We start from the raw sequence: 230686 nt of genomic DNA, 5'->3' as shown, positions 1-230686 counted from the left end.
TAGGTGGTATGCTGTTACCTGCTTTAGTATATCTATTTTTTAATGCTAATGATGAAATTGCCCGGCAGGGTTGGGCTATCCCGGCGGCGACGGATATTGCATTTGCACTTGGTGTTATGGCACTATTGGGTAAACGTGTACCAACAGAGTTAAAAGTATTTTTACTTGCCTTGGCGATTATTGATGATCTTGGCGTGATTATCATTATTGCTTTATTTTATACCAAGTCTGTTTCTATTATGTCATTAGGGTTAGCTACGCTTTCTCTATTGTTATTGATATGGATGAATTGGCGTAAAATTGAAAATACATCTGCTTATTTGGTTGTTGGCATAATCTTATGGGTTTGTATTTTAAAATCGGGTATTCATGCAACATTAGCGGGTGTCATTGTGGGCTTTTTGATACCCCTTAAAGGCAAACAAAATAATTCTCCTTCTGAACAATTAGAGCATCTTTTACATCCTTGGGTTGCTTATTTAATTTTACCATTATTTGCTTTTGCTAATGCCGGTTTACAACTTAGTGGTGTTACGCTAGCTAATCTTGCTAGTTCTCTACCGCTTGGGGTTGCGTTAGGTTTATTAATTGGCAAACCAGCGGGTATTTTTCTGTTTAGTTGGCTCGCATTAAAATTAGGTGTTGCAAAATTGCCGGCCAAAATAAACCTTAAGCAGATTTTTGCTGTTTCAGTGCTCTGTGGTATTGGTTTTACTATGTCAATTTTTATTGCTAGTTTAGCATTCGAAGGTTTAGATAATTTTAGTACTTATGCTCGACTGGGGATCCTCATCGGTTCAACTCTAGCGGCAATCTTAGGATTATTATTATTGAATTGCGCATTACCGAAGAATCCAATTAGCGCTAAAACTGCTAATTAGGCAAGATAAAGTTAATTTTAAGTTATATTCACGTGAAATAATTAGTGTTTTGTGCTCGTGCTACAATATTTTTATTTGTAGCACGAGTATCTTGTTTAGGTAAAATAAAATGGTTCGCTTATCTTCTGATGTTCAGAAAATAACGTATATAAACAGTTATCGGTGGTACAAAAAGGTATCGATATGAGAATGTCGCATCTCAATTTTAATCATCTCTATTACTTCTGGCATGTTTGTAAAGAGGGATCTGTTGTTGGCGCCGCTGAAGAACTTTATTTAACGCCTCAACAATAACAGGTCAGATAAAAGCGCTAGAAGAACGTTTGAATGGTAAATTATTTAAAAGACAAGGCAGAGGCCTGGTTCCTTCAGAACTTGGACAACTGGTTTTTCGTTATGCTGATAAAATGTTTGTGCTAAGCCAGGAAATGTTAGATATTGTTAATTATAGTCGTGAATCGAATTTATTATTTGATGTCGGTGTCGCTGACGCTTTATCTAAACGGCTGGTAAGCCGCGTCCTTGAAACAGCTATCGTTGAGCATGAGCAGATCCATTTACGTTGTTTTGAATCGACCCATGAGCTTTTATTAGAACAATTGAGTCAACATAAGTTAGACATGATCTTATCTGATTGTCCGGTTGATTCATCACAACAAGAAGGGTTATTTTCCGTCAAGCTTGGTGAATGTGGCGTTAGTTTTTTCTGTCGCAAACCAATACCGAAAAAACCTTTTCCACTTTGTTTAGAAGAGCGGCGATTATTGATCCCTGGTCGACGTTCTATGCTAGGTCGTCATCTACTTTCTTGGATCCAGAATAATAATCTGCAGATAGAAATTTTGGGTGAGTTCGATGATGCTGCCTTGATGAAAGCATTTGGTATGTATCATAATGCAATATTTGTCGCACCATCATTATACGCTAATGAAATTTTTTCAGATAATGAAGTGGTTGAAATTGGTCATATGGATAAAGTGAAAGAAGAATATTATGTTATTTTTGCTGAACGTATGATCCAGCATCCAGCAGTACAACGTGTCTGTAATAAAGATTTTTCTGGTTTATTTGATCAAACCTTTTATAAACCATAATAATCATTTTCAATAGTAATAAAAAAACCGGCTAAAGCCGGTTTTTTAGCAAAATCAAAATAACTTACATTGATTTGATTTGTGCCACTAAATTTGCTTTATGACGTGCAGCTTTATTTTTGTGGATCAAGCCTTTGCTAGCATAGCGATCAACAATAGGTTGCATGTCGTTAAATGCTTTTTGTGCTGCTTCTTTATCGCCGGTAGCGATAGCGGCATAAACTTTTTTGATAAAAGTACGCACCATAGAACGACGGCTAGCATTATGCTGACGGCGTTTCTCTGATTGTATGGCGCGTTTCTTAGCTGATTTGATATTAGCCAAGGTCCAACTCCCAAATATTTATTCTATCAAGGACACACTAAAGGCCGAGGAATATGCCTTTTTAGCCCTCATTTGTCAATGAATTTGTGTAAATAAGCATCGTGTACTGCAATGCAATCTGTTGTGATGACCTATGATTTTATCAGTTTACTGAGTGAGAATACAGTTTTAAATGTGAAAAAGGGGATGAAATTGCGGCAAAGTGGGTAAATTAACTATTTTTCTTGCCGACAAACAACAATTTATTATCTTTGTTATAAATATTAATCAAATGGTGACTTAACCTTGAAGGTAGTAAGCGGTATAATCCAGCAATTTTTATTATATTGAGCCGATTATGAAGTTAGTACGTGGTATACATAATATTCGCGCATATCATCATGGTTGTGTGTTGACTATTGGCAATTTTGATGCTGTTCATCGAGGACATCAGGCGTTGTTGAAACATTTAAAACAACAAGGTCAGCGTCTCGGACTGCCAACGATGGTAATGATTTTTGAGCCTCAACCATTGGAATTTTTTTTGGGTGCAAATGCACCAGCACGTTTAACGCGTTTACGTGATAAGATAAAATACTTTAGCGAATATGGTGTTGATTATTTACTGTGTGTTAAATTTAATCCCCCATTTGCTTCATTGTCACCGCAAGCTTTTGTTTCACAATTACTGGTGGAAAAATTAGGGGTTAAATTTTTGGCGATCGGTGATGATTTTCGCTTTGGCAAAGATAGGCAGGGAGATTTTAAATATCTCCGTGCAGCCGGGGAACAATATGGTTTTGAAGTCGCCAATACCGAAAGTTTTTGTGATGCCGGACAGCGAGTTAGCAGTACCGCTGTCCGGCAAGCACTATTAAGTGATAATCTTACGCTTGCTGAGAATCTTATGGGACACCCCTATCGATTAAGTGGTCGAGTGGTTCATGGTAGCCAGCTTGGTAGTAAGATCGGTTTTCCAACAGCAAATATACCATTTAACTGTTTAGTTATGCCTGTCAAAGGCGTTTATGTGGTAGAAGTATATGGTTTAGCCGACCATCCATTGCCGGCAGTAGCAAATATTGGTACCCGCCCAACAGTGAATGGGGGAGATAGGCAAATTGAAGTGCATTTGATAGATAGGCGCATGGATATATATGGACGTCATATTGACGTTGTGTTGCGTAAAAAATTACGCGATGAGCAGCGGTTTGCTTCTATTGATGAATTAAGACAGCAAATCGGTGAGGATATAATGGCTGCGAGGCAATTCTTCCAGTCGTCATAATTAAGATATTTAGCAGAAAAGTGGAACTGAGAATCTAAATGAGTGACTATAAAAATACCCTGAATTTACCGGAAACAGGGTTTCCTATGCGTGGTGATCTCGCTAAACGAGAACCACAAATGTTAGCCCGTTGGTATAAAGACGGTTTGTACCAAGCTATTCGCCAAGCCAAAACAGGCAAACCGGTGTTTATACTGCATGATGGTCCTCCTTATGCTAACGGTAGTCTTCATATTGGTCACTCAGTTAATAAAATTCTCAAAGATATTATCATTAAATCTAAAGGATTTGCGGGGTTTGATTCACCCTATATTCCTGGCTGGGATTGCCATGGTTTGCCGATTGAACATAAGGTTGAACAGATTATTGGTAAACCCGGTGATAAGGTTTCTGCTGCTGAATTTCGTGAAGAATGCCGCAAATATGCTAAAGAACAAATTGAAGGCCAGAAAGCTGATTTTATTAGAATGGGCGTGCTTGGTAACTGGGAGCAGCCTTATTTAACCATGGATTTTAATACTGAAGCCAATATTATTCGCGCGTTAGGTAAAGTGATTGAAAATGGCCATTTAGTAAAAGGTGCTAAACCGGTTCATTGGTGTACGGCTTGCGGTTCTTCCTTAGCGGAAGCGGAAGTTGAATATTATGATAAATCATCGCCTTCCATTGATGTACGCTTTAGCGCTATGGATGCCAAAGCCGTTTATGATAAATTTGGTGTAAAATCGACAATTTTACCGGTTTCGGCCGTGATCTGGACGACAACACCTTGGACATTGCCGGCTAATCGCGCGATTGCGGTTAACGCTGATTTAGAATATCAATTAGTCAAAGTTAATAATGATGAATGCTTAATTTTGGCAAAATCGTTGGTTGAAACGGTAATGCAACGTATTGCAGCAACAGAGTGGCAAATTGTCGCACAATGTAATGGTTCTCAATTGGAATCACTGCGCTTTCATCATCCCTTCATGAATTTCGATGTGCCTGTTATTTTAGGTGATCACGTTACTTTAGATGCGGGTACCGGGCTTGTACATACTGCACCAGGCCATGGCCCTGAGGATTATATTGTTGGACAGAAATATAAACTTGAAATAGCGAATCCTGTCGGCCCAAATGGTTGTTATTTACCTGATACTTATCCTGGCTTGGATGGGGTTTTTGTATTTAAAGCAAATGAGTTAATTATCGAACTTTTAGCGGCAAAAGGTGCACTGCTACATAAAGAAATGTTACAGCATAGTTATCCTTGTTGCTGGCGACATAAGACCCCAGTTATTTTTCGTGCAACCCCTCAGTGGTTTATAAGTATGGAAAAAAATGGTTTACGTGAACAATCACTAAAAGAGATCAAAGGTGTTAAATGGATCCCTGAGTGGGGACAAAGCCGAATTGAATCTATGGTGGCAAATCGCCCAGATTGGTGTATTTCTCGTCAGCGCACTTGGGGTATGCCAATGGCATTATTTGTGCATAAGCAGACAGAAAAATTACATCCACGTACGTTAGAGCTGATTGAACAAGTCGCTAGACTTGTTGAAAAATCGGGTATTCAGGCGTGGTGGGATCTGGATCCTATTGCCTTATTAGGAAGTGATGCAGCTGATTATGTTAAAGTCCCCGATACGCTTGATGTCTGGTTTGATTCTGGTTCTACCCATTATGCTGTTGTTGATGTTCGCCCTGAATTTAAAGGCCATTCTGCGGATTTATATTTGGAAGGTTCAGATCAGCATCGTGGTTGGTTTATGTCGTCTCTAATGCTGTCAACGGCGATGAAAGGTAAAGCGCCTTACCGAGAAGTATTAACCCATGGTTTTACGGTTGATGGACAAGGCCGTAAGATGTCAAAATCCTTGGGGAATACCATTAGCCCACAAGATGTCATGAATGATTTAGGTGCTGATATTCTAAGGCTATGGGTGGCTTCAACCGATTACACCAGTGAAATTGCTGTTTCTAGTGAGATTTTAAAACGTTCTGCCGATAGCTATCGGCGTATTCGTAATACAGCACGTTTCTTATTAGCCAATTTGAACGGTTTTGATCCGGCTTTGCATCAAGTTAAACCAGAACAAATGGTAGTATTAGATCGCTGGGCAGTTGGGCGGGCTAAAGCTGCTCAAACGGAAATCATGATGCATTATGCTAATTATGATTTTCACGCAGTTGCTCAGCGATTAATGCAGTTTTGTTCAGTTGAAATGGGCTCTTTCTATTTAGATATAATAAAAGATCGTCAATATACAGCAAAAAGTGATAGTTTGGCGCGGCGTAGTTGCCAGACAGCCTTATTCCATATCATAGAGGCATTGGTACGCTGGATTGCGCCAATCCTTTCTTTTACTGCCGATGAAATTTGGCAGCAATTGCCTGGTAAACATGGCAAATATGTCTTTACTGAGGAATATTATGATGGTTTGTTTGGCTTGGATGATAATGAAGCACTTAATGATGAATTTTGGAATGAACTATTAATTATCCGTAGTGAGGTTAATAAAGTTCTTGAACAAGCGCGTGCAGACAAACTGATCCGTAGCTCGTTGGAGGCTACCGTGACTTTATATGTAGATACCGAACTGGCTGAAATACTTAATCGTTTAGGTGATGAGTTACGTTTTGTATTATTAACCTCACAAGCTAAAGTCATTGATATTATCCAAGCCCCAGTTCAAGCACAGGATAGTGAACTGAGTGGATTAAAAATTGCTTTCCAGCAGGCGGAAGGCGATAAATGTCCTCGTTGTTGGCATTATGCAACGGATATTGGTCGGGAGGCGGAATATGCAGAATTATGCGGCCGCTGTGTTACTAATGTAGCCGGTAACGGTGAAATACGTAAGTTTGCCTAATGAAAAATCCTATTTGCTCTACTGGCTTACGCTGGTTATGGTTAACGGTTGTGATATTAATTGTTGATCTTAGTAGTAAGCAACTCATTTTGAATCATTTTCAATTATATGAGTCGATACCGTTAATGCCTTATTTCAATTTGGCTTATGCTCAAAACCCTGGTGCAGCATTTAGTTTTTTAGCTGATAAAGGAGGGTGGCAGCGCTGGTTTTTTGCCTTTGTGGCGATTGTCATTTGTGTGGTGCTTATCGTGATGATGTATCGTCAAAGCGTGAACAAAAAATTGAGCAATATCGCTTATGCATTGGTTATTGGTGGAGCATTAGGGAATTTGTGTGATCGTTTAGTCCATGGCTTTGTAGTTGATTTTATTGATTTTTATGTCGGCGACTGGCATTGGCCAACATTTAACATTGCTGATATGGCGATTTGCGTTGGTGCGGCACTCATTATTCTCGACAGCTGCATCAATACAGATAAGAAAGCGAGTGCATCTTAGTGCATCGTTTGTTTACGCTGATAACAGGTTGATTTATTTTTAACAGTAGGTTTTTATTGTCATGTTAAGGTTAGTACAAGCAGATAGTGCCGTGTTGCTGCATTTCACGATGAAACTTAAGGATGGTTCAATTGCTGATTCAACCTATGATCAGGATAAACCGGCACTTTTTCGCCTTGGCGATAAAAGCCTCTCGCTCGCACTGGAAAAACAATTAGTTGGTTTAAGTGAGGGTGAGAAAAAAACGTTTACTTTAGGCGGAGAGGATGTATTTGGTAAATCAAACCCGGATATGATCCAATACTTTATGCCAAAAGATTTTATTCAGATCGGGATGCCTGAAGTTGGTGCCATCATATTATTTACCGCGATAAACGGCAGTGAAATGCCAGGGATCGTAACCGCAGTCACGGAAGAGTCTATCACCGTTGATTTTAATCACCCGTTAGCGGCTCAGGACATCATTTTTAACATTGAAGTGTTGGAAATTGACCCGAAATGGGAGGGATCAAATGCAAATATTGCTGGCTAACCCGAGAGGTTTTTGTGCAGGTGTTGATCGGGCAATTAGTATTGTTGATCGTGCACTGGCGCTTTATGGTGCTCCGATTTATGTTCGTCATGAAGTCGTCCATAATCGTTATGTGGTTGACAATTTACGTCGGCGCGGCGCGATTTTTATTGAACAAATTACTGAAGTGCCTGATGGGGCTATTTTGATCTTTTCTGCTCATGGTGTTTCTCAAGCAATTCGGCGGGAAGCTAAGCAACGACATCTGACCATGTTATTTGATGCAACTTGTCCGTTGGTGACTAAAGTACACATGGAAGTGGCGCGTGCTAGTCGTAAAGGTAAAGAAGCCATTTTAATTGGTCATGTTGGACACCCTGAAGTAGAAGGTACAATGGGACAATATAATAACCCGGCGGGTGGTATGTATCTCGTTGAATCGCCGGAGGATGTTTGGAAGTTACAAGTAAAAGATGAAAATAACCTCTGTTTTATGACGCAGACTACTTTATCAGTTGATGATACTGCTCATGTTATAGATGCACTAAATACGCGTTTTCCAAATATTATCGGGCCACGTAAAGATGATATCTGTTATGCAACCACCAATCGTCAAGAAGCGGCACGTGAGTTGGCCAATAAGGCTGATATTGTACTGGTTGTTGGCTCTAAAAATTCTTCTAATTCCAATCGTCTTGCTGAACTGGCGCAAAGAGCCGGCAAACCTGGTTACCTAATTGACTCTGCTGATGATATTCAAGAAGATTGGCTGGAAAACATGCAGATTATTGGTCTTACTGCTGGCGCTTCTGCACCAGATATTCTTGTTCGCCAGGTTATTGAACGCTTAAAAGTTTTAGGTGCCAGTGAAATGATCGAACTTGCTGGTCATGAAGAAAATATTGTTTTTGAAGTGCCAAAAGAGCTGCGTGTTGAAATCAAGGAAATATAATAATTGCTGTTTTGGTATTTTATTAAATTAATTTTTTAGTGCAGCAATTTATTTACTCATTAAGCCAACTCTAATGGCTTTTTTTGTCACTGATGCTTACTAGGATGAGTGTTAACCTTATTGAACTCAAGATATTTAATCTGTTTTTTTAATCAAGAGAGAAAAACATGACTAATTCAGATATTCGTGTTGCTATCGTTGGTGCTGGTGGTCGCATGGGACGTGAACTAATCAAAGCAGTTTCACAACAGGATGGTGTTACTCTAGGGGCGGTGTTAGAAAGAAAAGGCTCAAGCATAGTAGGTACTGATGCCGGTGAGTTAGTCGGTATTGGCCGTTTAAATGTTATAGTCAGTGATGATTTGATTAATGTTTTAGATAAATTTGATATTTTGATCGATTTTACCCGTCCCGAAGGTACGCAATATTACCTGTCTGTTTGTAAAAAATATGCCAAAGCGATGATTATTGGCACGACGGGTTTTAATGAAACTGAACGAAAGTCGATTGACGAAACGGCGAAAACGATCCCTATTGTATTAGCGGCAAATTTTAGTGTCGGCGTTAATCTGGTGTTGAAGTTATTAGAAAAAGCAGCAAAAGTGATGGGCGAATATAGTGATATTGAAATTATTGAAGCTCATCACAGGCATAAAGTCGATGCACCCTCAGGAACCGCCTTAGCAATGGGTGATGTTATTGCTAAGACAATTGGCCGTGATTTAAAAAACTGTGCAGTTTATAGTCGCCAAGGAATTACAGGTGAAAGAGAAAATAACAGCATTGGTTTTGCAACGATTAGAGCTGGTGATATTGTTGGAGAGCATACAGCAATTTTTGCTGATATTGGTGAAAGAATAGAGATAACTCATAAAGCAACAAGTCGCATGACGTTTGCAAATGGCGCTGTTAAGGCTTGTTTATGGCTAAAAGGGAAAAATAGTGGCTTATATAGCATGAAAGATGTATTAGATTTAGAAAATATTTAAATTCTTATTTATCTATTGCTTTGATAAATTATAATTATTTTGGGATTTCGTATTTATTTTTAGTTTTATTATGTTTTTTATTTGATGGCTATGATTTTTGTCATTTTAAATAAAAATTTTATTGATAATAGATGAATTTTTGCGCATTTATTATAATGAAATTTATTTAAACCCCACTTTTACAATTATCTTGTAGTGCAATCGATTATCTTGCTAAGATAAACTATCATTTTACTAGTTACATTGATTTTTTATTATAAATTAGCTAAAAAAATAACAAAAAATTATTTTTTACTAGACAATCACTCTTCTCATCATTAGATTGCGCGCAATTTGCCAAAAATTTGCATAAAGTCCATTTTGGCACGAATTTATTGGCTTACGCATGAATAAATATGCTAAATATATAATTTTTTATTCTTTTGGAGGGTATTTTGATTAAGCCAGCTATATTGGTTCTGGAAGACGGAACCCAGTTTCATGGTCATTCCATTGGGGCTGAAGGAATTGTTGTTGGAGAAGTTGTTTTTAATACATCAATAACTGGATATCAAGAAATTCTCACTGATCCTTCCTACTCCCGCCAAATTGTTACACTCACTTATCCCCATATCGGAAACACAGGCATCAATCCTGATGATGAAGAGTCTGCCATCATTCATGCTCAAGGGCTAGTGATATGTGATTTATCATTAATTTACAGTAATTTTCGTGGCAAAGAGAGTTTATCTGATTATTTAAAGCGCCATAAAACAGTCGCCATTGCTGATATTGATACACGTAAGCTTACACGGTTATTAAGGGAAAAAGGCGCTCAGAACGGCTGTATTATTACTGGCGATAATTTAGATGTCCATTTGGCATTAGAAAAAATTAAATCATTTGGTGGTATAACAGGGCTGGATTTAGCTAAAGAAGTCACCACCAAAGACGTTTATGCCTGGCAGCAGCAGAGTTGGCATCTGGCAGCCGATGGATTATCGGCTACTAAGGCGCGGGAGCAACTGCCTTATCATGTCGTTGCTTATGATTTTGGTGTTAAACAAAATATTTTACGCTTACTCGTTGATCGCGGTTGTTATTTGACGGTTGTGCCAGCAACCACACCGGCTGATGAAGTATTAAAAATGGCACCTGATGGCATCTTTCTTTCTAATGGTCCGGGTGATCCCGCCGCTTGTGATTATGCAATAAACGCAATCAAACAGTTTTTAACCACAGAGATCCCTGTTTTTGGTATTTGTTTAGGTCATCAATTACTGGCATTAGCCAGTGGAGCAGATACCGTTAAAATGAAATTTGGCCATCATGGTGGTAACCATCCAGTAAAAGATTTAATTAATAATCGTGTCATGATTACTGCACAAAATCACGGTTTTGCGGTTGATGAAGCAACATTATCTGACAAATTGCGAGTTACTCATAAATCGCTATTTGATGGCAGTCTACAAGGAATACATCGTACCGATAAACCTGCATTTGGATTTCAAGGACATCCTGAAGCAAGTCCTGGCCCTAAAGATGCAGAACCCCTATTCGATTATTTTATTGAATTGATTAAAAAGTATCGTCAAATAAATTTAGCTACTCAAGTTGATTAATCAGGAGCAAAAAATGGCAAAGCGTACAGATATTAAAAGTATCCTGATTTTAGGTGCGGGTCCTATTGTTATTGGCCAAGCTTGTGAATTTGATTACTCTGGAGCACAAGCATGTAAAGCACTCCGTGAAGAGGGTTATCGCGTTATTTTAGTCAATTCCAATCCAGCGACAATTATGACAGATCCCGAACTCGCAGATGCTACTTATATTGAGCCGATTCAGTGGGAAGTGGTACGCAAAATTATTGAAAAAGAGCGTCCTGATGCGATTTTACCTACAATGGGTGGACAAACAGCTTTAAACTGTGCTTTAGAATTAGAGCGTAAAGGGGTATTAAACGAATTTGCAGTTACCATGATTGGCGCAACGGCCGATGCCATTGATAAGGCAGAAGATCGTCAACGGTTTGATAAAGCAATGAAGAAAATCGGCCTTGAAACTGCACGTTCAGGAATTGCCCATTCCCTAGAAGAAGCGCTAGAGGTGGTAGAGAAAGTAGGCTTCCCCTGTATTATTCGTCCTTCATTTACTATGGGCGGTTCGGGCGGCGGTATTGCTTATAACCGTGAAGAGTTTGAAGATATTTGTCTGACCGGTTTAGATCTTTCACCGACCAATGAATTATTGATAGATGAATCGTTGATTGGTTGGAAAGAGTATGAAATGGAAGTGGTTCGTGATAAGAATGATAATTGTATCATCATATGTTCTATCGAAAATGTCGATGCGATGGGGATTCATACGGGAGATTCTATCACTGTCGCGCCTGCTCAAACATTAACCGATAAAGAATATCAAATTATGCGCAATGCATCGATGGCTGTGTTGCGAGAAATTGGTGTAGAAACCGGTGGTTCAAATGTTCAATTTGCCGTAAATCCTAAAACTGGTCGCTTAATTGTTATTGAAATGAATCCCCGGGTATCACGTTCTTCGGCCTTAGCATCTAAAGCAACCGGTTTTCCTATTGCTAAGGTTGCCGCAAAACTTGCGGTAGGTTATACGCTTGATGAATTAATGAATGATATTACCGGAGGACGCACACCCGCTTCTTTTGAACCTTCTATTGATTATGTCGTGACTAAGATCCCGCGTTTTAACTTTGAAAAATTCCCGGGTAGTAATGATCGTCTGACAACTCAGATGAAATCTGTTGGTGAGGTAATGGCTATTGGGCGAACTTTTCAAGAATCTATGCAAAAAGCATTGCGTGGATTAGAAGTCGCCGCAACGGGTTTTGATCCAAAAGTAGATTTAGATGAATTCGACTCGTTAACCAAAATTCGTCGTGAATTGAAAGACGCTGGTGCTGAACGTATCTGGTATATAGCCGATGCATTTCGCGCAGGAATGTCGGTGGATGGTGTGTTTAATCTAACTAATATCGATCGTTGGTTCTTGGTACAGATTGAAGAACTGGTTCGTTTAGAGGAGAAGGTTACTGAGTTTGGCATTAATGGATTGTCAGCGGGGTTTTTGCGGCGATTGAAACGAAAAGGTTTTGCGGATATTCGTTTAGCTAAATTAGTCGGTGTTTCTGAAGCTGAAATTCGTAAATTACGGCATAAATATAAACTGCATCCTGTTTTTAAACGAGTTGATACTTGTGCGGCAGAATTTGCTACAGATACCGCTTATCTCTATTCCACTTATGAAGATGAATGTGAAGCCAATCCTGACAATACTCAATCTAAGATTATGGTACTAGGTGGTGGACCTAACCGCATCGGTCAAGGCATTGAATTTGATTATTGTTGTGTTCATGCTGCGTTGGCGTTACGTGAAGATGGCTATCAAACAATAATGGTAAACTGTAATCCAGAAACAGTTTCTACCGATTATGATACTTCTGATCGTCTCTATTTTGAACCAGTAACATTAGAAGATGTATTAGAAATAGTTAGGATTGAACAGCCTGAAGGTGTCATTGTGCAGTATGGTGGCCAGACACCATTAAAATTAGCGCTTGCTTTAGAAGAAGCGGGCGTTCCTATTATTGGCACTAGCCCAGATGCGATTGATCGAGCTGAAGATCGTGAGCGTTTTCAACAAGCAGTGGCCCGTTTAGGACTGAAACAACCAGAAAACGCCACGGTTACCACTATTGAACAGGCGATAGAAAAGGCTCATAGTATTGGTTACCCCTTAGTTGTACGTCCTTCTTATGTTTTAGGTGGTCGGGCAATGGAGATTGTCTACGATGAAACTGACTTACGACGGTACTTTCAGACCGCGGTGAGTGTTTCCAATGATGCGCCAGTTTTACTCGATCATTTTCTGGATGATGCCATTGAGGTTGATGTCGATGCTATCTGTGATGGGGAAACCGTTTTAATTGGTGGTATTATGGAGCATATTGAACAAGCTGGCGTTCACTCCGGTGATTCTGCCTGTTCCTTGCCACCTTATACCTTGAGTCAGAATATACAGAATGTCATGCGTGAGCAGGTAAAAAAGCTGGCCTTTGAACTACGTGTTCGAGGATTAGTGAATGTGCAATTTGCCGTTAAAGATAATGAAGTTTATTTAATCGAAGTAAATCCGCGTGCTGCACGTACAGTGCCTTTTGTATCAAAAGCAACAGGCATAGCACTGGCAAAAGTAGCCGCTCGCGTCATGGTCGGACAATCTTTAGAGAAACAGGGTGTAACCAAAGAAATTATTCCACCTTACTATTCGGTTAAAGAAGTCGTATTGCCATTTAATAAATTCCCTGGTGTTGATCCTATTTTGGGACCAGAAATGCGTTCTACCGGTGAAGTTATGGGTATAGGTCGTACTTTTGCCGAAGCATTTGCTAAAGCCATGTTTGGTTGTTCTTCTACGATGAAAAAATCCGGGCGGGCATTACTCTCTGTAAGAGAAAATGATAAAGCCAAGGTGGTTGATTTAGCGGCTAAATTAATTGAGCATGGTTTTGAGTTAGATGCAACTCATGGCACGGCAATTGTATTGGGTGAGGCAGGAATTAACCCGCGTTTAGTTAATAAAGTTCATGAGGGGCGCCCTCATATTCAGGATAGAATAAAAAATGGTGAATACAGTTATATTGTCAATACAACCGCAGGTCGTCGTGCAATAGAAGATTCGAAGCTTATTCGTCGTAGCGCATTACAATATAAAGTAAATTATGATACCACTATTAATGGCGGCTTTGCGACAGCGATTTCCCTCAATGCTGATCCTACAGAGCAGGTAATCTCTGTCCAAGAGATGCATAAAATGATCCGACATTAACGATTACTCGCTATTTGCAATGGCCCTACTCGAAGGGCCATTTTCTTATTATGCTTTAATAAAACCCATGATATTTATTTGTTTTTTTTATGTTTCCAATATACGACAAGTGAGCCGATGAATCCGCTAATGAGAAGCAGTATAGGTAAGAATATTAAAATATTCATGACAATATTTTCGTGGCGTTTGATAAAAGGAATTTGATTTATTGAGTAACCTAGAGAAACAATGATCCCAATCCATAATAGGCCGCTAAGCCAATTGAATAATTGAAAGCGGCGGTGGTTTAAGGTCGAAAGTCCGGCTAAAACCGGCAATAGTGTGCGAACAAAAGCTAAAAAACGACCGATCAAAAGCGCATATAAGCCTTGGTTATTGAATAATCGGTTTGCACGATCGTAATACTCTTGTGGGATCTGTTTTAACCATTGTTTTATTATATTCGTATCGCTAAGCCATCGCCCCTGTAAAAAACCTAACCAGCAACCTAGGCTAGCGGCAACAGTTAAAATAATAATTGTCGGAATAAAGGAAAGAACACCTTTTGCAATTAAAGCACCGGAAAGAATAAGTAGCGTATCTCCTGGCAGAAATGCTGCAGGAAGAATACCATTTTCTAATACGATAATGGTAAAAAGTACTGCATAAATAATCCATAAAATATCGGGATTAATTAGTTTAGTAAAATCATGATGCCAAATTGCCATCACGATTTCATTGAGAACTTGCATAGCTTACCCTGTTAATAACAACCAATGAAGAACCGATATAGTTGCCAGTTTACCTTAAAAAGCTGGATTATGTTGAATTTATTCACGCGTTTAGTATAAAAGCAAGTTGAATAAAAAGTGTCTATCTCAGAGAAAAGAATATTAAAAATGGGAAATGTCTGTTGTGGCCACTTGTTATTAGAACAAGTCAAATTGCAGCAAACTTATTGATAACAAGTAAATAAATAAAAAATTCATCAAATAGTAATGATAATTACTATCAAATGATTTAATGTCTGGTATGATCAGTAAGTTTTACATAATGTAAGTGTGGTAAAAAAAGATTTACTACGAATAGACTAGCTGGCATAGGATATGATCAGCTAAAAGATCGCGTTAAATAACAGAAGAGTGATAGCCAACTGATGCGTAAATTGATAGCTTCTATTTTATTGGCAATAAGTTTGATAAATATAACATTCGCCGAGACAAATCTGGCAGACCTGTCTGAGCAGTCTCTGCCTGTTAATATACCTAATCAGCAAGATATATCCATTGCAAATTCACTTCCAACGACTTCAGCTAATGAAGTGCAAGCAAGTGAGAAAGATTTTGCCACTGAAAAAAATTTAGCGGCGCTACAACAGGAACCTAATTTATTAACTGCACAACGAGGATTTGATCAAGATCTTTCGATTTGGAGTATGTATCAGCATGCTGACATGGTTGTGAAAGCAGTCATGCTAGGATTAATTGTTGCTTCAATCATTACTTGGGCTCTGTTTTTCTCAAAAGGCATTGAAATGATTGGAGCATATCGACAGCTACAAAAAGAACAGCAAAAATTATCTAAAGTAAAATCACTTGATGATGCGATAGGAATTGCTGCAACATTTAAAAAAAATAGTGTTACTCGAAAATTATATGATGAAGTTGTGGCGGAAAAAACATTATCAGCCGGTAGTCATGATTTAAATGGAACCAAAGATCGTGCCAGTTTTCGCCTTGAAAGAGCTGTTGCTTCAATTAGTCGTTACATGGGGCGAGGTAATGGTTATTTAGCAACGATAGGGGCAATTTCCCCCTTCATTGGTTTATTTGGTACAGTCTGGGGAATTATGAATAGCTTTATTGGTATAGCCCACTCTCAAACGACTAATTTAGCTGTTGTTGCGCCTGGCATAGCAGAAGCTTTGTTAGCCACGGCAATAGGGCTGGTAGCCGCGATACCAGCAGTGGTTATCTATAATTTATTTGCGCGCATGATTAATACTTATCGAGGTCAACTGGGCGATGTAGCTGCTCAGGCTACGGTATTATTAGGTAGAGATTTGGATTTAGCTGATAGTAATAAAAAAAGGTAAGTGCTTATGGCGATCCGTTTAAACGATGATTTAAATGATAATGGTGAAATGCATGAAATTAATGTTACACCATTTATTGATGTAATGCTGGTTTTACTAATTATTTTCATGGTTGCGTCACCTTTAGCGACAGTTGATATTAAAGTTAATTTACCGGCTTCTACAGCTAAACCTCAACCTAGACCGGAAAAACCGTTATTTTTAACTGTGAAAGCTAATGGTCTAATGTATGTTGGAGAGCAAAATGTCTCGCAGGAACAATTGGCATCAGCATTGGATCAGATAACCGGTACAAACAATAAAGAAACCACTATTTTTTTTCAAGCAGATAAAACAGTAAATTATGAAAGGATTATGGATGTAATGAACTTATTACGTAAATCTGGTTACCTTAAAGTGGGATTAGTTGGCATGGAGATGTCACAGAGTACAAAATAGTGTATTGCTAATATTGTCAAAACTGGGTAATTAAATACCCAGTTTCGATTCAATTACATTAGTAATAAATCAATAGTGTAATATTTTTTATATTTAATAACCATATTAATAGTATTGTTATCAAATAATACAATTCATGATTTCAAATTTGTTAATATTACAAAATAATAAGCTATCACATGAAATTAAAATATAATAATAAAAAACTTATATTTATATTTCACATGATTTCTGGTTATTAATTTCATTTTTTTAACTATTAAGTTAGGCGTAAGTGTTCGTAAGTTTTTTATTCATCTAAATGGTCGACTTCCATTTATAATTTATATGAACATGGTGAATATATTTAAGTATAATGAGTTTAATGTAAGCTATAATCACCTACAAAAATTAAGGTAATTTAATTTGGTTGTGAGTTTACAAAATAATTTAACAAAAAATACTTGCATCAAAATAGAGTTTAATTATAGCATAATTATGCTAAATATTAGATAATGTGTTATTAATATTGTAGATAATTACTATTGAGTAGAATAACTGTATTTATAAATCATTTGGATAATTAATATAGTTATGTCTGCAATGAAATTATATCTAATAAACATAGTTATTTTCTCATCTGGCTATGATTTAAAGCAATTTTAGTATTTTTAATGGGCTGATTTTTCAATAACTACATACAGCAAAGTATATTAATAATATTTAACTACAGTAATATTAACGTTATCTAGCTAAGATAACGTTTTTTTTAGTCTATTCAGTATTTCTCATATAAAAATCGATATTTCAATTATCTATTTAGTAAATAATAAAATTTATTTTTGCTTCTTAATTTTTTTCTTATTGATTTTAATCCAATTCTTAGTTGAATATAACTGAAACTGCTATTGCTATAAATTTTTAGTGATAAAACTAATCTAATTATGATGAACCATAAATTATAGTTTAAAAAATTTTGTAATAAAAAATATAAGTTATTACTAATAATTATATTTTCTTCATTTAGACAAGCAGAAGGATAGAAATATGGATTTATATATCATTCCAGTCTGGGGGAGAGGGTAAATTTATCTAGCCGATAAAATAAAGCTGGCGATTAAAAATCGCCATTCTGAATGGTTTGATCATATTACCAAGTCAAGCTAATTAAATGTTAGTTTCAGCACCTAAAACATCAATTAGGGATTTTATCAGGGCACTAATTTCGTTTGTCATCAAGATATAATCGGCATCAAAGCGTTGGGCAAAATCTGTTTTATCAATATCGTCATTTTGTTCTTTTATCAGATCACTAAATTTTAGTCTTTTAATTGTTCCGTCGTCCAAAAGAATAAATTGAATACGCTCTTCCCATTCTAATGCTAACTTTGTTACTCGTTTTTTAGCTTCAATAAGGGCGATAATTTCATCACAGAGTAAATCTTGTTTTTTACAACGAATCACGCCATCTTCTTCAATGGGGGCTTTTAATTCCGCTTCATCCAGTAAACTAAATCCATTAGCAGCTTTGCCCGAGCGTACCCACTCCGTTAAAGTTAATTCGATTGGTTTTTGATAACTTAAAGGTACAACGGGAAGCGAGCCTAATGTTTTACGTAAAAATGCCAGATTATCTTCAGCGCGTTTAGTGCTTGCGGCATCTACGATAATTAGATTATTGATTATATCTAACCAGATATAAGTATGACTGATTTTGCTAAAAGCTCTGGGTAAAAGTGTATGAAGCACTTCATCTTTCAATGGATCTTTTTCGCTTTTTTTCAGTTTTCGCGCTTGAGAGGTTTCCAGCTTTTTAATTTTAGCTTCTAATTCTTGTTTGATAACCTGTGCTGGCAGGATCTTTTCTTCTTTTTTGGCACAAAGCAGGATATGATTATTCGCCGTATGGATTAAAGTTTCACCAAGCGATCCCATCGGTGAGGTCCAGCCTATTTTCATGATATCTTGGCTTGTGCATGGGCGATAAGCCAGTGTGGCAAGTTGTTTTTCAAGCTCATCTACGGATAATGTGAATTCCCGATTTAAACGGTAGATCATTAAATTTTTAAACCACATTTCAAGGCTTCCTCGTTATTCCTAATTCAAAAAATCGGGGATATAATAACGGATCATATCCTGCGGCCCTAGTTTTCAATCGCTATTTTTACTGATTGAGTCAGTTTTAGTAGATTTTATCCATTTTACATATGTCATTTTTATCTTAAATTATCATTTTTTTCCATGGAAAATTAATTTTAAAATATAGGTAAATATTCTGTCATTCATTATTTTTTAATAAACGTTTTATTGTTAGCTGCTGATTTTAATAATCAATTAAAAAACACTATAAATAATATCTTATTTTTTTATTAAATTATTAAATAAAATTTCCTAGAGGATTCTATAGCAAGAAATAGAATATAAAAATGAGATTATTTTTGCCATGAAAATAATTTTTTTATTGTATGCTTAAATTTAATTTATTATTAACTTGCTGATTTTATAGGCTTGTTTTGTAATTTTTGAGGAGGTTGATTTTTAATAAATAATTTTATTCATTTTATAAAATTATTTCTATTTATCATTTCATTATAATTTTCTAATTACCTTAAAGCAAGGGAATTTATTTTATTATTTGGAATTAATATTTTTCAATTATTTTGTTTAGCATAAATTACTGGGTGTTTTTATGGCAAGAAAATTAAAACCCATCATAACATTTATTGCTACTATATCTTTAGCAGAGATTACACAGGCAACAAGTATTTATGATGATCAATATACACGTTTTGATATTTATGGGCAGATTAGATTAATAAATAGTTGGGATACTGAAAAGAATAAAGCCATTATTGGCGATGATGGTAGCCGTATTGGTTTATTTGCTGAGCATAAATTACCTCATGAAGTTAAAGTATTTGGTAATATTGAATTAGGTTTAGATACGCAAAAGTCGAATAGTAATAATCCTAACAGCCAATTTCAACTCTATAATCGAGTTGGTTATGTTGGTATTTCCCATGCAGAGTATGGAAAAGTTCAACTTGGCCGTACTTATGTTCCTATTGATTCGGTTGCTAAATCTAATTTAGGTTATAACAATACAGGTGTGCTCTATTTTGCTGATGTATTGAGTCGTAATACCGGTATATCCTCCGGTTATGTAAAGCAAGAAAATGGTAATACTATCTATCGTGGTACTGGACAGGATATTTTTACCCTACGTTTGCCCCATACTATTTACTTAGAAACCCCTTTATTTAAAGGCGTTAAGTTTGCAGGCAGTTATTCTAGACCCTCAGAAGGTAGTGCTGAGCGTGATCACAGTGATATTCTTCATGCTTATTCATTGGGTATTTTTTATCAGAACGCTTTAGGTTTCGAACTGGCAACAGGTTGGGCCGAAGCGGTGGGTGAAAAAAATCAAACAGGAAAAAAACCGCAAGACAATATGTTTGCATTGGGTGTCAAATATATTTTTCCTGATAAAACTGTTTCAATTGGGATCGATTATGGTCGATTACAATCAACGAATGTTGTAGTCGCTGGAAAAACACTGACGCCAACATCGGTGACAGGGAAATGGTCGGCTCATCTCTACAGTATTGGTGCAAAATGGCACTGGCCTGAATCTGATACAGGTTTATATGCCGGTTATGGACTAAGAGCGGGCGATAAAAGAACCTTTGATTATACAAAGCAGACTTATACATTAGGTGTAGATAAAGACTTTGCAGTAATGAAAAGTAAGCAATTACTTTTATATATGGAAATGGCATATAACCACCTTCATAGTAAGAATCAAGCTTACGAAAAAGATAATTGGTTTTTGGTTGAAACAGGTTTGCGCTTCTTTTTCTAACCATCCCTATAAATATTCACCCTTATGGATTGTAGCGATTTAGTCTATTACATAAAGGTAAAAATATAATAACAACAGCCATTTTGGCTGTTATTTTTTATGTTCGCTTCAATGGCTAACATCAAGATATTTGGTAAACTTTATCTTATTAATTTATGCCTTGTTGGTATAAGAAAGGCACAAAAACGTATTGCATTTTGCTACGCTAATGCCAGCTTACTCATAGTTTAACTATTGGACAAAATAAATTTTGCCGCAAGTTGAATCAATTTTCACCAAAGACTTTGAAGCGAATGTCATCGTTAATATAGGTTTTTTCATTGGCCTGTTGTTTAATTGCACCAAAGACTAATTGAGCGCGTAATTTCCACGAGCTTGGGATCTTCCAACTAGCATGCACTTTTTCATCAATAAGGGGATTGTAGTGTTGCAGTGATGCGCCCACCTTTTCTTGTGCCAGGCTAGCCCAAACCGCATATTGTGCCATCCCGCTACTTTGTTCAGACCAAACCGGAAAATTATCGGCATAAAGTGGAAATTTTTGCTGTAATTCTTTGATAACATTTTGTTCTTCAAAAAATAAAATCGTACCAGCGCCGGCAGCAAAGCTATCGATTTTTTTCTCTGTCGTAGTAAAAATCTCTTTAGCAACAATTTCTTTTAGTGTTTCTTTGGTAATATTGTGCCACAGTTTTTTATGTTCATCGCCAAATAGAATAACCCCACGCGATGTTTGAGAATTAAATGAAGAAGGCGCTTCTTTGACGGCTTCTTTAACTAATGTGATAAGTTTTTCTTGAGAGATAGGTAATGAGCTATCTATATTATAAATAGTTCTTCTTTCTTTCATCATTTCAATAAATTTGTTTGGCATTATATTCTCCTTATATTAATAAGGTCATGAATTAATTGTATGCAGACAGGTTATTGATAACTATAAACGGACTGATAAAAAATCATAGATAAAAAATTTAATCATATAGTTCAAAAATTCAGTTATTAATTAATTTTGTGAATTACATATCAGTTCTCATCTTAAGTCTAAAAATTTGTAACTTAACAAAATTGGCGACAATATTTCATTAAATGGTCATAAATATGAAATAATAGTACCGACTAATTTGATAATGAAATAATGATAGGATCAATCATGGTAAGACGTATTCTGGTCGTCGAAGATGAAACCGCGATTCGTGAGATGGTTTGCTTTGTATTAGAACAGAATGGATTCCAAACCGTTGAGGCTGATGATTATGATTCAGCAATCGCGCAGCTTATAGAGCCTTATCCTGCACTCATCTTGCTAGATTGGATGATCCCAGGTGGTTCGGGTATCCAGCTCATTGCGCATATGAAACGCGATCAACTAACCCGAAATATTCCGATTATGATGTTAACCGCAAGGGGAGAAGAAGAAGATCGGGTGCGAGGGTTAGAAATTGGGGCAGATGATTATCTTACTAAACCTTTTTCACCGAAAGAGCTGATTGCTAGGGTAAACGCAATTTTACGCCGTGTTTCTGCTATGGCTAGCGACAATGTTATTGAAATGAACGGATTGAAGTTAGATCCGGCGTCTCATAGGGTAATGAGCGATGCAACGTCGATAGAAATGGGACCGACAGAATATAAATTATTGTATTTTTTTATGACTCATCCAGAACGAGTCTATAACCGTGAGCAATTATTAAATTATGTTTGGGGTGTAAATGTTTATATCGAGGATCGTACAGTCGATGTGCATATTCGTCGTTTACGTAAAGCACTTGCGGTAGGTGGCCATGAAAAAATGATCCAGACCGTTCGAGGTACAGGCTACCGTTTCTCTGTCCGTTATTGATTGCTGTTTATAAGGAAAAGTCGACGTGCTTGAACGTTTGTCGTGGAAAAAATTAGTGGTTGTTCTGGTTTTATTCTGTTTACCGGCATGTGGATTATCACTTTTTATTGGTCATCTTTCTTGGCTGCTCGTGATTTCACTATTAGAGGCTTTATGTTGGCATAGTTATCATTTACTGAAATTATCCGATTGGCTTTGGCTTGAACGCCGTTTACTGCCACCCACTGGAAAAGGTGTTTGGGAGCCGATTTTTTATGGTATTTATCAGTTACAACAACGTAATCGTAAACGCCGGCGTGAATTGGTTCAGATTATTAGGCGGTTTCGTAGTGGCGCAGAATCTTTACCTGATGCTGTAATTATTATGACCGCAGAAGGTAATATTGTTTGGTGTAATCGTTTAGCTGAATATTTATTAGGTTTTCGTTGGCCGGAAGATAGCGGACAATCTATTTTCAATTTACTGCGTTATCCTGATTTTAACCGCTATTTTATTGTGGCCGACTATTCCGTGCCATTTACGATAGCGTTAAATAACGGTGCGATGGTTGAATTTCAAATTATGTCTTATGTTGATGAGCAATTATTGATGGTTGCAAGAGACATAACGGAAAAGGAGAAATTAGAAAAATTACGTGGCGAATTTTTTGCTAATGTTAATCATGAATTACATACACCGTTGACCGTTTTGCAAGGTTACCTGGAAATTATGGATGAGCAAACCGATAGTCATTCGACTAACAAAAAAGCCTTACACTCAATGCGTGAACAAGTGGCACGCATGGATAATCTGATTAAACAATTACTCCAGCTTTCCCGCATTGAAATAGCACCGCATATTAATTTGAATGAACAGGTCAATATTCCGGCAATGCTAAACATAATAAAACAGGATGTAATGAATTTAAGCCTGGCAAAGCATGAAATTATTTTTGATGTGGATAAAAAATTGCAAGTTTATGGTAACGAAGAGCAGCTGAGAAGTGCTATTTCAAATCTTATTTATAATGCGATTAACCATACACCAGTTGGAACATCCATTCACATTTGTTGGCAACATATTAAGCAGGGAGCACTTTTTTCTATTCGCGATAATGGACCGGGCATTGCTTTAGCGCATTTGCCGCGTTTAACGGAACGTTTTTATCGCGCAGAAAAATCGCGTTCACGCCGAATGGGGGGCGGTAGCGGATTAGGATTGGCTATTGTTAAACATGCATTAATACACCACCATTCCCAATTAAATATTGCAAGTCAATTGGGTAAGGGATCGGTGTTTAGTTTTATTTTACCGTCTAGTTTAGTTGTAACAACAAAAAATGGACAAAATTAAATTTCATATGCTGAATTTGGGTTAAAAAAATTTAGTCAAATAATGCATTGCATGATTAGATGTCAGTATTGATTGAATTTTGTACAAATCATATAACGTATATTGAGTAAACACTAAAACCAATCACTAAATAAAAAATTTATTTCAGATTTTTATTCTGCTTTTTCGTTTTACTATTGCCTTTTATCATTATAAAAGTTTTACTTGTAGTCTGTTATTGGCGTATTTTTCTGTTTTTATCAAATTTATCAGATTAATTAAATAGATATTTTACTGATTAAAAATTAGCAGCGATTACCGTCAATAAATAAAAAGTGGTTTAGGTTTTAGTTCTACTTAAGCTGGATGATAAATAACAACAAATTAACAACAATTATGGCATATCGTTTAACATCGAGAGATATTTTAGCGTTAGGGTTTATGACCTTTGCGTTATTTGTAGGAGCAGGAAATATTATTTTTCCTCCTATGGTTGGATTGCAAGCTGGTGAGCAAGTATGGATAGCGGCAGCCGGATTCCTGCTAACAGGTGTTGGTTTGCCTGTTATTGCTGTTATCGCGCTAGCAAAAGTAGGTGGCGGCATCGAACAACTCAGTGCGCCGATTGGTAAATCTGCTGGGTTATTGTTAGCTATTGTCGCCTATTTATCGGTCGGGCCATTATTTGCGACACCTCGTACCGCAACAGTTTCTTATGAAGTCGGAATTGCCCCATTAGTTGGAGGAGTTTCATCGCTTTCATTGTTTATTTATAGCCTAATTTATTTTGCTATTGTGATAACTATTTCACTTTATCCAGGACGATTGCTCGATAGCGTAGGACATATCTTAGCGCCAATAAAAATGATTGCACTTGCTATTTTGGGCATTGCTGCGTTACTTTGGCCAGCAGGTGAACCTATTATGTCAACGCCATCCTACAAAGAAATGGCTTTTTCTAATGGTTTTATTAATGGTTATCTAACTATGGATACCCTAGGTGCCATGGTTTTTGGCATTGTTATTGTTAATGCTGCTCGCTCACGAGGCGTTGAAAATTCTGCTCTTCTAACCCGTTATACCATGTGGGCTGGATTAATTGCCGGCGTGCTATTAACGTTGGTTTATGTTTCACTGTTTAAACTGGGTGAGAATAGCGGCTCGTTATTGCCTAATGCCAGCAATGGCGCTGATATTTTGCATGTCTATGTGCAACATACTTTCGGTAATTATGGTAGTTTTTTCTTAGGGGTACTGATTTTTGTTGCTTGTATGGTAACGGCAGTTGGACTCACTTGTGCTTGTGCTGAATTTTTTGCGCTTTATGTACCGATTTCTTATCGTACATTAGTTTGGATACTTGGTATCTTTTCTATGGTGATCTCGAATTTAGGATTAAGTAAACTGATTGAATTTTCCATTCCAGTATTAATCGCGATTTACCCACCTTGTATTGTATTGATTATGATGAGCTTTACTTTGAAATGGTGGAAATGTGCATCCAGGGTGGTTGCGCCAACCATGCTGGTAAGTCTACTATTTGGTTTGTTAGGTGCGCTGAAATCTTCAGCGCTTTTGCAAACATTCATTCCTGCTATTGCAAAGAAATTACCACTTTATGATCATGATTTAGCCTGGCTGGTACCATCATTAATTGTTTTAGTTTTGTTTGCATTATATGATCGTATTAACACTAAACAACACTGATATATAGTAGTGAGATGCCGGAAGGGTATAATTTAATAGTGACAAACCCTAGTCTTTAATCAGCTAGGGTTTATTTGTTTTCATTTAATAACGTTGTTTTTGCTGTTTGAGTTTTGGCAAAGGTGATCATTTCTGGATAAAATTGCCAAAAGAAACTAGAAAAACGAGAGTAATGCAGAATAAAGTCATCAAAGGAACCGATTAAATTAACCAGTTTAGGCCGTCTGCGCGCCATGCTGTTTAATACATCACTCATGTATTCAGGCTCTGCATAACGAATCAGCCAGTTTTGTGACCATAAATACTCATTTAATTCTTGAAATTTCTCAGGAGTATAATATAAGTTCGGCTCAATTTGCTGGCGCGCATAATGAACAAATTGGGGTAGCGTTTGTTTTGGTTCGATTTGATCCCAGTATAAAGCGAGAAAATGATCCCAAACTAAATCGAGAGTAATTGCGGCGACTCGACGGTATGGTGGCCGAAAAAGTTGCTTCGCATTAATCACAATGGGGTGTTGATCGGTAAATTTATCAACCTGACGATGCATTGTAATCCCGGCCACAACATCCGGTGAATACAAACCATCAGGATTACCGCGAACGAAATCCGCCATTAAATTTCCTAATAAGGAACTTTGAGCTTTTTGAGCTAAATGCAAGTGTGCAAGAAAATTCATAGTGTCATTATAAGTGAATTTTTTAGTTTTCGTGATGCTTATTTGTTGCACTGTCTTTATCGTCGCACTAGACTAGTGCGCTTGTTTTGATCAAATAGTATAAAGAAATGCGTGTCTCTGATTTTGCTTTTAAATTACCTGATGAGTTAATAGCCCATTATCCCTTAGCCAAACGTAGTCATTGCCGGCTACTTTCTTTAGACGGTTCAACTGGTGAACTGGCTCATGGTATTTTTACTGATATTGTTGATAAATTAGAATCCGGGGATCTGCTAGTTTTCAATAATACGCAGGTTATACCGGCGCGTCTTTATGGCCGTAAAATCTCTGGTGGCAAAATTGAAGTACTAATTGAGCGCATGTTAGATCCCCACCGAGTTTTGGCACATGTTCGTGCTTCTAAAGCACCCAAGGTTGGCGCTGAATTATTATTAGGTGATGATGAAAGTGTCAAAGCCATTATGTTGGCAAGACACGATACGCTATTTGAAATTGGTTTTCAGGATAAGCGAGATGTGCTAGCTATCTTAAATGATATTGGCCATATACCATTACCTCCCTACATTGCTCGTCCTGATGAAGAGATTGATAGAACACTTTATCAAACGGTTTATGGCCAACGACCTGGTGCAGTTGCTGCGCCCACGGCAGGATTACATTTTGATCAATCATTACTCGCGGCGCTGCGGCAAAAAGGAGTCGCAATGGCGTTTGTGACACTGCATGTAGGTGCTGGGACATTTCAACCTGTTCGGGTGGAAAATGTTGCTGAACATACCATGCATGCAGAGTATGTTGAAGTATCGCAAGAGGTTGTTGATGCAATATTGGCGTGTAAAGCGAGGGGTAAACGGGTTATTGCGGTTGGCACAACTTCAATTCGATCTTTAGAAAGCGCGGCTTGCGCGTGTAAGGAAGCAATTATTGCTCCCTTCTTTGATGATACTCGAATTTTTATTTATCCAGGCTTTCATTTTCAAATTGTCGATGCATTAATTACTAATTTCCATTTACCTGAATCTACATTAATTATGTTGGTATCTGCTTTTGCTGGTTATCAAAATACGATGAATGCCTACAAAAAAGCAATCGCAGAGAAGTATCGCTTTTTTAGTTATGGTGATGCCATGTTTATCACGCATAATCCTAAGGCAGTGAGTGAATAAGTGGCTGACTAGTTATTAACCTATAATTAACATCATCAATTTAGTTAACTAAATTGATAAATAACACATTGGACTGTTTTTCTGATGTTGGAGAGGCAAAGTGAAATATGAATTACAAACCCAAGATGGCCAAGCTCGCCGAGGTCGTTTGATTTTTGAGCGTGGCATAGTAGAAACGCCTGCTTTTATGCCGGTTGGTACTTATGGCACAGTTAAGGGTATGACGCCGGAAGAAGTTAAACAGACCGGAGCACAAATTCTGTTAGGCAATACTTTCCATTTATGGTTGCGCCCCGGGCAAGAGATAATGAAATTACATGGCGATTTGCATGATTTTATGCAATGGCAAGGACCCATTTTGACTGACTCAGGTGGATTTCAGGTTTTTAGCCTTGGTGCCATGCGTAAAATTAAAGAAGAGGGCGTCGATTTTCGTCATCCAATCAATGGTGAAAGAATTTTCCTTAGTCCTGAAAAATCAATGGAAATTCAGTACGATCTGGGTTCGGATATTGTCATGATTTTTGATGAATGTACGCCTTATCCAGCAGATTGGGAGTATGCTAAAAAGTCGATGGAGATGTCCCTTCGTTGGGCAAAACGTAGTCGTCAACGGTTTGATGAGTTAGCTAATAGAAATGCGCTTTTTGGCATTATACAGGGCAGTGTTTACCCGGATTTACGTGATATATCAGTAAAAGGCCTGATCGAGATTGGTTTTGATGGTTATGCGGTAGGCGGTTTAGCCGTGGGAGAACCGAAAGAGGATATGCACCGTATTTTAGAGCATGTTTGCCCACAAATTCCGCAGAATAAACCACGCTATTTAATGGGCGTAGGTAAACCGGAGGATCTGATTGAAGGGGTTCGTCGCGGTATTGATATGTTTGATTGTGTAATGCCCACCCGTAATGCACGAAATGGCCATTTATTTGTTACTGAAGGGGTAATTAAAATCCGGAATGCTAAATATAAATCGGATACTTCGCCACTAGATGCCCATTGTGACTGCTATACTTGCTCTAACTATAGCCGTGCTTATTTACATCATCTTGACCGCTGTAATGAAATTCTTGGTGCCAGGCTTAATACCTTACACAATTTAAGTTATTATCAACGGCTAATGGCTGAAATTCGACAAGCGATAGAGAAAGGTGAATTTGAGGCTTTTGCGGTAGAGTTTTATCGTCGAATCAATAAATCGATTTCATCAAATTAGAGTATAATTTCAGTCGTGCTAATTGAATCAAATCAGTGTAGGATTTATTGGTTTGGATTAATTTTTTGAGTTAGAAATATAGTTTTAATCACAATGAGGAAATTTTGATGAATTTGTTTATTTCTGATGCAGTCGCTTCAGCTGATGGTCAGACGCAAGGAAACCCATACTCTTTGATCATCATGCTGGTTGTTTTCGGATTGATTTTTTATTTTATGATTTTACGCCCACAGCAGAAGCGAGCTAAAGAGCATAAAAAATTAATGGATTCTATTTCTAAAGGTGATGAGGTTCTAACAACTGGTGGATTAATTGGCCGTGTCACCAAAGTATCTGAAACAGGTTATATTGTTGTCGCATTAAATGACACCAATGAAGTAACCATTAAACGTGATTTCGTTGCTGCTGTACTACCAAAAGGTACAATGAAGTCTATCTAATTTCTGATTTTCCCGAAGGGAATTGCCGTGCTAAATCGTTATCCTTTGTGGAAGTATTTAATGCTGATCGCTGCGTTACTCATCGGTCTGCTGTATGCGCTTCCCAATCTTTATGGAGAAGATCCGGCTGTTCAGATTACTGGCGTGCGGGGAACCGCTGCCAATGAACAGACTATGGATCAGGTTCGCAATATTTTAAAGAAAGAGAAAATCGAAAGTAAATCAATTGTACTGGAAAATGGTGTAATTCTTGCTCGTTTTGATAATCCAGATGTTCAGCTGCATGCACGCGAAACCCTAGTTGCCGGTTTAGGCGAGCAGTATATTGTGGCATTAAATCTGGCACCTGCTACCCCTCATTGGTTAAGGGCATTGGGCGGTGAACCCATGAAATTAGGGTTAGATTTGCGTGGTGGTGTTCACTTCTTAATGGAAGTGGATATAGAAACAGCATTGAGTAAATTACAAGAGCAGAATATGGATGGCCTGCGTAGTGATTTACGTGAAAAAGGGATCCCCTATTCAACGATACGTAAAATAGATAATTACGGCGTTGAGATTCGCTTTCGTGATGATAATGATCGCTCGCAAGCCGAATCTTATTTGACACCACGTTATCGCGATTTAGTTTTTACTACCGGTAACAACAATATATTAACGGCAGTAATGACAGATGAGCGGATCCGTGAAGCGCGTAATTATGCAGTATCACAAAATATTAATATTATCCGTAACCGCGTTAACCAATTAGGTGTTGCCGAACCATTAGTACAACGTCAGGGGGCTTCCCGTATTGTCGTTGAATTACCGGGTATCCAAGATACAGCGCGAGCAAAAGAGATTCTCGGTGCAACTGCAACGCTGGAGTTTCGCTTAGTTAATGTCGGTATAGACAGTTCGGCTATTCAACGTGGTCATATTCCGGGAGATTCTGAGATAAAATATACGCGTGATGGTGAGCCGGTCGTTCTTTATAAACGCGTTATTTTGACAGGCGATCACATTACTGATTCGACATCAGATTTGGATGAAATGGGAAGCCCACAGGTAAGCATTGGTCTGGATAGTGTTGGTGGCTCTATTATGTCTGATTTTACGCGTGATAATCAGGACAAATTGATGGCAACCTTATTTGTTGAATATAAAGATAGCGGGCGAAAAGATGCCAATGGTCGTGCTATTTTGGTAAAAGATGAGAAAGTCATTAATGTCGCCAGAATTTCTGCTCGCTTTGGTAGCAAATTTCGTATTACCGGTATCAGTAATCCAACGGAAGCTCGTCAATTATCTTTATTACTACGCGCTGGTGCATTGATCGCACCTATTCAAATTGTTGAAGAACGCACAATTGGGCCAACATTAGGCTTGCAAAATATTGAGCAAGGCATGAAAGCATCATTAGCTGGTTTGTTAGCTTCTGTGCTATTTATGATCATTTATTATCGCAAATTTGGTCTGATTGCCAGTTCCGCGTTGTTAGCAAACTTGATCCTCATTATGGGGATTATGTCGCTATTACCGGGAGCCACTTTAACCATGCCGGGAATTGCTGGTATTGTTTTAACGCTTGCTGTTGCTGTTGATGCTAATGTATTGATTAATGAACGGATTAAAGAAGAGCTAAAGAATGGTCGTTCTATACAGCAAGCGATACATGAAGGTTATAAAGGGGCATTTTCCAGTATTTTAGACGCGAATTTAACCACTGTGATCACGGCAACCATTTTGTATGCGGTAGGCACCGGCTCGATTAAGGGCTTTGCCATTACTACGGCGATTGGTATTGCCACCTCCATGTTTACTGCCATTGTTGGAACACGAGCTATCGTGAACTTATTGTATGGTGGTAAACGTATTAAAAAGCTGTCTATTTAAGGAGCGTGGTTGTGGCGCAAGATTACACAGTAGAACAGTTAAATCATGGCCGTAAAGTTATCGATTTTATGCGTTGGGATTATTTAGCATTTGGTATCTCAATTGCTTTGTTTATTCTTTCCATTACGGTCATATCATTGAAAGGTTTCAACTGGGGATTAGATTTTACCGGCGGGACTGTTATTGAAATTAATCTCAGTCAACCTGCAGATCTTGATAAAATTAGAGCTAGTTTAGCGAATAATGGCTATCGGGAACCACTGATCCAAAATTTTGGTAGCAGTCGAGATATTATGATCCGGTTGCCTCCTACTGAAGGTGTGGCTGGTCAAGAAATCGGTAAGTCTATTATTTCAGTGATTAACAAAGATGTCGATGAACAAGCAACGATTAAGCGTATCGAGTTTGTTGGGCCGAGTGTTGGTAGTGAATTAGCTCAAACCGGAGCAATGGCACTTTTAGCCGCTTTGATCTGTATTTTGATTTACGTTGGTTTCCGTTTTGAATGGCGCCTAGCTGCCGGAGCGGTAATATCATTAGCTCATGATGTGGTTATTACATTGGGCATTGTGTCACTTTTTCAGATTGAAGTTGATATGACCATTGTTGCTTCATTAATGTCGGTTATTGGTTATTCCTTAAATGACAGCATCGTTGTTTCTGATCGTATTCGCGAAAATTTCCGCAAGATCCGTCGTGGTACATCATACGAAATAGTGAACGTTTCATTAACACAAACATTGAGTCGAACACTTATTACATCAGGAACTTCTTTATTAGTGGTACTAATGCTCTATCTTTTTGGTGGTTCAATACTGAAAGGATTTTCTCTAGTTATGTTAATTGGTGTGACGATTGGAACAGTTTCTTCGATTTATGTTGCTTCTGCTCTAGCATTAAAGATGGGAATGAAACGAGAGCATTTGATCCCTCCTAAAGTGGAAAAAGAGGGAGCAGATCAACATTCTCTGCTGCCTTAAAGGTAAATTTTGTTAACTCGCACCCTGTTAGATTGCGCTAGCAGGGTGTTTTTCATTGATAGCTGAGTTAAACTGAAAAGCCGGACCCTAAAATCAGGAAATTTTATGCATTGCCCATTTTGCACCGCTGTAGATACCAAAGTGATTGATTCACGACTGGTTGGCGATGGTTCGCAGGTTCGTCGTCGTCGACAATGTCTTGAATGTCATGAGCGTTTTACGACTTTTGAAGTGGCTGAATTAGTTATGCCGCGGGTGGTAAAAAGCGATGATGTACGTGAGTCATTTGATGAACACAAACTTAGACGAGGTATGCAAAAAGCATTAGAAAAACGCCCGGTAAGTTCTGATGATGTGGAAACAGCTATTAACAATATAAAATCACAACTTCGCGCAACTGGAGAGCGAGAAATTCCGGCAAAAATGATCGGGAAAATTGTCATGGATGAATTGAAAAAGCTAGATAAAGTGGCTTATATACGCTTTGCTTCGGTTTATCGTAGTTTTGAAGATATTCGTGAATTTGGCGAAGAAATTGCTAAGTTACAGGATTAATAGTAAAAATGACCACGTTTGATAAGCAGTTTATGAGCCGTGCGTTGTCATTGGCCAAGCAGGGACGATTTACTACCTCACCTAACCCAAATGTAGGCTGTGTCATTGTACGTGATGGTGAAGTAGTGGGAGAAGGCTTTCATTGTAAAACAGGTGAAGCGCATGCGGAAATTTATGCTTTACAAATGGCGGGTGAAAAAGCTAACGGAGCAACTGCTTATGTCACATTAGAGCCCTGTAGCCATTATGGTAAAACGCCACCTTGTGCAGATGCGTTAATCAGTGCGGGTATTCAGCGTGTTGTTGTGGCGATGCAAGATCCAAATCCTCAGGTTGCAGGACGGGGTTTACTAAAATTACAGCAGGCTGGTATCGAAGTAATACACGGTTTACTAATTGATGAAGCTGAGCAGTTAAATCAAGGCTTTTTAAAAAGGATGCGAACGGGTTTCCCCTATGTTCAACTTAAATTAGCTGCATCCCTTGATGGGCGAACAGCCCTCGCATCAGGTGAAAGCAAATGGATTACTTCGCCAGCAGCTCGTCAGGATGTACAAAGTTTTAGAGCCCAGGCGAGCGCAATTTTAACCACCAGTGCTACTGTTTTAGCTGATAATCCTGCTTTAAATGTTCGTTGGAAAGATTTCGCGCCTGAACTACAAAATATTTATCCGGAAGAAAGCCTGCGCCAACCAATAAGGATTGTTTTGGATCGCAATAATCAAGTAAAACCAGAACATTTTGTTACAAAATCAGCGGGTGAATGTTGGCTTATTCGCTCGAATCCCATTGCGCAAAATTGGTTTGGTGATGTCAAACAAATAACCATCCCAACCTACGGAAAAGGAATTGATTTAGTTTTGCTGATGATGCAGTTGGCTAAACGTAATATTAATTCAATTTGGGTCGAAAGTGGGCCAACACTTGCCGGTACCTTGTTGACACTAGGATTAGTTGATGAATTGATTGTGTATGTGGCCCCTAAAATTTTAGGTGAAAGCGCTAGAGGATTAATTAATATTCCAGAATTACAAAAATTGAAAGATGCATCTGCGTTTGAATTTATTAATATTGAACTTATTGACATTGATTTACGTTTAACCTTGCGCCCATTGTGATGTCATATTTTCGTTAGCTGGTTAGCTTAATAAAGCATAGTAATATTGTTAAAGTAATATAACCTTTAATTGATTTAATTTAGCGTTCCTAATACCTGTTTTAAAGTTAGCTAAATTCAGCAGCGCAGTATATAAAAGAATATGGTAAAATTGTCGTTTATGTAGAGAATAATTAGCATTTTAAGGAACGCTATGAAGGTAATAAAAGGTACGGTAGCAGCGCCTAAAGCTCGTATAGCAATAGCTATTGCACGTTTTAATCATTTTATCAACAATAGCTTGCTCGAAGGCGCTATAGATACCTTGGAGCGTGTTGGCCAAGTTGCAACAGAAAATATTACGGTTGTTTGGGTACCTGGTGCTTATGAACTGCCATTGACGATTAAAACATTAGTAGAAACGAAAAAATATGATGCAGTCGTTGCTCTTGCTAGTGTCATACGTGGTGCAACTCCACATTTTGACTATGTTGCCGGTGAATGTAGTGCTGGACTTTCGAATGTCGCGATGACAAGTAATATTCCGGTTGCCTTTGGGGTATTAACCACTGAGGATATTGAGCAGGCCATCGAGCGTGCAGGTACGAAAGCGGGGAATAAAGGTGCTGATGCTGCATTAGCGGCGCTGGAAATGGTTAATGTAATTCAGGCCATTAAAGGCTAACTATTTTATTTAAGGGGAATGTTGTGAAACCTGCTGCTCGTCATCGCGCGCGTGAGTGTGCTGTTCAGGCGATTTATTCGTGGCAATTATCGGGTAATAGTATTGCTGATGTTGAAGAGGAGTTCTTAACTGAACAGGATATGTCAAATGTTGATGTGACTTACTTTCGTGAGCTACTTAATGGCGTTTCAACGCATGTGTCGGAACTCGATAAAAAAATGGCTCCTTATCTTTCTCGTCAGCTTGAGGAGCTTGGTCAGGTAGAAAAAGCGGTTTTACGTTTAGCGATGTTTGAACTCTGTTACCGTAATGATGTGCCTTATAAAGTTGCTATTAATGAAGCGATTGAATTAGCAAAAGTTTTTGGTGCCGAGGAGAGTCACAAATTTATCAATGGTGCGCTCGATAAAGTTGTTGTTACTGTGCGTAAGAAGTAACGGTGTTCAGGCTTTTCGAATAATCTGATGTTCATTTTGATTATAAGGTCGTGTGCTAGCCTTATAGCAATCGGAGCATAGTATATTGGAATATTATTATGGTTTGTGGCGAATTTGATATCATCGCGCGTTACTTTAATCGTCAACAGCAAAATCGGCATGACGTTAATATCGGTATTGGTGATGATTGTGCATTGATAACTATACCGGAAAAACAGCAATTAGCGATTACTACCGATACACTAGTTGCGGGCATCCATTTCCTTGATAGTATTTCACCAGAAGATTTGGCCTATAAATCTTTGGCGGTTAATTTAAGTGATTTAGCCGCTATGGGGGCAGATCCTGCATGGGTTTCTCTGGCGTTAACATTGCCACAAATCAATGAAGATTGGCTGGCAAGGTTTAGTTCTAGCCTATTTGAACAGCTTAATTACTATGAAATGCAGCTCATTGGTGGAGATACAACCCGAGGGCCAATGAGTTTAACCTATACTGCCCATGGTTTGATTCCTATCGGGAAATCACTAACACGGTCAGGAGCCTGTAATGGTGATTGGATTTATGTTACCGGAACATTGGGAGATAGTGCCGCAGGTCTTGCGATTTTGCAATCACAGCTGGTTGTTGAAGATGCAAAAGATCGTCATTGGTTAATTCAGCGCCATTTAAGGCCACAGCCGCGTATTTTGCAAGGCCAGGCTTTACGCCATCTTGCTTCTGCGGCGATAGATATTTCTGATGGCTTGATTTCTGATCTTGGCCATATTCTAAAAATTAGTGGCCGTGGCGCTAAAATTAAATTGGATTTTTTACCTTTATCGGATGCCTTACGCAGACATGTTACCTCAGAACAGGCGTTAACCTGGGCGTTAAGCGGTGGAGAAGATTATGAACTGTGCTTTACCGTGCCTGAGATAAACCGGGGTGCATTAGAATCAGCGCTAGCGCATACTGGGGCAAACTTTCATTGTATCGGCCAGATCACACCAGAATCAGAAGGTATCCGTTATTTTCATGGCAATAAGGAGGTCTCACCTGATTTAGCCGGGTTTGATCATTTTATCGAGGAGGCTTGTTATGACTGATGCCAAATCACGTTTAAACTTGTCAAATCCTTGGCATCTATTGGCAACTGGATTTGGTAGTGGTTTATCTCCCATTATTCCTGGCACAATGGGTTCATTAGCGGCTATTCCATTCTGGCTACTAATGTATTGGCTATTACCGGTTTGGTTATGTTGGTTGATTATTTTATTGGGTTTTGCTGTTGGCATTGTTATTTGTCAACGGACATCCGATGATATGCAAGTTCACGACCACGGTAGTATTGTGTGGGATGAATTTATTGGCATGTGGATGACCCTCATGGCAATACCATTAGTTAATTGGCAATGGGTATTGATCGCGTTTGTGCTTTTCCGCTTTTTTGACATGTTAAAACCTTGGCCTATTGGTTGGTTTGATCGGCAAGTAGGTGGAGGCTTTGGTATTATGTTAGATGATATCATCGCGGCTATTTTTGCTATTGCTATCGTGGCTGCCCTTGCGCACTGGTTACCCGCATTATAATGTCAGTGAGTTACTGAAAATCAAAAGCGATCGGTAAACCGCCGCTTTTGATTTTTCAACCTATCTATTTGGCGTAATAGTTGTTAATAGATTTAATAATTCCTTCAGCATTAAGCCCTAGCTCAGTCTGAATCTCTGCTTGACTTCCTTGTGGAATATAGTGATCAGGTAAACCGAGATTAATGATGGGCATAATATGATGGGCTTTTAATAAAAATTCATTAACGCCGCTACCGGCTCCACCCATAATTGCATTTTCTTCTAATGTTACTAATAGCTTATGTGTTTGAGCTATCTCCAGTATCAACGTTTCGTCTAACGGTTTTACAAACCGCATATCGACCACAGTGGCATTAAGTAATTCTGCTGCTTTTATTGCTTCAGTAAGCAAAGTTCCAAAGTTGAGGATGGCAATTTTTTTTCCTTGACGGCGAACAAGTCCTTTACCAATTGGAATTTTTGCAAGTGGTTGTAACGTGGCACCAGAACCCGTTCCTCTAGGATAACGAACTGCAACAGGACCATCCTGGTAGTGATATCCCGTATGTAACATTTGACGGCATTCGTTTTCATCACTTGGTGACATAATTACCATATCCGGTAGACAACGTAAGAATGATAGATCAAAGGCACCTTGATGGGTTTGTCCGTCGGCACCAACAATGCCGGCTCGATCGATAGCAAATAGGATAGGCAACTTTTGAATGGCCACATCATGGATCACTTGATCATACGCACGCTGTAAAAAAGTTGAATAAATGGCGACAACAGGTTTATAGCCTCCAATGGCAAGGCCAGCAGCAAAAGTCACAGCGTGTTGTTCTGCAATTGCTACATCAAAATATTGTTTGGGATAGGTTTTAGAAAACTCAACCATGCCCGAACCTTCCCGCATGGCTGGCGTGATTGCCATCAGTTTAGGATCATCAGCAGCTTCTTGGCATAACCAATCGCCAAAAATCTGTGAAAAAGTTAATTGTTTATTACTGTTTTTGGGTAGGCTAAAGGTTGCTGGATCAAATTTAGGCACGGCATGCCAGCTGATAGGATCTTTTTCGGCTGGTTCATAACCCTTGCCTTTTTTAGTCATGATATGTAAAAACTGCGGGCCTTTTAATTCACGCATATTTTTTAATGTTTGTACTAATGTAAGTACATCATGGCCATCAATTGGACCAATGTAGTTAAACCCCAACTCTTCAAACATAGTACTAGGAATTACCATGCCCTTAAGATGTTCTTCAGTTTTCTTTAACAATTCTTTAATTGATGGGATATTAGAAAATACCTTTTTTCCACCCTCACGTAAGCAAGTATATAGATTGCCAGATAACAGTTGTGCCAAATGATTATTTAATGCACCAACGTTTTCTGAAATTGACATTTCATTGTCATTGAGGATCACTAGTATATCTTTATGAATATCACCTGCATGGTTCATTGCTTCAAAAGCCATACCTGCTGTAATGGCACCATCACCAATAACACAAACTGTTTTGCGATCTTTATTTTCATATTCAGCTGCTACCGCCATGCCGAGTCCAGCACTGATTGAGGTAGAGGAATGACCGACACTAAGCACGTCATATTCACTTTCTGCTCGCCAGGGGAAAGGATGTAAGCCATTTTTTTGTCGTATTGTACCAATTCGGTCGCGGCGGCCAGTTAATATTTTATGTGGATATGCCTGGTGGCCAACATCCCAGATAAGATTATCAAATGGGGTTTTATAGACATAGTGTAAAGCAACAGTCAGTTCAATGGCACCTAAGCCAGAAGCGAAATGTCCACTGGAACGGCTAACACTATTTAATAAAAATTGTCTCAACTCTTCACATAATTTAACAAGACTTTCTTTTGGTAAAAGTCGCAATTCTTCCGGTGTTTCTATTAATGCTAAAGTTGGATAGGAAGCGATATCAATACTCATGTCTGCCCATTAAATAATTGTTTTTTGTTTATACCAATGACGCTGTAGTTGGCTGCCAAAAGATTATTTTGTATTTTTATTATCGGTAAAATGTTCTGTCTTTGAATCAAGGAAATTAGCTTTTTCGTTCGATAATAAAGTGCGTTAAGTTTTGTAGGGTTTCCGTATTAAGTCCATACTGTTGTTCTAACATATAAAGCGTATCCAGTGCTTGTTCATAGAGATTGTTCGCTTTTTTTTGTGCTTGTTCAAGACCGATTAATGATGGATAGGTGCTTTTTTTATGTTTTTTATCTGATCCCTGATTTTTACCTAAAATGTCTGTATCACCGGTAACATCAAGGATGTCATCATGGACTTGGAATAGCAGTCCAATTGCATTGGCATAATTATCTAATAATGGTAGTAATTTGTTGCCTTGGTTGCCAGCCGTAAGTGCACTCATTCTGATGGCAGCACGAATTAAAGCGCCCGTTTTATGATGATGAATAGTTTCCAATGTTGTGAAATCAATTTGTTGACCTTCTGATTCCATATCGAGCGCTTGGCCGCCACACATGCCTGCTGCTCCCGTAGCAGTAGCTAGCTCAGCTATCATCGCAAGGCGATAGGTATCACTAACATCTGGCATAGCCGAACGAGATAATATGTCAAAGGCGAGTGTTTGCAGGGCATCACCAGCTAAAATTGCATGGGCTTCACCAAAGGAAATATGACAGGTAGGCTGGCCACGACGTAGATTATCGTTATCCATTGCGGGTAAATCATCGTGGATTAATGAAAAGGCATGTATACATTCAACAGCGGCAGCAGGTACATCCAGATTTTCCACGGCAACATTTAACATATCACCTATAGCATAAACTAAAAAAGGTCTTAGTCGTTTTCCACCAAGTAACGCGCCATATTTCATCGCCGCGACAAGTTGACTCTGATTAAACGGAAGACGCTGGAATTGGTTTAGCAGAGTTTTGTTGACGCGATTTTGTACCCATTGGCGTTGATCGGCAAAAGAAAGTGTCACTATTTCAGACATGATTTATTTATCTTCCGGCGTAAAGTTATCTAGTTGTGCATTGTCATCGTCTTGTAACAAAATTTGGACGCGTTGTTCTGCCTGTTGCAACGCTTTCTGGCCTTGCCGGGCTAATTGAATCCCCTGTTCAAATTCACTTAATGCTTTTTCCAGCGGAAGTTCGCCTGACTCTAAGCGTGTGACGATCTGCTCTAACGCTATCAGTGAAGTTTCAAAAGATAGCGGATCTTGTTTATCAGATATTTTCTTTTTAGCCATAATCGTTTTACTTGCCTTAATATCGGGTGAATATGCGCGTAAGGCGATTTATTTTACTACATTTACGCATACAATTTATTCTTTTTAGCGATAAAACACAATATAGTGATATACTTCCCACCTTAAAATCAAACGCTCTGCTAATAAATATGCATAATATGCGTTTATTCGCAAAAATAAAAACCGACTTTTATACAAAATTATGAAGTTTATTATTAAACTATTTCCTGAAATTACCATTAAAAGCCAATCAGTGCGGTTGCGCTTTATTAAGATCTTGGCTAGCAATATCCTTAATATATTAAAGGTATTAGATGCGGAAATTACCGTTGTTCGCCACTGGGATAATATCGAAGTTCGCGCTAAAAAAAATACACATCATGATGAAATTTGTGATGCCTTAACAAGAATTCCTGGCATCCATCATATTCTGTTAGTTGAAGAATATCAATTCCGTGATCTCCACCATATTTTTGAGTTAGCTTATGCAACTTATGCTGAATTGCTAACAGATAAAACTTTTTGTGTGCGTGTTAAGCGTCGGGGTAAACAAGATTTTACTTCAATTGATGTAGAACGTTACGTTGGTGGTGGATTAAATCAACATATTTCTTCAGCCAAAGTGAAACTCAATCAGCCTGATATCACTGTGAATCTGGAAATTGAAAACGATAAAGTCATTCTGGTTAAATCCCGTATTCAAGGGATTGGTGGCTTTCCTATCGGTACACAAGAAGATGTTTTATCGTTGATATCCGGTGGCTTTGATTCGGGGGTGTCTAGCTACATGCTAATGCGGCGTGGTTGCCGAGTTCATTACTGCTTTTTTAATCTGGGTGGCACCAGCCATGAGATTGGTGTCAAGCAGGTTGCTTACCATCTTTGGCATCGTTTTGGTCGTTCACATAAAGTGCGTTTTGTGGCGATAGATTTTGCGCCAATCGTAAGCGAAATTCTTACAAAGATTGATGATGGCCAGATGGGAGTTGTACTGAAAAGGATGATTATACGTGCCGCATCGACAATAGCTGAACGTTATGGAGTTCAAGCGTTAGTAACTGGAGAAGCGTTAGGGCAAGTTTCTAGCCAGACATTAACCAATCTACGTTTAATTGATAATGTTACCGATACCTTGATTTTACGGCCATTAATTTCTCATGATAAAGAAAATATTATTAACATTGCTCGCGAGATAGGGACGGCAGATTTTGCGCGTACCATGCCCGAATTTTGTGGCGTGATCTCGAAAAAACCAACAGTGAAAGCAATAAAAACCAAAATTGAAGCGCAGGAAGCTAATTTCGATTTTACTCTGCTTGATCATGTTGTTAGTACAGCACAAAATATTGATATTCGTCAGATAATGAATGATGGTCAAGATAAAACGCCAGCAGTAGAAGTAGTTAGTACATTTTCTGTCGATGATATTATTTTGGATATTCGTTCCCCTGATGAGCAGGAAGCTCACCCACTCGCGCTAACCGGTGTTAAAGTGAAGTTACTACCATTTTATAAACTGAATAGCCAATTTGGTGAGTTACCGCCACAAAAACCTTATTTGCTCTATTGTGAGCGCGGTGTTATGAGCCGCTTACAAGCACTTTATTTACATGAACAAGGTTTTAAAAATGTAAAAGTGTATCGGCCTTGATGATAATAAGTTAACTTTTTTCGTCCTAAGGATAAATGGTTGCCAGTTAATATGTATAATTTTCGCTATGTTGCCGTTAGTTAGCATAGTTATAAATACCCGGCGGCGGCACAAGTTGCGCAGCAACTTCAGCTGCCTTTTTTTTGCCAACCAGTAACTCAATAAGTTTAAGTGAAAAATCAATAGCTGTGGCAGGTCCTTGACTAGTAAGTAGTTTTACTCGTTCATCATAGTAGACACGAGAATCAACGCGTTTATGGCTGGCTATTTTACTTTGTAAAGCAGGATAACCGGTCATATTGCCAATGGGAAATAAATTATGGTGTTCTAATACAATTGCTGGCACGGCACAAATGGCGGCAATGATGTTACCCTGATGATGGGATTGGCGAATTTTTTCAATGATCAGCGGATTATCACGAAACGCTTCTGCACCTTTTAATCCACCAGGTAATACGATGGCATCAAAATCTTGTTCAATAATCTTGACTAACTGAGTGTCGGCAACAATTTTTACTCCCCTTGAGCATGTTAATACCAATTCGCCATTATCTGCGGTACTCGCGGTTGTCACTGGGATTTCGGCTCTAGTTAATAGATCAATTGCTGTTACAGCTTCGATTTCTTCGCTACCGTGCGCCAGGCAAACGAGAACAGTTGGTGACATTTAAGTTTCTCTCTGTCTAATTAATGGATAAATAATTGTACTTATGATGTTGTCAGCTATAACTTGCAGACAGTGCCATCGGCAAAGATCGCGATTGTTTTCCATCTGACTGAATCAATTATGCTTTTTGATGAGTTATTTAACTTCAAGTATAGAGCTTTTGCTGATAATAAAAAGTAGTATTATGCTATTTTATGTGTAATTAGGAGGTGATGAAATATGCCATCATTTGATATAGTTTCTGAAATTGACATGCATGAAGTCAGTAATGCTGTTGAAAATGCGCAACGTGAATTGGCTAGTCGTTGGGATTTTCGCAATGTTGAAGCCAGTTTTGAACTAAATGAAAAAAATGAATCCATTAAAGTGACAAGTGTGTCCGACTTTCAGGTAAATCAATTGGTAGATATTTTACGCGAGAAATTAGCTAAACGTGGAATAGATGGTGCCGTTTTGAATATACCTGACGATATAGTTCATAGTGGCAAAACTTATAGCCTTGAGGCTTCATTATTACAGGGCATTGATTCGGTAATGGCAAAAAAAATCATTAAATTAATCAAAGAGAGTAAATTGAAGGTTCAAGCGCAAATTCAGGGAGAACAAGTTCGAGTAACCGGTAAGTCACGAAATGATTTACAATCTGTGATCGGATTAGTGCGAGAGGCGGAACTTGGTCAACCCTTTCAATTTACTAATTTTCGTGACTAAATTTGTTATGCCTGCTGTATATTCTACAGCAGGTAGTGGGTTATTGGTTATTAATGATAGTTTCCAACTGCTGCCGACTAATCATTTTTTTATCTATTCTAATGTAGGCGCTGAGCGCATTAAGATCGAGCATTACTTCACGCACACCCGGTTGATTCATCAATTGGGTGTGTAGTAAATTAAAATCTTTGATCTGTTGGGGTAAAATTAAACGGATACTACTGGTATATGTAGGTTGATGCATATTTAAGCTAATAAAAAACCAACCGCTACAAAGTATTAAGCTGGCCATAAAAACCCAGGAAGCGCCATTTAAGTGAAAAAGCCATCCACCTAAAATCCCACCTAACGCAACGCCCAGAAACTGACTGGTTGAATAGAGCCCCATTGCAGTGCCTTTATAACCGGCAGGCGCCTCTTTACTGATAAGTGAAGGTAATAATGCCTCCATAACATTAAATGCAATAAAAAATAGTTGCAGACCAAGCACGATTAACCAAAACTGTTGATTAGAAAAACAAAATGTTAATTCAGATATAAATAAGATACTAATACATAATAGGAAAACTTGTTTCATTCGCTGCTGCCTTTCAGCATAGATAACAAAAGGTAGAACCGTGATAAAAGCAATAAGCAAAGTGATTAAATATATTTTCCAATGTTGATTAGTTTGTAGACCTGAATCAATAAGCACTAACGGTAAAGCAACAAAATTTGCCATCAGCAGGGTATGTAAACAAAATATACCAAAATTAAGTTTAAGTAGTTGGCGATTATTAATAACCCTTTGTACGCTATTTTTTATAAAATGCGTTTCACGATTAACGATATGATATTGGCAATCAGGTATAACAAAACGAGTTATTAATATTCCACCCAAGGCAAGTAAGCTTATTCCCCAAAACAGACCATGTAGACCGACAGCATGAGTAATAATCGGGCCAAGAACAATTGCAATAGCAAAAGTGATGCCAAAGCTTATTCCCATAAAAGCCATCGCTTTGGTTCTATTTTGTTCGCTAGTCAGATCGGAAAGTAATGCCATAATGGCAGCAGAAATAGCGCCTGCGCCTTGTAAAGCGCGGCCGATAATAATACCCCAGATAGAATCAGTTATTGCGGCGATCACACTACCGCTAATAAAAATAAGTAAGCCGGCGGTAATTAATTGCTTACGACCAAATCGGTCGGACATTAGACCAAAAGGGATTTGGCAGATAGCCTGACTTATACCATAAATCCCAATAGCTAGACCAAGTAATAATTCGTTAGCATCTTTTAGTTCGCGTCCGTAGCTCGTTAGTATGGGTAATACCATGAACATGCCCAGCATACGTAATGTGAATACCGCTCCTAAACCCCAGGTTGCCTTTAATTCTTTTGGCGTCATTTTCCTATCATTCATGGTTTATCTCACAAGCTTTAGCAGTGGACATTGTAAAATGGTTTAGTCGATTAGTTAATATATTTGTCGTCGAAGTATTAATAAAGTATGAATAAAAAAGTAGGGAATTGGTTGACATATTGGCTATTTTAACTGTGAAGGTAGTGGCAATTATTTGCCACTATTCAAGCTAACTTATTATTTAATATAGACAAAAGTCTGTTCAGTAGTAACAGTTGGATCAATAGACATCATAACGCTAAGAGAGGTAATCGCTATGATAGAGAATATAAACAATTTTCGTGCCCAAAGACGATCATCATTCTGATTTTTAAAACCAGAAATTGCCATACCAAGCCACCATAAACTTACCACGGCGCTAACAATAAGATATTTGTAGCCGGCATAGCCGCTAATGGCGAGCATAATCGTTGCTACCATAAAAGCAAGGATATATAAAAAGATATGGGTTTTGGCGACGGAAATTCCTTTAATTACTGGTAACACGGGAATATTGGCAGTCTGATAATCTTTAAAACGAAAAATAGCAATGGCATAAGAGTGTGGCATTTGCCATAAACTAAAGATCAATAGCAGAATCAATGCTCCCATATCAAACTGATCAGAAACAGCGCAGTAACCAATAACGGGCGGAGCGGCGCCGGATAGACTGCCTACCAGGGTGCCATAAACCGATTTACGTTTCATATAGAGGCTATAAATACCCACATAAATGACAAAACCGATAACAGCAAGTAGTGCCGCTAAGGCATTGGTGGCAAGATAGAGCAAAGCTATGCCAGCAATACCTAGTATGCTGGCATAGATTAGGCAACATTTCGGATCAATAAGTCCTTTAACTAAAGGTCGATTTTTGGTTCTCTCCATCATTCGGTCGATATCACGGTCAATATAGTTGTTAAAAACACAACCAGAAGCGACGACCAGAGATACACCGAGTAATGTAGTCATAAATAGTGGGTAATCAATTATGCCTTTTGCTGCGAGTAGAAAACCGCCAATGACAGAAATTAGATTACCGAAAATAATACCTGGTTTGGTCACTTGTAGATATTGCTTCATCAGAACCACAACTCTTTAGTCGAGCATCATATTGATGTTCAGGTTATACATTATCCACAGAGAGCCAATAACAACAATGCCAATGATTAGCATCGTGAACAGGAAGGCAACCAGATTCCAACGGTCATCTGAAGAGGTATTCATATGTAAGAAACAGACAAGATGTACCAGGATCTGGGCAATTGCCGTACCAATAACGATCCACAGGATAGTGTCATGAGATGCAGTACTATTCATTACCATCCAAAAGGGGACAACCGTTAAAATGATCGAGAGTATAAAGCCAATTAGATAGGTCTTCATACTGCCGTGGCTAGCACCTGAGTGCGGTGTATTGGTGTAACTCATGCAAGGGCCCCCAACAGATAAACAACGGTGAATACACAGATCCAAACAACATCTAAGAAGTGCCAAAAAAGACTTAAACAACTTAAACGAGTCTGATTTACGGCAGTGAGGCCATGACGTGAAATATGGATAATCATGATAATGATCCAGGCTAAACCAAAGCTTACATGAATACCGTGTGTACTAACTAGGGTGAAGAAAGCGGAAAGGAAAGCACTGCGATCTGGTCCATAACCTTCAGCAATGAGCTCATGGAATTCGTAAATTTCCATGATAACAAAACCTAATCCGAGTAAAAAAGTAATCAGTAGCCATAGCTTAACTAGATTTATTTTCTGCTTATACATCGCCAGCATCGCAAATCCATAAGTAATGCTACTAAACAATAACAGGAAGGTTTCGATCAATACAAAATTGAGGTTAAAAATATCCTTTCCTGTCGGGCCGCCGGCAGTACCATTAACCAGAACAACGTAGGTGGCAAACAGGCAAGCAAACAGGATCAGATCGCTCATTAAATAGATCCAAAAACCAAATACTTTTGTTGCGCCTATGTCATGATGTCCATGATTTTCATGGGCAATATGTTGTTTAGCTATTGAATTAGTTGACATGCTGGATACCTGCTTTTTTCAGTTCATCGTAATGCTGATTTTCAATACGTTTAATTTCTTCTACAGGGACATAATAATCAACATTGTCATCAAAACTTTTACCAATCCAGGTGGCGATAATTCCCGCAAAGCCTATAATCGCTAGCCACCAAATATGCCAGACCATAGCAAAACCGAAGATCAAACAAAAGGCTGAGATAATCACCCCGGCAGCAGTATTTTTTGGCATATGAATGGGTTCATATTTGGTTGGCTGTTTATATGCAATCCCTTTTTCTTTCATATCCCACCAAGCATCACGTGTATCAATTTGAGGCTCTTTGGCGAAGTTATAAAAAGGTGCCGGAGACGATGTAGACCATTCTAGTGTACGGCCACTCCATGGGTCGCCGGTGATATCGCGATTTTTGTGGCGATCGCGAATACTGACTATTATTTGTATGACTTGGCAGAAGATCCCGATAGCAATTAGAGCCGCACCGAGTGAAGCGATCATCAGCATCGGATGATATTGTGGATCAATGTTTTGACTTAAACGACGAGTCATACCCATGAAACCCAGTATATAAAGTGGCATAAAGGCAATAAAGAAACCGCTGATCCAAAACCAGAAAGCACGAACGCCCCATTTTTCATTTAATGTAAACCCAAAAGCTTTCGGAAACCAGTAGGTCATACCGGCAAAGCAACCAAACACAACCCCGCCGATAATCACATTATGGAAATGGGCAATCAGAAATAAACTATTATGCAGTACAAAATTTGCGCCGGGAACGGCCAATAGTACGCCCGTCATTCCACCAATAGAGAAGGTAATAATAAAGCCAATCGTCCAGAGCATCGGTGTTTTGAATTCGATACGGCCATGGTACATGGTAAATAACCAATTGAATATTTTTACTCCAGTTGGAATAGCAATAATCATGGTAGCTATACCAAAGAATGCATTGACGTTGGCGCCGCTGCCCATGGTAAAGAAGTGATGTAACCAGACGACAAACGACATTACGGTAATAACAATAGTTGCCCAGACCAGAGACGTATATCCAAATAAACGTTTTTTAGCGAAAGTGGCGGTAACTTCCGAAAATACGCCAAAAACAGGTAACACGAGTATATAAACTTCAGGATGCCCCCAAGCCCAGACCAAATTGATATACATCATCATATTGCCGCCCATATCATTAGTGAAGAAATGGGTGCCTAAATATCGGTCAAGTGTGAGGAGTGCGATGGTAACAGTTAAGATAGGGAATGCGGCAATAATCAGTACATTAGTACAAAGTGCTGTCCAGGTAAAAACAGGCATTTTCATCATTGACATGCCAGGTGCTCGCATTCGTAGAATGGTGGCAAAAAAGTTTATTCCGGTTAGCGTCGTGCCAATGCCTGATATTTGTAAACTCCATATCCAGTAATCTACCCCGACACCAGGATTGTATTCCTTACCTGATAATGGGGGGTAAGCCAGCCAGCCGGTCTGGGCAAATTCACCGATACCTAATGACAGATTAATCAAGATAACGCCAACGATAAATAACCAAAGACTGAGAGAATTTAAAAAAGGAAAGGCGACGTCGCGAGCGCCTATCTGTAATGGGACAACCAAATTCATTAAACCAACCACGAAAGGTGTTGCCATGAAAAAAATCATGATCACACCGTGTGCGGTAAAAATTTGATCATAATGATGCGGTGGTAAAAAACCGGCCTCACCAGCTGATGCTAATGCTTGTTGACCTCGCATCATAATTGCATCGGCAAAACCACGCAGTAGCATGACCATGGCAACGATAATATACATAATGCCAATTTTTTTATGATCGACACTCGTTAGCCATTCACTCCATAACCACTTCCATTTACCAAAATAGGTGATAACCCCTAAAATAGCGATACCCGCTAATAAAATACAGATCACAGTGATGACAATAATTGGCTCGTGAATCGGGATTGCATCGAGCGTTAATTTACCCAACATACTATTTATTCCTTAGCATCGACATGAGCAGAATGGTTCATATGCATTAATTGATTGCCAGACATTTCATGTACGGTTTTGTTAGCATGATTGATATGATGTTCATGGCCGAATTTTAATATCAGTTCTTCATAGAGATTTGGTTTTACGCTTGAAAAATAGGTAACAGGAACATTGTGGCTAGGTTTAGCCAATTGGTTAAATGTCGCCATGCTATCTAGCGTTTTGGAAGATGCTTTTACTTTTTGTACCCATTTGTCAAAACTTGCCATATCAGGCGTTGCAATGACATTAAATTTCATGTCTGAAAAGCCATGCCCGCTATAACTTGATGAAAAGCCTTTATAGGTACCAGGTTCATTAGCAATCAAGTGAAGCTTGGTTTGCATACCGGCCATCGCATAAATTTGGCCACCAAGTGCGGGAATAAAAAAGGAATTCATCACTGACTCAGCGGTTACTTTAAAGTTGATTGGCACACCGACAGGAATCGCGATTTCATTAACGGTCGCAATATTTTCTTCTGGGTAGACAAATATCCATTTCCAATCGGTTGAAATGACCTGAATGGTAATAGGTTTTTTATCGCTTTCTAATGGTTTATAGGGATCCAATTGATGGGTGGTTTTCCAGGTAATTACGGCAAGAATAATGATGATGATGATAGGAACTGTCCAGCAAACTAACTCGATTTTATTTGAGTGTGCCCAGTCTGGCCGGTAGGTTGCTTGTTTATTGCTTGCTCGATATTTTCTGGCGAAAATAATCGCCATAAAAATGACCGGAATGACAACAATTAACATTAAACCAAGTGCAGTCAGTATTAGTTTTCTTTGCTCAATACCAATGGCGCCCTTAGGATCCATTAATACCATATCGCAACCAGTTAACAGGCAAACAATAGCAAGCAGTGAGATGACTCCAATACTTCCTTTATATTTTATAAGTCTCATTTAGCGACCCCAAATGACAAAGATGGTTATTGTCGTTTTGTTCAGTGTGGGCATTTTACGGTAACGTTATATTAGTGTAAACAATTGTAAGACGCACAAATATAATTGTTATTACTTTCTGTTAAAGTGATCACATGTAAAATTGAATTTATTATAGAACGGTTTTAATGATTATTTTGCAGTTAACAATTATTTACATTAAATGATTTTATTATGAATAAAAAGAGGCAGATAAATGGAAGCGGCCGTGTGATTTTATAGGTTGAAAATCAATTATAATGCTAAATAATAGTTAATTTTTTTGATGCTTATTATTTAGCACTAGTTAAAAATAGCATTTATTATCAAATACGCTGTCTTTACGTTAGCTTACATGATTAAAAATTATATTTGATGGTATAAATGATCCCATCGTGATAGAAATCATCTCCAAGCTTGTTATCGGCATAACGATATTGAATACCCGCAGATAAGGTTTCTAATGGCGTCCACCATAAAGCAATAGCGCCATTAATCCCTTTTTTTCCGCCATTGCCATAGCGTTTTGCGCGATTAAATTCCATTTCATGCCAATTAGTGATAGAAAAATTTTGTGACCACAATTGAAAACTATAACCTGCAACCCAACCAATGACATAACCATTGTTACCAGAATAGAAACTTTGATCAACATAATGTAAGGCTAAGAAGGGTTTTAGCCAAAAATTGCCGCGTGAGAAATTGTAGCCAAAACCATAAAGTGTGTTAATTTCGTGGAAATTACCCCCATATTTATAGCCGGGTAAGGACCAAATACCATAAAGATGGCCATATAGATTAAAGCCACTGTTACCTAAGTAGACACGACCTGTGGTTTTAACGGCGTAGCGTTGGTTTCTGCTGGGCTCGGTTCTACGCTGATGAAATGGGTTCTCCACATCAAAGAAACCATAAAGTTCACCCCAATTAAAGTTAGCGCCTCCTTCCAGTTCAAGATAGGCAAAATCTTTTTTGCGGGTAGAGTGAGCAGATTTATTTTCCGCTCGTTGTGACCAGTCAAAATAATTTAAACTGATATTAGCAAAACCATTTTGATAACCAACAGGGTTTTCTGTGGTGGTATTAGCCATGGCAAACGGAGTGAGCGACGTCAATATCGTAATAGGTAAAAACTTTTTACTCATAAATTTTGTTAACTTAATTTTAAATAAATTTAAACGCATTTTAATACAATACAATGCAATGCAAAAGTCGCGAGATGATAGAGTTTGTTTTTGTAAATAGAAATAGGATCCTATTCATAGAGTGATAGAGATCACTCTATATCAATGATTATTTCTTAACAGTCAATAATAAATAATTTATATAAATGTTATGAAGTTAACTATCTAGTATTTATTAATATATTCTAAAGGTTATTATTGCATTGTTTGGGTATTTCTGTTTTACGTATTGCTAGATAATCCAGAATCGCGCCTAAAATAAAACCAATGGTAGCCATTATTATACTAAAATTAATTAGTTGCTCTTTATAAATTAACATTTTTAGCCATAGCTCAATATGTTGGGTAAATAGATAAATTTGGCAGGTGGAAAAATAACAAGCAACGGTTACTATAAGCCAAAATATAAATATACCCACTGAGATGGCAAGACACAAAATAGCTAATTTATAGGTTTGTTTAAAATAAGTTCGACGCATAAATTGGCCAGTTTGTTGGATATAAAATAAAGATGGTTTGCAAATCAATAATAAAAAAATACTCGGCAATGAAATAATGATAGAGATAAGATAAAAAGTGGGCCAATCATATTTGCTTACTAACATGCTTGCGATGGGGCCAACATAAACTCTTCCAATGGCAGATAAGGCTGACAGTAATGCAAATTGAGTTGCTGAAAGAGAATGATTACAAAGGGTCATAAGTAGTGCGACAAAAGAGGCCGTTCCCATGCCGGAGAAGATATTTTCAATAAAGATAACGCTGCTGGTAGTATAAATATTGGCGGGCGTTACTGCCAGAAACCAATAACCAAAATTAGAAATAGCCTGTAAAATACCGAAAATAAGTAAGGCTTTAAATAAGGACATTTTTTGCATAACATAACCGCCATATAAAGCGCCAAGAATAGTTGCAAAGAGTCCAAAAGTTTTATTAATGGTGCCAACTTCACCTAGAGAAAAGCCAAGTTTATTTAATAGAAAATTGGTACTAAGCGCCATAACAAATGCATCACCCATTTTATAGAAAATGATCAACAACAAGGTGATCCAGGCATTATTACGGCTAAAAAATTCTACGAAGGGCTCATAGATAGCTTCATAGAGTGTTGTGGGTGGTGGGGATTTTATTAGCGGTTCTTTCGCCGATAGCGTTGCGTAGACACCAATTAGCATTAAGCTGGCCATCAGTAGATAGAGTTGCTGCCAAGTAACAAAATGCTCGACCAACCATAAAGCCAATCCACCTGAAACTAGCATACTAATACGATATCCCATAACGGATATTGCTGCTCCGGCACCACGCTCTTCTGCCGACAATAAATCGGTTTTATAAGCATCAAAAACAATATCTTGTGATGCAGAGCAGAAAGCGACAAGCACCGCAACCGCTGCCAACCACCAAAGATGTTCCTTTGGGTCCATCAATCCCATCGCCGCAATACTGATAATCAGCAAAATCTGTGTGGTTAATAACCAACCACGACGACGACCTAACCATGGCAGGGTATAGCGATCCATTAAGGGTGACCAAAGAAACTTTAATACATAAGCTTGGCCAACTAATGAAAAAAAACCGATCGTTTTTATATCAATATTTTCGACGGTCAGCCAGGCTTGTAAAGTACTTGCGGTAAGTGCCAGGGGCAATCCTGACACAAAACCTAACAAAAGCAGCATTCTGGAACGATGTTGGCTAAAAACGGTTAGATAGTTTTTTTTCATAGTCGTCCTATTGCTCTGTTGTTGATAAACAGAGTTATTGCGGGCAATACATTAATTAATACGCACAACAATTCATTATTTGTTTTGTTTTATAAACTGGCTGGTTTCAGGATCATTCGCCATATCAGCCATAATGTCGGTTAACGCTTTATTGATTGCATTAGCAATTTTTTCGTTGCTGGCCTCAAGCGGCCCTTGTTCGTTGTAGCTACGCGTATAGGTGCGTGTACTGGTTGAGCCGTTAGAAGCCATAGCTACCACACTAATTGCAACATCGACAGTAATATTATGACGTAAGCTGCCTTCCTGTACATCGGCATACAGCTTATTAAGAACAATTTGCAAATTGATATTAGCCGGTGCGCTAATAGTATAGCCTCTAGCAACCATCTGTTTTTCTAATGCTTCCTGTAATAGATAACGTAAATCGCGAGAGGGTTTTAATACGGCTAGTGTGGCGTTACGATTAACTTCGGCAAGTGCCGTTGAGCTTCGTTTATCAATGCTAGTAATGTTAATTGAAACTGCTCTTATGGTTGGATCTTGAGTTGGCAGTGTAATATTTGGATCGATAGATAAAGTATTACTTTGGGCAACACATCCCATTAAACCCAATGAGATTAACAGAGCAAAGATTAGACAAAAGGTGTTTTTTAACATGTTTTCTCAACCTATTTTGGAATTACTTGATTTAATCGTTACCATATTTTGGTATTTTACTGCTAGTATGCCAGAAAGTTATCGGCATTTGATGAAGGAACCTACTAAAAAAATTTGCCTGGATGAGGCTTTAATCGTAATTTAGTAAAATTTAATCCTATTGCTAACCAATATGGCTAAATTGCAGACAGTAATAATAAAAAATGCTTACTTAGGGTATTAAATCGGAAGAGTCTATTAATATGGTAACTAAACCTATGCAAACTATATGTAAGCAAATTGAAGAAAAACTTAAATACGCTTTTTCGCCTGTATATTTGTTGGTATTAGATGAAAGTGATCAACATAATGTTCCGCCAGGTACGGAAAGTCACTTTAAAGTTATTTTAGTAACAGAAAAATTTGCAGCACAACGGATGGTTGCTCGTCATCAAGTTGTTTATCAATTATTGGCAGATGAATTATCTAATTGTGTTCACGCATTGGCGTTACATACTTATACCCCAACTGAGTGGCAACAACGCCAACAGATAGTTTTTCCTTCACCAGCTTGCCGTGGTGGGGAGTAGGTCAATTGAGATTAAGAAATAGATAATTATGCTTGCTTACCGCGATATTATTTAACAATAGTTGCTAATAAAAATACTATTTTCGTTTTTTGCTTATACTGCGTTAGTCATAGCAATTTTAGCGCGTTTACTATTTATTATTCACCTTTTCTCGACTCACCCCTAATGCATCTGTATAATGTCGCGTCTAATTTTCTATAAGGTTTCGGAACACTTCTACTTATCAGGGATCCTCAAAATAGAGGGTAAACCCGGGTTTCGGGAGCAGCGTGTTGTCAGAGCAAGTGCTTGATAACATTCACTCTGGAGTTGACCGAGTACTAAGATTCTTTTGAGGTAACAAGATGCAAGTTTCTGTTGAAACAACTCAAGGGCTGGGGCGTCGTGTAACAATTACCGTTCCTAATGCTGATATTGAAAAAGCAGTGAATAGTGAACTCATTAATGTGGCAAAAAAAGTGCGCATTGATGGTTTTCGTAAAGGCAAAGTGCCGATGAATATCGTTAAGCAACGTTATGGTACTTCTGTATTACAGGATGTGCTGGGCGATTTAATGCAACGTAATTTTGTCAGTGCAATCATAGAACAAAAAATTAATCCAGCTGGGGCACCAAAATATCAACCTGAACAGTTTAAAACGGGTGAAGATTTTACCTATACCGTCGAATTTGAAGTATATCCAGAAATTGACCTAAAGGGTTTAGAAAATATCAAGGTTGAAAAACCTATTGTTGCGGTAAAAGATCAAGATGTTGATATCATGTTGGAAACATTACGCAAGCAACAAGCAACTTGGCAAGAGACAAAAGAGAAAGTTGGCGCAGATTCGCGAGTGACTATCGATTTTAAAGGCACCATCGATGGTGAAGCGTTCGAAGGCGGTAATGCGAGAGATTTTGTGTTAGTAATGGGTGAAGGTCGCATGATACCAGGTTTTGAAGATGGTATTATGGGGCATCAGGCAGGTGAAGAATTTACCATTGATGTCAATTTCCCAGCCGATTATCATGCAGAGAATTTAAAAGGTAAAGCGGCTAACTTTGCTATCACTTTGCAGAAAGTGGAACAACGGATATTACCAGAACTAACCGAAGAATTTATCAAACAGTTTGGTGTCCCTGATGGTTCAATGGAGAGTTTACGTGCAGAAGTACGCAAAAATATGGAGCGTGAGCTGAAAACCGCTGTTCGTAATCGAATTAAGACACAAGTACTTGATGGTTTAGTTAAGGAAAACGAAATTGAAGTGCCTACTGCTGTTGTTGACAGTGAAATAAATGTACTACGTCGACAAGCCGCACAACGTTTTGGTGGTAATGAAAAGCAAGCGTTAGAATTACCACGTGAAATATTTGAAGAGCAAGCTAAACATCGCGTCATTGTTGGTTTATTATTAGGTGAAGTTATTAATAAAAACTCGCTAACCGCAGATGACGCTCGCGTTAAATCACTGATTGAAGATATGGCTTCGGCTTATGAAGATCCCTCTGAAGTGATCGAATACTACAGCAAAAATAAAGAGTTAATGGATAGTGTTCGTAATTTGGCGCTAGAGGAACAGGCGATTGAAATATTATTAGAAAAAGCGGAAGTAACAGATAAAGAAACTCAATTCCAAGAGTTAATGAATCAGGCTCAGATGAGGTAATTGCTGAGTAGTGAAATGTTATTATCTGGTTTTGTAAAAACCCGTGGTTTGATGCTACGGGTTTTTTATCGTTAAAAAACTTTTCCTTTTTCTTGAAAAAAGAAAAGAATAACCCCAGATAATTTTCTATATTGTTGTATGACTTTCTTCATAAGGGAGAATATTCCTTATGAATAATGGTTAAGTTTGTAATTATAGTCATTCTTATTTATCTCAAGTAGAATTAGATAGATTGGGCACCATAAAGCGTTTAATTAGGAGATGGAAATGTCATATCATAATAATCAAGATCAACTTGCGCCGCATATGGCATTGGTGCCAATGGTCATTGAACAGACTTCACGCGGTGAACGTTCTTATGATATTTATTCGCGCCTACTTAAAGAAAGAATTATTTTTTTAACTGGCCAGGTCGAAGATCACATGGCGAATTTAGTGGTTGCTCAAATGCTGTTTTTAGAAGCTGAAAACCCGGATAAAGACATCCATCTTTATATTAATTCACCGGGTGGAGTTATAACGGCAGGTATGTCAATTTATGACACGATGCAATTTATTAAACCTGACGTTAGTACAATTTGTATGGGGCAAGCATGTTCGATGGGTGCTTTTCTGCTTACAGCAGGTGCTAAAGGAAAACGTTATTGTTTGCCCAATTCTCGTGTCATGATTCACCAACCGTTAGGCGGGTTTCAAGGACAAGCGTCTGATATCGAAATTCACGCCAAAGAGATTTTAAAAATTAAATCACGTATGAATGAATTAATGGCTAAGCATACGGGTAAAAAAATAAAAGAGGTTGAGAACGATACTGAACGGGATCGTTTTTTAACCGCTGAGGAAGCAGTTAGTTACGGTTTGGTAGATAAAATTTATACTAATCGTAATTAATTTACATAAATGTATGGCATGCCTGATATAGTTATATACATGATTAATTAGTAACAGTTTTCTGTTATACTCTTTGTTAAAATTAGGGTGATGGTTAAAAAAGTGAGGTTATCTGAATGACAGATAAACGCAAAGAGAGTTCAGGAAAGTTGCTGTACTGCTCCTTCTGCGGAAAAAGCCAGCATGAAGTTCGTAAATTAATTGCTGGTCCGTCAGTTTATATCTGTGATGAGTGTGTTGAGCTCTGTAACGATATTATTCGAGAAGAAGTTAAAGAGATTGCACCACATCGTGAGCGCAGCGCATTACCGACACCCCATGAAATTCGTCATCATCTGGATGATTATGTTATTGGCCAAGAAAATGCTAAGAAAGTATTGGCGGTAGCCGTTTATAACCATTATAAACGGCTACGTAATGTCTCTAACGAAGGGGTAAATGGAGAAGGGGTAGAGCTAGGTAAAAGTAATATTTTGCTTATTGGGCCCACTGGCAGCGGTAAGACACTATTAGCTGAAACTTTGGCGCGCTATCTAGATGTCCCATTTACCATGGCTGATGCGACAACATTAACGGAAGCAGGTTATGTTGGCGAAGATGTTGAAAATATTATTCAGAAACTTCTACAAAAATGTGACTATGATGTAGAGAAAGCACAGCGTGGTATCGTTTATATTGACGAAATAGACAAAATATCTCGTAAGTCTGATAATCCGTCAATTACGCGAGATGTTTCAGGGGAAGGGGTTCAGCAAGCTTTACTTAAGCTTATTGAAGGTACAATTGCTGCCGTGCCGCCTCAGGGAGGCCGTAAACATCCACAACAAGAATTTTTACAAGTTGATACTTCTAAAATTTTATTTATTTGTGGTGGTGCATTTGCAGGTCTTGATAAAGTGATTGGACAACGGTTAAATACACGTTCAGGCATTGGTTTCTCAGCTGAGGTGAAAAGCGAATCTGAGCGAGCGACTGAAGGTGAGCTGCTTTCTCAAGTGGAACCGGAAGATTTAATTAAGTTTGGTTTGATCCCTGAGTTTATTGGTCGTTTACCTGTCGTAGCTACTTTAGGCGAATTAAGTGAAGAAGCATTAATTCAGATTCTGAAAGAGCCTAAAAATGCGTTGACTAAGCAATATCAAGCACTGTTTGAACTTGAAGGTGTTAATCTGGAGTTTCGTGAAGAAGCATTGAAAGCAATTGCGAAAAAAGCCATGTCGAGGAAAACAGGAGCACGTGGTTTACGTTCTATTGTGGAAGGCGCTTTACTCGAAACTATGTATGATTTGCCGTCAATGGAGCATGTTGAGAAGATAGTAATTGATGAAATGGTCGTTGCCGGTCAATCAGAACCTTTGGTGATTTATAGTCAGCCTGATATTCAAGCATCCGGTGAAAAATAAATCTCAATGCTTTTTTGATTGAATTGTATAATGCAAAATGAGGGATTTCCCTCATTTTGTGTTTAATGCCGAATCAGGCTATTGAATGTCAAAATCTTGTCCCCATATAACTTTATATTTGAACTGAGGTTTCTCAAAACTTTTAAGGAAACCCTAAAATTGGCATAAGCTAAACGAAGAGAGAACCTTATGAATCTTGAGCGTTCCGAACGCATTGAAATTCCCGTACTGCCTCTGCGTGATGTCGTGGTTTATCCACATATGGTGATCCCATTATTTGTTGGCCGTGAGAAATCAATTCACTGTCTTGAAGCCGCAATGGATCATAATAAGCAGGTCATGTTGGTGGCTCAAAAAGAAGCGTCTACTGATGAGCCAAGTGTAAATGATCTTTTCTCTGTAGGGACAGTTGCTTCTGTTTTGCAGATGCTAAAACTACCAGATGGTACTGTTAAAGTATTAGTTGAAGGTCTGCGGCGTGCAAAAATCACAACGCTAACAGATAATGGAGAATATTTCATTGCACAGGCTGAGTATTTTAGTTCTCCAACTGTTGATGAAAAAGAGCAAGAAGTCCTAAACCGGACAACCATTAATCAGTTTGAAGGCTATATTAAACTGAATAAAAAGATCCCACCTGAAGTATTAACATCATTACATTCTATTGAACAATCGGACAAATTAGCTGATACAATCGCTTCCCATATGCCGTTAAAATTAGCGGATAAACAGCGTGTATTAGAAATGGCGGATGTGGTTGAGCGCCTTGAATATTTGATGGCAATGATGGAATCTGAAATTGATTTACTGCAGGTTGAAAAACGTATTCGTAATCGCGTTAAAAAGCAGATGGAGAAAAGTCAGCGCGAATACTATTTGAATGAGCAGATGAAAGCAATTCAGAAAGAATTAGGTGAGATGGAAGATGCGCCTGATGAATATGAAATGTTCAAACGTAAAATTGAAGAAGTCAAAATGCCAAAGGAAGCGCGGCAAAAAGCGGAAGCAGAATTACAAAAATTGAAAATGATGTCACCGATGTCTGCTGAAGCGACAGTTTTACGCAGCTATATTGATTGGATGGTGCAAGTCCCGTGGAATGCTCGTAGTAAAGTTAAAAAAGATTTGCTAAAAGCTCAGGAGACATTGGACAGCGATCATTATGGTTTAGAACGCGTTAAGGAACGTATTCTCGAATATTTAGCTGTGCAGAGTCGTGTGAGTAAAATTAAAGGGCCAATTTTATGTTTGGTGGGACCGCCTGGTGTCGGTAAAACATCCTTGGGCCAATCAATTGCTAAAGCGACAGGACGTAAATATATTCGTATGGCACTTGGTGGTGTCCGTGATGAGGCTGAAATTCGTGGACATAGACGAACTTATATTGGCTCCATGCCGGGAAAACTAATTCAAAAGATGGGAAAAGTGGGTGTTAAGAACCCCTTATTTTTGTTAGATGAAATCGATAAAATGTCCTCGGATATGCGAGGTGATCCTGCATCAGCTTTACTTGAAGTGCTCGATCCAGAACAAAATGTTGCCTTTAATGACCACTATTTAGAAGTTGATTATGACCTTTCTGATGTTATGTTCGTTGCAACTTCAAACTCGATGAACATTCCAGCACCGTTATTAGATCGGATGGAAGTGATTCGTCTTTCTGGTTATACCGAAGATGAAAAACTCAACATTGCGAAAAAACATTTGTTACCCAAACAGATCCAACGAAATGCCCTAAAAAAAGGGGAACTTACGATCGATGATAGCGCAATTATTGGCATTATTCGTTATTATACCCGCGAGGCTGGTGTTCGTGGTTTAGAACGAGAAATTTCAAAATTATGCCGTAAAGCAGTCAAAGCACTACTGATGGATAAATCATTAAAACACCTTGTCATTAATGACGATAATCTAAAAGACTATCTTGGTGTGCGTAAAGTTGATTACGGTCGTGCAGATACTGAAAATCGTATCGGTCAAGTGACGGGTTTGGCTTGGACAGAAGTTGGTGGTGATTTATTAACTATTGAAACAGCTTGTGTACCGGGCAAAGGTAAACTCACTTATACCGGATCACTAGGTGAGGTTATGCAAGAATCAATTCAGACTGCATTAACTACCGTTCGAGCGAGAGCAGAAAAGTTAGGTATTAATGCTGATTTCTACGAAAAACGGGATATTCATGTGCATGTACCAGAGGGAGCAACACCAAAAGATGGTCCCAGTGCAGGAATTGCGATGTGCACAGCATTGGTTTCTTGTTTGACCGGTAATCCTGTACGAGCAGATGTAGCGATGACAGGTGAGATAACATTACGCGGTTTAGTGTTACCAATTGGTGGTTTAAAAGAAAAATTGCTAGCCGCTCACCGTGGTGGGATAAAAATTGTGTTAATTCCCGATGAAAATCGTCGTGATTTGGAAGAAATACCTCAAAATGTTATCGCAAATTTAAAAATTTACCCGGTAAAGACCATTGAAGAAGTTTTTTCTATTGCATTACAAAATCCCCCTTTTGGGATGGAGATAGTGAGCAAAAAATGTTCTTAATGCCCTGATTTAAAATAAAAATTTTATATAAAATTAAAACTGATAAATCTTAAATGGTTTATCAGTTTTTTTTGTCTCCTAAATAATTTAAGTAAACAAATCTATAATTATTTGGCTGTAATATGTTTTCTTGCCATACTTTTGTAGTAGTGATACGACGGTGTCATCTTTTTGTGAACCGTTAGCAATATGTTTGTTTAATCCATAATTAATAAAATGGGGATGATAAGCGTGAAAAAGAAAGAACTAGTAGAGAAAATTGCAAAAGAGTCGAAGGCTGCTAAATCAGTCGCTGAGAGCGTGTTGAATGCATTTCTTAAAACTGTATCTCAAACTCTTAAAAAAGGTGATAAAGTTCAGTTAATAGGCTTTGGCACTTTTGAAGTTAAACAACGTGCAGCACGTAATGGCCGTAATCCTAAGACAGGTAAGGTAATTAAGATAGCTGCAGCAAAGGTACCGTCGTTTAAAGCCGGCCAAGGATTAAAAGATACTGTTAACGGCCACAAGAAAAAATAAGGATTGCGGCATACTGTTAACGGATAAACTAAAACAGAATCAATTGTTTTAGTAAGTTAGAATCGGGCGCATCATAAACATGATGCGCTTTTTTCTTTTAAGCTAAAATAGCGTATTATGCATCTATTTACTTTGATTAAAAACGGAGAGTATCCTCTTTATGATGGACAACCTACGCACGGCGGCAAATAGTCTTGTGCTAAAAATAGTATTTGTGATTATTATCTTATCCTTTGTGCTTACTGGCGTTGGTAGTTACCTGATTGGCGGTTCAAGTAATCACGTGGCGAAAGTGAATGGTACAGCAATTAGTCAAGTTCAACTACAGCAAGCTTTTCAGCAAGAAAAGCAAGTATTACAAGAACGATTGGGTGATCAATTTGCTGAAATTGCGAGTAGTGAACAAGGGATGCAAATGTTGCGTCGTCAAGCTTTGGAACGTTTAATTGGCGTGACATTGCTTAATCAATATTCAAACCAATTGGGTTTAACGGCGAGTGATAATCAAGTTAAGCAGGATATCTACAATATGCCGATATTTCAAACAGACGGGCATTTTGATAGTGAAAAATATCGAACGATTTTATCCCAACATAATGTTAATGCTGATGATCTTGCCCAAGAAATACGGCAAAACTTGATTAACCGTCAACTTAGCAAAATGTACATAACGGATGAATTTGTCTTACCTGAAGAAGTTAAGTCCTATGCTCAGTTACTTTTACAGCAACGTGAAGTAAAAACAGCAACTTTATCGCTTGCTAACTATCAATCTAAACAAACGGTTACAGATAAAGAGTTACAAGATTACTATAATGCGCATCAGAACAGTTTTATTTCACCCGAACAGGTACAGGTTAGTTATATTAAGTTAGATGCCGCTTCTCAACGTGAAAATGTGGCGGTCAAAGATGAAGAGCTGAAAAACTATTATGAGCAAAATATAGCTAACTTTACTCAGCCAGCGCAAAAACATTACAGCATGATCCAATTGCCAACAGAAAAAGAAGCCGATTCCGTTGTGAAATCGTTAGCCGGTGGTGCGGATTTTAAGCAATTAGTTGCCGAAAAATCGACAGATAAATTTAGCGCAGCAAATCATGGTGCTCTTGGTTGGATGGAGGCGACTTCAACGCCAAGTGAAATTATTGCTGCTAATCTAACTAAAAAAGGGCAGATTTCAGCTGTAATAAAATCGGCTAGCAATTATATTATATTTCGCCTTGATGATATTAAACCTGAAGTAGTAAAACCTTTTCAGTCTGTGAAAACAGAGATTGCCAATACACTAAAAAATGAAAAAGCGATTAATGCATTTTATTCACTCCAACAAACTGCAAGTCGTGCGGCAATGGATGATAACGAATCATTAACAGCTGCTGAAAAGGCTACGGGTATTAAAGCGGTAACAACAGGTTGGTTTAGTCGTAATAATCTTCCCGAAGAAATAAGATTTGATAAGGTGGCTGATACTATTTTTAACGGTAACTTAGTAGATAAAAATGGGCCAACAGGTATTAATTCAGATGTTATTAATGTCGATGGTGATCGTGCGTTTGTTATTCGAGTTGAAAAATATAAACCACAGGTAACACAGCCATTTGATGAGGTGAAAAAAACAGTAGCTGAATTAGTGAAGCTTAATAAGGCCACAAAAGAAATGGAAGCAGAGGGCAATAAATTGCTTACTGCATTAAAACAGGGGGCAGGTGAAGCTGCTTTAGCCAAACTAGGTATTAATTTTGGTGATGCTAAGATTATTGAGCGTTTTGAGCAAAATGACGTATTGGTTGAACCCATTTTTCAAATGCCTATTCCCAAAGAAAACACACCGACTTATTTCAGCACCAAAGATGCTAAAAATAATTTAGTTATTATTCAATTAATTAAAGTTACTCAAGGTCAACCGACAGATGAAGAATTAAAGGTTTTTTCGCAACGTTATAAAATGATACTTGGCAATGTTATGATGGAATCATTGATGTTAAATTTACGTGATAGTGCTAAAGTCGATTTAGGACGAATGGAGTAATTTGCGATCGTCTTTCACATAATTGAATACGATTACATAAATTAGAGGCTGTGCTTGCGCAGCCTTTTACTATTTTATCATTCTATTGTCGTAATGTTTTTTTATTCTTGTATCTTATCCATTGCTTAGAAAATCTGTTTTTTCATAGAGAAATTATCCCAGAATTGCTTAGCAAACGACCATAAAGCGTATACACCAGGGAAATATAATGCCTATTTGGGTAAATAAATATTGATTTTTACTAATGAATAAGGAGGTTAAAGATGCTGCTAATGATAAAAAAGAAAATAAAGTTTACAACTAGGATCTTGATTTTTGCGATAGGATTTTGTCATACCGCACTTGCCCAATCTGATCAGCTAAAAGTCGCTAATGATCAACCGCAAACTACAACGAAATTAGTTATCAATAAAATGGACAATCGACAGTTGATGGATGATAAAGTTAACATCAATACTGCATCTGAGGAGGAGTTGGCGGAGAAATTAAATGGGGTCGGATTAAAAAAAGCGCAGTTAATCGTGCTACATCGCAAGAAATTTGGCGGATTTAAATCAATCGAGCATCTTCAGGATGTGCCAGGTATTGGTTTGGGTTTTATTGAAAAAAATCGTGAGAAATTAACCTATTAAAATGTGATAGGAACTGAGAGATAGCTATTAGTCTCAGTTCCTTATTCCTTACACCAATATACGCTGTAGGTATTAAATACACTTAAGCTAAAAATAATAAATATAAATTATTATATCTTGCATTGATTAATAGAGTGCTATTTATTCTAAGTTAAATTAGGTTATTGTTTGCGTATCGTTAAATAGTATCAATTTAAAATTATTTAAGGTGCATTTTTTGCTTTAAAGAGGACATAATTGCTTGTCTATGATTAAGATAATATTTTAATCCCTCTGCACGCAGATGGCAGGCTGCACATTTTTGACAGCCATCACCTATAATACCATTGTAACAAGTAAGGGTTTTATTTTGTATAAATTCAAAGGAGTGGTAATAATCGGCTAGTGCCCAAGTCTCGGCTTTATTTAGCCACATAAGTGGGGTTTCAAAGCGAATTGCTTTAGCTATACCTAGGCAAATAGCTTGATTGAGCGCTTTAACAAATTCATCTCTACAATCAGGATAACCAGAAAAGTCTGTTTCACAAACACCGGTTATAACTACTTCAGCTTGAACTTGGTAAGCATAAATAGCAGCAAGTGTGAGAAATAGAATGTTACGTCCTGGAACGAAAGTGTTGGGTAATTCACTTTCACTGCTTTTTTCATAGGAAGGTATTGGAATGTTATCGCGAGTTAGACTACTAATAGCAAGTTCATTTAATAGTCCGACATCCAGTATTTTATGTGCTTTGATGTTAAAATGCTGGCATATCTTTTGAGCAACAACAATTTCAGTACTATGACGTTGAGCGTAATTGAAAGTAATACAATGAACTTCGTCATATTGTTTTATTGCTTGTATAAGACAAGTGGTGGAATCTTGTCCGCCACTAAATACAATAACTGCTCGTTTCAACATGCCAATACTATCCATCAATGAAGTTTAAGTAACAAATTTTGCTATTCCATATGATACGTTATGTTACCGAGTTTAATCTAGTTTAGATAGCCTTAATTGGGAAGATATATTCATTGTGTTATATTATTTTGTTTAAATTATTAAATATGGGGTTATTTTATTCTAACTATTTATTAATAATACTATATTAATTCTATGTAATCATTAGATAAAAAATGCCATTATTTATTGGATATATCGTAATGTTTCCTTGATTATAAAGCGGGTAAAATTAATTTGTTAAAAATATTTTAGATAAATATTATGATGTTAGGTGGATTTCGATAGTTTTATAAATATTTTGTCAACAAGATAGCTAATTGAATTGATCTTTTTTATTTTTGATTGAGAAAATAAAATATACAACAATTTTGTCTGTATCTCATTAATTTATTGAACTGTAACTTATTATATTTTTTGATGTAATTTTCAATATCAGGATAAAAAAATGTGAGATTATTTTCTCAATTACGTTGGTATTTCTTAACTGAGTGGCGCCGGTATTTTGGTGCAATCATTTTATTAATTTTTATTGCGGGATTACAGCTCATCCCACCACGCCTCGTTGGCTTTATTATTGATGGCATTTAAGCAAACCATGGGTATCAAACAACTTTTGGGTTGGATAAGTGTAATGGTATTTATTGCATTCATTATTTATGGATTGCGTTATATCTGGCGGTTATGGTTATTTGGTGCTTCTTACAAATTAGCCGTACAGTTAAGACAGAAATTTTATCAACAATTTAGTCGCCAAACTCCTGAGTTTTATTTACGTCATAGAGTGGGCGATCTTATTGCACGTACAACAAATGATGTTGATCGAGTTGTTTTTGCGGCGGGAGAAGGTGTCCTGACACTAGTCGATTCTTTGGTAATGGGGTGTGCGGTATTAATTATCATGAGTATAGAGATCAGTTGGCAACTGACCCTGCTATCATTGCTACCAATGCCAATTATGGCAATCATTATTAAGCGATATGGTGAGCAACTACATAAACGCTTTAAATCTGCCCAAGGTGCATTCTCTTCTCTCAATAATCATGCTCAGGAAAGTTTAACTAGTATCCGTATGATTAAAGCGTTTGGTCTTGAAGATTACCAATCCTATCAGTTTGAGATTGCGGCATTAGAGGCTGGACGTAAAAATATGCATGTTGCTAAAGTTGATGCCAAATTTGACCCTACTATCTATATTGCGATAGGCGCTGCAAATTTTTTGGCGGTAACGGGTGGAAGCTGGTTGGTTTGGCATAATAAAATGACACTAGGTGACTTGACTAGTTTTGTTATGTATTTAGGGCTTATGATATGGCCAATGTTAGCGCTTGCATGGATGTTTAATATTGTTGAGCGTGGAAGCGCTGCTTATAGCAGAATCTGTGTTTTATTTGAAGAACCCCTATCAATTATTGATGGAAAACAGTGTTTGCAGCCAAGATCTGGTCAATTGAGCGTAAACATTCGCCAATTTTATTATCCAGGTGCTGGAATATCTTCTTTGCATAATATTGTATTCAATATACAGCCAGGGCAATTAGTTGGAATTTGCGGTCCAACCGGGGCCGGAAAATCAACACTATTATCATTATTGCAACGTCATTTTGATGTTATTGATGGTGAGATTTTGTTCCAATCTCTTGCTCTGACTGATATTCAACAGGGGGACTGGCATGCCAGACTGGCTGTTGTGAACCAAATACCATTTTTATTTTCTGATACCATTGCAGGTAATATTGCTTTAGGTAAACCAACTGCCAGTCAAACAGAAATAGAGGAAGCGGCAAAGCTAGCTGATGTACATGAAGATATTATGCGTTTACCTAATGGATACAGTACACAAGTTGGTGAGCGTGGCATTATGTTATCTGGTGGACAAAAACAGCGTATTTCTATTGCAAGAGCACTATTATTAGATACTGAAATTTTGATATTAGACGATGCTTTATCTGCTGTAGATGGACAGACTGAAAATAGAATTTTAAAAAATTTACGTCAGTGGCGAGGACGCCATACTATTATCATTAGTGCCCACCGATTATCTGCGTTAGTGGATTCAGATCAACTCCTTGTATTGCAGCAAGGTACTATCTTATGTCAAGGTACCCATCAGCAATTAATTGCAAAACCTGGTTGGTATCGAGATATGTATTGCTATCAGCAAATTGAAGCTTCATTGGAAAATGAACATGAATAAGCCTCGTCTTTTATGGCCATCCTTAAAACGCTTATTAATTTATGGAAATTCATTTCGTAAACCGATAATTATTGCCGTTTTGATATCCTGGGTAGCCGCTGGTGCAGAAATTTGTGGGCCCCTACTAGTGAGTTACTTTATTGATAATATGTTAGCAAAAGCCCATATACCGTTGGAAAGCACGGTTATGTTAATAATAGTTTTTTTGCATCACAAATTATTGCTGCTATCTTACACTATTATCAAACAATTTTATTTAATCAAGTCGCTATCGGTGTTGTTCAAACATTACGTACAGATGTCATGAGTGCTGCTATCAGGCAGCCATTGAGTATTTTTGATAATCAACCAGTAGGACAGCTTATTTCTCGAGTGACAAATGATACTGAAGTGGTTAAGGATCTGTTTGTAACTGTTATTCCGACTATATTTCGTAGCTTAGCGCTAATTATTACCATGTTAATAGCGATGTTTTTTTTAGAGTGGCGAATGGCAATTGTTGCTAGCTTAATTTTCCCTGTCGTATTTTTGGTCATGGTAATTTACCAACGTTTAAGTACACCGATTGTTCGTCGAGTGCGGACTTACCTAGCTGATATCAACGATGGCTTTAATGAAATTATTAGCGGTATGACTGTTATCCAACAATTTAGGCAACAAGCTCGATTTGGTGAGAAAATGTTGGCAGTAAACCGCCAGCATTATATCGCCCGGATGCAGGCATTAAAGTTAGATAGTATTCTATTGCGCCCATTATTAAATTTATTTTCGGCATTAACACTCTGTGGATTAATTTTATTATTTGGATTTAAGGGAATAAATGTTATTAGTGTTGGGGTATTGTATGCGTTTATTAATTATCTTGGACGTTTAAATGAGCCATTAATTAAATTAACTTCACAGCAATCTGTATTACAACAAGCTGTAGTTGCAGGCGAAAGAATTTTTGAATTGATAGATAGCCCACGACAATGTTATGGCCATGATCAATTACCATTATTGTCGGGTCGAGTAGATATGAAAAAGCTTTCTTTTGCTTATCGTGATGATAAATATGTATTGTACGAGATTGATCTGCAGATGGAAGATAATGAATTTGTTGCATTAGTTGGGCATACAGGTAGTGGGAAAAGCACGATTACTAACTTATTAATGGGATACTATCAGTGGCAAGAAGGACAAATATTACTTGATGGACGTCCACTATCATCTCTTTCCCACCAAGTGTTGCGTAATTGTATTACTATAGTGCAACAAGAGCCGGTTATTTTAGCAACGACTGTTTTTGATAATATCGCTTTGGGAAGAGAAATTTCAGAACAGAAAGTTTGGCAAATTTTAACAATTGTTCAGCTCGCTGATTGGGTACATAAATTACCGAATGGCTTAAATACTCTACTAGGCGAGCAAGGCAATATGCTATCTGCAGGGCAGAAGCAGCTACTGGCGTTAGCGCGGGCTTTAGTACAAACGCCGAAAATTTTAATATTGGATGAGGCAACGGCAAATGTCGATTCGGGAACTGAGAGAGCTATCCAAGCCGCTTTACAGTTAATTCGTCGACAGACAACTTTAATCGTTATCGCCCATCGACTTTCTACTGTTATCGACGCGGATAAAATTTTTGTCTTACATCGTGGTAAAATCGTTGAGCAAGGCAAACATAATGAATTGTTGCGACATTCAGGGCTTTATGCTCAGATGTACCAATTGCAACAGATAGGTAATTTATTACATACTGGTAGCTTAGATCATCTCGATATGGTTTATTAATTTTTTTGCTATTATTTTTATATATTTAAGTCACTTAAATGTTTAACATTATTTATTTGAATAAGAAAACAGCACTTGATTTCTGTTTTCTTGCTATTTGAATTTGAATAACGCATAATGCACGCCTCTATTGTTCAGATAGAGCCATTCAATGGGGTCCTGTTGGTTCTCCCGCAATGCTAACTTGTTAACTTGGTCAGGTCTGGAAAGAAGCAGCCATAGCAAGGGATGTATGTGCCGGGATGTCGCTGACAGGACTCCGCCAGTTTAGCACTTCTAAGATATTTATGCTTTTTCCAAATAAAACTAATTTAGTTAACAAAAATTGTTTTTATGTTGATGGTTATTAAATTAATTTAACATGTTTAGTTTTTTATATAGAAAAAAATTCGATTAATTAGATGAATTTTCATTTTAATCTAAATGCCAGTTTTGGTTTAGTTTTTAAAGAAAAATAAGATTATGTAAAATTATAAATTTCAATTAACGATGCAATTAAATTATTAATTAAAAAATAAATAGCATTATAAGGATTGTTTTGCTGAATAGTTATTGGTTAAGTATGGTGCTCATTAATAAAAAAGAGTAAAAGTTGAGAGAGGATAATTATAAGGTTATTTTTCATTAAGCGAAAATATAAATAGGGTTCATTGTTTAATCTAATAATGTAAGCAACACCACGATATAACTATCCGTGCTATGAATGAATATTTTAAGTTATATAGTTACTAATAAAAGCCGATAAAGGCTATCGGCTAAAATTATAACCATATCCTATCTGATAAAGGAAAGACTTATTAGCGAACATACTTCCAAACTGACGAAGGAATTTTGTCATAAAGTTTATTCATTGTGAGTTCTGCTAACCTATGGTCGGCAGCAGAATAAAATAACTCAAGTTCGTCTTCAGATAATTCATATTTGTTTTTTTCGATTACGCGCTCCAATGTTTCGATAGTCGTACATTTTCTTAAGCGCATCAGATAGTCAATTTTAGTCATAATTTCCTTTCTTTAAATTATAGATGTATAAAATATGAATGTTATTGGCTGTTGCGTCAAGTGTTACTTAATGAATACTTTATATCATTTGTTAATATTTCAGACAAATGCTCATTCATTTTTTGCCAATCAGAAATATCTGTTAGGCTCATTACAGGTTTACCAAATAGGTTATAAGTTTCATCCAAATATTCGTCAATAAAAATAAAAAGATTTACGTTATTCGGATATTTTAATTTAAATTGACCAATAAAATCTGTGATATGATCAATTAATACATTAAATTTAACGTTTTGGTCGGAACCAAGATCATTCTTCCAATGGGTTTTTGTCCTATGCAAAGTTAACATCGCATCACGATGTAGAGCATCACATAAATACTTTAGCACTAAGATGTCATAACTCCTTGGTGAGTACTCATCCATAATCACCTCCATTCAAACCACAGATTACGGGTTATTACTCATTTTTATTGCATAATACCGCTAAAGATGAAGAATTTACCATTGAATTAATATATTGTTTTATTTTTTATAAAATCAAAAACACTATTAATTATGATTGTTGCCAAAATTATAAATGGTTGTCGGTAAACAATCAGAAGAATGTAGATAATTTATAAAAATTATACTTGTGTGAGTATAGCAAAAGTAATGCAAACAACCTACTGGATATTAATATAGCACTATTATCGCATAAGTCACTATCTCTGTATAAAGTTTTTTGTTATATGATGTTAATCAAAGAACTAATCTAGTGTAAAATATCAAATATATACAAAAAGTTACAGTATAACTGTGTTATTTCATTATTATTTATTTTTTTAATAAAAAATAAGTTTTAGTCATATATTTAGATTTATTTTTCATTTATTAAAAAATATTTTTACATAAAAGGCCAGATATTCTGGCCTTTTAATGGAAATATTACTAATAACTCGCTAAGTTAATATTTATTTGTGAAACGTCTACGTATGACGACAAAAAATACTGGAACAAAATAGATTGCTAATGTAGTTGCTGCAATCATTCCGCCAAGCACGCCTGTACCAACAGAGTTTTGCGCACCTGAACCGGCACCGTTACTAATAACCAGAGGTAAAACACCAAGCATGAATGCTAATGATGTCATTAAAATAGGTCGTAACCGCATTTTGACAGCATCTAGCGTTGCTTCAATCAACCCTTTTCCTTCTTTTTCCATTAGATCTTTCGCAAACTCAACAATTAATATGGCGTTTTTGGCAGATAGGCCAATGGTTGTTAATAAGCCTACCTTAAAGTAAACATCATTTTCTAATCCACGAATTGAAGTGAAGAGTAATGCTCCAATAACCCCTAAGGGTACAACTAACATAACAGAAAAAGGAATTGACCAACTTTCATATAAAGCGGCTAAACAGAGAAAAACGACAATAAGAGAAATTACATATAAAGCAGGTGCTTGATTACCAGAAAGACGTTCTTGATAAGACATACCAGTCCATTCATAACCAATACCTTCAGGTAATTTTTCAGTAAGTTGCTCCATTAATAGCATGGCATCACCGGTACTTTTCCCTGGAGTCGCAGAACCTTGGATTTCCATTGCAGGTAAACCATTATAGCGTTCTAAACGTGGTGAACCATATAGCCATGGATCTTTACTATGATCAATCAACGCCGAGAAAGGTACCATTTTTCCTTGATTATTGCGGACATAAAGTTTTTCAATATCAGCGGGCAACATTCGGAATGGGGCATTGGCTTGTACGTAAACTTTTTTAACACGTTCACGATCAATAAAGTCATTTACATAGATTCCACCAAACATAGTACTTAAGGTTGCATTAATATCATTGATAGATACACCTAAAGCCTCAGCTTTTTGTTGATCAAGATAAAAACGATACTGAGAGGTATCATCTTGCCCATTAGGACGAACATTTTGCAATATATCAGGATGTTGAGCGATAAGTCCAAGTAGTTGATTACGAGCTGCCATTAATTTCTCATGGCCTAAATTACCTTGATCAACAAGTTCATAATCAAAACCACTGGCTGTACCTAGCTCGGGTATGGCCGGAATATTGAAAGAGAAAATGATAGCTTCTTGTATTTTTGAAAAGGCAAGATTGGCACGATTAATAATTTGAGAAACGTGACTTTTATCGCTATGGCGTTCTTTCCAATCTTGTAGAACAACGAAAGCAAGACCCATGTTTTGTCCTTGTCCAGCGAAGCCAAAGCCACTTACGGTAAAGACAGATTTAACATTTTCTTTTTCTTTGGTTCGATAATATTGGTCAATATCGTTAAGCACCGCTACAGTTTGTTCTTGAGTTGAACCTGGCGGTAGCTGAACCATCGTCAAGAGTACTCCTTGATCTTCCTCAGGAAGAAACGAAGAAGGTAATTTTAGGAAGAGAAATGCCATACCGGCAACTAATATAACATAAATCACTAGGTAACGGCCGGTGCCTCTAAGCATATGGCCAATACTATTGGTATAGTGATGCGCACTTTTTTCAAACGTCCGGTTAAACCAACCGAAAAAGCCTGTCTGTTTACCATGACTACCTTTAGGGATAGGTTTTAATATTGTGGCACAAAGGGCGGGAGTTAGGATTAATGCGACCAGAACAGAAAGCACCATTGATGCGACAATTGTAACCGAGAATTGACGATAGATTGCGCCGGTAGAGCCACCAAAAAAAGCCATAGGTATAAATACTGCTGATAATACTAAGGCTATACCGACGAGCGCCCCTTGGATTTGTCCCATCGATTTTTTGGTGGCTTCTTTTGGCGATAGTCCCTCTTCTTGCATAACACGCTCAACGTTTTCTACTACCACAATCGCATCATCGACTAATAGTCCGATAGCGAGCACCATTGCGAACATGGTAAGCGTGTTAATTGAATACCCCATTGCAGACAAAATAGCAAAAGTACCAAGCAAAACAACAGGAACGGCGATCGTTGGGATCAAGGTTGCGCGGAAATTTTGCAGGAATAAGTACATAACAACGACGACTAGCATGATAGCTTCGATCAGTGTTTTCACTACTTCGTTAATTGAGATTTTTACAAACGGTGTGGTGTCATAAGGGTAAACAATCTCTAATCCATTAGGGAAAAAAAGCTCCATTTCAGCAAGCGTAGCACGTACGGCTTTGGCAGTATCTAAGGCATTAGCCCCGGTTGCCAATTTGATACCGATACCGGCTGACGCAGTACCATTATATTTGGCTTGAATGCTATAATTTTCCGCGCCTAATTCAACAACGGCAACGTCTTTTAAGCGAACCTGAGAACCATCTGGATTAACTCGTAACAGGATATTGGCAAACTGTTCGGCATTATTTAGCCGCGTTTGAGCAATGATAGAAACATTAAGTCGTTGGCCTGGGATCGGTGGTGTTCCACCTAGTTGGCCAGCAGCAACTTGGTTGTTTTGAATTTTTATGGCATTGATGACATCTTGAGTAGCCATATTGTATTTAACTAGTTTATCTGGATCTAACCAGATCCGCATAGCGTACTGGGTACCAAATAATTGTGTTTCACCGACACCTTTTACTCGGCTAATAGGATCTTTAATGTGAGAGTTAACATAATCAGCAATATCTTCTTGATTCATTGAGCCATTTTTGGAAATAAAAGCGACCACCATCAAGAAAGAACCGGTAGATTTATTAACATGAATGCCTTGCTGCTGTACCTCTTGAGGTAGTAATGGCATGGCCAATTGTAATTTATTTTGTACCTGCACTTGTGCAATATCAGGATCTGTCCCTGCTTCAAAGGTAAGCGTCAGAGACATGTTACCCATTGCATCACTAGTTGAAGACATATAAACCAGATTATCAATTCCATTCATGTTCTGTTCGATAACCTGAGTAACGGTATTTTGGACTGTAGTGGCGTCTGCTCCAGGATAGGTTGCTACAATTGAGATAGACGGTGGCGCAATAGTTGGATATTGTGCAACCGGTAATTTGATAATTGCCAATAGACCAGCAAGCATGGTAATAATGGCTATTACCCACGCGAATATTGGCCGTTCTATAAAAAACTGAGGCATTAATTATCGACTCCCTTAATTTAAGACTTATGCGTAGAAAATTTATTTTTCTGTTGTATTTGGATTTAACGATGTCTCTTTAGCTATCACTTTCATGCCTGGCTTGATTTTCTGTAACCCAATAACAATGACACGCTCTCCTGCTTTAAGTCCTTTAGTTATTAACCATTGATTACCAATTGCTTGCGCAGTAATTACCGTACGGACTTCAACTTCATTATTGGTATTAACAATCATCACTTGAGCTTCACCACGCGGCGTCCGACTTACGCCTTGCTGTGGCACTAGGATGGCATTTTTTTTCACTCCTTCTTCTAAAACGGCACGAACAAACATACCAGGAAGTAGTTTTTTTTCTGGATTGGGGAAAATAGCCCGCATCGTGATAGAGCCAGTACTTTCATCAACGGTTACATCGGAAAATTGAAGAATCCCTTTTTGTGAGTAAACTTCACCATTATTCATTTTTAGGCTAACCGGTGCTTGCTGCGATTCTTTAGATAAATTGCCGCTAGCGATTTCATTTTTTAAATTCAAATAATCGTCGCTGGATTGAGTAACATCAATATAAATAGGATCTAACTGTTGAATGGTTGTTAGCGCACTAGTTTGCCCGGTCGAGACCAGCGCGCCTTCTGTAACGTTGGATTTACCCGAACGGCCGGAAATAGGCGCAGTTACTTTGGTATATTCAAGATTGATACGCGCAGTTTCAACTGCCGCTTCAGCTGCTTTAAGAGAAGCTAATGCCTGAGCATAATTAGCGTTTGCGGTATCATACTCTTGTTTACTGATGTAATTTGTTCCCAATAAAGGTTTATAACGACTTACTGTTAAACGAGTAATTTCGGCATTAGCTTTTGCTTTTGCTAAATTGGCTTTTGCACTGTCATAATTGGCTTTATAGGTAGCAGGATCTATTTGATATAAAGAAGTTCCAGCTTCAACATCACTACCTTCTGTATAATTTCTTTTTAATATAATACCTCCTACTTGAGGTCTTACCTCGGCAATACGAAAAGCAGTAGTACGGCCAGGCAGTTCAGTTGTTACTGTCAATGGCTTTACTTCCAATGTTACGACACCAACTTCAGGTGTTGGAGGTGCAATATTACCTTGCTGGGAATTATCGCCACATGCTGTCAGGATCAAACAGCTTGAGAGTAGTAATATTACCAGAGGTAAAACCCCTCTGTTTTTTTGCATAAATAAACCTCAATATTCAAATATCAATTTCAAATCTGAAACCTAGTGAATTATTATGTGATAAGTCTCTTATGTTATTGCAAAAACATACATGAATGTATGTAAATTTACTTCAATAAGAAGAAAGTAAGTTAAAATGGCACGAAAAACTAAGCAACAAGCGAAAATAACTCGCCAAGAAATAATTGATGCAGCAATTAGAACATTTTCTAAGTATGGAGTTTCATCTACCTCTTTATCTAATATAGCCGAGGTCGCAGGTGTAACTCGTGGTGCTATTTATTGGCATTTTAAAAATAAAGTCGATCTTTTCTCTGAAGCTTGTAAATTCACTGATGAACAAATAGCTGAAACTCAGAAAAAGTATCACTTAAAATACCCTAATGATCCACTTTTTGTATTGAGAAAATTATTACATTATATTTTATTTACCTTTTTTGACGATACTAAAAACAAGGCGCTAACTGAGATTTTTTTTCATAAATGTGAATTGATAGGTGAAATGGCACAGTTTGCTGAATTGCGACGTGAAATTTATATGATTAACTATCAGAGATTAGTCGCTCTTTTAATTGCCTGTGTGGAAAAACAACAATTGCCTGCCAATATCAATGTTGAGTGCGCAGCAATTATGATACGAGCAGAAATTACCGGCCTGTTTGAAAATTGGTTATGTGTACCAGATAGTTTTAATATCAAAGAAAATGCGATTCGTTACGTGGATACGATGATTGATATGATGAAATATAGTCCATCAATAAGAAATAGTTGAAACGTTTTATTACATAATTAAGGAGGATTTGATGCAAGAAAAAAAACTATTTTTGATTATTGCCAATGGTGCCGCTTATGGTGATGAAAATCTTTTTAATGCACTACGTTTGGCGATTGCAGTTAAGGAACAGGCTGCGACAACGCAAATGAAAATTTTTTTAATGTCTGATGCAGTTGTTGCCGGTCTTATTAATCAAAAGCCAGTTGAAGGTTATAATTTAAAACAGATGTTAGAAATTTTGCTTGCGCAGCAAGTAGAAATAAAATTATGTAAGACATGTACTGATGCTCGAGGTATCACTGAATTACCGTTAATTAAAGGGATTACCATCGGCACTTTGATTGACTTAGCGGAGTGGACATTGGCATCCAATAAAGTTTTAACTTTTTAGATATAATAATATTTAAGACAAGGAAATAAATTCTAAGGAGAGATTGTTAACTGTTTTCTTATTTTTAATCTAACTCAGTGGATACTACTATGTTTTCATTTAGTCGAAGGTTGCAAAACAGAGCATATTATCAGCGGTTAGTTTCTTTATTGTCCTTGTCTTGTGGTTTATTCTTTCTTTTTAATGCAACCTTAGTTGAGAGCGCTACCTTAACCAATATAACTTCACGGCAAACTATTCAAAGCGAATTAAATGCATTAAGTAATCGTAGCAATTTAACTGCACCTGAAACCCAAGCTTTAGCTGACTATAAAAAAGCAATTCAATTTTATGATGAATTAGCGGAATTAGAAAAGCAAGCTGATCTAATGCAAAAAAGAGTTATACAAGCGCCGAAAGAAGCGCGAAATGCACTTGAGAAGTTGGCTAAAATTAAACGCGAGCAGCAACAAAGTGAGCAAACTAAAACTGAATATCAGCATTTAACATTATCACAACTGGAGAGCCAATTAAAAAATAAATTAGAAGTATTACAAAACCAGCAGGAAAATCTGGCCAATATTAATAGCAACTTAGTTGCATTACAAACCCAGCCAGAGCGAGCGATGAATATTATGTTAGAAAATGCTCGACGGCTACAAGATATTCGTTACCAACTAAATAATGACTTCTCTTCCAATGAAGATATTCGGCCTTCTTTGCAAAGATTATTGCAAATCGAACAATTTTATCTGCAGCAACAAAATAAATTTCAACAACACGCATTGGAAGCGAATACTCAATTGCAAGATGTGCTACAGAAGCAACGTGATTATACAGCAACTTATATTGAGTTAATTCAAAGTGATATACAATATGTTCAGGCTGCTATTAATAATAAACGCTTAAATTATTCTGAAGAAACGGCTAAAGAAGCTCAACGCTCAACGATAAATAGTCAGGAAGTAGAAGAATATCCGATAATTAAACATGAAAAAGCGATTAATAAAGCACTAAGTGAACGTTTGATTACAGTAACCCAAGATAGTAACCAATTAGTACAAAAGGGGATAAGGGTTAAATCTTGGTTAGAAAGAGCCATACAAGTAGAGAGTAATTTAAAAGAGCAAATTACCGTTTTACGAGGAAGTTTATTGCTTTCTCGCATACTTTTTCAAAAACAAATTAATTTGCCACCTAATGTATTAACAAAAAATCCACCAACATTAATTGCCGATTTAAGGCTAGAGCAGTTTGATATTAACCAAGAGCGTGATCAGTTATATCAATCTTCTAATTATATTAATAAATTGGCCGATACAATAAGTGATTCAATGGTAGATAAGAGCAAGGCAATGCCTCTTTCCAAGGAAGTCTGGCGGGCATTAGAGTTACTGATTGATATACGCCGCGATCTTTTAGATCAATTAAACGTACAGCTGGGTAATCAGATTTCTCAGGCGATTAATTTACAGTTAGATCAGCAACAATTACTGGGAGTCATTGATTCTTTAGAGCAGACATTAGCTCAGCAAATTTTTTGGGTAAATAGTAATAAACCGATTGATCTAACATGGTTAACTTCTTTTCCTGAAGCGGCGAAAGTAGAAATTACCTCTTTTAATTTTAAATTATCATTAATTAGCATATTCAAAGGGTTAATTAACTCTTCTGTTGTTACTATTCCCCTTTTGTTGGCTTGTCTGTTCTTTTTTTGGATGAATCGCAAGTTTAAACAACGTTTAAAAGAAATTAATGCGGAAGTTAGGGTATTCAAAAAAGATAACCAATTACATACACCGATAGCGTTAATTTTAACCCTAATGATGGCGTTTCCTGGCGCTTTTATGGCACTAGCAGTTGGTTACTGGTTTTTAAAAACAGGTAATCCCCATGGTGATTTTGTTTGGAGTTTTGCTCTGCAATTGGCCCTATTTTGGGTGTTATTTAGATGGTGTATTAATATTCTTAAACCTGATAGCATTGCAGAAAATCATTTTTTAATTGCTAAAAAAGAAACGTCCTGGCTACGTCAACATTTGATGAAATTGATGTTGCCGTTGATTGTTTTGATTTATTGGTCAAGTTATGGCGTCATGTATCCTTTGCGGTTGGCGGATGATGTCATCGGACAATTAATTGTATTAATATCCCTGTTTTTAGTTTTTCTATTTACTTTGCCGTTTTGCCGTCGGATCTGGCAACAAAAAGGTGGGCATTTAACTCGTACTATTATTATTACTATACTGGCTTTTTCTCCACTGGTGTTAATTGGTTTAATGATGGTCGGTTATTATTACACGACTCTTCGACTCTCCAGTCGCTGGATTGATAGCCTCTACTTATTACTCCTTTGGTATATTATTTACCATAGTTGTATTCGTGGATTATCTATTGCAGCGCGCAAGCTTGCTTATAAAAGGGCATTAGAGCGTCGTCATAATATGACGCGAGAAGAGCAAGAAAATGAACCCATTACCGAACCACCAATGTCAATTGAATTGATTAGTCAACAATCTCTACGTTTAACCAGTATGGTACTGTTTCTGATCTTTATCGTTGCTTTTTATTGGATTTGGTCAGATTTCATTACTATCTTCTCATTCTTAGATGGTATTCAACTTTGGCACACTAATGTACAAAATGAGGTTGGCCACACTTTACAAGCGGTTACCTTGGCTGATTTGATTTTAGCGATGATTATTTTTATTGTCGCTTTAGTATTGACGCGAAATCTACCCGGTTTGTTAGAGGTTTTAGTACTGTCTCGGTTAAAGCTTCGGCAGGGATCAAGCTATGCTATCACGACGATGCTAACCTACATCATTATCGGTATTGGTACCATTATCGTATTAGCAATGTTAGGTGTTACCTGGAATAAGTTACAGTGGCTAGCGGCAGCATTAACATTTGGTTTAGGTTTTGGCCTACAAGAAATTTTTGCCAACTTTGTCTCGGGTATTATTATTCTGTTTGAAAGGCCGGTCAGAATTGGTGATACCGTTACGATTGGTAATTTTTCAGGCACAGTAAGTAAAATTCGTATTCGAGCAACTACCATAACGGATTTTGATCGTAAAGAAGTCATTATTCCCAATAAAGCATTTGTGACGGAACGTTTAATAAATTGGTCGTTATCAGATACTATAACCCGTATTATTATCAAGCTAGGTGTTGCTTATGGTTCTGATCTTGATAAAGTCAAAGCGATTTTGTTACAGGCAGCGCAAAGTAACAATAAGATCATGTCGGATCCTGCTCCATTAGTATTTTTTACTGATTTTGGTGACAGTACCCTTAATCATGAATTACGTTTTTATGTTCGACAGATAGCGGATAGAAGTACAACATTGGACGAAGTTAATCGAATGATTGATCGCCTATGTCGAGAACAAAATATCGATATTGCTTTTAATCAGTTAGAAGTTCACCTTCGTAATAACAAAGGTGATTCAGTGCAAGAAGTTGAACGTACTCTTGGCGCTGGAAAGAGAGAAAAGCACCATGATAAAAACAATCGAGACTAATAATGCTGCAGAATAATAATTGGATTATTTATATCAACGTTTTTTAGTTGCATTGGTAAGTGATGTGATGGCTTTTTTATTCTCATAATCTTTTTTCACAATATCGAGTGCTTTGAGTGCAGTAGTGGGTTCGATTTGATTAATTTCCAGAAGATAAATTAAATCAATGGCAACTTGGATTTCTAATGGTGCATTCTCTAAATTCATTAAATATTACCTATATTATTTTTTATTCGATACTTTGATTTTCATCGCGCTCAATTGCCCTTTCTATGCGTGAAAGAGCCTGACGGCATCTCACTAACCTCCCTGTTAATGCAGCTATTTCTTGTTGCAGTTTCTGGCAAGCAACGTATGACTGTTGTTTAACTAATTGTTGTTCTCTATCATTTATCATTGCTATTAGGCGACGTTCATAATCTTGATGTTGAACTAAACGCTCATAGCGATCGACGGTTTTTTCTTTTTGGCTATGTTGATTTTCTTGTTCTCTTAATGTTTGGGTTGCAGATTCTCGCGTTATTGCACCAATTTGGGCAATAATTTTTTCTGTCAAGAAAGTAACCTGTTCTAAACGTGAAGTGATAACCGCATTTTTTAATTGACAAAAATGTTGCTTAATTTCAAATAAACAATCGCTTAATTGATGGCTTTTTCGATAAAATAATTTTTGATCAAAACGTGATGTTATAAAAGCAGAGTGTGCAATAGGCTTTATTTGTTCTGATAATGCTTCAATTTGCTCTTCAAGCGCGTTCAGTAACTTTTGTGTTTTCATATAGTAAGCCATAATAATAAAAAAATATGTGATTGTGATTTGACTTATTACAGTAAAAATGCGCATATTGGTAAGTAAGTTATTGCATTTTTATAGTACTTTTCATAGATTGTAGAGTTTGATTATTTTATCTATGATGATAATTATGATGGTTAATGAAAAAAAAATACAATTTATAAAAGACAGTATTGAAACAATTCCTGATTATCCGATACCCGGTGTATTGTTTCGTGATATTACAACGCTATTGGATAATCCTGCCGCTTATCAGGCCACTATTGATCTACTTGTTGAACATTATAAAAATAAAGGTATCACTAAAATTGTTGGTACTGAAGCAAGAGGCTTCTTGTTTGGGGCGCCGGTTGCTTTGCGTTTAGGCGTAGGATTTGTGCCAGTCCGTAAAGAGGGAAAACTACCGCGAGCCACTTTACGGCAAAATTATGAGCTAGAATATGGTAGCGATACCCTAGAGATCCATAAAGAAAGTATTTCAGCTAAAGACAATGTATTAGTTGTTGATGATTTACTCGCTACAGGTGGTACGATTGAGGCAACAGTACGCTTGATCCGGCAGCTTGGAGGTAAAGTGAATGAAGCGGCATTTATTATCTGTTTGCCTGATTTAGGCGGTATCGAACGTTTAAAAAAACAAGGGGTCAATTGTTTTAATTTGGTTGAATTCCCAGGACATTAATGAGCAAAATTTTCTAGCGAAATGGGCTGACTAGGCGAACAGCGCTATGTTGGTTAACAAACTATATACTTAACGTCTAATAGGAATCATGAGCTACCAGGTACTTGCCCGTAAATGGCGCCCACAAACATTTACCGATGTAGTTGGGCAACAACACGTTTTGACCGCGCTGGCAAATGGTTTGCAACAGCAGCGGCTTCATCATGCTTACCTATTTTCTGGTACCCGCGGGGTTGGAAAAACGACCATTGCGCGACTTTTTGCGAAAGGCCTTAACTGTGAGGTAGGGATAAGCCAGAATCCTTGTGGTCAGTGTGTTAACTGTCTTGAGATAGCGCATGGGCGATTTGTTGATTTGATTGAAATTGATGCCGCTTCGCGCACTAAAGTTGAGGATACCCGCGAGCTGCTAGATAATGTCCAGTATGCACCAGCGCGTGGTCGATTTAAAGTCTACTTAATCGACGAAGTTCATATGCTTTCTCGTCATAGCTTCAATGCTTTGCTCAAGACACTAGAAGAGCCGCCAGAACATGTAAAATTTCTCTTAGCAACGACCGATCCACAGAAATTACCGATAACGGTTTTATCACGTTGCCTTCAATTTCATTTAAGAACACTGGATATTGACCAAATTAGTAGTCAACTTGAACGCATTTTAGCGGCCGAGCAAATATCGAGTGATAAACGAGCCCGCCAATTAATCGCCAGAGCGGCCGAAGGTAGTTTACGTGATGCATTAAGTTTGACTGATCAAGCGATTGCTATGGGGCAAGGGAAGGTATTGGCTGATTCAGTTAGTCAAATGCTAGGAATATTGAATGATGAACAGCCCCTAGCTATCATTGAAGCGATTGTACATGCCGATGGTCAAAAAATGATGGCTTTAGTCGAAGATATTGCTTTGCGAGGCAGTGACTGGGAAAACGTTTTGATTGAAATGTTATCATTAATTCATCGCATTGCGATGATCCAGCTTTTACCTGTGGAGATGCAAGATACTGCTTCGCCGATTGATGAGCGTTTATGTTTACTTGCGCGCTTAATTACGCCAACGGATTTACAGCTCTATTATCAAACCTTATTAGTCGGACGTAAAGAGCTTCCCTATGCGCCAGAAAGGCGAATGGGGGTTGAAATGACGTTATTACGTGCATTAGCATTTCATCCTAAGTGTATTAATGATACTGAAGTTTCATTGGTATCGTCGCCAAATAGAATTGAATCAGTTACCCTAGGCAATGATATTGATAGTCATACTAATGTCTCCTCTAATATAAAAGATAAAAAAAAAGTCATTGATAAAGCGATAAGTCCATCAGATGAAAAATTAATTAATACGCCTACCTTGCAATTGCTAAAAGCAAAAGCGTCACTAAAAAAAGAGCAAGAGAAAACACCGCTAAAAAAGCCTGACACAGCATCGTCGAAGACGAAAACGCCGTCGGCGATGTCGGCGCTAGAACGATTAGCAACGGTTTCTACGCAGCATCAGCAATCTGTTGCAAATCAGCCGAAGCAGGTTAAGAAAGATGAAAAAAATCAAAAAGATAAATCTTATCAGTGGCGCCCGCAAAATATTTCTGAGCAAAAAATAGAGCGAGTAACAACGCCCGGCAATATTAAACAAGCATTGGAATATGAAAGAACACCGGAACTTGCCAATAAAATTGCGCTTGAAGCCCAAGCGCGTGACCACTGGTCGGCTGAAATTTCTCAGTTAAAAGTGCCAAAATTGATAGAACAACTTGCGTTGAATGCTTATAAGGAATCGTTAAATGAAACGGAAATGTGTTTACACTTACGATCAACGCAACGGCATTTGAATACTGAGCCTGCGCATAAAGCATTAACAAAAGCCTTATGTGAGTTATATGGCCAGCCGATAAAACTGGTTATCATCGAAGATGATAATCCGGCCGTCAAGACACCCTTGGAATGGCGGCAGGTAATTTATGAAGAGATGCTAGCACAGGCTCGTCAATCCATTATTGTGGATAAAACCATTCAGACTTTGCGCACGCTGTTTGATGCACAGTTAGATGAAGAAAGTATTCGGCCTGTGTAGTCGAATACATACCGTTAAGTACAATGTTGCAAGGTTAAAGTATATCTTGGTAACAGATCAGAAAGAGAGAATATTATGTTTGGTAAAGGTGGGCTGGGTAACCTGATGAAACAGGCTCAGCAAATGCAAGAAAAGATGCAGAAAGTACAAGAAGAGATTGCTAACATGGAGGTTACCGGCGAATCTGGTGCAGGTCTTGTTAAAGTAACCATTAATGGTGCGCATAATTGCCGTCGGGTTGAAATCGATCCTAGTTTGATGGCAGATGATAAAGATATGCTAGAAGATCTTATTGCGGCCGCATTTAATGATGCTGCGCGTCGTATAGAAGAAGCACAAAAAGAAAAAATGGCTAATGCATCTAATGGCATGCAATTACCTCCAGGCTTTAAGATGCCATTTTGATGCAAACGAGCCCACTTCTTGAATCTTTAATGGAAGCGTTACGCTGTTTGCCTGGTGTAGGACCAAAATCGGCGCAACGTATGGCTTTTCATCTTTTGCAACGTGATCGTAGTGGTGGCATGCAATTGGCTCAGGCGTTGACACGTGCAATGTCTGAGATAGGTCATTGTCAGGGTTGTCGAACATTTACTGAAAAAGATCACTGTTCAATTTGTACTAACCCGAGACGTCAACAATCGGGCCAAATATGTGTGGTTGAAAGCCCGGCCGATATTTATGCCATAGAACAAACGGGGCAGTTTGTCGGACGTTATTTTGTTTTGATGGGCCATTTGTCGCCATTAGATGGTATTGGGCCTAAGGATATTGGCCTTGATAGCTTAGCCGATAAATTAGCGACTGAGACGGTATCAGAAGTGATCTTGGCTACCAACCCAACAATTGAAGGGGAAGCGACTGCTAACTATATAGCTGGCATATGTGCTCAATATCAGGTCATGGCCAGTCGTATTGCTCATGGTATTCCGGTTGGCGGTGAGCTTGAAATGGTTGACGGAACAACGTTATCACATTCAATCATTGGCCGTCAGAAAATTAATTATTGATAATATAAATGTAATATAAATAAACCTATGCAGAGGTTAAAAACTCTGCTTATTTTTTATGAAAAAGTTAACTATATCGGCTGTCAACACTCTTTTGACAAAGGTGAGCTTGAAATTTTCAATTTATATCCCCATCTGAGTTTCATAACCATTCAACCCAATAAAATTATTCTAAAATTGAGGCTATTTAATGAGTATGAAAGGACAAGAAACTCGTGGATTTCAATCAGAAGTAAAACAGTTATTACAATTGATGATCCATTCTCTTTATTCCAATAAAGAAATTTTTCTTCGCGAACTGATTTCAAACGCATCTGATGCAGCGGATAAATTACGTTTTAAAGCACTTTCACAATCAGATCTTTATGAAAATGATGGTGACTTAAGAGTTAGAATTGCTGTTGATAAAGACAAAAAAACCTTAACCATTAGTGATAACGGTATTGGCATGACGCGCGAAGAGGTTATTGATAATTTAGGAACTATTGCTAAATCTGGTACCAAGGCTTTTTTACAGTCTTTAGGTAACGAACAAGCGAAAGATAGTCCATTAATCGGTCAGTTTGGTGTTGGTTTCTATTCAAGCTTTTATTGTTGCCGATAAAGTGACCGTACGTACTCGAGCAGCGGGCATGGCTGCTGATAAAGGAGTTTTCTGGCAATCTCAGGGTGAGGGTGACTATACCGTTGCTGATATTGAAAAAGCAGAGCGTGGTACTGAAATTACCTTGCATTTACGTGAAGACCAAACGGAATTCTTAGATAACTGGCGTTTACGTTCGGTAATCAGCAAATATTCAGATCATATTGCTCTGCCAGTGGAAATTGAAGCCAAGAACGAAGAAGATGATACGGTCATTTGGGAAAAGATTAACAAAGCCCAGGCACTATGGACACGTAACAAAAATGATATTACGGCTGAAGAATATAAAGAATTTTATAAGCATGTTTTCCATGATTATGCGGATCCTTTAATATGGAGTCATAATCGGGTAGAGGGTAAGCAAGAGTATACCAGCCTACTTTATATACCAACTAAAGCGCCTTTCGATTTGTGGAATCGTGATAATAAACATGGTTTAAAGCTTTATGTTCACCGTGTTTTTATCATGGATGAAGCTGAACAGTTTATGCCAAATTACTTACGTTTCGTACGTGGGTTAGTTGACTCTAATGACTTACCATTAAATGTTTCACGAGAAATTTTACAAGATAGTGATATTACTCGTAGTTTACGTAGTGCATTAACCAAACGTGCATTGCAGATGTTGGAAAAATTGGCCAAAAGTGAACCTGAACAGTATCAACAATTCTGGCAGGAATTTGGATTAGTGCTGAAAGAGGGTCCTGCGGAAGATACAACCAATAAAGAAGGCATTACTAAACTATTACGTTTTGCATCAACACATAATGAGAGTAATTTACAGAATGTTTCTCTCGAAGATTATGTTAGTCGAATGATTGAGGGGCAGGAAAAAATTTATTACATTACCGCAGATAGTTATGCTGCGGCGAAAAACAGCCCACATTTAGAACTATTCCGTAAAAAAGGTATTGAGGTTTTATTATTATCTGATCGGATTGATGAGTGGATGATGAATTATTTGCCAGAATTTGAAGGTAAATCTTTTCAATCTGTTAGTAAGACAGATGAGTCACTGGAAAAACTGGCTGATGAAGATAAGAAAGAGCAAGAAGAGACAGATAAAAAACTGGAGCCTTTTGTTGAGCGGGTGAAAAAATTATTAGGCGAACGGGTGAAGGAGGTGAAGTTAACACATCGTTTAACTGACACGCCGGCAATCGTGACGACCGATGCGAATGATATGAGTACCCAGATGGCAAAACTTTTTGCTGCGGTGGGTCAATCAGCGCCGGAAATAAAATATAATTTTGAACTTAATCCTGAGCATTCACTAGTTAAAAAAGTGACAGAACTAACAGATGATGGCTTATTTTCTGAGTGGATAGAAGTATTATTAGATCAGGCGTTGTTCGTTGAACAAGGTAGCCTAGAAGATCCTAATCAATTTATTCGTCGTATTAATAAGTTACTTTTGGGCTAAAATTTATTTAATTAACCAGGTTGTTCATAAAACCACGTTTTAGTAATTTTAAGACGTGGTTTGTTTTTTTAACGAAAATAATTTGATTATTCAATGGTTATCTGTTTTCTTGAGTTATGTATATGCCTAATGATAAGGTAACTTTTCTTTCAAATTATAAAAATGAAATAGCAAGGGGTTTACGCAATGCGTATTATTCTGCTCGGCGCGCCAGGCGCAGGTAAGGGGACTCAGGCACAATTCATCATGGAGAGGTATGGTATTCCACAAATTTCTACCGGTGATATGCTACGTGCTGCCGTAAAGGCAGGCACAGAGTTGGGTCGAAAAGCGAAAGAATTAATGGATAGCGGTAAGCTTGTTACTGATGAGTTAGTTATTGCTTTAGTTAAACAGCGCATAGCCCAGGATGATTGCCGAAATGGCTTTTTACTAGATGGATTTCCACGCACTATCCCACAAGCAGACGCGATGAAAAATGCCGGTATTACGGTAGATTATGTGTTGGAATTTGATGTACCTGATGAAATTATTGTTGAACGCATTGTTGGGCGCCGTGTGCATACGGCTTCGGGGCGTGTTTATCATATTAAATTTAATCCACCCAAAATAGCAAACAGAGATGATGTTACCGGTGAAGAATTAAGCATTCGTAAAGATGATCAGGAAGAAACCGTTCGCAAGCGGTTAGTGGAGTATCATCAGTTAACTGAGCCTTTAATTGCTTATTATCGTCAAGAAGCTGCTGCTGCTCATACCAAGTACTTTAAATTGGATGGTAGCCGTAAAGTGACTGAAGTCAGTGAAGAGTTGGCTAAAATTTTAGGTTAATTGTTAGTTGGTAAAGTAGGCATCCAATTTGGATGCCTATTTTTTATTTATTGCTAATTAGTAGAAGTAAAAATATTCAAAAAGTTATGATAAGGTTATTAATAGTTAGCGTTAAATAAAAATGGAGCCAATTGGCATGAGTATCAAGAAGTATGGTGTTTTATTAGTTAACTTAGGGACGCCTGATGCACCGACGCCAGCGGCGGTGAAACGTTTTTTGGCAGAATTTCTTAGTGATGTAAGAGTTATTGATATTTCAAGGATAATTTGGAAACCGCTATTACATTTAGTGATTTTACCATTACGCTCACCAAAAGTTGCTAAATTATATCGGTCAATTTGGACAGAAGCCGGCTCTCCATTGCTAAGTTATAGTTTGCAACAGCAGGCTGCACTGGCAAAACAACTTCCCACTATTCCTGTAGAATTAGGTATGAGTTATGGTTCACCTTCTATTGCAGATGCGATTGATAAACTATTAATTCAGCAGGTTGAAAATATTATTGTATTGCCGCTTTATCCACAATATTCTTGTTCAACCACAGCGGCAGTGTTTGATGCGATTTGTCGAGCGTTAAAAAAATATCGAACCATACCCGGGCTTCACTTTATTCGTAGTTATGCTAATCACCCTTATTATATTGAGGCATTAAAAAAGTCGGTTGAGTTAAGTTTTGCACAATATGGTAAACCTGATCGATTATTACTTTCTTATCATGGTATCCCTCAACGTTACGCAGAGACAGGTGATATTTATCCGCAACAATGTGAGCTAACAACCCGTTTATTTAGTGAATTAATTAATTTTCCCGCTGATAAAATCATTATGACTTATCAGTCACGCTTTGGGCGTGAACCCTGGCTTACACCTTATACAGACGTTACCTTAGCAAGCTTAGCAAAGAGTGGAGTTAAGCATGTTCAGCTGTTATGTCCGGGTTTTTCGGTGGATTGTCTGGAAACCCTAGAGGAGATTGCGGTGCAGAATAAAGAATTATTTTATGCCGCTGGTGGTGAAAAGTATCAGTATATACCTGCACTTAATGACTCAGAAAATCATATTCTGTTAATGACCGAATTAATCAGAGATAGTCTATAGCATGGTTTATCAATTTTAAATAAAATTTATTTTTGTTAAAACTCACTAAATAAGCATGTTATGTTTAATTAATATAAAACTAAAATAATTTCTAACCCTTTTATGTCAGTAATAAAATTAAGATTAGTGATTATTTGAATGGAATTTTAGCTAAAATTAAAAGTTCTTATAGTGATTATAGCACTATCATAAATTTGAAATTTTTCTGTAATTGCTTGTTTATAATCGTTAGTTTTATCTAATAATTGTAAAATTATATATTTAAACTGGTAATATGGATTATTATTATTGTATAAAAGAGTAAATGAGTTTTTATGATATTTAGATTATTTAAATAGTATTTTATTATTTATTCTTATTTTTTAGAAAGATTAATATTTTATTGGGTTTTTCTAGATAATTTATGGCAATTTACTGGTTTTAAATATCATTGTTGTAAAAATGAGAATATTGTTGATAAATGTGAGCTGTATGTTTTATTAAGGTTGGAAATGCAGAATTTTATGACTAAACTTTTCTTGATTAATGAGTATTATTTGATTATTCAGCTATTCAAGTTTGCATAAGATAGAGATAGGTGAATATTTGTGATTAATTGTTAACAACATGACAGTTAGAAACTATACACTATGACAAATCGACCGTTATTGGATGCAAGCACTGAGATCGATCCATCTTTTTATTCTGCCAAGATGAAACAAGATGATGAAATTGATTTAATTGAGCTTTTTTCTATTCTCTATAAATCTAAATTGTTGATTACTATTTTTGTTGTGGTTTTCACCGCTGCCATTTTTTGCTGGTCGCTATTTTCTCCGCAAAAATGGAAAAGTGAAGCCTAGATTGTTCAACCTACTACTCAAGAACTGTTTAAGCTGAATGAATTCCTTAGCCAGTTAAAAGTACTGGATATAGAAACAAATATTGATGCTCAGCAGGTTTATGCCAAATTTCTTGACGCTTATCGTTCGCAGCTGTTACAGGAAAATTTTCTAAAAAGTAGCGACTATTTTCAGCGGTTAGTTAAATCTTCAGAGTCCCAATCGTTAGAAAGAGAACAACAGCTTTTACGTGATATGATAAATAATATTACTGTTGGCAAAGTTACTTTTAGTAATAGCGCAGATAATAATGTCAGTAATACTACTAATATGCGAAAATGGCCGATAGAAGCAAGCGTAGGATTTACTGCCGTAACGGCGCAAGATGCACAGGATTTATTGTCTGACTATTTACGTTATATTGGCTCAAATATACGGCAAGAGATAAAAGCGGAGTTAAATGAAAAAATAGCGCAACAACTTGTTTATGCTAAAGGTAAATATGCTATTGAGCTGGCGGCTTTAGAAAATGCGAATCGGGTTGCGATTCAACGACTAAGGAATTCATTAGCCATAGCGCAATCTGTTGGTTTAAAAAAACCGGTTTCAACTACGCATAACTTTATTCAAGATGATCCAGATTATCCTATTGCATTAGGTTCAGAAGCATTAGCTAAAAAATTGGCCATTATTGAAAAGGGTAATGATTTGTCATTATCGAATTCTGACTTGTTAAGTAGTCAACAATATATCCAACAATTACAAGCGCTAGATACGAAAGATATTTGGTTCCAACCAGTGAAATATATGCAAAAGCCAACTTTACCTATTGCTAAACAGGCACCTCAGCGAACCTATATGGTAGTATTAGCTGGAATAGCTGGTTTAATTTTGGGTTGTATTTATGTTTTGTTACGCCATATGGTAAATAATCGCAAGCAAAAAGTCTGATGAGATCATTTTAAATAAGCAGCAGGCGATTTTCCTGCTGCTCAATGATGTTAATTATGTTAGACTCGCTCCTTTCGTTAATACTAATCTACCTATTATGAAATTCCCTGGTCAACGAAAGTCCAAGCACTATTTCCCTGTTAGTCTTCGAGATCCCTTATTATCCAGTCAAGAGTTAATCAATAGCGCAGGCGATCATGCTTATATTGTTGGTATTGACCAAACTTTGGTTGATATTGAAGCAAAAGTCGATGATGATTTTATTCAGCGTTATCAACTTAGCCAGGGGCACTCTTTAGTTATTGAAGATGCGATTGCTGAAAGACTTTATCGTGAGTTAACAGAAAAAAATCTTATTAGCCATGAGTTTGCTGGTGGCACGATAGGGAATACTTTACATAATTACTCTTTATTAGCGGATAATAGATCTGTGCTGTTGGGTACGATGTGCAATAACATTCAAATTGGTAGTTATGCCTATCGTTATTTATGCCATACTTCCAGCCGGATGGATTTAAATTATTTACAAGGTATCAATGGCCCGATTGGTCGCTGTTTTACTTTAATTACGGAAAATGGTGAGCGAACATTTGCAATTAGTCCTGGGTTAATGAACCAATTGCGTCCTGAGAGCATTCCAGAGCAAATTATTGCAGAATCATCAGCACTGGTTATTACCGCTTATCTTGTTCGTTGTCAGCCTGGAGAACCGATGCCAGCAGCAACAATGCAAGCAATAGAATATGCCAAGAAACATGATGTGCCCGTTGTGCTAACAATGGGCACTAAATTTGTTATTGCCGATGATCCTGCCTTTTGGCAGGATTTTCTCGCTAAATACGTTTCTGTTGTGGCAATGAACGAAGAAGAAGCGTTAGAGTTGACAGGGTTCAACGATCCCTTATTAGCTGCCGACAAAGTGCTTGATTGGGTCGACCTTGTTCTTTGTACCGCCGGTGTGGACGGACTTTACATGGCCGGTTTTACCGAATCAGCATATAAAAGAGAAACTCAACATCCACTATTATCTGGTGCTATTAAGCAATTTAATCGTTATGAATTTAGCCGGGCGATGAGAAAGAAAGATTGTCAACTGCCTTTTAGGATCTATTCACATATTGAGCCTTATATGGGGGGGCCAGAGAAAATTATGAATACCAATGGAGCCGGTGATGGTGCATTGTCGGCCTTATTACATGATATTACCGCCAATCGTTTTCATCGTTTAAATATTCCTAATTCAACAAAACATAGTTTACCCTTTCTGACATATTCTTCCTTAGCACAGGTGTGTAAATACGCTAATAGGGTAAGTTATCAGGTGCTTATCCAACATTCACCACGATTAACGCGAAGTTTGCCTGAAAAAGAGGATAGTTTAGAAGAATCTTATTGGGAACGGTAATTTGATAAAAATCATGAGAAAACTAATATTTCCCCTGATTTATTTTATCGGCTAGTTAAAAGTATCAGGTTTTAAGTATTTATCTAAATCTTTAGTGCCTGATAATAAATTATCGTCATGATTGTTAATAGTACAGCCGGTTGTTTTCTTTTTAGCTAGGAAATGAGCCATAGTTTTGGCAATTTCATGTTCACCAACAACGATATGATTTGCACCACGTTCACGAATGTATCTAACTTCATCATCATAGTGGGCACGCACAATAATTGTAATGTCTGGATTTAATAATCTAGCTTTCTCGACAATTTGGCCTGCTTCATAACCATTTGGAATGGTGAGTAAAAGTGTTTGAGCACAATCTATGCGAGCCAGTTTCATTAGTGCTTTGTTTACGGCATTGCCAATTAATGAGCGGAAGCCATTTTTGGCTAACTCTTCAAATCGGGCACGGGTATTTTCAATAACAACCAACGGAATATCTTTTTGACGTAATTTTTCCGCTAGAATAGTACCAACACGTCCATAACCAACAATGATCGCATGACCGCAAATATCAACGGGAATTTGTGCAACTTCTTCTTGTGTTTCTTCTAATAATTCTTCCTCTGTTGTTTCGGTTTTCTTCAGATAACGGTCGAGTAAGCTAAATAGTAACGGATTAATCATAATAGAGAGGATTGCACCAGCTAAAACCAGGTTTGGCGCTTGACTATCAAACACATTGAGTGCGATCCCCATTCCGGCTAGGATAAAAGAGAATTCACCAATTTGTGCCAAACTTATCGCGATAGTTAAAGCGGTACGACGACTATGGCCAAATAGTCTCACTAACAGTAAGGCGGCGAGTGATTTACCAATAGTAATGATTGCTAAAACCGCCAATATAGCGAGTGGCTGTTCTATCAATATGATAGGATCTAGCAGCATACCAACCGATACAAAAAACAGAACCGCAAAGGCATCTCGCAAAGGTAGCGTATCTTGTGCGGCTCGATGGCTTAATTCAGATTCATTTAAGATCATTCCAGCGAAAAAGGCGCCAAGGGCAAAAGAAGCATTAAATAGTGTTACCGCAGCATAGGCAATACCGAGCGCTAGTACTAAAACCGCTAATGTGAATAATTCACGGGAACCCGTTGCCGCGGTACGGGCTAGCATCCATGGAATGAGTTGTCGGCCTAGGAAAAGGGTAATGATGATAAAAATAGCGACTTTACCAACGGTAAAAGTTAATTTAATAGCCAGCTCATTAAAACTGGCATTATTGCTATCGACAATACCGGCAATTGCGGGGAGCAATACCAATGTCAATACCATGACTAAATCTTCAACAATCAGCCAGCCAATGGCAATTCGTCCTCGTTTACTATCGATAAGTTGACGTTCTTCTAATGCCCTCAATAGTACTACTGTACTGGCCGTTGAGAGACAAAGACCAAAAACAATTCCAGCAAATAATCCCCAGCCAAATAATATGGCTAAACCAAGACCTAATAAGGTCGCGGTAATTATTTGAGCGATAGCACCAGGAATAGCAATTGATTTTACGGCTAAAAGATCTTTTAAGGAAAAATGTAAACCAACACCAAACATCAATAATATAACACCAATTTCAGCAAGTTCACTGGCTAAATTTGTATTTGCCACAAAGCCTGGTGTAAATGGACCAATGAGTACACCGGCCAACAAATAGCCGACTAACGGTGATATTCTTAGCCGTTGTGCAATCATACCAAATAGATAGGCAAGAGCTAAACCACCAACAATTGTTGTGATGAGGGATGATGCTGAATGATCCATTAAATCTCCTCTTTTTTGAATGACAAAATACGTCATATAAAATTCAAGTTTATTTTATCTGCTATAAACTAAAAAAGCGCTAAAAAAATCACGTTAAAAATAATAAAAAAGCGGTTAACGATAAAAAAGAAAAGTAATAGGTTGTTTTTTTAATAAAAATACCCAGTAAATAATCATAATAACCATTATAACTATAATTAATTATTTTATAATATAAACTATTATTCTTTTTTTTATTCATATTTAGTAATGATAGGGTAAAATAAAATGATAATGATAAAAATTTAGATTGAATTAATTAATTCAATACTTTTTAATGATAAAATAATCGTGAATGTTGGATCGATTTCAATTGTCTCCAAAGGTTAATGACAAAGCGTATTTATCAAGTATTTCTACAGTATGCATCTTAAGCTAATACTTTTATATTTTGGATATAAAAGCGAAATAGTGTATCAAATAACAAGTATAGTAGTTATTTATGCTAATAAGATAAAAAAAATTGCAAAAATCAAAATAAATTGATTGGATTTGTCGCTTGAATGGTAGTTTTTACCATCATTTTTGGCAAAAACAAAATTGATTATAAAATCAGTTTGACATGATTTTGTTATTTTTTTCAGTAGGTTAATAGGATTAAAATAATCATTATCTACTATTTCTTTAGTAATAGCGATTCAGCTGCTATTTTGTTATCTATTTGAGAGTATAACTAGCAATATTTTTAATCTTGCGTCTTAGCCAGAACGATTTATGTTGTATTAAGCACATAAAATATTAAGCGAATAATAAAATAGATGCTTTTTAAGGATATAAAAAAAATTGCTCGATGAAATAATATCGGTATAAATTTGAACGGTATGGAGATTGATATGCGATTGTTACTTAAGACTTCTCTAGGTAGGATAATTGTACTTTTATGGTTGCTATCAAGTTCTACCGCAATTGCATGGCAAAAAGATAAAACTTACTCTATCACAATTTTACACACTAATGATCATCATGGTCATTTTTGGCATAACAAGAACGGAGAATATGGTTTAGCCGCGCAAAAAAACATTAGTTGCTGAAATTCGTCACGAAGTTACAAAAGAGGGCGGAATTGTTTTACTGCTTTCTGGTGGTGATATTAATACTGGTGTGCCTGAATCTGACTTGCAAGATGCTGAACCAGATATTAAAGGCATGAATATGATTGGTTATGATGCAATGGTACTTGGTAATCATGAATTTGATAAGCCATTAACAATTTTACGCAAGCAACAACAATGGGCAACTTTTCCTTTTTTGTCAGCTAATATTTATCAAACCAGTACTGGACAGAGATTATTCAAACCCTATCAAATTTTTAATCAACAGGGCATCAAGATTGCCGTTATTGGTTTAACTACCGATGATACTATTAAGTTAGGTAACCCAGGGGTAATTTCCGATATAGAATTTCGTTCTCCTGTCAATGAAGCGAAAATGGTGATCCAATCTCTACGTGCTAATGAAAAGCCTGATATCATTATTGCCGCGACACATATGGGGCATTATAACAATGGCGAACATGGTTCTAATGCGCCTGGCGATGTTAAAATGGCGCGAAGTTTACCTACAGGCTATCTAGATATGATAGTGGGCGGTCATTCTCAAGATCCCGTTTGTATGTCCTTAAGCAGGAAAAATTACAAACAAGTGGATTATGTGCCTGGGACATTATGTAGACCAGATCAGCAAAATGGGACTTGGATTGTGCAGGCTCATGAGTGGGGTAAATATGTCGGGCGGGCTGATTTTGAATTTAAAAATGGCAAATTTATTTTAAAACACTATCGACTTATACCTATCAATTTAAAGAAAAAACGGCTTAACCAAGATGGTTCGACAGAGTTAACTTTTTATACGCAAGAAATTCCACCTGATGTTGATATGCTGAAATTACTCTCTTCTTTTCAAGCAAGAGGTCGTCAACAATTAGATATCAAATTAGGTTTTGTTGATGGTAAATTACAAGGTGATCGCAACAAGGTTCGTTTTGATCAAACTAATTTGGCGCGTCTCATCTTAGCGTCGCAAGTGGAACGTGTAAATGCCGACTTTGCCATTATGAGCAGTGGTATGATCCGTAATTCTATTGACCCAGGTGAGATCAGTTATCGACAAGTGCTTAAAGTTTTACCTTTTGCTAATCACATAGCCTATGTTGATTTTAATGGTCAGGAAGTGAAAAACTATTTAGCCGCCGTCGCCAGTATGACGCCAGGTTCAGGGGCTTATGGCCAATTCTACAATATCAGTTTCATTCATCATAGCGATGGCACAATGACAGATATTAAAATAGCCGGTCAGCCATTAGATGTTAAAAAGCATTATCGAATGGCAACATTAGATTTTATTGCCTGTGGTGGTGATGGTTACCCGAAAATTAATTATCATCCAAATTATGTTAATACAGGATTAGTGGATGCTGAGGTTTTAAAAAATTTTATTGAAAAACATGCACCGTTAAAAGTCATTGATTATGCGCCTAGCAAAGAAATTATTTATCGTTAAATAAACCGGCAATTATTTATCACTTTTTTATATCGGCAAAGATTGCATTTAATAAATGAGCTAAATCGTTAGGATCAAGTTCAATATCTAGTCCTCTTTTTCCGCCTGAAATATAAATAGTTGCATATTGCTTGGCTTGTTCATCAATAATTGTTGGTAGACGTTTTTTTTGCCCTAATGGACTTATTCCGCCTAATAAATAGCCCGTTGTTTTTGGGCGATTTGCGGCTCGGCCATTTCTGCTTTTTTCGCGTTAAATGTGCTGGCAACTTGTTTCAAATTAAGTTGCCCTGATACCGGCGTGATAGCAACCACCAGATGTTTAGTATCTCCATTTAATGCTACCAGTAGTGTTTTAAATACTTGTCTGGCATCAAGCCCCAATTTTTCTACCGCTTCTTGGCCGAAATGATATATATGCGCATCATGCTTATAGCTATGTAGCGCATATTTGATTCTCTTTTTTTCCAATAAATTAATAGCGGGAGTCATATAAAGACCTTATTTTATATAAAGTTATAGTCAACAGTTAAATGGACATTTTATTATTTTGTTTGGCAATATAGCTTCAATAAAAAATGGGATAGAATTAGTCGATTTGTTGTTTAAATAAGCTAGCAAGGTTATTGTCGCCATATAAATGTAAGGCGCCAACCGCCACAACATAATGACCTGCTGGCAATTTCTTTAACTTTTGACACCATAATAAGTTACGTTCTTGCATTAATAATTGATAAACGTCATCACGGAAAGTTTTTGGTAATTTTAAATCAAGCTCAGGTTTGAAGTTCATCCACCAACTTAACATTATTTGTAACGAACGGGCATTAGATCGCCAATATGTCAGGGTATCTTCCAATAAAGATTGGCCATTGTTAGGTAAATTCATCAGTAGCTCGATTTGAGAGGCAGCGCCTTCTAGTTCAATGATTGGTTTCTGCTGTTGCCGGGCGGCTAGCAGCAGTTGATAATCTATCCCGTATTGAGGGAGTAATCCTAAATATTGAGCTTGATTGGCTTGTAAGATCAACGCAATTTGCCAGGCAGCAAGGCTATCAAATTGCTCATTGTGGAGTTTAATTTCTTGGCAATAATATTTAAATTTCAGATAAAGTGCGGGCGAAAGTCGCTGCTTAATTGGTGGGTAAGGGATTGCAGGATTGTTAGTCAAGGGAGGTACTGTATCGGTAATATCAGCCTCAACAATCAAAGCGTCGCATTGATTGAGTTTGTTTATAAGAACTTGAGGTAGCGGAAACATATTTTTGCTGGCCATATGAATGCTACCAATGAGATGCAGGTGAATATTTCCAGCCAAACTAATATCATAAGCAGGATAAGGATAATGTTTAGCCTTATCGGCAATCAAATATTTTTTTAGCCTAGATAATATAGGCGCCACCATTTTTCACTTCCCCTTAATGCAAAAATTCCTCATTGCCAGTTTAATAGGTTAGCTGTTTTTAATCATCCAGTACAAAACTTTCTACGCTTTTGTAAAAAATGGTAACTGAGTTTTAGTCACCATTTGGTTAACTGGCCAGTGATAATTTATTGCTTAGGTTTAAATCGTAATAAACGATTTGCATTACTAACGACAGTAATTGATGACAATGCCATAGCCACACTAGCAATAACTGGATTAAGTAGGGTTCCAGTAAATGGATAAAATAGACCTGCTGCGATTGGGATGCTTAACGTGTTGTAAATAAAGGCACCAAACAAATTTTGTTTCATATTACGCAGCGTTCCTTGGGCAATTTGCAAAGCATCAGCAACACTATGTAAGTTATGATTGATTAAGGTGATAGCGGCTGTTTCAATTGCAATATCGCTACCACTCCCCATAGCAATACCAACATCAGCACGCGCTAAAGCTGGGGCATCATTAATGCCATCCCCAATCATGGCAACTTTATGACCACTTTTTTGTAATTGTGCTATAACGGCTGCTTTTTGATCAGGTAATACATCAGCAATCACTTGGTCGATGCCCAATTCTTTGGCAATGGCATTTGCGGTGATTGGATTATCACCGGTTAACATTATCAATTGATATTTTTGCTTATGTAGCTGTTGTAACGCGCTAGTGGCAGTTTCTCGTAGCGGATCGCGAATAGAAAATAGGGCCGCTAATTGATTATCAACGGCCAGCAAGACCGGTGTGATCCCTTTATTGGCCTGTTCAGCGATTAATTGCTCAACTTGTTGGCTGTTAATCGAATATTGTGACATCAAGGCTTGAGTGCCTAACAAAATCGTTTTATTGTCGATTTTCCCTTTCACTCCAGCGCCGGCTAAAGTTCGAAACTGATTTACCTCTGGTAGCGATAATCCGACGCTCTTGGCTAAAATCGCATTGGCTAATGGATGATTAGCCCCTTTTTCAAGTGCACCAGCAAAGGTCAGTACTTGGGATTGCTCAAATTGATTAAAAGTATGAATCTCGATAACTTCAGGTTTACCGATCGTCAATGTTCCGGTTTTATCGAAAACCAGGGTATCTAGGTTGCTAGCTTGTTGTAAAGCTTCAGCATCGCGTATCAAAGCACCGTATTCCGCAGCACGTGCGACACCAGCAATAATTGACATTGGCGTTGCCAGACCCAGTGCACACGGGCAGGCGATTATGAGTACACTGGTAGTGACAATTAATGCATAACTGATTTGCGGTGATGGACCAAATAAATACCAGAGAGTCCCGGCAACTAAGGCTATCGTAATCACACTAGGGACGAAAATCGCGGCAACTTTATCGGCCAATTGTCCTATTGCGGGTTTGCTGCTTTGTGCTTGGCGCACTAATTTAATGATACGCGCTAAGGTGGTATGTTGACCGACTGCAGAAACGCGTAATAGTGCTGTACCATCTTGTACCACCGTCCCGGCATGTACTTTTTCATCTACGGTTTTATATTGTGGAATCGCTTCTCCAGTTAACATTGATTCATCTAGCCAAATTTCACCATAAGTCAGCACACCGTCAACGGGAATGCGATCCCCGGTAGTTAGACGTAATAGCATACCTTGTTTAACTTGGGACAGTGGTACTTTGTTTTCACTTTTTTCACTAATGACGAGTGCCGTGGGTGGTGTGAGATCAAGTAACCGCCTTAGCGCGTTTGACGAACGTTGGCGTGCACCTTGTTCTAATGCATGGCCAAGATTAATTAAGCCAATGATCATTAAACTGGCTTCATAGTATAGATGACGAGCCGGGAGAGGAAATTTATCTGGCCACAAATTAACGCTAATTGAATATAACCAGGCGGTACCCGTTCCCAGGGCGACAAGAGTGTCCATTGTGGTACTGCCATTTTTTAGACTTCTCCAGGCGTTGTAATAAAAATGGCCACCAGTCAACATCATGAGAATTAGCGTGACTAGCCCGATAAGCAGCCAGCTAAATTGATTTTTTTCACTTAACATCATATTGTTGCCAATCATGCCCCAAATCATAACGGCGATACCAATTAGTAACGCTAAAGCGGCTTGCCAACGAAATTTGTGTATAGTGTATTTGCTGAACTGCTGTTGTTTTTCTCGATGTTCCATTTCATTGTCAATAATTTCGGCGTCGTAACCGGCTTTTTGTACCGCTTGAATTAATGCCTGATGTTTGGCATGTCCGGTGATCAAGGCACTGCGTTCGGCTAAATTAACCTGAGCATTTTGTACCCCTGGCGTACTGAGTAACGCTTTTTGTACTTTGTTAACGCAACTGGCGCAAGTCATACCATTGATGAGTAATTGTATCGCGCCACTATCAATACTCGGTTTCTCAAGCTGATTCGATGCAGTTTGCTTGCTAACGTTTTGGGCTGTATCAGGCGATGATATGACTGATTGTTGGTGAATTGAAGGGTTTCCTTCGGCTTCCAATGTTGCTTGGTAGCCGATAGCCCTAACGGCAGCAATCAGTGTTGCCGGATCGGCGCTACCAAAAATTTGGGCTGCTTGAGTGGTCACTATTGCGGCGCCAACACCGCTGATATTTTCCAGTATTTTTTGTGTTTTATTGACACAGTTGCGGCAATTGAGCCCTGCAAGCTGTAGTTTAATATCAGGCTGGGTGGCGACTTTGCCTTGGTAACCGGCTTGTTCAATGGTTTTAATAATGTCATCTACTGATGCAGAACCAGTAATTTTGGCATAATCAAGTGTAACAGTAACGTGTTGTATATCTTGTCGTGCTTCTAGCGCTTTCGTTAGTTTGTTAATACAATTGGAACAAGTCAGCCCTTGTAGCGCTAGAATGGTAAAATCAGGCATAATTGACTCTCCTAATGCATACAATAAATTAATTGGTATAATGCTAATTACTTCCTAACATTATGGCTGAAATAACCTAGATGATTATAAAGGTTAAACCTTCTAGTAAGGGTAAGGTCAAGGTGAAATGATGAATATTACTCAAGTGGCAGAGAAAACGGGATTAAGTGCCAAAACAATTCGATTTTATGAGGAAAAGTCATTAATTACTCCGCCAACGAGAAGTGAAAATGGCTATCGCCATTATCAACCTGCTCATTTGGATGAATTAACCTTATTAAAGCAGGCCAGGGCAGTTGGATTTACCTTGAAAGAGTGTCGGCAATTACTTGAACTTTTCCGTAACCCACGTCGCCACAGTGCGGATATCAAAACGGCGACGTTAAATAAAATTAGTGAAATTGAAAAAAACATTACCGATCTTAATATGATAAGAGATAGCTTACTTGCATTGGTTGCATCGTGTCCGAGGGATGACAATGCAAAATGCCCGATTATTGATCATCTGGTTGGTCATCATGTTGATTAGAACAAACTGGTTTGACTTTTAGTGTAATACCATCGACATCGATCACTTCGACTTCAGTATTAGCTGATAATTGCTCAGAACAAAAAACACGCCAGCTACCATCAGCCAGTCGTATTCTGCTATAGCCATTATTAGTATCTGAAATTAAACGTGCTTTTGTGCCAATTAATTGATGTTGTTTTTGATTAGGTTCATCAGGCAATGTTTTGTTACGTATACTAAGCCATTTACGCCAACCCAATACAGAAAGAATGATCATAATGGCAAAGAATAGGCCTTGCCAATCCCAACTCATTTCAGGTATGAGCCAGGTCATAAATGCCATAATAACGGCGGCCACTCCAGACCAGAGCAGATAACCACCTACACCGATTAGTTCAGCAATTAGCAGTAATCCCCCTAAACAGAGCCAAAACCAGGCCGGTTGCGCCATTATTTGCTCAAGCATCGTTTAACACCTCTATTTATTGATGCGCCGCGCGATATTTGAAGCCAAAACGTGCGATAAATGGTGGGTTACTTTTGTTTCCATCAGTGCAACGAAATTACACTGTTATTTTTCATCAGAGTCATTTTGGCCTGTTCGAGCATTCTGGTTAACTGGACAATATTTGTAGATGCTGGCCAATGACACCCCATACAGTAATGCCAGCTGTTTTCTACTATGGCCTGACTCAAGTAATTTTTTAGCCTGCTCTTGCTGCGCGGAAGATAATGAGCAAGGTCTACCCCCGATACGTCCTCTGCTTCTTGCTGCGGCTAAACCTGCTTTAGTACGCTCAACAATCAGTTCACGCTCCATCTGTGCCAACGCACTCATCACATGAAAGAAAAAACGACCTGCGGACGTAGAAGTGTCAATGGCATCCGTCAAACTATGAAAATGAATACCTTCATCTTCAAGTTTGGATATTAAAGTAATCAAATGTTTAATGCTACGACCCAGCCTGTCCAGCTTCCAGACTACCAAGGTATCGCCCGATTTCAGGCACTTTAATGCACGTTTTAACCCAGGTCTCTGGTCTGTTTTTCCACTGATTTTATCCTCAAAAATCTGTTCACAATTTGCGTGTAGTGGTCTAATAAAACTGTAGAGATTTATAGCTTATAATTAAGCAAAATCTTATAGGTATAAATATGACCCGAAAAGTAAAAGTAACCTTTAGCGGAAAGCAAAAACTGGAATATGCAAAACTCATGGTTGAAGGTGGATATAGCAATATCCAAGTTGAAAAAATATCCGGTGCGGGTAAATCTGCCGTATCACGATGGAAGCAACAATATCTTGCCGAGTTAAATGGGAATACGCCTGTAAAATCAAAAGCGTTAACACCCGAGCAACAGCGCATACAAGAATTAGAAGTTCAACTTAAGCGTGCTCAGAGGGATAATGACATATTAAAAAAAGCCGCGGCTTACTTCATCCTCGACAATCAAAACTCAAAATCGTGAAGCAACTGAAAATCATGTACCCCAATTTTACGGTCACTGAGTTATGCCATCTTTTTGAAGTAAGCAGCAGTAGTTTTTTATTATGAAACGAAAATACCGACAGTTGAAAATGAAAGACTGTGTGGCGAAATCAAACGTATTTTTTATACATCGGGTCAAATTTATGGCAAAAGACGTATTCAAGCCGAGTTAAAGGGTTTAGGGCACCAAATTGGCACTTATAAAATATCGAACATCATGAAATTAAATCAATTAGTTGCAATTAGACCAACGAAAAAGCACTACTATCACTCATCGGGTAACGAACATCGATATGCCCCTAATTTGCTTAAACGACAATTTTCCCCCTGAACAGCATAATCACTATTATGTCGGGGATATCACGTATATTAGACATCACTATGGGTGGAGCTATTTAGCCTGTGTGTTGGATTTAGCCACCAAAGAAATTATTGGTTATGCCTTATCAACAAAACCGGATTCGAAATTAGTGAAAGAAGCCTTAGATAACGCAATTGAACGGCAATTACCGGATACGACAAGTTTGATGTTCCATTCAGATCAAGGTTGCCAATATTCATCGGAGGAGTTTAGGGCGCACCTCTTTGAACGGAAAATAACTCAAAGCATGAGTCGGCGAGGTAATTGCCTCGATAATGCCGTGATGGAAAGATTTTTTAGGAGTTTAAAGACAGAAAGACTTAACCGTTTATCGTTTATGAATCATCAATCTGTTGTCTGTGAAGTTGAAAATTATATTCAGTTTTACAATTATTATCGACGCCATTCAACGATTGGTTATTTAACGCCACATCAAAAATATCATGAACTAAAAAATGCCGCTTAGATCTTCTACAGAATTTGTTGACCATTACAGCTCCGTCAGCGCCCGGTCGAGCCATTCACGTACCGATGGGGGTAAGACCTCGATATGACTGCGCGGTGCCATCATCACTCCCTCCAGTATTTGGCCGGGCGGGCAATGCCGGGGATATCGTCGGTGACGTATTCCACCAGATTGACCCCTTCCGGCGTTAGCGTGGCCGTGCGGGCGGTCGGGTCAGGCGAACCAGACGTAAGCCCTCAAGGAACAGTAACTCTTTTTGCAGCTCCAGCATGGTCATGTCCGGGTAGAGCGAATGGCCCACATCCCACAGCAGCCGGTCATTGGCCGGATAGGGCCGAGCCTTGTTGACCACCTGCAGTAACACCCAACGCAACCCTTCGCGGCGCGCCTGTTCGGTCTCTATCATCCTTATCCTCCTGCCACCTGACGCAGCTGTATGGTTTCCAGCTTCTGGTAAATCGCGTCAAGCCGTGACTCCACCACCTGCTGATAATGAATAAATTCGTCGCGCCGGACGTAACGCGCCGGCACTTCCACTTTGAACTCCAGGACTTCACGCTCAAGGCGCGACCCTTTATCGGAGGCGTCGCGCATTAACCGCTCCAGTGACGCAAACCGCTCCGCCTGACGCTTTTCCGTCTCCCGGATAAACCAGCGGGCCAGCCCACCCAAAAAGCCTGCCAGTCCGAACAGGTAGCTCATCAGTACCCAAAAATCGACCTGTAATGTCATGGTGTTAATCCTTCAATATAATCCAGTAGCCCGTTTACCTGTGCCCGCCAGACCTGACATTGCTGCCCGTTGTCGGTGATGTTGGCGAGGATATCGCGCTGGGTGACCGGGCTGGGTCTGAGCGGCTCACCAGCGGACGCAGTGTCCCTGGTCGTGTTGCCAGCGCCGCTGGGAGCGGCGGCAGCGCCTGAATCATTGGCGTCGGACACACCGAGGGCGGCGTTGTAGTGCTGCACGAAGCCACGAGTAAACACGCAGGACACAGCATGAGGCTGGCCTTTTTCATCCTGCCAACGTTGGGTAACATCATCTATCTGCCTCTTAAGTTGACGGTTTTTGGCGTTTATTCGTGCAACGCGGGCCAGGTAATTCCGCTCGCTCGTATGGGCAACCGCAACCTGGCGCTCAAAACGTTGCTGCAGGACTCGCAGGGTTTGCGCGGTCTGCTCGGCGCGCTGCTTTTCCTGAACCGCAAACGCGGCGCGCAGCTGACTGATTTTTGCGTCGCCCCGCTGCGTTGCCCGACGTTCGCCTTGCGTGTAGCCGTGCCACCAGATGCCCGACAGCAGGGCCATCACCAGCAGCCCGCCGAGGCTTTTTAGGCTAACTACACTAAACACAGCTTGCCCCTCCCCAAGTCAGGTAACGCGGTGCCAGGGCTTTTAAAATGCGGCGGGGATAATGGCGATTCTCGCGCCAGGCGCTCATACTCCGTCCGGCATTGACTCGCTCAATGCTGTCAAACCAGCGACTGCCATCGACCCCCTGACTTTCTGCCAGACGGCGGTCACGCTGCACCCAGCCCAGGCCACCGTTGTAGGCCGACAGGGTCATCGCCATGCGCTCACAGTCATCAACAGCACTGACACGCTGCCACAGCCAGCGGTCGTAGCTGACCAGCGCCCGGATAGCCCATGCCGGATTAAACGGCTCCCGGCTGTTCAGCCCAGGTACCCGTTGGCTAATCCAGTCGGCGGTGGCAGGCATAAACTGTGCCATCCCCTGAGCGCCAAGCGGTGAAACTGCATTTGCTCGCCATCCGCCCTCCTGATGCAGCTGCGCGGCAAAGTCTGCCACTGGCGCAGACATTCCCCATTCGAGGCGCGCATTGCGGATCACATCAGCACGGTACTGCAGGGACGTCTGCGGTGGCTGTGCCGCTCTGGCCTGGCTGAAGAAACCACCGCACCAGAGCAGCCAGGCTACCGTGGCCGAACGAAAGAGCTGCCCCCAGAAACTGTGCTTACTCGTACGGGCCTGCCCGTGGAGGGCTAACTCGATGCCCAGTTTCAGCAGTACCAGCACAGCCCAGACAACCTGAGGCCAGTACATATAGAGAGTCATGTTAAAGCCCCGTCGCCACGGCAAGACACACCGCCGCCACAATCACCGCCCGACGCAGCTGCGCAGCAGCAAAGACCTGATGGCAGCCGCCGCGCACCGGATGTCGACCCTGTGCTACCTCGGGGTGGTCATAGTGCAGGTATTGTCCGGGACGGGCTTTGGGGAATAGCGAACGGTCAAGCCAGTAACCCACGACTGCCGCCAGGGTGATTAATGCCAGCTTGTCACCGATCATGCAAAACTGATCCACTAACGATCATCTAAAACTGATCCACTTGGTATTATTCGCACATTTTTGTACGGATAATTTATGTTAACCAAGGAGATATTTGTGGATATTCATGTTCGCTTTGCACAAGGACAAAGCCTTCGAAAAATTGCCAGTGAGTTGGGTATATCCCGTAACACCGTAAAACATCATTTACAACAACAGACAATGCCAACTTATGCTAAAAGAAGTCAACAACCGACTAAATTATCCCCCTTTAAACCTTATTTGCTTCAGCGAATTGAACTGGCTAAACCTGATTGGATCCCTGCAACAGTCTTATTTGATGAGGTAGTTGAAAACGGCTATCAAGGTGGTATTGCTCAATTACGCCGATTTGTTTGTCAATTTAAACCAAGCATTGTTCCCGAAGTAGTCGTCCGTTTTGAAACACAGCCAGGTCAACAAATGCAAATCGACTTCACCAGCATCCGGCGAGGTAAAAAATCGCTGAAAGCGTTTGTTGCAACGCTAGGCTATTCGCGTGCGAGTTATGTAAAGTTCTTTGATAATGAACGAGCAGAATCGTGGCAGCAAGGTTTAAGAGAAGCTTTCGACTACTTTGGTGGTGTACCACAGGAAGTATTGTGTGATAACGCAAAATCCCTCATCATCGAACGGGATGCTTATGCAGAAGGTGATCATAAATTACATGTCGAAATGCTTCAAATGTCGAAAGATTACGGGTTTAAATTGAAGGCTTGCAAGCCCTACAGGGCAAAAACGAAAGGGAAAGTAGAGCGCTTTAACCACTATTTAAAAAAACAGCTTTATCGTGCCATTAAACACCGACCTTCGTGCTCATAATCTTGAACTGGATATTGAAATAGCTAATGCAAAAGTGGGTCCATGGTTACAACGCGTTGCCCATCAGCGAATTCATGGAACAACGTTAGAGAAGCCAGCAGATAGATTAGCTAAGGAAGTGAAGTCTCTTCTACCCTTACCAGCAAGGGTTTGCCAATCTATCCCACAGACTAATACGCTTAATATCCCTATCGTACCGCCCCTTGAATCTGTCAGTTTGCAACACTCAATCAGCGTATACGAAGCATTACTGGGAGGTGAACATGTTATTGCATGAACAAATTGAACACCTGTGTGAGTCATTGAAATTAAATTCTATTCCGACTCATTGGTCATCACTTGCCGAAAAATGCATTGCCCAAGACAAAAGCTACGGAGAGTTTTTACTGTCCCTGTTAAAATGTGAGCAACAACAACGAGATGAACGAACTCGTAATCTTTTGAGTCGGATGGCAGGATTCCCAGCACATAAAGAACTTAATACGTTCGATTTTAAGTTTGCAACGGGGATCCCCAAACAACACATACAGGAATTAAGCGCATTAACGTTTATTGAACGTAATGAAAATGTCGTGTTGCTTGGCCCAAGCGGTGTAGGCAAAACGCATTTAGCTATTGGGTTAGGATTAAAAGCAGTACAGGCCAAGAAGAAAACCCGCTTTACCACGGCAGCTGAACTGATGTTGCAACTCTCAACTGCCAAACGACAAAATAAGCTCAAACAATATCTATCACGTTCGGTGATGGCCCCGAAGTTGTTGATTATCGATGAGATTGGATACCTGCCGTTTGGGCGAGAAGAAGCAAACCTGTTTTTCAATGTGATTGCCAAGCGTTATGAGCATGGCAGTGTCATATTGACGAGTAACCTATCATTTGGGCAATGGCCAAGTGCTTTTGCTGATGACGCAACATTAACTGCCGCTATGCTTGATCGTTTACTTCATCATTCGCATGTACTGCAATTAAGCGGTGAAAGCTACCGATTGAAAGATAAGCGGCGCTCAGGAGCAATAACTGAGTAAAACAGTGGATCAATTTTGATTGATCGGATTTAGATAAAAAGTGGATCAGTTTTCGGTGATCGTTGACAAGCTTATAGAGCACCACCGGCAATTGCTGCGGTGAGACCAGGGCAATCACCAGCAACAGACCAGCAGCGGTGAGCAACCAGCCGCTTAATCGCGGGGTTTTAAATGGGGGCAAGGTCAATTTTTTTCGCGTTTTCATCACCATCTCCCTGAGAATCAGGCAGACAGTGTGACAAGGCAGGGCGCTAAACGCTTTTAAAGCGGTTTACTAGTGGGAGGATGGGTGAACGGTTAGGTTAGGCGCAGTGATTAGCCCCGAGCGGGGCAAGGGAAAAAGCGCGACCTACCCAGTGCACGAACACCGGACAGGCCGTCAACACACAGAGTTCGCCTGTGAGTCAACCGTGGCGCTTTCCGTTCTCGAGAACAGGAAAGAGTCTACACGAATTTCCATTAGTGAAAAAGGCTTACAGACAATGCAGCAACATTTTTTACCCATACTGCCCTGGATAGGCGGTAAACGGCGGCTGGCCAAACAGATTTTACCGCGCTTCCCGGCGCATATCTGCTACGTGGAACCGTTTTGTGGCGCGGCGGCGCTCTTTTTTATGAAGTCACCCAGCAAAGCAGAAGTGATTAACGATATCAACGGCGAGCTGGTCAATCTCTATCGGGTGCTGAAACACCATCTGGAAGAGTTTATGCGCCAGTTTAAATGGGCGCTGGTCAGCCGGGCGATGTATCAATGGTTAAACATCACGCCGACCGAGACCTTAACCGATATCCAGCGCGCAGCCCGTTTCTATTACCTGCAAAAGCAGGCGTTCGGCGGCAAGGTGGCGGAGCACACCTTTGGCGTGACCACTACCAGTGGGCCACGCTTGAACCTGCTACGCATGGAAGAAGAGCTGTCGCTCGCCCATCTGCGATTATCACGCACCACCATTGAACACCTGGATTGGGCCAGCTGTATTGCCCGTTATGACCGTCCGCACACGCTGTTTTACTGCGACCCGCCGTATTGGGGAACGGAAGGCTATGGGGTGGATTTTGGTCTGGATCAATATGAAAAACTGGCGGGAATGGGACGAGACCTGACGGGGATGATGATTATTTCGGTCAATGATATTCCTGAAATGCGGGAAGTGTTTCAGGGGTTCGAGATGGAGAGCGTCCCGATTCGTTATAGCCTCAATAGCAATCAGCCCACCCAACGGCGTGAGCTGATTATCACTGTCAAATAACCCTCTTTCGCGGCAACGAATGCAGGGAAGACTTAAGCGCGGTGACGAGTGGCTTTTTTCTCTGCCATTGCCGTCAAGGTACGTTTGGCCACTTCGCGTGTTTCGCCGGGAATATGGCGAAAGGCCGTTAACACCTCAGCCTCTTCTTCATCCCTCACCACATCGAGCGCACTGGCTTCATCGTGGCGCTCACCGGTCATCACATAATTAAGATCGACTCCTAACGCTTTCGCGGCGATTAAGTAGCCCGCATCAGGATGCCGCTCACTTTTTTCATAGTTGTACTGAGTGAGCTTTTTAACCCCGCACCGTTCGGCAAAGATCTCCTGGCTAAGTCCCAATCGCAGTCGCTCAGATTTGAGACGGTCTCCCACTCCTTCTAGTGTTAGTGTCACCCACTGCTGGGTATCGAGTGAGGCCTGTTCATTGCTTGTAGTCGCTGTAGAGGTCTTTCCAGTCAGTTGCTGGCTTAACTGTTGTAACTGCTTCTCTTTTTCGGCTACCAGTTGCTGGCTGCGTTTAAGCGCCGCTTCATCTTTACGTAATGCTGCCCGTAATTCCCGTACCGACATCCGGTCAACTTCGTCGAGGGTCAGACCTGCGATAGTGCCGCCTTCGGCGAGTTCAGCGAGGTCTTCATCGTCTTCCAACATCAGCTCATAGAGTTTTGCCTTGCCGAGAGCCGCAAACGTCTGCGCTTTTCCACCTAATTGAGGTGATAAATATTTTAGAGATGCCTTCATCATAATTTGAGCGGTTCTTTCAGCTAGCCCTAACTGGCTTGTTACGATATTTACAAACTCTCCATGCGGCTCATTCTCTTTCAGAATAATCAACCGCTTTCCCGCCTCCAGCATGGCTTCGGCACTCTGTGCCATATAGAAGCGCGCTTCATGCACAATCCTCTCCCGTTCATAGGGCAGCCCATCGCCAAAACGTGCCATCACCTCCTGCTGGGCACTGTTTGCTGCATTTTTTTCAGGATATGCAATTGCCTCCCCCCCCCCCCGCAATCGTGATATTGTCCGCGGTAGTTACAGGCAGGCTGGTTGCCGCTTTTTTCTTTGCCATACAGGTCTCCTTTAGGCCGATAACAGCCCGTGCTTTTTAATAGTGATAAGGAATATACAAAAACAAACAAAAAAGACTTTACATCATTTTGCATATCAATGTATATTTATTTTTAACTTTTTATGACGGAGATAAAACAATGTCACTGCAACATCCAGCCGACTTTAAGCGCAATTTTTATGACCGTGTCTATCAGAACTACCCGACGGTGGCGGCGTGGGCGCGCCAATCCGGCTTCAAACCCTATCAGGTTTATATGTTGCTTGATGGCTCCTGCCAGGGCTGGCGCGGGGAAGCACGCAAAATCAAACAGGCGATTGAACAGATAATGGGTTCCCCCATGCCATCGGGCAAAAAGCGCCATAAAAAATAACATTCGCCTGTTTCGCTGACGGTATCACAATTTCCATTAATGAAAAAGAGGCATCCGATGAAAAACACCTTATTACTGCACCCATCTTCACGTACACGACGGGCGCTGCGTATTTTAAAAGCCATGAAGGGGCATTACCGAGACGGCTTGTCCAATAAAGCCCTGGCGGCGCTTATCAATGACTCCCCGGCCAATATCAGTCGTACTCTGCCATTTTTAGTCGAAGAGGGCATGGTTGAGCAGCGCTTCAATGGGAACTACGCCCTCAGCGAGGAATTGATACAGATTGCGCTAGCCTTTTTCGATGAAACCGAACGGGCGCAAATCAAGATGGCAGAAAAACGTGGCCGCTGCATAGCCTCACCGTCAAAATTGTAAGAGAGAAAAATAATGGGTAGAAAAGCGTTACCGATGACGGCTGAAATCACCCCCGAACAGCCTTTGGCACCGGATTTAATGAATAACCTTAACGCGCTAGCTGAACATCAGCAGGCCATTATGGACAAGTACGGCGAGGGCCTACCCTATGAACGGGAAAGGATTGTGCATGAGGCACGTTTCTATATGGCACAAAGTGCGGAAGCCATGCTGGAGGCGGGAAAGCGGTTGATTATTCTGAAAGAGAATGAGCCGCATGGAGAGTTTGTAAATATCGTAACAAGCCAGTTAGGGCTAGCTGAAAGAACCACTCAAATTATGATGAAGGCATCTCTAAAATATTTATCACCTCAATTAGGTGGAAAAGCGCAGACGTTTGCGGCTCTCGGCAAGGCAAAACTCTATGAACTGATGTTAGAAGACGATGAAGACCTCGCCGAACTCGCCGAAGGCGGCACCATCGCGGGCTTGACGCTCGATGAGGTTGATCGCATGTCGGTACGTGAACTAAAGGCAAAACTGCGCGAAACCCGTGATAGCTTGGAAGCCAGCCGCCGCCTAGCCAACGAAAAAGACCAAAAAATCAATGAGCTGAGTGAAAACCGCCTGCTTAATCAGCATCGCCCGTTAGGGGAAGAAGGCATACGCCAGCTCCGTGAAGAAATCGGCCTGGTGGGCTTTGATGTTAAAGCCATATTGATGGGGCGCTTTCGGGAAGGGTTGGAAAAATTGCATAGCCACAGTGGCGATATGACGTCTCACGCCGACTATTTAGCAGGCTTGCTTAATGATATTGAGTTTGAAATCAATGTCTTACGTAACGACTTTGCGTTACCCTACCACGCGGTGTCAGAGGCGGTACCTGACTGGGTAAAGGCGGATGCCGAGGCCGAAGACGCGGATTTTCAGTTACCTGAACATTTACGCGGTACCGGACAGGATAGCGGCGAGGAGGGGGTGTTATGAACGCCATCCTGACCGAACGCGTACTGGCGATTGCCCAGGCCGCCGAAAAAGCGGGACATGGCGGCAAATGTCACCGATCATGCAAAACTGATCCACTAACGATCATCTAAAACTGATCCACTTGGTATTATTCGCACATTTTTGTACGGATAATTTATGTTAACCAAGGAGATATTTGTGGATATTCATGTTCGCTTTGCACAAGGACAAAGCCTTCGAAAAATTGCCAGTGAGTTGGGTATATCCCGTAACACCGTAAAACATCATTTACAACAACAGACAATGCCAACTTATGCTAAAAGAAGTCAACAACCGACTAAATTATCCCCCTTTAAACCTTATTTGCTTCAGCGAATTGAACTGGCTAAACCTGATTGGATCCCCTGCAACAGTCTTATTTGATGAGGTAGTTGAAAACGGCTATCAAGGTGGTATTGCTCAATTACGCCGATTTGTTTGTCAATTTAAACCAAGCATTGTTCCCGAAGTAGTCGTCCGTTTTGAAACACAGCCAGGTCAACAAATGCAAATCGACTTCACCAGCATCCGGCGAGGTAAAAAATCGCTGAAAGCGTTTGTTGCAACGCTAGGCTATTCGCGTGCGAGTTATGTAAAGTTCTTTGATAATGAACGAGCAGAATCGTGGCAGCAAGGTTTAAGAGAAGCTTTCGACTACTTTGGTGGTGTACCACAGGAAGTATTGTGTGATAACGCAAAATCCCTCATCATCGAACGGGATGCTTATGCAGAAGGTGATCATAAATTACATGTCGAAATGCTTCAAATGTCGAAAGATTACGGGTTTAAATTGAAGGCTTGCAAGCCCTACAGGGCAAAAACGAAAGGGAAAGTAGAGCGCTTTAACCACTATTTAAAAAACAGCTTTATCGTGCCATTAAACACCGACCTTCGTGCTCATAATCTTGAACTGGATATTGAAATAGCTAATGCAAAAGTGGGTCCATGGTTACAACGCGTTGCCCATCAGCGAATTCATGGAACAACGTTAGAGAAGCCAGCAGATAGATTAGCTAAGGAAGTGAAGTCTCTTCTACCCTTACCAGCAAGGGTTTGCCAATCTATCCCACAGACTAATACGCTTAATATCCCTATCGTACCGCCCCTTGAATCTGTCAGTTTGCAACACTCAATCAGCGTATACGAAGCATTACTGGGAGGTGAACATGTTATTGCATGAACAAATTGAACACCTGTGTGAGTCATTGAAATTAAATTCTATTCCGACTCATTGGTCATCACTTGCCGAAAAATGCATTGCCCAAGACAAAAGCTACGGAGAGTTTTTACTGTCCCTGTTAAAATGTGAGCAACAACAACGAGATGAACGAACTCGTAATCTTTTGAGTCGGATGGCAGGATTCCCAGCACATAAAGAACTTAATACGTTCGATTTTAAGTTTGCAACGGGGATCCCCAAACAACACATACAGGAATTAAGCGCATTAACGTTTATTGAACGTAATGAAAATGTCGTGTTGCTTGGCCCAAGCGGTGTAGGCAAAACGCATTTAGCTATTGGGTTAGGATTAAAAGCAGTACAGGCCAAGAAGAAAACCCGCTTTACCACGGCAGCTGAACTGATGTTGCAACTCTCAACTGCCAAACGACAAAATAAGCTCAAACAATATCTATCACGTTCGGTGATGGCCCCGAAGTTGTTGATTATCGATGAGATTGGATACCTGCCGTTTGGGCGAGAAGAAGCAAACCTGTTTTTCAATGTGATTGCCAAGCGTTATGAGCATGGCAGTGTCATATTGACGAGTAACCTATCATTTGGGCAATGGCCAAGTGCTTTTGCTGATGACGCAACATTAACTGCCGCTATGCTTGATCGTTTACTTCATCATTCGCATGTACTGCAATTAAGCGGTGAAAGCTACCGATTGAAAGATAAGCGGCGCTCAGGAGCAATAACTGAGTAAAACAGTGGATCAATTTTGATTGATCGGATTTAGATAAAAAGTGGATCAGTTTTCGGTGATCGTTGACAGCAAAGACGCGGTTTATCAAACAGGTTGCCAGGCACTCGGCATTTCCAAAGCCACGCTACTGCGAAAAATCAAACAGGTAAGCTATAAACCGCCGCGCAAGCAACGGGTGGATTGTGGCACCAGCGCCCTGACCCGTGAGGAAGCGCTGCAAATATCCGGCGTGATGATGGCCTCGCATCGCAAGAACGGCAAGCGCCTTTACAGCCTGGAGCAGGCGGTTAATGACCTGCGGGTGAACAACCTAATTAATGCTGGGTATATTGATAACGAGACCGGCGAGTGGTTCCCCCTGTCGGTCGATGCCATCAGTCGGGCGTTGTACCAATATCGCCTGCACCCCAACCAGTTACGGGCACCAGCCCCGTGCGTCCAGTTAAAAACCGAGCATCCCAATCATGTCTGGCAACTGGATGCGTCGCTGTGTGTACTCTATTACCTGAAAAATCCCGCCGAAGGGCACACCACGCGCGATAGTGGCCTGCGCATGATGAGTGAGGCGGAGTTTAACAAGAACAAGCCAAAATCTGGCGCGGGTGATTAACGACCGCGTCTGGTCATTTGAGCTGACCGACCATACCAGCGGCTGGATTTATGCCGAGTACCGCTTTGGCGGCGAAACGACACAAAACTTTACCGATGTGCTGATTAACGCCATGCAAGAACGCGGTGGGGCCGACGTCCTGCATGGCGTGCCGCGCATCCTTTATACCGACCCCGGTTGCGCGCTGGTCTCGTCCACCCTGCGCAACCTGTGTAAAACCCTTGGTATTCAACTTATCGCACACAAAGCCCGTAATGCCCGCGCCACCGGCTCAGTGGAAAAAGCGCGCGACATTCTCGAGTGCCATTTTGAATCCGGGCTGCGGTTTGTGCAAGTCAATCATATTGATGAACTGAACCGCCTGGTTGGATTGTGGCGTAAAAAGTATAACCGCACCGCGCTGCATCGCCGTACCGGCATGACTCGCACCGACTGCTGGCTGCATATTACCCCTGGACAGTTAATCAAGGCACCGCCTGTTGACGTATGCCGTGAGCTGGCGGTGAGCCAGCCGGAAAACCGTAAGGTTAGCACCCACCTTCGCGTGTCGTTCAGGGGGAGTGAATACGATGTACGGCAAGTCCCCGGCGTTTGCGTGGGCGACACCGTACAGATAGTGCGTAACCCCTGGCGTGACAGTGAGGCGCAGGTGGTCGTGATTAATGAGGACGGACTGGAAGTCTTTTGCCGGGTGCCGGAAGTGGCGAAAGACGACTACGGTTTTGCCCTCAACAGCCCGACACTCGGCGAATCGTTCAAGGCATTACCCCACACCCCGGCGCAACACCATCTGTCGGAAGTCGAGCAGACCCTGTATGGCACCACCACGCCGGGGGAAACCGCCGCCGCGCAAAAAGCCAATGCCTTACCCTTTGGTGGGCGCTTTAACCCTTATCTGGAAAATGAACGCGATACCCCACCGATTTATCTCCCTAAACAAGGGCAGGCCTCCCCGGTTTGCGCGCCGCGTTTTGAAGAGCGCTTAAACCCGGTCGTGGTGGTGCAACAGTTGCGGGCGCGTTTTCAGGCGGCGGGTAAGACCTGGCGCAGTGAATTTTACACCACACTAACCCAGCGCTTCCCGGACGGCATTCCCGCCGACCAGGTCGACGCGCTGGGTGATGAATTAATGGCGCAGACGGGCGATGTGGTGGTCAGCCTGGCCAGTCACGGTTAACGGGAGGCCATCATGCTGAAACTGAAAACCCTGTTACAACAACACAACCTGACGCAAGCGGCACTGGCCCGCGCGCTTGACCTTTCCGAGGCGACGCTGGCGCAGATAGTCAATCACCACCAGTGGCCAAAACAGGACACCGACACGCTAAAACACCGTATCCGTGCCTGGTTACGTGACCAGGGTATCGCGGCGGACGACTGTTTTGACGGGGTCACGTCCGGCGGAAAGGAAAAACGCCCACTACCTAGCAATGAGGAAGACACCATGTTACTGAAAAAACAGGTATTACTGCCTGCCACCAAAAAACATTTTGGGCTGTTTCGCGCTCCATTTGATGACAACGCAGTACAAGGTCATGACGATGTGTTTTTTAACCCCGGAAAGCCGTTATGTGCGTGAGGCGTTGTACCAGACCGCCCGCTATGGTGGCTTTATCGCCGTTATCGGTGAATCCGGCTCGGGTAAAGCACGCTGCGACGTGACCTGACGGACCGCATTTATCGGGAAAACGCCCCGTGGTGGTGATTGAACCCTACGTGCTGGCGATGGAAGACAACGACCATCAGGGCAAGACCCTGAAAGCCGCCAGCCTTGCCGAGGCTATTGTCCATACCCTAGCCCCACTGGAAAAGCTCAAACGCTCGCCGGAGGCCCGCTTCCGTCAGTTACACCGACTATTAAAGACAGCAGCCGCGCCGGGTACAGCCATGTGCTGGTGATTGAAGAAGCCCATTCTCTGCCCATCCCGACCTTAAAGCACCTCAAACGCTTCTTTGAGTTGGAAGACGGCTTTAAAACTGCTGTCCATCGTCCTGCTGGGACAACCCGAACTGGGTGACAAGTTATCTGAACGCCTGCTGGCGGTCAGGGAAGTGGTGCAGCGCTGCGAGGTGATTGACCTGCCGCCGCTGGATGACCACCTGGCTGACTTTCTTGATTTCAAGTTTAAACGCGTAGGCGGCGACCTTGGCAACGTCCTCGGCCCGGATGCGATACCGGCACTGCGTCAACGCCTAAGCTGGCTGCGCCCGAAAAAAGACACCCCGGTCAGCCTGCTTTATCCCCTGGCTATCGGCAATCTGGTGACCGCTGCCATGAACCTGGCCGCACAAAACGCCATCCCGGTTATCGATGCCAATATTATTCACAGTGTGCATTAAAGGAGGCTTTTATGCTCAACCCCGCCGTGACCATTAAAAACCCGTCAGCGATGACCTACCAGGCCATCCAGCAGCAGTTGTAGTGGTCTAATAAAACTGTAGAGATTTATAGCTTATAATTAAGCAAAATCTTATAGGTATAAATATGACCCGAAAAGTAAAAGTAACCTTTAGCGGAAAGCAAAAACTGGAATATGCAAAACTCATGGTTGAAGGTGGATATAGCAATATCCAAGTTGAAAAAATATCCGGTGCGGGTAAATCTGCCGTATCACGATGGAAGCAACAATATCTTGCCGAGTTAAATGGGAATACGCCTGTAAAATCAAAAGCGTTAACACCCGAGCAACAGCGCATACAAGAATTAGAAGTTCAACTTAAGCGTGCTCAGAGGGATAATGACATATTAAAAAAAGCCGCGGCTTACTTCATCCTCGACAATCAAAACTCAAAATCGTGAAGCAACTGAAAATCATGTACCCCAATTTTACGGTCACTGAGTTATGCCATCTTTTTGAAGTAAGCAGCAGTAGTTTTTATTATGAAACGAAAATACCGACAGTTGAAAATGAAAGACTGTGTGGCGAAATCAAACGTATTTTTTATACATCGGGTCAAATTTATGGCAAAAGACGTATTCAAGCCGAGTTAAAGGGTTTAGGGCACCAAATTGGCACTTATAAAATATCGAACATCATGAAATTAAATCAATTAGTTGCAATTAGACCAACGAAAAAGCACTACTATCACTCATCGGGTAACGAACATCGATATGCCCCTAATTTGCTTAAACGACAATTTTCCCCTGAACAGCATAATCACTATTATGTCGGGGATATCACGTATATTAGACATCACTATGGGTGGAGCTATTTAGCCTGTGTGTTGGATTTAGCCACCAAAGAAATTATTGGTTATGCCTTATCAACAAAACCGGATTCGAAATTAGTGAAAGAAGCCTTAGATAACGCAATTGAACGGCAATTACCGGATACGACAAGTTTGATGTTCCATTCAGATCAAGGTTGCCAATATTCATCGGAGGAGTTTAGGGCGCACCTCTTTGAACGGAAAATAACTCAAAGCATGAGTCGCGAGGTAATTGCCTCGATAATGCCGTGATGGAAAGATTTTTTAGGAGTTTAAAGACAGAAAGACTTAACCGTTTATCGTTTATGAATCATCAATCTGTTGTCTGTGAAGTTGAAAATTATATTCAGTTTTACAATTATTATCGACGCCATTCAACGATTGGTTATTTAACGCCACATCAAAAATATCATGAACTAAAAAATGCCGCTTAGATCTTCTACAGAATTTGTTGACCATTACACAATGGGGCTGATATGGAAAGTCAGCCAGCGTGACCGGGAGATATTTGCTGACTTCAACGGCCATAACCACCACGCACTGGCGCGTAAATACAAAGTCTCGCTACAGTGGATTTATTCCGTGGTGAAGCGGGTAAAAAAAGAAGAGCTGGCCCGCATTCAGGGCAGTCTGTTTGAAGATGAAGATAAGCAGTCTCGATGACCGTTTCTTATTTCACATAGTGAAACTTAATTACTGTAATCTGTCCCAGATAGATCCAGTTTGTCCCAGGTAGATCCACATTTATCGCACGTTTCCCTTTTAAATATCTCACGTCCTATCAATTTATGTTTGATTGCTTTTTTGGTTATTGCGTTTTTTGTTTTCTTGAAATAGTTCACTAATGCCGCCAATAGCGCCCATTAAATTACTTGCTTCAAGCGGCATCATAATCACTTTGCTATTATCCGCTTTACCAATATTGGTTAGCGCTTCGGTATATTTTTGAGCGATAAAATAGTTTATGGCCTGCATATTGTCAACGATCACCGAAAACTGATCCACTTTTTATCTAAATCCGATCAATCAAAATTGATCCACTGTTTTACTCAGTTATTGCTCCTGAGCGCCGCTTATCTTTCAATCGGTAGCTTTCACCGCTTAATTGCAGTACATGCGAATGATGAAGTAAACGATCAAGCATAGCGGCAGTTAATGTTGCGTCATCAGCAAAAGCACTTGGCCATTGCCCAAATGATAGGTTACTCGTCAATATGACACTGCCATGCTCATAACGCTTGGCAATCACATTGAAAAACAGGTTTGCTTCTTCTCGCCCAAACGGCAGGTATCCAATTTCATCGATAATCAACAACTTCGGGGCCATCACCGAACGTGATAGATATTGTTTGAGCTTATTTTGTCGTTTGGCAGTTGAGAGTTGCAACATCAGTTCAGCTGCCGTGGTAAAGCGGGTTTTCTTCTTGGCCTGTACTGCTTTTAATCCTAACCCAATAGCTAAATGCGTTTTGCCTACACCGCTTGGGCCAAGCAACACGACATTTTCATTACGTTCAATAAACGTTAATGCGCTTAATTCCTGTATGTGTTGTTTGGGGATCCCCGTTGCAAACTTAAAATCGAACGTATTAAGTTCTTTATGTGCTGGGAATCCTGCCATCCGACTCAAAAGATTACGAGTTCGTTCATCTCGTTGTTGTTGCTCACATTTTAACAGGGACAGTAAAAACTCTCCGTAGCTTTTGTCTTGGGCAATGCATTTTTCGGCAAGTGATGACCAATGAGTCGGAATAGAATTTAATTTCAATGACTCACACAGGTGTTCAATTTGTTCATGCAATAACATGTTCACCTCCCAGTAATGCTTCGTATACGCTGATTGAGTGTTGCAAACTGACAGATTCAAGGGGCGGTACGATAGGGATATTAAGCGTATTAGTCTGTGGGATAGATTGGCAAACCCTTGCTGGTAAGGGTAGAAGAGACTTAACTTCCTTAGCTAATCTATCTGCTGGCTTCTCTAACGTTGTTCCATGAATTCGCTGATGGGCAACGCGTTGTAACCATGGACCCACTTTTGCATTAGCTATTTCAATATCCAGTTCAAGATTATGAGCACGAAGGTCGGTGTTTAATGGCACGATAAAGCTGTTTTTTAAATAGTGGTTAAAGCGCTCTACTTTCCCTTTCGTTTTTGCCCTGTAGGGCTTGCAAGCCTTCAATTTAAACCCGTAATCTTTTGTAATGGTCAACAAATTCTGTAGAAGATCTAAGCGGCATTTTTTAGTTCATGATATTTTTGATGTGGCGTTAAATAACCAATCGTTGAATGGCGTCGATAATAATTGTAAAACTGAATATAATTTTCAACTTCACAGACAACAGATTGATGATTCATAAACGATAAACGGTTAAGTCTTTCTGTCTTTAAACTCCTAAAAAATCTTTCCATCACGGCATTATCGAGGCAATTACCTCGCCGACTCATGCTTTGAGTTATTTTCCGTTCAAAGAGGTGCGCCCTAAACTCCTCCGATGAATATTGGCAACCTTGATCTGAATGGAACATCAAACTTGTCGTATCCGGTAATTGCCGTTCAATTGCGTTATCTAAGGCTTCTTTCACTAATTTCGAATCCGGTTTTGTTGATAAGGCATAACCAATAATTTCTTTGGTGGCTAAATCCAACACACAGGCTAAATAGCTCCACCCATAGTGATGTCTAATATACGTGATATCCCCGACATAATAGTGATTATGCTGTTCAGGGGAAAATTGTCGTTTAAGCAAATTAGGGGCATATCGATGTTCGTTACCCGATGAGTGATAGTAGTGCTTTTTCGTTGGTCTAATTGCAACTAATTGATTTAATTTCATGATGTTCGATATTTTATAAGTGCCAATTTGGTGCCCTAAACCCTTTAACTCGGCTTGAATACGTCTTTTGCCATAAATTTGACCCGATGTATAAAAAATACGTTTGATTTCGCCACACAGTCTTTCATTTTCAACTGTCGGTATTTTCGTTTCATAATAAAAACTACTGCTGCTTACTTCAAAAAGATGGCATAACTCAGTGACCGTAAAATTGGGGTACATGATTTTCAGTTGCTTCACGATTTTGAGTTTTGATTGTCGAGGATGAAGTAAGCCGCGGCTTTTTTTAATATGTCATTATCCCTCTGAGCACGCTTAAGTTGAACTTCTAATTCTTGTATGCGCTGTTGCTCGGGTGTTAACGCTTTTGATTTTACAGGCGTATTCCCATTTAACTCGGCAAGATATTGTTGCTTCCATCGTGATACGGCAGATTTACCCGCACCGGATATTTTTTCAACTTGGATATTGCTATATCCACCTTCAACCATGAGTTTTGCATATTCCAGTTTTTGCTTTCCGCTAAAGGTTACTTTTACTTTTCGGGTCATATTTATACCTATAAGATTTTGCTTAATTATAAGCTATAAATCTCTACAGTTTTATTAGACCACTACACCGGATGCTGGTGAAGTCGATTTGCATTTGTTGACCTGGCTGTGTTTCAAAACGGACGACTACTTCGGGAACAATGCTTGGTTTAAATTGACAAACAAATCGGCGTAATTGAGCAATACCACCTTGATAGCCGTTTTCAACTACCTCATCAAATAAGACTGTTGCAGGGATCCAATCAGGTTTAGCCAGTTCAATTCGCTGAAGCAAATAAGGTTTAAAGGGGGATAATTTAGTCGGTTGTTGACTTCTTTTAGCATAAGTTGGCATTGTCTGTTGTTGTAAATGATGTTTTACGGTGTTACGGGATATACCCAACTCACTGGCAATTTTTCGAAGGCTTTGTCCTTGTGCAAAGCGAACATGAATATCCACAAATATCTCCTTGGTTAACATAAATTATCCGTACAAAAATGTGCGAATAATACCAAGTGGATCAGTTTTAGATGATCGTTAGTGGATCAGTTTTGCATGATCGGTGACAATATCACCATTGGCAATGGCATTAGAGACCATTTGGGTTGCCTTGGCTTCGGCTTCTGCGGCGCGCTCTCTTGCTTCAGCATGTAGAAATGCTGATTGACGTTCACCTTCAGCTTTTAAAATTTGTGATTGTTTTTCACCTTCAGCCTTTAGGATAGCTGCCTGACGTACCCCTTCGGCCTCAAGAATATCGGCGCGCTTGGTTCTTTCTGCTTTCATTTGGGCATTCATGGCATTAATTAATTCTTTCGGCGGCCTTACATCACGGATTTCTATCCGAGTAATTTTTAATCCCCAGGTATTCGTGGCTTCATCAACAATATGTAATAAACGACTATTGATGATATCCCGTTGAGACAAAATTTCATCAAGTTCCATGGCCCCTAATACCGTACGAATATTGGTCATGGTGAGATTAATCACTGATAATTCAAGGTTATTTACTTCGTATGCAGCGCGAACAGGGTCAACAACTTGAATAAAACAGACCGCATCAATGGTGACATTGGCATTATCTTTAGAAATAACTTCTTGCGAAGGAATGTTGAAAACGCGTTCCATCTTATTGATTTTTCGTCCTATTTTATCCATAAAAGGGACAATGAAATGTAATCCCGGTAATAGTGTACGGGTATAACGGCCAAAACGTTCAACCGTCCATTGAAAGCCCTGTGGCACGGTTTTGACACAAGTTAAAACAATGACAATAGCGACAAAAATAATGATAGGTATGGCACTGAAAGAAAATAAGTCCATGGCATTTTTCCTGGTTGATGTTAATAAAGTAGTGAGTAAATCTGATGACGGTAGCGATTTGTTAAAGGATCACTAGGGCCTAAAGCAGATAAAATATCCATCATGGTTTTTTTCACCGAACCGTTTCCTGCCGACAAATCTTTCTTCAGAAAGGTTAGCAAAATTTCTAATGCTTCTTCATTTCTATTTACTTCATGTAGTTTAAGTGTTAGCTGTACGGCTAATTCCGTGTTTTCTGGCTGTTGAGCAAACGTCTCTTGTAATTGCTGAATTTCCGGTGTATCTGCGGCTTTTTTTTGTAGTTCAATTTGGGCTAATAAACCTTGATAACGGCTATCTTGATCTTGAATAGCAATGGTGTTCAAAATTTTCTGGCTTTCGTCTAATTGGTTGAGGCCAATCAATGCTTCTGCATAGGTTAAACTAATTTCACTATCATTAGGCGCTAGTTGATGGGCTTCTTTTAACAATGGCAAAGCTTCCGCAGTTTTTCCAGCGGCCATTAACTCAATCGCTTGAGCGGTTTTTAATTCTTCTGTTGTTGGCAGGACATGGGTTAACATTTCGCGGATAAACTCTTCAGATTGAGGTCCCTGAAAACCATCAATCGGTTGTCCTTGCTGTAATAAGTAAACGGTTGGAATTGCTCTTAATCCGAATTGAGCGGCAACCATTTGCTCCGTATCACAATTGACCTTGGCGAGGGTGAATTGGCCTGCATACTCAGCCGCTAATTTATCCAGTGTGGCCCCAAGTGCTTGGCAATGTGGACTTTGTGATGACCAAAAATAGAAAACAACCGGTTGTGTCATTGATTTTTCAATGACTTGTTGCAGATTAGATTCATTTACGTCGATGGCATAAGCAGTTGCTAGCATGGTGTTTCTCTTAAATTATGTTTTCTGTAATCCCTATAAAATAAGATCAAAATTGGTTATTTCAAGGGGGAGAAGGGATTTGTTATGTTAAAAATCTATCCATCAATCGATCAGGTAAAAGACGTTTCATAAAGGCAATAGCGTAAGTTAGTAGTGTCACCCGATAGCGAATTTTTGGTTTAGGGCTCTCCAGTGCATGGAGTAGTCGTTTGACAACGTGTTCTGGCGTTAATGCTAGCTTTGCAGCAATAGCCGGATTTTTAACTGGATTATCTTTGTTGGTTTGATCGACGTTATCAGTAAAACGTGTCTCAATTGGCCCAGGTTCGATAATACACACTTTTACCCTTGATCCCTTTAATTCAAGCCGAAGGGCATCTGACCAAGCCTCTAAAGCATGTTTACTTGCTGCATAGGCACCACGGCCAGGAGAAGAGACAATGCCTAATACAGAACTGGTCTGAATAATACGTCCTTCGCCATGAGGAAGCATAGCCGGTAACAATAAAGTGGTAAGTTGATGGATACTAAAAAAATTAGTGGAAAACTGCTGTTCTAGTTGTTGTCGGCTAATGGTACTAAGTGAGCCATAGACACCATAACCCGCATTGTTAAATAAGGCATATAATCGGCCATTAGTTAATTCGATAACTTGTTGAGCGGCTTGTTTTACACTTTCTGCCTTATCCATATCGATTTTAATGGGTTCAAAACCTAGTGTTTTCATGGCAATTAAATCGGCCTCTTTCCGACAACCCGCTAATATTCGATAACCTTTGCTTAGCAAAATTTTGGCAGCGCATAATCCAATACCACTTGAAGTTCCAGTAATAAAAATCACTCTTTTCATGGTTTTTGATCTCAATAAAATTATCAGGCTAGTTGTTAGTATTGATTCTTAATGTCAACATATAAAGCGCTAAATAAGTAAATAAGAATGTTTTTTAATTACAATTTGTAATTTTAAGTGACTCGTTGTACTGGCGGTTTCATTAATAGTGTTAATAATAAAATGATGAGAACAGGAAGTGCAATAATTAAAAATGCAGGCGTAAAACTGGCTGTATAATCTTTTATTATTCCGCCGAAGAAGGGGGCAAAACAGGCGCAAGTAGAGAGTAAATTCATGACGGAAAAAAGTTCTAGGTATGGACCTCGGCCAAAATAGTTAGCCAGTAAAACACTTGAGGCTAGAAAGGTCATGCCATAGCCGATACCAACACCAAGCGTAAATAAAATTAGCCATAGCCAAGTTGTCGCAATACTGAGAGCTATAAGCCCACAAATGATAATTATTAGGCTAATTATTAATAATTTTTTGGGTTCTAATTGCTCGCCGACCGCGCCGCCAGCAAGGCGAGAGAAGGCATTGATAAAAGCCATTACACTTAAAGAACCTGCGGCAATTGTTTCACTAAAACCTTGTTCTATGATGTGAGCAACGGCAAAGCTATTAACGGTAATGCCACACCACAAGAAGGCGGTATAGCTAGCAGCAATGATATAAAATTGCCAGGTGCGTAGTGCGCCACTGGCAGTCCATATTTCTTTTGTTTTGTAGATTGTTTCAGAAGAGTGGTGTGTCAACTTGTCAGCGATCGCTTTGGCATGTGAAATTTCACGCTGTCCTTCACGTAAAGTTAATAGCGTGATAAAGACAATAATGGCCAAACAAAGCGCAGAAATGACCCAATGTATGCGCCATGAACCCCAGACTCGTGTTGCCAAAAAATAGATCCAAGGCCCGATCACGCCGCCTAAGCCACCAATAGTAAAGTAAAAGCCAAAAGCGAGCGATTGTTTTTCAAACAATCGAGAAATAACATAAGTACCAGGTACTGTTGCTAAAAAGGTAAAGCCAATACCTAACAGGGCGGTACCGGAAAAATAATCAAATAAACTGGTTGTAGAATAGAGGTAATAAAAGCCAAGAGTAAAAATAGCGAGGCCAAATAATAGTGTTATTCTAAGACCCAACTTGCGGATCATTAAGGTTGGTAGATAGCTTGATAAACCACAGGTTAATCCTAAGATCGTGAATCCAAGACCTGCTTCTGCCCAGTTCCAATTGAATTCATTAATCATGCTTGGTAGCACGACACCCAGCGAAGTAAAAGTGGTTGCTGTTGATAAAAAGTAAATTAATCCCAGTAAGAGTAACATATACCATGGGTAAATAGGACCAAACATTTGTTGTTGTGCAGGCATTATAACTCCAAAGCAGACAACTATTGCATGAAAACAGTAAGCTTAACAATATACTGGTTTATTCAACATGGTAGTTGTTTTTATTTTTACTCATTATGTCGTGGGACATGTATCAATTTTGTGTTTAGCCATGCAATACTATCCTTATATTCATTAGGAAGTAAGGGTTGTATTGTCTTTAGTGAGTTATTTATCGCTTGCCAATTATTACTACACAAATTTAGATGGCCTACTTTACGCGCTGGACGAACATCTTTTTCATACCAATGTAGATGAACTAAAGGTAGTGACAACCATGCGGGATTTAATGCTGTACCTATCAAATTAATCATGACGGCCGTAGTATCTATGTTAGGGGTAGGAATTGGCAGATTTGAAATGGCCCGCAAATGGAGTTCAAATTGACTGATAGAAGCGCCATTTTGCGTCCAATGGCCACTATTATGAACCCGTGGCGCTAATTCGTTAATGAGTAGTTTATCATTTAAAATAAAACACTCCATTGCCATCACACCGACATAATTTAATGTTGTCATAATGGTCGACAGCATCAATTCTGCCTGCGTTTGCAATTTTTTATCAGGCTGAGGAAAAGCGATACTGGCTCGTAGCATGCCCTCTTGATGCAGATTATATGTTAGTGGGTAAAAGACACATTGGCCCTTTATATTACGTGCACCAACAAGTGAAACTTCACCAGTAAAGGGAATAGCTTTTTCAACAATCGCCTGGCCATAAATTTCAGCGGGTAGTATTGATAGATTGTTAGGTGTGATACGCCATTGACCACGGCCGTCATAACCACCAGTGCGACATTTAACAATAACAAAATCGCCTAACTCGGTAAATAATTGTGGCCATTGTGTTTGATTAATAAGCGGCTGCCAAGGCGCCGTCGTTAACGATAAAGAATCTAGTAGCTGTTTTTGTGGCAACCGGTCGGCCAATTGTGGAAAGATATCGCGATTAATAAAACTAGGCTGGCGAGCTAATTCACATGTAAGCGGCGTTTCTGGCCAGCGTTCAATTTCGGCTGTTATGATGCTGTGTTGATAAGGGATCGTCTCTAATGTATCATCGATACCGATAGGATAGACGCTAATGCCTATCGGTTCTCCGGCTTGACGTAACATGCGACCTAACTGGCCATTACCAAGGACGCAAATCGGTTTCATTCCCCCTCCCGCGGATCGGGATGGCTTAAGACATCATTAGTTTGTTTTAAACGCCAGATGGATAAACGCTCATAAAGCTCACTATCTGTGCCAGCGAGGAATTGAGCTGCCAACAATGCTGCATTCGCTGCTCCTGCTTTACCAATTGCAAAAGTAGCTACCGGAATACCCTTTGGCATTTGCACAATCGAATAAAGACTATCAATACCATTAAGCGTGGCGGTTACAACAGGGACGCCAAAAATAGGAATTAGCGTTTTAGCTGCTAGCATACCGGGTAAATGTGCGGCTCCACCAGCACCAGCAATGATAACCTTGAATCCTTTTTCTTTTGCTTGTTCAGCAAATTTGAAGAGTTTATCTGGTGTGCGATGAGCAGAAACAATTTCTACGTGATGAGGTAGTGTGAGTTCACAGAGTATATCGGCAGCATATTTCATCGTGCACCAGTCGCTTTTGGAACCCATAACGATGGCAATTTTGGGGCTAGAATGTGACGATTTCTGTGCATCAAATTGAGCGCTCATTAATTTGTTGCTCCTGCTTTAAGTCATTTATTGATGGCAAATTAAGTGAGATAATATCATGGCTAATAAAGAAGGAAAACGTTTGCCTAGTTTTTTCATCGCAGGATTATACTGAGATGGGAAATGTTAATAAAAAGGGAAATGAAGCAACTCGATAGTTTTAGGCGTTATTTTGATCACTGAGCCATTTTGATCCCAAGCACCTAACACTGCTCGGTGTAATATTTTACCATTAACATTAATTTCATGGATCGCTGGACGGTGCGTATGGCCGTGGATCATCCAATCGACTTGATATTTCCGAAATTTTTCAATTACCGCTTGTTCATTGACATCTGTAATGTATTCTGGCTTAAGCTGGGTGGCAGATTGGCTATTCTTACGCATTCTTTCAGCGATACGGTGGCGGGTTGATAAGGGAAGCGCTAAAAATAGCCGTTGCAACCAGCGATTATATACTCGTTTTCGATAACGCTGATAGGAAATATCATCAGTACAAAGCGTATCACCGTGTAAAATGAGGATATGGTGGCCATGTAGTGTTAACACTTTCTCCGCGGGTAATAAGGTCATGCCACTTTCTTTGGCAAATTTTTTACCCAGTAAAAAATCACGATTACCATGAATAAAGTAGCAAGGGACGCCTTTACTTTGTAGTTCCTTGAGTTCTTGCGCTATTGCTTCATGTAGTAGGCTGGGATCATCATCACCGATCCAATAATCAAAAAAATCACCTAATATATACAAAGCCTTAGCTTGACTCGCTTGTTCGCGTAAGAAATGCAGGAAACCGGCAGTAATAGCCGGCTCTTTTTCACTTAAATGCAAGTCAGCAATAAATAAGATTGCCATAGTTTGTAATTATTCGTTAACTGTTACGCGTTGAATGATAACATCTTCAATGGGTACATCTTGATGTAGGCCACTACGACCTGTAGTGATATCTTTAATTTTATCAACAGTCTTCATTCCGTCAACTACTTCGGCAAAGACACAATAACCCCAACCACTGTCCTGCTCTGAACGGAAATTGAGAAAGTCGTTGTCGACAACATTAATAAAGAATTGTGCTGTTGCTGAATGTGGCTCATTGGTTCTAGCCATCGCAAGAGTGCCACGTTTATTTTTTAATCCGTTATTCGCTTCATTTTTTATTGGATCCTTAGTCGTTTTTTGCAGCATTCCTGGTTCAAAACCGCCACCTTGGATCATAAATCCTTTAATAACACGATGAAAAATCGTATTATCGTAAAATCCATCACGACAATAGTTTAAAAAATTTTTTACCGTTATTGGCGATTTCTCATCAAAGGTTTTAATGACAATATCGCCAAAATTAGTGTGAAAAGTTACCATAATCACTATCCTGATAAATCGTTATATGTAATGTAAAAATCAAAAGCAAATAATCATAATTTAAAGTAGATCAGCTATTTTATACCATATTGGGCTGATTACGTCAGTATTTGTGGAATATTGAATAATTTCCTTGCGCGCCGTAGTTGCATAACTCAGAATATAGGGATCCAATAGCCGTGTTTATTGGTAGCAAGGGCATCTTGCATCGCCTTGTGATCAAAGTAAACCATTTACCGCAAGTACCGCTGATGATGGAAAAAGTCTCAATGTTGAAAATTTATAATACACTAAGTCGTCAAAAAGAAGAGTTTAGACCGATTACGCCAGGTAAAATTGGCATGTATGTGTGTGGTGTTACTATTTATGATTTATGTCATATCGGCCATGGCAGAACCTTTGTTGCTTTTGATGTGATTAGTCGTTATTTGCGTTATCTTGGGTATGATTTGACTTATGTACGTAATATCACTGACGTGGATGACAAAATCATCAAGCGGGCTGCAGAAAATAATGAGACATGTGACGCTTTAACATCACGTATGCTGATTGAAATGTATAAAGACTTTGATGCCTTAAATATTTTACGGCCCGACTTTGAACCAAACGCAACGCACCATATTAAAGAAATTATTGCTTTGACCGAGCGACTACTTAAACGCGGTCATGCTTATATTGCTGATAACGGCGATGTCATGTTCGCTATTAATAGCGATCCGGATTACGGTCTATTATCCCGCCAAGATCTCGAGCAATTACAAGCAGGCGCGCGTGTTGAAGTCGCTGATGTCAAGCGCAATCCATTGGATTTTGTGTTATGGAAAATGTCTAAACCCAATGAGCCAAGTTGGTCTTCTCCTTGGGGAGATGGGCGACCAGGTTGGCATATTGAATGCTCTGCCATGAATGGTAAACAATTGGGTGAACATTTTGATATTCATGGTGGTGGGGCAGATTTAATGTTTCCGCATCATGAAAATGAAATAGCGCAATCAACCTGTGCTAATGATGGGCCATATGTAAACTATTGGATGCATACTGGAATGGTTATGGTTGATCGAGAGAAAATGTCAAAATCATTAAATAATTTCTTTACCATTCGTGATGTATTGGCGCATTATGATGCCGAAACGGTGCGTTATTTCTTATTATCAGGGCATTATCGTAGCCAATTAAATTATACCGAAGAAAATTTAAAGCAAGCTCGCACATCACTTGAGCGTCTTTATACCGCTTTACGAGATACGGATGCTAATCATGTTAAATCTGCTGATAATGAAATATTTAAGCAGCGTTTTATGGCAGCCATGAACGATGATTTTAATACGCCGGAGGCCTATTCAGTGCTATTTGATTTGGCAAGAGAAATTAATCGTTTGAAAGTCGATGATATGGCAATGGCGAATGAGTTAGCCGTACAATTACGTCAATTAGCAAATATATTAGGGTTATTAACGCAAAATCCGGAACAATTCTTGCAAAGTCGCGCACAAGTTTCTCATAGTGCTGAAATAGAAAAAATTGAGGCATTAATTAAGCAACGTAATGATGCTCGCAAAAATAAATTCTGGGCACAGGCTGATTCGGCGCGTGATGAACTGACTAGAATGGGTATTATATTAGAAGATAGTCCGCAAGGAACCGTATGGCGTCGTAAGTAAACAACAGTAGCTAATTTTAGTCTATCTATCTGTTGTTGTTAGATTGATTATCTTTAGGTGAGTTTGATTTGCTGTGTGCATGAATGTTTTCTTATGTGAGTTATTGAAATTGTAGAATGGGCGGAAAGCAGAGCGGCAGCTAAGCTTTTCCCGTTAATACGACACTATCTCTATTCTTCTATTTTCATTATGTTCAAAGCTTCGGTGGTTGAAACAAATCGGCAATCATCACATAAATAATCAATGTATAATTTACCATTTAAATGATCTATTTCATGTTGAATAAGTCTTGCTAAAAAGCCTTTTGCATGAGCACTTATTTTCTTACCTTCTAATGTATAAGCCTCATAATATATTTCATTATAGCGATAAACTTCCCCCATTTTATTTGGTATTGAAAAACAACCTTCCCAATCTTTAATTTGCCCTGCATTTAATATAGGAGTATAAACCGGATTTATTAGTATAGTTGGTGATAAAGTATCATAAACATCTTTACGCTTTTCTTTTGCCTCTGGAGGTATCTGAATAATTACGATTTTAAATGGATAACCAACTTGAGGTGCGGCTAAACCGGCGGGTTTTCCTAAAGGGCTTTTTAAATTATGGAAAAATTTTTGAAAAGTAGAAATAAATTTTTGTTGGTTGCTATTTAGTGGGAATATTACAGATGTTGTTGACTCAAGTAATATATCGTGCTCGTCTTCTTCAATAGTAACTAATTGTATCGTATCTTTCATATCATTACCTTTTTTGCCATTGGTTAATGCATAACAACAATCTATTTTATTAAGGAATAATAGAATTAAACACAAAAATATTATCTTCATGATTGCTAATGATCTTTTCGTTTATTTAGTTGTGTTATTCAGAATATGGGTTGACATTTGAGTGCAAAAATAAAGCGTATTATTATACACTTTATTAGCGGTCATAAGCGATATTTTATAATAAAAAAGTAAATCGAAAATATCGCTCAATATAGTTATAATTTATTTATCTGATAACTACGTTTTTTATCGGTGGAATAAAACCATAATCAAACTGTTTGACGACAAAAGTTCTATTGCCGACAATTTTAATTTGAACAGTCGGCGCTTCGGTACCACCTACACGAAATTTGTCACCACGGCCAGGAACATTATCGATAAATGAAGTGACAAGACCATTAGGCATGACATAATGTGAGTAAGTTTGAAATGGTTGGGAAGATGGGTTACCTAACACTAAACCAGAGCCGTTAAGTGGTGTGTAGGGGCCGAATAATGAATCGCTGACAAAACCATAAACACCATCCGGGCCTTTCAAACCATCGGCATAGGTATATTGATGACTAATAGTAAAAAGATAATATTTTTCATCTTTAAACACAAAATGTGGCCGTTCTGTTTGATCATTCACCCCCACGGCAGTGATCAACGGAGGAAGGATTTCCCAACTATTTCCCATACTGTCTTTTGCCACTGCAAAACCAATGCAACCAACTTGATACTTAGCGCCGCCCACATCCTGAAAACCTGGCGGTACATCGCCCATATCATCGCTAGAAATAATGTGAGAGCCTCTGTCGCCAGCGACATTACCTTCAAAGACCATATAAAGATTGCCATCATTGGGATCAATAAAAGGACAGGGATCGCGGAAATTCCAATACTCATTCTGTTCTTCTGTCTGGTAATAAACACCATCGGCAGAAAACAGCGAAATAACCTTGTCAAAGCCACTTAATTTTACACTATTTTTGTCAGTTTGCACTTTACCACTAACTTTAGCGATAGTTGCGCCAGGGGTAACACAGGTATAATAAAGATCAATATCCCCGTTATCGTTTAGTAAAATAGGTGTACCAGCCCATTCACGCTCCGTTGGTGATACACCATCGTTCATTACTCGTCCACCGTATTGCCAACTCTTGCTATCTTTGGCATACCAAAAGCACATGCGAGCTCGACCATGTCGATCATTCCAGTCTTTTACAATATCGTAATTACCATTTTTGTCTTTAAATCGGTCAGGTTGCTTGACTGCCGTGAGGGTAAAAATAATTGACCAACCATTCACTGAAACAATATTGCCGTCAAGATCTCGTAATGGCATGGTATCCCAGATAAATAACTTTTCACTCATAACTGGAAAGTCAATACTGACCTTGGGTTGAGTTGTTGTTGGATCATCGAAATGAACCTTAAGCGCATCAGCTCGAGTCCAACAACTAGTAATAACCCTATCTCTTAATATGTCCATGATGTAATTTAATCTCCTTTCTTTATAGGAGTCTTTAATTTAACAATAAAAAAACAAATATTTAATGTTAAAAAAATCTGTCGTCAACCACACAACAAAAAGGGATAAAAACGCCCGTTTGTTGCTTAAAAGAAGATAAGCTAGTAGTGATGTAGGTAGTGGTAACTATATTGAAATATCAAATAATCAACAAAAAATAACAAAAAATAGATGGTTCTTGTTATCTAACCTTGGTATAACGAATTGATGCTCCATTTTTCAATGGATACTGGTTTGAATAGTGTTAATATTGAAGTAAAAGGCAGAGATTTATAAAGAAAACAGATCATTTTACCTCTATATAAATTATTCAATCTTAAGTTTTAGGAGGTGTATATGATGCGTTGCCCAGTTTGTAAAAATAACGCTCATACTAGAACGAGCCGTTACTTAACTAACAAAACGAAGGAATCTTATTATCAATATCAAAACATAAGATGTTCTTGTACCTTTAAAACATTAGAAAGTTTGGCCAGAATAATTTCTGCCCCAGAGACAGAAGAAAATATTACCATTGTTACCTAATAAGAATAATATTATAAAATATTTATTCATTAGATTAATAAAACAGTAAGTGATTATTTAAAAACGAGTGAAAATTTAGCCCCGCTATAAGGGGCATTATTAGATATTTTTTATGATTGATAATTACTCTTTAACTATGACGCAGTCATTAGCTAAAGTGACAATATTATTTTTGCTAATTTTACATCGTTTGCGGGTTTCAACTTTACCATCAACTTTTACCTCACCTTGGGCGATAAGCGTTTTGGCTGCGGCTCCGCTTTCCACCAAACCTTGCAATTTTAATAAATCACATAATTTAATATAGGGTTGGCCATCAAGATGAAAAATTTCCATTTTATCGCCTATGGGCAAGTATTTTGAGTGTCATGATATTCTTCACAGGCTTGTAAGGTATTTTGCATTAGTGTAGCCACTGTCATTGGCCCAACACCACCAGGCACAGGGGTGATCCAACTAGCGCGTTGTTGTGCTTCTTGATAACAGACATCGCCGGTGACTTTTCCATTTTCAAGCCGATTAATGCCCACATCCATAACAACCGCACCCGGTTTTATCCATTCACCGGGAATAAAATTTGCTTTACCAATAGCCACGACTAGCAAATCAGCTTGCTCTACATGATGACGTAAATTAGTGGTAAAACGGTGGGCAACAGTAGTTGTACAACCGGCAAGTAGCAATTCCAGACTCATAGGACGGCCTACGATATTTGAAGCACCAACAATAACCGCATTTAAACCAAGAAGTTTAATTTGGTAGCGTTCAAGTAAGGTAATAATACCGCGAGGTGTACAAGGTCGTAATCTTGGGGCACGTTGACAAAGGCGACCTATGTTATAAGGATGAAAACCGTCAACATCTTTATCTGGATGGATATGTTCTAATATCTTGATATAGTCAATAGTCTTAGGTAGCGGTAATTGCACCAGGATCCCATCAATTGCCTTATCATTATTAAGTTGATCAATTAATTGCAAAAGTTCAGACTCGGTAGTTTTTTCCGCTAAATCGTATGAGCGAGAAATAAAGCCGACCGCTTCACAAGTACGACGTTTACTGTTTACGTAGATCTGTGAAGCCGGATCATTACCGACTAAAATGACCGCAAGCCCAGGAGCTCGCTTGCCTAGTGAAAGTCTCAATTTAACTTTTTCGGCAACTTCCTGTCTGATTGTTTCGGAAATCATTTTTCCATCAATAATTTTTGCTGACATTATTTAGTTAATCCATAAAAATATTGCGTTACTGCTATTTTGTCAGAAGAAAGCGATGCTGTCAGTTTTATTAGTAGCCAGAAAATGAGCAGATAGATAATTTGTCACTGAAAAGACATTGACTCAGTGCTCAGCAACCGTATAATCCAACGACATTATTTTTATTATTGAATCAGCATTTTTCTATTTTCTATGCGCCCTTAGCTCAGCTGGATAGAGCAACGGCCTTCTAAGCCGTAGGTCGTAGGTTCGAGTCCTACAGGGCGCGCCAATAAAATCAAGGGATTACGAAGATTACCACGAGGTTAAGTTAAAAATCAAGGTCAAATGACGGGTCAAGTTAGTTATTCTGTAGTTCAACCCATCTGTTGTAACTTTCTTCTGACCAGCCAAGAAAAAGTCCACCTTTCGTCACCTTAGGCTTGGGGAATTCACCCTTTTTTATCATCCTCCAAATTGTTGTTCTGCTTTTATTCAATCTTTTTTCCATCTCTTCATACCCCATAAATCTTGTAGCATCAAATGTCGCCTCTGTTTGCTGTCTGTTAGCTTTAGCGGCGCGTTGTGCCGCTAACCATACCTTTCTAGCCTGTTCAATACGTAGATGGCTCCAAACATAACGACGTTCTGACATACCGCCAAAACCGTCTGGTACAGTTTCACTCAGAAAATCATCGAAGGTTTCAATCATTTCAAACCTCTATTTTTCATTATCTCGAGTAGAATATTTTGTACTTCACTTTTTGAGTTACGTCGATTCAACTTAAATAAGGTGATGTATGCCATAATGACCTCTGCTAAAATAAAGCCACTGCGCCGTTCCTCATGACAATGAGCAGTTGGTGAATTGTAGGAAGGGTGGGTTGTTGTGACGCAATAAAGGAGAGTTGGTCTGTTGCTACCAATCTATTTAATTTGCTATTCTTATGTCTCTGAATTAATGGGATATTATATTGATCTGCCTAATACGGGGGAAAAATAATGCATTTATAAGGACTGTTTCCTAAAATTGCTTTATCAACGTAGTAAAACTAGTTTTTTTGCAGCCATCGCTTAATCGAACGTTTAGACATTCCTAGCGATGTAAAACCGAAATCTCTACTTTGATCTCCAACGTAATCATCAGCAGTACCCTAAAACTGCCATTTTTACTCTGGATGGATTATTTTTGCACTGGTAGCGATAACAACAAACTAAGGTTAACAACTTCCCTCAACGCTGCTAATAGGATGCCCCTGTGATGGGGCTATTCGTTTTGTGCTTGATGTTGATTCCAGATTGAATCAACGGGCATCTCCACCCTCACATCTAGCCATGTGGATGCGGGAATATCACATGGCTCACCATCGGTATAGTAAACAGGACTTTTATCTATAATCTCTTTAATCCGCCAGTTCTGAAAATCTTCTGGTAAATGGGGGTGTTGTCGGTGAAAAGTCTGGATTTCAATATTACCGTCAGATAATACTTTATCTTTGATATAAATAAGCTCTAACCCATTAATATCTTTAGGCACTGAAATACCTCCATTCACACCCCAAGCACCGTCTGCATTATACCCCAACACCCCATTAATTAAATATTTCCCTGTATCGATTCGTTGAACAATCGCACCTTCGGACTTATCATTTGTTTCAAAATGCCCATCAGGATAAATTTTAATAATCGGTGAGGCTTTTTTGATAAAACCATTACCATCAACCGTTGTGTTATTTTCACTCCATTGCTTTTTTAACTTAAAAGACTGTTTATCCGCCAAATGGATAGCTGTCCATGTGTTCCCATAACCATCTAGAAAGAGAAAATAAAAACTATTCTTATCATACTGGAGTCTAATTCCTGAACCCCATTTACCATCAAAGCGGTCATCATCATAACCAAGATTACTAAAAAAACCACAGCCTCCTGTTATCGATTCATTTCCTCTTTCATAAATAGTTGTACCGCCTAATCCAAAATCACCCATCTGTATCAAGGTACCATCCTTATCCTGAAAGGCATGGGACACAACCTTATCCCCGTGCTTTGAGTTTATTTTCCCAGTATTTAATTGCACATCACCGTTAATCTCACCGCCCGTTTTATCAAATTTTTTATCTAACTTTTCGCTTATTTCTACAACATCTTTAGCATCTGCTTTGCCTTTTACTGTTTCCTTGATTTCATCGATAGCACTTGAGTCTGCTTTTCCTTCGACTAATTCTTGCAGTGCCTTGATTGACTCTAACTTGACTGTTTTACCGCTGGGTGTACTTATTTCAACGACACCAGTCTCAGTCATCCACAAATCCATATTTTGTAGGAAATAGATGATGTAAGTGTTAGCTGCAACCAGTGCTCTTGCCGCATCACTATTATTATTTGGCTCAGTGAGATTAATGCTGTAAGTGGTGTCTGTTGCGCTAAAAGTCGGCTTATCTGCTAGCGTTAATTCAGTGTCGCTGTTAACGGCTAATATCATGTACGGATAGTTAATATTACCGTTTTTAATCAGCATTAACATGCCGGGTGATACGAGGGGGTTATTGCTGTTCCATTTTGTGTCAGTGCCTTTGACAATAGAAGAGCCTGACACGACAGTTACGGTGCCATCTGAATAAATCATATTTATTTCCTGAAATTTTGATATAAAAAAAGACGACTAAGTGTTATCAGATAAGCAATTACTTCCATCTTGGATAAGCGTCAGGCGCATAAGCCATCACCGCACCAAAGTTATTATTGTATCCCCAACCTTTACAACCAAAACTAGGCCCAGTCCAGTTGGTCACGGAAATATAACCATCTTTCGAAACGTTATAACTATTAACGAATGCCAAGGCTTGATTATCAGGCTCATAAACGGCAGTAATATAGACTAAAGTCATTTGACCGAAATAGCCTGGTTTTGGAAATGGGCCGAAAACGATATCATCTATTTTTAAGGGTAGATGACTGGACGAATAAAATAATTCCTTTTTTTCGTTGTGAATTTTCAAAAAACCTTTGTCATTGCTGTCATTAGGTAGTTGGGGTCTATAAATATAAACATTTGTCGTATTGTGCGCGCGGATAGCAAACACATTTCCTTGCTTGATTGCCTCCGTATAGGTTGAATTTTCACCCTCCCTCCTCGCATTACGATGAAATACCAAATAGCTATTCAAAATGTTTGGATGATTTACGCTATATCTTAAGTTTTTGAACCCTTGCACATTTTGATCTGGCGTACCTTCCCTGGAAAAATCGATTAATCTTTCCAAGACATAAGTGACGGAAGTGAAAATCCCAAGTTCTGCACCATTTACTTTTATTACCGGTTTCATAAATTAACGTTAAATCAGTTTAAAAACATGAATGATAGGTATCGTTGCACATCCAATACAAAAATTCGTATAATTCCAGCTAACGATATTTCCATATATATGGACGTTCTCAATTGCGGGATATTTATTACCGGTATGGGCAATATCAATGCGAGGAACCGCAACTATTTTTCTGCCACCTTTAAGAAAACGCTGATCGAATTGAAAGCTGTTTTTTTTAAAATCAACTTCTTCTGAATGGATAACAAAGCCGAATGATTGAAGAATATTATCTATTTCTCCGCCATCATGATAAATATTAAATTTGGGGATTAGCATCTTATCACTCCAACGCAATTTCTATTCTAACCTGCCCCTTTTCGTCATAAAGACGTAATCCGGTGCCATCAAAGGTAAATCGACTATCTTTACTATTCGAGTTCATCTCAAAGCGATTGTTTTTAGCATCAAGGATGAATCCAGATTTTTCAGGTAGGTAGTTTTGGGATTGTATTTTGTCGATAACGACAACGCTATTGAGCCAGGCTTCATTAATGAACGCTTCATTAATAAAAACCTGTCCATCTTGCAGATACATAAATAAATCCATTTTCCCGTTGCTAGGATTATAAAAAGCAAATTGTTGCGCATTAAACCCCATCACAGTGGTTACTTTTTCGTTTTTTAATTCCGCACCTATCACCATTCCTGCATCGTAAGAAACGCCATCATAAACAATCTTAACCAAGTTAGTGAAAGTTGCAGAAGCCTCGCCTTTTTTCATGTCATACTTAGCTTGTAGCGAATTCTGAGCGGCTGCCCATGACTTATCCGCTGTCGCTCTGACTTGATGGATAGACTCGGCTAAGGCTTTAGTCTCGGTTACCACATAATTGTCAACCCTGACGATTTTCGCCTTCATCTTGCCGTTTTGACGCATGAAGTACTGCGTATTGCCGTTGAGTCCCTTCGCGTTTTCCAGTATGGCCTCTGTGCTGCTATCTATTCCTTTCTTTAGCTGTTTAATGGCTTCCGTATCGTTAATTTTTTTGTCTATTTCATCAAGAATATCGCTCGCTACGCTATTTGGAAAACCTGATGCTTCAACAAACGCCGATTTACCGTAACTGTTTATCGTGCGAATATAGAAAAAATATTCATGACCAACTTTAAGATTTTCCTGTGTCCAACGTTGGCCCTGGCCGATTTTCTTTGCATTCGTGATAACTTCATTCTCAGACTTATCTTTCAGTTTTTTGTCGCTAAACCAGAATTCAAAGTTACTGCCATAGGCCGCTGAATCGGCAATTGTCGGCACGACCGTTAATAAAGACATACCCGGAGTAACAGACACGCTAACAGGGGAGGGCGGCGCTTCAATCGCAAAATCAAGAATAGTAGGCTGAGAAATTGCGCCAGCCGCGTCAACTGATCTGACTTCAGCACGGTAAGTGCCTCTCGGTAGCCCTGCAATATCAACCCGCTCTCCTGGAACCTGAATTGTCTGTATGACCTGACCATTTTCAATAACATTAACGGTGTTATACCGAACATCTGCTGCGGTGTTTTCCCAGCTCAAATAACCCTGTACAACATCGCCAATCGTCGTTGGCACAAAAGCCAGATTTATAGGTGGGGCGACTCCCCCTATGGGTAATTCAGTAAACGGCGGGGCTTTAGAAGGTTTACCGATAATATCTTCGTAAATATAAGCACCGTCTTCCTCTAACAGAATTTCTACGCCCTCTTGCGGGTGAAATTTCCACTCTGCTATACGAAATTCAGCATCCTTAATACCAAGACTGGGTAAGTTAAGCAAAACAACATCACCAGGCCGATAAGCATAACCATCCAGATTCATGGTAAGCTGAACCCTGCGACCCGCGCGCTTTTTGCGTAAATAAAGATTGGCTAAACGCTGTGCCTGATAAGGACTGGTGACAAAGCGATAATCGATATTTTCTTTAATTTCCAGCCCGTCTTCATCAACCCACTCCTGTACAATCACCGGCGGGAAATCTGTTTTGATATATTGTTGCTCAGCATCAATAAACGTACCGTATATCGCATTAGTCGCTTCGCGCAGGGACAATTCAGGGGTAATATTGACGGTATCAATGATTTGGTTGGCTTCAATACGCAAAGTAGCCGGTCCGTTATAAGACTGCATTAAAATGCCGTGCTTCATCACCATATAAGTGGGTTCTGCCGCAATGCATTTGTGCATATTATCTAGTACTGAGGCGGGTGACTCGGATAAATCATAAGCACCGTTCAGGGTATAGCGGGGTTCAGTACCATCCGCCGTTTTAGTCGACTCATCACACAAGTCAGCCGCTACTTTAAACGCCGAAAATCAATATCGGTATCCGGTACCTTTAAGTAACGACGATAGTAATCAAGAATAACCAGTGCCCCATTATTGCTCCATGTCGTTTTATGGGTTCTTGGATCAAAATCTCTTTGCCCCAAATTTCAACTTTTATATTAGGGATACCTTGTGGGTACTTCTCATCATCATGGTAAAGGGTAAATCTTAACCATGCCAGCCCCTGCCAATCATATCCTTTTTCCAGCTAGGAGCCTCTGAGTAAATAAGGATCGGCATCTTTCCTGTCGTTATGCAGTTCGTACTCAGCCGCTTTACCAAAAGAATCTATCAGATCATCATTAAACCAGATGCGACCAACACGACTGATTTTATGTCCGGCCAGTGCAATGGCCATATAGAGTATGTAATTTATTCCGCCTATAACTGGAATTTTAACTTTTAGTTTCAGCAAAAGAGTAATCCTGAACAGACTGTTTTACCCATGATGACGACTTCTGATGCGGACGCCGAACGTAATATTTGCTTACGTTCGGCTTGATCGCGCGCAGGATCAGGCGGCTTTTGTTGGAACAACAATGATCCCGCCGTTTGAACGGCAAGACCCGCCGCAATTAACCCCAACCCCAATCCACCGGTAGCAATTACGCCCGCTATCATTAATCCGGCACCAATAATACCGGTAATCGAGTTTCCAATGCTGCCTGGCATTACGTCACCCTCCATGCCATCACGATTTTTTTATCAACCGGTCTTGCGCCATGGTCAGTAACTGCCCAGATTTTACCCGCCCAAATGACTCCCATGGTCAACCCCTCATCACCATCAAACATCACAATGTCCCCCCGTCCTGCTTCCCCATCCTGGAGCACATTGAAAAACAGCCCCCAGAAATACTGAAGTGTGCCAAATTCATTTTTCAATAGCCGAAATGCACTCGCTTTGCTGTTATAACGCCCCCGAACGGATGAACACGGATCAAAGTCACAAATAGCTATTACGCAGTCAGCCGTAAATAAACAGCAGTCATGCTCACCCCATGAAAAAGGGCGACTCATCGCCGCCCTTAAAGTTTGGGGTAATCTGGTTACCCAATTTTTATGTCGCATTTTGATATCAATTAAAATTTAGAACCGGAAACCTGCACCAAGCATCCAGGTGCCGACTTTAAAATCACCGAATCTGGTGTATTCATAAGAGGCATCAATGGCAATATTTTCCACTGGATTAAATTGCAAACCAACACCACCAACTAATCTGCTTTCAGAACCACTTTCGCTATCATTAAATGTTTTTACTTTCGCTTTACCATGTGCAATACCAATTAAGCCATACGCACTCATATATTCATTAAAACGATAAGCGGGCCCGACACTGAGTGAGTAGTAATCGATATCGACGGTTGAATAATCAGAAAAATAATAACCTTTATGCGTATAAGCAAATGAACCCATCACACCCCAGTTATCATTGAACTCATGACGGGCTTTAATATTGAAACCTTTTGCACTATCATTAAGGTCAAAATTTACATCACCAACACTGACCTTAATGTTACTTTGCGCATAACCCATTGATAGGGTATTATTTCCTTCCGCATTAGCGCTAAATGCGATAAATGTAAGAATAGAAGCTATCGATGATATCAATAATATTTTTTTCATTTTTTTCCTGCTATTACTAAAAATAAATGATTAAAACAAAGCAACATAATTTGCATTGCGTATCGCAAATTATCATATAAGTTTATTCGTATTACATTTAAAATCTATTTCAAAATAGATATATTTGAAATTATTTACTTATAAACAAACCCCGGTGAATCCTTTTTACCACCCCAATAAATCGCCCGCTCAGCCATTTGCGCCACATATCTGAAGATACGGTCGTCACTTTTCCGTTTGCGCCATGACTCATCCGTGAATCTGTCCGGTAGCCCCATCGACCAACGTTCAAAACGATTGGATACGGTCACCGCTACTGCATTTTCTTCACCGCTCGAAACGCCAATATGCGAAATCTGTCCGGCAAAAATCACCTCAGCAATCGCAGGCTTTCCTTCCAGATTGATGGCAATCAACATTAAACGAACATTTCTGCCGCGACTGCGTTCATTCATCACATCACCGACCAGCATCGAGTCAAAGCCAGAAAGGGATAATATTAATTGCTGTGGACTGGTTGTATTTTCCTCTTTTACATTTTCAACTGCACCGAATTTTCCAACACCCTCGTAAACTTCACCCGCAATAATGATATTGCCAACACCGGTATGATTTCTAGCTACCCCTGACTTAAAATCTAATCTTGCAGCCATGACTAATTCATATCCGTCATTAATCGCTTTAACCATGTTGTTAGAAAAAGGATGGTATAACATCAGTAAAGCGCCTCCTCAAACTCCAAAGTAACATGAGTAAACACGCCTGGACGATACTGAAAACTACCCTGATCATTAGTCGTCAGTTTAAAAATGCCAAACGGTGACAGGGTTTCTAATTTATCATTAACTTTTGGCGCATATCGCAGCATCGGTGAAATGGGAATTGACGCATTACCGTTAGTATCACTGAAGACATTATCCGTAACTATTTTCAGCTCATCGCCAATCGTTAAATAATCCCCTTTTCTGATGACAATTAAATTTTTTTTCCAGCCTCGGGTAAGCAATATCCTGCCGGTTTGGTTTGCGGTACGAATTGCTGGAACACCTCTTTCCACCAATCCTTGTCGTATCCAGTGACTAATTTTAACCCGACCACTTTCGCCGTCAAGTTCAGCAGTCAATGCTTCAAGTTCACGCGACTTAGTCTCAGTCAGGTTATTGAAAGTTAAGCTACACCGCCAGCGGCTACCGGGATATCTGACCGTTTGTGCGCTGCCGGTAAAAGTTGAAACAAAGGTTTTACTATTACTAACTAGTTGCCAATTCATTGATGAAGGCACAACCTCTTTTGGCCATTCAATAACCGATGCCATCAGTTAACTCCCTAAAAGTTTCCGTATACGTCCATTAGTCGCAAAATCTCGCTGAATGCGTGCGAGGGCATCATCTGCTCCCTGTTTTGCTGCGCGTTGGGTTATTTCTCCAATGACTTTATCGCCATTACCGGTCACATTGATAACCTGATGAATATGGATAGTGCTTACATCTTGGGTCTCTGATGAGCCACCGACTGCTTTGACACCCAGCGAACCATCACGCCCTCGAGTTAACGGCATAATGGCTTCAGGCCCCGCTTCACCCATTAACCCGATTCCTTTGGCAAATGGGAATAACGTCGGCGAATCCACAACACGATTACTATAGGCACTTAACCCTGACGAACGATAAACACCGCCCAGTGCATTGGCTCTTATGCCAAGAAAACTGCCAAGACCAGAACCACCAAACTTGACTCCAACGCTTTAAATATCATCATTTTAACAATCATGCGCGTTATATCATTGACCACCGATTGCGCAAAATCAGAAAAATTAAATTTACCTGTGGTCACAAAGTCTGCCAGGGTATTTGACATACCATCGAAAGCGTTTTTAGTGATATTACGCATGTTATCAAACACGTTTTCTGTTTCCGCACCGAAATCCTGCCAGCCTTTGGCTACGCCTTTCCCCATCTTGCGCCACCTTCGCCTTACTTAATGCAGCAGCTCTCACTATCTCAATCTGTTTTTGTTCTTCTTGCGCTAAAAACTGCGTCCGTTCTGCATAAAGTTGTGAGGTCTTATCTGAAACTTCCTTATCAAGCTGATATCGCCGATTACGAAAGTCATCCCTGACGCGTTGTTCTTCAAGCATCAAGTCATAATCCACTTTGGGCATCGTCATTTGCAGAATCTGATTTTGGGCTTCCTGCTGCATTTGAGTCGTACGTTTTGTGATTTCAAAATCCTGATCTGCAAATCGTTGCCTTAATGCTTTTAACTGTAATTCACGCTCTAATCCGGCATTGATTTGCAACTGTGTACGAATTTCATCCGCATGCGCTAACACACTCTTCTGTGATGCATTCAGCGTTCGCCCTTTAATCGAGTGATTTCTTGCTCAAAGGCTGCCAATTTCCGTTCTGAATCGAGGAGTTTTCATTTTCCATTAACTGCGCTTGTAAGGTCGCTGTTTGTTGTTGCAGTTGCTCAATTCGCTGACGCCCCGCATCAAGGGTTTCCCGGACGTTTTTGCGGGGCGTACAGTTTGTCGAGTCCTTTAAGCGCTTGGGTGTACTCATTTAATGTTAAACTGCCCTCTTTATAGCGTTGGTTGATTTCCTGCTGAATTCTGGCTCTTTCTTTCAGCGGATCTTTACCCGCATTAATGGCCGCATTAATTTGTGCAGCGGTTTCGATGGTATGAATGGCGAACTGACTTTCAGTTTTAATTTGTGCTTTGCGTTCTTCCAGTTGCCTAGCATAAATCGCATTTTCCTTGTCCTTTTCTTTTTGCAACACCTGATTATACAGTGTCAGACTTTGCGTTGATGCCGCCATTAACACGTTAAAACTACCGGTCAGATCATCGAGTGATCTTTTATGCGCCTGCGTTAAGCGCTCGCTTTCTTTAGTATTTTCCTGATTCTGTTTTTCGTAGGCATTTCTTGCAAGCGCTTTGGCTTCTTCAATTTGTCCCCGTCTTTCCAAGGCAGCAATTTGCTCGTAAATCGATTGCGTTAATACCACACCCTCAGCCGCGTAATTTCGCAGGCTTTTAACGGTTGGTCACCGATTGCCGATAGCTTGCTGACCAACATATCGACGCTACCGCCCGACTCCTCAAGTTGAGCCCCAAACTCCGCCACGTCTTCCAGTAGCTTACCGCTAAACCCTGCACTTGCGGCAGAAGTCACCGCTTTATAGGCTTCGGCTGTCCCGCCTAGTCGATCTGCTAACAGATTCAATTCAACCGTTGTTGTCGATAAAAATAATCCGCCTTTTTGAATGGCTGCATAAAAAGACTTCTGCCTTTCTTCCGCTTCCTTAAACTGCGAATACAAATAAAATACTGACCCTGCGGTTGCCATCAAGCCAACATTGAGCGGCCCACCCATGAGATTAATAAGGTTACTGAAAGCGCCCGTTATTCCTCCGGTTACGCGCTGCAAAGCGGACAACTCAGTATTTGCAACGGCAAGCTGCTGCTTGGCTAAAGCTAATTGTCGCGTGCCCGCCGTTTCCGCTGCTTGCGCTGTCGTTAATTGCGCAGAAGCGGCGGCAGCTTTTTTTGATTTGCGCTGACTTCAGCCAGATTTGCTTCGGCGATCGTTCTGGCGTTTGCCGCATTTTGCGCCGCATATGCCTTTTCAATTTCAGCCGTATTCAGTCCATTTTGGGCGTTGACCGCGCGCATTTTTTCAAGGTATTCATCAGAGGCAAACGCCTGTTCACGCTGCGCGATGGCCTGTGCTTTCATTACTTGCGCGGTTTTTAATCCCTGCTGTGCTCTGGTGGCATCTGCTTTGGCCGCTTCAATGCTAGACTGTGCATAATCTACCGCACTTTGCGCGGCTTCTTTCGCCATCTGCCGTTGAGTATCGAAAGTCGTGCCATGCGTAGCGCAAACAATCGTTCAAAAGCGGGTACTAACGCATTTGAAATCGTACTGGCAGCAACATTGCTGCCAGAAACCAGCTCCGTTAACACATGATGCAAATTTCCAAAGCCAACTGCTGCCTGTCCACTGGATTTTCTTATCTGATTTGACATCCTTGTCACTGCACGTTCACTTTGACTTGAGCCAGATTCAATCTGCTGAGCAAATTTTAGATTCATTAGCCGCAGAACTATAAGCATCATGAATTTGCGATTTAAAACTAGCAGAATTCAAGTGTAACGCTACGGCCAGACTTGCGACATCAGCCATTTAAAACCCTCATAACGTTATTACATTGTTGATTAACATCATTATGTGCAATGACTTCATTTTCCGTAATATCTGCGCCTTTGAGTTCACTTTCCAGCAGAAAAAAACGCTTGCCAGTGCGTCAATATTTCGTTCGGTAAAGCGGCGATTTTACGCGGGTCAGGTTGACCCCATCTATCAGCCAGTTGGAAAATAAAGCGTAAGCGAGCGGAGTCGGTTAGTTTTTTTTAGCGCCATCCAGACTGCCACAGCTAAATTGCTGAACAAACTTGAGGGCTTCAATCAATGATTGCGTGGATTTGGTAGCAATTAATTCCTCTGCGGTGGGCAATTCTTCTGTGGGTAAGGGTTGCCCTGCTTTATCGCAAATCGTTTGCAAAATCAGGTTTGCTCCCGCAATACTTGCCTGTGTGTTAGAGCCACTGTCTTGCGCCTGTTTTAACGCTTGCTCATAGGTATCTAGCTCTGCAATGGTTAAGCGGCGTAGATAAACATCAACATCAAAAATAGCGTGTTTTTCAACATAACTATCCGGTGCTAATAAACGTGATTTAAGTGATGACATGCTATTTACCTTATTCTTTTTCTTCTAATGCTCTGACACGTTTGGTGAGCGCATCAAGTTCTGATGACAAATCCTTACCGGGTTCGCCTTTTTCTCCTTTATCGCCCTTATCCCCTTTTTCGGGTAAGGTATTAAGTGCTTCAAAGTTGTCATTTGTTTTACTAAAAGCATCACGTAAAGTATCACCCGTTCCATCATCCGGTTTTGTGCCAATATTGATTTTTTTGATTTCTGCCATCAGTTTACTTTCCTCTTGGTGCTATCCGCCGTGAATTTTGTCGCATCGGCGGTTAAGGCTTTGGGGGTACTGTTCCCCAGGTGAGATTATTCTGTTTCCCTTTTACCGTAATTTGAATGACTTCACTTGCTGGCGCACTAATCTCATTCATCTCCCAGCCTGACAGGGCCAAGATCATCGTGGCTGTCCGTTTATTGGGTAGCTCAATATAAAGCTGAACGGTTTCTCTATTTTGTGCCAAATTTAAAAATTCAGTAAAATCTTCATTTTCGGGGTCATCGATAAAACCTAGCGTCTTTTCCGGCCCTTCCGGTAAATCGGCTATATATTGTTTGTTGGTGTCAAGTAATGTGGTGCAGTCTATAAAGCTTCCTGTTAATCCTGTTGCGCCTATTGCTCTACAGGTATCCAGAAGTTTCATTGCAGTCACTGCATCCCCCACTTTGCCAAATTTCACTACGGTATTTTCGGGTAACTTAGCGTATTCCGGCGAACTTTTTCTTTTAGCCATAGTATTTTCCTGTTGTATTAACGATGTTTTTCAATGCTGGCGCGAATTTCTGATGCTAAGGTATTAAGGATAAATTCACGGTGATAATCCAATGCGGGTCGGATAAAAGGGCGCGCTATCTGTTTAACCGTACCAAACTCTTGGGCGCGTGCTTTTATCGCCTGTTGTTTTGAAGGGCCAACTCTCACTGTGACGACGGTTTGTGTTTTTTTGTCCTTTATTCTGCTGTTAGTGCGGATTTTAATGCTATCTCGCATATGTTCGCCTGAATGAATCGCATCAAATCCCGAATGGCCTTTCATATCGGCGAGCACCGGTTTCATTACTTCACTCCCTGCTTTGCGTAAAACCTCAACCGCAACTTCATCGCCCAATTTTTTTAATACCGATTCAAGATCGCTTAATCCCTTCACTTCTACTCGATTTCTCATTTAGCATCCTCCGCATAGGTCAAAATAAAATCCCGCGTGATCCGATAACATATACGGTTTTCTGTCAGTTCTTCCCTGTCCTGAATTAAGTTACCGCGTTCAATATGTTGTACCGGATAGTCACCCAGATAACCGTGTTCAATTTTTTCCCATTCCTCCTTGATTTTTTCGCTTAGCCAGAGGGCTTTTTCATAATCATTGAGTAACTGAACTGTTATCTGATATCGCGCCTGTACGAGCGTTGTTTTTGCTAACCCCGTAAATACTTTCGGATCACTGATACGCTGATAAATGACCCCTTCAAGCTGTTTTGAAGGAAGTTGAAGGGGGAAAGCATCTAATCCCGTAATACGGCTTAAGTCTTTTTTAATATCATTTTCTATCATGGCGGATATTTGCTTCTGTGGTAATAATGAGTCGATCAGGTTGATTACGATCTAATGCTCTGACGGTAAAGCGACGTTGCCGATATTCAACCAGCCAATCAATATCAATATCGTTTCTTGGCCTTAACGTAAAACGCAAAGTTTCAATCACCTGTTCTTGATCAGCCGTGCGAATTTTCCGATTAGATATCGACTCCGCATGGGCCCAAACGGTGTTAACCGCTTCCATTTCAGTATACGGATCGCCCAAAGGACGATATTTTGTGATAGGCCGATACAAGGTAATGCGTTTAGTCAATTCGGCGGCTAACATCCTTCCCTCTCATCGGGTATATCCGATAATCGTTTAATATTTCGTAAAATCCAGGGGGAATTCTTTTTAACTCCCGCGTGTCATACCAAAAGCCTACCGCCAATATCAATGCCTGTTTAATCAACGGCGTTATCACTAATTGGGTTGCGTTTTGCGTCTTTTTCTCTGAATCAGATAATGAACGGTTAAGGTAGTTTTCTGCTTTTTCTTTGGCAGCGGCAAGGTACATCAATAAAAGCGCATCTTCCTCATCCGTATCAATACGACACTGAAGATGTAAATCATCAAGCGTAGGTAACATGCCAAACCTCAACTTTTGCAAAAGAGGGGCATATTGCCCCCTCTTAAATTAACCGCCTGCTCCACTGGCTTTGCCCTTCAATAATTTAATCGCATTACTATCCACTAACATAGACCCCACTCTTTTTGTCGTATAAAAATGAACAAACGGTTTATTGGTATAGGGATCTCTCAATACCCTGACACCAATACGATCTAAAATGGTATAGCAACGTTTAAAATTACCAAAAGCAACCGGAACATTGCCCGCGCCTAAATCCGCAAACTGTTCATTTTCTGCAATACCGTAACCTAATAAGGCGGAGGGTTGTCCTAACTGCAAACCAGGTTGCCACAAATAATTACCTTGTGAATCTTTTAATGTTCTTACCTGAAATAATGTCTTATTATTCATCATAAACCGGGCATTAGTACGATAAGGTTTACGCAAGGTATAAATGAGTTGCATGATTTCATCAGCGGTAATTTCTGATGGTTTTTTAAGCATCAGGTGTTGCAGCGTTCCCCATTCACGCTCCTTATCCGCTTTTTCATCGCTCCCATAGGCTAACAATCCTTTTGGTTTTTTTTGACCATCACCGGATGTAAATGCCAACTCTTCCTGTTGAGCAAACTCCTGCGTCAATTCTGACACGATAAATTGTTCAACATTAAAAAAACTATCATCAAGCATTCTTTGGGTGGCAGCTGGATTACCATAAATTTCACCCCAGACAGGCTCAATAACCCCTAATTTCGATGTCGATGTCTCCGGACGCTTATCCGTTTCACCGACCCAACCACTTGTCGTTCCGCCTTTATTAATTAGCTTTTTATAATCGGGGGTACCAACCGTTAATACCTGACATTCCTGGCGCATCACAATTTCATCCCCCAACGCCTTGATGATATTGCGGTCTAATTCCTCAGGTACTGCATACCCCCCGTCAGGGTCTGTGGTCGTTTGCATGGCTTTTTTTTCAAGTTCAGCGAGTCCCTCTTCTTTGCCTTTGCGGATGAACAGCGAAAAAGCCAATTTATGATCATTTATACTCTGGCTGCTTTTCATTGCCGCAGGGCGTTTTAACGCCACTAATTCTTCTTCAAGCGAGGATTTTAACGCATCGAGTTCACTGAGTTTAGCATTCAGTGTTTCAACATTTTCCGATAGCTTACCCTTCTGCGCTTCAATGGCTTCAATACGTTTATCATTTTTTTCTTTAAATTCGTTAAATCGGTTTTGTAGCTCTTGTGCTACCAGTTCAACATCTTTCTTGTCTATTGGCATAATTTACCCTTATCTTTTAAAATATAATGGATTTCAAGGCTGCTAACAGATCGGTTTCAACGTCTCGCTGAGACAAAGCAAGGTAGCCTTCCGCCATGAATTTTTTTGCTTGTGTTCGAGAAAGTCCAACATCACGCAGGACTCGTTCAATCTCTTTTGGTGCGGGAATTTGACCTTGCGCAAATACTGATTTGATCGTATTAATCCTCGCTTCATCATTCGCTGGAAAGGTCACTAAACTCACCTCCCATAAATCTATCTCTTTAATCAAAAAGACCCCTTTAGTGCGTTCGTATTCGCCATCTTTAAGCACATACCCAATAGAAAGGCCGGATAGTGATCCGGCCTTCATGTGCGCATGGGCTCGCTTGGCTAAAGGGTCATCTTCAATGAGCAATTTTCCTTTGACAAATAACCCTCTTTCATCCTCCCACATTTCGGTATAGACCCCTATCGGTTCATCCATGCGGTGCTGCCAAAGAAGGGCAGGAAAACTATTTTTACATCGCCAATGCGTTAGTGATGTTTCAAATGCGCCTCGCATTACGATGTCATCAAAACTGTCTTTTACCCCAAAAACAGAACCATAGCCGGAAAACTCACCCGATTCAGTCACTGATTTTAGACTCAGCGGCATATCAAACCGCTGTTTTATCATTATTGTCATTCGATTTATCCTCGCTAAACTCGGTAAGACTGGGTTTTGTTGTCATATTCATCGGCGTTAAATAAATATCACCGCCTTCACGAGGGTTAAGCTCCTCCAGTTCGCGGCATTCATTTGGGGAATAAATTCCCCAATTAATTCCCGTTGCGTAAGCTGCAAACCGTGATTTCATATCACCACGTAATAACGCCCCAGTATTGAACTTAGCATAAAAATTTTTCTGCTTTTTTTTCAGCGATTAACCCGATATTGATTCGCTGTTCAATGCGCGTTAGATAAGGAACCAGCGAATAGTTGATAAAACCAATGCCCAGATTCTCAATATTATTAAACGTGGCTCTATCTGTATTTTGCACCATGTGCAACGGAACGCGAAAAATACGGCAGATTTCTTCCAGTTGAAACTTGCGTGTTTCCAAAAACTGAGCATCTTCCGCTGACAAACTAATTTGTTGCCACTTCAATCCCATTTCAAGGATCATCGGTTTATGGGCATTCTCAAGGCCTTGATGGCGGACTTCAAAGTCATTTTTTAATCGCTCATAAGCGTCATCTGTCAAATATTGTTCCGTTTGTAAAACCCCACTTGTCACTGCCCCATTTCCAAATAGACGTGAGCCATGCTCTTCTGTTGCTAGTCCAAGACCGATGGCTTGACGTGCATACGCAATTGGACTCAACCCTATTAATCCATCCAATGTAAAAATGCGAACATGCCATATTTCATCCTGACTCAGAATACGGCTTGTTCCATCTGGCAACGTGACTTGATATTCAATACCCCATTGAGGATTTAGCGTTGGTGCGACACTGTCAGGACTTAATGGAAGTAATTCAACCACTTCGCCTAAGGCCTTAACCTTATAGGCATAAAAATTGCCCCTCAGACACAAACTCGTTATTAATAATTCCCAAAACTCTTGTGAAGTCATATACCCATTTGGTTTGGCTGATAATAGCTGATGAAGCCTTTCTTTCGTGGCGCGTTGATTGCATTGTGCCGTTCGTTCATACAGGGCACAAGGCAGCATGCCGACAGATTCTGCTAATACTCTGACACAGCTAAATACCGCGGTTAGCTGCATAGCCAACCTAGGACTGACTCTACGACCGGCGTAAGTATCGTAAGAAAGCCCCATCAGATGACCAAGTTCCTGTGAAGTTATGTCACTTTTTTTGCTAAAAAGTCCTGGAAAAAACATAATGCCTCTTATTGTTTGATTTTTCGACTCATCATGTACGAAACCAAAAATGACCACAGCAAACAAAGAATACCGCCAACAATAAAACCAGCGGCGGGCAGCAATAACCAGGCACCGAAAGCCAATAAAATGGCACCAATAATGCCTGTGATAAATGAAAGCAGTGTTAATATCATTGTGTGATCCTTAAAGCGATCTCAGTCCGTGGGAACTAATAATTTCAGAAAGCGAAGGTTGATGGTTCCCCATTGACTAATAATCGACTCATTGCGGTAAAAAGCGCACAAGGGCCATCAATCTTAGCTTCCGCCGTTGACTTATTTGGGAAGATGTTGTCATTTTTGTCAGGTCTTACCGTCACATTAGACATCATCCAGTTCATTACTGGGTGTTGGTTGTGGTGCAGTTTCCCGGCGTATACCAATGCTTCCACTGCTTTCATTGCTTCTGACAGATTTCTGACTGTTTGAGAAACTTCAACCAGTGGTAGGCCTTCTTCTGCGAGTGATAAGCCAAATTGCGTTGCACTCCAGGGATCAAATCCTATTTCTTTTAATGTTTGTCCTGAGACCCACGTAATGATTTCCTCTTTGATTTGATTGTGATCAACCACTTCACCATCAGTCAGGGTTAATACCCCCATCGCTGACCATTTCCGATAGAGTTCTGCAATTTGTCGAGAACAACGCGCTAGCCTGTCCTCTGGCAGCCAGAACCTGGCATCAGTATGAACATGACCATTGTTTGCCTGCCAGACTTTGACGGCCGCACAAATATCAATTTTGTTAGCCAAATCAACACCGACCCACATCGGATAGGTTTTTAGCTCGTGCATTGGGGCGACAGCAGAGAGATCTGTCCATTTGAGCATATCCATCCAGGCTGACTCTGCACTCACCCAAACGTTGGCGTGCTTTGTTATAAAATTACAAACAATTATAATTTAACTATATATCAATAAGTTAATGAATATTTATTATTTATTTATAGCTATCTGCAATACACATTGCAATACACAGGTTTTAATCAGAAGAGAAATTTGTTTAAGATTATCCGGGGCGCTAATAAAAACCCGCTACACCCCATCAAATGAAGCTAATCGTTGTTTCTGCTCATCGGTCAAACTAAAGGTAAAGTCCTCATGCTCTATCTGCCATGTGCCAAAACTCATCAGAAACGCTAAGGCCGGGTCGATTTTATTAGCCGATTTCTTCTTGTTCGGTTTAATATTGGCGTTTGCATCGGTTTCCATCACTACATTTGCGATCGCCCATGTTAAAACAGGGTCGCCGTTATGGTGGATATTCTGACGATTAACAAACACTTCTGCTGACTTGGCGACAGGGCTTAAACGCATATAGGTTTGTGGGAAGGGTTCAACATCTAAACCTGCACCCTGTAATTGCGTTCTAAGATGAGTCGCATTCCACGTATCAAAGCCAATGAGCTTAATCTCAAACTGCTCACTGTCTTTGAGAATATCATCTCTGATACGGTCATAATCAATACAATCGCCTTTGGTGGTTCTCAGCCAGCCTAACCGCACCCATTGATGATAGATTGCTCTATTTTTATTCGCTGGACTCTGTAATTGCGCTTCGGGGATATAGTGACGGCTCAATAGCAAGAGCGCATTCTCTTGTGGGAAGGTATAACAGACGCTAGTAATATCGTTTGTTGAGGATAAATCCATCCCTGCATAACAGGTTTGTCCCTTTAAATCCGTTTCCTTGTAGTCCCGTTGACAGGCAGCCCAAGCCCCTTCACCCATCCACGGCGTTTGACCCTGACACCAGATATTAAATCGTTTGGTTAACATCTCTGTCCATTGTGAGGGAATTCCCCTTGCTTTTTTAATCGTATCGTTCAGGGCATGACTTTCTACAGAGACATTAAGATTAGGATTGGCTTTAACCCAGTTATGCTCATCATCAAGCTCACCGTCTTCGTCTAGTTCATAAATCAGGGCAAAGAGTGATTCATTCTGCGCTTCACCGTCCAATATCTGACAACAATAATCATAGTGCTGTTTACAGGCTGAAATAACATTGCTCCCTGCGGTGGTAATGGCAAAAAGTAGTGCTTCAGGGCGTGCCCCCATCCCTAACTCAAGCGCGGAATAAACCGCATTATCAGGGTGTAGATGGTACTCATCGACGATCGCCAGACTCGGATTAGTGCCCTCAATGGTGGCAGCTTTGGCAGCAAGCGGCTTTAGCAAACTGTTATTTTTAGGATAAATTATTTTATGTTGCTGGATAGTCAGCCGTTTCTTTAGGCTAGGGGATAGCAAACACATCTGACGGGCATCATCAAAAACAATGCGTGCCTGGTCTCGACTCACGGCTGCCGTATAAATATCCTGTTGCCCCCCTTCCATGATTAAAAACCAATTAGCCAGTATTGCAGCCAATGTAGACTTAGCGTTCTTTCTTGGCACTTGGATATACGCACTACGATATTTTCTTCTTCCCGTGCTAACTTCTTTGAATCCTAAAATATTCGCTATAGCAAATTGCTGCCAAGGTTCTAATTGAATGGGCTTACCTCGAAGATGTCCTTTTACATGGGGGCAGAGACGGGAAAAAGCGATAAAACGTGCTACCGTTGGCGTATCGAAGGTATAAACGGGATTATTGCGGTCATTAAAATAACGATTAACCGCCTGTTTTAAGCGCTTACAGGCCGGAATATCGCTATTTCTGACGCGCTCAGCGTATTGATGCCAATCGGTCAAGTTCATCTTCTTCTTGCATTTCTACCGGATTACGGCGACGTGATACGGGGTCAAAACCTAATAGGGAGGCCATTTTTATCATGGTTTTTTCTGCCTCAGCTTTGGCGCTTAATGCGGGGTTCCTACTTTCGCTTCCCTGACTGTTGGCGATACTAAATCCGCGTTCTGCGAGGTCTGCAACGGCTTTTCGGTAAATGGAATAGTTGACGCAATACAGCTCAAAGCTACTCCAATCAGTGGGGTTCAGGTCGTTACGCTCTGCAACGAATTTTGCCTTAGCTTTCCATTCTGTAGTAGCAATCTCATCAAGATAGCTAGGGGCTTTGGGTGCTCTTGCCATAATCTACTGTTTTCCTTATTGTTTTATTTTCAAAAAAATGACCGCGCATAAAAATTCGATTGACGTGCGGTCCCAGCGCAATAGGGGGTTGTCATATTTAACTCCCCCACCCCCTACTTCCAAGGCTGATTCCTAAAACATTCCATTAGCTCACGGTCACGCTGAGTCAATCGTTTAACGTAGGATTTATTCGCGCTTGGCTTAACGCGTCGATAACCTTGGCTATGTCTAAGTAATCCCTTAATCAATTGATTTATCTGATATTCGTCCATTAAGGTTATACTCGTGTATCCAGTCATTACGATGAGCAGCTTTTTCTTCCTGCTCACGGAACATGCCAGCTTTACGCTGTGCTTTAGTTATTGGATCTTGCTGAATAATTTTGCGGTTATGACATCCCTGACACAATGATTGATGGTTATCTTGCCACCAGAACAGTACATCGCTATCTCCATCGATTGGGATGATATGGTCAACGATTTTAGCGGGTGTATATATCCCCTGACTTTCGCACTTCACGCAAAGAGGATGCTCCTTCAAATAAATCAGACGATATTTAGCCCATTGGCTGGAGTAGCCACGCTGGGTATGCGTTCCACGTTGTTTTTCTACTCTGCGTCTGGCTGCTCGTTTATGCGCCTCGCACTTACCCGATTTCACTCGGGTACTACAGCCTGGCTCTGTACATCTTTTTAATGGTTGATACGGCATTTAATACACTCCAATATCTCGATACACTGACCATAACGATTTAATCGTAAAGGGGACTTCTTTAAGCTCAACATCTGTTGCCATTTCCCGATTCTCATAGAGCAATCCGATATAGAGCAAACACCCAACCTTAATTGCTGGCGTGAATGTCAATCCTTCATCAAACCGTTTGCCGATATGTTGTTGACAGGCTTCAAGTGCTGCTTCGGCATACGTGGTTAATAATTTATCATCCAGCGTAAAACTCTCTTCTAATCGACAATGCTGTTTGATTTCATTTAAAGGGATTTTTACATTAATCAAATCGTCCTCCTCCCTTGCAAATCAATTCTAATCTTGATTGGCGTGCATCGGATAAAACAACGGCTATCTCAAATCGAGAACCCAGTGTATTAGCACCTTTATACACAATGGCGTTGTCAATCGTGATATCAGGACGATAACGCATCCAAATCTTGACGATGGCTTGAGGATAGCGAGTACCAAAGGTTAATAACTCCTGACCGCGTAGCGCTTTTACTTCTGCCCAGACATCTTCAACATCTACCCAGGTTACTCGCTGGTCACCTAGATTACCGTATGTAATCTCTTGTTTCTGAATCGTCACACGATGTCTTAATCGTCCTGCTCTCATGCGTTGTCCTCCGCATGTTTCTTAACCTCAATATGCTGTTTCCACGCCTGACTAAATTCATCACCGCCATCACGAGGCGGTAAGCCTTCCCGTTCACGGGCTTCATTGGGGCACATCACACCGGATTTAATCGCCGTTTCATAACTTAAGAAACGCTCTCTTGGGTTGGCTCTGAGTAAATCGGCGGTGTCAAATTCCACTTGGTAACGCATACCGGATTGCGGAACATTAAGTAGTAGTGCCGATTTGATTTGCTGTTCGAAATTCGCTAACCAAGGGCGCATGGTAATGGTTAAAAACGCGCGGCTGGCTTCACTAAAATTACTGTAGGTACTGTTGGAATATTCTTGCAGAAAAATAGGGCTGACATTGAACATGCGGGCGATATCTTCTATCGTAAAACGGCGGGAAGCTAACCATTCTGCATCCTGATTACTCATGCCTAATTTTTCATATCCCATTCCACCTTCAAGGATTGGCACTTTACCCGCATTTTTTGCGCCTCGATAACGTTCAAGCGCGTCAAGGGCTTTTTGCCCTTTGGCATCATTCAGCCACTCATTGGATTTAATAATCCCTGCTGCCATCATGCCATCTTTCATCACACTCGCGCCGTGGCGCTGTTGGGCTAGTCCTAAACCTAATGTCTCCCGACAAATCGTAATCGGTGAACGTCCCATAAACCCATCATCCGTGGCGTAACGTAAATGTAAGATTTCTTCTTGCAGACAGATACGGACTTGACCACTGTATGGCTCGGTTATCGTATAACGGTAACGGTGCTCACTTAATCGTTCAGGTACAACCGCACTCGGCGGATAAGGATGTAATGAAGCGGGCTGTCCGTCTTTACCCCATGTGATAAGCGCATAGGCATTACCATTGAGTAAGCAATGGCGCATTAGGGTTCGTTTAAACTGGAAAGGTGTTTGACAATCATTTGGTTTTTCATTGAGCAAATAATCTACCACGTGGTTACTTAGCCATTCCCGTGATTCCATACCTTTATCATTGTGTACCCGATATAAAAAACAGGGCATCGTCGCCACCGCTTCACTAATCACCGTAACGGCATTGATAACAGCGGGTAAGCCTTCTGCGGTTATCGGTGAGACATATTCGCCTGACCGACTGTTAGGAATGCCAGCCAGTGACAGGAACTCATCAATACTAAGGCTGCGTTCTTCTGCCTTTTTATGTCTGAATGGCCACATTATTCCACCTCAGATAATTGTAGCCACCGATTGTACAAATGCGTGGGTTTGGAGCGATTAGCATTGAGTGAACGCTTGGCAATTTCGACACCACTTTCAGGGTAAGCGGGTAAACTGGTGATCGTGATTTCTAGCAATTCAGCCTCAATAACCGTTCTGAGATAAGGCTTTTCACCAATTTCCCAATGGTCTTTTATCGTCCTAAACGCAAAGCTCATACCGGATATATCCCCCCGTTCAACCAGTGTTAGAACATCTCGGCCTAATTGGGTATCAGGCGGGGTAAGCGCAAACCGTAACCCCGTTTCATCTTCAGCCAGTTGTAACGTACTCGACGCGGTACGCCCTAATAGATTAGTTACGTCATGTTCAAACAGACACCTTACATCTGTTCCTTTTCCCAGACTGTTTTTAAACGCATAGGGGGCAAAGGTTTCAATAAATTCACCCCACAACAGTTGTGAACGGCTATTCCATTTAACCGCATAGCCCATTAGTTTTTTTTCATCAGCGGTGATGCCTGCCGTGCGTATTTCAAAATCGGTTGATTTCATGGCGTTATGCCTTAACCTCAAGCACTTTAATCGCATTGGAATCGACTAATCCACCACCGAGATATTTATCAGTATGAATTTTGATAAAGCCAGGCTCAGTAATATTGTCAGGTCGTGTACGGGTGCCTGTCTGATGGTCAACAATGGTGTAGCCACGTTTAAAGTCACCCAGCGCTATCACATCATCATTCATAAATTCAAGGTAATGAACCGATAAACCCAACAGACTATCAGGATCACCCACTTGTAACCGTTCACGCCAGATATAATCACCATTGCCATTTTTCAATTTTTGTACTTTGGCAGCGGTGTTTGAGTTCATCACCCAGACAGCATTTTTACGGTATTTATTTTTTAGCGTGAATTTCAGGTCAATCAGGCTATCGGCTTCCAGTTTGGTCACTTCCTGCTTTTGCAATGTGCCAAAACTACGCGCTTTATCGGCTTTCGTATCACGGGGATAGGATAGAAATCCTTTTGCTTTCTTTGTACCGTTACCACTGACTAAATCGGTTTCTTCGGTATCAACAAAGGTGTCAGCGATTTCACGGGTCAACCAGCCTAAAATATCGACATCACTAAAATCCAGAATTTCCTGTGTTGTCTTGGGATAGGCATAGACAGGAAATAACTTGATACTCACTTCTTCCAGTTTAGGGGTAGCGGTTTCGGTTCTGGCTTTGCCTTCTTCACCGTGATTGATCACGGCACCACCAACAGACACCAGTTGCTTATATTCGTTGCTGTGAGTGGTCTTGATAGTACAGATTTTACGCATGACGGACTCATCACTGAGACGTTGCATAATCTGTTTATTCAGTTCAGGGATAACGGTATAGCCACCATCAGCCGGAACCCCAGTCGAAAGCCCGCGTGTTTCCCCTGTCAAAACATAATGCCTTAATGCATCATTTCCCTGTTCTTTTTGTACAGGCTTTGCCGCTAATGTTCTTTCTTCATCAGCGAGACTTTCATAACGGGCGATTTCAGTATTGAGGGTTTCCGACTGATGACGCAACGCATCAAAGTTTTTAGCTTCATCTTCGGTCAGTGTTCGTTTTTCTGTTTCTGCTAATGTCAGCATTGATCGCATTTGTGCCGTTAAATCGGCTTTTTGCTGACGTAATTCAAGTAGTCTTTTCAAGGTTGGCTCCTGCATGCAGTGATTGTCTTGACTGAACATGCAGAAAAAAAGCAGCTAAGGGAAGGTGATATAAACCTTAACCGCTTTTAGTAACCATGAATATTTCAAAATACACCTGCATGAATCAGGAACCTCAATTTAACATGATGAAAAATAACAGGAAACAACCTCACAGGAAGGCAAAAAAGATGAGAAAACATGAGAACCAATAATTTACATAACTTTACATTAATTATTTATTAAAACATTAATAAGGGTTGCACCCGTTTTAGTGAAAACATCATGAGCTATTTTGGACAATCGGTAATCACTGCCTACCAGGAAAAAGAAAGAATTTTTTATGATGATCCTTGTTCTCTTTCGAAAAGATAAAATTTATTTAATAATATTTCTCATGTCAGAGAAAAAAATAAAAATATTTTAGCGTGCGTTTTATATAATTAAAAAAAACTGGAAAACTGTTCATACTGTTCACCAATTCAATAAAAGATATATATATCAATAAATTAAAGGGTGAACACTTAACTTAAAACTATTCACCAAGTGTTCACCACTGTTCACCTTTTTATGGGAGGGGTAATGAACAAAAAGTTTTCTAACTTCAATTTATTTATAAATAAAATTAATATTTATTTAAGTTGGTTAATAAAATAATTTTTTAATCTTGTAAGAAAAATAAAAGATGGAAGTGTTTATTAATATTTAATAAAAAGTGTTTTGATTGTTAATGATTGCAAATAAATATATTATATATCAATACGTTATACTATTATTGCCTGAACTAAAGCAATCCATAAAAAGGTGAACACTTTATTGAAAGGGTGAACAGTGGTGAACACTTAACACAAAACTATTCACCACATAATTTATTGATATATATATCTTTTATTGAATTGGTGAACAGTATGAACAGTTTTTACCAAAAAGTTTTATACGCATCTATTTTTTGTCTAACGCGACTTAAATAAAAAATTCTTTCCTTTCCCTGGTAGGCAGATAAAAAAGCCAGCCTTTTACTGGCTGGCGTTGTTTGTTTAGTATTGGCTGATGCTGGTTTGATATTACGGTGTCTATAATTTATGTTAAGGTACACTTGGCAACCAATCTTCGGCCTCCACTTCATTTAATTCCAGATTTGTTCTATATCCATGTTTTGTTCTTTCTCTAATATACCTTTTACCCAGTTCTTTAAGCGCATTATTAATCGAGCGTCCAAAGGCGGTTAAACTCAAGGCGTTTTTATTACCGTTCCCTTGCATATAAGCCGTGTAAGCATGGTATAAATATTTCCTTGGCACTGGCGGGTAAATATTGGCGTTCCCCATCAACATACCGCTAGCAGCTTCTAATGTAATGAGATAGGCGCAAAAATCGATGAGGGGGTCACTTTCCCGTTTGATTTCTATCGCTTCCCCTGATCCCCTTTGTTCAAGTAATAACGCTTTTGCGTCTTCTGGATCATCAAAAGTTGCCAACAATCGACGTACAATGACAGCGATCTCACTTGAAATCTTTTCCGCTAACCTAGAATCTTTATCTTCGTCTTTTACCTTGTTATTGAACTGGAATATCACTCGCCTACGGGCTACACCGTCTGCACGTTCAGTGAATATCATAGGGGTATTATTTGTTGCAATAACAACGGCTCTTATTACAGTGCTATACTGATGTTCATATTTAGGGTCAATTTCAATTAAATCACCGCCTGTTATGGCTTTTGCTCCCGTGGCTTCTCCTATGTACTTCGGTTGATCGGGGAGGGTGATCAATCGTTTACTAACGAATTGTGCTCGCCCTCTCGCGGTATCTAAAGCGGCCATATTGCTACTTCCGGTATTATCTTCACCTACGAGTAAAGTGGCTATTTGGGCAAAAACACTTTTACCGCTTCCGCCTATTCCTGTAATTTCTAAAAACAGTTCCCAGTCATAGCGGTTAGCTAAAATCATATATAACCCTGCAAAAATCCGTTTCATTTTATACGGGTCACGATTAGCAGCATGATCTAACCATTTATGAAAATGTGGAGCATGATCCCGTAAATTTTCATCGGGTGGGGCGGGTCTATATTCAATCCCATTGTGATTTAATAACCAGTTATCGGGCTGGTGTGGTGAAAATACTTTAGTTTTAATATTAAAGACACCATTAGCAAAAGGAATAACATCGTTACAAGGCTTACCCAACTTAGGGACAATAATTTTCAATGCCTCCACCGCATTATTAACCGCTCGGTTGCTAAAGTTGGTGTTATGTTGACAATAGATATTGCCCATTTCACGAGCCAGATCAAGGTGGGAAATTTTTTCCCATATCCCTGATACGTAGCGATAAAATACCTTACTATCACTGTGTACAGCGATCCCCTCATAACGTTCAGCCAGCAACAAGGCTTTTTCATTGTCTGCCATTTGAGAAAGATTGTTACCCGTCTTTTGCTTGTCAGGCTCAACTTGATACGCCCCCTCTATAAACGCCTGTTTTGCTGCCTCAATCCCATGTTGCTGACGGTAATCATCCCAATCAGCTTTTTCTTTGGTTGGCGGTATGGTGACCCAACCATTAACCACTTTTGCGGTTTTCTCCGCTTTAATCTTGCCAATATTGGCTTCATCGGGCTTAACATCATTATCCGCCGCAATAATGATTTTTGATTGAGGGTAATGCTTCCTGACCCATGTAGCAACGGGTAATAAATTACCTTCATCAAGCGCTGCCAGTACCACGCCTTCATGCAACTGGCTCACGGTTAAAGCGGTTGCATATCCTTCGGCAATTAACACCGTATCGGGCGTTCCAGTGAAATCAACGACGGGAATATAGCCACCTTTTTTCTTTGTGCCTGAGATAAAGCGCTTTTCACCGTTAGCTCTGATAATCTGAGCACCCAGTAATTTATCACCCTGTTTTACGGGTAATATCATCGAGCCATCTTTTAATAGCTTAACTGAACAGGTATGACCTTTGAGTATTAAGTACTGAGATTGACCTAATGTGGCTTCTTCTAATAACTTTGCGGATTTTTTAATAGCATCCGTTAAAGGCGGTTTATCTGATATAGTCGTTTCTTTTTGGACAGGTATTGAAATAACCTTAGCCACTTCCTTAGCCGCTTCCGTGACATCAACATTAAATAACCGTCTCACTAAATCCAGTCCGTCACCACTACCACACTGATTACAGATAAATGTGCCGTTACCTTCCTTATCATCAAAGCGAAAGCGGTCTTTACCCCCACAAGCTGGACAAGCGGTATGACGATTCAAGGGGACTTCTGCCCCCAGTGATGCTAATATACCTTGCCAACGTCCTGTGGCCTGCTGCTTAACCTGACGGATTAAATCAATATTTCTCATGATTTATCCTCCTGAGCAGCAGCGCTATCCGCCATGTCATTCATCATGTCAACCCACATATCAAGCCCCATCCCTGACAACTTGCCGTTCTCAACGCACAGGTCAAGTATTTGTTCAGCGACAGATTCCCAAGATTTGTATTCATCTTTCAACGGTTTTAATGCATAAGTATCAACCAGCTTCCGAATCCCTTTTACGCCGTCGATAATATCAACATGAATAGCGTCATCTTCGGTGTATAAGGTAAACCAGTCTCCGCCGTTTTCTGCTCTTACATCCTGATAGATTGCCTTAGCAAAAGCGTTAGCCCGTGCATTCAGGCGAAAGTTTAAAGTGATTAATGTCATCTTTCCCCCTTAATGCACCACAGCAACGGGCTGAACATTGCCGTTAAGCACATCATCGATAAATAGGTTATGGAGTTGGGCTAAAATTTCTTGCCCCATAAAGGAAAGTTTTAAACACTTAGCATTACTGACTTCTAGCATGTTTCGATAAAACGTCAGAATATATTGCTCTGCGTCTTCCTTGGTCTCCCTAGAATAAAAAGCGCCTTCAATATTATTCTCCATGCCCATGCGTTCAGTCGCCAGAAAAATAGGAAGGTGATAGTTTTTATGGGTGTAGTAAGGCTGACCATTTTTAACGTTGCATTGCATAACGAAAATAGCCGAAATAACACAGCGTACGGACGTGATCACATCGGCTTTGTTAAAATCGTCTTTTTTCCAGTATTCATCGATTAATTTCAGGATTAACTTAGGGTCATCATCCCAATGACCCTCATTAACACGATTAGGGATATCCGCCACAGGAATCGTTATTTTTTCAATATGCCCCTGTTCGTTTAAATGTGTAAGGCATACATTTTTGCCAATGGTTTTTATTTTATAGCTCATCTTGACCCCTTCCTTTTTTTAGCCTGTTTGCGCTTACACTTTTTCGACTTAGTGCCTGTGTGCTTTGAGCCACTGACATAAGTGTTAATCCCAGGATTTCTTATAAATTGGGGCTTCACTTTTCCCTTAAGAAAAGCCCGTGTATTCTTAGCGTTAAAGGTATTATCCCGCCCTGAGTTATAGCCATCGCTAAAAGTAATTAATGGTTGTTCGTCATATTGTGTCATGTTCATCTCACGCCCTCCGATACAGGGAATCCTTCACGCTGATAGAGTGTGAACTGGGCGTTTTCTGCGTTGATAATGAGTGCCTGAGCAATTTTAGGTAAGCACATCAACGCCTCACTCATCCGGCATAAATCCGCTTTCGCCTGACTATCGGCATAGTTTTCATTGCTACATGCCCAATATGCGCATTCACCAAAGGCTTTTAGCCCTGACATAATCCCATCAAACCCTGCCTCACAAGCACCTTTCATTTCTCTTAGATCTTTAGTGCTCATCGCCTGTAAATTATCCGCTATGAGGTAATGCTGAATATCAGCCATGATGTACCCCCTTGGTGAAATCACCTAAATCACAGATAGACAGTTGGGAAAGTTCAATAACGGTTTTGATGGCTGGACGAAGGCGCTTAAGCTCTCTACGGCGTAGGGTCATCGCTGCACTGCCTGGCTTACCATGACCAAGATAAGAGTCCTTCTCTGCCTTAACGACAAGATGTTGCGCTTCCTCCGGTTTCATCTGGCTTAACTCTTCAAGCGAAGGAATATCAACATGACGGAGTTCACCTAAGGTGTTACGGCGGAAATAAACATTGACTAGCTCTTTTTGTATTTTCCAAGAAAGCTCATCACGAAATGACTTAACGATTAACAAATAACCTGATTCAGTTAGAACCGTTAGCCCCCTGTTTGGCACAGAAATTCCTAAAGTATCTAATTGATACTTTAGAGATACTGGAATCGATAAATAATCTTCCTCATAGACAAAATGTTCTCTATGGCGGTTAAATGCGACTCGTGTAGTTCCTTTAGGGCGATCATGTGCCTTATCAATCATGGCAAAAGTAACAACACGCTTACCTTGGTACTCCACAACAGGCATCGCCCGATTATGGATAGCGACAAAATTAGACATGTTGTCCCTCCTTACCCATGTCTAGCATGGTCACGAGGGTATTAGCCCTTTCAGACGCCAAAAACACTAAATCAGATAGATAAAAGGCTAGGCTATTATCCTTTTCTACTGCTATCTGATTGATACAATTAAGCAAAGATGCCGTTATGGTTGCATAGTGAAGAAGATTGTCATTATTGACATAAGCGCTATTCATAATGTCACCTCCTCTAAATCCTGACGAGATTTAGCCAAGTCCCTGGCATATTCCAGTAGGGCGAAAGCAATGTCTTGTGACTGAGGGTCGTTAAATAAATATTCCATCGTCTCAAGCAATGTCGCTATGACACTTAATCTGTCTAGAGGGTGCGGATAGAGCGTAGCGCATGGGCTATTACGCATGAGCCACCCCCTGACGAGCAACAAAGACTAAATGACGATTGCCAGCCAAGAGACGAGCTTCATTTTCACTTTTAGCTAGAACACTTATTAGACGAATAGGGTTAATTTCAGATAAACGGGTTTTACCCTTTCCAATTAGGAAGGTATATTTATACATAGCTACCTCGATAAATAATCTATCGTTGGTGGTTAGCCCTCGTGTGGTACGACGAATACCATTCGGGGGCGTTGTTTTATTACTACACATGCCATACACTTTGTGTACAAATAAAGTATAGATAGGAGTAAACCAAGTGTCAACCATTAGTATGTCAGGAAAAGGAAATAAACAAATAGCACTAAGAGTTGAACCGCCATTGGAGCAAGGAATAAAAACAGCATTATTAGAAGACGGCGATGCTTCTGTTTCAGCTTGGATTAAACGAATAATAAGGAAAGAATTAAAATCACGGGGTATCAACTTAGAATCCAAGGGGTAAATGATGCATAAAATTCCTTTAATTATATTGGCTGTACTTGTAGTTTTGTTATTTATCAAATCATGTGCACCATCAATGATCCCATGCGGAAAAAATGAAGGAGATCTTTTGCGTCCAATTTGTGAAAAAATCTTTGGCATCCCCCCCTAAAGGCTGAAATCGCTTAGATACATATTCCGCTGATTGCTTCTGAGCCAATCCAGCCAACCCAACCAACCCGATATTATCGGGTAGCCTCATCATCAGAGAAAAATTTCCTTGATGTTCTGAGTGACCATGAGCCACTCGCTTTGTTTGTTTATTAACCGTTCCTCTTAATGATGAATGGTTATTTTTTGCACTACTCAAATTTGAGTAGATGAGGTATTTTAAGCTGCGGTTAGATGGTTGTTTTGTATACTGCACAAATTGAATCAACCTATTGTTTTTAATGCTTTCTTTTGTGCGCACCTCTCTAATGGCTTGTACACCCATGTTGTTTAATTTCTGAACTACACTTTTTGTGTAGTGACCTACACTTTTTTTGTAGGTCGACTTGTTCAGGCGATTAAATATATCGCCCCCCTGATTTTTGGCATAAAGAAGCCCTTCACGGTTATTCACCGTGTTTTGAATGTTCATATTGAACCTTATTTAATTAATTGAGCGGTGAGTCATGCTGCTTGGTCAGAAAAAGGGGACTTTCGGTAATCACTGCCTGCCAGGGAAAGGAAAGAATTTTTTTCTAACCGACTTCCTCTTTAAGTTGTTACAGGTCTTTATAGGTTTTTAGAGGTATTTTATCTACCTATACCTAATTAACTAATTGATATTAAACGGATTAAATGTAATTGGTACAGGTGATACAGGTTTTTTAGGTTTTCTGCCAAAAAGGGGACTTTTCCCCTCATCAGTGAGATTGACGGCTGTAAGGATTATTCACGTTCTTCACCTCTGGCGGATTGCGTGCCCACCATAGAACATCGCTTAATAGCCATGAGACGGAGTTCTTTCCCATAGGTATACGCTTAGGAAATTTTCCTTCTTCCTCTAACACCCATCGACGGGAACGGGATAAACCAGATATCTGCTTACATTCGGCTTCCCTGATTCGGCGATCATACTTTTGACCATATTCATCTAAAATAAATTGTCTTTCTTCTCTGGTAGGTTCAGTAAATTTAACCGTTATCATTATTTCTTCTCCATAATAAAAAAACCCCGATTAACGGGGTTCAATTCATGACATTTAATTTTTATACGTTCTAGTTATTCAGGTTTCCATGTGCCTTTTATCCAAGCCTGAACTTCGGATAATCGGTATAATCTGGTTTGTAGTCCTATATTTATTTTTAAAGGAAATCTGCCCCTTTTTTCTAAATAATATCTATGATTTCTACCTAGCGAAGTTAACCATTCACATTCTTCTTCTTTAATTAATCGGTCAATTTCATCCATATTTTCTATCTCAGCACGAGTTAATATTAGTATCATAAAACCATCTTCTTTTTATAATGCGTTTAAATAATCTACCCACCAAACAAGCGCTTCTCTTTTCCTATTCATATATTTACTTCGATTGTATATTCCCGCTACACCAGTTAATGTGTGACCAAGTAATTGTTCAATAACATTATGTTCAAATCCGTTATCACTAAGATTTGTAGCGATTACTCTTCGCATATCATGTGGAGTCCATTTTTCTAAATGATTAAGCCTTTTCCATATTTTTATCATGCTGATACTGGCTGCACTCTGACGCATGTTAAAACCAATTACCCTCTCTCTATTACAAGTTGCTTTGTTTAATAGTGATAGCCATTGTTTAAAATTATAGGGAATGGGTCTAATAATTTCTCTACCATTTTTACTATGATGAGGGGGGACTCGCCATATATCATTTTCTAAGTCCCATTCATCCCATGTTGATAATATTATTTCAGAAAGACGACAACCAAAGACAATAAGAAATTTTAAAATAATTCTATTTTCATATGAGATAATATGATTATCATATTCTTTATTCACATAATGCCACAGCGCTTTTAATTCATCCTTTGTTAACACTCTCTCTCTTTTATTTGATTTTTTTCCTACATCACTTACATCTAAATCGTCAATTTCATGGCTGATTGCATATTTTCTAACCCTACAAAATTTTAAAGCCTGTTTTGTTGTTTTTAACATTGCGCCTGCTTGTACCGGAGCAACTTTTTTTATTCTATCGAAACAGTTAACCCACATAGACAACGAACAATCATTCAATGGAATATCTCCAATATCGGAATAAATATGTTTCATGAAACAACTTTGAATATATTTTGCGCCTTTTCTTTTATCTTGAGCATAATTATTAATCCAGTATTCTAAGCTATCTTTGACTGTAACAGGTTTCAGTAAATCATCTTTGGTTATTTTGATTTGTATTCTCGGATCTTTACCCCCAGCTAACCATATTCGACAATTATCTCTCTGCTCCCTTGCGGCTTTTAAACTTAAATCTGGGTACTTGCCTAATGTTAACCATATAGGCGCGCTCTTTCTCCCGTAAAGGCGAAAGAAAAAAACAAAACTTATCGTACCTGTTTTACTTATTCTTATAGCTAACCCATTACCATCAGCAATAGTTTGTTGTTTTTCGCTTAATTTACCATGTAAGGATCTTAACTTTTTATCACTGAGCTTGTTGACTGCCATGTAGCGCCCTTTTTTCAATTTGCAATACACATTGCAATACACAGAGTTGTGTAAAAACCAGAAAACACGAAAAAACACGAGAACAATAAAAAATGAATAATCTATTTTATATCAGTATCTTACAAACAACACGAGGACGGCTAATCCATTATAATTAGCAGATATTACATTCTTTGTTATAAAATTCGTCCTAGCTGAAACCTGCTCCTGTGCTTTTTTTGCAAGGCGGCGCATATCATCCCATCGCTTGCAAATACCTAATCCAGGATTGGCTTTTTGCCACATCTTCTCGTCAAACGGATCATCTTTCTTGTCTAGGGTATAAATAATGCCAAAGAAGGAATCGTCTTCAACCTGCCCCTGTAAAACCTTGATGGCATAATCGCGTAATTCGTAGCATATGCCTTCTTTATTAAATCCAGCGGTGGTAATACCGAAGAGCAAGGATTGTAATCTTGCACCTGTTGCCGTCTCTAATACGTCCCAAACATCACGCGTTTTGTGTGCGTGCAGTTCATCGACAATACCGCAATGGATATTTAACCCGTCCAAATTATTTGCATCGCTGGATAGTGGTTCGAATTTTGAAGCGGTGACTTCTTGATAAATCGCTAATTTATTGAACTCAAAACATTGACCAAGGGTATGTTTAGCCTTCCTTATCATGTTTTTTGCATCTTCAAAGACAATGCGAGCCTGATCACGAGTCGTGGCGGCTGAATAAACCTCTGCGCCACCTTCGCCGTCTGATCCGGTCATATAAAGTGCAATACCTGAAGAAAGCGTTGATTTGGCATTCTTACGGGCAACTTCGTTATAGGCGGTACGAAAACGTCTGACCATCACGACTCGTCCACTGCCATCATTACGGATTACCCTTTCCCCCGTTTGTTCATCGACTAAAGGGATAACAAATCCAAAAATATTGATCAGGATAAAAATATGCCAATCCATCAATTTTATAGTTTGACCGGCAAGATTACCTTTTACATGGGGCACAAACTGATAGAAATTAAGGATATGTTGTGCGCGGGGGAAGCTAAAATAGATACCCCGTTCTTCACCATGCTCAAGGTCATTCAAAAAGCGTTGACACGCCAATCGTACATATTCACACGCGATGATATCACCCGACACAGCGCGTTGTGCATAGCTAATGCCTTCCGCTACTTTTGCCATTAGTCTATCCTGCTTTTCAAAAATTCGACAAACGGATCTATTTCGTTTGAAGCCTTACCGTTTACTTTTGACCTGCTAGCGGGGGTCATGCCGAATTCAGCTTGCATTCTGCAAATGCGCTTCCACGCATCGGCCATCATGGCAACTTGCGGATGTGGACGGATCATGACGTTGCCGTCAGTGGATGTTGTCTTGTAGGTCTCGCCTTCTTTGTCAATAACATCTCGATGTTTTCGCCATTCGACATACGCCCCAACCAGCAATTCCAGAGCCATACCATCGATAGCAGTAATAACGCCTATCGCATCTAGCCGTTCGCAAAGAACCTTAAACCAGTAGCGTTCTTGCTTGTTAAAGTGTTTTGGTGTTGGGGGAACCCCTTTTTCGGGTTTTGGCTCATTTTTATTAATTGCCCTTTTTGAAGGATTACCCCTTATCAAACGTAGATGTGTCGGTGTTTTTGGGGGTCCAGACATAATTTAAAATTCCTATTAATCGCGCAATTGGGATACCTATAAAAAGGTTTTCTAACCTGCGGTGGTGTAAAAAAAGGCAAATCGGCGGTTCCCAAAGGTAAAAGAGGGAGCGATTTTACCCGCCCCTCCCTCGCTTTTCTCTTGCGGTCTTCGTGCGATGGCATGGCCAACATAACGCTTGCAAGTTACTTTCTGCATCATTGCCGCCTGTTGCTTTTGCGAGAATATGGTCAACGGTGGTTGCGGTTATCAATCGCCCTTCAACTAAACATCCCTGACACAAAAATTTATCACGTTTTAATATTTTTTTACGGAGATGATCCCACTTTGTACCATAGCCACGCTGATGACGGCTTTTACCTTGTTGATAATCTTTCCAACTTTGGTTTCGATGTGCGTCACAGTACCCACTGCATTCAGTTGTTGTCTTGGCACAACCGGGTTTGCGACAGGCACGAGGAATACGTGGCGGCATAGTCCTCCTTAAGCATTCACTTCTTCTGCTGACCGATAAATGTAATCTTTTAAATATATATCAGGCGCATCAACTATCATCTCATCAGTCACAATGAAAGAGGCCTTAACACGTGGAATTTCCTGCGGTTTACTCTCTATAACCGTCGATTCCTGATTAGAGAGTATCTTGCCATTAACGGTAAGTGCATAGCCTTTAAACACACCCCTAATAAACAGTTTTGATAATTTTATCGATGTCTCTTTTTCATCATTGATTTGTTTATCTCTTGCTTTTTTCGCGCCTTCTCGAGCACCTATATTACAAGCCTCTTGTACTGCCATTTGCAAACTGGCTGGATATGTTTTCTCTTCGTTAATTGACCCCATTTGTTGCATCAAATTAGCAATACGTTCCAAGCGATCTTCTAATTTAATGAGATCACTATCATCAGCCTTTATTCTTACTCTAATTTCTGGTGCATTTTTTTCAGACATAGCTCACCTATTTCAAATTAATGGTAATCTTTAATAATTATTTCCAACTGAATGGTGGCCAACCTGTTAAACCACCACATAGCAAGCCAAAAATAAACGTAATTATTGGATAAAGGAGCCACCAATATTCATGAATGATTTGATAAAAATCCTGCAACTTTACTCACCTCTGATTAGTTTATTAACATTTTTCCTAGGGTTATATATTGGTAACAAACACGCCATTGGTAGAGACAAAAGACAAGAGTTTAATGAACGTGCTGAACCCATAATTGACTATTTCGATTATATGCAGTCATGGTTTGAACAACGGGGTTTTACTACGGCATTCCTTTTACCAGAATTCGCGATAACCCGCTTAATGCGACGGTTATCTAAAAGAAAACAGAAACGTTTCGATGCTTTAATTCGTCAATATCAATCGACTTTTAATCAGCTCAAACATGAAAAATCCAGAACTGAAGAGGCATACACTTTATTGTTAAAACAACTTGCAGATATAAAACAATTTTTACGCTTAAAATAAATCAAAGCTAACCAATACACTGTGTTTTGATATAACTCTGTAAGTATTCCGTCTGCTTCTCATTCTCAATTATCATCGCTGGGAGATAAAAACTTAACAGACATTTTCATCACAAAAATAGTGATAAAAAAAATAATTCCTGTCGCTATCCAACCACAATAAGCCAAACTGACGAACTCAATGCAAATCAGAACTTTATTCAGCATTTTGCTAAAATTTGTTTGATTGTTAGGCTGTGTCCCTTAATTGCGTAATCGGCGGTAAAACAAGCGAATGCAGCCCAGTTTCACCATTGCTAGATAGTTTCTTGCCGTTTTTTCATAACGTGTAGCGATCCGGCGATATTCCTTTAAACGGCCAAAACACCTTTCCACAACGTTGCGATGGCGATAAGCATCACGATCAAGTTGCGAGCGTCCATCTGAAGCCAGTTTTTCATTTGATTTTCGGGGAATAACCGTTTTCATCCCTTTTCTTTTCAACTCGTTACGTAGCGCATTCCCAGAGTAGGCTTTGTCAGCCAGTACCGTATGACCACGACGCTTCATGCTGCCGTTCTGGCGTTGCACGCCAATGCCGTCCAGGAGTCGTAGCGCGAACAGGCTTTCGTGAGCCTGCCCAGCACTCAGTACGATGTTTAGCGGGATGCCGCTTCCGTCAGTCGCCATGTGGATTTTGGTGCCATAACCACCTCGTGAGCGACCCAAGCTGTTATCGTCGGTAATATCGGGATGTTTTTTTGAGCACCAGCCGCACATTTGAGAGCACGAATATTACTGCCATCCAGCGCAATGGCTGACCAGTCAACCAGTTCATGAGCATCAAGAAATGAAAGCAACTTATTGAAAATAATGTTAATAGTTCCATCCTTTGACCATCTGTTGAAACGGTTATAAACGGTTTTCCATGGGCCGTAACGTTCAGGTAAATCACGCCATGGGGCGCCTGAACACAGTATCCAGAACATGCCGTTGACGATTTTGCGATGTTCTGCCCACGGCCGACCGACCCGCGAAGATGTCAAAACGGTTGGCAACAAGGGCTCAATGATTGCCCATGCTTCATCAGAAAGATCGTAGCGAGCCATAATTCAAAGTATCGTAGAAACAGATGGATACTATAGCTCAAGCAATTAAGGGACACAGCCTAATTCTTTTTGCATAGTTAATAAATCCTTCTCTAGCTTCACCTCTAGACAAATTAAGTATTTTGACAAAATTAATGTTCAAGGTTGACATTGCTACCGCCAATACAATAAAACACCAAACCAGTGCAACACCAACGTTAAAAAACGGATTATTTTTAAAAACAACACCGGAAAAAATCAACATAGAGAGAATGCAATGCACCCAAGTTTCCTTAACGCTATCTATTATTTTTTTCACTTATTTTTCCTATTGACACTGTGTTTTGATGTACTGCTGTAGATATTCCGTCTGCTTTTCGTTCTCAACTATTATTTCTCTGCGCTTCAATTCGCTTAATTGCCTGTTTGTCAAGATTACACTGCTCAATCACTGTCAGTAACTGCTCATTGAGTACCAGACTATCACGCCATGTCATCATATCTGTGATGGCTGGCGGCAAGCAGTCAGCGAGTAGGTGAGGGGGTATCGGAATGTGAGGAGCCTGAACGTATTCGGTTCGTGTGCTGCTGCAACTCGACAACAGCGCCATTAGGGATAATGCGACTGGCGCAGTCCAGATTGACGACATGCGTTTTAATTGCTGCTTGTGTTGCCTCAGAGTCAACTGCTTTACGCTGACGGGTCTCACTATTAATTCGTGCAATATCATTGATTACCCTCATTGACTGAAAAGCATTAGTCGTAATGGCTATCTGGTTATTGAGTTCAACGGTGAGTTTTTTATTCAATGACCTGACTTCGTTTAAGGACGTCAACAACCAAGATGCCCATAAGATTAATGCAACAATAATCACTACGACAAATGCGTGAGGTCGCCATAACATATTACACTCTCTATTTCTCGACGGGTCATTAACCCTTTCCACTTTCTGCCATCGACATAAACCCATCGCTTCATCTCATCACAAGCGCCCGTTCGGTCATCAGCGTTGAGCTTTTTGAGTAGTGTGGATTTCCCAAAATTCCCCACGCCCACGTTGTAAGCAAATGAGTAAAGGGCTGCTTGAGTCAGTGTATTGATACTCACCTTAACCAGTGGGTCAACATAGCGCTTAACGGCGTTCAAATCGTCATCAAGCCACTTATCACAATCTTTTTGTGTGTACTTACGATTACGTTCAATATCGTTGCCTGTGTGACCGTAGCAAACAGAAAGAATACCACCCCCGTCAAAATAGGGTTTAAGTCTTAATCCTTCGAAATGGGTTATCATACTTGAGGCTAAAAACACCGCACTACCCCCTGTTGCCATCACTATTTTTTTCGGTATTTTCATACTGACGCTCTTTGAGTCTGTACTCCTTTTTGCGGTAGTACACGTTGATAAAAAATGTCCCTATCGTGCAGCCGATACCCATCACCGCAACCCACTGGTCAAGGGTTAAAAAATCAAAAAACGTTGTTATAACGCCACCGATGGAGGTCATGATGCCCCACAGATAGGCAGCGGGTGTTGAATATTTTTCTGACATGCGCATATACCCTCCTACTGAGGGTTCCATTGCTTTGAATTATTTGTTAAAAAAGAGGAGGGCATAAATTTTTCATGATAATTTTCCAAAAAAGAATTCAAAGCATCAAATAGATATTTGAGATAAACTTTCAATTCAGCCCAGAGTAACCAATCTAAGGGATGGCTGATTAACTTAGATGTGAGGATTTATATGACATATCAAGCCATTGATTTAGTTATTTTAGCAAGAAAAATCGAAGCGATTCAGTCAGCTTTAGCAATTACATTAGCAAGTCTAGACACTGCTAATTTTGCGACTAAAAGTAACGTAATTTCAAATCTGGAAGATTTTGCAGAAAAAAATTCAGACCCGATAGTAAAAGAAGCTTTTTCGGAATTAGCTAGCAGAATAAAGAATCTTCATGTTGATGTGAAAAAGAACTAACCTGTTTATGGCTAATTTATAATAGCTTCTAATATAAAATTATCTTTTACCAAGACTTTGTCTATGACTGCTTGTTGATAAGTAACTTTACAATTTGTTTTAAAATTGGATGTAGCCTTTTTTACATGGGTTAAATCTAAAGCATTTTGAAGAATAGCATTAACACTATGTTCTGATTTAGTACAGTAGTTCACTTTATTCATCTCTGTGAACTGTTTTTCCAATTCACCTATTCTACTTTCTAATACTTCCATACGTTCGTCCATACTTTAACCTCATGTTTAACAATTGAACAGGGAGCCAGCCGCCTTACCCATTTTGATGATTGTTTTTGTGAGTATTGCGGTGGCTTATTTTTAATGCTTATTCAGGTTTTTTTGCAGGTAACACCGCCCAGTAAGCGTAATCACCTGGTCTAAAAGTGGTATAATCGCCGTTATCCCAACCCTGGAAATAGAGAGAAACTTGCCGTCTGAGTCAAAAAGCGCCTACCACAACATTGTAATAATCAAAACGATTAACGATGATATATTGACGGGGATATTCTTCGGTACCTGGTTTAACTCTGGAAGGTTTTAATTCAAGGTTTAATGTTTTAGTCATAAGATTTCTCTTTGTTATTATTGTTATCAATTATCCCGTTCCCTGATGTTATTAATCCCCTTTCCCTAAAACAAAAAAAAACACCTCAATGGGTGCTATTTTTGTGTATTCAGTTTGTCAGTATTACGGTGGCGTAAACGAAAAAACCATCATCAGGGAGGAGTTAAAAATTCGTAAGTCGATCTTTTTTTGCTCAAGAATATAATAACGACATATAGTGTATATTCTCAGTGCTAAACACTATATATAGGAATCCCTGATAGGGAAAACTATCAGGGATAGAAGATAAAACGACAAGGTTTTACATGTGATCACGCATTTAGTTTATTCCACTTGATGATCTGTGTAAAGCCCTGTTTATATACAGGACTAATTATTAATGAATTTCTTACACAAAAGAATGCAATTAAACACAGGTGACACTGTTGTTATAAATAGTACCCATCAATGCAACATACTTATGACAACGGACTCTGAATTTAATAATTATCGTAATGGAAGAACCTCAGCTACCCTCAGACATTCTATATCTGTCATTCCAGCACATTAACTCCGCTCTAGACTGTTCTAGTGCATATTCCAGGGCGGATATAATTTCATGTTGCGTTCCGTCCTTCATATATCCTTTTGATGCCATGCCTTCACCTTTTTCGTTATCTCTATACCAAACGACTTCCTTTTTATTTTTTATAATAATCCGCATAAAATACCTATGACATTACTTGTTTGCATTTTTTCCTTTGATTTTCAACTATTTCTTCAGGGCATCAAGGAATACACTAAAATAAATTAAGATAGCAGGAACTATCATGACACCAATAACCAGGAGTTCTTGTCCACCTAAACGAAGATCGCCTAATTCTCCATGCCTGAATTTAATTTGTGGGTCAATAATGGTATTGGCATGCGCAAGATGTCCAACTATCAGTTCGAAGGCAAACGCTGCACTGATAAACAATAATGTCGTGATTAATAATTTGATGATGTTAAGTTTCATGGTTTGGCCTCTAGATAAGCCCTTACAAATTCTTCCGCAACTGGCGCAACGATGGCATTACCGTAGGCGCGCAATCGTCCCACTCTGGCGGTAATCCCATCAACCAGCGGGCATGTGCAGGGTTCAACTGGCCGCCACTTGCCATCGCGGCAGCAGAGCCAGTCAGCCTTTCGCCAGAAGCCGTTAGTCGGCAAGCTGTTGGTTCCTGCAATTCCAGATACGGGGGCGCACTGTTGATCAGGTAAGGAATGTCTTTCAAATCCTGGCGGTAGCTCCCTTCCAACATTCGATTGCGGTTTCCGTCCTTTTTCAATCTCGGCGCTCTCACCCCAGCGTTGCTGTCTATTGCTTTCGGCGTGCCCCAGCCCGTCAGCCAGACCAGACGACCCAATTGAGATTTGATTGCTGCATTGCATTCCCTGCCATCTTTCCAGTCGCGCGAAGTCGGTGTTGGCCACCCAATACAGTCTCTGTCTGATATGCGGCGCACCGAAGCCCGCAGCGCATAAATCAAGCGCTGCTGTGGTGTAGTTCTCTGCTTCCAGGTCAGTTTGTACAAGGTCGAGCCAGTTGAGGCCGTCTTTGCTTGCAACCTGCTCACCAAAAATAACGTCAGGTTTGCACTGCTGGATGAGGTGAAAGAACGCGGGCCACAAGTGCCGCTCATCAGCAAATCCTTTACCTTTGCCTGCCGCGCTGAAAGGTTGGCAAGGGCAGCTTCCTGTCCAGACTGGCTTGTTATCGGGCCATCCTGCATTACGCAATGCGTATGACCAGACACCCATTCCGGCGAAGAAATGGCATTGTGTGTAGGGTTTAAGGTCATCGGGTTTAACATCCTCTATTGAGCGTTCATCGACATCACCATCGGCAATATGACCCGCAACGATTAAATTACGCAGCCATTGCGCCGCGTAAGGGTCAATTTCGTTGTAATAAGCAGGCAAAATAATTCCTTAACTTGAAGTTTTATTTTTATTTGTAGAAAACATCAGGAGGAGGGAATTACTTTTTAACGCAAATCGCTTTGGCGTTGATATCCTTGAAAGTCTCAAATTCCCGCTCAAACTGTTTAGCAGCGAATTGACACATATTTTCAGTATCAAATTCCTGTGTATGAAGGCTGGCTACGTTACTGGATGAGTAAGGACTGGCATACATAGCCAGGATTAATATCCACATGGGGTACTCCTCGTTATCTTTTGATTTGAGGCTGATACTTTCCAGCCCATACTTTGGCAGCATGTAGACAATCTGCAAAAATCCTGCCCTTTGTACTCGCTGAATTTCGGCAATAATGTTCCACGGCGATATCTGCACTGATTCTGGCTACAGATTGCTCGTAACCCTGCTTAACAAGTTCATTTACCACATGATTTTCAATGAATTCTATGTTGTTCATAATGATCGCTACTGTGCTTCCTTAAAAAGTTAACAATAATTGAGCTTCTTCAATTAAACCCTTAACCTTCTTCGTATATGCTGCCTTTCAATTGGTGTAATGATTGGGAGAGGTTTTCTATTTCTTTTTTGGTCTGCATAAATCGATCTGTTTCCAATTCCACGCCGATAGCTTGCCGACCTAATTTAATTGCGGCTTTCACCGTTGAGCCTGATCCCATAAAGAAATCCGCTACGGTATGTCCCGACTTGCTACTGGCGTTAATAATGTGTTCAAGCAATGCGGCTGGTTTTTCACAGGGATGTTTGCCGGGATAATACAGTACGGGTGGAAAATTCCACACATCGGTATACGGCACGTCTTTGGTGACAGAAAAAGGTCGGCGCAAGTTTTCATATTGTCGCTTAAGATCGCCATAGCTTTTCGTCAGTTCACCGTAATCACGCTGAAGTTCATTGTAACTTTTGGAGAAAGACGGCACTAACCTTTTCTCTGCTGCTTTTTGTGAAAAGAATTGTTGCAAACGTTCATACTGTGTTTCGTTCGGTAGCTGCCACTGAGAATACGAGAACCAATGCCGGTGCATGTAGCTTCCCATATACTGTTCAATTTCTTTGCCCGTGATATTGAGTTGATTTTTTGCGTTGATGAAATAATCAATCAGTGGGGCGAACACTTCGCTTTTTGCTGTATCCTCTACCCCGTACTGCTCGGCAAACAATATTCGCTCAGTGCTTGGAAAAAATGCGCGTAGCGATTCTTTTGAGCATCCAGTCCAACGACCATAAGGTTTAGCCCAAATAATATGATTTAACACCTTCATGTGGTTTCTCAGCATAATTTCCGTATCAGCGGCTAACGTTGAGCTACAAAACAGATAGAGACTGCCGTTTGGCTTTAATATCCGCTGGAATTCAACAAGATAATCATCTAGCCACGCTAGATATTGTTCGGTCGTTTTCCATTGCCTGTCCCATGAACAGGATTTAACACGGTAGTATGGCGGGTCAGTCAATATCAGGTCGATAGAATCATCAGGAAGTGTTTTGACGTATGGTAAAGCATCGCCGTTAACCAATATCGGCTGGTTTGAAAAAGTCATCGTTTTACCTTGGATTTAAAATGAGATTTACCTTGTTGGGTATTGATGATTTTTTAGTCAGCGACGGTTAACAATATTCATCAATGACGACGACACACTTACCACCTTTCACGCCGCCGGTGTTGTTAATTTTTTCAACGGTCATCACGCGAACCTGGCTATCATCATTCCAAACGTCCGCTCCAGTTAAAGAATCGAGTACGCCTTTGGAATAATTGTCCACATCACGCTTTATCTTGTTGGGCAGATAGAGTTGCATCGATACAGAGACCTCACCTTCAAATTTTTGGCAGCCGGATTTCTGGCGCATTTCATTAACAATTTTTGCCGTTGTTGCTTTAAATTCTTTTGCCTTATTACTTAGGTAAATTCGTTTTGAATTATGTCGCCAATAGGTATTAACACTAGGTGGAAAAGGGAGTTCGATTATCATGTTTTCATTCAAGCCTTATAGGGATAACTCCCATCTGATACTAGGTTTGCTTTCATCAATAACAATAATACCCATTTCACCTCCTGAGAATAGGTTTTGGTGGTGTGTGACGGTGCTATTCGGTTTATATTTACAGTCATGTTGGTAGTGCCCTGGTGTTGGTTGTAACTTCATGACTGTATTTTGGTTATTTCATACACCCCAAAACCGACTGTTTTGGTGTTTTATGGTTCGTTTTTTTAGCGAAAGGTTAATAAGAAAAGGCATAATCGCTTATTATGATTATCCTGATGCGCCGATGGTTTTTACTGGGGATGAGAAACAGCTTTTCAAACTAACTAACTATTACAAAAATATTTTAAAGTGTGTAAATATTTAAGTTATTTTATTGTGGGAAAAGTTCGCCATTCAATCTCCTGAAGCAGATGAGCATTAACTAAAAACACAGTGCTAACCGATTCTCTATCAAAAAACCTAATTGATAGGTGCTTATTTTTATCAACCATTAACGGTTACTCCAAAATGTGATTTAGGTTTATTATTAAACCGACTAGAAGTATACAAAGCTGCTATAGGCAAACAGCAATTATCAAATGCGTCATACACTTTAGTAGGGCGAATTGATATTGCCTTTTTTACACGATTAATCACCTTTCTTTTTAGTGAAAGAACAGAGCGTTTAGTGTTTGTTGGTGTTTGTTGCTGAGAGGGTTTGCTTCGATTTAAGGCTGCTTTCAGTGCCATATTAAGTGCTTTGTTATAGTTATAGGCTGCTTGCCTGGCTCTTCTACGCTCATGTCTTCTACTACGAGCATTATCATAACCATGAAAGTTACACATATTACCTCCTGACAATAAGTTTTGGTGGTGTGTGCCGAAGGTATCCGGTTTAGATTTACAGTCATATTGGTAGTTCCCTGGTGTTGGTTTTAGCTTCATGACTGTATTTTGGTTATTTCACACACCTCAAAATCGACTGTTTGGGTGTTTTATGGTTCTATTTTTCAGCGTAATGGTGTTAAAGAGCGGTACTGCTTAACTGCATTTAAATTTATTGCGTCTGTCTTTTCACCACGTCAAGCTAAGGAGTATCCTTGGAGTTCCAAACAACAACCAGGAAAGTATAAAAATGTCATTTAAAGATATAGTACAAAGTCATACTATTGAGCTAGGCGATCTGCTTCGCCAACTTGAAGGATATCCTCCTGAAACCCGTGTTTATTTCGGTGGTCTTGATTTCTATCGTATAAACAGACAGGGTGAAAACCTGATTCAGATTGAATTCAACCAATCGGTTTATCGGACAACCGAAGATCTCTTGGTGGTTGAAGACCATTCAGAATAGCTGCTGCATATACATTGGCTTTTATATAATTAACGGGGGCGTAGTCTTCATCTATTCTCCCTTTTGTAACCCGCCTAAATGCGACTTCATTTTTACCTAGCTGAATAATCCATGATATCGGATATTTTTCAGCGTTGAAAACATGCTGTGGAACCGTGTCATACTTCGATACCCTGTTTTTTTGCTCAGGAACTTCTTCACCTGTTTTTGGGTCAACTTTATACGGATATGCCACACTATTTTTAAGCGTATCTAACATTTTACGTGCTTTAAGGCTAGCCTCCATCCATTGGTAAATTTCTTCTATCGTATTGTCGTTGGCAATGATTTCAGGTTCTTTCTTCTGCATGATGACCTCTTTAATAATGAGTGAAATTTGCCTGATTATTTAGCCACCAGGCGAGAGTAATTTCTCTTGTACCCCTACAGAGAGCAATAGCGTAAATTATTTTATTTTCTTCAATGTCAGCTCTTGACCAAATACAGCTCCTGTATCTATATATAACTGGTTGCTTCTATGACACACGCCTTTAATCATTGGAGTGTGACCAAAAATAAATAGATCTGCGCCTTTAATTTTCCTGCTTTCTTGCTGTTTGATTCTTTTTCGATTCCAGATAACATCTTTTTTATTAACGTTCTTCCCAAATTCATATTCATCATCAGGATAGTCAGCATGAGCAATAATTATTTTTTTGTTATTAACATTTAATTCGATAATGAGAGGTAATTTTTCAGCTAATTTTAAACATGCTTTAGCTAATATTTCCTTTTCATAATCAAGCATAAAAAACCACTGGCCGCCGTTATATATCCAGTTGTTAACATCGCCTGTTTTTAATGCACTAATAGCCATCGCTTCATGATTACCACGAACAGCCTTAAACCACTTTTCATTTAGCAAACCAAGACATTCAACGCTCTGATTACCTCTATCTATCAAATCACCCACAGATATAATCAAGTCTTTTTCTTTATTAAAATTAACTTTTTGCATTTTATCGATGAGTAAATCATAGCAGCCATGAAGGTCACCTACAGCATAAATATGACGATATTGATCACCGTCTATTCGCTGGTAAATCGGATAGTTTAAATTAATGGTTATCCCTCCTGCATTCAGTTCAATAGTCATTCACATATCGAATGGCACTAAGGTATAAAATGATTGGAAGAACAACGATGAGGAATAATAATCGGATAAAAATATTGATATATTTAATCATGTTGAACAACCTATTGTGAGCGGCAATAATTCTTTTTTGCGTATGTGTGTCATTCTGCACATCTCTCTTCCTAAAGGCCGCCAAATAAATAAAACGCTGCCTTTACTGTTTCCTGATATACCTTGTTCACCTGTTTCAGCTGAAACAAATGACAGTCTACCCTCGGTAATAAAGCGAATTTCGTCAGCCGTATTAAGACCTTCATAAAACCAGGCTGTAGACGTATCGGAAGGGAGTAGCATCACAATAGTCTGATTCTGTTTTCTACACTGCTCAGCCGCTTTTTTCACCCAAGGCATAATCTTGCTGTAGGGCGGATTACAGAAGATAGCACCGTTGCTATTCCAGTCGCATGTCAGTGCGTCTTGCTGTTCAGTTAAAAACGCTTTGCATAGCGCGTTGTTTTTATCGGCGGCAGCATCCAGTTTGAAATTAAATTCAGCATCAAGTGTTTTAAAAACGCCAATAGGTGTACGCCAGCGATCTTTGAATGGTTTCGGTGTATGACTGATTAGCATAATTTCTAAACCACAGTAGAATTTTTGTATAACGGAGAGTTCCAGAGTTTGTTAATCATACAGCGTGGGGTGGGGTGATTATTACCGCTTTCTACCAGTTTAACGGCGACATCCCATAATTCAGGATCGCTGTTAAGTGTTTTCTCAACATGATAGCCCTTCTGGGTGTATTGCTTAACCAGCCTGTTGGCTTGTTTTGTACTCATGGCTTCATGTCGAAACCAGCTTTTTTTGAGCATATTATTTTACTATTCTTGAAAATTTAACAAATCCCACCCTTACGCCACTATGAGCGCTTTTATCGATTAGGTGGTAGTTTAAGGTATTGTAGAGAGTGAAAACGCCGCTACGGGCGTTTTATCGTGGTTAAAATTGATTTCTGATACTATCCATCAAACCGATTTTTGCAATTGTTGAGAATGACTTTTTCCAAAACCGAACTTTGCCTTGATGGCGCTGATTTTTTCCAGCGCTACAGATTGGCTCGTTGGATTCATGCAAGTCTTTTGCGGTAATGACAATTGTGGCTTGGGTATCACATAGCCGGTACGCAATTTTTTGGTTAAGCCATCAATCAACAGCCTTGCTCTGTCTTCAACCTGCCTTGCGTTTAATGATTCAGCAATCATCGCCCGATAGAGTTCATGAACCAGCCAATAATTGGCATTCGAGCCATAGTCAAATTCATGAATATCATCGTGCCCTCGTTGGCGGCAGTAGGCTTGTAATTTTTCGCTCAGTTGTTGAGGCGTGGGTAGTCCGTATTCCTCGGCCAAACCTTGCTGACACCAGTCGATAAATTGCCCGACAGACGGTAAAAACGGCGATTTTTGTTGTCTGGCAATCCGCAACCCCGCGTTGATGTGACGGTCAGAATTGATTTTGTTTTCAGCGAATGCAGTGATCCATTGTTGCTTGAATATTTCGATTTCTGCTGATGTTTTTAGCACTGAAATACTGGCCGGAAAAATCACTTTAAGACGCTCAAAAAATCGATTAAACAGTTTGATGAACTGTGGATTAATCGGATTTTCAGTCGGTTGAGCAAACGACGGTTGACGACGAATTTGAGCGGTTAGTGTTGAAACGCATTGCATAAAACACCCTCCAGTCCATTAGCCCAACTCGTATCGTTCCAGGCAGCCTCAAGCTCATCACGACGACGGGTTGAAGATTTTTTATTTTCCAACCAGGCAACGTTAAAACCTTGCCAGTTTCGCAACATGCATTCAGCCAGTATGTTATCGGTGGAATATCCTAGCGCGTTGGCTTCGTTGACAGCGGTTGCTAGTCGATTCAGGGCGGTTTGGGTGAGGTGAGCCTTTTTGTTTTTTCGATGCTGGAGATAATCCGCCCAAACGGATTCGCTGGGTAGTTGCTCAAACTTCGACAAATCCAGTTCAGATTTTTTCGTTAAGGGGACTATAGGGGATATATATTTATTTATTATTTTATTTTCTTTTGTAGTTTGTCTTTTGTGTTTACCTGATTCGGGTAAACTCTTTCTTACCTGATTCGGGTAAATTACCGGATTCGGGTAAGTATTTTTCTTACCTAATTCGGGTAAACTTTTTTTACCTGATTGAGGTAAATTTACCTCATTTGGGTAAGGTTCTATGTTGTTACCTGATTCAGGTAAGTGACTGTCCCCGAATTGGGATGATTTCATCTGACGTGTGTTGTCGTCTTTTTTGTTATCAAATTCGGGCAAGACCTCATTATCTGCGTTGGTTTTACCTTGCCACTCCTGTATACATTGATTGATTCCGACAAACCGTCCTGATGAGATAAGAATTTTTCTTTTAAGTAATGCACTTTTAGCGGCGGAGCATTTATGTGGCAATAGTCCAGTCAATTCCGATAATTGCCAATTACTCACCCAATCTATTTTTTTGTTGTACCCATAAGTTTTTCTAAGAACAGCCATCACTATTAAAAGTTGATGCTGTGTTAAACCTGCTGTTAATATTGCTTCAAGGATATTATTTGAAATTCGGGTGTAGCCTTCTTCTAATTCAAACACATTAATTTTATTTTCTTCTTTCTGAGCTTCAAAATCAGCATAAGTAACGTTAGTCATAACGACAATCCTTTAATTATTTTAAGAAAAATAGATAGTTAGATAAGTTGTCGTTCAACTGTACTTATCGATTTCTTGCAAAATACAATCCATATCCGCGCAGAGATAGTCGAGTATTTCAGGAAGCCAGGGATTCGGTTTGCTGTAACATTCACCCGCATCAAAGTACTTGTAAATGTTAGCGGCGACTTCTCTTGCTCTAATTAATCTGCTATGACTTTCGTAAGTGATTTCTAGCTTTATTTTTTCCTGTTGGGCAGGGGAGATATCAACAATTCTCATATTAATTTCCCTCCATACTTGCATGCACAGGTTTACGACCAGCCCAGATAAGGCGGCTGTCTTTGAACAAGCTGATGAAGATACGGCGATCTTGGCGTGTAAACGACACTTTGCCGTAAGGGGTAGTTGAGTATTCTGGGATAATCCAGTAGGTATCAATAAATTCAGGGTGAGTTTGGGTTGGGGTAGTAACCATCTCGGTTGCCTCTTGTTGGAAGTTATTTCAAACCTCACCAACCCGATCTCAAACGGGGTGGCGAGACGTAACGGAGTTGAGATACCGGCCAACAAGAACCCCGGCGAGACTTGCGTCTCCCCCGCTACGTCCCACCATAATTTAGGGGCGCAACGTTGGTGTAACGAACGCAAAAAAACCGCTTTTAGCGGCTAATGTCCGCTTGTTGAATCGGGATCTCAAACCCGGCACCCGTTTTGTTAAGGTGCTGAGTACAATATAACTCATGCTTTGCTCTTTCGTCAATGCGTACATGGGTTTATGCTGCAATTCCTCCGTTCATCATGACGCCTAAGAGCCGCGGAAACAGGCTGTCATAGAAGTGTGGCTGTGTCTGGCGCGGATTATTCGGGTCAGTTAGATTCTTACCGAACTGCAAACCTTTCTCAGTGAGTGACCAGAACAGCTTCTCTTTATCAGGATGCTTGCTACTGGGCCGCGATTTACGTTCAGCAAGTCCGAGCAGTTGCAGTCGCCGATAACCAGATTGGGCCGTATAGGGTTTCCCATGTAGTAGTAAAAGCTCAGTGAGTGAATGTGTGACTTCACTTGATCCTGTTACATTGCTCTCTGGTGCATCTACGGCGTAGGCTGGTAGAATATCTGGCATGCCGAGGGAAGATTGCAGCTTTTTCATTGCGCCCAACATGGCCGAAGGTGCTATACGTAGCTCCTGCTTGTAAAAGGCCAGCATTGCCAAGCCAGCCTGAACTTTTTCGACTAATACGCCGTTACTGGATTTCACCGAATTACGAAATTGCTCATATACTTGAACCTCGAACTCTGGTTCAATCCATGCAGCATAGCGAATCGCAACAAGTTCATCTGCCCAAGTTCCTGATTCTGAACCACCTTTAATGACATTAACCGAAGCTCTTTTTTGAGCATTGCTTAAAGATTGTACAAATGAAGCGATTCCATCGCCTCGTAAAAAATTTGATGGCCGTTGCGATTCTGTCGCTTTACCTTGCGCAACTGCCGCACGATGTAAATCATTCAGGCTGTAACGTCCGAAAGCATCCTGACGGACGACGGTATTTTCGATTACAATTAATTTGTTCATATTGATTTCTTCATCTACTAGATGTTGTCAAAATGCTTAGAGGGCTAGCAAAATTTTGCAGATTGGCATTAAAAAAGGTTACACTTGACCTAAAAGGAGAAATTTCACGATGGGCCAAGTTGCATTTGACACACAAGAATTCGTCGAAAAGCTAGAAAATTCCGGCTTAAACAGGGAGCAAGCCAAGGCGATAACCCTTGTCGTGCGTCAATCGCATGAAGTCTCTGACTTTGCTACTAAGTCAGACATAAAAGATGTTCAACATGAAATAGCTAATGTTAGACATGAGATTGCCAATGTCCGTAAGGACATGGAGCATCGCTTTGAAAAAGTTGAGACTCAGATTGCCGATGTTCGTAAGGATATGGAGCATCGTTTTGAGAAAGTAGAATTACAAATACTAGATGTCCGTAAGGACATTAGCATGGTTAGCAAGGATCTGCTTTTTAAACTTGGTGGGCTTATCGTTACATTATTTGGTATTGGTATAGCAATCATGAAATTTCTTTAGATTTCATACTATTAAATTTTATCCACTAAAAAAAACATCATCACCTGGATATTCTGATTGATATTGTTGATGGTAGGTTACTGGGGCGTTCTTGCGTTCGTCTTTATCCTGTAGAGTAGAAATCTTTTTATCGATTGTTTGAGCAGGGAGTCCTTTTAATTTCTCTTCTAATGTCTGACGAGTTTGCGCCACGAAAGGCAAGAAAATATCGAAACTGTAAGTATCTTGTCCGTTTGTTTTTGTCTTTAGTGTTTTTTGCAAGACAAGACCAATACGCTTATTAGTAAGCTCTGGAGCTATATGGGTATGGGCATTAATCATTTTCGTCGTTAATTGTCCTACGTCAGCACAGCCCATAATGGCGTGGATCATGTTAATACCATATTGATTTGGCGAGCCGTCTTTTTTCTTACAGTAGACGTTGAGGTAGTTTGCTTTTTTGCCATCATCCGCCTCAACCGAAAATTCAATCGATTCAGCGCCGCTGCTGCTGGTGACATATTTTGCTTCCTGAATCGTAACAACATAAGCGCCCGATTCCGTAATAAATCCGCTTTTACCCGCAGCCAACGCTGATTCTGCATTGTAAGTGAACATAATGTTATTCATCATGGGTTGCTCCCCTCAGTGGAATTGATGATGCTCAATCTTCACCAGAACCTCTTTTTGGCTGTTCTGCTTCCAGTGCAATAAAGCTATTTCTAATAGCATGGGTGAGATACTTCGCCCTGTTACTGGCAATATCGCCTCTTGAATCTATTTCTTTTTTCAATGTATACACTAAAACTTCACGTGCAGCTTCTTGTGACTGTTCACTTAATTCTTCAAATTTCATTTTAGAATCCCTGTTATCTCATCAATAAAATTAAGAAAATCTTTCCGCCTCTTGCGAAGTTGATTGATTTCTTCTTGATAGTTTCTCCTCTCCAAACGGCAAACAATCAGCTGTTTGTCTTCTGGAAAGTCGCTGCAATAACTAATAAAATCCACCCAATCCCTTCCTGTGCAATCAAGGTGGCCTATAAGCTGCCATTTGTAGGCTGGGTCAAAAGATTCACGTTGCAAAGTGGCATAATGCACGGGTGCGGTAACGGACTTAATTTCAATAACACCATCATTTCCAACTAATCCGTCTGGACTATCGCCATAATCACCGCAATCAAAAAATCCGCCATTGGTTACATCAACAAAATTTGTTTCTTCGTATAACCTTCTGGCGATTGGCTCCTGTTCATGTCCGCGTAACATGTGCTCATTAGTGAAACTAAATTCTGATTTTTTCCCTGTAATAATTTCTAGAGCAATTTGTAACGCATATCGCTTGGCCGGTTCGCCAAAAGCTTTTCCCTTGTTGGCCATAAAACAGTTAAATTGCGATGCTGTCACCTTTCCTAAACGAAGCGCATCCCACACTTCCGTATTTTGCTGCACATCATGCCATTGCATTAGCGCACTCCTTCCTGAGGCGTTCCTGGTCTTCCTGAGACATCTCAACATGTGCTAATACTTTATCGAGTGACCCATTATTGATGTAGCTTTGTTTGGCCTTTTCCCACATTTCAACCTGAGTAGGTGTTAATGTTTTTTTCTGAGTAATGGCAGGATAAATTCTTAATCCATCGACATACTCCTGTCGATTTTTTACCCGTTCAACGCAAATCATGACTTTTACATTTTGCCAATCTTCAAGAAATGGCGAACCGGTTATTTGTTTCACCATTTTGCTATTGGTCGCATTGAGAATCATCGGCTTAACTGTCTCACCGGGTCTAATTTCCTTTTCTTTAAAATAAGCAGTGTTAAAAACATCTTTTGTTCTTCTGGTCTTATCCGCTTCAAATAAAACTTCAGAGATAGTTAACACTGTCGGCTCAACGATATCAGCGCTGCTCAAATAAGGTGAATCGAACGCCTTTCTATAATGCGTTTTTTCAGTCATTAAGCGGGTACCTCGTAATAGGAATCTTGAAACTTCTTCGCATAAAGAATTTTGGCGAGTTGTTGACCTAGGTCATAGAGTGCATTATTGAAACCAGGGGTAGTTTGGATTGCGAGAAGAGACTCATCATAATTATCTTCGTAAATAAAGATTTGCTTTGATAAGACGTGAGCAAGATACCCGTCACTTAACGATTCATAAATGCGTTCGCCTTCTTTATCGCAGGCCTCGAGTTGCTCTTGTGTGAAGTTTTTGATTATTCGTAAAATTTTGTTCTCGGTTGCCAGATCCATTACGTCTCCTTCTGCGAGGATAACGGTTCTTCACCGTATAAAGATAAGTTTTTGTTAGACAGCGATTGTTGACACTATCTGTGGGATGTCTGTCTAATTGATTTTTAAATGCAACAAGCAGGTTCACAACGTCATTTTCTTGTGTATGATGTTCGCCCCATACACGATTAATGATTTCTTCGGTTGAGCGTGTTTTTATTAGATGTAATCGGAATAAACGGATTTCATCTTCCTTTTTACACTTTTCTATATAATTTGTTTTTCGCAGAAAATTTCTTTTAACCCTTGAATTCATGATAAAAATCCTTCAACAAGAAGATTTATGCTAAGCACAAACGGTGCTTACTACAAATCCACCTATTGGTTATTTGGTGTTTGTGTACGCTAGCGTCAGCGTACCCCGGCTGGAAAGTCCCTACGAAAGTAGGCTCAACTCCGCTTCGCATAAATAACCTACGAAGCTATCAGCAAATTACAGGCGCAATTTCCCTGCCATCCGTTTCACAGACTTTTTTTGCTGATACCAAAATGTTAAGGAACTTTCACAGCCGGAAAACTTGCTGTAGAGGGCCACAGCCCTTTCGTACAATTACTTCTTAAACCACTTAATCCAAGCGTCTCGTTCTTCTGCGGGACGGTTAAAGTAGGCTTCTCGGACTATGCGGTTGAATTCAGGGAGATATATCCACCGTTCACTTCTGGCGTTGGGTTTGGTTGGATCTTTCAAGAAAATGACAGGTAACTTTTGGTCTTCAGCCATATCCTTGACCGCACTAGGAGTTTTACCGATCAGATCAGCAAATTTTTTTATGTTCACTGCGTCTATCGGATATCTGATCTCGTAGTCGTCGTTGCTCACTTCGCCCCCTGATTAATCCTTTCCAACCGCTTCGTACCGCTTCTAACCGCTTAAAAACCCAATTTCTGGTATTCTTAAGTTGGGTGCATTAGCCGCAATACGCGTGCTTTTGTTTTATACATAAGTCACCTTATGGTGACTAATTTAAGGATAGTCGTATCATGGTGACTAAGTCAAGTGATTACTCAAAAAAACTACTAGCTCTGAGAAAATTAGAAGGTTTAACCCAAATGCGGTTTTCAGCTATTACAGGAATATCTTTAGGTACGCTGAAAAATTATGAAACTGGTCAAAAACCAGCTAGAGCAGAGGTAATGGAAAAAGTATTAAAAACAGAAATGTTTAAAAAGTATACTATGTGGTTGTTGCACGATGAAGATACAGATGCAAGTAATCAAATCACACCAATATTAGTAAATTGCGAATCCGATCTGCTAAAAGCATCCCCAAAAACAAGAAAAAAAAAGTATGCTTTGAATAATGTAAAAGAAGACGATAATACACTTGTCATTAATAGCATTGTAAAAAACATGACTGATGAGGAACGTCTAGAATTGGCAAAACTTCTTTCTAAAGAAGGCTTTAGATTATTACTAAAATTATTAGATCCAGACAATCAGTCACTTTTGAATTTGCCAGATAAGAAAAAGCGGGCAGCTCTGCGACTAGAATCTATGGACGATGAACAGTTCAGAGAGATTTTATCCAAAATTGAGGGAAATACAGACTTACCTCAAGAAGAAATGAATGTATTTACAAAAAAAACAGTTGGTTAACATACCCCCATCTTCAGCTAGTTATCTGAAGGTGGGGACTATATCAAACTAGTAGTATATTTAATTCATCATCTGTTAGGCCAGTAGATATTTTGATAATTTGCCGATCAACACCATTAGCAAATAATTGTTTGGCTAGTTGACGAATGGCATCCTGTCGGCCTAGCTGGTAGCCTTCATGCTTACCTTTTTCGCGGCCTTTAGCTTCAAGCTGTTCTGCAATCGTCATAAAATCCTCCCGATAAGTCGGTGCTTTTTCTGCAAGGGTGCGTATGAATCCCTCGCCGTCAATCGTATTTCCTGCTTTAGCTATATAATATAATAAACTCTTGCATTGTTCTTTGGAATACTGCCATTTTTCTATTAGAGTAGCTAATTCTACGGCAAGTTCCAACATATCGCGCGTTCTGATGTGCTTTTGTACCAATTGCAGGAGTGCTACTCGGCGGTGCGTCAGGATCTCCTCATCCGGTATCGTGGTAATATCAACCAGCGGGAATGCTTGTTGGTACACCGTAGCTGCCAGTTCTGGATCGGCAAAACAATCTAGGAAGTGCGTGCTATAAGGATAAGGTGACGTAGCACCGTGATAGAACAATACGGGGATCACTACCGGTAAGGTATCGTTGCCTTGTTCAAGATGCCGCTGCATGGCTGCCACACTGTACCGTAGAAGCCTGAATGCCATTAGCTTTTCAGGGCGGCTCTGGTGCTCGACTACTGTGTAGATATAACCTTTCCCCGCATTCGTCTGCACAGAGTAGAGCATATCTGAACACTGGGTGCGCAAGTCGTCTTCGATAAAGCTGCCTGATTCCATTGCAAGAGTACTGAAATCGCAGCGCTCGCGTAGATGGGGTGGCAAATGCACTTCAAGAAAGTCCCGAGCTACAGCGATATCGCCAAGGAACTTTTTGAACACGGCGTCATGTTGGGATAGTGAAGATTTTGTCATGGGCGTAGTATACCGAGCTAAGTTAATAAATACCAATCGAAGTAATAAGCCCAACATGTAACGACTCAAAAAATTATGTCACTTCTGTTGGAAGGGTAACAAAAATTGATAAATTACAAGCTAAGTAACTTTTTCTCCCATAGCTCAATGATCTCACTTTTTTCTTTTAGATAGTCATATCGATCATAGTGTCGAGCAGATACTCCAGGCATTTTATGATTCTGCAATCTATCACGCATTTCAGCTCTGATCCCCATTTCACCCGCTAAGGTCTTAAATGTTCTGCGTATATCTCTGGGCGTAAATTTAGTGAACTTTTCTCGCACACAAAATTTTCTTAATTGTTTGGCGTATTCACTCGGTAGTAAATGTCCTTCTTGGGTATCAGAAGGAAATAAGAAAGTATTATTCGGATAACGTTGTTCCATCTCCGTCAAAATCTTAACGGCAGTAGGGCACAGAGGCACTACATGATAATCCCCAGTTTTTGATATATGAGGTGGAATTGTTAGCGTGTTATTATTTTTATCCCAATTATCATGCGTATTTGTCATTAGCTCCCAAGGTCGCTGCCCACCAGTAAAAATACAAAGCATTAACAGTTGAGCATAATCAGGGTTTAATGAGCATACTTCAGTGGGTACATTTATAGTTTCTAACAATATACGTAATTCTTTCCAAGATAGAAAGCGATCTAACGCTTTATCTGCACCGCGTTGAGAGGGTACTACTGTTACGGGATTACTTGTTATTCCGTACAGTATTTTTCCTCCCAGCTTAGCCGGATCGTTATCAGAAAATAACCCAAAATTAAAAACGGCATGTAGATTAGCGCGAACCTTATTTGCGCCAGCCAAAGCGCCTCTTTCAATAAATTCAGATAATACTTTTTTAATATGTTCGGGTGTAATGTCACGAGCAGGTGTATCACCGTTGATATGTTGACTGCCGAGTACTTGTTTTAGCCGATTATTGGTTTTCTCATAAGAACGTTTTCCCCGTAGTCGTTGATCTGTGATATAGTTTTTAAACAACATTTTTAAGCTGGCATAAGGGCTTATGATTGGTTGCCCCTGTTGTAGCTTTTGAGCTTCTTCTTTGCATCGTGAGCTCGCATCAGACAAGCATAAAGCTGGATAGTCACCTAAAGTAATGAAAGAGGCTTTACCGTTAATGAAATATCGGTATATGAATGTTTTACGTCCCGATGGGTACACTTTTACACCAAGGCGGCCAGTGCCTCTAGAGGATGAGGCTTGCCAAGCATAGTAAGCCGATTGTTTGGGTTTCAAGCCTCGAATTTTAGTATCTGTGAGTAGTGAGCTAGCCATGATTTTGAGGTCAAGTTACGGGTCAAGTTATGATGCAATGATATGCAACCCGATGAAACATTGCAATGCAATAAAACCATTTAAAAACAACTTGATGCTTGTATTTGAAACAGAATGAAACAGGGTGAAAAAGCGTGGTCGTGGCCTTCTAAGCCGTAGGTCACAGGTTCGAATCCTGTAGGGCGTGCCAGTTATTTCAATGAGTTACATTAAAAATAAATAAATTGATGATTAACACAGGTCAAGTTACTAGCTTAGTTTTTCACTTCTAACCTATTTATCGCCTATATTTTCTGGCCAACCGAGAAATGTTCCATTTTTTGTTTTTTCTGGCTTTGGAAACTCATTTCTTATTGCATACATACGCCATAGTGTCGTTTTGCTTTTACCTGTTAATTTTACCATTTCATTACGTTTGATGTAGCTAATAGACATACCTCATCCCATATAATTTTCTTACGTTAAACAGATAATTTTTGTTTAATTAAATATTAGCTGTTCTTATAAGGCATAGAAAAATAGCGTTTTATGTTTAACAACTGTTGAGGCTTTAGTTCAATGGTTTTTCAGGGTAACAAGAAAAGGACAATCGGTTTTTTAAATCTGGCCTAAATCAATACTGACAATCGTTAGATCTTTTTTTATTTTAACCACACATAAGGTCACTAACACAAAATTTCCTTTGTTGTCCATTTAGCATAAGTAATGCAAGTATTAAGGGCCCTATCTGTAATAAAAAAGCGGTTAAGTGGAACAGATAATTTTACATTTTTTGTTTCAATATCTCTTGGCTCAAGTGTTTTATCATGGAAAGCTATATATTAAATTTCCTTTCCGTCGGCCATGTATCATGATATAAGCTATTCCATCCAAGCTTATGCGCAATTTTTTTACTAATTCTTCTTTATTATTGGAAGATATTTTCTTTTACTATGAATTTATAATTGCACCAAGCAAAAAGTCAGACATTTGTATGTTTTCTGAAGTTTTTGAATCATTTGTCACAACTGAATAAATAATATTTTTTCTGCCCACTTTCTGATATAAAACGTTATTAACAATAGCATAAATCGTCATACTAGCCTCAGTATTACTCAGGTTTTTATATAACCATTATGCCCAATTTAAGTATCAATATAATCGGCTGGTGGATGAATTCGATAAGCGACAGAACTCAAGAACAGTTATTAAAAGAACTAAAATTACTGCATCAATTAACTACTATATGGACACAGCGACTGACTCATGCAAAAGCTGAAATTACTAAGTTTGCTAACGATTTTTATAATGTTACTAAGCGGTGGTATGTCAAAGTGGTGTGTAAAGTCCGACAATATTACCGCCACCAACTTAGATGATGCAAAACCCACCCAATTGGCGCCTGACGCTGAGCGAAATTATCTCCATCTCAGACGTCAGCTCGAAACCATAGAGGTGCAGTATTTGGGGTTAAAAGAAAGGCTGGGCGAGATTTATAAGCATAAAATTAATCTGAAAAATGCATGCTATCGTTTTTCATCGGTAGACGTTTTTCTTACAAGGGGTGGACTACATACCTCAAATTCTTTTCCCTCGTAGGATATGTTACGACAAATTTCTTGCAATTCGCAGTTTTCTTTTTCCCATTGCTTTCTCGCATTTTCCTCTTCAGCAGTTCTTGCAATTAAAATATTCAGTGAAGTGCATTTGAATTGAGCGATAGTAAGTGAGCTAAATCCTAAAAGTGATGTAATAGTCAATACTTTGAATAGTGATTTCATAATTGTTTCTCCGGAAGTAAATAATAATCTTTATTAGTATTTACACTTATTCTTAACAATTCAATAACATTTATGTAAATGCAACAAAATATCACCAATAGAATTTTTTTAATTTTTTATATAAGTTTTTACACTAATTAGACTTAATCATTATCAATAGATATTAATGTGGTTGATGTAAGGCTACCCAATTGGCTGGCGCCTGACGCTGAGCGAAATTATCTCCGTCTCAGACGCCAGCTCGAAACCTTAGAGACATAGTTTCTAGGGTTTCGAGAAAGGATAAAAGAAATTTATAGATCGAAAAACGAATTTGAAAAAGTAAATTTATCCATGTGTATTGGATATATTTATTTCATTTGAAGTTTGCGGTGTAGATTCGTTTGATGGTGGCAGACAGTTTTCTTTTTGCCATCTAATGGATTTAGCCGTGTCTGTCATGAAAGTATTTATGGTACATTGCCAAGGTATATTGGTATTAGCAATAGAAAATGAGCTAAACGCTAAAAACGATGTAACAATAGCTGTTTTAAGTAATGATTTCATAATTTATTCTCCAAATATATATAAGAATGATTAATAATAGACAATAAATTTAATATTTAAATAACATAACAATAAATTAAAATTTTGATTTTAAATCAATGTATTAGCGCAATTTTGCCGGACGCAAGAGCCATCCAATAGGCGTTGTGGAAGACTTTTTTTATCGATAGCAGTAATGGCTTCAAGTAAAACCATCAGATATTACTGCAAATCAAAAACATCATAATACGGTAAAATGATGGCTCACTGCCTTAAGGTCGCTAAGAAGTGGGCGGTATGGTATCTGGTAAAAAATAAATCAATTATCATCTTGCAAAACAATGTTATAGCGTTGGCCTTTAGTGTCAAATGTATAACAATGGCGTTTACTATCTTCTTTGTTGACAACGATATTCTGACAAACCTATATCGGTGTAGGTGTAGCCATAGCATGGCAAATACTGACAAAGCCAAACGCTGGGAAAGATACAATCAATATTTTGAGTAATTTGTTCATCGTTTATTTTTCATGGATAAGTGAAAAGTATTAATTATAATACTTTGCATAATTAACATTTAAGAAACATTCGTGTAAGTAAATAAAAATTCCATAAAATTACAATTAATAGAATTTTATATAAATGTGTAGCAAAAATACCGCTAATTTATTAATACAATTAGCAGAAAAAGTATAATCTGAGAATAAATCTCATGCTAGGCCGAAACCTCCGCTCCTGCCATAAAAGCGGCTAGGCAAAGACAGACAACGACCGAACGCAGTAGCTATTTTGAAGTAAATCGAAATTAAAGATGGGAAAGCTATTACTATGGCAGGCACGATGGGAAAATTGGGTCGTCGCCCAAAACTGGTAGCCAAAAAAAGCTGGCAGGCAATTCAGGTAAACATGGGTTAAAAAAATGATGCGTCGGTTTTTACTCTCGCAAAAGATGTAGATTTGCTTGATTGGTTTATTAAAAACAAGATGGTACTTGCATAATTGCTGCAACAGCTAAGCCAATAAAAACCAATTTTGGTTGAACACTTGAGAGAATATAGATAGGGTAATACTGTATAAATAAAACAATTTATTTGTTTTAAATTATAAAGAATATAATTTTAACATCAGAGAGTTAGTAGAGATTTAATCATGAGTTTATCTATTGGAAAAAATTTTTTTATAAGAGAAAAGATCAGTATTGGAGATATTAAAGAAATACAAAAAAATAATTCACCTATTCAATTAACTTTATGGGAAAAAATAAAAGATTTCTTTTTTTCTACGGGAAAAGAAAAAGCATATTCTTGTATAGCAAAATTAAATAACGCTCTAACAGAATTAAATTCTATTGAAGCAAAAAAACATTTTTTGACATTAAAAGATTTAGCCTCTGAAGAGTATAAAAACCATTTTCTAGAATATTGCTACCATGATAATTATGGCGAAAAAATTAAAGTTTTTGAATTAAAAGATAATAGATGGGAAACTATAATAAAATTTGATTATTCTAGTGATGAAAATTTTTTTTCATATCGTATTTTAGATGTAAAAATAACTAACCTATAAATTCGCCAAATGATTACTGGCTAAAAGTAAAAATTATTTAACCCTGTCGCTAAATTAGATTGATTATAGCGACAGCGTTTCCTTAGCCGTTTTTAATAATAAAAAATACGCTTTAGTTAAAGAATGTTTACAGTGGTTTTGGCGTGATCAATTTAAGCATTAAAAACTAAAATAAAACATAGCAAAAAGATTTAATAAAGATTAAATAAGTAATTTTATCGAAGCTGACTAATTACTTTTTACTGGATTAGTATAAAGACTGATAGCTTCCAATCCTGTCGGACATACCAGTTAATTGAGGGATTGTATTAAAAAATAAATAAATTGTTTATTAACGCCGCCAGTCAATTGTCTGGCTATGTTTTTCACTTTTAACCCATTGATAGTATAAGGTTTTTGTCACCAACTAAAAAATGTTTTATTCGGTTGCTTGTCAAAGCCATACGTGCAAAGACTAACCGTTAGATGATACAAGATTCAATCGATTTTTGCCTGGTGCTAAACGAAATTATTTTCGTCTTAGAACTCAATTCGAAATTTTAAAGGTACAGTTGTTAGGGGGAATAAGTTTATCAGCAAAAAAATAATTATCTATTTGTTTTAAAAAGATTGGTAAATAGAGTGGTATTTGCTAAGCGGTGATTTTAAGGTTACCTATTCTATTATGAAGAAGTAACCTTAATATATGCTTTATAAAAAACAGCAATAATTTTACATTCTTGGCGCTACAGATATAAGTTGATCATTTTCGTCTACAGAATAGTCGGTTATAAGCGATTCTGATGGGATGCCGCCTGTGAATTCTGCTTTTCCAAAATCAGTTTTATTATCAGATGAATTTCCATCTTGAGCGAACGAATAAGAACTCAACCCTAAAATAAATGCCGCCGTAAATATTTTAAATAATCTATTCATAATTTATTCCTTAACTATTAATGAAAATCATTATCAATATTAACCTTGATGATAAACTATTCAATAGCATTAATGTAAATGCAATAAAATATTATAAATAGAATATTTTTGTTTTTTTATATAAGTTTTCACACAGTGAGTGTGAAATATTATCTACTAGATATCAAACAAATTTTTTTAAATAAACATTTAGTAGGCTGTTTTTGAATTGAGGAAAAACGTGACAGATGTTTATAAAAAATAATTACCTAAATGCAGTAAGAAATTAAACAGATTTATATTTAATACAATAGCAGTGGTTTGTTATTTACCTCTTCTTGAAGTGAAGAGGTATAGCTGGGGTATTTAAATTTTGTAATTAAAGGTGGGAAATTTTACCATGGTGGTAGGATTGAGACAAATTGTCGGTATAGCATTATCGCCTAAGTTTGTGCGACATATACCTCCTGTTTCATTTTTTAGGTGTTGTTTAGTTTTGTTATTATCTGCTAAAGAAAGAAAGCTAAGTCCCAGAAAAGAAAAAACAGTGAATATCTTAAGTAATAATTTCATAATTTATTCTCTGATCATTAAATAAAAAATATTTAAAATGAATTACAAAATACTTTTTGTCATTTTACTACTGTTGAAAATGAAAATTACTCAGCAGCAGGTAAACCATCGATGATGGAGTTTACTGGAATACATTTACTAGGTTCGTTAAAAGGTTTAAAATATTTATTGGTTGGTTTTTTATTTGTATCAATGTTTATATTGTTATTTGCTGCTCCTGCTGAATAACTAAATGTTAGAAAAACTGTAATAACAACAACTTTGCATAATGATTTCATATTTTATTTTCCAAACTTAAATAAGAATTACTAACAATAGTTGATTTATGTAGTAACTCAATAGCATTAGTGTAAAGGCAATAAAATTGTGTCGAGATGCTTGAATTGTATTTTTTATATAAGTCTTCACACAATTAGTGTTAAAAATTATTGACTAGATATTAAACAGAAGTTTGCTTAATACTAAATATAACTAAAGGATAAATCTCATGTTAACTCGCATTAGTTGTGCCTGTGGTAAACATGGTTGCGCTAAGACAACTGCCGAATGCAGGGCTTATTGTACGGCACACTAATTCAGGATAGCAAAACCATTTATAAGGTAAAAAGTCATCATCAAGCTGGTATTACACAAGGTGGGCGAAATTACCCGCATCAATGTAGTGATTGAAAAGAAAACGATTAAAGAATGGCGGTAAGCTAAAAGCGAGAGTTTAACCAAACCTACTGGTGGAGACCGCAGGATGTGACACTTAATTTTTGAAGGTTGATGCATTATTGGGTTTATTACTTTTGTTGGTGCTCTAACACTTTAGTATAAAAGTTTGTTGAATTGATATTGCAAAACGCTGAGAGCGGTTTGTTATTGCTTATACTCAGCGAGATTGATAATGGGTTATTTTGATTTTTGGCAAGTTAGTATGTGTGTTCGATAATATACTTAAGCGCCCAACCATACATCATTTCTGAAACACTATTTATTGAATTTTTGATGTTTTTGCTTCCACTGTGATACGTTTCATGCCCGTTAGAAAAATCTATCGGATAAAATGTATTTGTTTTTTTATCATAAAGAATATTTTTAAAGTTTAAATCAACATGCATAATGCCTCTATCACCTAAATCGCAGATCATATGCTGAAAGCGCTCTTGTGCACTTGCTGGGAATATTTTGTCATCAATATTACTAATGGGTATTCCAGGCACTTTATACATTCTAATATAAAATATACCCTCATTTTCTATGAAAGCCGCTGATCCTTCGCCATAATATTTATTAAAACAGTTTACCTGTTTTTTCATTTTGGATTCTATATAGCTATCATTAATATACGGTTTTTTTATATAAAAATGTTTATTATTGGCATCTTGATATACTTTTCCCTCTGTACCACTTGCAATTAACTTTCCTAGTTTCATATTTTTATTTTCTATATCATTTTTTTCCAATAATGCAGCAGACATACTGAATTTATCATGATGGAAAATATTTAATACTTTATTGAACACATATTGACCTATAATATAGCTATTAAGTATTTAATAGAAACTAATCATAACAGATATTTTTTATGAAAAGAATTTGTTTCATTTGTTAATTAACGTCATTTTAAATAATATATAATTATAATTTATATGTGAATTGTTGGTAATTTTTGCAATTGCCTAATTAAATTTAATAGCAGCGATTAATCGTAGGAGATGATGCTTAATTCTTGAGAGGTTACTCTGTATTCGTTAGGGTTTATTATTGATTGGATTAAATTAATTTCTAAATTTAGCGTATTTTAATTAGTTTTAAAATTTGTCGTTATAATTTTTAGTGCTAAAAAATTATCTTGGTTAGCTAGTTCATTGAAGAATAAGTTAGCGGAATTGTTGGTTATAAAAATATCATTAGCCACAGTTGCATGCAGTTGTGGCTATCTGAATAAGCGAAAATCGTCAGAGTTGTTTAACTGTGGATGCTTCTTCTTTTTGGGGGAGTTTATAAGTAAAAAACATGACTAACAGTAACCAGCATAAGCCGCAAAGTAAATTTAGCAGATTAAAAGCATTTGCATCTCTCCATAGATAAACTATTTTGGCAAGCTCTATGCCTAAAATAAATATTACCATGTTAATGATACCCATAGCGGCAGAAACAGTGCCTTTGCTAACATCACTGGAAAATAAAGTTAGTCGGATTAAACAGGCGTTAGTCATACCAAGCCCGAACGCATATATAGATAGACCCACTGTTATCCATAGGTAAGTGCCTAATGAGAAAAATGCTGAACTAGCCGCCACAATTAAACCAATGATTATCGGTTTTCCACCAAATTTAATTAGTTGAACTAAAGTTTTTTTTCCAGTTAAATGGCTTAGCGTTAAGTTACCAATAATTAATCCACCAAAAACCGGTATTTGTAACAGCGCATAGGTGAGCATTGACAGTTGTTCTCCACTGATAAGAATAACGGGGGAGAGCGCTATCCAAGCAAGGAGCGGTACGGCGGCAAATCCTATCGCCATTGCGCCGCTGATAAAACGTCGATTTTTTAATACTTGTTTATAATCACACCATAAATGGGGAAAAGATAATGTTTCCCCTTTTTGCTTTACTGTTTCCGGCATGAAGAAAAACAAACCGACAAATGAGATTAACGCTAAAACAGCAAAAATAACAAATATGCCTTGCCAGGGAAGGATATTAATTAATGTAGCCCCGGCCAATGGCCCCAATAAGGGCGCAATCAAAGCGACATTGGCCATTAGCGCAATAATTTTAACGCAGACTGTTTCGTTAAATGCCTCTTGAATAGTTGCATAGCCAACTGAACCAATAAAGCATAGCCCGATGCCTTGTAAGAATCGCATGGCAATAAACTGCTCGATATTCGAAACGAGTAAAATGGCTAAACAACTAATAGTAAAGAACAAGACGCCAATAAGCATAATGGGACGTCGACCACGTTTATCTGATAACGGGCCAAATAACCATTGTAAGAAGACGCCCCCGGCTAGATAAGCGGTCATGGAAGTGGGGATCCATTTTACGCCAGCATTAAAATTTGCTACCACTTCTAACATGGCGGGTTGGATCATATCATTAGCGATATAAACGCTAAATTCAAATAAGGTTAAACTTAACGGAAAGAGTATACGTTCAGACTTTGACAAACAGGATGTGTGCATGAATTTATTCTTATTAAAATAGATAACCGTATTGCCCGATTTGAGCATTGATACGATAGTCAATAACGGATTGGAGTCATTTTATTTCAATTAGTATATCAAAATCTAGGTTCTTTTATCGTCCAGTAGATCAAGGTAAGCACGGGATTTTGGTGTTATTAACACTATATCAGATATTTTGCAGCCGAAATTGTTTAGCAATAGCGACCCATTTGGGGATTTGGCGGTTATTTTCTATTAGGGTATGTGCTTTGTCATACCCTAAATCAATAATATAAAAGTGATGGACACCAATTTTGCCAATAAAGTAGGCATAAACAATGAACGAATCACTTGTGCTATTCCATTCCATTGCACTAGCTTACCGCCGTCATCCCAACGCGAGCTGTAAATATCTGGCAATTTGCCTCGATATTCACTTGAATTCCATATCTCAATTAGAGTAGGTGCCGTGTCATTCCGATGTCTGTTTGTCATTTAAAATTAAATTATTTATTGTTCACTTTTGGCTAACCACATATTACATTTTGATTAACATCAAAGTAGTTAATGGGATGGTTATTATTTGAGCATTAAACGTTATATTTGTTATTTTTAATAATTTTTTGCTGTATTATAATTATCAAACTTAATGTCGAAGTTGTTGTTTTCCCTGGTGTTGGCCAGCTTGAATGCTGGCTTTTTTTGATCTTAAGCAATTAACGCAAAAGAGACAGCAGTGTCGATATCGGCTTATGGGTATAATATTTCAGTGGTAATGGGAAAGATTAATTGTTGCTATGTTGATATAAAGTGAGCTGTGTCAACGAATTTAGTGAGTTAGTAAAAAACAGAGATAGTGTAGTAGAGTTAATCTATATATTTTATAAAAGAAATTTTTCATTTAATCTGGTTTACTATTTTTTATTAATATGATGATGATAAATTTAAGTTTTATAATCATTATATAAGTTTTAATGAATGAAAATATTAAAATAGTCGGATCCTTTATAACTATTTTTAAGTTAGCCCAATTGACAGCTAAAAATATTTTAATCAGCCGGTTAATTAAAAAGTATTTTTTGATGCCTGTACGATTGATTTATTAGAAAATTTTATTTAGAAGTTTAAAAATTGAATTTGGTTGTTTATTGTAGTGTAAATAAATTATTTTAGCTGCTTTTTAAGCAAGTCAGCGGGTAGTTTTTTAATGTCACCATTTTTTAATATAAATAATAAATTACCTTGCCAGAATTCAGCAATAAATACATTTTTTTCTTCGATTTTGAATTTTTTCATTTTTTTTAATAGCCAGTCTTTATCTTTTTCAATTTCGTTAAGCCCCGCTTTTCTTATTTCACCATCTTTCATTAAGATCACCGATGGCATTTTTGCGCCCTCACAAACAGCGGTTATCTGTCCATCTGGCTCAATCTGCGCATAAACAACTTCTTGAAAAGAATGTATCCCTTGTGCTCTCAGCTGTGAGGAGATTTTTAAAATATCTATTTTATTTTTGTTTTGCAGAATGTTTTCCATTAAAAATTTGCCATGTTTAATAATTGGAATTGGATCACCAATGGTGACAGAACGAATGCAGTGGATATGTTTGCTTATAAAATTCAATAAGGAAACCAATGAAACACCAATGAGCAAAACGATAATGTATTGATATAGAGGAATTGAATCTGTGTAAATTACCCCGCCAATTATACCTCCTAAAACAAAATTACCTATAAAATCAATCGGCGTCATTTGCGATAGTTGTGTTTTACCTGAAAGGTTTAAATGTGTAATAACAATGACAAATCCAATAATAAATTTGATAAGAACCCAACCATAATAAGCCATATTTTTTCCTTAACGGTTAATAAAGTCTTAAGTATTATTATTTAAAAATATGCTAATTTTTATCAAAGTCCATTATTAAATATATTAGTTAGTCATTTATCAGTAAGGAAAATAAATAGTGAAAGTCGGCAAATTAAAAAATATTTTCAGCAAATCATCACGGATTTGCTGAAAATTTACCTGGACAGTCTGTGATTCAATTAGAAAAATACCTCTGCTATAGAATTGTCATTATATACAGGAAATGCTGGCAAAACTGCATTCTGTAGTGCCTTACCGGTCTTCGAGTGTAAGATCAATGGCGTTTTTACCACTGAAGTTTCAATAATTTGGCCATTTTCCATTATCATGAGTTGTTGACAGAGGCGTTCAACTAATCGTAAGTCATGGGTAATGAATAAACATGCCGTGTAGAATTGTTGCTGAAGATTTTTAAGTAACTGAATAATTTCCGCTTGTAGTATCAGATCGAGATTAGAAACGGCCTCATCAAGGATTAACAATTTAGGCTCGACAGCCATGGCACGTGCTAGGCATACACGCTGTAACTGACCACCACTTAATTGAGATGGGCGTTGATTGAGTAGGTAACTATCCAATTCAACCGCATTTAGCATTTTAGCTATGCGTGCCTGTTCTTCCTTTTTAGTTAGTGATAAAAGGTGGCGAATGGGTTCACGAATAATTTCGTCTATGGTTTTACGTGGGTTAACGGCGGTTATTGGATCTTGAAATACGATCTGAATATCTTTACGAAACTGGCTCATAGCTTTTCCCTTTAGCTTTGTTAGAGAAGTTCCGCCCCAGCGGATCTCGCCTGAACAAGGTGAGATTAGACCTACCAATAAACGCGCTAACGTGCTTTTTCCACAACCACTGCGCCCCAATAATGCAACGCTTTCTCCAGCCTTTAGAGTTAGTGTTATTTGGTTAAAAAGTAGAGGCTGATGAGGATAGCCAAAAGTGACTTTGTCAATATCAAGTAATGTCATACAGATAACCCCAGATCATATAATGCCAGATGTGCCGCCAGTAAATTACGCGTAATTTGCTGCTTAGGTCTATTGAAAATGGCGTTAACGTTGCTATATTCGACAATTTTACCAGCATGCATAACGGCGACGTCATCAGCTAAACGAGCAACTATCCCCATATCATGAGTGACCAATAACATGCCAATTGCACGAGTTTGGATAATATTTTCTAGTAGATCCAGAAGATGAGTTTGAGCAACTGTATCAAGGTCAGTCGTTGGTTCATCCGCAATGATAAATGGCGTATCACTGAGTATAGCTATTGCATCATCATTCGTTGTAACATTCCACCGCTCATTTCAAAAGGATAAAGTGAAAGTATATGGTCGGCATTTTCTAATCCAACTGACTTTAATGTTGCTTTTATCATGGCAATATCAACGGGTTTGCCGAGAGCGTGGCAGGTTTCTTGAATATGGCTAATCATTGTATTAAGCGGATTGAAAGCACTACGTGGATTTTGCATGATAGTTGCGATATGTGTGCCACGTAACTGTTGGGGAGAGATAATTTGCCCATCCAGCAGTAAGTTTCCGTCAGTTTGATTTACGCCCGCAGGTAATATGCCGAGCATGGCGGCGCAAGTTAATGATTTGCCACAACCACTGCTGCCGACTAATGCTAGCACTTTGCCTTTATTGATCGTTAGCGACACAGCTTGTACCAGCAGTCGTTGGGCTTTAAGCGTTATATTCTGCAATTCAATTCTCTCTGACATTAGTCGTTACGCTCCGCTACCAGATAAGGATCAAGGTGATCGCGTAGGGCATCTCCAACTAGGTTAAAAGCCATCACCGTTAAAAACAGGGCTAAGCCTGGCCACAATATTTGTAGTGGTTGAGTCCAGATATATTGGCGAGCATCATTAATCATGACTCCCCATTCAGCTGTTGGTGCAGTAACACCCAGTCCAAGAAAAGACATGCCTGCCACATGTAGCATCATATGACCAAGATCTAAGGTTGCCAAAACTAATAACGATGGGATGATTGCACCAGCTAGGTGATCGATAAATAAACGACCGCTATTGGCGCCATACATTTTTGCTATTAGAATAAATTCACGTTGACGCAGAGAAATAACAATACTACGCACCATACGTGCATACCAAGCCCAGTGCGATAAAGCAATAGCAATGATGACATTGGTTAGCCCTGTTCCTAAAACGCCAACCATAAAAAATGATAGAATTGAAGTAGGAAACGTCATAAAAAGCTCAGTAATACGCATCAGAATTTGATCTATTTTGCCACCCAATAACCCAGCGCTTGCACCAATGCTTAACCCCAATGCCAAGATTAATATAAGACACAGTATGACTGAGCCAAGTGACACGCGTGTTGCGGCTAATAAACGAGAGAAAATATCGCGACCTAAATGGTCGGTGCCAAGCCAGTGTTGCTGATTTGGTGGTAGTAGCCGTTGTGTTAGCTCAATCGCTTGTGGATCGTAAGGTAGCCACCAATGGCTGGTAAGGGCTGTTATAATCAGTAGCGCAATAATGATGATCGCTAAGCGTACAGACCAACGAGTTGAAAGGTAAAAATTCATGCATTTCCCCTTTCTTGATGTCGGAACCGTGGGTCAAGAACGGCATTAAGCAGATCAACCAACAGATTGCATAGCACATAAACCACCACCATCATTAAGGTGAAACATTGGATCACCGGATAGTCTCGATTAAAAATTGCCGATACTGCATATCGACCTATACCGGGCCAGGCAAATATGCTTTCAATAATCATGGTGCCGCCAATCAGCTCACCAATGTGCATCCCAAGAGCGGTTACTATCGGTAGTGACGCATTACGTAAAATATGTCGTCTTTCAGTTTGTTTCTCGGTGAGTCCTCGTAATCTTGCCCAGCTAACGTGTCGTTGTCCGGCAACCTCTAACATACTCGCACGTAGCAGTCTGGCATTAATTGCTAGTGACATAAAAGCAATAGAAAATGCCGGTAGGATAATATGTTGCCAGCTACCATAACCTAGAGCAGGTAACCATTTTAGCCAAACTGAAAATAACATGATTAATAGGAAGGCTAGCCAGAAGTTTGGCATGGAAACGCCTAAAAATGCGATGATGCGTACGACAAAATCAGGTAAGCGATTTCGATGACGCGCTGCCCAGATTCCTAAGGGGATAGAGGTAAATAAAATAATGAATAATGCCGCTCCAGCGAGTTGCAAAGTTGCTGGCAAAAATTGTAAAAGATCATTTAGTACAGGACGTTGAGTTGCATATGATTTGCCAAAATCTAGATGCAGTGCTTTCCATAACCATGTTCCATATTGCACAGTCAGGGGTTGATCAAGGCCAAGCATTATGCGTGTTGATGCCAACATTTCTGGTGTAGGTGGTAGATTTGACAGTCGTAAATAGTCCATGGCTGGATCGCCCGTGCCATAACGCAGCAGTACGAAAACAATAACTGAGGCGGCTAATAGCAACGGTATTAGTAGTAGAATACGCCGTAAAATATAGCGCAACATTATGATTTCTCCGGGTTGATTTGCTCAAATGCAATTTCTGTCGATATAGGTGCAAACGGGATATGGCCCAATTGCGGACGTGAAATGGTCATGAGTGATATGTAACTAATTGGCAAATAAACCGCTGAATGATGTAATCGAGTTAGTACATCAACGTATAACATTTTGCGCTGTTGCTCATCGGTTGTTGTCAGGATCTGGGTGATTTCATTGTCAATGATCTTTTTGTCCGATAAGCCTAATTGAGCTTGATAATCAGCATGTGAAGGTACCCGCATTGAGCTCATAAAAGCGTATGGATCGTAAGGCGTACCCCAGGTGCGATTAAAAATCATGCTAAATCTGCCATCTCGTTGACGGGCATAAAAGCTGCTTTCTTCTTCGCCTATTAGTCTTGTGTCTACACCAATTTGCTGTAGGTTAGCCTGAATAACTTCAGCCATTGATTTATTGAGGGCGTCGGTTGCAATAAAAGCGAGTTCTATTCTTAATGGTTCGCCTGCCTTCTCACGAATTGTTTTGTCTGCTGGTAATATCCAGCCAGCACTATCCAATAATGCTTTAGCTTTCTGCGGGTCATACTCTCGTGCAGGGAGTTTGATATTGGCGTAAGGTACCGTTGGCGCAAACAAGGTATTGGCTACTTTTTGGGTACCATCAAACGTATTGGCAATCAGCTTTTTTTTATCAACAGCATAATTAAGTGCTTCGCGTACCGCTAACTCTTTAGTTGGTGTTCGCGCAGAATTTAAGGCTAACATTATCGTTTCAATCGGAGCAGAGAGTTGGGACTGGTACTGTGGATTACGGCTTAAGTAAGCGAAAATCTCGGGTGGTAAGAGTCCGTCATTACCATATAGTAGATCGATATCGCCAGCTTCAAATGCGACAGCACGGCTGATTGGATCGGGGATCACTTTGATGGTTATTTTTTCTAGTATCGGTTTTTTGCCCCAATAATGATCATTACGTAACAGGACATCATATTGATTAAGTTTTGACGTTTGTAACTTCCATGGCCCAGTACCAATTGGGGCAATGATACCATCCATAGTTTCATTTTTTTTAAACTGCGAAGGTGCGATAAAACGGAAAGGTCGAGGTAAAGATAGCTCCTGTAGGAAAGGGTAATAAGCACTTTTAAGTGTGATTTGTAACTGATTGTTATTTAACGCTTTAACATTGGTTATCTGATTAGTCAATTCTAGCCAAGCATGACGTTGGCGGTTATTGAGTACAGCACGAAAATTTTTTTCAGCGGCTTGTGCATTAAAGGGTTCACCGTTAGAAAAAGTAACATCATCGCGTAAGGTAAAAATCCAAACTCTTCTATCTTCGGAATGTTGCCAACTTTTTGCGAGCCACGGTGTTACTTGCCCATTAGCTTGATATTTAACTAAGGGCTCATAAATCATACTTTGGGCAAAAATTTGGTTTGGGGTGTAGAGATGGGGATTAAGTGGCCCAACATTCACTGGCCAGGCAATATTTAATTCTTTATTGGAAGCCGCATAAATATAGAACGAGGTACAACTAAGTAAGACAATTAACGTGCGGCGTAAGATAGACAAAATTTTTTCCTCAGTGGATAAATCGCTAATCAAGGTAAGCAGATTTTAATAATTCACCATACTTCTGGATTGAGCTGGATCAAGAGGAACGACTAATCGGCGTGGGTAAAACTTGTTGTTGGTAGTGATGTTGGTACTTTTAACATGATATGTGGTTAGTCTCTAAATTACTTGTGTAAAATTCTATAAATATTAATTAACAAATTAATATCCCGATTAGCTTAATGAGCCCTCCTAAAAAATTATTAATTACAGAAATTATTAATAATCATTTCATTTGTTAAGAAATGGGCTATTTTTTCACTACAGTTAATGTTATATTATAACATAATACAATTAATGGAATTAAAGAGCACTCGTTTATAGGAAATGTAAACAAAATGAAGAAAATTTTATTGTCCAGTTTGACAACAGCAATTGGGATGGCTATTTCATCTGGCGTAATGGCAGATGCAAAACTAAGTACGGAAAAAAAGAACAAGGATGTTATCGTTGTAAAAACCGATCCATTAAATCGCCCTTCTTTATTGATGACAACGCCAACCAAGGTTTTGTCGGGAGAGGAGTTAACGCAGCAGCGTAAGGCTTCTATTGCTGAAACATTAGAGGAAATACCAGGTATTAATGGTAGCCATTTTGGAGCAGGCGCAGTAAAGCCAATTATTCGTGGTATGTCGGGCGCACGCGTTAAGGTACTGAATGATGGCATTGATGTACTGGATGCTTCGATTGCTGGACCTGATCACGCGATCACCAGCGAACCTTTCTTAGCTAATCGAATTGAAGTTTTAAAAGGGCCAGCAACATTACTTTATGGTGGTGGTGCAATGGGTGGTGTTATTAATGTGCTAGATGATCGGATCCCCACTTCAGTACCAGAAAAAGGTTATGCGGGACAGATTGATCTACGGACCAATAGTGTCGCTTATGAAAATACTGGAGCGGTCGGATTAACATTAGGTAAAGAGAATTTTGCGCTTCGATTGGAAGGATTAAAACGTCATGCGCAAGATTATCGTATGCCAAAGCGTGCCGGTGAACTAGATTCTTATCGCTTGCAGGGCTCTTATAATCGTACTAATAATTTTAATATTGGTGCCAGTTTGATTGGGGAAAAGGGCTATATTGGTCTGGCGTATGGTATTCAACATAATGAATATGGTTTACCGGGTCACAGCCATGCTCATTGCCATGAACATAGTTCTTCAGGAAATTGGCATTGTGAGAAAGATGATCATACGCATCATCATGGTCATATGCATCATGGGCTTACTCATGCGCACGATCATCAACACAATCATAGCCATGGTGTTCCCTTTGTGAATATGAAACAGCAACGTTGGGAAATCCGTAGCGAATATCTGGATCCTTTTAGCGGTTTTGAGCGTATCCGATTACGTGCGGCACATACGAATTATAGTCATGATGAAATTGAAGGTCAGACAGTTGAAACGACATTTAATAATAAAGCAACAGAAGGACGGCTAGAATTAACCCATGCACCTATTTTAGGTTGGCACGGGGTAATAGGTGGACAGTTTACTCAGCGTAATTTTTCTGCTGAAGGTTTAGAAGCGTATGTTCCTGCTACTTTGACCCGTAATCAGGCGCTTTTTTTAATTGAGGAATTTGAGGCCGGCCCATTACGTTATGAATTAGGCGTTCGTCATGAGTGGCAAAAAATTGATGTAACAAAAGGTAGTCGTTCTAGCCAACATAGTGGTACTTCCGGATCGGCCGTTGTAACATGGACATTGGCTCCTGAATATGCATTGACGGCCTCATTATCACATTCTAAACGTTTACCTATTGCTGAAGAACTTTATGCAAATGGGATCCATGCTGCAACAAGGACGATTGAAACAGGTAATGAACATCTTAAAGCTGAATCAGCAACTAATTTTGATATTGGTTTTACCAAATTTGCCGGCGATTTCCAATTTGGCTTAAATACTTACTATAACCATATTGATGGATATATTTATGGTAAGGATGCAGGTTATTCACCTGGTGCGGGTTATCGCCATCTACACTATGTACAGCAAGATGCTGTTTTTAATGGGATTGAAGCTGAAGCATCATATCAACTCACGGATAATACCAAGTTCTCTGTCCAGGGTGATATTGTTAAAGCCAAGCTTCGTAGTGGCGGTTATTTGCCACGTATCCCGGCTTACCGCATCTCAGCTACCATTGAACATCAATGGTTTGAATCCTTAAACGGCCGGTTGCGACTTACTCATGTTGGTAGCCAACATAAAACAGCGCAATATGAAACATCAACAGCCGGTTATAACCGAGTTGATATTGGCCTAACCTGGCAAAATCATTTTAATGACTTAGATTATATGCTGTATGGGCGCATTGAGAATCTATTTAATGGCGCAGCTCGGGATCATACCTCGTATATTAAAAATGAAATGTATTTGCCTGGTCGTAATTTTGTTATTGGAGCAAGTTTATCTTTCTAAATTTCTAGGGGAATTGATTTGGTATCAACACTATTTCGTCATATTGAAATGATTCATGGTAATAACCCCTGGGGCAAGATATTAGATGCGGGTACAGGTATTAATTCACTAAGCTGGATCAGCCAGCTTAAGAGTGAAAGTTGGACTGCAGTAACTTGTGCAATTAATATGAAAGCCGATATTCAGCAAATTATCTCTGCCAGACAAAGACCTCAGGATCGTCTTTTATTAGGTAATTGGGCTGATAGTGATTTCATGGTTAATGAACGATTTGATACTGTTATAGCTGATTATTTATTAGGCGCGGTAGACGGCTTTGTGCCTTACTGGCAAATACCTCTTTAAAAGCATTAACCCTTAATCGGCTTTATTTTACTGGTTTGGAGCCTTATGTCCCTTACAATGCAAATTGCCGAGCGGGGCATCTTGTGGTAAGTATTGGCCGTTTGCGTGACGCATGTTTATTACTTGCTGGTGAACGTCCATATCGAGAATATCCGGCCGATTGGGTGATCTATCATTTACAACAAATGGGATTTGAAATAGTAGATCTTAAACATTATCCAATTAATTATGGTCACAATTGGTTGACAGGCCAAATGGAAATGTGCCGCCAGCGGGTTAATACATTCGTTGATCGACAATTAGCCATGTCGATGCTTGAGCATATCAATCAATTAGAACAACAGGCACTTTTATGTATTGCCCAACAGGGAAGTTTAAAACATGGTGCAGATTATGTTATTTCCGCCAAATTAGCATAATAAAATTCATTAACATAATATGCTAATGAATGAAAATAGTAGGCTATTTATACTAAGAAAAGAGGCTTAAACATAATATTTGATTTTTGTTATAAAATATTTATTTACTATTCAATATCTCATATTGAATAAATAAGATAGATAAAATTAACTAGAGTTAAAATATTGTCATTTACTAACATTTGCTATAAACATTAATTTTATTTGCTAATAATTTCTTGTCTGCTAATCGCACCTTATAAGGTACCGTAATTGGTTACGGTACCTTAAGAATTTTATCGCATTTTGGCTAATATTTAACTATAGATTAGGCACATGTTTCAGGTGAAAAATCCTTATGTCCTCTACCTTCATAGCATTTAATTAATACATCTTGCGGTTTTTCTAAGATCCATTTGTCATCTTTAAGAATAAAAGTAAAAATGGTTTTGATTGCTTCGACAGAATCGTCTAAAAGGCCGGACTCTACAATACTTACTTCAACTGAATCAGGAGACTCAATACGATTAGTACGTTGAGTAATAACAACATTACTAACATCAGGCTGGAAACTATTTCCCATCATTTTAATTGCTAGCGGGATGGGTTTATTTTCATTATCTGACATAGTTGTTTCTGTTTGCTTATCACAAGCAGCTAATAATAAACAGGAAGAAAGAGCAATCGTTAATTTTAATCTATTCATTTTTAACCTTTATTTTTGTGAAATTCGCTATCGATTATAAATTAAATAACAATATTTATCATAGTATATTAATCTGAAATTTTGTTTCTTATATTGTGTTTTCTAAATTATTTAGTTATTGATAGTTATGTCTAAGGAATATTTGTTATTAGTGATAATATTAATCAATCATATTTTTTTGTTTGCAAGAATAGATACTCTATCATTAGAAAAAGAATGTTGAAATATCTCTAATACTGTCGTCATTAGATGACAATCTGTAGAGTTTTCAAATTACTTGGTCAGCTGTGGCGTTTTTATCATTTATAAGTATAAAAATTGTTTATTAATGACTAAGGCTTGATAATTGAAATTAGATAAAATAATAGAAAACATTTTAGAATAAATTTATAATATATTGGAATAACGCCTAACTGATAGAGTAATATTTCTACAATATAAAACGAATTTAAATGTTTTATTTGAAACTATTAGTTAATAAATATTGCTATATTTTAATTTAAATTTTTTAATAAAACTATTTATATTAATAAATCATGTATTGTCAAATTTTGCTAATGTTATTCAGAATTTAATCTTGTGATCCTTAACAAAAAACGTAATTATTAAATTAGAGATAATACACCTCTTCTTACTGAAGAGGTATGTCTAATTCAGTTAGATAACTGAGGAGCGCTATTCTTGATTTCTGTCGTGGCATCAATGATATTTGTAATTATTTTTTCAAAAGGTGGATTGAAACCTATGTTGGTAGTTATATCAGTGCTTTTTATATTGTCATTTAATATATCAGCTGCAGCATAGCCACAATTAATACTAAAAATAGAGATGATAATAGCTAAAGTTTTCAATAACCCTGTCATAAAATTATCCTCCAATGATAAGTAAAAATGACGATTAATTGTGCGCTATATTTTTCAACATTGCAATAACATTTGTGAAATATTGTAAATTTTATTTATATAAGAGTATTTATTGTATTTTATATTTATTTTTACTGTTTTATCTTGTTGTCAAATAGCTTGTTTGCTGGTTTAAATATTATAGTAAAATTTATATAAAAAAATCGACTATTAAGATGAGAAATTATCATATGAAAATATTTTTACCATTTATTTTTACTTATTTCTGGCTGTAATATTGTTCAACATGAACCAGCACCTGTTAAGTCTATTGAAAAAATTACGCCTCAAGTTAGACAAAATTGTGGAATAGGTTGTCCAATAGGAGGAAGTAATACCACGATACAACGTGTAGTCTATACGCTAAATAATAACAGTAATACTAAATTTGCAAATTGGGTTGCCTACTTAATAACGATGGATAGCTTAGGCAGCGGTAAGGATAGAAATTGGAAAAAAGATCCAGATTTAAGTAATAATGCAACCTTGTCTCCAGCAGATTATATTGGTGCCAATAAAGCATTAAAAGTGGATAGAGGCCATCAGGCGCCATTAGCTTCTTTGGCAGGTTTGGCGGACTGGCCGGCACTTAATTATTTATCTAATATCACCCCACAAGTCGCAGAGCTTAATCAAGGCGCATGGGCGCGTTTAGAAGATCAAGAAAGAGCGCTAGCCAGAGTAGGTAATAAGGTGTTTTCAGTAACAGGTCCTTTATATGAAAAAAATATTGGTAAGCTACCTAATAGCGACAAAAAACATCTTATCCCTAGTGGATACTGGAAAGTGACATATATAAATGACAGTCCTGAAAAATCTTCTTATGCTGCATTTATTATGGAACAAAATACGCCACTGAGTGGGAATTTTTGTCAATATCAAGTCACAGTAAAAGAAATTGAACAGAGAACTGGGTTAATTATTTGGAGTGGGTTACCAGAAAATATTCAGCAAGCAATAAAATCAAAACCAGGAAAATTAGTTGAAAGAATGGGCTGTAGTATAATTCAACCTAAATATTAATTATAACTAAATCATAATTACATTTTGCTAAAATTAGTACTATTTAGTCAATTAAACTTAATTTTAAATATAACTATTTTATAATTTTTTATTTTTTTTGCAATAGCAGAAATATATTATATTCAATATGTTATAAAATATTTTTTTGTGGATAATAATTAAATAAACCTCAATTATTTCATCATTTAATAAATAATATAAAATAAATAGGAATAACTATATGAAGAAAATTTATTTATTATTTTTGGTATTTTTATGGAGTAGTTTATCTAATGCGATTGTAGTCGGTGATATTGTAACAATTCAACATAAATGGCCTGACAATGCTGCATTCAATAAAATATCCTTTTTCCTACAAGTTAATAATGATGGCGGCTCGAGGTCAAATTATTATTGGGCGAATCAATTTAATTTTATAAATGGAGGTACTGGTTTTATTGGATTACAAAATAGACAAAATGGCGTTCATGCATTTAATTATTCAATTAAACAGGCTAAAGGGTGGCGAAGTGGGAATTGCCGTTATTTTTATTATGCTGGTTCAGGTGTACAGTGTGATGTTGTTATTCAATGGATAGCAGGACATTTGTATCGACTGGATGTTAGCAAAGATGGAAATTTAGTTACTGGTTTGATTACTGATTTAATGGATGGAACATCAACTACGATCGGTATTATTGAAGTACCAAATAATTATGGCAAATTAAATAATTCTAAAGGATTTGTCGACGAATATTCTCATGGTCATAATCAATTAAAGTCTTGTTATGATATCGGTGCGCAAGCTTCTATGTTTCGCAATCCTTTAGGCGATAATCGCATTCTAGCTAAACAACGTACTTACACTAGTGGTAACTGTAATAATATATTTGTCGTTCATGCAGCATGTAATGATGGAGAATGTATTAACACTATTAGTAATCTTAATGTATCTATTCCTCCTAATATTCATAAAGTTACTATCAGGAATAGTCAAAATATTTTGGTAGAAGAAGTAGCTGCCGCTTTAAATTATAATGCGTTAATTGCCATAAAAACTTATGATGGAAGCTGGGCACCTAAAATTTATTTCCCAGATGCAAACAAATATAAATTTAAATCAATATATATTAAATCTAATGCTAGTTATCCTTCAACCCTCTATTTTGATAATAAGCAGCTTAGAATAAATAAATCTGAAAAATTAATGTTTGTTTCTGATGGTAATGAATGGATTATACAATAATTTTTCATTGCAAAGTATTTTTATTAATAGCCACTGGTTAATGCTGGTGGTTTTTTATTAAAGCTATTTTATATTAGTTAAGTTTTTATATGGTTTTATATATTTATTATTTACTTATATTAAATTTTGAAAATGGGTTTGTATAAAATATATTAACACACCCATTTTAATTAATTTTAATTAAACGAGTAGTGAGTTAATAGATTGAATTTTATAAATAAAAAATATTTTTAGCTAATTACTTACGCTAAAATATACATTTATTTCGTTATTAATATTTTATATAGATTCTTGATTACCTCAATCAAATGAGTATAATTCTCATTTTCGTTTGCATGAATTCCTATTTCAGTAATTGCTTTTTTATATTTGACAGGGAATATATATCATTTTAGGTAAAGCGTTAAACGTAAAGAGTTCGCATCAGTAACTATATGATAAAAAATATATTTTATTATATAGGGTTTCTGTTTTTTTATCATGACCGAATAATGGCAAGTTATTTCCAATTCATCATGGCTATGAAATGAGTGTTGGCTGCTTTTTGCTCAGTTCAGTTTTTGCTGATTTATAAAAAATTAACTTTCCAGGCGGTCATTATTTACAACACCAGTCTTTTGTTTGAATAAAATATGAAAAATATTAAATACATGAAGGTACCATTTTGTGGCTCGTTATTGATGCTGACAATGAATACTACAGCGCAAACAGCAACTGCTGAAATCAATAATATAAAAAATCAACAAGATATCATTGTCGTGCATGCAAAGTCGCAAAATGACTTTCAATCTGGCGGAGATTCCCTTGTGCCAGCCCATTTAAATGGCCATATTGCACATGGTGGTCGTCTTGGTATGTTGGGTGAGCAAAATGCCATGGATGTTCCATTTAATGTCATTGGTTATACGGCGAAAATGGTCAGCGATCAACAGGCAAAAACTGTTGCTGAGGTCGTCAATAACGATGCCGGAGTTCAGAGTATACAAGGGTTTGGTAATTTTGCCGAAACTTATCGTATCAGAGGCTTTAAGTTAGATGGCGATGATATGACGCTCGGGGGACTGCCTGGCATTCTACCTCGTCAGATGGTGGATACTGCAATGATTGAGCGGGTTGAAATTTTCAAGGGTGCTAACGCATTAGTCAATGGTGCCGCTTCTTCTGGCGTTGGTGGCATAATTAACCTTGAACCCAAACGAGCAGAGGATATACCTATTACCCGTTTAGGCTTAGACTACACTTCAATATCGCAAGTGGGTGGAACATTAGATGTTGGTCGTCGTTTTGGTGAAGATAATCAGTTTGGTGCGCGTCTTAATTTAGTTCACCGCGAGGGAGAAACTGCGGTAAAAAATGATAAGCGCCGAACCACGTTAGCCACGCTTGCTTTGGATTATCATAGTAACCGAGTTAGAAGTTCATTGGATTTCGGTTATCAAAAGAAAACTTTTCACGGTGGTACCATGGGTGTAAATATTAGTGAAGTCAATTTTATTCCACTAGTACCCAATAACAGACACAATTATAGTCAAAAGTGGGGTTATAGTAATATAGAGAACTAGTTTGGTCTCGCACGAGTTGAATATGATCTAGCTGATAACTGGATAATGTATGCTGGGGCGGGTGGTCAACATAGCCAAGAAATAGGTACCTATAGCTCACCGAAAGTAATAAATCGCAAAGGTGATGCAACAGTAAGCCGGCTTGATACCAAACTTTTTATTGATTCGTTTAGTGCTATGGTCGGCGTAAGGGGGCAGCTTGCAACCGCTTTTATTACTCATCGCTTGAATATGGGATATTCTGCACAGAATAAACGTAATAGAATGGCATGGCGAATGTCTACTAATAATCCTATTACTAATATTTATCATACTCGTTATGTTGCTATGCCGGATAATACCATTTTTGGTGGCAACTATTCTGATCCATTAACAACGGGTCGTGCCTTTACTCAGGGTTGGTTATTAAGTGATACATTGAGTGCCTTTGATGATAAATTACAATTATTGATAGCTGCACGTCATCAGAAAGTAGAGGTTCGCAATTATAATAATGAAACCGGTGCTGAAGAGCGTGATGCACGGTATAGCAAGGGCCATTGGATGCCTACCTATGGGATAGTTTACAAACCATGGCAGCAAGTTGCTTTATATGCCAATCATACAGAAGCCTTGCAACCGGGAAGCATAGCACCAAAGAACGCATCAAATTATGGTCAAAGTACAGGTATTGCTTATTCCCAGCAAAATGAGATAGGGATGAAAATGGATTTTGACCGGATCGGCGGTACATTAGCCTTATTTGAAATTAAAAAACCGTCTGCACTTTTGGATAGTGTCACAAAACGTTATAGCCTTACTGGTCAACAACGTAATCGAGGTATGGAATTAAACATATTTGGTGAACCGGTATTAGGTTTGCGATTGAATACTAGTGCAACTTGGTTAAATCCAGTGTTAACAAAGACACAAGATAGAGTCAATGATGGTAATGATGCGATTGGAGTACCACGTTTTTACATGGTTATAGGTGCTGAATATGACATTGAATCAATAGACGGTTTAACGGCAATTATGCGGATAAATCATTCTGGCTCCCAATATGTAAATATAGAAAATAGTAAAAAACTTGCTAGCTATACCACTTTGGATTTGGCAATGCGTTACAATATGCAAGTTAATCATAATCAAAATGAGATAGTTTGGCGGGTTGGTATTGATAACTTAACTAATGAAAAATATTGGTCTGGCGTTGAAGACTATGGTACCTATATTTTTCAGGGTACTCCGCGTACTTTAAAGGTTTCTGTCAGTTATGATTTTTGATTTATCCATAATTTTATTATGCCCTGATAAAGTATTTGCTTAAAACTTGAATTTACTTAATGTTAAAAATTTATTTGTTATGGCATATCATCTAAAGTGGCTACCAAATGGTAGCCGTTTCTTTTGTAGTCTACTAACTAGTCAATTTACTTTCATCATGATGATTAGCTTCTTATCTAGTATTTTTCTATCTGAGAGAGGACAGCAAGCTGATTGTTTAGCAAAAATAATTAAGAATAAATATATTCAATTTTATTTGTCAGCGGAATTTACCAATACAGAAAAAAAAATTAAAATGCATTTAAAATGCAACTTATAAAGAAATGATTATGAGCAAACTTATTTGTTACAAACAATTTACTAATTGGAATAAGTCCACAATCCCTTTAGCACTAATGAAACGTCATAATACCCAAGAAGGTACATGGGCTCAATTGACGATATATTGAGGTAGTATGCAGTTTGTGATATTTGATGAGAATGGTAATGAGCAGCAGCACCATTTTGATGTAAAGTGTCAACCAATGCAAATTCAGCCTCAAATATGGCATAAAATAGAATCTGTTAGTGATGATATTGAGTGTCAACTCTATTTTTATTGCCGCGAAGAAGCATTTTTTTATAAAAGAAATGGTCTTACACTTCCACATTCAGAAGTTTGTATTCTTTCTCAAATTACCAAACCATGTAAAGTATTAGATTTGGGCTCAGGTCGGGGTCGTAATAGCTTTTTTTTTGGCATTACAAGGTTATGCTGTGACTGCAATGGATATCAATCCTCAACATATTAATGCCATTGAAATAGTCAAAAAAACCGCTGATTTCAAGCAGATAAAAACAGCAATCTATGACATTAATGATCATGCTTTGACAGAAAATTACGATATAATTATTTCAACCGTGGTATTGATGTTTTTACAGAGAAATAAAATCGCTAAGATTATTGAGGATATGCAAAATCATACAAATGTTGATGGGTACAATTTAATTGTTTGTGCAGTTGAAACTGATGATACTCCTTATGAAATTTTACCTTTTAATAGTTTTTTAGCACCTAGTGAATTAATAAATTATTATAAAGATTGGGAAATCATCAAATACAATGAAGAACCAGGGCATTTACATAAAACTGATAAATTTGGTAATCGCATCAAATTGAATTTTGCCACATTGATTGCTCGTAAGAAGCGGTTAAATAAAGTGTAATTGAACTTAGCAGAAAAAATTTTCTAATTATTTCTCTTATAGTTCATGGTTAGGAATCTCAATCAATACAGTAAGGCATTAATGGAGGTGTTTTGAACTTAATATTTCTATTAAATTCTGACAGTTTTCTCGTTGATTAACCATGAGAACAGTAATTCGGTTAAATTATCATCTAAAAGCCTAATAATAGGCACACTGCTCCTAGGCTGCGGTTTGTAACCATCGTTTTTTGACCATTTTATCCCGCCTTTCTGACAGTAAAGTGACGGCGTGTATTCCTTTTTCCGCACTCATAAACCGCAATCGGTTTCCACATAAAATACATTGGTACGGGTCAGTATTTAAAAAACCTTTGATAAGGGCCCCAAACCCAGGTTTTTCAGGCACATTAGGAGATATCATGTCTAACGCCTCATACACCTTCGGTAATAAGCACCCGCGTTTGCGATTGGCTAAAAAACCGTAATAACGGATCATCTTAAAATGTCGCGCAGGGATATGACTGACATAACGCCGTATCATTTCTTCTTGGGATAAGGTCTGTCGTCTGTATTGTTGGCTGTGGTGGTCATAGTAATGATGAACCACGGTGCCGCCGCTGTAGTGTTTCAATTGAGAAGCGGAGATAGGGACGTTTAAGATAACGGCCCAGATATTTCACATTATGCCAGGCCCCGCGTGTCTTTTTGGCAAAATGTACTTTCCAATAACGTTGAAACTGGGCATTGAGGTAACGACACCAGGTCTGATAATTGCGAATGCGCCCGAAGCCAGGCAATTTATTGGGTTGTAACTGAAAATAGTTATCCTAAGGAGTCGAATGACCGTACTGCGCCAGACCTTTTCAACGTCTTTCTTTTAAAGAAAATCGGTTTCCAGGTGTCATATTGAGTGAATCCCCCACGCGTGACGGATAAATGAATATGCGGATGTTGATTGAGTTGGCGACCGTAAGTATGCAGCGCAATAAAATGCCAATTTCGAGGCCTTGGCGCTTGGCGTGTTTGAGCATGGCGCGGGTTGCACAGCGAAAGAGTTGGTTGAGCAAGCACCAGTTATTGTTAAAAAGGCCAAAGCAGGTGAGGCATAGTGAGGGTAATATGTTGCCATTCGCAATCCGGCAAAATATGGCGCTGCTGGGCAATCCACTGTTCGGTGCCTTTGAGGCCACACGCACGCAGGCTTTGGATTTACAGGTTTGACAAAGAAGCGTGAATGAGAGCATTCAGGTGAAGAACAGCAATAACGGCGAACGCCCATAGCGCAGGTGCTGCAGGCGAGCATCTTTTCGACAGAGAGTAGTTGCCATTCATCTACGTGATTATTTTCGATGAAAAGGTTCCATCCGTCATCGTATTGAAATAGCAGTTTTGCAGGTCTGGGGATGTACATAGAGCAGAGTATAAAAGACGAGAAGGGAATTGCCTAGAAATAGAGCGCCTTTGCCGCGATGCTCACGCCAAAGGCGTGCTTATGTTCAGATATAAACTATATTCGGTAAAAAATTTTTATATTAAACTTTAGTTTTGTACGAAGGAGAATATGACAATGAAAAATTATTTTTTTGCAATAATGCCTTTTTTCTTATTGGTCGGTTGTGTCAGCTCAGATGATTATCAACAACAGTATTATAAAAAGAAGCGAGAAGAGTATCACATGGGGGTCGGTGTAGTAAGAACAGACAGTCAACGAAGGGCTATCATGTCAGGTGAAAAGCCTGATTGGTCAGAATTACCAGAATCTCGGGTATCTAAAAAAAATTAAATAGACTATATAATTAATTCTAAATATTTCTCTTATCTGTTGTGCATTGAAAAGAGTATTTTGATGCACAGTTAATAATATTTTACTGACAATCTAAACTGTTTAATTATTAAGAAAAGCTTTGGTATTGTATTCCACTGAATATTTTTGTTATTAAGAAATAAAATTTGGCTGCCTTGCTATTATGTGAAATTATTTTTTTATATAAGAAAATTTTTTATTTAGTATAATGTCAATTACTAAAAAAATATTAAACTCACTCAATTAAGAAATTGATTTTTAATTTAAGTATGAATATTTTTAATGATATTTAATTGTTTTTAAGTGAAAATTTTTCAAATTAAAAAATTTATAATTTAAATTATTTATAAATTAATGCATTATATGAAAATAAAAAATGTCTCAATAAAAAAATAATTTTATTTTACTTGATTAAATGTCGTTATTAATTTAATAATCTCAATGGTCTTCTAATTATTTATATTTATTTTGTTAATGAAATATTTTTCTGACAGATACTTTGTTAAATCATATGATTAATTAAGGGATTTATAAGATGAAAAATAATTTCTTATTAATACTATTTATATTAATTGTTGTAACTGCATTTTCAAGTGTCAGTTCTAATCGTGAATCAATGCATGGATTTATTTATACACCTAAAAGCCGTTCGGTTTTATGCTGGATAGAGCAGAATAAAGATTGTGGTAGCGCTAGTAGCGATCCAATGTCGATTGAAGGGACGAGTGGTTTTCCACAATATGGTGCCAAAGATGGTAGAATAGCCAGCGGTGATAATTTTTGGTTTAACCAATTAGATCAGCAAAATATCGATCGCTGGCAAAAAAATAATATTAAAGTAGGTAAAAATATATTTGAATGGTTTCTAACACAGCCAAATCATACAATAAGTTGGGAGTTTTATATTACGAAGCAGGACTGGGATCCAAATGCTCCATTAACACGCAATTCGTTTGAATCAAAACCATTTTGTTTACGATCAAATGATGGAAAAAGATTAACTGTTGATGAGATGAAAATCGAATGCCATGTGCCAAAACGCAGTGGCTATCAAATTATTTTAGGTTTATGGACAATAGCTGATACTGATTCAGCTTTTTATCAAGTTATAGATGTGAATATATCAGATAAATAATAGTCCAATAGTAAGTAAAATTTTGTCATTTTCGATAAAAATTTAATAAATTAGTGCTTACTCATTAATATAATTACCAGATGTAAAATAGATATTATTTTTTACAGATAAATTATAATATTTTCTATTATGTTTCTTTTTATAATTAAATCTCATGACAACCTTGATGAAAAATTTATTTTACTGTTGCTATCATTATGGATTTTTTGAATGCTATATATTAAATAAATAGTGATTAAATATATTTTATTGGTTGCTATATATAGTATGTTTTGTATATAAATAATGTTTTTTAAAAAACCTTAAATTTGGTAATTTATTAATTTTGTTTTTTAGTGTTAATATTGTTATTTTAAAAAATAAATTTAAAGATACTCTTGATTCAATATTGATATTATTAAAAAATAAATATGGAGTAAATAAATTATGGCCATTCAACGTGGTATTCGTAATAATAATCCAGGAAATATTGACTATAATCCTATTAATAAATGGCAGGGTGCTTTACCTCATGATCCTTCAATTGAAAAAAGATTTTGCCGATTTGAATCTCCTGAATGTGGTATTCGCGCTATAATGATTTTACTGAGAACATATCAACAAAAGTATGGTTTAAAAACTATATCCGATTTAATTAATCGATGGGCGCCAAATAATGAAAATAATACTAGCGCATATATTATAAATGTTTCCAATAGCATGAATTTATCACCTAAGTCAGTTGTTAATATAAAAGATAAAGCAACATTAATTAGTTTAGTGAAAGCTATAATATTTTATGAAAATGGTCAACAGCCTTATAATGATGCAATCTTTGATAAAGCGTATAACATAATATAATTAAATATCATTAATCCTATTTTATAACAAAATAAATTTTATTCTGTAAATAAAAATATATTCACTGTAAGATTATAGCTAAATATGGTTTTTTGTTTTTTATTAGTATGATTTTCAATAAAATAATTATGTATAATTAAAAATTATAGACTTAGAAAATATTTTATTATTAACAGAAATAAAGATAATACATTTTTCTATTAATTATATTTAGTAAAATATTTAATCATTGAATACTTTTCTTTACTATATTACTCCAATTTTTCAATTTTATTTTGAGCATTAACAAAAAATTAAGTTAGTGCTCATTATTTATTGTCAATTGAAAGATATCAGTCCTTTCGAACAGCTAATTTTATACAGATAAAATTTTAACTATTGTTAATCAGGCTATCAAAGTCAGGAGCAGTTTGGTGAATATAAAAAGTGACCATAATATAACAAAGTATAAAAATAAATATAAATGTTAGTTAAGCTAAACTAATCGTATGTTTGTCTCTTTTTCTAGACCGTGTTTTAATAAAAGAGCGGTAGCGATTATTTATTAAAATAGTATGACTAGAAATGGTATGATTGTGTTAAAGTAGCATAAAAGTCACGCTAAATTCTCTTTTAATCGATATGGTTGTAAGATTATTTTCTTTTAAGTGTAATCCCTTGCGATTTGATAACGTTATTGATTCTAAATTCTGAATAATTGATAAAAACAGTTGTTATACCATTATTAATAATTTTATTAAATTACACTATAAAAAATATTGGTTCATGGTTAGGAATCTCAATCAATACAGTAAGGCATTAATGGAGGTGTTTTGAACTCAATATTTCTATTAAATTCTGACAGTTTTCTCGTTGATTAACCATGAGAACAGTAATTCGGTTAAATTATCATCTAAAAGCCTAATAATAGGCACACTGCTCCTAGGCTGCGGTTTGTAACCATCGTTTTTTGACCATTTTATCCCGCCTTTCTGACAGTAAAGTGACGGCGTGTATTCCTTTTTCCGCACTCATAAACCGCAATCGGTTTCCACATAAAATACATTGGTACGGGTCAGTATTTAAAAAACCTTTGATAAGGGCCCCAAACCCAGGTTTTTCAGGCACATTAGGAGATATCATGTCTAACGCCTCATACACCTTCGGTAATAAGCACCCGCGTTTGCGATTGGCTAAAAAACCGTAATAACGGATCATCTTAAAATGTCGCGCAGGGATATGACTGACATAACGCCGTATCATTTCTTCTTGGGATAAGGTCTGTCGTCTGTATTGTTGGCTGTGGTGGTCATAGTAATGATGAACCACGGTGCCGCCGCTGTAGTGTTTCAATTGAGAAGCGGAGATAGGGGGACGTTTAAGATAACGGCCCAGATATTTCACATTATGCCAGGCCCCGCGTGTCTTTTTGGCAAAATGTACTTTCCAATAACGTTGAAACTGGGCATTAAAGGTAACGGCACCAGGTCTGATAATTGCGAATGTGCCCGAAGCCAAGCAATTTATTGGGTTGTAACTGAAAATAGTTATCCCTAAGGAGTCGAATGACCGCACTGCGCCAGACCTTTTCAACGTCTTTCTTTTAAAGAAAATCGGTTTCCAGGTGTCATATTGGTGAGTCCCCACGCGTGACGGATAAATGAATATGCGGATGTTGATTGAGTTGGCGACCGTAAGTATGCAGCGCACAAAAAATGCCAATTTCGAGGCCTTGGCGCTTGGCGTGTTTGAGCATGGCGCGGGTTGCACAGCGAAAGAGTTGGTTGAGCAAGTACCAGTTATTGTTAAAAAAAGGCCAAAGTAGGTGAGGCATAGTGAGGGTAATATGTTGCCATTCGCAATCCGGCAAAATATGGCGCTGCTGGGCAATCCACTGTTCGGTGCCTTTGAGGCCACACGCACTGCAGGCTTTGGATTTACAGGTTTGACAAAATGTCAACGATCACCGAAAACTGATCCACTTTTTATCTAAATCCGATCAATCAAAATTGATCCACTGTTTTACTCAGTTATTGCTCCTGAGCGCCGCTTATCTTTCAATCGGTAGCTTTCACCGCTTAATTGCAGTACATGCGAATGATGAAGTAAACGATCAAGCATAGCGGCAGTTAATGTTGCGTCATCAGCAAAAGCACTTGGCCATTGCCCAAATGATAGGTTACTCGTCAATATGACACTGCCATGCTCATAACGCTTGGCAATCACATTGAAAAACAGGTTTGCTTCTTCTCGCCCAAACGGCAGGTATCCAATCTCATCGATAATCAACAACTTCGGGGCCATCACCGAACGTGATAGATATTGTTTGAGCTTATTTTGTCGTTTGGCAGTTGAGAGTTGCAACATCAGTTCAGCTGCCGTGGTAAAGCGGGTTTTCTTCTTGGCCTGTACTGCTTTTAATCCTAACCCAATAGCTAAATGCGTTTTGCCTACACCGCTTGGGCCAAGCAACACGACATTTTCATTACGTTCAATAAACGTTAATGCGCTTAATTCCTGTATGTGTTGTTTGGGGATCCCCGTTGCAAACTTAAAATCGAACGTATTAAGTTCTTTATGTGCTGGGAATCCTGCCATCCGACTCAAAAGATTACGAGTTCGTTCATCTCGTTGTTGTTGCTCACATTTTAACAGGGACAGTAAAAACTCTCCGTAGCTTTTGTCTTGGGCAATGCATTTTTCGGCAAGTGATGACCAATGAGTCGGAATAGAATTTAATTTCAATGACTCACACAGGTGTTCAATTTGTTCATGCAATAACATGTTCACCTCCCAGTAATGCTTCGTATACGCTGATTGAGTGTTGCAAACTGACAGATTCAAGGGGCGGTACGATAGGGATATTAAGCGTATTAGTCTGTGGGATAGATTGGCAAACCCTTGCTGGTAAGGGTAGAAGAGACTTCACTTCCTTAGCTAATCTATCTGCTGGCTTCTCTAACGTTGTTCCATGAATTCGCTGATGGGCAACGCGTTGTAACCATGGACCCACTTTTGCATTAGCTATTTCAATATCCAGTTCAAGATTATGAGCACGAAGGTCGGTGTTTAATGGCACGATAAAGCTGTTTTTTAAATAGTGGTTAAAGCGCTCTACTTTCCCTTTCGTTTTTGCCCTGTAGGGCTTGCAAGCCTTCAATTTAAACCCGTAATCTTTCGACATTTGAAGCATTTCGACATGTAATTTATGATCACCTTCTGCCTAAGCATCCCGTTCGATGATGAGGGATTTTGCGTTATCACACAATACTTCCTGTGGTACACCACCAAAGTAGTCGAAAGCTTCTCTTAAACCTTGCTGCCACGATTCTGCTCGTTCATTATCAAAGAACTTTACATAACTCGCACGCGAATAGCCTAGCGTTGCAACAAACGCTTTCAGCGATTTTTTACCTCGCCGGATGCTGGTGAAGTCGATTTGCATTTGTTGACCTGGCTGTGTTTCAAAACGGACGACTACTTCGGGAACAATGCTTGGTTTAAATTGACAAACAAATCGGCGTAATTGAGCAATACCACCTTGATAGCCGTTTTCAACTACCTCATCAAATAAGACTGTTGCAGGGATCCAATCAGGTTTAGCCAGTTCAATTCGCTGAAGCAAATAAGGTTTAAAGGGGGATAATTTAGTCGGTTGTTGACTTCTTTTAGCATAAGTTGGCATTGTCTGTTGTTGTAAATGATGTTTTACGGTGTTACGGGATATACCCAACTCACTGGCAATTTTTCGAAGGCTTTGTCCTTGTGCAAAGCGAACATGAATATCCACAAATATCTCCTTGGTTAACATAAATTATCCGTACAAAAATGTGCGAATAATACCAAGTGGATCAGTTTTAGATGATCGTTAGTGGATCAGTTTTGCATGATCGGTGACAACAAAAGAAGCGTGAATGAGAGCATTCAGGTGAAGAACAGCAATAACGGCGAACGCCCATAGCGCAGGTGCTGCAGGCGAGCATCTTTTCGACAGAGAGTAGTTGCCATTCATCCACGTGATTATTTTCGATGAAAAGGTTCCATCCGTCATCGTATTGAAATAGCAGTTTTGCAGGTCTGGGGATGTACATAGAGCAGAGTATAAAAGACGAGAAGGGAATTGCCTAGAAATAGAGCGCCTTTGCCGCGATGCTCACGCCAAAGGCGTGCTTATGTTCACTACAAAGCTATTGCGTTATAAAATTTACAATTCATTAAAAAAATTAACAATTACAATTAATTGTGAATTTATTATTAATTATATATAATTGATATGTTGTAACGCTTTATTGATTAGGATTATTGCTATTATTTATTGTGATAAAAAAATAATAAATTATATAAATAAACTGAGCGATTCTGGATAGTTTATTCTGCTAAATTATAAAAATGGAGCTATAAAAAAGTTGGTAATGAAAAGTAAGCGTATAGCCAAAAGTTTTGACCTCAATTATTTAGGTGTAAGAAGTAGAGTGTATGAGAAGTAATGCTTTTGTAAGGGTAGTATCAAACACTTATATGGAGATGATATGCAAAAGTTATTTATGATGTTATTGATGCTGATGATAGTGGGTTGTTCTTCTAAGGCCCCTATCGTTGATAGAGGTGATTATTATATCGATAAATCTTTTTCATCGATAAGCCAAGATGATAGAGTGAAATTTTTAATATTTCATTATACGGCAGTAAATGATGCTCGCTCATTACAGATTTTAACTCAGGCTAAAGTAAGTGCTCATTATCTTATTCCAGAAATACCGAAAATAAAAAGTGGAAAACCGGTTATATTTAATCTTGTTCCCGAGAATAAACGAGCATGGCATGCAGGTTTAAGTAATTGGAATGGTAGGCTTAACCTTAATGATAGTTCTATCGGCATAGAAATAGTCAATAAAGGGTTTACTGAAGATATGCTCGGCGATAAGGTCTGGTATCCTTTTAATGAACAGCAAATTTCCGCTATCATCGTTTTAGCTAAAGATATCATAAAAAGATATAACATAACTCCAGATAATGTTTTAGCACATAGTGATATTGCTCCATTGAGAAAGTATGATCCAGGTAAAAATTTTCCATGGAAACGTTTAGCTGATCTTGGTATTGGAGCTTGGCCAGATGAAATGACGGTTAAGAAATATCTGGCAGGGCGATCACGCTATGCGCCGGCTAGTGTGTCAACTATCCAAAAATATTTACAGAAATATGGTTATGATAAAATTCCACAATCAGGCGAGCTTGATGAGGAAACTCGTAGAACAATTAGTGCATTTCAGCTTCATTTCCGTCCAGCTAATATAAGCGGTAATGCGGATGCTGAAACCGAGGCTATTGTCCGTGCGTTAGTTGAAAAATATAGAAATCAGAGTAGCTAGTCGCTAAAAAAGATTAACGGTTTTATATAACCTAATTGTATTTTATAAATTAAGCCCCTGACAATAGAATATTGATTGTCAGGAGTTTTTATAATTAATAGAGATATATTGGCTATTTTTTATTCATCTAATATTATGTTGTTATTTAGCCAATACGTTATTAAAAGAGTACTTTATAAACGTTGTTATTGATTTTTGCTTAGAATTCTGTCAAATATAGTTGCAACATTTTCTTATATTTACAGTTTTTTTCAAATTCTGCATATTCCAAATATTAAATAACATTGATAATAAAATTTATGAATAAAATAAACATTCATAACAGTAATTTATTTTACATTTATTATAATGATAACGTATTTAAACCAACTTGAAGGTAGTAATAATGAAATTTGTAAAATATGCACTATTATCAATAGCATTAATTTCATTTGGTAGTATGGCTGCTTCTACTCCAATGAACACAAGTAGTCAAACTAATGTTGGACAGAAACAAGTCAAAAATAAACAAATATCTCATACTAGTAAAGTAAAAGCGAAAAAAGCTTCTCATATTAAATCTGGAGCAAAAAAAGCACCAAGTAAAGTCATGACTAAAGCAAATTAATTTTTGGCGATCAGAACAAAAATTAAAATAATGGCCGTCTATAAAAGCGGCCTTTATTTTTGTATTTATCCTTATATAAAAAAATTAAAAGTTATTGATGATGATAGTAACTAATACTGATATTGTTAACTATTGATTAATGATTTTTATTTTATTGATTATTATTAATGCATATGATGAATATTTCTTTCTTGCTATATAAAAATAATAAATTTTATTTTATATGAAATAATTATTATTTTATTATATTTTTTAAAATAGATATAAATATTCATCTTAAGTTATAAGGTGAAAATTTTTTAATGTGGAAAATATAAACCCTATCTTGATATAAAATTGATGGAATTATTTATGTAAAATTTAGTATAAAGAAAAATTATCATAGGTTAGCTGCGTTTAAAAATCTAATTCAATATTAAGTCGATGAATTGCTAAGTTAGGAGAGATAATTGGTTGTGAATTATTTGATAAAATTCCAATAGTTAGATATTAGAAATAAATGAAAATAGAAAAATTTTTTCCTGCGTGAAATATTAATATATTCTTATTATCGGTTAAGGAATTTTGCATTTTTACTGAGGGAAAAAATAATTTTCAATTATAAAACTGGCTTAGAATTAATTAATTTCTGCTAACTCGATAGCGGAGATTATTAGCAAAATAAAAGCTATTTTATCTTATATTGGAATAAATATTGTTGGTACGAATTTATATGAAATGAATTCTGTACTGTTAGTTATACATGCAAATTTTATATAGGATCACTGATAAACAATATGGCCGCAGGGATTAGTTACAATATAGCTTGCGATTTATAGCCTAGGATGGCTCATCCTAATGACTATACGGTTAATAACTTTTTTGATAAATAGACAATATTTATGATCTGAGATTAATTTTTCCCGCCTTTCAGCTTAACATTAAAATCAACATATTAATTTAATTCCATGCAGTGAAATTATTTTAACTAAAAACTATTTATCATGTTTGATTTTTACAGATTAAGGACTGCATATTACCTACGTTCCTCAGTATATCGCAAGGCCAATGTTATTATTTGGTCGTCTAGAAGGTTTCGATATTATCTTACTAAAATTTGATAATATTCATTCTTTGATACGCTATTAAAGAATAGGCTTGATTTTTTAGAGTATTATAAATGCTACCTTAGCTGCTTTAAAAGGGCGGTTTGGTTATTAAAGATAGTATATTTTTTTATAAAAATATCCCAGATAATTTTTATCTGGGATTAATATTAAAATTTATTAAAAATAATAGACTAATCCTAAACCTAAAACATTGTCGGTACTAATGCCATAATTTTCGGTAAATTTATTCTTATCTAATAAATTAATTTTATAATCTAACAATGCAGCAAAATTCTTATTAAAATAGTAGAATGAACCTAGCGATATGAATTTGTTTAAGTAATTATCTCCATATTCGCCAAGATCTTTTCCTTTAGCTTGAATATAAGCTAATGATGGTTTCAAACCATAATCAAATGTATATTGAGCGACAATTTCAAAAGTTTGTGTTTTAGGCGCAATATTGGTATTGGTCGAACCAAAAGGCGTCATATTACGAGTTTCAATATAAGTTGATGCCAAGTAGACGTTATTGGCATTATATTTGGTACCAATACTCCAAGCTTCTGCGCGTTTTCCATTAGCATAGTAATTGGCCATGTCATTATTGACATTATGTGAATTACTATAACTTCCGCCAAAACTTAGCCCAAAATCGGTATTATAAATCACTGATAGACCGTAGCCGTCACCGTTATTTTGCTTGGCTGCACTTACACCTGATTTATTATTAGTTGTATTTTTCCCTTGGTATTGTAATGCAATGTTTAATCCATCAATATAGCCAAAGAAATTGTTGTTTCGATAGGTAAGTAGGTTTCTATTTCTACCGTTCATGTAATTATCAGCCATTGAAATGCCATCATCCCAAAACATCGGCAAAACATCAATCCAACCGTCAATGTGATATAACACACCATAATTAAGGCCATAATCAATAGAACCTAAATATTTATGATTAATTCCAACATAGGCTAATCGATTTTTATCTATATGGTTATCCTCAGTTTTATTAGTCATTGTTTCCCATTCAAATTGACCAAATCCAGTGAGGTTAGCGGAAATTTCGGTGCTGCCTTTGATTCCAACACGAACTCTTGAATCATCCCCGCCACTTTTACCTTTACCAATATGATTTCGTACATCAATTTTTCCATACAGATCTAACTTATTTCCATCTTGATTATATATTTCAGCGGCATTGGCAATATTATTTATGGAAAATACTAACGTTAACAATGCAATACGCCTTATTTTCATTCTATTCATCCTCTTCTCTTGTTGTTTTGTTTTTGTTAATTTTAAGTAATTTAGTATGTTGTAAATATTTTATGTTTTTGTTTCATATAAAGACAATAAAAATATATATATTTATGATCAGGCGCAAAATTTATAGCTAATTGGTATAATTTGTTAAATAAAGAAGCAACAAAAATAACATATTAATATTATAATAAATTGGATTTTTACATTGGAATTATATTTCCTATTATTTTTATTTTCATAAATTAATTTTATATACTCTATTTTAATTATAATGAATTTTTATTTAGAATTAAAATAGAATTTATTATGATAAATTGACGAAAGGATAAATATGGCAGTTATTTTTTCAATGTTTTTTTATTTTGTTTCTTTTCTTTACAATAAAATATATTTCTCTTTTCATATTATTTGTTGGACAATATTCTGCCATAAAGTATCAATAATGAAACTTTGATTATAGTTTAAAATTGACTTTATTTTTATAACTCTAATATTCCCTATAGATAAAATTAATTAGATTATTTATTTGTTAAGACTTTTATAAATATTTATTTAAAGCAGACAGATAGTTATTTTGAAAGCTTACACATTTTTTTTATTAATATATTTTTTTGTATTGAGTTATGGTTCTAAATTAGTCTCAGATATTAATTTTAGGAGATGGTTTATGATAAAAATGAAAAATCTTATAGTAATGTTTTTCTTTTTGTAATTTCATTTGGTGTTTTCGCTCAAGAGGTTATTACTGCCTCAGCAATTAGTCTTAATGAGGCCATTGAAAATTTAGAGAATAAAGCGAAAGAGAAAGATTCTACTATTGTGAAAATAACTTCTGCAGGAGGACAAAATTACGTTAGAGCAAGTGCTATCATAGAGGAAAATAAATAATTAGTTGTGTGTGCCTATTATTTACCCTTCGTTTCTTAGTATCCTCTATTATAGGGGATACTATTTTTTATTTAGATAATTCATATTGATAACTATTATCAGAGTTAACGTAGAAACTAAAGATAACTAGATTAACCTATTATTAATATTTGAAAATTATCTATTATACCATTTAACTAAAATGCAACATTTTTAACCGAATTATGGTGTGATACCCTGTCGTCACGATTGAGTTAATGCTATTAACTTATTCTTTATTAGTGAAATTTTATTCTGCCATAATACCACTAACTTCTATTACACAGATTTCTCATGCAAAGAAAATATTAAAATAAAAATATTATAAATATTTATTTTTCCAATGTTCTTTTGTTCATCATGATGATGAACTATTTCATAGAGTAACTTAATGATTTTTTTTGATTATCTTTAACAAATTATTTCTTCTTGTTTGGCAATTAATCATTTAAAAATTCGTTTATTATTAATATTGCATCAAAATTGACTATTATTATTCTTAATCTTAACGAAAGGAATATTGATATGCTTTGGAAGAATACTTCCACCCAGTTTGGTCATATATCAATTTTAATTCACTGGTTGGTCGCGCTTAGTGTGTATGGAATGTTTGCGTTGGGGCTTTGGATGGTATCTTTGAATTATTATGACGCTTGGTATCACAAAGCGCCAGAAATTCATAAGAGTATCGGTTTTGTTTTGTTTTTGCTGATGATATTTCGTGTTCTATGGCGCTTTATTTCACCGCCACCAAAAGCATTAGATAGCTATAGCAACTTAGTAAAAATAAGTTCTACTCTCGTCAAAATTTCTCTTTATTTACTTTTATTTGGCATATTTCTTAGCGGTTATTTAATTTCTACTGCTGATGGTCAGCCTATATCAATATTCGGTTATTTTGAGATCCCGGCAATATGGTCAGATGAGGGCATTCAGGCTGATAGTGCAGGTGTTGTACATCTTTATTTGGCTTGGACACTTATTATTCTTTCAATTCTTCATGCGATTGCAGCATTGAAACATCATTTTATTGATCGTGATGTTACCTTAAAACGCATACTTGGCATTCGTTCATGGTTAGGAAATTGAATCGCTTTTAAAGTGAGTAGCAAAAGCCATCCCTTATTGCAAAAAGGAGATGGGGATCGATTTATTGTGTTTAGTGCCAGTTAACATTTCCTCAGAGAGTGTAATTTCTAACCTGATTTCCTTATTTTAGACACATTGATCCTGCGTTTAGCTGCGTAACCATCGCTTTTTCTCCAGGTTATGCAGTCTTTCTGACAACAATTCCGTTGCTTTTTTACCCATTTGCGCCCCGGTGAAAAGCAGCCTGTCGCCACACA

At 38.7% G+C, this 230686-nt stretch carries 232 protein-coding genes, 1 tRNA gene, 1 other RNA gene and 29 pseudogenes (2 of these 263 cut by a window edge); 98 read left to right on the top strand and 165 right to left on the bottom strand.

What is annotated here, in order from left to right; genetic code table 11:
* Together nhaA and nhaR are read left to right on the top strand one after the other, a co-directional pair.
* Positions 1-881, top strand: partial view of a Na+/H+ antiporter NhaA gene (gene nhaA / locus ArsFIN_RS16360; RefSeq protein WP_026821428.1) — the 3' portion only. 304 nt of this gene lie to the left of the window's left edge; 881 of the gene's 1185 nt are visible here — the last part of the coding sequence; its start codon lies beyond the left edge, outside the window; the stop codon is at positions 879-881.
* A 183-nt stretch (positions 882-1064) separates the two neighbouring features.
* Positions 1065-1975, top strand: a pseudogene (nhaR, locus tag ArsFIN_RS16355) (transcriptional activator NhaR).
* Between the two features lie 64 nt (positions 1976-2039).
* Here nhaR and rpsT read toward each other — a convergent pair.
* On the bottom strand, positions 2040-2300 hold the full coding sequence (gene rpsT / locus ArsFIN_RS16350; protein ID WP_026821429.1) for a 30S ribosomal protein S20: 261 nt from the start codon (positions 2298-2300) through the stop codon (positions 2040-2042).
* Positions 2301-2637: 337 nt separating this feature from the next.
* Here rpsT and ribF point away from each other — a divergent pair, with 337 nt between their 5' ends.
* The 8 genes from ribF (at position 2638) to carB (ending at position 14213) form a co-directional block, all read left to right on the top strand.
* The gene (ribF, locus tag ArsFIN_RS16345; protein ID WP_026821430.1) at positions 2638-3567 is read left to right on the top strand and encodes a bifunctional riboflavin kinase/FAD synthetase; all 930 of its coding nucleotides are present in this window, start codon (positions 2638-2640) and stop codon (positions 3565-3567) included.
* A gap of 38 nt (positions 3568-3605) precedes the next feature.
* The gene (gene ileS / locus ArsFIN_RS16340) at positions 3606-6422 is read left to right on the top strand and encodes an isoleucine--tRNA ligase (RefSeq protein ID WP_026821431.1); all 2817 of its coding nucleotides are present in this window, start codon (positions 3606-3608) and stop codon (positions 6420-6422) included.
* Entirely contained in the window at positions 6422-6922 is a 501-nt protein-coding gene (gene lspA / locus ArsFIN_RS16335; RefSeq protein WP_026821432.1) for a signal peptidase II, read from the top strand. Before ileS ends, lspA begins: the two co-directional genes overlap by 1 nt.
* Positions 6923-6983: 61 nt before the next feature.
* On the top strand, positions 6984-7454 hold the full coding sequence (gene fkpB, locus ArsFIN_RS16330; protein ID WP_026821433.1) for an FKBP-type peptidyl-prolyl cis-trans isomerase: 471 nt from the start codon (positions 6984-6986) through the stop codon (positions 7452-7454).
* Positions 7435-8385: a 4-hydroxy-3-methylbut-2-enyl diphosphate reductase gene (gene ispH, locus ArsFIN_RS16325; protein ID WP_026821434.1), complete on the top strand. Its 951-nt coding sequence runs from the start codon at positions 7435-7437 to the stop codon at positions 8383-8385. The genes fkpB and ispH overlap by 20 nt, the downstream gene beginning before the upstream one ends.
* Before the next feature lie 167 nt (positions 8386-8552).
* Positions 8553-9374, top strand: coding sequence for a 4-hydroxy-tetrahydrodipicolinate reductase (gene dapB / locus ArsFIN_RS16320; RefSeq protein WP_026821435.1), 822 nt, complete (start codon positions 8553-8555; stop codon positions 9372-9374).
* Between the two features lie 434 nt (positions 9375-9808).
* A complete protein-coding gene (gene carA, locus ArsFIN_RS16315) occupies positions 9809-10975 on the top strand; it encodes a glutamine-hydrolyzing carbamoyl-phosphate synthase small subunit (RefSeq protein ID WP_026821436.1) in 1167 nt (388 codons plus the stop codon).
* A 13-nt stretch (positions 10976-10988) separates the two neighbouring features.
* On the top strand, positions 10989-14213 hold the full coding sequence (gene carB, locus ArsFIN_RS16310) for a carbamoyl-phosphate synthase large subunit (protein WP_026821437.1): 3225 nt from the start codon (positions 10989-10991) through the stop codon (positions 14211-14213).
* Between the two features lie 74 nt (positions 14214-14287).
* Here carB and ArsFIN_RS16305 read toward each other — a convergent pair whose 3' ends face one another.
* Entirely contained in the window at positions 14288-14944 is a 657-nt protein-coding gene (locus ArsFIN_RS16305) for a DedA family protein (protein ID WP_026821438.1), read from the bottom strand.
* A gap of 404 nt (positions 14945-15348) precedes the next feature.
* Between ArsFIN_RS16305 and exbB the strand changes: the two genes are divergently transcribed.
* Both exbB and exbD read left to right on the top strand, forming a co-directional pair.
* The gene (gene exbB, locus ArsFIN_RS16300) at positions 15349-16287 is read left to right on the top strand and encodes a tonB-system energizer ExbB (RefSeq protein ID WP_034249135.1); all 939 of its coding nucleotides are present in this window, start codon (positions 15349-15351) and stop codon (positions 16285-16287) included.
* A gap of 6 nt (positions 16288-16293) precedes the next feature.
* Positions 16294-16725, top strand: coding sequence for a TonB system transport protein ExbD (gene exbD, locus ArsFIN_RS16295; RefSeq protein ID WP_026821440.1), 432 nt, complete (start codon positions 16294-16296; stop codon positions 16723-16725).
* A gap of 1146 nt (positions 16726-17871) precedes the next feature.
* Here exbD and rdgC read toward each other — a convergent pair.
* Positions 17872-18780, bottom strand: coding sequence for a recombination-associated protein RdgC (gene rdgC / locus ArsFIN_RS16290; protein ID WP_135678001.1), 909 nt, complete (start codon positions 18778-18780; stop codon positions 17872-17874).
* Between the two features lie 613 nt (positions 18781-19393).
* Here rdgC and ArsFIN_RS16285 point away from each other — a divergent pair.
* Complete coding sequence (locus ArsFIN_RS16285; protein WP_051296897.1) at positions 19394-20566, top strand: porin; 1173 nt, start codon at positions 19394-19396, stop codon at positions 20564-20566.
* 265 nt (positions 20567-20831) lie between these two features.
* Here ArsFIN_RS16285 and ArsFIN_RS16280 read toward each other — a convergent pair whose 3' ends face one another.
* Entirely contained in the window at positions 20832-21440 is a 609-nt protein-coding gene (locus tag ArsFIN_RS16280) for a nitroreductase family protein (RefSeq protein ID WP_026821443.1), read from the bottom strand.
* Between the two features lie 276 nt (positions 21441-21716).
* Here ArsFIN_RS16280 and phoB point away from each other — a divergent pair, with 276 nt between their 5' ends.
* From phoB to brnQ, 3 genes are all read left to right on the top strand, one after another.
* Positions 21717-22406: a phosphate regulon transcriptional regulator PhoB gene (phoB, locus tag ArsFIN_RS16275; protein ID WP_026821444.1), complete on the top strand. Its 690-nt coding sequence runs from the start codon at positions 21717-21719 to the stop codon at positions 22404-22406.
* 25 nt (positions 22407-22431) lie between these two features.
* A complete protein-coding gene (gene phoR, locus ArsFIN_RS16270) occupies positions 22432-23739 on the top strand; it encodes a phosphate regulon sensor histidine kinase PhoR (protein WP_026821445.1) in 1308 nt (435 codons plus the stop codon).
* 375 nt (positions 23740-24114) lie between these two features.
* Positions 24115-25425 carry a branched-chain amino acid transport system II carrier protein gene (gene brnQ / locus ArsFIN_RS16265; RefSeq protein ID WP_026821446.1) on the top strand — a complete coding sequence of 437 codons (1311 nt, stop codon included), beginning with the start codon at positions 24115-24117 and terminating at the stop codon, positions 25423-25425.
* Between the two features lie 70 nt (positions 25426-25495).
* Here brnQ and ArsFIN_RS16260 read toward each other — a convergent pair whose 3' ends face one another.
* A complete protein-coding gene (locus tag ArsFIN_RS16260) occupies positions 25496-26104 on the bottom strand; it encodes an acyl carrier protein phosphodiesterase (RefSeq protein ID WP_026821447.1) in 609 nt (202 codons plus the stop codon).
* Positions 26105-26211: 107 nt separating this feature from the next.
* Between ArsFIN_RS16260 and queA the strand changes: the two genes are divergently transcribed.
* The 11 genes from queA (at position 26212) to pgpA (ending at position 36129) form a co-directional block, all read left to right on the top strand.
* Entirely contained in the window at positions 26212-27270 is a 1059-nt protein-coding gene (queA, locus tag ArsFIN_RS16255; RefSeq protein WP_026821448.1) for a tRNA preQ1(34) S-adenosylmethionine ribosyltransferase-isomerase QueA, read from the top strand.
* A gap of 100 nt (positions 27271-27370) precedes the next feature.
* A complete protein-coding gene (tgt, locus tag ArsFIN_RS16250) occupies positions 27371-28489 on the top strand; it encodes a tRNA guanosine(34) transglycosylase Tgt (protein ID WP_026821449.1) in 1119 nt (372 codons plus the stop codon).
* A 107-nt stretch (positions 28490-28596) separates the two neighbouring features.
* Positions 28597-28929, top strand: coding sequence for a preprotein translocase subunit YajC (yajC, locus tag ArsFIN_RS16245; RefSeq protein ID WP_026821450.1), 333 nt, complete (start codon positions 28597-28599; stop codon positions 28927-28929).
* A 27-nt stretch (positions 28930-28956) separates the two neighbouring features.
* The gene (gene secD / locus ArsFIN_RS16240) at positions 28957-30804 is read left to right on the top strand and encodes a protein translocase subunit SecD (RefSeq protein ID WP_026821451.1); all 1848 of its coding nucleotides are present in this window, start codon (positions 28957-28959) and stop codon (positions 30802-30804) included.
* 11 nt (positions 30805-30815) lie between these two features.
* Entirely contained in the window at positions 30816-31784 is a 969-nt protein-coding gene (gene secF, locus ArsFIN_RS16235) for a protein translocase subunit SecF (protein WP_026821452.1), read from the top strand.
* A gap of 105 nt (positions 31785-31889) precedes the next feature.
* Complete coding sequence (gene nrdR / locus ArsFIN_RS16230; protein WP_026821453.1) at positions 31890-32339, top strand: transcriptional regulator NrdR; 450 nt, start codon at positions 31890-31892, stop codon at positions 32337-32339.
* 8 nt (positions 32340-32347) lie between these two features.
* On the top strand, positions 32348-33457 hold the full coding sequence (gene ribD / locus ArsFIN_RS16225) for a bifunctional diaminohydroxyphosphoribosylaminopyrimidine deaminase/5-amino-6-(5-phosphoribosylamino)uracil reductase RibD (protein WP_026821454.1): 1110 nt from the start codon (positions 32348-32350) through the stop codon (positions 33455-33457).
* A gap of 192 nt (positions 33458-33649) precedes the next feature.
* Positions 33650-34120: a 6,7-dimethyl-8-ribityllumazine synthase gene (ribH, locus tag ArsFIN_RS16220; RefSeq protein WP_026821455.1), complete on the top strand. Its 471-nt coding sequence runs from the start codon at positions 33650-33652 to the stop codon at positions 34118-34120.
* Between the two features lie 23 nt (positions 34121-34143).
* Complete coding sequence (nusB, locus tag ArsFIN_RS16215) at positions 34144-34557, top strand: transcription antitermination factor NusB (RefSeq protein WP_026821456.1); 414 nt, start codon at positions 34144-34146, stop codon at positions 34555-34557.
* A gap of 98 nt (positions 34558-34655) precedes the next feature.
* Positions 34656-35645: a thiamine-phosphate kinase gene (gene thiL, locus ArsFIN_RS16210; RefSeq protein WP_026821457.1), complete on the top strand. Its 990-nt coding sequence runs from the start codon at positions 34656-34658 to the stop codon at positions 35643-35645.
* On the top strand, positions 35638-36129 hold the full coding sequence (gene pgpA, locus ArsFIN_RS16205; RefSeq protein WP_026821458.1) for a phosphatidylglycerophosphatase A: 492 nt from the start codon (positions 35638-35640) through the stop codon (positions 36127-36129). The genes thiL and pgpA overlap by 8 nt, the downstream gene beginning before the upstream one ends.
* A gap of 64 nt (positions 36130-36193) precedes the next feature.
* Here pgpA and dxs read toward each other — a convergent pair whose 3' ends face one another.
* From dxs to xseB, 3 genes are all read right to left on the bottom strand, one after another.
* Positions 36194-38059: a 1-deoxy-D-xylulose-5-phosphate synthase gene (gene dxs / locus ArsFIN_RS16200; RefSeq protein WP_026821459.1), complete on the bottom strand. Its 1866-nt coding sequence runs from the start codon at positions 38057-38059 to the stop codon at positions 36194-36196.
* A 115-nt stretch (positions 38060-38174) separates the two neighbouring features.
* Positions 38175-39095 (bottom strand): (2E,6E)-farnesyl diphosphate synthase, encoded by a 921-nt coding sequence (gene ispA, locus ArsFIN_RS16195; RefSeq protein WP_026821460.1) that lies wholly within the window; start codon positions 39093-39095, stop codon positions 38175-38177.
* Positions 39096-39098: 3 nt separating this feature from the next.
* The gene (xseB, locus tag ArsFIN_RS16190; protein ID WP_026821461.1) at positions 39099-39353 is read right to left on the bottom strand and encodes an exodeoxyribonuclease VII small subunit; all 255 of its coding nucleotides are present in this window, start codon (positions 39351-39353) and stop codon (positions 39099-39101) included.
* 202 nt (positions 39354-39555) lie between these two features.
* On the opposite strand from xseB, the gene thiI reads away from it, so the two are divergent.
* Complete coding sequence (thiI, locus tag ArsFIN_RS16185) at positions 39556-41004, top strand: tRNA uracil 4-sulfurtransferase ThiI (RefSeq protein ID WP_026821462.1); 1449 nt, start codon at positions 39556-39558, stop codon at positions 41002-41004.
* 76 nt (positions 41005-41080) lie between these two features.
* On the opposite strand, the gene yajL is transcribed toward thiI, so the two are convergent.
* Positions 41081-41671: a protein deglycase YajL gene (gene yajL, locus ArsFIN_RS16180; RefSeq protein ID WP_026821463.1), complete on the bottom strand. Its 591-nt coding sequence runs from the start codon at positions 41669-41671 to the stop codon at positions 41081-41083.
* A 219-nt stretch (positions 41672-41890) separates the two neighbouring features.
* On the opposite strand from yajL, the gene ArsFIN_RS16175 reads away from it, so the two are divergent.
* A complete protein-coding gene (locus ArsFIN_RS16175) occupies positions 41891-42382 on the top strand; it encodes a YajQ family cyclic di-GMP-binding protein (protein WP_026821464.1) in 492 nt (163 codons plus the stop codon).
* A gap of 40 nt (positions 42383-42422) precedes the next feature.
* Here the strand turns inward: ArsFIN_RS16175 and ArsFIN_RS16170 are convergent, their stop codons facing one another.
* The 9 genes from ArsFIN_RS16170 to ArsFIN_RS16130 form a co-directional block, all read right to left on the bottom strand.
* On the bottom strand, positions 42423-43787 hold the full coding sequence (locus ArsFIN_RS16170) for an MFS transporter (RefSeq protein ID WP_026821465.1): 1365 nt from the start codon (positions 43785-43787) through the stop codon (positions 42423-42425).
* Between the two features lie 177 nt (positions 43788-43964).
* Complete coding sequence (gene cyoE, locus ArsFIN_RS16165) at positions 43965-44852, bottom strand: heme o synthase (protein WP_026821466.1); 888 nt, start codon at positions 44850-44852, stop codon at positions 43965-43967.
* 12 nt (positions 44853-44864) lie between these two features.
* A complete protein-coding gene (locus ArsFIN_RS16160) occupies positions 44865-45197 on the bottom strand; it encodes a cytochrome o ubiquinol oxidase subunit IV (protein ID WP_026821467.1) in 333 nt (110 codons plus the stop codon).
* Positions 45194-45811 carry a cytochrome o ubiquinol oxidase subunit III gene (locus ArsFIN_RS16155; RefSeq protein WP_026821468.1) on the bottom strand — a complete coding sequence of 206 codons (618 nt, stop codon included), beginning with the start codon at positions 45809-45811 and terminating at the stop codon, positions 45194-45196. The genes ArsFIN_RS16160 and ArsFIN_RS16155 overlap by 4 nt, the downstream gene beginning before the upstream one ends.
* The gene (gene cyoB, locus ArsFIN_RS16150) at positions 45801-47792 is read right to left on the bottom strand and encodes a cytochrome o ubiquinol oxidase subunit I (RefSeq protein ID WP_026821469.1); all 1992 of its coding nucleotides are present in this window, start codon (positions 47790-47792) and stop codon (positions 45801-45803) included. Before cyoB ends, ArsFIN_RS16155 begins: the two co-directional genes overlap by 11 nt.
* A 5-nt stretch (positions 47793-47797) precedes the next feature.
* On the bottom strand, positions 47798-48745 hold the full coding sequence (gene cyoA, locus ArsFIN_RS16145; RefSeq protein ID WP_026821470.1) for a cytochrome o ubiquinol oxidase subunit II: 948 nt from the start codon (positions 48743-48745) through the stop codon (positions 47798-47800).
* A 377-nt stretch (positions 48746-49122) separates the two neighbouring features.
* Positions 49123-49854: a nucleoside-specific channel-forming Tsx family protein gene (locus ArsFIN_RS16140; protein WP_246067445.1), complete on the bottom strand. Its 732-nt coding sequence runs from the start codon at positions 49852-49854 to the stop codon at positions 49123-49125.
* 278 nt (positions 49855-50132) lie between these two features.
* Complete coding sequence (locus ArsFIN_RS16135; RefSeq protein WP_026821472.1) at positions 50133-51671, bottom strand: AmpG family muropeptide MFS transporter; 1539 nt, start codon at positions 51669-51671, stop codon at positions 50133-50135.
* A gap of 75 nt (positions 51672-51746) precedes the next feature.
* On the bottom strand, positions 51747-52331 hold the full coding sequence (locus ArsFIN_RS16130; protein WP_026821473.1) for a YajG family lipoprotein: 585 nt from the start codon (positions 52329-52331) through the stop codon (positions 51747-51749).
* Between the two features lie 257 nt (positions 52332-52588).
* On the opposite strand from ArsFIN_RS16130, the gene bolA reads away from it, so the two are divergent.
* From bolA to ArsFIN_RS16090, 8 genes are all read left to right on the top strand, one after another.
* Entirely contained in the window at positions 52589-52900 is a 312-nt protein-coding gene (gene bolA, locus ArsFIN_RS16125) for a transcriptional regulator BolA (protein WP_210409118.1), read from the top strand.
* A gap of 344 nt (positions 52901-53244) precedes the next feature.
* Positions 53245-54549 carry a trigger factor gene (tig, locus tag ArsFIN_RS16120; RefSeq protein ID WP_026821475.1) on the top strand — a complete coding sequence of 435 codons (1305 nt, stop codon included), beginning with the start codon at positions 53245-53247 and terminating at the stop codon, positions 54547-54549.
* A 267-nt stretch (positions 54550-54816) separates the two neighbouring features.
* Positions 54817-55440, top strand: coding sequence for an ATP-dependent Clp endopeptidase proteolytic subunit ClpP (gene clpP / locus ArsFIN_RS16115; protein ID WP_026821476.1), 624 nt, complete (start codon positions 54817-54819; stop codon positions 55438-55440).
* Positions 55441-55556: 116 nt separating this feature from the next.
* Entirely contained in the window at positions 55557-56843 is a 1287-nt protein-coding gene (gene clpX, locus ArsFIN_RS16110) for an ATP-dependent protease ATP-binding subunit ClpX (protein ID WP_026821477.1), read from the top strand.
* A 189-nt stretch (positions 56844-57032) separates the two neighbouring features.
* Positions 57033-59393 (top strand): endopeptidase La, encoded by a 2361-nt coding sequence (gene lon, locus ArsFIN_RS16105; RefSeq protein WP_026821478.1) that lies wholly within the window; start codon positions 57033-57035, stop codon positions 59391-59393.
* Positions 59394-59624: 231 nt separating this feature from the next.
* A complete protein-coding gene (locus ArsFIN_RS16100) occupies positions 59625-59912 on the top strand; it encodes an HU family DNA-binding protein (protein ID WP_026821479.1) in 288 nt (95 codons plus the stop codon).
* A gap of 160 nt (positions 59913-60072) precedes the next feature.
* Positions 60073-61944, top strand: coding sequence for a peptidylprolyl isomerase (gene ppiD, locus ArsFIN_RS16095; protein ID WP_026821480.1), 1872 nt, complete (start codon positions 60073-60075; stop codon positions 61942-61944).
* A gap of 272 nt (positions 61945-62216) precedes the next feature.
* Positions 62217-62576 (top strand): ComEA family DNA-binding protein, encoded by a 360-nt coding sequence (locus tag ArsFIN_RS16090; protein WP_071846835.1) that lies wholly within the window; start codon positions 62217-62219, stop codon positions 62574-62576.
* A gap of 199 nt (positions 62577-62775) precedes the next feature.
* Here ArsFIN_RS16090 and queC read toward each other — a convergent pair whose 3' ends face one another.
* Positions 62776-63474 (bottom strand): 7-cyano-7-deazaguanine synthase QueC, encoded by a 699-nt coding sequence (gene queC / locus ArsFIN_RS16085; RefSeq protein WP_026821482.1) that lies wholly within the window; start codon positions 63472-63474, stop codon positions 62776-62778.
* Positions 63475-63966: 492 nt separating this feature from the next.
* Here queC and ArsFIN_RS16080 point away from each other — a divergent pair.
* The 3 genes and pseudogenes from ArsFIN_RS16080 to ffs all read left to right on the top strand — a co-directional run bounded on the left by ArsFIN_RS16080 (position 63967) and on the right by ffs (position 67743).
* Positions 63967-65713, top strand: a pseudogene (locus ArsFIN_RS16080) (SmdA family multidrug ABC transporter permease/ATP-binding protein).
* A pseudogene (locus ArsFIN_RS16075) lies at positions 65706-67486 on the top strand (SmdB family multidrug efflux ABC transporter permease/ATP-binding protein). The pseudogenes ArsFIN_RS16080 and ArsFIN_RS16075 overlap by 8 nt, the downstream one beginning before the upstream one ends.
* A gap of 160 nt (positions 67487-67646) precedes the next feature.
* Positions 67647-67743, top strand: an RNA gene (gene ffs, locus ArsFIN_RS16070) — signal recognition particle sRNA small type.
* Positions 67744-68283: 540 nt separating this feature from the next.
* Here the strand turns inward: ffs and ArsFIN_RS16065 are convergent.
* The 4 genes from ArsFIN_RS16065 to ArsFIN_RS16050 all read right to left on the bottom strand — a co-directional run bounded on the left by ArsFIN_RS16065 (position 68284) and on the right by ArsFIN_RS16050 (position 73758).
* A complete protein-coding gene (locus ArsFIN_RS16065; protein ID WP_026821483.1) occupies positions 68284-68487 on the bottom strand; it encodes an HHA domain-containing protein in 204 nt (67 codons plus the stop codon).
* 56 nt (positions 68488-68543) lie between these two features.
* Positions 68544-68912, bottom strand: coding sequence for an Hha toxicity modulator TomB (gene tomB, locus ArsFIN_RS16060; RefSeq protein WP_026821484.1), 369 nt, complete (start codon positions 68910-68912; stop codon positions 68544-68546).
* A 520-nt stretch (positions 68913-69432) separates the two neighbouring features.
* Positions 69433-72552 carry an efflux RND transporter permease subunit gene (locus tag ArsFIN_RS16055; protein ID WP_026821485.1) on the bottom strand — a complete coding sequence of 1040 codons (3120 nt, stop codon included), beginning with the start codon at positions 72550-72552 and terminating at the stop codon, positions 69433-69435.
* Between the two features lie 42 nt (positions 72553-72594).
* A complete protein-coding gene (locus ArsFIN_RS16050) occupies positions 72595-73758 on the bottom strand; it encodes an efflux RND transporter periplasmic adaptor subunit (RefSeq protein WP_026821486.1) in 1164 nt (387 codons plus the stop codon).
* A 136-nt stretch (positions 73759-73894) separates the two neighbouring features.
* Between ArsFIN_RS16050 and acrR the strand changes: the two genes are divergently transcribed.
* The 3 genes from acrR to mscK all read left to right on the top strand — a co-directional run bounded on the left by acrR (position 73895) and on the right by mscK (position 78430).
* Entirely contained in the window at positions 73895-74530 is a 636-nt protein-coding gene (acrR, locus tag ArsFIN_RS16045) for a multidrug efflux transporter transcriptional repressor AcrR (RefSeq protein ID WP_026821487.1), read from the top strand.
* Between the two features lie 31 nt (positions 74531-74561).
* Positions 74562-74924 carry a DsrE/DsrF/TusD sulfur relay family protein gene (locus ArsFIN_RS16040; protein WP_034249140.1) on the top strand — a complete coding sequence of 121 codons (363 nt, stop codon included), beginning with the start codon at positions 74562-74564 and terminating at the stop codon, positions 74922-74924.
* Between the two features lie 89 nt (positions 74925-75013).
* Positions 75014-78430 (top strand): mechanosensitive channel MscK, encoded by a 3417-nt coding sequence (gene mscK, locus ArsFIN_RS16035; RefSeq protein ID WP_026821489.1) that lies wholly within the window; start codon positions 75014-75016, stop codon positions 78428-78430.
* Between the two features lie 33 nt (positions 78431-78463).
* Here mscK and rsmS read toward each other — a convergent pair whose 3' ends face one another.
* Positions 78464-78637 carry a pleiotropic regulatory protein RsmS gene (rsmS, locus tag ArsFIN_RS16030; protein ID WP_071846834.1) on the bottom strand — a complete coding sequence of 58 codons (174 nt, stop codon included), beginning with the start codon at positions 78635-78637 and terminating at the stop codon, positions 78464-78466.
* 22 nt (positions 78638-78659) lie between these two features.
* Positions 78660-79208 (bottom strand): primosomal replication protein PriC, encoded by a 549-nt coding sequence (gene priC / locus ArsFIN_RS16025; RefSeq protein ID WP_026821490.1) that lies wholly within the window; start codon positions 79206-79208, stop codon positions 78660-78662.
* A 133-nt stretch (positions 79209-79341) separates the two neighbouring features.
* On the opposite strand from priC, the gene apt reads away from it, so the two are divergent.
* The 10 genes and pseudogenes from apt to ArsFIN_RS15975 all read left to right on the top strand — a co-directional run bounded on the left by apt (position 79342) and on the right by ArsFIN_RS15975 (position 90156).
* Positions 79342-79905 carry an adenine phosphoribosyltransferase gene (gene apt / locus ArsFIN_RS16020; RefSeq protein ID WP_406929613.1) on the top strand — a complete coding sequence of 188 codons (564 nt, stop codon included), beginning with the start codon at positions 79342-79344 and terminating at the stop codon, positions 79903-79905.
* Between the two features lie 88 nt (positions 79906-79993).
* Positions 79994-81973, top strand: a complete 1980-nt coding sequence (dnaX, locus tag ArsFIN_RS16015) for a DNA polymerase III subunit gamma/tau (RefSeq protein WP_026821492.1) — start codon at positions 79994-79996, stop codon at positions 81971-81973.
* 75 nt (positions 81974-82048) lie between these two features.
* Positions 82049-82378, top strand: a complete 330-nt coding sequence (locus ArsFIN_RS16010; protein ID WP_026821493.1) for a YbaB/EbfC family nucleoid-associated protein — start codon at positions 82049-82051, stop codon at positions 82376-82378.
* Positions 82378-82983, top strand: coding sequence for a recombination mediator RecR (gene recR / locus ArsFIN_RS16005; protein WP_026821494.1), 606 nt, complete (start codon positions 82378-82380; stop codon positions 82981-82983). Before ArsFIN_RS16010 ends, recR begins: the two co-directional genes overlap by 1 nt.
* Before the next feature lie 196 nt (positions 82984-83179).
* Positions 83180-85049 (top strand): annotated as a pseudogene (gene htpG / locus ArsFIN_RS16000) (molecular chaperone HtpG).
* Positions 85050-85235: 186 nt separating this feature from the next.
* Entirely contained in the window at positions 85236-85880 is a 645-nt protein-coding gene (adk, locus tag ArsFIN_RS15995) for an adenylate kinase (protein ID WP_026821495.1), read from the top strand.
* 136 nt (positions 85881-86016) lie between these two features.
* Positions 86017-86979 (top strand): ferrochelatase, encoded by a 963-nt coding sequence (hemH, locus tag ArsFIN_RS15990; protein ID WP_026821496.1) that lies wholly within the window; start codon positions 86017-86019, stop codon positions 86977-86979.
* A 629-nt stretch (positions 86980-87608) separates the two neighbouring features.
* Positions 87609-87821 (top strand): Wzz/FepE/Etk N-terminal domain-containing protein, encoded by a 213-nt coding sequence (locus ArsFIN_RS15985; RefSeq protein ID WP_026821497.1) that lies wholly within the window; start codon positions 87609-87611, stop codon positions 87819-87821.
* 234 nt (positions 87822-88055) lie between these two features.
* Complete coding sequence (locus tag ArsFIN_RS15980; protein ID WP_026821498.1) at positions 88056-88751, top strand: hypothetical protein; 696 nt, start codon at positions 88056-88058, stop codon at positions 88749-88751.
* 97 nt (positions 88752-88848) lie between these two features.
* Positions 88849-90156 carry an inosine/guanosine kinase gene (locus tag ArsFIN_RS15975; RefSeq protein WP_026821499.1) on the top strand — a complete coding sequence of 436 codons (1308 nt, stop codon included), beginning with the start codon at positions 88849-88851 and terminating at the stop codon, positions 90154-90156.
* 51 nt (positions 90157-90207) lie between these two features.
* On the opposite strand, the gene ybaL is transcribed toward ArsFIN_RS15975, so the two are convergent.
* A complete protein-coding gene (ybaL, locus tag ArsFIN_RS15970; RefSeq protein ID WP_026821500.1) occupies positions 90208-91956 on the bottom strand; it encodes a YbaL family putative K(+) efflux transporter in 1749 nt (582 codons plus the stop codon).
* An 872-nt stretch (positions 91957-92828) separates the two neighbouring features.
* Between ybaL and ushA the strand changes: the two are divergent.
* Positions 92829-94494: pseudogene (gene ushA, locus ArsFIN_RS15965) on the top strand (bifunctional UDP-sugar hydrolase/5'-nucleotidase UshA).
* A gap of 19 nt (positions 94495-94513) precedes the next feature.
* On the opposite strand, the pseudogene ybaK reads toward ushA, so the two are convergent.
* The 3 genes and pseudogenes from ybaK to copA form a co-directional block, all read right to left on the bottom strand.
* Positions 94514-94986: pseudogene (ybaK, locus tag ArsFIN_RS15960) on the bottom strand (Cys-tRNA(Pro)/Cys-tRNA(Cys) deacylase YbaK).
* Between the two features lie 97 nt (positions 94987-95083).
* Positions 95084-95899, bottom strand: a complete 816-nt coding sequence (locus tag ArsFIN_RS15955) for a TraB/GumN family protein (RefSeq protein WP_210409083.1) — start codon at positions 95897-95899, stop codon at positions 95084-95086.
* A gap of 146 nt (positions 95900-96045) precedes the next feature.
* Positions 96046-98766, bottom strand: coding sequence for a copper-exporting P-type ATPase CopA (gene copA / locus ArsFIN_RS15950; protein WP_026821502.1), 2721 nt, complete (start codon positions 98764-98766; stop codon positions 96046-96048).
* 130 nt (positions 98767-98896) lie between these two features.
* Between copA and cueR the strand changes: the two genes are divergently transcribed.
* On the top strand, positions 98897-99295 hold the full coding sequence (gene cueR, locus ArsFIN_RS15945; protein ID WP_026821503.1) for a Cu(I)-responsive transcriptional regulator: 399 nt from the start codon (positions 98897-98899) through the stop codon (positions 99293-99295).
* On the opposite strand, the gene ArsFIN_RS15940 is transcribed toward cueR, so the two are convergent.
* Both ArsFIN_RS15940 and ArsFIN_RS15935 read right to left on the bottom strand, forming a co-directional pair.
* Complete coding sequence (locus tag ArsFIN_RS15940) at positions 99261-99743, bottom strand: NfeD family protein (protein ID WP_026821504.1); 483 nt, start codon at positions 99741-99743, stop codon at positions 99261-99263. The genes cueR and ArsFIN_RS15940 overlap by 35 nt on opposite strands.
* Positions 99744-99848: 105 nt before the next feature.
* Positions 99849-100364: pseudogene (locus ArsFIN_RS15935) on the bottom strand (recombinase family protein); the annotation flags it as partial.
* A 68-nt stretch (positions 100365-100432) separates the two neighbouring features.
* Here ArsFIN_RS15935 and ArsFIN_RS28620 point away from each other — a divergent pair.
* From ArsFIN_RS28620 to ArsFIN_RS28610, 3 genes and pseudogenes are all read left to right on the top strand, one after another.
* On the top strand, positions 100433-100747 hold the full coding sequence (locus tag ArsFIN_RS28620; RefSeq protein WP_135678122.1) for a transposase: 315 nt from the start codon (positions 100433-100435) through the stop codon (positions 100745-100747).
* 93 nt (positions 100748-100840) lie between these two features.
* Positions 100841-100966: pseudogene (locus ArsFIN_RS28615) on the top strand (hypothetical protein); the annotation flags it as partial.
* A 94-nt stretch (positions 100967-101060) separates the two neighbouring features.
* The gene (locus tag ArsFIN_RS28610) at positions 101061-101594 is read left to right on the top strand and encodes an IS3 family transposase (RefSeq protein ID WP_338023297.1); all 534 of its coding nucleotides are present in this window, start codon (positions 101061-101063) and stop codon (positions 101592-101594) included.
* Between the two features lie 187 nt (positions 101595-101781).
* Here the strand turns inward: ArsFIN_RS28610 and ArsFIN_RS15925 are convergent, their stop codons facing one another.
* The 5 genes and pseudogenes from ArsFIN_RS15925 to ArsFIN_RS15905 all read right to left on the bottom strand — a co-directional run.
* On the bottom strand, positions 101782-102000 hold the full coding sequence (locus ArsFIN_RS15925) for a hypothetical protein (RefSeq protein WP_051297186.1): 219 nt from the start codon (positions 101998-102000) through the stop codon (positions 101782-101784).
* Between the two features lie 2 nt (positions 102001-102002).
* Positions 102003-102326, bottom strand: coding sequence for a hypothetical protein (locus ArsFIN_RS15920; protein ID WP_026824048.1), 324 nt, complete (start codon positions 102324-102326; stop codon positions 102003-102005).
* Positions 102323-102946: a hypothetical protein gene (locus tag ArsFIN_RS15915; RefSeq protein ID WP_026824047.1), complete on the bottom strand. Its 624-nt coding sequence runs from the start codon at positions 102944-102946 to the stop codon at positions 102323-102325. The genes ArsFIN_RS15920 and ArsFIN_RS15915 overlap by 4 nt, the downstream gene beginning before the upstream one ends.
* The gene (locus ArsFIN_RS15910) at positions 102939-103658 is read right to left on the bottom strand and encodes a transglycosylase SLT domain-containing protein (RefSeq protein WP_026824046.1); all 720 of its coding nucleotides are present in this window, start codon (positions 103656-103658) and stop codon (positions 102939-102941) included. The genes ArsFIN_RS15915 and ArsFIN_RS15910 overlap by 8 nt, the downstream gene beginning before the upstream one ends.
* A 13-nt stretch (positions 103659-103671) precedes the next feature.
* Positions 103672-103893 (bottom strand): annotated as a pseudogene (locus ArsFIN_RS15905) (putative holin); the annotation flags it as partial.
* 87 nt (positions 103894-103980) lie between these two features.
* Here ArsFIN_RS15905 and istA (ArsFIN_RS15900) point away from each other — a divergent pair.
* Together istA (ArsFIN_RS15900) and istB (ArsFIN_RS15895) are read left to right on the top strand one after the other, a co-directional pair.
* Positions 103981-105022: pseudogene (gene istA / locus ArsFIN_RS15900) on the top strand (IS21 family transposase).
* Positions 105009-105770 (top strand): IS21-like element helper ATPase IstB, encoded by a 762-nt coding sequence (gene istB, locus ArsFIN_RS15895; RefSeq protein WP_135677409.1) that lies wholly within the window; start codon positions 105009-105011, stop codon positions 105768-105770. Before istA (ArsFIN_RS15900) ends, istB (ArsFIN_RS15895) begins: the two are co-directional and overlap by 14 nt.
* A 67-nt stretch (positions 105771-105837) precedes the next feature.
* On the opposite strand, the pseudogene ArsFIN_RS27640 reads toward istB (ArsFIN_RS15895), so the two are convergent.
* Positions 105838-105975: pseudogene (locus ArsFIN_RS27640) on the bottom strand (putative holin); the annotation flags it as partial.
* Positions 105976-106252: 277 nt separating this feature from the next.
* Here ArsFIN_RS27640 and ArsFIN_RS15885 point away from each other — a divergent pair.
* Positions 106253-107020: a DNA adenine methylase gene (locus tag ArsFIN_RS15885; RefSeq protein WP_026821882.1), complete on the top strand. Its 768-nt coding sequence runs from the start codon at positions 106253-106255 to the stop codon at positions 107018-107020.
* Positions 107021-107052: 32 nt separating this feature from the next.
* Here ArsFIN_RS15885 and ArsFIN_RS28885 read toward each other — a convergent pair whose 3' ends face one another.
* Positions 107053-107964, bottom strand: coding sequence for a DUF3102 domain-containing protein (locus ArsFIN_RS28885; protein WP_210409082.1), 912 nt, complete (start codon positions 107962-107964; stop codon positions 107053-107055).
* Between the two features lie 266 nt (positions 107965-108230).
* Here ArsFIN_RS28885 and ArsFIN_RS15875 point away from each other — a divergent pair, with 266 nt between their 5' ends.
* The 10 genes and pseudogenes from ArsFIN_RS15875 to ArsFIN_RS15835 all read left to right on the top strand — a co-directional run.
* Complete coding sequence (locus ArsFIN_RS15875) at positions 108231-108464, top strand: helix-turn-helix domain-containing protein (RefSeq protein ID WP_026821883.1); 234 nt, start codon at positions 108231-108233, stop codon at positions 108462-108464.
* Positions 108465-108521: 57 nt separating this feature from the next.
* Positions 108522-108842: a helix-turn-helix domain-containing protein gene (locus ArsFIN_RS15870; protein WP_026821884.1), complete on the top strand. Its 321-nt coding sequence runs from the start codon at positions 108522-108524 to the stop codon at positions 108840-108842.
* Positions 108843-108854: 12 nt separating this feature from the next.
* Complete coding sequence (locus tag ArsFIN_RS15865; protein WP_051296931.1) at positions 108855-109808, top strand: hypothetical protein; 954 nt, start codon at positions 108855-108857, stop codon at positions 109806-109808.
* Between the two features lie 156 nt (positions 109809-109964).
* A pseudogene (gene istA, locus ArsFIN_RS15860) lies at positions 109965-111006 on the top strand (IS21 family transposase).
* Positions 110993-111754, top strand: a complete 762-nt coding sequence (gene istB, locus ArsFIN_RS15855) for an IS21-like element helper ATPase IstB (protein WP_135677409.1) — start codon at positions 110993-110995, stop codon at positions 111752-111754. Before istA (ArsFIN_RS15860) ends, istB (ArsFIN_RS15855) begins: the two are co-directional and overlap by 14 nt.
* A gap of 55 nt (positions 111755-111809) precedes the next feature.
* Positions 111810-112364 carry a hypothetical protein gene (locus ArsFIN_RS27630; RefSeq protein WP_246067263.1) on the top strand — a complete coding sequence of 185 codons (555 nt, stop codon included), beginning with the start codon at positions 111810-111812 and terminating at the stop codon, positions 112362-112364.
* Positions 112357-113541 (top strand): integrase catalytic domain-containing protein, encoded by a 1185-nt coding sequence (locus tag ArsFIN_RS15850; RefSeq protein ID WP_246067261.1) that lies wholly within the window; start codon positions 112357-112359, stop codon positions 113539-113541. Before ArsFIN_RS27630 ends, ArsFIN_RS15850 begins: the two co-directional genes overlap by 8 nt.
* Positions 113542-113553: 12 nt before the next feature.
* Positions 113554-114704, top strand: a pseudogene (locus tag ArsFIN_RS15845) (AAA family ATPase).
* 145 nt (positions 114705-114849) lie between these two features.
* Positions 114850-116008, top strand: a pseudogene (locus tag ArsFIN_RS15840) (IS3 family transposase).
* 31 nt (positions 116009-116039) lie between these two features.
* Positions 116040-116237 (top strand): annotated as a pseudogene (locus ArsFIN_RS15835) (Mor transcription activator family protein); the annotation flags it as partial.
* Positions 116238-116360: 123 nt separating this feature from the next.
* On the opposite strand, the pseudogene ArsFIN_RS15830 reads toward ArsFIN_RS15835, so the two are convergent.
* The 13 genes and pseudogenes from ArsFIN_RS15830 to ppiB all read right to left on the bottom strand — a co-directional run.
* A pseudogene (locus ArsFIN_RS15830) lies at positions 116361-116552 on the bottom strand (SPFH domain-containing protein); the annotation flags it as partial.
* Positions 116553-116619: 67 nt separating this feature from the next.
* Positions 116620-117381, bottom strand: coding sequence for an IS21-like element helper ATPase IstB (istB, locus tag ArsFIN_RS15825; protein ID WP_135677409.1), 762 nt, complete (start codon positions 117379-117381; stop codon positions 116620-116622).
* Positions 117368-117790 (bottom strand): transposase, encoded by a 423-nt coding sequence (locus ArsFIN_RS15820; protein ID WP_210409081.1) that lies wholly within the window; start codon positions 117788-117790, stop codon positions 117368-117370. Before ArsFIN_RS15820 ends, istB (ArsFIN_RS15825) begins: the two co-directional genes overlap by 14 nt.
* A 14-nt stretch (positions 117791-117804) precedes the next feature.
* Positions 117805-118964, bottom strand: a protein-coding gene (locus ArsFIN_RS15815; protein ID WP_135677411.1) for an IS3 family transposase whose coding sequence is annotated in 2 segments (ribosomal slippage) — positions 117805-118685 and positions 118685-118964 — 1161 coding nt in all. Because the reading frame shifts where the segments join, the coding sequence is not laid out codon by codon here.
* Positions 118965-119007: 43 nt separating this feature from the next.
* Entirely contained in the window at positions 119008-119424 is a 417-nt protein-coding gene (locus tag ArsFIN_RS15810; RefSeq protein WP_246067259.1) for a LuxR C-terminal-related transcriptional regulator, read from the bottom strand.
* An 87-nt stretch (positions 119425-119511) separates the two neighbouring features.
* A pseudogene (locus ArsFIN_RS15805) lies at positions 119512-120267 on the bottom strand (SPFH domain-containing protein); the annotation flags it as partial.
* Between the two features lie 20 nt (positions 120268-120287).
* The gene (locus ArsFIN_RS15800) at positions 120288-121145 is read right to left on the bottom strand and encodes a co-chaperone YbbN (protein ID WP_026823503.1); all 858 of its coding nucleotides are present in this window, start codon (positions 121143-121145) and stop codon (positions 120288-120290) included.
* A gap of 82 nt (positions 121146-121227) precedes the next feature.
* The gene (locus ArsFIN_RS15795) at positions 121228-121995 is read right to left on the bottom strand and encodes an SDR family oxidoreductase (protein ID WP_026823502.1); all 768 of its coding nucleotides are present in this window, start codon (positions 121993-121995) and stop codon (positions 121228-121230) included.
* A gap of 113 nt (positions 121996-122108) precedes the next feature.
* Positions 122109-123353 carry an MFS transporter gene (locus tag ArsFIN_RS15790; RefSeq protein WP_026823501.1) on the bottom strand — a complete coding sequence of 415 codons (1245 nt, stop codon included), beginning with the start codon at positions 123351-123353 and terminating at the stop codon, positions 122109-122111.
* A gap of 86 nt (positions 123354-123439) precedes the next feature.
* Positions 123440-124528: a 5-(carboxyamino)imidazole ribonucleotide synthase gene (purK, locus tag ArsFIN_RS15785; protein ID WP_026823500.1), complete on the bottom strand. Its 1089-nt coding sequence runs from the start codon at positions 124526-124528 to the stop codon at positions 123440-123442.
* Entirely contained in the window at positions 124525-125055 is a 531-nt protein-coding gene (gene purE, locus ArsFIN_RS15780) for a 5-(carboxyamino)imidazole ribonucleotide mutase (RefSeq protein WP_026823499.1), read from the bottom strand. Before purE ends, purK begins: the two co-directional genes overlap by 4 nt.
* A 126-nt stretch (positions 125056-125181) precedes the next feature.
* Positions 125182-125907 (bottom strand): UDP-2,3-diacylglucosamine diphosphatase, encoded by a 726-nt coding sequence (gene lpxH / locus ArsFIN_RS15775; RefSeq protein ID WP_026823498.1) that lies wholly within the window; start codon positions 125905-125907, stop codon positions 125182-125184.
* 9 nt (positions 125908-125916) lie between these two features.
* Positions 125917-126411 carry a peptidylprolyl isomerase B gene (gene ppiB, locus ArsFIN_RS15770; protein ID WP_026823497.1) on the bottom strand — a complete coding sequence of 165 codons (495 nt, stop codon included), beginning with the start codon at positions 126409-126411 and terminating at the stop codon, positions 125917-125919.
* Between the two features lie 269 nt (positions 126412-126680).
* On the opposite strand from ppiB, the gene cysS reads away from it, so the two are divergent.
* Entirely contained in the window at positions 126681-128072 is a 1392-nt protein-coding gene (gene cysS, locus ArsFIN_RS15765) for a cysteine--tRNA ligase (protein WP_026823496.1), read from the top strand.
* Positions 128073-128242: 170 nt separating this feature from the next.
* Here cysS and ArsFIN_RS15760 read toward each other — a convergent pair whose 3' ends face one another.
* Both ArsFIN_RS15760 and ArsFIN_RS15755 read right to left on the bottom strand, forming a co-directional pair.
* Complete coding sequence (locus ArsFIN_RS15760; RefSeq protein ID WP_162143428.1) at positions 128243-128812, bottom strand: peptide deformylase; 570 nt, start codon at positions 128810-128812, stop codon at positions 128243-128245.
* A gap of 256 nt (positions 128813-129068) precedes the next feature.
* Positions 129069-130316, bottom strand: a complete 1248-nt coding sequence (locus ArsFIN_RS15755; RefSeq protein WP_034249982.1) for a glycoside hydrolase family 68 protein — start codon at positions 130314-130316, stop codon at positions 129069-129071.
* A gap of 375 nt (positions 130317-130691) precedes the next feature.
* Here ArsFIN_RS15755 and ArsFIN_RS15750 point away from each other — a divergent pair, with 375 nt between their 5' ends.
* A complete protein-coding gene (locus ArsFIN_RS15750; protein WP_071846887.1) occupies positions 130692-130880 on the top strand; it encodes an ogr/Delta-like zinc finger family protein in 189 nt (62 codons plus the stop codon).
* A 123-nt stretch (positions 130881-131003) separates the two neighbouring features.
* Here the strand turns inward: ArsFIN_RS15750 and ArsFIN_RS15745 are convergent, their stop codons facing one another.
* Positions 131004-131216: an RNA-binding S4 domain-containing protein gene (locus tag ArsFIN_RS15745; RefSeq protein WP_026823494.1), complete on the bottom strand. Its 213-nt coding sequence runs from the start codon at positions 131214-131216 to the stop codon at positions 131004-131006.
* An 8-nt stretch (positions 131217-131224) separates the two neighbouring features.
* Positions 131225-132097 carry a bifunctional methylenetetrahydrofolate dehydrogenase/methenyltetrahydrofolate cyclohydrolase FolD gene (folD, locus tag ArsFIN_RS15740; protein ID WP_026823493.1) on the bottom strand — a complete coding sequence of 291 codons (873 nt, stop codon included), beginning with the start codon at positions 132095-132097 and terminating at the stop codon, positions 131225-131227.
* A gap of 194 nt (positions 132098-132291) precedes the next feature.
* Between folD and ArsFIN_RS15735 the strand changes: the two genes are divergently transcribed.
* Positions 132292-132368: transfer RNA gene (locus ArsFIN_RS15735), tRNA-Arg, on the top strand.
* Between the two features lie 69 nt (positions 132369-132437).
* Here the strand turns inward: ArsFIN_RS15735 and ArsFIN_RS28605 are convergent.
* The 48 genes and pseudogenes from ArsFIN_RS28605 to ArsFIN_RS27610 form a co-directional block, all read right to left on the bottom strand.
* Entirely contained in the window at positions 132438-132788 is a 351-nt protein-coding gene (locus ArsFIN_RS28605) for a helix-turn-helix transcriptional regulator (RefSeq protein ID WP_034250145.1), read from the bottom strand.
* A gap of 555 nt (positions 132789-133343) precedes the next feature.
* Positions 133344-134702: a phage tail fiber protein gene (locus ArsFIN_RS15725; protein WP_135677991.1), complete on the bottom strand. Its 1359-nt coding sequence runs from the start codon at positions 134700-134702 to the stop codon at positions 133344-133346.
* Positions 134703-134760: 58 nt separating this feature from the next.
* Complete coding sequence (locus ArsFIN_RS15720) at positions 134761-135402, bottom strand: hypothetical protein (RefSeq protein ID WP_135677989.1); 642 nt, start codon at positions 135400-135402, stop codon at positions 134761-134763.
* Between the two features lie 9 nt (positions 135403-135411).
* Positions 135412-135720 carry a hypothetical protein gene (locus tag ArsFIN_RS15715; RefSeq protein ID WP_135677595.1) on the bottom strand — a complete coding sequence of 103 codons (309 nt, stop codon included), beginning with the start codon at positions 135718-135720 and terminating at the stop codon, positions 135412-135414.
* Between the two features lie 4 nt (positions 135721-135724).
* Positions 135725-137710: a phage tail tip protein J-related protein gene (locus ArsFIN_RS15710; RefSeq protein WP_246067257.1), complete on the bottom strand. Its 1986-nt coding sequence runs from the start codon at positions 137708-137710 to the stop codon at positions 135725-135727.
* Between the two features lie 8 nt (positions 137711-137718).
* Positions 137719-137853 (bottom strand): hypothetical protein, encoded by a 135-nt coding sequence (locus ArsFIN_RS28285; RefSeq protein ID WP_276489390.1) that lies wholly within the window; start codon positions 137851-137853, stop codon positions 137719-137721.
* A gap of 104 nt (positions 137854-137957) precedes the next feature.
* Complete coding sequence (locus ArsFIN_RS27625) at positions 137958-138164, bottom strand: hypothetical protein (protein ID WP_135677987.1); 207 nt, start codon at positions 138162-138164, stop codon at positions 137958-137960.
* Positions 138158-138436: a hypothetical protein gene (locus ArsFIN_RS27620; RefSeq protein ID WP_135677985.1), complete on the bottom strand. Its 279-nt coding sequence runs from the start codon at positions 138434-138436 to the stop codon at positions 138158-138160. Before ArsFIN_RS27620 ends, ArsFIN_RS27625 begins: the two co-directional genes overlap by 7 nt.
* The gene (locus ArsFIN_RS15695; protein ID WP_246067188.1) at positions 138421-138768 is read right to left on the bottom strand and encodes a DUF6950 family protein; all 348 of its coding nucleotides are present in this window, start codon (positions 138766-138768) and stop codon (positions 138421-138423) included. The genes ArsFIN_RS27620 and ArsFIN_RS15695 overlap by 16 nt, the downstream gene beginning before the upstream one ends.
* Before the next feature lie 69 nt (positions 138769-138837).
* A complete protein-coding gene (locus ArsFIN_RS15690; RefSeq protein WP_135677590.1) occupies positions 138838-139374 on the bottom strand; it encodes an Ail/Lom family outer membrane beta-barrel protein in 537 nt (178 codons plus the stop codon).
* Positions 139375-139508: 134 nt separating this feature from the next.
* Positions 139509-140090 (bottom strand): hypothetical protein, encoded by a 582-nt coding sequence (locus ArsFIN_RS15685; protein WP_135677658.1) that lies wholly within the window; start codon positions 140088-140090, stop codon positions 139509-139511.
* Positions 140090-140689, bottom strand: coding sequence for a hypothetical protein (locus ArsFIN_RS15680; protein ID WP_135677659.1), 600 nt, complete (start codon positions 140687-140689; stop codon positions 140090-140092). The genes ArsFIN_RS15685 and ArsFIN_RS15680 overlap by 1 nt, the downstream gene beginning before the upstream one ends.
* A 189-nt stretch (positions 140690-140878) precedes the next feature.
* Positions 140879-141088, bottom strand: a pseudogene (locus ArsFIN_RS29170) (phage tail tape measure protein); the annotation flags it as partial.
* Positions 141067-141264, bottom strand: coding sequence for a phage tail tape measure C-terminal domain-containing protein (locus tag ArsFIN_RS27005; RefSeq protein WP_455708621.1), 198 nt, complete (start codon positions 141262-141264; stop codon positions 141067-141069). The gene ArsFIN_RS27005 and the pseudogene ArsFIN_RS29170, both read right to left, overlap by 22 nt.
* Positions 141265-141268: 4 nt before the next feature.
* Positions 141269-141706 (bottom strand): hypothetical protein, encoded by a 438-nt coding sequence (locus ArsFIN_RS15665; protein WP_135677981.1) that lies wholly within the window; start codon positions 141704-141706, stop codon positions 141269-141271.
* 161 nt (positions 141707-141867) lie between these two features.
* On the bottom strand, positions 141868-142386 hold the full coding sequence (locus tag ArsFIN_RS15660) for a hypothetical protein (protein WP_135677979.1): 519 nt from the start codon (positions 142384-142386) through the stop codon (positions 141868-141870).
* Positions 142377-142808: a phage tail length tape measure family protein gene (locus tag ArsFIN_RS15655; protein ID WP_135677977.1), complete on the bottom strand. Its 432-nt coding sequence runs from the start codon at positions 142806-142808 to the stop codon at positions 142377-142379. The genes ArsFIN_RS15660 and ArsFIN_RS15655 overlap by 10 nt, the downstream gene beginning before the upstream one ends.
* A gap of 89 nt (positions 142809-142897) precedes the next feature.
* Positions 142898-143224 (bottom strand): hypothetical protein, encoded by a 327-nt coding sequence (locus ArsFIN_RS15650; RefSeq protein WP_135677975.1) that lies wholly within the window; start codon positions 143222-143224, stop codon positions 142898-142900.
* Complete coding sequence (locus ArsFIN_RS15645) at positions 143194-143475, bottom strand: hypothetical protein (protein WP_135677973.1); 282 nt, start codon at positions 143473-143475, stop codon at positions 143194-143196. Before ArsFIN_RS15645 ends, ArsFIN_RS15650 begins: the two co-directional genes overlap by 31 nt.
* 308 nt (positions 143476-143783) lie before the next feature.
* Positions 143784-144131, bottom strand: a complete 348-nt coding sequence (locus tag ArsFIN_RS15640; protein WP_026824209.1) for a hypothetical protein — start codon at positions 144129-144131, stop codon at positions 143784-143786.
* Between the two features lie 10 nt (positions 144132-144141).
* Positions 144142-144369, bottom strand: coding sequence for a hypothetical protein (locus ArsFIN_RS15635; RefSeq protein WP_026824210.1), 228 nt, complete (start codon positions 144367-144369; stop codon positions 144142-144144).
* 52 nt (positions 144370-144421) lie between these two features.
* The gene (locus ArsFIN_RS15630; RefSeq protein ID WP_135677663.1) at positions 144422-144880 is read right to left on the bottom strand and encodes a phage tail protein; all 459 of its coding nucleotides are present in this window, start codon (positions 144878-144880) and stop codon (positions 144422-144424) included.
* 17 nt (positions 144881-144897) lie between these two features.
* Complete coding sequence (locus ArsFIN_RS15625) at positions 144898-145311, bottom strand: HK97-gp10 family putative phage morphogenesis protein (protein WP_135677664.1); 414 nt, start codon at positions 145309-145311, stop codon at positions 144898-144900.
* Positions 145308-145697, bottom strand: a complete 390-nt coding sequence (locus ArsFIN_RS15620; RefSeq protein ID WP_135677665.1) for a hypothetical protein — start codon at positions 145695-145697, stop codon at positions 145308-145310. Before ArsFIN_RS15620 ends, ArsFIN_RS15625 begins: the two co-directional genes overlap by 4 nt.
* The gene (locus ArsFIN_RS15615) at positions 145684-146010 is read right to left on the bottom strand and encodes a phage head closure protein (RefSeq protein WP_135677666.1); all 327 of its coding nucleotides are present in this window, start codon (positions 146008-146010) and stop codon (positions 145684-145686) included. Before ArsFIN_RS15615 ends, ArsFIN_RS15620 begins: the two co-directional genes overlap by 14 nt.
* Positions 145988-146332 carry a head-tail connector protein gene (locus tag ArsFIN_RS15610; RefSeq protein ID WP_246067255.1) on the bottom strand — a complete coding sequence of 115 codons (345 nt, stop codon included), beginning with the start codon at positions 146330-146332 and terminating at the stop codon, positions 145988-145990. Before ArsFIN_RS15610 ends, ArsFIN_RS15615 begins: the two co-directional genes overlap by 23 nt.
* 27 nt (positions 146333-146359) lie before the next feature.
* Positions 146360-147577 (bottom strand): phage major capsid protein, encoded by a 1218-nt coding sequence (locus ArsFIN_RS15605; RefSeq protein ID WP_135677667.1) that lies wholly within the window; start codon positions 147575-147577, stop codon positions 146360-146362.
* A gap of 16 nt (positions 147578-147593) precedes the next feature.
* Positions 147594-148244 carry an HK97 family phage prohead protease gene (locus tag ArsFIN_RS15600; protein WP_135677585.1) on the bottom strand — a complete coding sequence of 217 codons (651 nt, stop codon included), beginning with the start codon at positions 148242-148244 and terminating at the stop codon, positions 147594-147596.
* A pseudogene (locus ArsFIN_RS15595) lies at positions 148216-149446 on the bottom strand (phage portal protein). The gene ArsFIN_RS15600 and the pseudogene ArsFIN_RS15595 overlap by 29 nt, the downstream one beginning before the upstream one ends.
* A gap of 8 nt (positions 149447-149454) precedes the next feature.
* Entirely contained in the window at positions 149455-149622 is a 168-nt protein-coding gene (locus ArsFIN_RS26510; RefSeq protein ID WP_167876663.1) for a hypothetical protein, read from the bottom strand.
* Between the two features lie 10 nt (positions 149623-149632).
* Positions 149633-150374, bottom strand: a pseudogene (locus ArsFIN_RS15590) (terminase TerL endonuclease subunit); the annotation flags it as partial.
* Positions 150375-150521: 147 nt separating this feature from the next.
* Entirely contained in the window at positions 150522-152183 is a 1662-nt protein-coding gene (locus ArsFIN_RS15585) for a terminase large subunit (protein ID WP_135678158.1), read from the bottom strand.
* A complete protein-coding gene (locus ArsFIN_RS15580) occupies positions 152158-152523 on the bottom strand; it encodes a phage terminase small subunit P27 family (protein WP_135677454.1) in 366 nt (121 codons plus the stop codon). Before ArsFIN_RS15580 ends, ArsFIN_RS15585 begins: the two co-directional genes overlap by 26 nt.
* A gap of 240 nt (positions 152524-152763) precedes the next feature.
* On the bottom strand, positions 152764-153234 hold the full coding sequence (locus tag ArsFIN_RS15575; protein WP_135677488.1) for an HNH endonuclease: 471 nt from the start codon (positions 153232-153234) through the stop codon (positions 152764-152766).
* Positions 153235-153534 (bottom strand): head-tail connector protein, encoded by a 300-nt coding sequence (locus ArsFIN_RS15570; RefSeq protein WP_026824208.1) that lies wholly within the window; start codon positions 153532-153534, stop codon positions 153235-153237. It lies immediately after the preceding gene.
* Positions 153530-153868, bottom strand: coding sequence for a phage head closure protein (locus tag ArsFIN_RS15565; RefSeq protein WP_026824207.1), 339 nt, complete (start codon positions 153866-153868; stop codon positions 153530-153532). The genes ArsFIN_RS15570 and ArsFIN_RS15565 overlap by 5 nt, the downstream gene beginning before the upstream one ends.
* A complete protein-coding gene (locus ArsFIN_RS15560; RefSeq protein WP_135677489.1) occupies positions 153865-155082 on the bottom strand; it encodes a phage portal protein in 1218 nt (405 codons plus the stop codon). The genes ArsFIN_RS15565 and ArsFIN_RS15560 overlap by 4 nt, the downstream gene beginning before the upstream one ends.
* Entirely contained in the window at positions 155082-155636 is a 555-nt protein-coding gene (locus tag ArsFIN_RS15555; protein WP_135677555.1) for an HK97 family phage prohead protease, read from the bottom strand. The genes ArsFIN_RS15560 and ArsFIN_RS15555 overlap by 1 nt, the downstream gene beginning before the upstream one ends.
* A gap of 4 nt (positions 155637-155640) precedes the next feature.
* A complete protein-coding gene (locus ArsFIN_RS15550) occupies positions 155641-156780 on the bottom strand; it encodes a phage major capsid protein (RefSeq protein WP_135677554.1) in 1140 nt (379 codons plus the stop codon).
* A gap of 1082 nt (positions 156781-157862) precedes the next feature.
* Positions 157863-160136 (bottom strand): primase-helicase zinc-binding domain-containing protein, encoded by a 2274-nt coding sequence (locus ArsFIN_RS15545; protein WP_135677553.1) that lies wholly within the window; start codon positions 160134-160136, stop codon positions 157863-157865.
* Positions 160133-160483: a hypothetical protein gene (locus tag ArsFIN_RS15540; protein ID WP_135677552.1), complete on the bottom strand. Its 351-nt coding sequence runs from the start codon at positions 160481-160483 to the stop codon at positions 160133-160135. Before ArsFIN_RS15540 ends, ArsFIN_RS15545 begins: the two co-directional genes overlap by 4 nt.
* A 9-nt stretch (positions 160484-160492) precedes the next feature.
* A complete protein-coding gene (locus tag ArsFIN_RS15535; RefSeq protein ID WP_135677551.1) occupies positions 160493-161035 on the bottom strand; it encodes a hypothetical protein in 543 nt (180 codons plus the stop codon).
* Positions 161032-161268: a hypothetical protein gene (locus tag ArsFIN_RS15530; protein ID WP_135677550.1), complete on the bottom strand. Its 237-nt coding sequence runs from the start codon at positions 161266-161268 to the stop codon at positions 161032-161034. The genes ArsFIN_RS15535 and ArsFIN_RS15530 overlap by 4 nt, the downstream gene beginning before the upstream one ends.
* Positions 161265-161582, bottom strand: coding sequence for a hypothetical protein (locus ArsFIN_RS15525; RefSeq protein ID WP_135677549.1), 318 nt, complete (start codon positions 161580-161582; stop codon positions 161265-161267). The genes ArsFIN_RS15530 and ArsFIN_RS15525 overlap by 4 nt, the downstream gene beginning before the upstream one ends.
* Positions 161575-162174 carry an ORF6N domain-containing protein gene (locus ArsFIN_RS15520; RefSeq protein WP_026824154.1) on the bottom strand — a complete coding sequence of 200 codons (600 nt, stop codon included), beginning with the start codon at positions 162172-162174 and terminating at the stop codon, positions 161575-161577. The genes ArsFIN_RS15525 and ArsFIN_RS15520 overlap by 8 nt, the downstream gene beginning before the upstream one ends.
* The gene (locus tag ArsFIN_RS15515; RefSeq protein ID WP_026824155.1) at positions 162167-162370 is read right to left on the bottom strand and encodes a hypothetical protein; all 204 of its coding nucleotides are present in this window, start codon (positions 162368-162370) and stop codon (positions 162167-162169) included. The genes ArsFIN_RS15520 and ArsFIN_RS15515 overlap by 8 nt, the downstream gene beginning before the upstream one ends.
* Positions 162367-162555 carry a hypothetical protein gene (locus ArsFIN_RS15510; RefSeq protein WP_135677668.1) on the bottom strand — a complete coding sequence of 63 codons (189 nt, stop codon included), beginning with the start codon at positions 162553-162555 and terminating at the stop codon, positions 162367-162369. The genes ArsFIN_RS15515 and ArsFIN_RS15510 overlap by 4 nt, the downstream gene beginning before the upstream one ends.
* Positions 162548-162802 (bottom strand): hypothetical protein, encoded by a 255-nt coding sequence (locus ArsFIN_RS27610; protein WP_246067170.1) that lies wholly within the window; start codon positions 162800-162802, stop codon positions 162548-162550. The genes ArsFIN_RS15510 and ArsFIN_RS27610 overlap by 8 nt, the downstream gene beginning before the upstream one ends.
* A gap of 46 nt (positions 162803-162848) precedes the next feature.
* On the opposite strand from ArsFIN_RS27610, the gene ArsFIN_RS15500 reads away from it, so the two are divergent.
* Positions 162849-163034 (top strand): hypothetical protein, encoded by a 186-nt coding sequence (locus ArsFIN_RS15500; protein WP_135677669.1) that lies wholly within the window; start codon positions 162849-162851, stop codon positions 163032-163034.
* Positions 163035-163106: 72 nt separating this feature from the next.
* Here the strand turns inward: ArsFIN_RS15500 and ArsFIN_RS15495 are convergent, their stop codons facing one another.
* The 8 genes and pseudogenes from ArsFIN_RS15495 to ArsFIN_RS15465 form a co-directional block, all read right to left on the bottom strand.
* Positions 163107-163655 (bottom strand): hypothetical protein, encoded by a 549-nt coding sequence (locus tag ArsFIN_RS15495; RefSeq protein ID WP_135677670.1) that lies wholly within the window; start codon positions 163653-163655, stop codon positions 163107-163109.
* Positions 163656-163923: 268 nt separating this feature from the next.
* A complete protein-coding gene (locus ArsFIN_RS15490) occupies positions 163924-164208 on the bottom strand; it encodes a helix-turn-helix transcriptional regulator (RefSeq protein ID WP_026823957.1) in 285 nt (94 codons plus the stop codon).
* A 74-nt stretch (positions 164209-164282) separates the two neighbouring features.
* The gene (locus tag ArsFIN_RS15485; RefSeq protein WP_026824086.1) at positions 164283-164507 is read right to left on the bottom strand and encodes a helix-turn-helix transcriptional regulator; all 225 of its coding nucleotides are present in this window, start codon (positions 164505-164507) and stop codon (positions 164283-164285) included.
* Between the two features lie 15 nt (positions 164508-164522).
* Positions 164523-165710 (bottom strand): tyrosine-type recombinase/integrase, encoded by a 1188-nt coding sequence (locus ArsFIN_RS26505; protein ID WP_034250440.1) that lies wholly within the window; start codon positions 165708-165710, stop codon positions 164523-164525.
* Positions 165711-165875: 165 nt separating this feature from the next.
* A pseudogene (locus ArsFIN_RS26500) lies at positions 165876-166889 on the bottom strand (terminase large subunit); the annotation flags it as partial.
* Positions 166889-167365: a phage terminase small subunit P27 family gene (locus ArsFIN_RS15475; RefSeq protein ID WP_135677583.1), complete on the bottom strand. Its 477-nt coding sequence runs from the start codon at positions 167363-167365 to the stop codon at positions 166889-166891. The pseudogene ArsFIN_RS26500 and the gene ArsFIN_RS15475, both read right to left, overlap by 1 nt.
* 115 nt (positions 167366-167480) lie before the next feature.
* Entirely contained in the window at positions 167481-167840 is a 360-nt protein-coding gene (locus ArsFIN_RS15470; RefSeq protein WP_135677546.1) for an HNH endonuclease, read from the bottom strand.
* Positions 167841-167848: 8 nt separating this feature from the next.
* Positions 167849-168316, bottom strand: coding sequence for a hypothetical protein (locus ArsFIN_RS15465; protein ID WP_135677969.1), 468 nt, complete (start codon positions 168314-168316; stop codon positions 167849-167851).
* 130 nt (positions 168317-168446) lie between these two features.
* Here ArsFIN_RS15465 and ArsFIN_RS15460 point away from each other — a divergent pair, with 130 nt between their 5' ends.
* Positions 168447-168842 (top strand): hypothetical protein, encoded by a 396-nt coding sequence (locus tag ArsFIN_RS15460; RefSeq protein WP_135677967.1) that lies wholly within the window; start codon positions 168447-168449, stop codon positions 168840-168842.
* A gap of 242 nt (positions 168843-169084) precedes the next feature.
* On the opposite strand, the gene ArsFIN_RS15455 is transcribed toward ArsFIN_RS15460, so the two are convergent.
* The 6 genes from ArsFIN_RS15455 to ArsFIN_RS15435 all read right to left on the bottom strand — a co-directional run bounded on the left by ArsFIN_RS15455 (position 169085) and on the right by ArsFIN_RS15435 (position 171468).
* Positions 169085-169929 (bottom strand): IS5 family transposase gene (locus tag ArsFIN_RS15455; RefSeq protein WP_135677415.1). Its coding sequence is split into 2 segments (ribosomal slippage): positions 169085-169584 and positions 169584-169929, totalling 846 coding nucleotides; the frame shifts between segments, so codons are not numbered across the junction.
* Positions 169930-169966: 37 nt separating this feature from the next.
* Positions 169967-170227, bottom strand: a complete 261-nt coding sequence (locus ArsFIN_RS15450) for a hypothetical protein (protein WP_135677965.1) — start codon at positions 170225-170227, stop codon at positions 169967-169969.
* A 64-nt stretch (positions 170228-170291) separates the two neighbouring features.
* The gene (lysC, locus tag ArsFIN_RS29165) at positions 170292-170519 is read right to left on the bottom strand and encodes an Rz1-like lysis system protein LysC (protein WP_425322472.1); all 228 of its coding nucleotides are present in this window, start codon (positions 170517-170519) and stop codon (positions 170292-170294) included.
* A complete protein-coding gene (locus ArsFIN_RS27605) occupies positions 170434-170814 on the bottom strand; it encodes a hypothetical protein (protein WP_246067253.1) in 381 nt (126 codons plus the stop codon). The genes lysC and ArsFIN_RS27605 overlap by 86 nt, the downstream gene beginning before the upstream one ends.
* The gene (locus ArsFIN_RS15440) at positions 170784-171266 is read right to left on the bottom strand and encodes a lysozyme (RefSeq protein WP_135677963.1); all 483 of its coding nucleotides are present in this window, start codon (positions 171264-171266) and stop codon (positions 170784-170786) included. The genes ArsFIN_RS27605 and ArsFIN_RS15440 overlap by 31 nt, the downstream gene beginning before the upstream one ends.
* Positions 171226-171468, bottom strand: a complete 243-nt coding sequence (locus tag ArsFIN_RS15435) for a phage holin family protein (protein WP_135677961.1) — start codon at positions 171466-171468, stop codon at positions 171226-171228. Before ArsFIN_RS15435 ends, ArsFIN_RS15440 begins: the two co-directional genes overlap by 41 nt.
* 186 nt (positions 171469-171654) lie before the next feature.
* Here ArsFIN_RS15435 and ArsFIN_RS15430 point away from each other — a divergent pair, with 186 nt between their 5' ends.
* Positions 171655-171888 (top strand): hypothetical protein, encoded by a 234-nt coding sequence (locus ArsFIN_RS15430; RefSeq protein WP_135677837.1) that lies wholly within the window; start codon positions 171655-171657, stop codon positions 171886-171888.
* A gap of 11 nt (positions 171889-171899) precedes the next feature.
* Here ArsFIN_RS15430 and ArsFIN_RS15425 read toward each other — a convergent pair whose 3' ends face one another.
* Entirely contained in the window at positions 171900-172154 is a 255-nt protein-coding gene (locus ArsFIN_RS15425; protein ID WP_135677959.1) for a hypothetical protein, read from the bottom strand.
* 211 nt (positions 172155-172365) lie between these two features.
* On the bottom strand, positions 172366-172491 hold the full coding sequence (locus ArsFIN_RS28280; protein WP_276489389.1) for a hypothetical protein: 126 nt from the start codon (positions 172489-172491) through the stop codon (positions 172366-172368).
* Between the two features lie 379 nt (positions 172492-172870).
* On the opposite strand from ArsFIN_RS28280, the gene ArsFIN_RS15420 reads away from it, so the two are divergent.
* On the top strand, positions 172871-173041 hold the full coding sequence (locus tag ArsFIN_RS15420) for a DUF1883 domain-containing protein (RefSeq protein ID WP_135677839.1): 171 nt from the start codon (positions 172871-172873) through the stop codon (positions 173039-173041).
* On the opposite strand, the gene ArsFIN_RS15415 is transcribed toward ArsFIN_RS15420, so the two are convergent.
* The 15 genes from ArsFIN_RS15415 to ArsFIN_RS15340 all read right to left on the bottom strand — a co-directional run bounded on the left by ArsFIN_RS15415 (position 172997) and on the right by ArsFIN_RS15340 (position 183174).
* Entirely contained in the window at positions 172997-173194 is a 198-nt protein-coding gene (locus tag ArsFIN_RS15415; protein ID WP_135677840.1) for an immunoglobulin domain-containing family protein, read from the bottom strand. The genes ArsFIN_RS15420 and ArsFIN_RS15415 overlap by 45 nt on opposite strands.
* A 48-nt stretch (positions 173195-173242) precedes the next feature.
* The gene (locus tag ArsFIN_RS15410) at positions 173243-173488 is read right to left on the bottom strand and encodes a hypothetical protein (protein WP_135677841.1); all 246 of its coding nucleotides are present in this window, start codon (positions 173486-173488) and stop codon (positions 173243-173245) included.
* A complete protein-coding gene (locus ArsFIN_RS15405; RefSeq protein WP_407061990.1) occupies positions 173485-174435 on the bottom strand; it encodes a DNA cytosine methyltransferase in 951 nt (316 codons plus the stop codon). Before ArsFIN_RS15405 ends, ArsFIN_RS15410 begins: the two co-directional genes overlap by 4 nt.
* Positions 174436-174493: 58 nt before the next feature.
* Positions 174494-174670 (bottom strand): hypothetical protein, encoded by a 177-nt coding sequence (locus tag ArsFIN_RS26495; protein ID WP_167876702.1) that lies wholly within the window; start codon positions 174668-174670, stop codon positions 174494-174496.
* A 281-nt stretch (positions 174671-174951) separates the two neighbouring features.
* Positions 174952-175992, bottom strand: a complete 1041-nt coding sequence (locus ArsFIN_RS15395) for a DNA-methyltransferase (RefSeq protein ID WP_026824092.1) — start codon at positions 175990-175992, stop codon at positions 174952-174954.
* A gap of 67 nt (positions 175993-176059) precedes the next feature.
* Positions 176060-176425, bottom strand: a complete 366-nt coding sequence (locus ArsFIN_RS15390) for a RusA family crossover junction endodeoxyribonuclease (protein WP_135677955.1) — start codon at positions 176423-176425, stop codon at positions 176060-176062.
* A 498-nt stretch (positions 176426-176923) separates the two neighbouring features.
* Positions 176924-177265: a transcriptional antitermination N peptide gene (locus ArsFIN_RS15385; protein WP_135677954.1), complete on the bottom strand. Its 342-nt coding sequence runs from the start codon at positions 177263-177265 to the stop codon at positions 176924-176926.
* Positions 177266-177708: 443 nt separating this feature from the next.
* Positions 177709-178119: a hypothetical protein gene (locus tag ArsFIN_RS15375; protein WP_135677952.1), complete on the bottom strand. Its 411-nt coding sequence runs from the start codon at positions 178117-178119 to the stop codon at positions 177709-177711.
* 96 nt (positions 178120-178215) lie between these two features.
* On the bottom strand, positions 178216-178905 hold the full coding sequence (locus ArsFIN_RS15370; protein ID WP_135677849.1) for a metallophosphoesterase: 690 nt from the start codon (positions 178903-178905) through the stop codon (positions 178216-178218).
* Between the two features lie 87 nt (positions 178906-178992).
* Positions 178993-179514, bottom strand: coding sequence for a phage N-6-adenine-methyltransferase (locus ArsFIN_RS15365; RefSeq protein WP_135677950.1), 522 nt, complete (start codon positions 179512-179514; stop codon positions 178993-178995).
* A gap of 392 nt (positions 179515-179906) precedes the next feature.
* Complete coding sequence (locus ArsFIN_RS15360; protein ID WP_026822815.1) at positions 179907-180611, bottom strand: replication protein P; 705 nt, start codon at positions 180609-180611, stop codon at positions 179907-179909.
* Positions 180590-181594, bottom strand: a complete 1005-nt coding sequence (locus ArsFIN_RS15355; protein ID WP_051297006.1) for a replication protein — start codon at positions 181592-181594, stop codon at positions 180590-180592. Before ArsFIN_RS15355 ends, ArsFIN_RS15360 begins: the two co-directional genes overlap by 22 nt.
* A gap of 54 nt (positions 181595-181648) precedes the next feature.
* Positions 181649-181900: a hypothetical protein gene (locus tag ArsFIN_RS15350; protein ID WP_135677949.1), complete on the bottom strand. Its 252-nt coding sequence runs from the start codon at positions 181898-181900 to the stop codon at positions 181649-181651.
* Positions 181878-182072, bottom strand: coding sequence for a hypothetical protein (locus tag ArsFIN_RS15345; protein ID WP_026822814.1), 195 nt, complete (start codon positions 182070-182072; stop codon positions 181878-181880). The genes ArsFIN_RS15350 and ArsFIN_RS15345 overlap by 23 nt, the downstream gene beginning before the upstream one ends.
* A gap of 298 nt (positions 182073-182370) precedes the next feature.
* Positions 182371-183174, bottom strand: a complete 804-nt coding sequence (locus ArsFIN_RS15340; protein WP_026822813.1) for a KilA-N domain-containing protein — start codon at positions 183172-183174, stop codon at positions 182371-182373.
* Between the two features lie 109 nt (positions 183175-183283).
* On the opposite strand from ArsFIN_RS15340, the gene ArsFIN_RS15335 reads away from it, so the two are divergent.
* Positions 183284-183685: a CCDC90 family protein gene (locus ArsFIN_RS15335; RefSeq protein WP_026822812.1), complete on the top strand. Its 402-nt coding sequence runs from the start codon at positions 183284-183286 to the stop codon at positions 183683-183685.
* Between the two features lie 18 nt (positions 183686-183703).
* Here the strand turns inward: ArsFIN_RS15335 and ArsFIN_RS15330 are convergent, their stop codons facing one another.
* From ArsFIN_RS15330 to ArsFIN_RS15305, 6 genes are all read right to left on the bottom strand, one after another.
* Complete coding sequence (locus tag ArsFIN_RS15330; RefSeq protein WP_407061989.1) at positions 183704-184282, bottom strand: DUF669 domain-containing protein; 579 nt, start codon at positions 184280-184282, stop codon at positions 183704-183706.
* 46 nt (positions 184283-184328) lie between these two features.
* Positions 184329-184520 (bottom strand): hypothetical protein, encoded by a 192-nt coding sequence (locus tag ArsFIN_RS15325; protein WP_026822810.1) that lies wholly within the window; start codon positions 184518-184520, stop codon positions 184329-184331.
* Positions 184517-185131: a YqaJ viral recombinase family protein gene (locus tag ArsFIN_RS15320; RefSeq protein WP_026822809.1), complete on the bottom strand. Its 615-nt coding sequence runs from the start codon at positions 185129-185131 to the stop codon at positions 184517-184519. Before ArsFIN_RS15320 ends, ArsFIN_RS15325 begins: the two co-directional genes overlap by 4 nt.
* Positions 185118-185624 (bottom strand): hypothetical protein, encoded by a 507-nt coding sequence (locus ArsFIN_RS15315; protein ID WP_026822808.1) that lies wholly within the window; start codon positions 185622-185624, stop codon positions 185118-185120. Before ArsFIN_RS15315 ends, ArsFIN_RS15320 begins: the two co-directional genes overlap by 14 nt.
* Positions 185624-185917: a hypothetical protein gene (locus tag ArsFIN_RS15310; protein WP_026822807.1), complete on the bottom strand. Its 294-nt coding sequence runs from the start codon at positions 185915-185917 to the stop codon at positions 185624-185626. The genes ArsFIN_RS15315 and ArsFIN_RS15310 overlap by 1 nt, the downstream gene beginning before the upstream one ends.
* A gap of 589 nt (positions 185918-186506) precedes the next feature.
* A complete protein-coding gene (locus tag ArsFIN_RS15305) occupies positions 186507-186776 on the bottom strand; it encodes a Cox family DNA-binding protein (RefSeq protein ID WP_026822806.1) in 270 nt (89 codons plus the stop codon).
* A 161-nt stretch (positions 186777-186937) separates the two neighbouring features.
* Here ArsFIN_RS15305 and ArsFIN_RS15300 point away from each other — a divergent pair, with 161 nt between their 5' ends.
* A complete protein-coding gene (locus ArsFIN_RS15300; RefSeq protein ID WP_051297005.1) occupies positions 186938-187552 on the top strand; it encodes a helix-turn-helix domain-containing protein in 615 nt (204 codons plus the stop codon).
* A gap of 43 nt (positions 187553-187595) precedes the next feature.
* Here ArsFIN_RS15300 and ArsFIN_RS15295 read toward each other — a convergent pair whose 3' ends face one another.
* The 3 genes from ArsFIN_RS15295 to ArsFIN_RS15285 form a co-directional block, all read right to left on the bottom strand.
* On the bottom strand, positions 187596-188507 hold the full coding sequence (locus ArsFIN_RS15295; protein WP_026822805.1) for an Rpn family recombination-promoting nuclease/putative transposase: 912 nt from the start codon (positions 188505-188507) through the stop codon (positions 187596-187598).
* Positions 188508-188620: 113 nt separating this feature from the next.
* Positions 188621-189799 (bottom strand): tyrosine-type recombinase/integrase, encoded by a 1179-nt coding sequence (locus tag ArsFIN_RS15290; RefSeq protein WP_246067251.1) that lies wholly within the window; start codon positions 189797-189799, stop codon positions 188621-188623.
* 312 nt (positions 189800-190111) lie between these two features.
* Positions 190112-190273, bottom strand: a complete 162-nt coding sequence (locus ArsFIN_RS15285; protein WP_026822803.1) for a hypothetical protein — start codon at positions 190271-190273, stop codon at positions 190112-190114.
* A gap of 716 nt (positions 190274-190989) precedes the next feature.
* On the opposite strand from ArsFIN_RS15285, the gene ArsFIN_RS15280 reads away from it, so the two are divergent.
* Positions 190990-191196, top strand: coding sequence for a hypothetical protein (locus ArsFIN_RS15280; RefSeq protein ID WP_135677947.1), 207 nt, complete (start codon positions 190990-190992; stop codon positions 191194-191196).
* Positions 191197-191343: 147 nt separating this feature from the next.
* On the opposite strand, the gene ArsFIN_RS15275 is transcribed toward ArsFIN_RS15280, so the two are convergent.
* Both ArsFIN_RS15275 and ArsFIN_RS15270 read right to left on the bottom strand, forming a co-directional pair.
* Positions 191344-191598, bottom strand: coding sequence for a hypothetical protein (locus ArsFIN_RS15275; RefSeq protein ID WP_026822801.1), 255 nt, complete (start codon positions 191596-191598; stop codon positions 191344-191346).
* 327 nt (positions 191599-191925) lie between these two features.
* A complete protein-coding gene (locus ArsFIN_RS15270; RefSeq protein WP_034249605.1) occupies positions 191926-192144 on the bottom strand; it encodes a hypothetical protein in 219 nt (72 codons plus the stop codon).
* A gap of 238 nt (positions 192145-192382) precedes the next feature.
* Here ArsFIN_RS15270 and ArsFIN_RS15265 point away from each other — a divergent pair, with 238 nt between their 5' ends.
* The gene (locus ArsFIN_RS15265; protein WP_026822800.1) at positions 192383-192631 is read left to right on the top strand and encodes a hypothetical protein; all 249 of its coding nucleotides are present in this window, start codon (positions 192383-192385) and stop codon (positions 192629-192631) included.
* A gap of 640 nt (positions 192632-193271) precedes the next feature.
* Positions 193272-193688: a hypothetical protein gene (locus ArsFIN_RS15260; protein ID WP_026822799.1), complete on the top strand. Its 417-nt coding sequence runs from the start codon at positions 193272-193274 to the stop codon at positions 193686-193688.
* 711 nt (positions 193689-194399) lie between these two features.
* Here the strand turns inward: ArsFIN_RS15260 and ArsFIN_RS15255 are convergent.
* Positions 194400-194603 (bottom strand): hypothetical protein, encoded by a 204-nt coding sequence (locus ArsFIN_RS15255; RefSeq protein WP_026822798.1) that lies wholly within the window; start codon positions 194601-194603, stop codon positions 194400-194402.
* Between the two features lie 638 nt (positions 194604-195241).
* Positions 195242-195433, bottom strand: coding sequence for a hypothetical protein (locus tag ArsFIN_RS15250; RefSeq protein ID WP_026822797.1), 192 nt, complete (start codon positions 195431-195433; stop codon positions 195242-195244).
* Between the two features lie 268 nt (positions 195434-195701).
* Between ArsFIN_RS15250 and ArsFIN_RS28275 the strand changes: the two genes are divergently transcribed.
* Positions 195702-195824, top strand: a complete 123-nt coding sequence (locus tag ArsFIN_RS28275) for a hypothetical protein (protein ID WP_276489388.1) — start codon at positions 195702-195704, stop codon at positions 195822-195824.
* 245 nt (positions 195825-196069) lie between these two features.
* Here ArsFIN_RS28275 and ArsFIN_RS15245 read toward each other — a convergent pair whose 3' ends face one another.
* From ArsFIN_RS15245 to nikA, 9 genes and pseudogenes are all read right to left on the bottom strand, one after another.
* Positions 196070-196663, bottom strand: coding sequence for an OspG family effector kinase (locus ArsFIN_RS15245; protein WP_135677945.1), 594 nt, complete (start codon positions 196661-196663; stop codon positions 196070-196072).
* A 435-nt stretch (positions 196664-197098) separates the two neighbouring features.
* Positions 197099-198316: an MFS transporter gene (locus ArsFIN_RS15240; RefSeq protein WP_407061988.1), complete on the bottom strand. Its 1218-nt coding sequence runs from the start codon at positions 198314-198316 to the stop codon at positions 197099-197101.
* 184 nt (positions 198317-198500) lie between these two features.
* Entirely contained in the window at positions 198501-198683 is a 183-nt protein-coding gene (locus tag ArsFIN_RS15235) for a hypothetical protein (protein WP_026822795.1), read from the bottom strand.
* A 794-nt stretch (positions 198684-199477) separates the two neighbouring features.
* Positions 199478-200161 (bottom strand): DUF421 domain-containing protein, encoded by a 684-nt coding sequence (locus tag ArsFIN_RS15230; RefSeq protein WP_026822794.1) that lies wholly within the window; start codon positions 200159-200161, stop codon positions 199478-199480.
* A 200-nt stretch (positions 200162-200361) separates the two neighbouring features.
* Positions 200362-201153 (bottom strand): nickel import ATP-binding protein NikE, encoded by a 792-nt coding sequence (gene nikE, locus ArsFIN_RS15225; RefSeq protein ID WP_026822793.1) that lies wholly within the window; start codon positions 201151-201153, stop codon positions 200362-200364.
* A pseudogene (locus ArsFIN_RS15220) lies at positions 201150-201913 on the bottom strand (nickel import ATP-binding protein NikD). Before ArsFIN_RS15220 ends, nikE begins: the two are co-directional and overlap by 4 nt.
* Positions 201913-202746 carry a nickel ABC transporter permease subunit NikC gene (gene nikC / locus ArsFIN_RS15215; protein ID WP_026822792.1) on the bottom strand — a complete coding sequence of 278 codons (834 nt, stop codon included), beginning with the start codon at positions 202744-202746 and terminating at the stop codon, positions 201913-201915. Before nikC ends, ArsFIN_RS15220 begins: the two are co-directional and overlap by 1 nt.
* Positions 202743-203687, bottom strand: coding sequence for a nickel ABC transporter permease subunit NikB (gene nikB / locus ArsFIN_RS15210; RefSeq protein WP_026822791.1), 945 nt, complete (start codon positions 203685-203687; stop codon positions 202743-202745). Before nikB ends, nikC begins: the two co-directional genes overlap by 4 nt.
* Complete coding sequence (gene nikA, locus ArsFIN_RS15205) at positions 203687-205261, bottom strand: nickel ABC transporter substrate-binding protein (protein ID WP_026822790.1); 1575 nt, start codon at positions 205259-205261, stop codon at positions 203687-203689. The genes nikB and nikA overlap by 1 nt, the downstream gene beginning before the upstream one ends.
* A 377-nt stretch (positions 205262-205638) precedes the next feature.
* On the opposite strand from nikA, the gene ArsFIN_RS15200 reads away from it, so the two are divergent.
* From ArsFIN_RS15200 to ArsFIN_RS26995, 3 genes are all read left to right on the top strand, one after another.
* Positions 205639-207729, top strand: coding sequence for a TonB-dependent receptor (locus ArsFIN_RS15200; protein ID WP_026822789.1), 2091 nt, complete (start codon positions 205639-205641; stop codon positions 207727-207729).
* 18 nt (positions 207730-207747) lie between these two features.
* Positions 207748-208074 (top strand): class I SAM-dependent methyltransferase, encoded by a 327-nt coding sequence (locus ArsFIN_RS27000; RefSeq protein WP_210409080.1) that lies wholly within the window; start codon positions 207748-207750, stop codon positions 208072-208074.
* An 83-nt stretch (positions 208075-208157) separates the two neighbouring features.
* On the top strand, positions 208158-208493 hold the full coding sequence (locus tag ArsFIN_RS26995) for a hypothetical protein (RefSeq protein WP_210409079.1): 336 nt from the start codon (positions 208158-208160) through the stop codon (positions 208491-208493).
* Between the two features lie 307 nt (positions 208494-208800).
* On the opposite strand, the gene ArsFIN_RS15190 is transcribed toward ArsFIN_RS26995, so the two are convergent.
* Complete coding sequence (locus ArsFIN_RS15190) at positions 208801-209178, bottom strand: hypothetical protein (RefSeq protein WP_034249601.1); 378 nt, start codon at positions 209176-209178, stop codon at positions 208801-208803.
* Between the two features lie 653 nt (positions 209179-209831).
* A complete protein-coding gene (locus tag ArsFIN_RS15185) occupies positions 209832-210041 on the bottom strand; it encodes a hypothetical protein (protein ID WP_026822788.1) in 210 nt (69 codons plus the stop codon).
* A 309-nt stretch (positions 210042-210350) separates the two neighbouring features.
* Here ArsFIN_RS15185 and ArsFIN_RS15180 point away from each other — a divergent pair, with 309 nt between their 5' ends.
* The 4 genes and pseudogenes from ArsFIN_RS15180 to tehB all read left to right on the top strand — a co-directional run bounded on the left by ArsFIN_RS15180 (position 210351) and on the right by tehB (position 216362).
* Positions 210351-211103 (top strand): DNA/RNA non-specific endonuclease, encoded by a 753-nt coding sequence (locus ArsFIN_RS15180; protein ID WP_407062040.1) that lies wholly within the window; start codon positions 210351-210353, stop codon positions 211101-211103.
* Between the two features lie 220 nt (positions 211104-211323).
* Positions 211324-212328 carry a DUF3472 domain-containing protein gene (locus tag ArsFIN_RS15175; protein ID WP_034249597.1) on the top strand — a complete coding sequence of 335 codons (1005 nt, stop codon included), beginning with the start codon at positions 211324-211326 and terminating at the stop codon, positions 212326-212328.
* Between the two features lie 632 nt (positions 212329-212960).
* Positions 212961-215156: pseudogene (locus ArsFIN_RS15170) on the top strand (TonB-dependent receptor).
* Positions 215157-215485: 329 nt separating this feature from the next.
* Positions 215486-216362: pseudogene (gene tehB / locus ArsFIN_RS15165) on the top strand (SAM-dependent methyltransferase TehB).
* A gap of 201 nt (positions 216363-216563) precedes the next feature.
* On the opposite strand, the pseudogene ArsFIN_RS28880 reads toward tehB, so the two are convergent.
* Positions 216564-217754 (bottom strand): annotated as a pseudogene (locus ArsFIN_RS28880) (IS91 family transposase).
* A 156-nt stretch (positions 217755-217910) separates the two neighbouring features.
* Here ArsFIN_RS28880 and ArsFIN_RS15155 point away from each other — a divergent pair.
* The 3 genes from ArsFIN_RS15155 to ArsFIN_RS15145 all read left to right on the top strand — a co-directional run bounded on the left by ArsFIN_RS15155 (position 217911) and on the right by ArsFIN_RS15145 (position 220122).
* Complete coding sequence (locus tag ArsFIN_RS15155; RefSeq protein ID WP_026823998.1) at positions 217911-218126, top strand: hypothetical protein; 216 nt, start codon at positions 217911-217913, stop codon at positions 218124-218126.
* 556 nt (positions 218127-218682) lie between these two features.
* On the top strand, positions 218683-219282 hold the full coding sequence (locus tag ArsFIN_RS15150) for a lytic polysaccharide monooxygenase (protein WP_026823999.1): 600 nt from the start codon (positions 218683-218685) through the stop codon (positions 219280-219282).
* Positions 219283-219708: 426 nt separating this feature from the next.
* Positions 219709-220122 (top strand): structural protein, encoded by a 414-nt coding sequence (locus ArsFIN_RS15145; RefSeq protein ID WP_026824000.1) that lies wholly within the window; start codon positions 219709-219711, stop codon positions 220120-220122.
* 921 nt (positions 220123-221043) lie between these two features.
* On the opposite strand, the pseudogene ArsFIN_RS29160 reads toward ArsFIN_RS15145, so the two are convergent.
* The 4 genes and pseudogenes from ArsFIN_RS29160 to ArsFIN_RS15125 all read right to left on the bottom strand — a co-directional run.
* A pseudogene (locus ArsFIN_RS29160) lies at positions 221044-222055 on the bottom strand (IS91 family transposase); the annotation flags it as partial.
* A gap of 68 nt (positions 222056-222123) precedes the next feature.
* Positions 222124-222885: an IS21-like element helper ATPase IstB gene (istB, locus tag ArsFIN_RS15135; protein ID WP_135677409.1), complete on the bottom strand. Its 762-nt coding sequence runs from the start codon at positions 222883-222885 to the stop codon at positions 222124-222126.
* Positions 222872-223912, bottom strand: a pseudogene (gene istA / locus ArsFIN_RS15130) (IS21 family transposase). The gene istB (ArsFIN_RS15135) and the pseudogene istA (ArsFIN_RS15130) overlap by 14 nt, the downstream one beginning before the upstream one ends.
* 67 nt (positions 223913-223979) lie before the next feature.
* Positions 223980-224192 (bottom strand): annotated as a pseudogene (locus tag ArsFIN_RS15125) (IS91 family transposase); the annotation flags it as partial.
* A 438-nt stretch (positions 224193-224630) separates the two neighbouring features.
* Here ArsFIN_RS15125 and ArsFIN_RS15120 point away from each other — a divergent pair.
* On the top strand, positions 224631-225473 hold the full coding sequence (locus ArsFIN_RS15120; RefSeq protein ID WP_026823835.1) for an N-acetylmuramoyl-L-alanine amidase: 843 nt from the start codon (positions 224631-224633) through the stop codon (positions 225471-225473).
* Between the two features lie 385 nt (positions 225474-225858).
* Complete coding sequence (locus ArsFIN_RS15115; RefSeq protein WP_026823834.1) at positions 225859-226080, top strand: hypothetical protein; 222 nt, start codon at positions 225859-225861, stop codon at positions 226078-226080.
* 1265 nt (positions 226081-227345) lie between these two features.
* Here the strand turns inward: ArsFIN_RS15115 and ArsFIN_RS15110 are convergent.
* Positions 227346-228428, bottom strand: a complete 1083-nt coding sequence (locus ArsFIN_RS15110) for a porin (protein WP_051297146.1) — start codon at positions 228426-228428, stop codon at positions 227346-227348.
* A gap of 666 nt (positions 228429-229094) precedes the next feature.
* On the opposite strand from ArsFIN_RS15110, the gene ArsFIN_RS15105 reads away from it, so the two are divergent.
* The gene (locus tag ArsFIN_RS15105) at positions 229095-229322 is read left to right on the top strand and encodes a hypothetical protein (RefSeq protein ID WP_135677942.1); all 228 of its coding nucleotides are present in this window, start codon (positions 229095-229097) and stop codon (positions 229320-229322) included.
* A gap of 543 nt (positions 229323-229865) precedes the next feature.
* On the top strand, positions 229866-230429 hold the full coding sequence (locus ArsFIN_RS15100; protein ID WP_026823831.1) for a cytochrome b: 564 nt from the start codon (positions 229866-229868) through the stop codon (positions 230427-230429).
* A gap of 147 nt (positions 230430-230576) precedes the next feature.
* Here ArsFIN_RS15100 and ArsFIN_RS15095 read toward each other — a convergent pair.
* A pseudogene (locus ArsFIN_RS15095) lies at positions 230577-230686 on the bottom strand (IS91 family transposase); it runs 1092 nt beyond the window's last position.

This window comes from Arsenophonus nasoniae (assembly GCF_004768525.1).
In the GTDB taxonomy this organism is placed as follows: domain Bacteria; phylum Pseudomonadota; class Gammaproteobacteria; order Enterobacterales; family Enterobacteriaceae; genus Arsenophonus; species Arsenophonus nasoniae.
This window is presented reverse-complemented; position numbering and strand designations above follow the sequence as displayed.

Bases quoted from the DNA above. Each gene is read 5' to 3' on its own strand.
- ribF (WP_026821430.1), top strand. From the start codon at position 2,638: ATGAAGTTAGTACGTGGTATACATAATATTCGCGCATATCATCATGGT.
- ileS (WP_026821431.1), top strand. From the start codon at position 3,606: ATGAGTGACTATAAAAATACCCTGAATTTACCGGAAACAGGGTTTCCT.
- lspA (WP_026821432.1), top strand. From the start codon at position 6,422: ATGAAAAATCCTATTTGCTCTACTGGCTTACGCTGGTTATGGTTAACG.
- fkpB (WP_026821433.1), top strand. From the start codon at position 6,984: ATGTTAAGGTTAGTACAAGCAGATAGTGCCGTGTTGCTGCATTTCACG.
- ispH (WP_026821434.1), top strand. From the start codon at position 7,435: ATGCAAATATTGCTGGCTAACCCGAGAGGTTTTTGTGCAGGTGTTGAT.
- dapB (WP_026821435.1), top strand. From the start codon at position 8,553: ATGACTAATTCAGATATTCGTGTTGCTATCGTTGGTGCTGGTGGTCGC.
- carB (WP_026821437.1), top strand. From the start codon at position 10,989: ATGGCAAAGCGTACAGATATTAAAAGTATCCTGATTTTAGGTGCGGGT.
- ArsFIN_RS16305 (WP_026821438.1), bottom strand. From the start codon at position 14,944: ATGCAAGTTCTCAATGAAATCGTGATGGCAATTTGGCATCATGATTTT.
- exbB (WP_034249135.1), top strand. From the start codon at position 15,349: ATGCGTAAATTGATAGCTTCTATTTTATTGGCAATAAGTTTGATAAAT.
- exbD (WP_026821440.1), top strand. From the start codon at position 16,294: ATGGCGATCCGTTTAAACGATGATTTAAATGATAATGGTGAAATGCAT.
- rdgC (WP_135678001.1), bottom strand. From the start codon at position 18,780: ATGTGGTTTAAAAATTTAATGATCTACCGTTTAAATCGGGAATTCACA.
- ArsFIN_RS16285 (WP_051296897.1), top strand. From the start codon at position 19,394: ATGGCAAGAAAATTAAAACCCATCATAACATTTATTGCTACTATATCT.
- ArsFIN_RS16280 (WP_026821443.1), bottom strand. From the start codon at position 21,440: ATGCCAAACAAATTTATTGAAATGATGAAAGAAAGAAGAACTATTTAT.
- phoB (WP_026821444.1), top strand. From the start codon at position 21,717: ATGGTAAGACGTATTCTGGTCGTCGAAGATGAAACCGCGATTCGTGAG.
- brnQ (WP_026821446.1), top strand. From the start codon at position 24,115: ATGGCATATCGTTTAACATCGAGAGATATTTTAGCGTTAGGGTTTATG.
- ArsFIN_RS16260 (WP_026821447.1), bottom strand. From the start codon at position 26,104: ATGAATTTTCTTGCACACTTGCATTTAGCTCAAAAAGCTCAAAGTTCC.
- queA (WP_026821448.1), top strand. From the start codon at position 26,212: ATGCGTGTCTCTGATTTTGCTTTTAAATTACCTGATGAGTTAATAGCC.
- yajC (WP_026821450.1), top strand. From the start codon at position 28,597: ATGAATTTGTTTATTTCTGATGCAGTCGCTTCAGCTGATGGTCAGACG.
- nrdR (WP_026821453.1), top strand. From the start codon at position 31,890: ATGCATTGCCCATTTTGCACCGCTGTAGATACCAAAGTGATTGATTCA.
- ribD (WP_026821454.1), top strand. From the start codon at position 32,348: ATGACCACGTTTGATAAGCAGTTTATGAGCCGTGCGTTGTCATTGGCC.
- ribH (WP_026821455.1), top strand. From the start codon at position 33,650: ATGAAGGTAATAAAAGGTACGGTAGCAGCGCCTAAAGCTCGTATAGCA.
- thiL (WP_026821457.1), top strand. From the start codon at position 34,656: ATGGTTTGTGGCGAATTTGATATCATCGCGCGTTACTTTAATCGTCAA.
- pgpA (WP_026821458.1), top strand. From the start codon at position 35,638: ATGACTGATGCCAAATCACGTTTAAACTTGTCAAATCCTTGGCATCTA.
- dxs (WP_026821459.1), bottom strand. From the start codon at position 38,059: ATGAGTATTGATATCGCTTCCTATCCAACTTTAGCATTAATAGAAACA.
- ispA (WP_026821460.1), bottom strand. From the start codon at position 39,095: ATGTCTGAAATAGTGACACTTTCTTTTGCCGATCAACGCCAATGGGTA.
- xseB (WP_026821461.1), bottom strand. From the start codon at position 39,353: ATGGCTAAAAAGAAAATATCTGATAAACAAGATCCGCTATCTTTTGAA.
- thiI (WP_026821462.1), top strand. From the start codon at position 39,556: ATGAAGTTTATTATTAAACTATTTCCTGAAATTACCATTAAAAGCCAA.
- yajL (WP_026821463.1), bottom strand. From the start codon at position 41,671: ATGTCACCAACTGTTCTCGTTTGCCTGGCGCACGGTAGCGAAGAAATC.
- ArsFIN_RS16175 (WP_026821464.1), top strand. From the start codon at position 41,891: ATGCCATCATTTGATATAGTTTCTGAAATTGACATGCATGAAGTCAGT.
- ArsFIN_RS16170 (WP_026821465.1), bottom strand. From the start codon at position 43,787: ATGAATGATAGGAAAATGACGCCAAAAGAATTAAAGGCAACCTGGGGT.
- ArsFIN_RS16160 (WP_026821467.1), bottom strand. From the start codon at position 45,197: ATGAGTTACACCAATACACCGCACTCAGGTGCTAGCCACGGCAGTATG.
- ArsFIN_RS16155 (WP_026821468.1), bottom strand. From the start codon at position 45,811: ATGTCAACTAATTCAATAGCTAAACAACATATTGCCCATGAAAATCAT.
- cyoB (WP_026821469.1), bottom strand. From the start codon at position 47,792: ATGTTGGGTAAATTAACGCTCGATGCAATCCCGATTCACGAGCCAATT.
- cyoA (WP_026821470.1), bottom strand. From the start codon at position 48,745: ATGAGACTTATAAAATATAAAGGAAGTATTGGAGTCATCTCACTGCTT.
- ArsFIN_RS16140 (WP_246067445.1), bottom strand. From the start codon at position 49,854: ATGGCTAATACCACCACAGAAAACCCTGTTGGTTATCAAAATGGTTTT.
- ArsFIN_RS16135 (WP_026821472.1), bottom strand. From the start codon at position 51,671: ATGAAAAAAAACTATCTAACCGTTTTTAGCCAACATCGTTCCAGAATG.
- ArsFIN_RS16130 (WP_026821473.1), bottom strand. From the start codon at position 52,331: ATGTTAAAAAACACCTTTTGTCTAATCTTTGCTCTGTTAATCTCATTG.
- bolA (WP_210409118.1), top strand. From the start codon at position 52,589: ATGCAAACTATATGTAAGCAAATTGAAGAAAAACTTAAATACGCTTTT.
- tig (WP_026821475.1), top strand. From the start codon at position 53,245: ATGCAAGTTTCTGTTGAAACAACTCAAGGGCTGGGGCGTCGTGTAACA.
- clpP (WP_026821476.1), top strand. From the start codon at position 54,817: ATGTCATATCATAATAATCAAGATCAACTTGCGCCGCATATGGCATTG.
- clpX (WP_026821477.1), top strand. From the start codon at position 55,557: ATGACAGATAAACGCAAAGAGAGTTCAGGAAAGTTGCTGTACTGCTCC.
- lon (WP_026821478.1), top strand. From the start codon at position 57,033: ATGAATCTTGAGCGTTCCGAACGCATTGAAATTCCCGTACTGCCTCTG.
- ppiD (WP_026821480.1), top strand. From the start codon at position 60,073: ATGATGGACAACCTACGCACGGCGGCAAATAGTCTTGTGCTAAAAATA.
- ArsFIN_RS16090 (WP_071846835.1), top strand. From the start codon at position 62,217: ATGATAAAAAAGAAAATAAAGTTTACAACTAGGATCTTGATTTTTGCG.
- ArsFIN_RS16065 (WP_026821483.1), bottom strand. From the start codon at position 68,487: ATGACTAAAATTGACTATCTGATGCGCTTAAGAAAATGTACGACTATC.
- tomB (WP_026821484.1), bottom strand. From the start codon at position 68,912: ATGGATGAGTACTCACCAAGGAGTTATGACATCTTAGTGCTAAAGTAT.
- ArsFIN_RS16055 (WP_026821485.1), bottom strand. From the start codon at position 72,552: ATGCCTCAGTTTTTTATAGAACGGCCAATATTCGCGTGGGTAATAGCC.
- ArsFIN_RS16050 (WP_026821486.1), bottom strand. From the start codon at position 73,758: ATGCAAAAAAACAGAGGGGTTTTACCTCTGGTAATATTACTACTCTCA.
- acrR (WP_026821487.1), top strand. From the start codon at position 73,895: ATGGCACGAAAAACTAAGCAACAAGCGAAAATAACTCGCCAAGAAATA.
- ArsFIN_RS16040 (WP_034249140.1), top strand. From the start codon at position 74,562: ATGCAAGAAAAAAAACTATTTTTGATTATTGCCAATGGTGCCGCTTAT.
- mscK (WP_026821489.1), top strand. From the start codon at position 75,014: ATGTTTTCATTTAGTCGAAGGTTGCAAAACAGAGCATATTATCAGCGG.
- rsmS (WP_071846834.1), bottom strand. From the start codon at position 78,637: ATGAATTTAGAGAATGCACCATTAGAAATCCAAGTTGCCATTGATTTA.
- priC (WP_026821490.1), bottom strand. From the start codon at position 79,208: ATGAAAACACAAAAGTTACTGAACGCGCTTGAAGAGCAAATTGAAGCA.
- apt (WP_406929613.1), top strand. From the start codon at position 79,342: ATGATGATAATTATGATGGTTAATGAAAAAAAAATACAATTTATAAAA.
- dnaX (WP_026821492.1), top strand. From the start codon at position 79,994: ATGAGCTACCAGGTACTTGCCCGTAAATGGCGCCCACAAACATTTACC.
- ArsFIN_RS16010 (WP_026821493.1), top strand. From the start codon at position 82,049: ATGTTTGGTAAAGGTGGGCTGGGTAACCTGATGAAACAGGCTCAGCAA.
- recR (WP_026821494.1), top strand. From the start codon at position 82,378: ATGCAAACGAGCCCACTTCTTGAATCTTTAATGGAAGCGTTACGCTGT.
- adk (WP_026821495.1), top strand. From the start codon at position 85,236: ATGCGTATTATTCTGCTCGGCGCGCCAGGCGCAGGTAAGGGGACTCAG.
- hemH (WP_026821496.1), top strand. From the start codon at position 86,017: ATGAGTATCAAGAAGTATGGTGTTTTATTAGTTAACTTAGGGACGCCT.
- ArsFIN_RS15985 (WP_026821497.1), top strand. From the start codon at position 87,609: ATGACAAATCGACCGTTATTGGATGCAAGCACTGAGATCGATCCATCT.
- ArsFIN_RS15980 (WP_026821498.1), top strand. From the start codon at position 88,056: ATGATAAATAATATTACTGTTGGCAAAGTTACTTTTAGTAATAGCGCA.
- ArsFIN_RS15975 (WP_026821499.1), top strand. From the start codon at position 88,849: ATGAAATTCCCTGGTCAACGAAAGTCCAAGCACTATTTCCCTGTTAGT.
- ybaL (WP_026821500.1), bottom strand. From the start codon at position 91,956: ATGGATCATTCAGCATCATCCCTCATCACAACAATTGTTGGTGGTTTA.
- ArsFIN_RS15955 (WP_210409083.1), bottom strand. From the start codon at position 95,899: ATGGTGGCGCCTATATTATCTAGGCTAAAAAAATATTTGATTGCCGAT.
- copA (WP_026821502.1), bottom strand. From the start codon at position 98,766: ATGCCTGATTTTACCATTCTAGCGCTACAAGGGCTGACTTGTTCCAAT.
- cueR (WP_026821503.1), top strand. From the start codon at position 98,897: ATGAATATTACTCAAGTGGCAGAGAAAACGGGATTAAGTGCCAAAACA.
- ArsFIN_RS15940 (WP_026821504.1), bottom strand. From the start codon at position 99,743: ATGCTTGAGCAAATAATGGCGCAACCGGCCTGGTTTTGGCTCTGTTTA.
- ArsFIN_RS28620 (WP_135678122.1), top strand. From the start codon at position 100,433: ATGACCCGAAAAGTAAAAGTAACCTTTAGCGGAAAGCAAAAACTGGAA.
- ArsFIN_RS28610 (WP_338023297.1), top strand. From the start codon at position 101,061: ATGCCCCTAATTTGCTTAAACGACAATTTTCCCCCTGAACAGCATAAT.
- ArsFIN_RS15925 (WP_051297186.1), bottom strand. From the start codon at position 102,000: ATGATAGAGACCGAACAGGCGCGCCGCGAAGGGTTGCGTTGGGTGTTA.
- ArsFIN_RS15920 (WP_026824048.1), bottom strand. From the start codon at position 102,326: ATGACATTACAGGTCGATTTTTGGGTACTGATGAGCTACCTGTTCGGA.
- ArsFIN_RS15910 (WP_026824046.1), bottom strand. From the start codon at position 103,658: ATGTACTGGCCTCAGGTTGTCTGGGCTGTGCTGGTACTGCTGAAACTG.
- istB (WP_135677409.1), top strand. From the start codon at position 105,009: ATGTTATTGCATGAACAAATTGAACACCTGTGTGAGTCATTGAAATTA.
- ArsFIN_RS15885 (WP_026821882.1), top strand. From the start codon at position 106,253: ATGCAGCAACATTTTTTACCCATACTGCCCTGGATAGGCGGTAAACGG.
- ArsFIN_RS28885 (WP_210409082.1), bottom strand. From the start codon at position 107,964: ATGGCACGTTTTGGCGATGGGCTGCCCTATGAACGGGAGAGGATTGTG.
- ArsFIN_RS15875 (WP_026821883.1), top strand. From the start codon at position 108,231: ATGTCACTGCAACATCCAGCCGACTTTAAGCGCAATTTTTATGACCGT.
- ArsFIN_RS15870 (WP_026821884.1), top strand. From the start codon at position 108,522: ATGAAAAACACCTTATTACTGCACCCATCTTCACGTACACGACGGGCG.
- ArsFIN_RS15865 (WP_051296931.1), top strand. From the start codon at position 108,855: ATGGGTAGAAAAGCGTTACCGATGACGGCTGAAATCACCCCCGAACAG.
- istB (WP_135677409.1), top strand. From the start codon at position 110,993: ATGTTATTGCATGAACAAATTGAACACCTGTGTGAGTCATTGAAATTA.
- istB (WP_135677409.1), bottom strand. From the start codon at position 117,381: ATGTTATTGCATGAACAAATTGAACACCTGTGTGAGTCATTGAAATTA.
- ArsFIN_RS15810 (WP_246067259.1), bottom strand. From the start codon at position 119,424: ATGTTAACCAAGGAGATATTTGTGGATATTCATGTTCGCTTTGCACAA.
- ArsFIN_RS15800 (WP_026823503.1), bottom strand. From the start codon at position 121,145: ATGCTAGCAACTGCTTATGCCATCGACGTAAATGAATCTAATCTGCAA.
- ArsFIN_RS15795 (WP_026823502.1), bottom strand. From the start codon at position 121,995: ATGAAAAGAGTGATTTTTATTACTGGAACTTCAAGTGGTATTGGATTA.
- ArsFIN_RS15790 (WP_026823501.1), bottom strand. From the start codon at position 123,353: ATGCCTGCACAACAACAAATGTTTGGTCCTATTTACCCATGGTATATG.
- purK (WP_026823500.1), bottom strand. From the start codon at position 124,528: ATGAAACCGATTTGCGTCCTTGGTAATGGCCAGTTAGGTCGCATGTTA.
- purE (WP_026823499.1), bottom strand. From the start codon at position 125,055: ATGAGCGCTCAATTTGATGCACAGAAATCGTCACATTCTAGCCCCAAA.
- lpxH (WP_026823498.1), bottom strand. From the start codon at position 125,907: ATGGCAATCTTATTTATTGCTGACTTGCATTTAAGTGAAAAAGAGCCG.
- ppiB (WP_026823497.1), bottom strand. From the start codon at position 126,411: ATGGTAACTTTTCACACTAATTTTGGCGATATTGTCATTAAAACCTTT.
- cysS (WP_026823496.1), top strand. From the start codon at position 126,681: ATGTTGAAAATTTATAATACACTAAGTCGTCAAAAAGAAGAGTTTAGA.
- ArsFIN_RS15760 (WP_162143428.1), bottom strand. From the start codon at position 128,812: ATGAAAGATACGATACAATTAGTTACTATTGAAGAAGACGAGCACGAT.
- ArsFIN_RS15755 (WP_034249982.1), bottom strand. From the start codon at position 130,316: ATGGACATATTAAGAGATAGGGTTATTACTAGTTGTTGGACTCGAGCT.
- ArsFIN_RS15750 (WP_071846887.1), top strand. From the start codon at position 130,692: ATGATGCGTTGCCCAGTTTGTAAAAATAACGCTCATACTAGAACGAGC.
- ArsFIN_RS15745 (WP_026823494.1), bottom strand. From the start codon at position 131,216: ATGGAAATTTTTCATCTTGATGGCCAACCCTATATTAAATTATGTGAT.
- folD (WP_026823493.1), bottom strand. From the start codon at position 132,097: ATGTCAGCAAAAATTATTGATGGAAAAATGATTTCCGAAACAATCAGA.
- ArsFIN_RS28605 (WP_034250145.1), bottom strand. From the start codon at position 132,788: ATGATTGAAACCTTCGATGATTTTCTGAGTGAAACTGTACCAGACGGT.
- ArsFIN_RS15725 (WP_135677991.1), bottom strand. From the start codon at position 134,702: ATGATTTATTCAGATGGCACCGTAACTGTCGTGTCAGGCTCTTCTATT.
- ArsFIN_RS15720 (WP_135677989.1), bottom strand. From the start codon at position 135,402: ATGAAACCGGTAATAAAAGTAAATGGTGCAGAACTTGGGATTTTCACT.
- ArsFIN_RS15715 (WP_135677595.1), bottom strand. From the start codon at position 135,720: ATGCTAATCCCCAAATTTAATATTTATCATGATGGCGGAGAAATAGAT.
- ArsFIN_RS27620 (WP_135677985.1), bottom strand. From the start codon at position 138,436: ATGGAGGGTGACGTAATGCCAGGCAGCATTGGAAACTCGATTACCGGT.
- ArsFIN_RS15695 (WP_246067188.1), bottom strand. From the start codon at position 138,768: ATGAGTCGCCCTTTTTCATGGGGTGAGCATGACTGCTGTTTATTTACG.
- ArsFIN_RS15690 (WP_135677590.1), bottom strand. From the start codon at position 139,374: ATGAAAAAAATATTATTGATATCATCGATAGCTTCTATTCTTACATTT.
- ArsFIN_RS15685 (WP_135677658.1), bottom strand. From the start codon at position 140,090: ATGTTATACCATCCTTTTTCTAACAACATGGTTAAAGCGATTAATGAC.
- ArsFIN_RS15680 (WP_135677659.1), bottom strand. From the start codon at position 140,689: ATGGCATCGGTTATTGAATGGCCAAAAGAGGTTGTGCCTTCATCAATG.
- ArsFIN_RS27005 (WP_455708621.1), bottom strand. From the start codon at position 141,264: ATGCGTAATATCACTAAAAACGCTTTCGATGGTATGTCAAATACCCTG.
- ArsFIN_RS15650 (WP_135677975.1), bottom strand. From the start codon at position 143,224: ATGGCGAAAGAAGCCGCGCAAAGTGCGGTAGATTATGCACAGTCTAGC.
- ArsFIN_RS15645 (WP_135677973.1), bottom strand. From the start codon at position 143,475: ATGAATCTAAAATTTGCTCAGCAGATTGAATCTGGCTCAAGTCAAAGT.
- ArsFIN_RS15640 (WP_026824209.1), bottom strand. From the start codon at position 144,131: ATGTCATCACTTAAATCACGTTTATTAGCACCGGATAGTTATGTTGAA.
- ArsFIN_RS15635 (WP_026824210.1), bottom strand. From the start codon at position 144,369: ATGGCAGAAATCAAAAAAATCAATATTGGCACAAAACCGGATGATGGA.
- ArsFIN_RS15630 (WP_135677663.1), bottom strand. From the start codon at position 144,880: ATGGCTAAAAGAAAAAGTTCGCCGGAATACGCTAAGTTACCCGAAAAT.
- ArsFIN_RS15625 (WP_135677664.1), bottom strand. From the start codon at position 145,311: ATGAGAAATCGAGTAGAAGTGAAGGGATTAAGCGATCTTGAATCGGTA.
- ArsFIN_RS15620 (WP_135677665.1), bottom strand. From the start codon at position 145,697: ATGATAGAAAATGATATTAAAAAAGACTTAAGCCGTATTACGGGATTA.
- ArsFIN_RS15615 (WP_135677666.1), bottom strand. From the start codon at position 146,010: ATGTTAGCCGCCGAATTGACTAAACGCATTACCTTGTATCGGCCTATC.
- ArsFIN_RS15605 (WP_135677667.1), bottom strand. From the start codon at position 147,577: ATGCCAATAGACAAGAAAGATGTTGAACTGGTAGCACAAGAGCTACAA.
- ArsFIN_RS15600 (WP_135677585.1), bottom strand. From the start codon at position 148,244: ATGACAATAATGATAAAACAGCGGTTTGATATGCCGCTGAGTCTAAAA.
- ArsFIN_RS26510 (WP_167876663.1), bottom strand. From the start codon at position 149,622: ATGATATTAACACTGCTTTCATTTATCACAGGCATTATTGGTGCCATT.
- ArsFIN_RS15580 (WP_135677454.1), bottom strand. From the start codon at position 152,523: ATGGCAAGAGCACCCAAAGCCCCTAGCTATCTTGATGAGATTGCTACT.
- ArsFIN_RS15575 (WP_135677488.1), bottom strand. From the start codon at position 153,234: ATGCCGTATCAACCATTAAAAAGATGTACAGAGCCAGGCTGTAGTACC.
- ArsFIN_RS15565 (WP_026824207.1), bottom strand. From the start codon at position 153,868: ATGAGAGCAGGACGATTAAGACATCGTGTGACGATTCAGAAACAAGAG.
- ArsFIN_RS15560 (WP_135677489.1), bottom strand. From the start codon at position 155,082: ATGTGGCCATTCAGACATAAAAAGGCAGAAGAACGCAGCCTTAGTATT.
- ArsFIN_RS15555 (WP_135677555.1), bottom strand. From the start codon at position 155,636: ATGAAATCAACCGATTTTGAAATACGCACGGCAGGCATCACCGCTGAT.
- ArsFIN_RS15545 (WP_135677553.1), bottom strand. From the start codon at position 160,136: ATGAGAAATATTGATTTAATCCGTCAGGTTAAGCAGCAGGCCACAGGA.
- ArsFIN_RS15540 (WP_135677552.1), bottom strand. From the start codon at position 160,483: ATGACATTAATCACTTTAAACTTTCGCCTGAATGCACGGGCTAACGCT.
- ArsFIN_RS15535 (WP_135677551.1), bottom strand. From the start codon at position 161,035: ATGAGCTATAAAATAAAAACCATTGGCAAAAATGTATGCCTTACACAT.
- ArsFIN_RS15530 (WP_135677550.1), bottom strand. From the start codon at position 161,268: ATGAACATGACACAATATGACGAACAACCATTAATTACTTTTAGCGAT.
- ArsFIN_RS15525 (WP_135677549.1), bottom strand. From the start codon at position 161,582: ATGGCTGATATTCAGCATTACCTCATAGCGGATAATTTACAGGCGATG.
- ArsFIN_RS15520 (WP_026824154.1), bottom strand. From the start codon at position 162,174: ATGTCTAATTTTGTCGCTATCCATAATCGGGCGATGCCTGTTGTGGAG.
- ArsFIN_RS15515 (WP_026824155.1), bottom strand. From the start codon at position 162,370: ATGAATAGCGCTTATGTCAATAATGACAATCTTCTTCACTATGCAACC.
- ArsFIN_RS15510 (WP_135677668.1), bottom strand. From the start codon at position 162,555: ATGCGTAATAGCCCATGCGCTACGCTCTATCCGCACCCTCTAGACAGA.
- ArsFIN_RS27610 (WP_246067170.1), bottom strand. From the start codon at position 162,802: ATGTGTAGTAATAAAACAACGCCCCCGAATGGTATTCGTCGTACCACA.
- ArsFIN_RS15495 (WP_135677670.1), bottom strand. From the start codon at position 163,655: ATGAACATTCAAAACACGGTGAATAACCGTGAAGGGCTTCTTTATGCC.
- ArsFIN_RS15490 (WP_026823957.1), bottom strand. From the start codon at position 164,208: ATGATAACGGTTAAATTTACTGAACCTACCAGAGAAGAAAGACAATTT.
- ArsFIN_RS15485 (WP_026824086.1), bottom strand. From the start codon at position 164,507: ATGATACTAATATTAACTCGTGCTGAGATAGAAAATATGGATGAAATT.
- ArsFIN_RS26505 (WP_034250440.1), bottom strand. From the start codon at position 165,710: ATGGCAGTCAACAAGCTCAGTGATAAAAAGTTAAGATCCTTACATGGT.
- ArsFIN_RS15475 (WP_135677583.1), bottom strand. From the start codon at position 167,365: ATGTCTGGACCCCCAAAAACACCGACACATCTACGTTTGATAAGGGGT.
- ArsFIN_RS15470 (WP_135677546.1), bottom strand. From the start codon at position 167,840: ATGCCGCCACGTATTCCTCGTGCCTGTCGCAAACCCGGTTGTGCCAAG.
- ArsFIN_RS15465 (WP_135677969.1), bottom strand. From the start codon at position 168,316: ATGTCTGAAAAAAATGCACCAGAAATTAGAGTAAGAATAAAGGCTGAT.
- ArsFIN_RS15460 (WP_135677967.1), top strand. From the start codon at position 168,447: ATGAATGATTTGATAAAAATCCTGCAACTTTACTCACCTCTGATTAGT.
- lysC (WP_425322472.1), bottom strand. From the start codon at position 170,519: ATGGCGCTGTTGTCGAGTTGCAGCAGCACACGAACCGAATACGTTCAG.
- ArsFIN_RS27605 (WP_246067253.1), bottom strand. From the start codon at position 170,814: ATGTTATGGCGACCTCACGCATTTGTCGTAGTGATTATTGTTGCATTA.
- ArsFIN_RS15440 (WP_135677963.1), bottom strand. From the start codon at position 171,266: ATGAAAATACCGAAAAAAATAGTGATGGCAACAGGGGGTAGTGCGGTG.
- ArsFIN_RS15435 (WP_135677961.1), bottom strand. From the start codon at position 171,468: ATGCGCATGTCAGAAAAATATTCAACACCCGCTGCCTATCTGTGGGGC.
- ArsFIN_RS15430 (WP_135677837.1), top strand. From the start codon at position 171,655: ATGACATATCAAGCCATTGATTTAGTTATTTTAGCAAGAAAAATCGAA.
- ArsFIN_RS15425 (WP_135677959.1), bottom strand. From the start codon at position 172,154: ATGGACGAACGTATGGAAGTATTAGAAAGTAGAATAGGTGAATTGGAA.
- ArsFIN_RS28280 (WP_276489389.1), bottom strand. From the start codon at position 172,491: ATGACTAAAACATTAAACCTTGAATTAAAACCTTCCAGAGTTAAACCA.
- ArsFIN_RS15420 (WP_135677839.1), top strand. From the start codon at position 172,871: ATGAATTTCTTACACAAAAGAATGCAATTAAACACAGGTGACACTGTT.
- ArsFIN_RS15415 (WP_135677840.1), bottom strand. From the start codon at position 173,194: ATGCGGATTATTATAAAAAATAAAAAGGAAGTCGTTTGGTATAGAGAT.
- ArsFIN_RS15410 (WP_135677841.1), bottom strand. From the start codon at position 173,488: ATGAAACTTAACATCATCAAATTATTAATCACGACATTATTGTTTATC.
- ArsFIN_RS26495 (WP_167876702.1), bottom strand. From the start codon at position 174,670: ATGTGGATATTAATCCTGGCTATGTATGCCAGTCCTTACTCATCCAGT.
- ArsFIN_RS15395 (WP_026824092.1), bottom strand. From the start codon at position 175,992: ATGACTTTTTCAAACCAGCCGATATTGGTTAACGGCGATGCTTTACCA.
- ArsFIN_RS15390 (WP_135677955.1), bottom strand. From the start codon at position 176,425: ATGATAATCGAACTCCCTTTTCCACCTAGTGTTAATACCTATTGGCGA.
- ArsFIN_RS15385 (WP_135677954.1), bottom strand. From the start codon at position 177,265: ATGTGTAACTTTCATGGTTATGATAATGCTCGTAGTAGAAGACATGAG.
- ArsFIN_RS15375 (WP_135677952.1), bottom strand. From the start codon at position 178,119: ATGCAGAAGAAAGAACCTGAAATCATTGCCAACGACAATACGATAGAA.
- ArsFIN_RS15370 (WP_135677849.1), bottom strand. From the start codon at position 178,905: ATGACTATTGAACTGAATGCAGGAGGGATAACCATTAATTTAAACTAT.
- ArsFIN_RS15365 (WP_135677950.1), bottom strand. From the start codon at position 179,514: ATGCTAATCAGTCATACACCGAAACCATTCAAAGATCGCTGGCGTACA.
- ArsFIN_RS15360 (WP_026822815.1), bottom strand. From the start codon at position 180,611: ATGCAATGCGTTTCAACACTAACCGCTCAAATTCGTCGTCAACCGTCG.
- ArsFIN_RS15355 (WP_051297006.1), bottom strand. From the start codon at position 181,594: ATGACTAACGTTACTTATGCTGATTTTGAAGCTCAGAAAGAAGAAAAT.
- ArsFIN_RS15350 (WP_135677949.1), bottom strand. From the start codon at position 181,900: ATGCAAGTATGGAGGGAAATTAATATGAGAATTGTTGATATCTCCCCT.
- ArsFIN_RS15345 (WP_026822814.1), bottom strand. From the start codon at position 182,072: ATGGTTACTACCCCAACCCAAACTCACCCTGAATTTATTGATACCTAC.
- ArsFIN_RS15340 (WP_026822813.1), bottom strand. From the start codon at position 183,174: ATGAACAAATTAATTGTAATCGAAAATACCGTCGTCCGTCAGGATGCT.
- ArsFIN_RS15335 (WP_026822812.1), top strand. From the start codon at position 183,284: ATGGGCCAAGTTGCATTTGACACACAAGAATTCGTCGAAAAGCTAGAA.
- ArsFIN_RS15330 (WP_407061989.1), bottom strand. From the start codon at position 184,282: ATGTTCACTTACAATGCAGAATCAGCGTTGGCTGCGGGTAAAAGCGGA.
- ArsFIN_RS15325 (WP_026822810.1), bottom strand. From the start codon at position 184,520: ATGAAATTTGAAGAATTAAGTGAACAGTCACAAGAAGCTGCACGTGAA.
- ArsFIN_RS15320 (WP_026822809.1), bottom strand. From the start codon at position 185,131: ATGCAATGGCATGATGTGCAGCAAAATACGGAAGTGTGGGATGCGCTT.
- ArsFIN_RS15315 (WP_026822808.1), bottom strand. From the start codon at position 185,624: ATGACTGAAAAAACGCATTATAGAAAGGCGTTCGATTCACCTTATTTG.
- ArsFIN_RS15310 (WP_026822807.1), bottom strand. From the start codon at position 185,917: ATGGATCTGGCAACCGAGAACAAAATTTTACGAATAATCAAAAACTTC.
- ArsFIN_RS15300 (WP_051297005.1), top strand. From the start codon at position 186,938: ATGGTGACTAAGTCAAGTGATTACTCAAAAAAACTACTAGCTCTGAGA.
- ArsFIN_RS15295 (WP_026822805.1), bottom strand. From the start codon at position 188,507: ATGACAAAATCTTCACTATCCCAACATGACGCCGTGTTCAAAAAGTTC.
- ArsFIN_RS15285 (WP_026822803.1), bottom strand. From the start codon at position 190,273: ATGTCTATTAGCTACATCAAACGTAATGAAATGGTAAAATTAACAGGT.
- ArsFIN_RS15280 (WP_135677947.1), top strand. From the start codon at position 190,990: ATGAATTCGATAAGCGACAGAACTCAAGAACAGTTATTAAAAGAACTA.
- ArsFIN_RS15275 (WP_026822801.1), bottom strand. From the start codon at position 191,598: ATGAAATCACTATTCAAAGTATTGACTATTACATCACTTTTAGGATTT.
- ArsFIN_RS15270 (WP_034249605.1), bottom strand. From the start codon at position 192,144: ATGAAATCATTACTTAAAACAGCTATTGTTACATCGTTTTTAGCGTTT.
- ArsFIN_RS15265 (WP_026822800.1), top strand. From the start codon at position 192,383: ATGGCTCACTGCCTTAAGGTCGCTAAGAAGTGGGCGGTATGGTATCTG.
- ArsFIN_RS15260 (WP_026822799.1), top strand. From the start codon at position 193,272: ATGAGTTTATCTATTGGAAAAAATTTTTTTATAAGAGAAAAGATCAGT.
- ArsFIN_RS15255 (WP_026822798.1), bottom strand. From the start codon at position 194,603: ATGAATAGATTATTTAAAATATTTACGGCGGCATTTATTTTAGGGTTG.
- ArsFIN_RS15250 (WP_026822797.1), bottom strand. From the start codon at position 195,433: ATGAAATCATTATGCAAAGTTGTTGTTATTACAGTTTTTCTAACATTT.
- ArsFIN_RS28275 (WP_276489388.1), top strand. From the start codon at position 195,702: ATGCAGGGCTTATTGTACGGCACACTAATTCAGGATAGCAAAACCATT.
- ArsFIN_RS15235 (WP_026822795.1), bottom strand. From the start codon at position 198,683: ATGGAATGGAATAGCACAAGTGATTCGTTCATTGTTTATGCCTACTTT.
- ArsFIN_RS15230 (WP_026822794.1), bottom strand. From the start codon at position 200,161: ATGGCTTATTATGGTTGGGTTCTTATCAAATTTATTATTGGATTTGTC.
- nikE (WP_026822793.1), bottom strand. From the start codon at position 201,153: ATGACATTACTTGATATTGACAAAGTCACTTTTGGCTATCCTCATCAG.
- nikC (WP_026822792.1), bottom strand. From the start codon at position 202,746: ATGAATTTTTACCTTTCAACTCGTTGGTCTGTACGCTTAGCGATCATC.
- nikB (WP_026822791.1), bottom strand. From the start codon at position 203,687: ATGTTGCGCTATATTTTACGGCGTATTCTACTACTAATACCGTTGCTA.
- ArsFIN_RS15200 (WP_026822789.1), top strand. From the start codon at position 205,639: ATGAAGAAAATTTTATTGTCCAGTTTGACAACAGCAATTGGGATGGCT.
- ArsFIN_RS15190 (WP_034249601.1), bottom strand. From the start codon at position 209,178: ATGAATAGATTAAAATTAACGATTGCTCTTTCTTCCTGTTTATTATTA.
- ArsFIN_RS15185 (WP_026822788.1), bottom strand. From the start codon at position 210,041: ATGACAGGGTTATTGAAAACTTTAGCTATTATCATCTCTATTTTTAGT.
- ArsFIN_RS15175 (WP_034249597.1), top strand. From the start codon at position 211,324: ATGAAGAAAATTTATTTATTATTTTTGGTATTTTTATGGAGTAGTTTA.
- ArsFIN_RS15155 (WP_026823998.1), top strand. From the start codon at position 217,911: ATGAAAAATTATTTTTTTGCAATAATGCCTTTTTTCTTATTGGTCGGT.
- ArsFIN_RS15150 (WP_026823999.1), top strand. From the start codon at position 218,683: ATGAAAAATAATTTCTTATTAATACTATTTATATTAATTGTTGTAACT.
- ArsFIN_RS15145 (WP_026824000.1), top strand. From the start codon at position 219,709: ATGGCCATTCAACGTGGTATTCGTAATAATAATCCAGGAAATATTGAC.
- istB (WP_135677409.1), bottom strand. From the start codon at position 222,885: ATGTTATTGCATGAACAAATTGAACACCTGTGTGAGTCATTGAAATTA.
- ArsFIN_RS15120 (WP_026823835.1), top strand. From the start codon at position 224,631: ATGCAAAAGTTATTTATGATGTTATTGATGCTGATGATAGTGGGTTGT.
- ArsFIN_RS15115 (WP_026823834.1), top strand. From the start codon at position 225,859: ATGAAATTTGTAAAATATGCACTATTATCAATAGCATTAATTTCATTT.
- ArsFIN_RS15110 (WP_051297146.1), bottom strand. From the start codon at position 228,428: ATGAAAATAAGGCGTATTGCATTGTTAACGTTAGTATTTTCCATAAAT.
- ArsFIN_RS15105 (WP_135677942.1), top strand. From the start codon at position 229,095: ATGGTTTATGATAAAAATGAAAAATCTTATAGTAATGTTTTTCTTTTT.
- ArsFIN_RS15100 (WP_026823831.1), top strand. From the start codon at position 229,866: ATGCTTTGGAAGAATACTTCCACCCAGTTTGGTCATATATCAATTTTA.